The sequence below is a fragment of the Brevibacterium sp. SIMBA_078 genome, assembly GCF_046534565.1.
GTDB lineage: Bacteria > Actinomycetota > Actinomycetes > Actinomycetales > Brevibacteriaceae > Brevibacterium.
Window position 1 is genome coordinate 1 of sequence record NZ_JAWRYQ010000003.1, and the last position, 230686, is coordinate 230686.

Genomic DNA, 230686 nt, shown 5'->3' on the forward strand with positions numbered 1-230686 from the left:
TTCAAACAAACACGCTATTGGATTCTCAAACCACAAACACACACCCATCACCACACCACACAAATAAGCAGCATGTTAACTGGGGGTATCAGTTTCTGTTTGCACTTTTCGTCTTGCGACTCGCTGTGCCAGCGGATGTCTACTCTACATGGTTGTTCTGATCCGCGCAACTCGAAGTTCATCTTCGGTTTGCCCGTATCGTTCCCGATCAGAGCGACTGTTGCCGTTCCTTGCGGCCTGGCAACCTGGACTACAATACACACATCTTCGGCCACCTGCAAAACCGCTCCGCACGTGCCCACTTCCCCGCCCGGAAGAACCCCGAGATCTCGGGGGAAAGTCTTCTCCACACAGCGTGAAGAGAGACCTACGCCACGGGTTCGGCGAGTTCCGGAGAATCGTTGCGGACGTTTCCGACCGCTTTGCCGACCTTGTGTCGAGTGACGCTGGCGGGATCAACCTGGTCGAGTGTCGCCGCCAGCAGGCCCGGCACATCGTTCGTCAGGACTCCGGGGTCGATCCAGTCACTGATCTGACCGCGCCCGAGGAATACGGGCATCCGATGGTGGACATCGCTGAGGTGTCCCGCGGACTCCATCGTGAGGATCGTCGTAGAGACCAACCAGGTCTCATCCGGCTGTTTCCAGAACTCGAAGAGTCCCGCCATGAAGAGGGGATCCTCGCCGGCAGCGGTCATCATCCATGGCTGCTTGCCGTCTTCTGTGTTCTCCCATTCGTAGTACCCCGGAATCGGCAGAGCACAGCGTCGACGTCGGATGGCCTGCCGGAACATCGGCTTCTCGAGCACTGTCTCCGAACGAGCGTTGAATGCCTTGAAGCCGATCTTGGGATCCTTCGCCCACGCCGGGACCAGCCCCCAGGAGGCGGTTTCGAGACGACGATGCAGCTGACCATCCTCGTCGAGTCGTTCGACGACGATCGGCACGAATGACCCCGGGGGCACATTGAAGCGCGGCGCGTAGTCATAGGAGACGACATCCAACCGCAGCTCATCAGCGAGATCTGCTGGATCGAGAGACATATTGAGTCGACCGCACATGCGCCCATCTTCTCACTTCACTACACTGTCGACAATGGCGGCAGAAGAGAATACAAGTACGGGGTTCGACCCGATCGAAGAGTCCCGTCGGCAATGGCTGGCCCATGGATGGGACGACGCAGCCGACGGAATGACGACAGTGATCTCAGTGATGAGGATCCACCAGCTGTTCCTGGCTCGAGTCGATGCCGCTCTCAAACCCTTTGCGCTGACGTTCTCGCGCTATGAAGTCCTCACACTCCTGTCTTTCACACGAGCCGGGACTCTGCCGATGTCGAAGATCTCCGCTCGCCTGCAGGTGCACGCGACCTCGACGACGAACTCCGTCGACCGCCTCGAAAAGGCCGGCCTCGTCGCCAGGCGCAGCCATCCCGACGATCGCCGAACGACGCTCGTCGACCTCACCGATGCCGGTCGCGAGCTCGCCGCTCAGGCGACGAAGGCGCTCAACGCCGAGGTCTTCTCCTCCCCCGATTTCGCCGGTATCGACCTCGACTCCCTGCTCCCCCATCTCGAAACGCTGCGGTCGGGACTCGAAGCCGGCGCCTGAGCCGACCGAAGCCGGCCGCTGAACGGACCATCGTCCACCGGGGCCGCCTCAGCGCGAAATTAGTTGGATGTCCAAGTAATATGGACGTATCGTGGTGTCGATCACCGAATACGCGTCCGATTCTTGGAGGAATCATGTCCCGCAGTACCGCAGCTGCCCTACCTTTCGGTCTCACCGACGAACAGCAGACCGTCGCCGGGATGGTGCGTGAGTTCGCCGATACCGAAGTCGCCCCGCACGCCCTCGAATGGGACGCCCAACACTTCTTCCCCGTCGACGTCATCAGGAAGTCCGCCGAACTCGGAATGGGCGGCATCTACGTCAGTGAGGAGTCCGGCGGAACCGGAATGGGCCGGATGGATGCGGCGCTGATCTTCGAAGCGATGTCGACCGGTTGCCCCTCCGTCGCCGCCTATATCTCCATCCACAACATGGTCGCGTGGATGATCGACAAGTTCGGCAACGACGAGCAGAAGACCACGTACCTCGAGAAGCTCGTCTCCATGGAGCACCTCGGCAGCTACTGCCTGACCGAGCCCAATGCCGGCTCCGATGCGGCCGCCCTGCGCACCTCCGCCCGCGAGGACGGCGACCACTATGTGCTCAACGGAGTCAAGCAGTTCATCTCCGGCGCCGGCACCTCGGACACCTACCTCGTCATGGCCCGCACCGGTCAGGACGGAGCGCGTGGAATCTCCGCCTTCATCCTCGAGAAGGGCATGGAAGGTCTGAGCTTCGGCCCCAACGAGCAGAAGATGGGCTGGCGCGCCCAGCCGACCCGACAGGTGATCATGGAGAACGTTCGTGTGCCGAAGGAGAACATGCTCGGTGCACCCGGACAAGGGTTCAAGATCGCGATGTCCGGGCTCGACGGAGGACGACTCAACATCGGCGCCTGCTCGCTCGGCGGCGGTCAGGCCGCGCTCGAGAAGGCCATCGCCTATATGGGTGAGCGCCAGGCCTTCGGTACCGAGCTCTCCGGATTCCAGGCTCTGCGCTTCGAGGTCGCTCAGATGCAGGCCGACCTCGAGGGTGCTCGCTCCCTGCTGTGGCGGGCCGCGAGCGCCTACGACGCAGGCGATCCGAACACATCTCTGCTCTCCGCCATGGCCAAGCTCAAGGCCACCGACACCGGTTTCGATGTCGCGAACAGGGCACTCCAGTTGCACGGCGGCTACGGCTATCTGACAGAGTATGGAATTGAGAAGCTGGTGCGTGACCTGCGAGTCCACCAGATTCTGGAAGGCACCAACGAAATCATGCGCGTGATCATCTCGCGCAAGAGCACAGGAGTGGGCTGATATGACAGAACCTTCGGCAGAGCAGGCGGACGCCTCCGTCATCACCTCGGTATCCAACGGGGTCGGCCGAATCGAACTCAACCGACCGAAGCTGATCAATGCGCTCAGCCAGGACATGGTGGGCGCCATCGACGAAGCCCTCAATGGTTGGCACGACGACGATGCGGTCAAGCTCGTCCTCGTCACCGGTCGCGGGGAACGCGGTCTGTGCGCTGGCGGCGACATCAAGGCCGTATACAACGACATCGTGGCCGGCAGCGACGAGAACGCGAGATTCTGGAACCGCGAATACAAGATGAACTTCGCGATCTCCGAGTTCCCCAAGCCCTACGTCGTCATCATGAACGGCATCACGATGGGCGGAGGCGTCGGCATCTCCGGACACGGATCGCACCGCATCGTCACCGATTCGACGAAGGTCGGAATGCCGGAGACCGGAATCGGGCTCTTCCCCGACGTTGGCGGCACCCACCTGTTGGCCAACGCCCCCGGAGAGCTCGGCACCCACCTTGCGCTGACCGGGCAACCAGTCGGGGCGGGTGCTGCGATCGCCCTCGGCCTCGCCGATCATTTCGTCCCCGACGCGCAGATCCCCGATCTCATCGCCGACCTCACCGCCGGTGAGGACCTCGACGCGGTCATCGGCCGGTACTCGACCGATGCTCCGGACAACGAACTCGCCGAGGCGTCCGACTGGATCAACGCCTGCTACGCCGGAGACGACGCCGAAGCCATCGTCGCGGCTCTCGCCGCGCACGAGAACCCCGATGCCCAGGCCACTGCCCGGCTCATCGGCACGAAGGCACCCACCTCGGTGAAGGTGACCCTGGCTGCGGTCCGGAACGCCGCTTCGATGACCCTGGCAGGCGTCCTCGAACAGGACTACCGGGTGGCCGTCACTCTCACCGGCTTGCCGGACCTCAAGGAAGGCATCCGCGCGCAAGTCATCGACAAGGACCGCAACCCGCAGTGGAGTCCCGCCTCGTTGGCCGAGGTCACCGACGAACAAGTTCAGTCCATCCTCACCACCGACCACGAAGACAAGGTGTTCTCATGAGCGAATTCGAAACCATCCTGACCGACATCGCCGATGGCGTCGCCACCATCACGATCAACCGACCGAAGGCGCTCAATGCGCTCAACCTGCAGGTGCTCACCGACATCACCGATGCCGCGACCGCCTACGACGCCGATGATTCGATCAAGGCGATCGTCATCACCGGCAGCGAGAAGGCCTTCGCCGCCGGCGCCGATATCAAGGAGATGTCGAGCCTCGACTTCTCGACCGCCTACAAAGCCGACTGGTTCGCCGGGTGGACCCGGCTGACCGATGTGCGCAAGCCGGTCATCACCGCCGTCGGCGGCTACGCCCTGGGCGGCGGCTGCGAACTGGCGATGATGGGCGACATCCTCATCGCATCAACGAAGGCGAAGTTCGGACAGCCCGAGATCAACCTCGGTGTGCTCCCGGGCATGGGCGGATCGCAGCGGCTGACCCGCGCCATCGGCAAGGCCAAGGCCATGGACATGTGCCTGACAGGCCGGATGATGGGCGCCGAGGAGGCCGAACGTTCCGGACTCGTCGCTCGCATCGTCGAACCCGAAGCGCTCCTGGATACAGCGAACGAGATCGCGCAGACGATCGCGTCGAAGTCCCGCATCGCCTCGGCAATGGTCAAGGAAGCGGTGAACACCGCATTCGAGACGACCCTGGAGCAGGGCCTGCGCTACGAGCGCCGACTCTTCCATTCGTCCCTGGCCACGAATGATCAGTCCGAAGGCATGGCCGCCTTCGTCGAGAAGCGGGACCCGAACTTCACGGATTCCTGATCAAATTCCTGATGATTGCCGAAGGCGCAGACTCCTCCGAGAGTCTGCGCCTTCGTCGTCTGGCCAGCCGAAATGCGGACCAGGAGACGAACGACAATGTGGCCCGTATCGCATTTAACAATCGTTCGGTTAGAGTGAGTGTATGCATTCAACTTCGCAAGGAGGCACCGTGACAAGCTTCACCGATCTGCGCTCCCAACTCCGTCTGCCCGTCGTCGGCTCCCCCATGTTCATCGCCTCGGGGCCCGAATTGGTCAAGGCCCAGTGCCAGGCCGGAATCGTTGGGTCCTTCCCGTCGCTGAACGCCCGTCCGGCCTCGCAGCTGACCGACTGGCTCGATGAAATCTCCGAGTCGAACGCCGCCCACACTGCGGCAAATCCGCAGCAGCCGGCCGCTCCGTTCGCGGTCAACCTCATCGTCCACCGATCGAACAACCGCCTCGAGGAGGACCTCGCCGAGGTGGTCCGCCACCAAGTGCCGATCGTCATCACCTCGCTCGGTGCCCGTGATGAGGTCAACGAAGCGGTCCATTCATACGGCGGCGTCGTCCTTCACGACGTCATCAACAACCGCTTCGCCAACAAGGCCGTCGAGAAGGGCGCCGACGGCGTCATCGCCGTGGCCGCCGGGGCCGGCGGGCACGCCGGGGCGCAGTCGCCGTTCGCCCTGGTCCAGGAGATCCGCTCCTGGTTCGATGGTCCCCTGCTGCTGTCGGGCGCCATCGCCCACGGCCGTTCGATCCTTGCGGCACTGGCCGCTGGTGCCGATTTCGCCTACATCGGCTCGGCCTTCCTGTCCACGCCCGAGGCTAATGTCGTCGACGACTATCGGTCGATGATCGTCGAATCCGGCGCCGACGACGTCGTGTACTCGAATTACTTCACCGGCGTGAAGGGCAACTACCTACGTGGGTCCATCGTCGCCTCGGGCCTCGACCCGGACAATCTGCCCGACGCCGATCCCACGAAGATGGACTTCAGCTCGTCTTCAGGTTCGGATTCGAAGGCCTGGAAGGACATCTGGGGCTCGGGACAGGGCATCGGTGCACTCGGCCAGCAGCGCACGACCGCCGAGCTCGTCGAGACCTTCGCCGCTCAGTTCGACGAGGCGAAGCAGCAGCTGCAGGCGCAGCTGGGCTGATCCGACCGAGCGCCTCAAAGACCACCTCAGCCCCAATTGCTACCTGACGGCGGCCCAGCACCCTCGCGCGAGGTTGCTGGGCCGCCGTCAGGTAGCGGTGAGGTTCCGTTCAGATCGTCGAGATGATTCCTCGTTCCGTCAGACGGGAAGCCAGACCGGCTCCGTCCGGGGCGTAGATCCACGGCACGCCCTGGCCGCGGCCGTGGCGCTTCGACCGTCCGCCGGCCCACACAGCCTCACCGACTGTGAGCTGTCGGATCGCCACAGCAGCGACGTTCTTCGGATGGTTCTCGACGAACTCCCCGTAGATCTCCTCATCGTTCTGCCCGTCGTCACCGATGAGCAGCCACTTCATCCACGGGAACTCCCGGGCCAACCGTTCCAGCGAATTGCGTTTGTGCTCCTTGCCCGACCGGAACACCCGAGTCGTCGTCGGCCCCCAGTCGGTGAGCAGCAGCGGACCCATCGGATAGAGATTGCGGGAGAGGAAGCGCTTGAGCGTCAGTGCAGAGTTCCACGCCCCGGTCGACAAGTAGACCATCGGAGTGTCCGGGCGCATGAAGGTGATCCGGTCATAGAGCACGGCCATTCCCGCCACCGGTGACCTCGCGTGCTCGCTGAGGACGAAGGTGTTCCACGCGGCGAGGAAGGGACGTGGCAGCGATGTGACCATGACCGTGTCGTCGATATCGGAGATGATGCCGAAGGTCGAGTCCTCACCGATGATGCGCACGGCGGCAGAGTCGACGAGCGAGCCATCGGTCCACAGTTCGATCTCGGTCTCTCCCGGTTCGAAGTCCCCGGGGATCACGGTGTCGATGATGCCTCCGCGATCGGAGGTGACCATATGCTCTTCGTCGTTCACGCGCACCCAGGCGGTGTCATTGGGCAGAGGGACACTCACGAAGGACTTCCATCCGCGGATGCTCGCGTGGACATCGGCGGCCGGCTGACCGTTCGGGGTGAGCACCAAGCGGCCGAGCACCCGCACCCAACCGGTCCCGCCATAGGTGTCGTAAGCGATGACGGTGCGATGGTAGGCGTGGTCGGTGGCCCGATTCTGGATCCAGCCGTTGAACCGGTCCTCCACCCGCGCAGCGGTGTGGAGCATATCCGGTGTGAGATTGAGCGGCCCGTCTTCGGGTTTCTTCTTCGCCACGATCAGATGAAGCCGATCTTGTCATAGACCTCGCGCAGGGTCGCCTCGGCGATGGCGCTGGCCTTCTCCGCCCCGCGGTCGAGGATCGCCTGCAGCTGGGCCCGGTCCTCGAGAAGCTCCAGCGTGCGCTCCCGCACCGGTGTCAGGGTCTCCACGGCCACCTCGGCGAGGTCGACCTTGAGGTGACCGTACATCTTCCCTTCGTACTCGGCGACGATATCGTCGACCGGACGCGCAGTCAGGGAGGAATAGATCGTCAGCAGGTTCGACACTCCCGGCTTGTTCTCCTGGTCGAAGGCGATCTCGGTTCCGTCGTCGGTCACGGCGGACTTGACCTTCTTCGTCAGGGCCTTCGCATCGTCGAGGATGTCGATGCGTCCCTGCGGGCTGGGCTGGGACTTCGACATCTTCGCGCCAGGGTTCTGCAGGTCATAGATCTTCGCGGTCGCCTTGAGGATCTGTGCCTCGGGGACGGTGAAGGTCTTGCCGAACCGATAGTTGAAGCGGTCGGCGAGGTTGCGGGTCAGCTCGAGGTGCTGGCGCTGGTCCTCACCGACGGGAACGAGCTGCGGGTTGTACAGGAGGATGTCGGCGGCCATCAGCGCCGGGTAGGTGAGCAGTCCCAAGGACACGTGCTCCTGCTTCGCGGACTTGTCCTTGAACTGGGTCATCCGGCTGGCCTCACCCATCGAGGTGGTGCATTCGAGGACCCAGGACAGCTGCGGATGGGCGGGCACCTGGGACTGGACGAAGATCGTCGACTTCTCCGGGTCGAGTCCGGCGGCGATGAACTGCGCGGCCGTGCGCAGGGTGCGTTCCCGCAGCTCGGCCGGATCCTGCTCGACGGTGATCGCGTGCATGTTCGCGATGAAGTAGAAGGCATCGTGCGACTCCTGATGAGTCACGAACTGCTGCAGGGCTCCGATGTAGTTGCCGAGATGAAGGGAATCGGAGGTGGCTTGGATACCTGAGACAGTGCGTGGCTGTGAAGAGTTCGTCATAGTCCTATGATGCCATCTCCCCTGTCGGCTCTGCTCAGGAGTCCGGTCTGGTGTCGGGGATCACGCTCGGCCGCGGACCAGCGGTATAGTGCGTACCAGATCACATGATTCACCAAGGTGTCTCCCAGTTCTCGAACATCTGTCGAGCAGCGGCCAGCGAAGGTCTGATCATGCTGAGAACTCAACAATCCCGACGCGTCATCTCTTAAGGATCTGATGCGTCGTCTCTCAAGGAGGAGGACTATGTCGGTCGAATACATCAAGACCGAGGGCGACCTTCCGCCGGTCGCCGTGGTCGAGAAGCCACGCTGGACACCGGCGAAGATCGTGCTGTGGGTGGTCATCGCCCTCATCGCCGGCGCTGGTTGGTCGATGATCGCGTTCGTGCGCGGTGAAGAGCTGTCGGCCAGCTGGTTCGTCGCCGCAGCCGTCGGCAGCTACCTCATCGGCTTCCGCTTCTACGCGAAGCTCATCGAATGGAAGATCTGCCGCCCGAACCCCAAGCGAGCCACCCCGGCAGAGCTCAACGACAACGGCCGCGATTTCGCGCCGACCGACCGCCGCGTCCTGTTCGGCCACCACTTCGCGGCGATCTCCGGTGCCGGCCCCCTCGTGGGACCGATCCTCGCGGCCCAGATGGGTTACCTGCCCGGAACCCTGTGGATCGTCTTCGGCGTCATTCTCGCCGGCGGTGTCCAGGACTATATGGTGCTGTTCTTCTCCATGCGTCGCAACGGTCGATCGCTGGGACAGATGACCCGTGATGAGCTCGGTCGAACGGGCGGAATCATCGCCTCCATCGGCATCATCCTCATCATGGTCATCCTCATCGCGGTCCTCGGCGTCGTCATCATCAACGCTCTGGCAGAAAGCCCCTGGGGTGTCTTCTCCATCGCGATGACCATTCCGATCGCCGTGTTCATGGGCATCTACATGCGCTACCTGCGTCCCGGCAAGGTCGTCGAGACCTCGGTCATCGGCATCGTGCTGCTCGTCATCGCGATCATCGCCGGCGGCTGGGTCCACAACTCGCCGTTCTGGTCCGAGATCTTCCACCTTGACAAGGTGACTCTGGCTTGGTGCCTGATGATCTACGGATTCCTCGCAGCCGTGCTTCCGGTGTGGGTGCTGCTGGCACCGCGCGACTACCTGTCGACGTTCATGAAGATCGGCACCATCGTGCTGCTGGCCGTGGGCATCCTCATCGTCAACCCGACCGTGCAGATGCCTGCGCTGACCGAGTTCGCGTTCAATACGGCAGGTCCGGCGTTCGCCGGCGCCCTGTTCCCGTTCCTGTTCATCACCATCGCCTGTGGAGCGTTGTCGGGCTTCCACGCTCTCATCTCGTCAGGCACGACTCCGAAGCTCATCGAGAAGGAGACGCAGGCTCGCCTCATCGGCTATGGCGGCATGCTCATGGAGTCCTTCGTCGCGATCATGGCGCTGGTCGCCGCGATCTGCCTCGACAAAGGTCTCTACTTCGCAATGAATGCCGCCGAACCGCTCACCGGCGGAACCGTGCAGGGCGCATCGGACTTCATCAACAACTCCTTGGGCATGTCCGGCGTGGAGACGAGTCCGGAGATCCTCGATCAGGCGGCCAAGGACGTCGGCGAGGAGAGCATCGTCTCTCGCACCGGCGGAGCCCCGACGCTGGCGATGGGAATGGCCCATATCCTCCACAATGTCTTCGGCGGACCGGCCTGGATGTCGTTCTGGTACCACTTCGCCGTGATGTTCGAGGCGCTGTTCATCCTCACCACGATCGATGCGGGCACCCGCGTGGCCCGTTTCATGCTCTCGGATACGCTCGGCAACTTCTCCAAGAAGTTCCGGGACCCCTCGTGGACTCCGGGTGCGTGGCTGACGACGGCGATCATGGTCGCCGCCTGGGGATCGATCCTGCTCATGGGCGTCACCGACCCCCTCGGCGGCATCAACACGCTGTTCCCGCTCTTCGGCATCTCGAACCAGCTGCTGGCGGCGATCGCTCTGGCCGTCATCTTCGCTATCGTGTGCAAGATGGGCCTGGCCAAATGGGCGTGGATCCCCGGCATTCCGCTGGTCTGGGATCTGGTGGTCACGATGGTCGCCTCGTGGCAGAAGATCTTCTCCTCCGACCCGAAGCTCGGCTACTGGGCCCAGCACTTCGCCTACAAGGACGCGCTGGCGGCCGGAGAGACCTCGATGGGCAATACCGAGGGAGTCGCGGCGATGAGCGCAGTCGTACGCAACACCTTCGTCCAGGGCACCCTGTCGATCGTCTTCGCACTTCTTGTCGCGATGGTCGTCGTCATGGCAGTCTGGAAGTCCATCGAGGCCATCAAGAAGGGGTCCCTGCCGACGACGGAGGAACCCTTCGTCGAGACGAAGATGTTCGCTCCGGCCGGTCTCATCGCTCGCAAGCCCGAGCGTGAGCTGCAGGCACAGTGGGACGAGCATGCAGCAGGAAGGCAGAAGGAATGAGCACCGCACATCCGCTCAGCCGCATCGCCAGCGATCCGTGGGGATCCCTGCGCCGAGGCGGGGCCTGGCTCCACTGGTACCTCAAGGAGATCATGGGCGAGAATGCCTATATCCACTACCTCGAATCCTACGAGCGCCGCCACGGCACTCGTGAGGGTGCGATGGAGGAGAAGGCCTTCTGGCGAGATCTCACCGATGAGCAGGACCGCAACCCCAAGGTCCGCTGCTGTTGAGATTCTGAAGCTGCCTGCGTCTCAGTACGCTGAGAGGACAGCCAAGAGCCCGGGGACTCAGGACATTTCGTCCTGAGTCCCCGGACTCTTCGTCTGTCCTCCGAACTGCGGTCAGGCCTGGACGGACGGGAGGTCGTAGTCGATGACCAGCGGAGCATGGTCCGACCAGCGCTCGGCCCAGCTGTTGGCTTTGTCCACGGTGGCCTTGACCGCGGTTGCGGCCAGGGCCGGAGTGGCCATCTGATAGTCGATGCGCCATCCTGTGTCATTGTCGAACGCCTGACCGCGCATCGACCACCAGGTATAAGGTCCGTCGATGTCGCCGCTGAGTTCGCGGTGGACGTCGACGTAGCCGATCTCACCGAAGAACTTGTCGAAGTAGGCTCGTTCCTCCGGGAGGAATCCAGACTTCTTCCGGTTGGCTTTCCAGTTCTTCAGGTCGCGTTCGGTGTGGCAGACGTTGAGGTCGCCGGTGACGAGGACATGGTCGGCGGTCTTCGCCAGCTGCGGCATCCGCTCGATCATGCGGTCGAGGAACCGGTACTTGTCGTCCTGTTTGGGGGTGTCGGCCTCGCCGGAATGGACGTACGCGGACACAAGGGTCAGAAGCGATCCGTCGCCGAGGCGGAAGTCCGTCTCCACCCAGCGTCCGGCCCGATCGAAGTAGCCGTCGTCGCCGAGTCCTTCGCGCACCGCTTCGGGTTCGGTGCGGGCCATCACGGCGACGCCGGCGCGGCCCTTCGCCTCGGCATCATGGCTGATCGTGGTGTATCCGGTGTCGGCGAGGACACCATGCGCAATATCGTTCGCGGCGCGCACTTCTTGGAGGGTGATGAAGTCCGGTTTCGCTGCATCGACCCAGGTGGGCATCCCCTTTCGCCATGCTGCGCGGACTCCGTTGACGTTGACTGAAGCAATCCGAATCATGTGCTCTATGATGACATGGAGCGCACTATTCTTCCGGGACGGGGCGTTATAGAGTGAGGGTAAGTACGAACACATCAGGAGGCGCAATGGCCGTTGACGAAACTTTCGACACCGAGCAGCTGAGCATCAGTCCGCTCGATGAGGTCGACGCCCGCGAAATGCGCGAATTCCTGCTCGACGCTCAGGCCAACTTCTGGGGAGACCGCGATCTCAGCGGTGACCATGATGCCTACTGGTTCCGTCAGTTCGTCACCTCGGGTCTCGTCGCCCGCTACCGTTCGGAGATCGTCGGATACCTGCTCGGCGTCATTCCCCATGATGGACCTGCCTACATCCACCTGGTGGCAGCGCGGTCGGATTTCCGTCATCAGGGAATCGGCCGTCACCTCTACCAGCACTTCATCGACCATTCCCGTCAGCTCGGCGCCTCCTCGGTGCAGGCGACGACGATGCCGGAGTCCTCGGGTGCGATCTCGTTCCACTCCTCCATGGGCTTCAGCGGAGAGCTCATCGAGGACTATGCCGGCCCGGGCAACCCGCGCGTCTTCTTCGAACTCAAGTTCCCCGAGGACTGACCCCACCTCCCAGAACTACCTGACGGCGGCCCAGCAACCTCGCGCGAGGTTGCTGGGCCGCCGTCAGGTAGCAATAGGGGTTAGTTGGCTGAGCGCTGGGCGGTGTCGACGACGTTCTTGAGCAGCAGAGCTCGAGTCATCGGTCCGACGCCTCCCGGGTTCGGTGAGACCCAGGACGCCACCTCGGCGACCGCCGGATCCACGTCTCCGACGATCTTCGACTTCCCCGTCTCCGGGTCCGTCTCACGCGAGACTCCCACGTCGAGGACGATCGCCCCGGGCTTGACCGCCTCCGCCTTCACGATGCGAGCCGCACCGGCGGCCGCCACGATGACATCGGCCTGAGCCAGCAGCTCATCGAGGTTGCGCGTGCCGGTGTGCGTCAGGGTCACGGTCGCATTGTGCTCACGCCGAGTCAGCAGTGCTCCGATGGACCGGCCCACTGTGACCCCGCGACCGATGACCACGACATGCTTGCCGGCCAGATCGATGCCGTTGCGGTTCATCAGCTCGATGACACCGCGCGGAGTGCACGGCAGCGGAGTGGTGATCTCCGAATTGACATTCAGTACGAGCCGGCCGAGGTTCGTCGGATGCAGGCCGTCGGCGTCCTTGGCCGGATCGATGGCTTCGAGGATCGTGTCCGTGTCGATATGGTCTGGCAGCGGAAGCTGCACGATGTAGCCGGTGCAGGCGTCATCGTTGTTGAGCTCGTCGATGACGGCCAACAGCTCTTCCTGACTCACCGACTCGGGCAGGTCACGGCGGATCGAGCTGATCCCGACCTCGGCGCAGTCACGGTGCTTGCCTGCGACGTACCACTTCGAACCGGGGTCCTCCCCCACCAGCACTGTGCCGAGCCCCGGCACGATTCCGGACTCTGCCAGGGTCGCCACCGCCTCGGTGAGTTCGGCCTTGATCTGCTTCGCGCAGGCTCTGCCGTCGAGGATCTGCGCACTCATCAGTACTGCTCCAGTCCTTCGTAGAGGGGGAAGTCGTCGCTGAGCTTCTTCACGCGTGCGGAGAGTGTCTCGACATCGGCACCGGGCTTGAGCGCCTCGGCGATGACGTCGGCGACCTCGGTGAACTCGTTGTCGCCGAATCCGCGGGTGGCCAGTGCCGGGGTGCCGATGCGCAGCCCCGAGGTGACCATCGGCGGACGCGGGTCGAAGGGCACGGCATTGCGGTTGACGGTGATGCCGACCGAGTGCAGAAGATCTTCGGCCTGCTGTCCGTCGAGGGCGGAGTTGCGCAGGTCGACGAGCACGAGGTGGACATCGGTGCCGCCGGTGAGCACTGTGGCTCCGGCGTCGGCGACGTCGGAGGCCAGCAGGCGCTCAGCCAGGATCTGAGCACCGCGCACGGTGCGTTCCTGACGTTCCTTGAACTCGGCGGAGGCCGCGAGCTTGAAGGCCACGGCTTTCGCGGCGATGACATGCATGAGCGGTCCGCCCTGCTGTCCCGGGAACACGGCGGAGTTGAGCTTCTTCGCGTACTCCTCCTTGCCGAGGATGAAACCGGAACGGGGCCCGCCGATGGTCTTGTGCACCGTCGAGGACACGACATCGGCGAACGGCACCGGGTTCGGGTGCAGACCGGCGGCGACGAGTCCGGCGAAGTGGGCCATATCGACCCACAGCTTCGCACCGACTTCGTCGGCGATATCGCGGAAGGCCTGGAAGTCCAGCTGACGGGGGTACGCCGACCAGCCGGCGACGATGACCTCGGGGCGGTGTTCGAGAGCCTTCTCGCGCACCTTGTCCATATCGATGCGGTAGGTATCGGGGTCGACCTCGTACGAGGCGACATCGTAGAGGCGTCCGGAGAAGTTGATCTTCATACCGTGGGTGAGGTGACCGCCATGGGCCAGGGACAGCCCGAGCATCTTGTCACCCTGACGGGCCAGAGCGTGCATGACAGCGGCGTTGGCCGAGGCACCGGAATGGGGCTGGACGTTCGCGTAGTCGGCGCCGAAAAGGCTCTTGGCGCGGTCGATGGCGAGGTTCTCCGCGACGTCGACGTGTTCGCAGCCGCCGTAGTAGCGCTTGCCGGGATACCCCTCGGCGTACTTGTTCGTCAGCACAGACCCCTGTGCTTCCAGCACGGCGCGGGGGACGAAATTCTCCGAGGCGATCATCTCGAGCGTCGACCGCTGGCGGCCCAGCTCGAGGTCGAGGACTTCGGCAATCTGCGGGTCGATGTCGGCAAGCGAAGCCTGCATCGAGTTTTCGGTCATGAGTACTCTCCTGTGGCATCCGATGATGGGAGCGAGGCGGCGCGCAAACCGCGGCCGTCACCCGGCACCATGCTAACAGCGACGCCGCCTGCGTCCGGGGCCGCAACCGCCATCCGGATGCCGACCCGGAATGGGTGTTGAGCGCAGCCACCGATTAGGATCGAGTCCATGAGCTGCGAATGGATCCTGAGAGTCACCTGCCCCGATTCGACCGGCATCGTCCATGCCGTGACCGGGGTGCTCGCGGGCTTGGGCGGCAACATCACCGAATCCCAGCAGTTCTCCTCCCCCGATTCCCGTCAGTTCTTCCTGCGCCTGCAGTTCTCGACGCCCGCGGAGACCTCGGCCCGGACCGTGGAAGACGCCCTCGCCGAGGTGGCTCCCCGGTTCGCGATGACCGTGAGCCTGCAGCCGGTGGAGAAGAGGACCCGCACCCTGATCATGGTGTCCAAAGCCGCACACTGCCTCAACACTCTGCTGTTCCGGCATTCGGCCGGTCAGCTGCCCATCGACATCGTCGGCGTCGCCGGCAACCATGACGATCTCCGTCCGCTCGCCGAATTCCACGGCCACGATTTCCACCATATTCCGATCACCCGGGACACGAAGGCCGACGCCGAGGCGAGGCTCTCGGCTCTCGTCGACGACCTCGATGTCGAACTCATCGTCTTGGCCCGGTACATGCAGATCCTCTCCCCCGAACTCTGCGACCGCCTCGAAGGGCGGGTCATCAACATCCACCATTCGTTCCTGCCGAGCTTCAAGGGCGCGAAGCCCTACCATCAGGCGCATGCCCGCGGCGTGAAGATCATCGGAGCGACCGCCCACTATGTCACCAGCGACCTCGACGAGGGGCCGATCATCGAACAGGACGTGGCCCGAGTCGATCACAATCAGGCGATCGCCGATTTCGTCCGGCATGGTCAGGACGTCGAGGCGGCGGTTCTCGCCCGGGCCGTCGCATGGCATGCCGAGGGCCGAGTCCTCATGGACGGCCACCGCACCGTCGTCTTCGACTGAGCCATCCCCTCGCCGAGGCGGCGCGCCCCTGTCCGGAGCCGCCTCGGTGAGTGGATCGGCCGTTCCGATCCACGACGCCGAAGTGATCCGTCGTTCGGTGGGCCGCCTCGGTGAGGGTCGATGTGCGGGACTCTGTCTGATGCGGTTCTGACACATCTTCGGATTTTCCATATCGCCGCTCCTGTTGCTGGGTTAGCCTCGGAACATGAGAGAGACCCACCTCACACCGGAAGCTGAACTCCGTCGTCTGCCGATCCCCCGCGGGCCGGTGAATCTGGCCCGACAGGCCGTGCTGCGCCTGGCGAACGTCGGACTCACCGCCGCCTACGGCGCCTACCGTGCCCACCCCGCGATCTGGCGGTTCACTGCCCGCCATTACAACCCGCGGCTCGAGCCCTTCGCGAAACTCAATGCGTGGATGATCTGTCAGCAGGCCTCCCTCGATGTGCCCGCATACCAGGACTACCTGGCGCGTTCCGGATTCGAATTCCGGTGGTGGGACCTCGAGGCCTACACACCGACGTCGAAGGACGAGTTCGTTCGCCGCTACAGCGAAGAGCATCGCTGCTGGGACGGGAGGATCGACCGCATCGGCACCGTCGTCGATGAGTCCTCGGGTTCCTCGGGCACCCCATTCAACTGGATGCGGTCGAAGAAGGAGCTCGACACGGTCCATAAGAACGTCGCCGGCTACGTCACGATGCTCTTCGACCACAAGGACCTGTTCTGCATCAACGCCTTTTCGATGGGGGCCTGGGCGACGGGGACGAATACGGGACTGGCCATGGCCAAGGTGGCGATGGTGAAGAACACCGGCCCGGATCTCGAGAAGATTCTCGACACGATGCAGCACTTCGGACCGAACCACACCTACCTCATCAGCGCCTATCCCCCATTCCTCAAACATCTCGTCGATCGGATGGACTCCGAACCCGAGAGATGGGCCGACTTCCGGCTCAACGGGTTCGTCGGCGGAGAGGCGATGACGGAAGGTCTGCGCGACTACCTCGAGGGGCGCTTCGACCGGGTGTACTCCGGGTACGGTGCCAGCGACCTGACGATCGGGATGGCAGGCGAGTCCGATCTCTCGGTCGTCATCCGTCGGGCGCTGGCTCATGATCTCGCCTTCCGCGCCGATGTGCTCGGCCCCGACGAGTCACGGGTGCCGATGGTCTTCCAGTACAACCCCTTGGAGACCTATTTGGAAACCACCGACGACGGGGAGCTGGTCGCCACGATCAACTCGGCAGCGGTGATGAGTCCGCGGCTGCGCTACAACATCGGCGACGAGGCCACGCTCATCGATTTCCCGACCATGGTCGAACTCACCCGGCGCCATCCGGAACTGGCGCGAGCATGTTCGGCGGCGTTCGCCGGCAATGGGATGAAGCTGCCGTTCGTGCTGCTGTTCGGGCGCGCGGATTCGACGATCTCGTATATGGGAGCCAACATCTATCCCCTCGATATCGAGAACGGGCTCTACCGCGACAATCCCCGGGCCCACCTCATCGAGTCCTTCCGCATCGAGCTGCGTGAGATCGCCGGTCATGAGCAGCGCCCGGCTCTGCACATCCAGCTGCGGGAAGAGGCCCCGTCCATGGACCTTGAGGCGCGGCAGGATCTGGCAGAGACGATCCAGGCCGGCGTGCTCGACCACCTGGCGTCGGTGTCGAGAGACTTCGCGCAGAGCTTGGAAGAGGACCCGACCACCGCGGAGATCCACGTCGAGATCCACGATCATGCCACCGGTCCGTTCGAAGCGGCGAACACGAAGATCAAGAACGTCTACGTTCAGAGAACACAGGAGGGCGACGATGCGATCGAATGATTTCTCTCAGGCTCCCCCGCAGGCCCGCGCCGAGGCGTTCTTCCTCGGCGCGAACCGCTACCGCAATCCGCTGGCGATGGTGGGCCAGCTGCGCAGGTGGCCGCGGGTGGCCAAGGGGCTGAAAGCCTCGGCCGGATATCTGTGGCACCGCAGCTATTACGAGTTCCCCGACAGGATCGGGCTGATGGTCGCGTTCGCCACCCATGACGACCTTCTGGCCTATGCTCGCACCCCCGAACATCGGGAGATCATGAAGTGGCTGGTCGGCAGCGGCAAGGACTCCCCCGCCCGAGGCGGCTTCATCCGGATCCTCACCGCTGACGAGTGGGGATACACCAACGGCGAGTTCCGAGCCGAGGACGGCCACCTGGGCATGATCGACGAATTCACGAAACTCAGCACCGAATGAGACCGCGACGGGTGACCTCCCGGGCCGAACTCGCCGAGTTCATCGACCTGGCCCCACGACTGGCGCGGACACGGAGTGAGCAGGACTATTTTGTGCCTCTCTTCGCCGCCGATATCCGCGACTGGTTCGCAGGGCGAGGGTGGTTCGACGAACCAGTCGAGCTGTGGCTCGTCGACATCGAGCCGGGGAAGGCGGTGGCCCGAGTCATGTGCCACCGGTCGGCCGCCTTGGCGGCCGAGCTGGGTTCCGCCGACGATTCCGTGCCGCCTCTGTTCTTCGGAGCCGTTGAAGCCGCCGACTCGGAGGCGCTGGGCGCAGTGATTGCGTTTCTGCTCGAGCGAGCCGGACAGGTGGGAGCATCACGGATCTTCGGCCCGGTCTCTCCCCTGCCGAACGTCACCGGCGGACTGCTCACCCACGGTGTCGACCATCCCGGCTTCTTCGACACGGTATGGAATCCCGATTTCTACTGGTCGACGTTCGCCGCGGCCGGGTTCGATGCCTGGGGGCCCGCACATACGTGGGAAGTGCCCGTCGGATCCATTCCCGCGGCCAGAGCAACCGCGGTCGCCCCTGCCGAATGGCATCGTCTCGGGCTGCGCCGCCGCCGTGTCTCTCGTCTGGGTCTGCGCGGTTTTGCCGACCGGCTGCTGCCGACTCTCAATGCGGCCTTCTCCGCTCTGCCCTATTACACCGACATCGCCTCCGAGCAGCTGCGCTCACAGATGCAGGGCCTGCCCGCCCTGATGGATCCGGATCTCATCGTCGATATCACCGGTGCGAACGATCTCGCCGACGCCCCGCCTCGCTGCTTCGCTCTCGTCATCCCCGACCCGGTGCCGATCCTGCGCCGCCACGGCGGCCGCCTCGGTGTGCGAACCGTCCTCGACCTGCTCCGGCACCGGCAGACGATCAAGGACGCCGTGCTCATCATCCAGGGCACCGACCCCTGCCATCAAGGTTCGGGCCTGCTCAGCCTTGCGATCCGCGAACTCAACTCCGCACTGGTCGCCAAGGGATATCGACGACTGCGGGTCACGTTCATCGCCGAGGACAATCCCGCCTCGGCAGCTGTCTTCGCCCGCTCCGGCGGCAGGCAGCTGCACCGGCTCGTGTTCGTCGACCGAACTCTGCTTTCATCCCCGCCCGAGGAGCGCCCTTGACACTGACCACCGCCCTCGTCGAATCTCTCTTCACCGTCGCCGCTTCCGCCCCATCCGCCCACAACACTCAGCCGTGGGTGCCCGAAATCACGGACTGCACACCGGAGGTCGCCGAGGTGCGGGTCGGCGTGGACCCTGCCCGTCTGCTGCCGCACGGGGACCCGCGCAGCGAGGATCTCCACCTGAGCATGGGCTGCTGGGTGGAGTCGCTGGCGATCGCCGCCGCCGAGGCGGGGGTGCGCACCGAATCGGTCACCGTCCGAGGGCGCGGCCCCACCGTGGACATCCGGGTGCGCCTCGCCACCGCGGAATCCACGGCGAACCCAACCGACACGGACACGATGCCGTCGGAAGGCGTTGCGTGGCCCAGGTTCGGTGTGGCCGACCTCCACCACCGTCAGGTCGACCGCGGACCCTTGGACCGGGCAGAAACCCGTTTCGCCGAGGCGGCCGAAACCTGCCGCAGTGCCATGGCCGGCACAGCGGTCGACCTGGTGGAGATCCCGGACTGCGCCTGGCGCGGATGGCTGCGTCGCGCCTCGCTGCATTCCTTCGGCGACCGGTCCGTGTTCGCCGAGACACTGAGGTGGCTGCGCTTCGATCCCGACGACCCGCGCTACCACCGGGATGGACTCACCGCTGCGTGTCTGCGCATCCCCGCCGCGGGTGCTCGAGCCGCGGCATTCCTCGATCGCCTCTGGCTGCATTCCTGGATCGCCGGTCTGGCATCGGCCGGGCTCACGCCAGTTGCGGTGGCCGACTCCGCAATGAGGTCGTTCGCGAAGTCAGACCGCGGGACACGGATCGCTAAGTTTTCGCGTTCACTGCGACTACGCCTCCGCTCGACTGCTGCGACGAAACCCGCTGCGACACGTCGCGAACGACGACATCCTCACCATCTGATCCTGACCGTCCCCGATCGACCGGAGCTGTCGACCGCAGACGAAGTGGGGATCGGACGGATCCTGCTGCGGATCTGGCTGACGCTCGACCGGCACGGCCTGCGCGTCGACGTCCATTCCGAACTCAAGGACAGCCCGACCGTGCGAAGCGAGCTCGCGGACTTCATCAACAGTCGTCCGATCGCGGCTTTCTCGGTCGGGGCCTCCACGACACCGGTCCCCCGAGCACCCCGAGTGTCATCTGCCTAAACCTGCCGTCGGCGGTACTTCCCGGTGTATCCCGACAACAGGCGGGCGCACAGGGAATTCACACCTGCGACCTCTTGTGCTGTAAGGTCGGCTCGGCCTATCGAAGGAGCTGAGCTCAAATGTCGGAAACCACTTTCCGCACGATCGCGATCGTCCTCTACTTCATCGGCATGCTGGCCATCGGCTGGTTTGCCTATCGCAAGACGAAGAACAGTCTCGACGACTATATGCTCGCGGGACGTGGGCTGCGCCCCAGCGTTGCCGCACTGAGCGCCGGTGCCTCGGATATGTCGGGGTGGCTGCTCATGGGTCTGCCCGGCGCCATCTACGTCTCCGGTCTCATCGAAGCCTGGATCGCCATCGGCCTGACCATCGGCGCCTGGGTCAACTGGAAGATCGTCGCGCCTCGACTGCGCGCGTTCACGGAGAAGGCCGGCGACTCGATCACGATTCCCAGCTTCTTCGAACAGCGGCTGAAGGATCGGACACGACTGCTGCGCATCGTCTGCGGCATCATCATTCTGGTCTTCTTCACCTTCTACGTCTCCTCGGGCATGGTGGCGGCCGGCAAGTTCTTCGAGTCGAGCTTCGGACTCAACTACCTCGGCGGAATGCTCCTCGTCGCAGCGATCACGATGATCTACACCCTCTTCGGCGGATTCCTCGGCGCGACTCTCACGGATGTTGCCCAGGGTCTGCTGATGTTCGCTGCCCTGATTGCCGTGCCGATCGTCGCCGTCATCAACGCCGGCGGGCCGACGACGGTGATCAGCAACGTCTCCGCGATCGATCCCGGTCTGCTCAGCCTCTTCGGATCAGACGGCTTCTGGACCTTCGCGACGATCGCGTCCATCGTCTCCGCCCTGGCCTGGGGACTGGGCTACTTCGGTCAGCCGCACATCATCGTGCGTTTCATGGCCCTGCGCACTCCCGCCGATGCCACCGTCGCCCGGCGCATCGGCGTCGGCTGGATGGCGATCTCGGCGCTCGGCGCCGTCGCCACTGCCATCGTCGGCATCTCCTACTTCTCTCAGCACGCGGATATGGAACCCGCCGACGCCGAAACCGTGTTCCTCGACCTTGCGCAGATCCTCTTCCACCCGTTCATCGCCGGCCTCGTCTTGGCTGCGGTGCTCGCAGCGATCATGTCGACGATCTCCTCGCAGCTCGTCGTCACGTCGTCAGCACTCATCGAGGATCTGTTCAAGATCGTTGCCCTGCGAACCGGATCCACGCGCACGCTGCAGGACAAGACCTACGTGCTGCTCGGCCGCCTCGGCGTGCTCGTCGTCGCCGTCATCGCAGTGGTCCTCGCGATCTCACCGTCGAACAGCATCCTCGACCTCGTAGCCTTCGCGTGGGCAGGCTTCGGCGCCTCCTTCGGGCCGATCGTCCTGCTCACCCTGTTCTGGAAGCGTCTGAGCAACTGGGGCGCTCTGTTCGGTCTGCTCTCCGGCGCGGTCGTGGCCTTCGTCTGGGGCCAGGTGAGCACTCCGATGACGGATGCGATCTACGAGATCATTCCCGGCTTCATCGTCAACCTCATCGTCGCCGTCGTCGTCAGTCGCTTCACCTACAAGCACGACGAAGCCGCAGACATCGAGTTCGACGAATCCGTGGAACTCTCCCGCGTGAAGTGAGCACCGACACGTGAGGTGAGAGTCGACGCGAACTGAACGAAGGCCGGGGCGTGGCTGCGCCCCGGCCTTCGTCATACCGAGCCATCAGTATGGCCCCTGGGCTAGCCACTGTCGGTGCGCTGACAGGATCGCGGTACGTCTGTATCTGCCCGTTCAATCAGAAGAGGCGCCGCCGGTCACTCGTATGGTGACATTATGTTGAGAGCCTCAGGTTGCGTACCGGGACAATCGCTTTTCGTTCCAATCATCTGAATCGAAACCGATGATTGGAACGAAAAGTGATCATTCACGCCGAGGCAGCCGCACAGGTGCGCGGAAACTGACCCCGCCGAGGCGGGCCGATCGATTCGCACATCGGCGCCGAGCGGCGCACAGGCGGTGAATACACTTCAGGCGGGCACCTGTGTCGGTGCCCGCCTGAAGTGTGTGGCTCACGGCTGCGGAGATCCGAGCCGTCAGCCGGTCGAGGAGCTTACTTCTCCTCGGCAGCCTCGGAGGACTCTTCAGCGGTCTCGGCGTCAGCCTCGACTGCCTCTGCCTCGACTGCGGCGTCTTCGGCCGGAGCCTCGTCGACGACCTCAGCCTCAGCCGGCGCCTCTTCTGCCGGAGCGGCAGCGGCGGCGGTGGCCTGTTCGGCTTCCTTCACGGTTGCCTGCTTCGGCGAGTAGGGCTCGAGGACCAGTTCGATGACGGCCATCGGGGCGTTGTCGCCGGGACGGGGGCCGATCTTGGTGATACGGGTGTATCCACCGGGACGCTCGGCCATCGTTTCGGCGATCGAGGTGAAGAGCTCGTGCACGATCGACTTGTCGGAGATCTGGCCGAGCACGCGACGACGTGCGGCCAGGTCACCCTTCTTGGCGTTCGTGATCATGCGCTCGGCAACCGGGCGCAGGCGCTTGGCCTTCGTCACGGTCGTCTTGATCTGCTTGTGCTCGAACAGCTGGGCAGCCAGGTTGTTGAGCATCATGCGCTCGTGTGTGGGCGAACCGCCGAGGCGGGGACCCTTGGTTGGGGTTGGCATTGTCAGTTACTCCTAGGTCTTAATCAGTACTGTTCGTCTTCGACGTAGGACTGGTCCTCATCAACGAGACCGGCTTCGAACCCGGCAGGACTGTCCTTGAGGCTCAGGCCGAGCTCGTTGAGCTTCGCCTTGACCTCGTCGATCGACTTCGAACCAAAGTTGCGGATATCCATCAGGTCGGCTTCGCTGCGAGCAACGAGTTCGCCGACGGTGTGGATGCCTTCGCGCTTGAGGCAGTTGTAGGAGCGCACGGTCAGGTCGAGATCTTCGATCGCCAGCGCCAGGTCGGCGGCGAGTGCCGCGTCCACAGGCGAGGGTCCGATCTCGATGCCTTCTGCTTCGACGTTGAGCTCTCGAGCCAGGCCGAAGAGTTCGACCAGGGTCTTGCCCGCAGATGCGATGGCATCGCGCGGGGTCATCGAGGGCTTGGTTTCGACGTCGAGGACCAGACGGTCGAAGTCGGTGCGCTGTTCGACACGCGTGGCTTCGACCTTGTAGGTGACCTTGAGAACCGGGGAGTAGATCGAATCGACCGGGATCCGGCCGATCTCTGCATCCGCGTTCTTGTTCTGAGCGCTCGAAACGTATCCGCGTCCGCGTTCGATGGTCAGTTCCATGTCCAGACGACCCTCACCATTCAGTGTGGCGATGTGCAGGTCCGGATTGTGGATCTCGACCCCGGCAGGAGCAGAGACATCGGCAGCGGTCACGGTGCCAGGTCCCTGCTTGCGCAGGTAGGCGACGACCGGTTCGTCGAATTCGGACGATACGACCAGGGACTTCAGGTTGAGGATGAACTCGGTGACATCCTCTTTGACTCCCGGCACGGTGCTGAACTCGTGGAGCACTCCGTCGATCCGGATGGATGTGACGGCGGCACCAGGGATCGAGGACAGCAGGGTCCGGCGAAGCGAGTTGCCGAGGGTGTAGCCGAATCCGGGCTCGAGCGGCTCGATGGCGAACCGTGAGCGGTTATCGGAGACGACTTCTTCCGTGAGCGTTGGGCGCTGTGCAATGAGCACGTGGGCTTCCTTTCAGCGAACATCCGCTATATGACGTTCGCACTGCACGTCATGGCCTCAAAGGCCATGAAGAACGGTTCGGGTTATCTGGGAATCCGTTCTGCGACCGATGTCGGGCTCTCACCCGTCATCCGTTGCAGTTCCACGGAAGGATCAGCCGCGGCGGCGCTTGGGGGGACGGCAGCCGTTGAACGGAACGGGGGTGACATCCTGGATGGTTCCCAGTTCCAGGCCGGCGGCCTGCAGCGAACGGATGGCGGTCTCGCGGCCCGAGCCCGGTCCCTTGACGAACACGTCGACCTTCTTCAGGCCGTGTTCCTGCGCCCGGCGAGCAGCCGATTCAGCAGCCATCTGAGCGGCGTACGGGGTCGACTTGCGCGAACCCTTGAAGCCGATCTCACCTGAGGAGGCCCAGGAGATGACAGCACCGGTCGGATCGGTGATCGACACGATGGTGTTGTTGAAGGTTGATTTGATGTGAGCCTGGCCGGCAACGATATTCTTCTTCAGCTTGCGGCGAGGCTTGCGCACTGTAGCGGCGCGTGACTTGGGAGGCATATGTCCTACTCCTGATCGAGGTGGTTGGCCTCAGCCAACCGAGTGAGCGTGTTACTTCTTCTTACCGGCCACGGTGCGCTTCGGTCCCTTGCGGGTACGCGCATTCGTCTTGGTCCGCTGACCGCGAACCGGCAGACCGCGGCGGTGACGCAGGCCTTCATAGCTTCCGATTTCGACCTTGCGGCGGATATCGGCGGCCACCTCACGACGGAGGTCACCCTCAACCTGGAATGTGCCCTCGATGTAGTCACGCAGCTGGACGAGCTCTGCGTCGCTCAAGTCCTTCACACGGGTATCAGGGCTGATTCCCGTTTCGGTCAGGGTCTGGCGCGCACGGGTGCGGCCCACACCATAGATGTAAGTCAAGGCGACTTCCACGCGCTTTTCACGCGGGATGTCGACTCCGGCAAGTCGTGCCATGGGTACTGTCTCCTGTTGTTGTTTCGGAGGTGCTGATGCAAACCTGTCCTTGGTCTCCCAAGGTCTCCGGCCCCCGACCGGAGGTATCGTCCTGTGTCCGTTCCCCGGAAGCTCTCACTTCACATGGGTCCGAACGCAGATGGCGAGGTTTGCGCGGGTGTGGTGCTGCTGAGGCTCCGCTGTGGAGCCCCGATCTGCTCGAAACGAGCTGCTCAGCCCTGGCGCTGCTTGTGGCGCGGGTTGGAGCAGATGACGATGACCCGGCCGTGACGGCGGGTAATCTGGCAGTTCTCACAGATCTTCTTGACGCTGGGCTTAACCTTCATCGTTTTTCCTTCTTTCGGTCCCTGCCCGGCCGGACAGGACGCGAATGATCGAAGATCCTTACTTGTAGCGGTAAACGATTCGTCCGCGCGAGAGATCGTATGGAGACAGCTCCACAATGACCCGGTCCTCGGGAAGGATGCGGATATAGTGCTGACGCATCTTTCCGGAGATATGTGCGAGCACCTTGTGCCCGTTGCTCAGCTCAACCCGAAACGATGCGTTCGGCAGAGCCTCGACAACGGTGCCTTCGATCTCAATGACCCCTTCTTTTTTGGCCATATCGTTCGCTAACCTCGTATTCCCGCGAAACCTTCGCGTTCGACGTAATCGTGTATCACCGACTCAATGCCGGTGACCCCTCGGTCTGCAGTCCTCGTCACCACATAAAAGAAGTGGATGGCAGAAGCCGCCCACATCTGAAGAAGGGTGAGTTGAATGAGAACAGACCAATCATCAACCCTACACTACGGAGAAAGAATCTTCCACACGGTGTTCGCTTCTGAGCGTGAAGTCCCTTACAATCCCATCTTCGCCGAGGCGGCGCACCGTTCCATGTCCCCTGACGACGAATGGACCGCACCTCGGTCGCCCCGACTGCTAGCGTGAGAACCGCACCCGACGCAGTCCCCGAAGAGGAGTACACAGATGTCCGATTTCGATGCCATCACCGAGGAGTCCCTGGTTGCGAAGGGCGGCCGCAAGTGGTCGTCCTTCCCCGGCTCCATCGGCGCCTTCATCGCCGAGATGGACTTCGGGGTGGCTCCCGCAGTGCGGCAGTCGCTGCAGACCATCGACGACCGTGACCTCTACGGCTATGCTCCCGCCGACCTGACCGCCGACCTGAGAACAGCGACCTCAGGCTTCTGCTCCGAGCACTACGGCTGGCGGATCCCCGTCGGTCACATCGAACCGGCCAGTGATGTGCTGGCCGCGTTCCTCGGCGTCCTCACCCACCTCACCCCGCCCGACACTCCGATCGTGCTGCCGACACCGGCCTATATGCCGTTCTTCGATGTCGCGCGAGTGACCGGCCGCGAGCTCATCGAAGTCCCGATGCTGCGATCTGAGTCCGGCTGGTCATTCGACCTCGATGCCATCGCCTCCGCTCTGACCCCCGGGGCGACGTTCGTCTTGTGCAATCCGCACAATCCGATCGGCAAGGTCTGCACCGAGGCCGAACTGCTGGCCCTCGCCGACATCGTGGAGAAGGCCGGTGCCCGGGTGTTCTCCGATGAGATCCATGCTCCCGTCGTCTATGCCCCCGCGCGGCACATCCCCTATGCCACTCTCACCGAGGCGACAGCCGCCCACACCGCCACCGCGACAGCCGCCTCGAAGGCCTTCAACATCCCCGGCCTCAAATGCGCCCAGCTCATCCTCACCTCCCCCAGCGACCGCGAGGTCTGGGCGAAGAAGGGGCAGTTCGTCTCGGGAGCCGCGTCGAACCCGGGGATACTCGCCACCACCGCCGCGTACACGCGTGGGAATGACTGGCTGAGCGAAGTGAACGGCTACCTCAAAGGCAACCGCGATCACTTCACCGATCTCGTCGAGTCACTGCTGCCAGGTGCCGCCTATATCGAGCCGGAAGGCACCTATCTGGCCTGGCTGGATCTGCGCGGCTATGGACTGGAGTCGGACCTGTCCGATCACATCCGATCCCGCGCCGAGGTGGCCGTGACCGAGGGTCGACTCTGCGGTGAGGTCGGGGCCGGACATATCCGCTTCAACTTCGCACTCCCCCGACCTCTGCTCACCGAGGCGGTCAAGAAGATCGCCCGGGTCCTCTGACCAGCATGGCCTGGGGCCTCTGACCGGCAAGTCCTAGAAGCTCCACACCAGACGCTGATCAGCCTTCGGGCAGCCATTCGATGAGCTCGAAGGATGAGCTGGCTCCCGCGCACTCGCGGATCAGCTGATCGAAGCGCAGATAGTATTCGAGATTGCACTGCTGCATCAGCGCCCGGAACCGCACGGCCGGCTGAGTTCCGTCGACGAGAGCTTTCGGCAGCAGCGGGTGGGTCATCACTGCACGGGCGACGTCGTAGTACAGATCGAAGAAGCTTCCCAGGCTCAGCCCTGCGCATCCCGTGCCGGGTGCCGAACCACTCGAACTCAATGCGTTCATGCGCTCTTCCAGCGGCGGCAGCTGGGCGAGAGCGGTGTCGAGTTCGAATGCCCGAGTCGTCATCCTGCGTGCCGCCGCGAGAGAGTCGGGCGTCAGCACTCCTGCTTCAGACCAGCATGGAACAGGGATGTCGGGCAGTCTCGTCGAGAGCAGAGTGGACTGGTCTGCGAAGCCGATGAGGATTCCCGGTCTCAGCTGTCTGTATCCCAAGCTCCGAGCAATGTACTGCAGTCGGTCGCGCAGCCCGCGTTCAGCCTCCGGAACCGAATACACGATGGTGTGGAAGCGCCCCACATAGTCGGGGAAGACGTGATCGCCTGCGATGTCACCGAAATCTGAGAGGATGTGTTCGCTCAGACGGTAGATGGAGACCCGCCCGATCCGTTCACTGCTGATGATGCCTCGTTGGACCATCCGCACGAGCTGATTGTGCACACTCGAGGAGGAATACCCGTGTTCGCGCAGCACGCTGACGATGACTGGCCCCGGCAGTCCACTGGCCTGCAGGTATCCGAAAGCGGAGATCACGTCGAAGGCGATCCTCGTTATCCGATACCGATCACCCACATCTGTCCGACGTTTCGGGACATTGTGGACACTCGTCATGGCCAGATCCTACCGTGAAAACACAAGGATCGGTGCCGACAGGACAGAGGTCGCAAGCAAGCGACGAGGAGCCACGACATGGATGACGAGAAGCACACACTAGATCAGCGCGCACATCAGACGGCCCGCACGTCCGGACTGCTGGCGGGAGCTATCACAGCATTCATCGCCTTCTGCGCATTCCAGATCTTCGGATTCACCATCGCCGAGACGGCCACATGGATGTTCGCACTCGCACTGATGGCGGCGTCCGGAACTTTCGCCGCAGTCTACTTCGTCGGCAGGTTTGCCCTGAGAAGGCAGATGCCGGCCGCCTGAGTTCTCCCCTCAGGCGTCTTTCGGAGCCACGGGAGTGATTCCGAACGGCGCCAACCCGGCCGCTCCCCCGTCGACGGCTGTGAGTACCCAGACTCCCCCGTCATGGCGGGCCACGCTGTGTTCCCAGTGGCTCGCCCGTGACCCATCCGCCGTCACGACCGTCCAGTCGTCGGCGAGAGTGCGTGTGTCCGCACCTCCCGTGGTGAGCATCGGCTCGATCGCCAGGCACATTCCGAGCTTGATCTTCGGACCGTTCGAGCGTGCCCGGTAGTTGAGGACCTCAGGCGCCATATGCATGGAGGTACCGATGCCGTGTCCCGTGAATTCCTCGACGAGGCCCAGGTGGGGGAATGATTCGGAGACGAAGTCATCGATGGCGTCGCCGATATCGCTGACCTTCGCACCGGTCGCGAACGCCGCGATGCCTGCCCACATAGCCGCCTCGGTGGCAGAGGACAGCTCGCGGTCGTCGGCAGTGCCTGCTTCGTCACCGCCGACGATTATCGTCAGCGCCGAGTCCCCGTGGAAGCCGTCGACGACGGCGCCGCCATCGATCGACACAATGTCCCCGGCTTCGAGGACGCGGGATCCCGGGATGCCGTGGACGATCTCCTCGTTCACGGATATGCACACGACCGCAGGGAATCCCTGATAGCCCTTGAAGTTCGAGCGGGCGCCGGCGGCGTCGATGACGGCTTCCGCAGCGGCGTCCACCTCGGCGGTGGTGGCTCCGGGAACGGCTGCGGACCGGGCCGCTGAGAGCACTTCTGCTGTCAGCTGCCCGGCCCGATGCATGAGCTCAAGCTCTGCGGGAGTCTTCAGCTCGATACGTGGTCCGAAGATCATCGAATTGTCGAGAGGATGCGTTCGGTGATGTCGTTGACTTCGCCGAGCCCGTCGACCTGGCGAAGCAGTCCGCGGCTGCGGTAGATATCGGTCAGCGGCTGAGTCTGCTCTTCGTAGACGTCGAGGCGATGGCGGATGACGTCTTCGCTGTCGTCGCTGCGGCCCTCGGTCTGAGCACGCGCGAGCAGACGAGCGACGACCTCGTCGGTGTCGGCCGTCAGCTCGACCACGTGCTCGATCGCCTGATCCTCGGCAGCGAGGATCCTGTCGAGTTCATCGACCTGGGCGCTGGTGCGAGGATATCCGTCGAGGAGGAAGCCTTCGGCTGCGTCATCCTGTGCCAGTCGATCGGCGACCATCGAGTTCGTGACCTCGTCGGGCACGTACTCGCCGGCATCCATGTAGCGCTTGGCCAGCTTGCCCAGCTCGGTCTCACCCTTCACATTGGCCCGGAAGATGTCTCCGGTCGAAATGGCCGGGACGCCGAGCGCCTCGGACAGGCGTGCGGCCTGGGTACCCTTGCCGGCGCCGGGAGGGCCGATCAGGATGATGCGTGAACTCATAAGGTGTCCTTCCAATGGGATGTCCGCTGAACGTCAGCGTCCGGTCGAATCAGCGCAACAGACCCTCATAGTGGCGCTGCTGCATCTGCGCGTCGATCTGCTTGACCGTTTCGAGGCCGACGCCGACAACGATCAGCAGTGAGGTGCCGCCGAACGGGAAGTTCTGGTTGGCGTTGATGAGCACCAGAGCGATCAGCGGAATGAGGGCGACGAAAGCCAGGTAGAGCGAGCCGGGGAAGTTGATACGGCTGAGTACGTAGCTGAGGTACTCGGCGGTCGGGCGACCGGCACGGATACCGGGGATGAAGCCGCCGTACTTCTTCATATTGTCCGCGACCTCTTCAGGATTGAAAGTGATCGCGACGTAGAAGTAGGCGAAGAAGATCGTCAGCAGCGCATACACGGTGATGTAGAGAGGATGGTCACCGCGGGTGAAGTAGGTGTTGATCCATTCGACGGCCTTGGATTCCGGGTCGAAGAACTGCGAGATCAGGCTCGGCAGGTAGAGCACCGAGGAGGCGAAGATGACGGGGATGACACCGGCCATATTCACCTTGATCGGGATGTAGGTCGACGTTCCGCCGAACATCCGACGGCCCACCATGCGCTTGGCGTACTGGACGGGGATCCTGCGCTGCGACTGCTCGACGAAGACGACGAGGGCGATGAGGACGAGTCCGACTGCCATGACGATGATGAAGATGTCGACGCCCTGCTCGCGGAAGATCGCACCGAGCGAGGACGGGAAGGCAGAAGCCACGGACGTGAAGATGAGCAGCGACATACCGTTGCCCACACCGTGCTCGGTGATCTGCTCGCCCAGCCACATGATCAGGCCGGTTCCCGCGGTCAGAGTGAGGACGAGGACGGCGATGCCCCACCAGGTGTCGTTGGCGATGAGGTCCTGGCAGCCTTCGACATTGCCGAACAGTGCGCCGGAGCGCACGGTCGCCACGAGGGTCGTCGAGTTGAGGATCGCGAGTCCGATGGTGAGGTAGCGAGTGTACTGAGTCAGCTTCGCCTGTCCAGAGGCGCCTTCCTTGTGGAGGGCTTCGAAGCGAGGAATGACCACTCGCAGCAGCTGGACGATGATGCTCGCGGTGATATACGGCATGATGCCCAAGGCGAAGATCGACAGCTGCAGCAGCGCGCCGCCGCTGAAGAGGTTGATCATGGCGAATCCGCCCTCATTGAGCTGAGGCGAAGCCACGCATTCCTGCACCTTGGTGTAGTCGATTCCAGGCGAAGGAATGAACGAGCCGAGTCGGAAGATGACAAGAATGCCCAGGGTGAAGAGGAGTTTCTTCCTCAAGTCGGGCGTTCTGAAGGCCCTCCGGATTGCGCCGATCAAGCGTCCTCCTCGTTGGGGGATGAAAAGTCAGAGTCGTGGTCGCGACCTGGCGATTGAGACAAATACCTGCAAAAGACTACCAGGGTATGCCCTCCAGGCCGAAACTGGCGAAGCCCTGCGGCGACTCTGCACAACCTGTATTCGAAGCGGTCACAGAGCGGTTTCAGACAGGGTTCGAGATGGCATCGGAGCGGTTTCGGGCAGTCGTCGAGAGGGCGTCTGGGCGGCACCGGCCCGGTATGCGGTCCACCGTTGCCGGCGTTCAGGAACGCAGAGGGGGCGGCCACCGAAGTGACCGCCCCCTTGACCAGCGTTGAAGCCGGGAAACCGTTCCGAGTGGAACGGATCAGGCCTCGTTGGTGCTTCCGCCTGCAGCCTTGATCTTCTCGGCTGCGGAGCCGGAGAACTTGTCTGCAGTGATGTTCAGAGCCACGGTGATCTCACCGGTGCCGAGAACCTTGACGGGCTGCTTTGCGCGCACAGCGCCCTTCTCCACGAGATCGGCGACGGTGACGTCTCCGCCCTCGGGGAACAGGCTGGACAGCTTGTCGAGGTTGACAACCTGGAACTCCACCTTGGCGGGGTTCTTGAATCCACGCAGCTTGGGCAGACGCATGTGCATCGGGGTCTGGCCGCCCTCGAAGCCGTGCGGAACCTGGTAGCGGGCCTTCGTGCCCTTGGTTCCACGTCCGGCAGTTTTACCCTTCGAAGCCTCACCACGACCGACGCGGGTCTTGGCGGTCTTGGCTCCGGGAGCAGGGCGCAGATCGTGCAGCTTCAGCGAGTCGTTGTTCGACATATCAATCGACCTCTTCCACAGTCACGATGTGGCGGACAGCGTTGATCATTCCCCGGATCTCGGGGCGATCTTCCTGCACCACAACGTCGTTGGTCCGCTTGAGACCGAGCGAACGCAGCGTGTCACGCTGGCTCTGACGGTATCCGATTGCGGACTTGCGCTGAGTAATCTTGAGCTTTGCCATCAGGACTTCGCCCCACTTTCAGCAGCTGCTCGCAGCAGTGCGTGCGGAGCAACTTCGTCGACGGGCAGGCCACGGCGTGCCGCAACCTCTTCCGGACGTTCAAGGCCCTTCAGCGCGGCGATCGCGGCGTGCACGATATTGATCGCGTTCGCCGAGCCCAGCGACTTGGACAGGACGTCCTGGACGCCTGCCGCATCGAGGACCGCACGAACGGGTCCGCCGGCGATGACACCGGTACCCGGAGCGGCCGGACGCAGCAGGACGACGCCTGCGGCTTCCTCGCCCTGGATGGGGTGCGGAATGGTCTTCTGGATGCGCGGAACGCGGAAGAAGTTCTTCTTCGCTTCCTCGACACCCTTGGCGATGGCGGCAGGAACTTCCTTCGCCTTGCCGTAGCCCATGCCGACCATGCCGTCGCCGTCTCCGACCACGACGAGAGCCGTGAAGGAGAACCGACGTCCACCCTTGACGACCTTCGACACGCGGTTGATTGTGATGACGTGTTCGATGAACTGGTTCTTGTCTTCACGGTCGTTGCGACCGCCGCGTCCACGGCCTTCGCCGCGTCCGCGACCCTGACCGCCCTGTCCACCCTGGCCGCGGCCACGGGAGGAACGGTCACCGCTGTTGTCGGTGCGGGTCTCAGCAGTTGCCTGCTGTTCCTTGTTCTCTTCAGTGCTCATAGGGCCAATCCTCCTTCACGGGCACCTTCGGCGATTGCCTGCACACGGCCGTGGTAGGCATTGCCTCCACGGTCGAAGACGACGGAATCGATTCCGGCGTCCTTGGCGCGCTGAGCAACCAGCTCGCCCACCTTGCGGGCTTTGCCGGTCTTATCGCCTTCGAATGTCCGCAGGTCGGCTTCCATGGTGGAGGCCGAGACCAGGGTCTTGCCGACGGTGTCGTCGATGACCTGGACGAAGACGTGGCGCGTGGAGCGAGTCACTGACAGGCGAGGGCGCTCGGTCGTGCCGCTGACATGCTTGCGCAGTCGAGCGTGACGACGCTTGCGAGCAGCTGCCCTGCCTTTGCCGTAGCTTTCCTTCTTGCCAAAGGCCATCTTTACTTACCAGCCTTTCCGACCTTGCGACGGACGATTTCGCCGGCGTAGCGCACACCCTTGCCCTTATAAGGCTCGGGCTTGCGCAGCTTCCGGATGTTGGCAGCGGTCTCACCGACGAGCTGCTTGTCGATTCCGTGGACAGCGACCTTGGTCTGACCGTCGACGCTGAAGGAGATTCCCTCCGGCGGCTCGACGACGATCGGGTGGCTGTAGCCGAGAGCGAACTCGAGGTTCGATCCCTTGGCCAGGACACGGTAACCGGTTCCGACGATCTCGAGGGCCTTGGAGTAGCCATCGGTCACACCGACGATCATGTTGTTGATGAGCGTACGGGACAGTCCGTGCAGAGAACGCGATTCGCGCTCTTCGTCCGGACGGGCAACCGTGATGACACCGTCTTCGAGCGATACGGTGATCGGCTCGGCGATGGTGACGGACAGCTCGCCCTTAGGTCCCTTGACGGCGACATCCTGGCCGTCGACCTTGACCTCGACGCCGCTGGGAACGGAGATCGGGTTCTTGCCAATACGTGACATGTTCTTCTCTCCTTCCTTTACCAGACGTAGGCGAGGACTTCCCCACCCACACCCTTCTTGGCGGCCTGACGGTCCGTCAGGAGGCCTGACGAGGTCGACAGGATGGCGATGCCGAGGCCGCCGAGAACCTTGGGCAGGTTCGTGGACTTCGCGTAGACGCGCAGTCCCGGCTTAGACACTCGACGCAGGCCGGCGATCGAACGTTCCCGGTTGGGTCCGAACTTCAGGTCCAGGAGCAGAGTCTTGCCGACCTCGGCGTCTTCGACGCTCCAGCCGGTGATGTAGCCCTCGGTCTTGAGGATCTCGGCGATGTTCGACTTGAGCTTCGAGAACGGCATGCTGACGTCCTCGTGATAAGCCGAATTGGCGTTGCGCAGACGCGTAAGCATGTCTGCGACTGGATCAGTCATTGTCATTTGGGCACTTGCCCTTCCTCGTTACGGTTTCCGCCCACGTACTGTGCTTGGACCTGCAACGTAGCGATTATTTTTGTTTGAACGGGAACCCGAGGTGACGCAGCAGTGCACGTCCCTCGTCGTCGGTTGCCGCGGTGGTGACGACGGTGATATCCATACCGCGGACGCGGTCGATACGGTCCTGGTCGATCTCGTGGAACATGGACTGTTCGGTGAGGCCGAAGGTGTAGTTACCGTTTCCGTCGAACTGACGATCCGAGAGTCCGCGGAAGTCGCGGATACGCGGCAGTGCCAGAGTGATGACGCGGTCGATGAACTCCCACATCCGGGCTCCACGCATGGTGACGTGGGCGCCGATGGGCTGACCTTCGCGCAGCTTGAACTGTGCGATGGACTTGCGGGCACGGGTCACGACAGGCTTCTGACCGGTGATCAGAGTCAAGTCGTTGATCGCGCCTTCGATCATCTTGGAATCGCGTGCTGCGTCACCCACACCCATGTTCACGACGACCTTGGTCAGTCCGGGAACCTGCATGGGGTTGGCGTAGTTGAACTCTTCCTGCAGCTTCGCAACGATCTCTTCGCGGTAAATCTGCTTGAGACGCGGTGCGGGACGGCTGGTGGTTGTTTCCGTCATCAGATCTCCTCCCCGGTGCGACGCGAGATGCGAACCCGAACGGTCTTGGTGCGACCGTCGCGCTCGACGCTCTCTTCGCGGTATCCGACGCGGGTGGGCTTGTTGTCCTTGGGATCAACGAGCGCCACGTTGGACACGTGGATGGGGGCTTCGTGGGTCTCACGGCCACCAGCGGTGCCGCCGGCCTGAGTCTGCGTAGCCTTCTTGTGCTTGATCACGCGGTTGACGCCCTCAACGAGGACGCGGTTGCGTTCGGGGTAGACGGCAAGGACCTTGCCCTGCTTCCCACGATCGCCACCACGGGACTGCCGAGCGCCGGCGATGACCTGGACGAGGTCGCCCTTCTTGATCTTGAGCTTGTTCGCCATGCTCACAACACCTCCGGTGCCAGGGAGACGATCTTCATGAACTTCTTGTCGCGGAGTTCGCGTCCCACGGGCCCGAAGATACGGGTTCCGCGCGGTTCCTCATCGTTCTTGAGGATGACAGCTGCATTCTCATCGAACTTGATGTAGGAGCCGTCGGGACGACGACGTTCCTTGGCAGTGCGAACGATGACGGCCTTGACGACGTCACCCTTCTTCACATTGCCGCCAGGGATCGCATCCTTGACGGTCGCCACGATGGTGTCACCGATCGAGGCGTAGCGCCGACCGGAGCCACCCAGGATCCTGATTGCCAGGATCTGCTTGGCGCCAGTGTTGTCGGCGACTTTGAGTCGCGACTCTTGCTGAATCACTATTTTCTCCTGTCGTCGCGCTGGTTCTCACGCCTGAGCGCGAGCCTTGCGGAACGGATTCATTGACATTTCACCCCGTTCCCGGTAGCCGCCCGCGGCCTGCAGGAGGCCGCGGGCGGGACCGGGTGGGTGGGGTGGCGTTGACTACTTGGCGCGTTCGACGATTTCGACGAGCCGCCAACGCTTCGCGGCCGAAAGGGGCCGCGTCTCGGACACGAGGACGAGGTCGCCGATGCCGGCGGTATTCTCTTCGTCGTGAACCTTGTATTTGACCGACTTGCGCATGACCTTGCCGTAGAGGCGGTGCTTCATGCGCTCCTCAACCTCGACGACGATGGTCTTGTCCATCTTGTCGGATACGACGTAACCACGTGCGGTCTTGCGGGAGTTGCGTTCCGCAGCAGTGGCCTCGGTATTCGTGGTCTCCGCCATCACTTGCTCTCTTCCTTGGCATCAGCGGGGTTCGGACGGATGTCCAGCTCCCGTTCGTTGAGCACGGTGTAGATACGAGCGATGTCGCGACGCACGGCCTTGAGGCGACCGTGGCTCTCCAGCTGGCCGGTGGCCGACTGGAAACGCAGGTTGAACAGCTCGGCCTTGGCCTTCTTGAGCTCCTCCTGCAGACGCTCGTTGTCGTAACCGTCAAGCGCGTCGATGGAAAGGTTCTTCGAACCGATTGCCATTCTCACTCACCACCTTCGCGGGCCACGATACGGGCCTTCAGCGGAAGCTTATGGATCGCCAGGCGCAGAGCCTCGCGAGCAACTTCCTCGGACACACCGCCGAGTTCGAACATGACTCGACCGGGTTTGACATTGGCGATCCACCACTCCGGCGAACCCTTACCGGAACCCATGCGGGTTTCGGCAGGCTTCTTCGTCAGCGGGTGATCAGGGTAGATGTTGATCCACACCTTGCCGCCGCGCTTGATGTAGCGGGTCATGGCAATACGTGCGGCCTCGATCTGACGGTTGGTGACGTAAGCCGGCTCGAGAGCCTGGATGCCGTAGTCACCGAAGGACACCGTCGTGCCTCCCTTGGCGGCGCCGCCCCGGTTGGGATGGTGCTGCTTGCGGAATTTCACTCGACGAGGGATCAGCATTTCTCAGCCCTCCGATCCGGCCTCAGCCGCGGGGGCTTCGGCGCTGTTCTCAGTATTACGGGCCTGGTCGCCACGGCGCGGTGCGCCTTCCTGACCACGTCCGCGGCCTCCACGACCGCGCCCACGGCCACGCGGGCCACGAGCAGCAGGAGCCTTGGCCTGCTCGGCGGCAAGCTCCTTGTCGGTCATGTCGCCCTTGTAGATCCACACCTTGACGCCGATGCGTCCGAAAGTGGTGTGGGCTTCGTGAACGCCGAAGTCGATGTTCGCGCGCAGGGTGTGCAGCGGCACACGACCTTCGCGGTAGAACTCGGACCGGCTCATCTCAGCACCGCCGAGGCGGCCGGAGCACTGCACGCGGATGCCCTTGGCACCTGCGCGCTGGGCGCTCTGGATCGCCTTGCGCATCGCGCGGCGGAAGGCCACGCGGCTGGCGAGCTGCTCGGCAACACCCTGGGCGACGAGCTGAGCGTCGACCTCGGGGTTCTTCACCTCAAGGATGTTGAGCTGAATCTGCTTGCCGGTGAGCTTTTCGAGCTGACCGCGGATGCGGTCTGCTTCGGCTCCGCGACGGCCGATGACGATGCCCGGGCGTGCGGTGTGGATGTCGACGCGGACACGGTCACGCGTGCGCTCGATGTTGACCTTCGAGATGCCGGCCCGTTCGAGGCCGGTGTTCATCATCTGGCGGATCTTGACATCTTCGAGCACGTAGTCGCGGTAGCGCTGCCCCGGCTTGGTCGAGTCAGCGAACCACTTCGACTTGTGATCCGTGGTGATTCCGAGTCGGAATCCATTCGGATTGATCTTCTGGCCCATTAACGGTTCCCCTTCCGGCTCTTGCGCTGAGGCAGGTCGTCACCGCTGGCCAGGACCACTGTCACGTGGCTGGTGCGCTTCTCGATGCGAAAAGCGCGACCCTGGGCACGCGGACGGAACCGCTTCATGGTCGGCCCCTCGTCCACGAAGGCTTCGGAGATGACCAGTTCGTTCTCGTCGAACGCAACGCCTTCCTCGTCGGCCCGGACACGCGCATTGGCGATGCCGGAGGCCACGAGCTTGTAAATCGGATCTGATGCCGACTGTTCTGCAAACTTCAACACTGCAAGTGCTTCGGTCGCCTGCTGACCACGAATGAGGTCGATGACGCGCCGAGCCTTGCGAGGCGTAACGCGCAGGTACCGCGCCTTAGCCTTGGCTTCCATCGCTTCCTTCTCTCTTCTCTAGGATCGAAAGAGTGCCCCGCGTCAGCGGCGGCGACCCTTGCGATCGTCCTTTTCGTGGCCACGGAACGTCCGTGTCGGTGCGAACTCGCCGAGCTTGTGTCCGACCATCGACTCAGTGATGAAGACGGGGACATGCTTGCGTCCGTCATGTACTGCGATGGTGTGTCCCAGGAAGTCCGGGATGATCATCGAGCGACGAGACCATGTTTTGATGACATTTTTGGTGTTCTTCTCGTTCTGACGAGCCACCTTCTGGAAGAGGTGTTCGTCGACGAAAGGACCCTTTTTGAGGCTACGAGGCATAAGTCAGTACTCCAATCAGCGCTTCTTGCCGGTCCGGCGACGGCGCACGATGTACTTGTCGCTCTCTTTGTTCGGCCGGCGTGTGCGGCCCTCCAACTGACCCCACGGGCTGACTGGGTGACGACCACCCGAAGTACGGCCCTCGCCACCACCATGCGGGTGGTCGATCGGGTTCATCACGACACCGCGGACGGTCGGGCGCTTGCCCTTCCAACGCATGCGGCCTGCTTTGCCCCAGCTGATGTTCGACTGCTCGGCATTGCCGACCTCGCCGATCGTCGCACGGCAGCGCGCATCGACGTTGCGGATTTCGCCCGAAGGCATCCGCAGCTGTGCGAAACGGCCGTACTTCGCCACGAGCTGCACGGACGAACCGGCAGAACGAGCGATCTTGGCACCGCCACCGGGACGCATTTCAACTGCGTGCACCACGGTGCCGACTGGGATGTTGCGCAGGGCAAGGTTGTTGCCCGGCTTGATGTCTGCACCCGGACCGGCTTCCACCTGAGCGCCCTGCTTGAGGTTCTGCGGGGCGATGATGTAGCGCTTCTCTCCGTCTGCATAGTGCAGCAGAGCGATGCGAGCCGTACGATTCGGGTCATATTCGATGTGCGCGACCTTCGCCGGAACGCCATCTTTGTCATGGCGGCGGAAGTCGATGACACGGTACTGACGCTTGTGACCGCCGCCCTGATGGCGGGTGGTCACGCGTCCCTGGCTGTTGCGGCCGCCGCGCTTGGGCAGCGGGCGCAGAAGCGACTTCTCCGGTGTAGACCGGGTCACTTCGACGAAGTCGGCGACCGACGAGCCACGGCGGCCCGGGGTCGTCGGCTTGTGCTTACGGATTCCCATGAGTCTTGTCCTTCTTTGACGAAGGATCGCTTAGAGCGATCCACCGAAGATGTCGATCGATCCGTCCTTGAGGGCGACAATGGCACGCTTGGTGTCCTTGCGCTTTCCCCAACCGGTGCGGGTGCGGCGGCGCTTGCCCTGACGGTTCAGGGTGTTGACCTTGGCGACCTGCACATCGAAGATCGTTTCAATGGCTTGCTTGATCTCGGTTTTGTTCGAGTCCTGGTCGACGAGGAAGGTGTACTTGCCTTCGTCCATCAGGCTGTAGGTCTTCTCCGAGACGACCGGTGCGACGATGATGTCGCGCGGGTCCTTGAAGTTCAGACTCATGATGCGTCCTCCGATTTGCGGTTTCCGCTCAGGAACGCGGCCAGAGCTGCCTCGGTGAACACGATGTCATCGGCGAGCAGCACATCATAGGTGTTGAGCTGATCGGCGGTGAGCACGTGGACGTGGGGCAGGTTGCGCACGCTCAGGTAGTTGAGCTCGTCGTCACGATCGAGCACCACGAGGGTGTTCTTGCGTTCGGACAGACCGGCCAGTGCGGCCTTCGCCTGCTTGGTTGACGGGGCGTCGCCAGTGACCAGGTTCTTCATCACGAAGACCTGATCGAGGCGTGCACGATCCGACAGGGCTCCGCGCAGAGCGGCGGCCTTCATCTTCTTGGGGGTCCGCTGTGAGTAGTCGCGCGGGACCGGTCCGTGCACGATTCCACCGCCGTTGTACTGAGGAGCGCGGATCGAACCCTGACGGGCGTTGCCGGTTCCCTTCTGACGGTAGGGCTTGCGACCGCCGCCGCGAACTTCGGAGCGGGTCTTCGTCTTGTGCGTACCCTGACGGGCCGCAGCCAGCTGTGCAACGACGACCTGGTGGATCAGGGGCACATTGGTCGGCACGCCGAAGACCTCGGCGGGCAGATCAACGGAGCCGGCCTTGGCACCAGCGGCATCGATGACGTCGACTGTCTTGACATCAGTCATGACGTTCAGGCCTCCTTCGCGGCCGAGCGAACGAGGACGACTCCACCCTTGGGGCCGGGAACGGCGCCCTTGATGAGCAGGAAGTTGTTCTCGTTGTCCACGGCGTGGATCGTGAGGTTCTGGGTGGTGTGCTTGACAGCGCCCATACGGCCGGCCATGCGCATACCCTTGAACACGCGACCAGGTGTCGCGGCTCCGCCGATCGAACCTGGCTTGCGGTGGTTGCGGTGCTGACCGTGGGAGGCACCGACACCGGAGAAGCCGTGACGCTTCATGACACCGGCGGTTCCCTTGCCCTTGGTCTTCGCGGTCACATCGACCTTGAGTCCGGCTTCGAACGTGTCGACGCCGAGTTCCTGGCCGAGTGCGTAGTCAGCAGCATCAGCAGTGCGCAGCTCGACGAGGTGACGGCGTGGGGTCACGCCGGCCTTCTCGAAGTGGCCTGCAGTCGGCTTGTTGACCTTACGAGGATCGATCTCGCCGAACGCGATCTGCACAGCGGGGTAACCATCGGTTTCCTCGTTGCGGACCTGAGTTACGACGTTGTTTCCGGTGGCCACGACGGTCACCGGCACGAGGTTGTTCTGCTCATCCCAGACCTGGGTCATGCCCAGCTTGGTTCCCAGAAGGCCCTTGACCTTGCGGGTGGTCGGGAGAGCGGATGAACGAGTGTTCGCCATTGCTGCCTCCCTTAGAGCTTGATCTCGATGTTGACGTCGTCAGCGAGGTCGAGACGCATCAGCGAGTCGACTGCCTTCGGCGTCGGGTCGACGATGTCGATCAGACGCTTGTGCGTGCGCATCTCGAAATGCTCACGGCTGTCCTTGTATTTGTGCGGCGAACGGATGACGCAGTAAACGTTCTTCTCCGTTGGCAACGGCACGGGGCCCACAACAGTCGCACCTGCGCGAGTGACGGTGTCCACGATCTTGCGTGCAGCACTGTCAATCACAGCGTGGTCGTACGACTTGAGCCGAATGCGGATCTTCTGTCCCGCCATGGCGTCGTCTCTTTCTTTAGTTGCTTCCGGCCATCAACTCGCAGAGCGTCTGTGACTCGCTGCCGTCTGTGCCGGCTGACCATGACCGACCCCCGAGGTCGGGCGTGTCGGCTAATCCTGGCGGAGAAATTCTCACTTCTCCCCCAAGCGCCGACGGCGCTTCTACTCACTGGCTGCTCGGTCCGAACCCGCATGGTGCAGATTCATCGATCCGATAGTGTTTCGGGCTGTTCGCGGTATCACTACCGCAGTGCAGGGGTCAACGCCCAAAACGCAACCTCACTATCTTGGCATAGAGCACTTCATCCGCGCAATTCCGGGAACGGTTCCTGTGAGGGAACTCTCAAGGACGGAGCGAATCCGATTCGTGCCGGTCGTCCATCAGCCGCCTTTCGATGACTCCCCCGTCTGCAGCATCTGGCCGGTTGCCGGCGGGTGCGGCCCGAACATGCGGAAGGGCCGCAGTTCCGAAGAACTGCGGCCCTAGCCGGTGGTACTCAGTGAGTCAGATCAGGCGTTGATCTTGGTGACTCGACCGGCGCCGACGGTGCGTCCACCCTCGCGGATAGCGAAGCGGAGGCCGTCCTCCATAGCGATCGGCTGGATGAGCTCGACCGACATGTCGGTGTTGTCGCCGGGCATGACCATCTCGGTGCCCTCAGGCAGCGTGATGACGCCGGTGACGTCCGTGGTCCGGAAGTAGAACTGCGGACGGTAGTTCGAGTAGAACGGGTTGTGACGTCCGCCCTCGTCCTTGCTCAGGATGTAGACCTGAGCTTCGAACTTGGTGTGCGGGGTGATCGAACCCGGCTTCACGATGACCTGACCGCGCTCCACGTCTTCGCGCTTGGTGCCACGCAGAAGCAGACCGACGTTCTCACCTGCACGGGCATCCGGCAGGGTCTTGCGGAACATCTCGATAGCGGTGACGGTCGTCTTGGACGACTTCTCCTTGATGCCGACGATTTCGATTTCGTCGTTCGGCAGGAGGACGCCGCGCTCGACACGACCGGTGACGACGGTTCCACGACCGGTGATCGTGAAGACGTCCTCAACGGGCATGAGGAACGGCTTGTCGACATCGCGCTCCGGCTCGGGAACGTTCTCGTCGACGGCTGCCATGAGTTCCTGGACGCTCTTGACCCACTTCTCGTCGCCTTCCAGCGCCTTGAGAGCGGAGACGGCAACGACAGGAGCGTTGTCTCCGTCGAATTCCTGGCTGGAGAGCAGATCGCGAACCTCGAATTCGACGAGCTCGAGGAGCTCTTCGTCATCGACCATGTCGGACTTGTTCAGAGCCACGACGATGTAGGGAACGCCGACCTGACGCGCGAGCAGCACGTGCTCACGAGTCTGGGGCATCGGGCCGTCGGTGGCGGCAACGACGAGGATCGCACCGTCCATCTGAGCGGCACCGGTGATCATGTTCTTCACGTAGTCGGCGTGACCCGGGGCATCGACGTGAGCGTAGTGACGCTTCTCCGTCTGGTACTCAACGTGCGAGACGTTGATGGTGATGCCGCGCTCCTTCTCCTCAGGTGCGTTGTCGACCTGGTCGAAGGCGCGAGCCTCGTTGAGATCCGGGTACTGATCCGCCAGGACCTTGGTGATCGCAGCGGTCAGGGTGGTCTTTCCGTGGTCAACGTGGCCGATGGTGCCGATGTTGACGTGCGGCTTAGTCCGTTCGAAACTAGCCTTTGCCACTGGGTTCCTCCTCGTGGTTGTCAAAAGATATGCGGTTCATATCTTAGACCTTTTGTTGGTTATCTTTCATTCCGGCGACCATGTTCTTGATCACCGGGGCGACCGGAATTCGGAGATTACTCTCCGCCGCGCACCTTCTGGATGATCTCCTCGGCAACAGCCTTCGGGACCTCCGCATAGCTGGAGAACGTCATCGAGTACACCGCACGGCCCTGGGTCTTCGACCGCAGATCACCGATGTAACCGAACATCTCCGAGAGCGGGACCACAGCCTTGACGACCTTCACACCGGAAGCATCGTCCATCGACTGAATCTGTCCACGCCGGGAATTCAGGTCGCCGATGACGTCACCCATGTATTCCTCAGGGGTACGCACCTCGACGTCCATGACCGGTTCGAGAAGAACCGGGTTCGCCCGCTGGACGGCCTCCTTGAAGACCATCGAACCGGCGATCTTGAATGCCATCTCCGAAGAATCGACATCGTGGTAGGCGCCGTCGACCAGAGTGGCCTTGACACCCACCATGGGGTAACCGGCGAGGGCACCGAACTGCATGGCGTCCTGGATGCCGGCGTCGACGCTCGGAATGTACTCGCGCGGAACGCGTCCGCCCGTGATCGCATTCTCGAACTCGTAAATCGTATCGCCTTCGACCTCGAGGGGCTCGAAGGTGACCTGGACCTTCGCGAACTGTCCCGATCCACCCGTCTGCTTCTTGTGGGTGTAATCGTACTTCTCGACAGTGCGACGGATGGTCTCACGGTAGGCGACCTGCGGCTTGCCGACGTTCGCCTCGACCTTGAACTCGCGACGCATGCGGTCGACGAGGATGTCGAGGTGCAGCTCGCCCATTCCGCGGATGACGGTCTGTCCGGTCTCGTCGTCAAGCTCGACCTGGTAGGTCGGATCTTCCTTGACGAACTTCTGGATGGCCGAGGACAACTTCTCCTGGTCGCCCTTGGTCTTCGGCTCGATGGCCACGGAGATCACAGGCTCCGGGAAGGTCATCGATTCGAGAGCGATCGGGTTCGCCGGGTCGCTGAGGGTGTCGCCCGTCGTGGTCTCCTTGAGACCGATGAAGGCGTAGATGTGGCCGGCGAATGCCTCTTCGACAGGGTTCTCCTTGTTGGAGTGCATCTGGAAGAGCTTGCCGACGCGCTCCTTCTTGCCCGACGAGGTGTTGAGCACCTGCTCACCGGACTTGACGTGACCGGAGTACACGCGCACATAGGTCAGCGAGCCGAAGAACGGGTGGGATGCGACCTTGAAGGCCAGAGCCGAGAACGGCTCGTCCGTCGAAGGCTTGCGGGTCAGCTCCTCTTCGTCGTTGCTCGGGTTGTGTCCGATCATCGGAGGCACGTCGAGCGGCGAGGGGAGGTACTCGATGACCGCGTCGAGCATGGGCTGCACGCCCTTGTTCTTGTACGCGGAACCGCACATGACCGGGAAGGCCTCGGACTTGATGACGAGTTCGCGGATGCCGGCCTTGACGTCAGCGGTCGTGAGCTCTTCGCCCTCGAGGTACTTCTCCATGAGCTCTTCCGAGCTCTCGGCGACGTCCTCGACGAGCTGCGCACGGTACTGAACAGCCTTGTCCTTGAGATCCTCGGGGATCTCGACCTCGGTCATGTCCTGACCCATCTTGGTCTCATCGGGCCAGATGTAGGCCTTCATCTCAAGCAGGTCGACGACACCGGCGAAGTCGCTTTCGGCTCCGATCGGCAGCTGGATGACCAGCGGCTTCGCGCCGAGGCGCTCCTTGATGGTGTCGACGGTGAAGTAGAAGTCAGCACCGAGCTTGTCCATCTTGTTGACGAAGCAGACGCGCGGAACATCGTACTTGTCGGCCTGACGCCACACGGTCTCGGACTGGGGCTCAACGCCCTCCTTGCCGTCGAACACAGCGACGGCGCCGTCGAGGACGCGCAGCGAACGCTCGACCTCGACCGTGAAGTCAACGTGACCGGGGGTGTCGATGATGTTGATCTGGTTGTTGTCCCAGTAGCAGGTCGTCGCGGCCGACGTGATCGTGATGCCGCGTTCCTTCTCCTGGTCCATCCAGTCCATGGTGCCGGCGCCGTCGTGGGTCTCACCCATCTTGTAGTTCACGCCGGTGTAGAAGAGGATGCGTTCGGTCGTAGTTGTCTTACCGGCATCGATGTGGGCCATGATGCCGATATTACGGACCTTGTTCAGGTCGCTGAGCACGTCAAGTGCCACGGTGTCTCTCTCTCAATCGATGATTTGCTCGACTCCCCCGTACAGCTGGCCGACGGAACTCGCGGACGAGGTCCGCCGACCGGCGCACAGGGCAGGCGATTACCAGCGGTAGTGGGCGAAGGCCTTGTTGGACTCGGCCATCTTGTGAGTGTCCTCGCGGCGCTTGACTGCTGCGCCGAGGCCGTTGCCGGCGTCCAGGATCTCATTCATGAGTCGTTCGGTCATGGTCTTCTCACGGCGCTGGCGGGAGTATCCCACGAGCCACCGCAGAGCCAGGGTGGTCGAACGAGCCGGACGAACATCGATCGGCACCTGGTAGGTCGCACCGCCGACACGGCGGGAGCGGACCTCGAGGGACGGACGGATGTTGTCGAGAGCCTTCTTCAGGTTGACAACGGGGTCGTTGCCGTTCTTCTCGCGGGTGCCTTCGAGGGCACCGTAGACGATCCGCTCTGCGGTCGAGCGCTTGCCGTCGAGCAGGATCTTGTTGATCAGCTGCGTGACGAGCGGTGAGCTGAAGACCGGGTCAACGACGATCGGTCGCTTGGGTGCAGGACCTTTACGTGGCATTACTTCTTCTCCCTCTTCGCACCGTACTTGCTGCGGGCCTGCTGGCGACCCTTGACACCCTGGGTGTCGAGCGAACCGCGGACGATCCGGTAGCGAACACCGGGCAGATCCTTGACGCGGCCACCGCGCACGAGCACGATCGAGTGCTCCTGCAGGTTGTGTCCCTCGCCCGGGATGTATGCGGTCACTTCGATCTGGCTCGAAAGCTTGACACGAGCGACCTTGCGAAGAGCCGAGTTCGGCTTCTTGGGGGTAGTGGTGTACACACGGGTGCACACTCCACGACGCTGCGGGCTGCCCTTGAGGGCAGGAGCGTCCGATCCTGCTGTATTGACATGCCGTCCCTTGCGGACGAGCTGTTGGATAGTCGGCACTAAGCGTTCTCCATTTGCTTCTCGATAGACCTAATTCCCAATGTCGGCCACGACCGCAGTCGTCTCTGTGAACCGTGGGACATATCCGACCGGACACCGGGTGAAGCTTGGCTCCCGATGCCAGTAACCACGCGAGTCATCGACCCCTGCGCCCGGGTGTGTCGCAAGGACACGGAAGCGCAGCGACGACTTCTCGGCGGCCTGCAGCGACGACTTCTCTCAGGGATTCCGGGCCTCACAGAACACCCGGCAGGATCGATCGACGACGCAGATAACACAATCAGTCGCCTACCAGAATATCTCTCTCGAGCACGTCTGGTCAAAATGGCGATCATCCATCTTACCCCGCCCTGCCGCGGAAATCACGCAGCGCATCGCTCGCCCTGACGATCACGCCTCTCACCTCGGACGACGCCGAACAACCACATCGCCCTCAACTGCAGGCGAACTGCACCACCCGGACACCGGCACTCACAGCGCGACCCACCGGCCGCCTCGGCGAGGACCTGCCGTCACTTTCCTTGACTCGTTCAAGAGAAGCAGGCATTCTGGTGCTGTGAACGGGACGAAGCATGAACACGACGAAGACGCTGCCGCGGCTCTGCGGCAGACGTCGCTGCGTGTGACGAAACAGCGGGTCGCAGTCCTCGACGCCGTGCAGGATCACCCGCATGCGGACACCGAGACCGTGATCCGCTCGGTCCGGGAATCGCTGCCGGCGGTCTCCCACCAGGCTGTCTATGACTCGCTCCACACTCTCACCGAGGTAGGGCTCCTCCGCTGCATCAAGCCTTCGGGCTCTGTGGCTCGGTACGAACGCCGCATCGGGGACAATCACCATCATCTGGTGTGCCGGTCATGCAGTCTCATCGTCGATGTCGACTGCACGATCGGTCAGGCTCCGTGCCTGACGCCGTCCCACGATGCCGGCTTCGTCATCGATCAGGCCGAAGTGACATTCTGGGGCCTGTGCCCTGGCTGCGCGGCCGCCGGTGCCCAGCGCACCGGCGACGATCAGTTCTCGGCCGTGTGACCCCCGCTTCCGTTCATCACCACCCGTCCTCTTCCGAGGACACGACTATGCCCTTTCTGCGAGGGTTGCCCATCCCGTCATCCGAGTCGTCGAACGCGACTCGACTGTGAAAGGAACACGATGACCCAGACGACCACCGGCGGCTGCCCGGTCGCCCACACTTCCACGGATCCGGCTGCGGCGCCGGATTCGGACCAGCTGGTCAACCCCGTCCAGGGCGATGCCAACGCTCAGTGGTGGCCCAACCGCCTCAACCTCAAGATCCTCGCCAAGGGCCAGCCCGCCCGCGACCCGATGGATCCGGACTTCGACTACGAGGCCGAATTCAACAGCCTCGACTACTTCGCCCTCAAGCAGGACATCGCCGACCTGCAGAAGGACAGCAAGGACTGGTGGCCCGCCGACTTCGGTCACTACGGACCGTTCATGATCCGCATGGCCTGGCACTCGGCCGGCACCTACCGCGTCCAGGACGGCCGCGGAGGCGGCGGCGAAGGCCAGCAGCGCTTCGCTCCGCTCAACTCGTGGCCCGACAACGTCGGACTCGACAAGGCTCGCCGCCTGCTCTGGCCGATCAAGAAGAAGTACGGCAAGAAGATCTCGTGGGCCGATCTGTTCATCCTCGCCGGCAACGTGGCGCTCGAGTCGATGGGCTTCAAGACCTTCGGCTTCGCCGGCGGCCGCCAGGACGTCTGGGAACCCGACAACGACGTGTACTGGGGCTCGGAGACCGAGTGGCTGGGCACCGACAAGCGATACGCGGGCAACCGCGAGCTGCAGAAGCCGCTCGCCGCGACCACGATGGGCCTCATCTACGTCAATCCTGAGGGCCCGGAGGGTGAGCCCGACCCGGCGAAGGCCGCGATCGACATCCGTGAGACCTTCGGTCGGATGGCGATGAACGACGAGGAGACCGTCGCCCTCATCGCCGGCGGGCACACCTTCGGCAAGACCCACGGCGCAGCGCCCGAGTCCCACAAGTCCGCCGATCCCGAGGCCGCTCCCATCGAGGAGCAGGGCCTGGGCTGGAAGAGCGACTTCGGCACGGGACACGGCAACGACACCGTCGGCAGCGGACTCGAGGTCACCTGGACCTACCACCCGACACGGTGGGACAACGAGTTCTTCCACATCCTCTTCGCCTATGAGTGGGAGGTGTTCGAGAACGAGGGCGGCCACGTGCAGTGGCGTCCGAAGGACAACGGCGGCGACGACATGGTGCCGATGGCCCAGGGCGACCAGCGTCGCGAGCCGCGCATGCTCACGACCGACCTGTCGCTGCGCGTCGACCCGGTCTACGAGAAGATCTCGCGTCGCTTCAAGGACGATCAGGGCGCCTTCGAGGACGCCTTCGCCCGCGCATGGTTCAAGCTCACGCACCGTGACATGGGCCCGCGCGATCGCTATCTCGGCCCCGAGGTCCCCGACGAGGATCTCATCTGGCAGGATCCGGTTCCGGCCGGCACCCAGCTCGACGAGAGCCAGCTGGAGGCGGTCAAGGCCGCTGTCCGCGATTCGGGTCTGAGCGTGTCCCAGCTGGTGTCGACCACCTGGGCGGCCGCCTCGTCGCACCGTGTCTCCGACATGCGCGGCGGAGTCAACGGCGGTCGTCTCCGCCTCGAACCCCAGCGCAGCTGGGCCGTCAACGAACCGGCCAAGCTCGCCTCGGTCATCGAGGTGCTCGAGGGCATCGCCGAGAGCACCGGCGCCTCCTTCGCCGATGTGGTCGCGATCGCCGGCGCCGTCGGCGTCGAGACGGCGGCGAAGAGCGCCGGTCACGACATCACCGTTCCGGTCTCGACCGGACGCGGCGACGCCTCCCAGGAGCAGACCGACGTCGATTCGTTCTCCTACCTCGAGCCGACTCACGACGGATTCCGCAACTACCTCATCGACGACCTGCCGATGAAGGCGGAGTACCTGCTCCTCGACCAGGCCAGCCTGCTCGGACTCACCACCACCGAGCTCACCGTCCTCATCGCCGGCCTGCGGGTGCTCGGTGCCAATTACGAGGATTCCGATCTCGGCGTCCTCACCGACCGTCCGGGTGAGCTGACGAACGACTTCTTCGTCAACCTGCTCGAACTCGGAAACACGTGGAAGCCGGTCGGCGAGTCCGACACGGCCACCGTCTTCGAGTGCTTCTCCGCCGACGGCGAGAAGCTGTGGACCGGCAGCCGGATCGACCTGCTCTTCGGAGCCAACTCCGAGCTGCGCGCCATCGCCGAGGTCTACGCCTCCGATGATGCGAAGGAGAAGTTCGTCTCCGACTTCGTCAAGGCGTGGACGAAGCTCGTCGAAGCCGACCGCTTCGACCTCAAGCGCTGAGGTCCGCCCGCGGCGAGCTCAGTGGTCTGAGAGGTCCCCTGAACTCACGGCACGAAGCCCCCACCGATTGCGGTGGGGGCTTCGTCGTATCCGGGAGTCCTGTTCGTCACTCGTCCCGGCCGAGGACGGCGAATCCGGTGAACATCTCATCGAAGTGCGTGACTGCCGCGTTCTCGATCGTCGTATCGTTCGTATCCGCCGAGGTTATGTCGGCGTTCGAATCCGATCCGTCGGCATCCGTATCGGATCCCGAGCCGGCAGACGAACCGTTCTGTGTGCTCCCGTCGGAGCCGGTTCCGCTCGAATTCGTCCCGTCCGAGGCGGGTCCGTCCGAGCTGGATCCGTCGGAGCTGGATCCGTCGGAGGCACCGCCGGAATCGGCGCTGCCGCTCTGACTTCCCGCCATGCCGTCGGACTGCCCACCGGGCATTCCTCCGTCCTTCGGCTGACCGCTCGGCGCGCCTCCGCCGCCTTGCTGGCCGCCCATTCCGCCGGGTCCGTTCTGGCCTCCTGGACCCTGGCTCGTCTCCGAATCGTTCGACGCTGTTGCCGCCGACACCCCGATCGCTCCCCCGGCGAGACCGCCGACGACGAACAGGGCCGAACCGGCGAGCACCGCTGGGACGAGCGGGACTCTCCGCTTCTGCTTCCGCGGTCCTGCGGTGCTGCCGAACTGTGTACTCTGCGCAGACTGTTCGTAGGGGTTCACCCACGGCCGCGGTCCGGCCGAACTCTCCGCGCCGTCGTGGTCCCGGATGCCGTCGCGGTCGGTGTTGTGGTTCTCGGTCATGGAATCTCCTCTGGTTGTCAGTGATTCCACTTTCGGTCCGTGCGCTGTAGCCCTTCCCAGCCGCGCCTGTGACCAGCCTGTGCGATTCGACTCAGGCAGCGGGCAGGCGCAGTTCGAAGGTCGTTCCTGCTTCCGTGCTCGACATCGAAATGCTGCCGTGCATGAGATCGACGAGACCGGCGGCGATCGCCAGCCCCAGCCCCGAGGAACCTCCCTTGGCTCCGTCCTGCCGTGCCCGCGAGGGGTCCCCACGCACGAAGCGGTCGAAGACCCGGTCCCGAATCTCGTGTGGGATGCCCTGACCGTCGTCGCTGATGCGGATCGACACGACGTCGCTCGGCAGCTGCCCCGACACCGGTTTCCGCAACGCCTGCGCCTCAACGTGCACGGTGGTGCCCGGGGACGTATGCACGCAGGCGTTCGTGAGTACGATCGACACGACCCGACGGACCTGGTCAGCCGCTCCGCGCACCTCGAGGGCCTCCGGTGGCACGTCGAGGGAGATCCTGTGGTCGGGATTGACCACATGGGCATCCTCGACGAGCTCGACGAGCAGCGATGACACATCGACCGTGTCCTCGCTCGTCGGCTGACGACCGGCCTCGAGTCGGGCGAGGAGAAGGAGATCGTCGACGAGGGAGGACATCCGCATCGCTCCTGAATCGATCTTGCCCAAGGAGGTGGCCACCTCGGCGGGCAGAGCATCACGGTACGGGCGGGTGAGGTCGGCCCAGCCGCGGATCGTCGCGATCGGCGTGCGCAGCTCGTGGGAGGCATCGGCGACGAAGCGGCGCATCTGCTCCGTGCCCCGGTAGCGCTCGTCGAGGGCGGTCCCGACATGGTCGAGCATCCGATTGACCGCAGCCCCGACATCGCCGACCTCTGTCCCGGGAATCGCGAGTTCGGACGGTACGCGCAGCGCGAGCTCAGGCTTTCCGGCACTGAGCTCGAGGTCCGTGACCTCACGCGCGGTGCGGGCGACGTCCCTGAGATCACGCAGCTGGCGATGGATGATCACGGCCATGAGACCGGCGGTGATCAGGACGCCGATGAGAACGACGACCGAGGTCGTCCATGCGGTGCGATCCAACGCGGCATCGACGCTGCCCTGCGGAACCCCGTAGACGGTCCTCGTTCCGTTTTCCTCGAAGGCCACGACTCGATAGACGCCGAACCCGGGCACACGCACGGATTCGTGGCTGGCCTCGCTGGTCCCGGGCTCGACCGACAGCAGAGCCTCGATCGCGTCCGTCGACAGGGACCGGGGTCGGTTCAGCCCCGCCTCGGCGATGAGCCCCTCTCCCCCACCGCCGGAGTCGACGACGGCGAGCGCGCCGTCACCGACTCCCGGCTGGAAGAGGAAACGCAGAGCCGAGTCGACCGCCGACGTCGATTCGGTGCCGGGTCCCGCACCCGGACCCGACCCTGGTCCCCCGCTGCGCGCATGCGAGGTCATCGACGTCAGCTGCTCGTCGAGGTCGGACATCAGAGAGGTGCGCACACTCAGCCACGAGGCTGTGCCGATTCCGGCACCGACGAGCAGAAGCACGAGGCCGGCGAGGACGATGAGCCTCGTCTGCAGCCGCCACCGCCGCAGTCTCACTGCTCCGCCCGCAGAATGTAGCCTGCCCCGCGCTTCGTGTGGAAGAGGTTCGGCAAGTCCGGGAACGGCGCGTCGATCTTCTTCCGCAGGTAGGACACGTAGAGTTCGACGATGTTGCCGTTGCCGCCGAAGTCGTAGTCCCAGACTCGGTCGAGGATCTGCGCCTTCGACAGGACCGCCCGAGGATTGCGCATGAACAGAAGCAGCACCTCGAATTCACGGGCGGTGAGCTCGATCGGCCGGCCGTCACGGGTGACTTCATGCGAACGCTCGTCGAGTTCGAGGTCGCCGACTCGCAGCACATCCTCGTCGTCGGCCGGTCCCGCCGGGACGCTGCGCCGCAGCCGAGCTTCGATCCGTGCGATGACCTCGTCGAGGTTGAACGGCTTCGTCACATAGTCGTCCCCGCCGAGGCGGAGGCCGGTGAGGCGGTCATCGACCTCATCCCTTGCGGAGAGGAAGACCACCGGGGTGTCGATGCCCTCTCCCCTGACCTTCTCGATGACGGCGAAACCGTCGAGGTCGGGCAGCATGACGTCGAGGACGATCGCGTCGAAGTGCTCGCTGCGGGCCAGCGCCACCGCCTCACGACCCGTGCCGACCCCCTCGGCTTCCCACCCGCGAACCCTGCAGGCCATGACGAGGAGCTCAGCGAGATTAGCTTCGTCGTCGACGATGAGGATTCGTGCCGGCGGGTTCTCTGTCGGAGTCATGGATCGATTATCCCCTCAATCTGCGCTGAGATCGTAGAGCGAAACGGAGTCGACGGTCGTCGCCTCATAGTTCGACTCGACCCAGGCCGCGATCTGAGACGAGGCGGAGTCCGAGTCCCCTCCGCCGGGGCCCTGACCACCACCGGAACCCGATCCGATGTAGTAGTGGATCTTGCCGTCGGACACGAGCTGTTTGAACTCGGCGAGGGTGGGCGATGGATCGGTGCCGTTGAACCCGCCGATCGCCATCACGGGCTCTTCGAGCGCGAGTTGGTATCCCGCCGCCTGATTCGCCCCCGTCGTCGCAGCCACCCACGTGTAGTCCGCGGCATCCTCTTCGAGCAGCTGCGTGAGTTCGTCGGAGGGTTCGGATCCGTTGAGCAGACCGCCCATCCCGCCTCCTCCGCCGGGCATCCCCCCGGTACTGCCCTTGCCGGCTTCGGAATTGCGTGTCCCACCGGGCGTGCCACCGGTCGTGCCATCCGTGCCGCCGGCGCCTCCGCCGGGTCTGACGCCGCCGCCGGGCATTCCGCCACCGCCGGGTCCACCGCCCATGCCCGAGCTCGTGCCGGCGATCGTGACGATCGATCCCTGCGTCGTCCCGGCGATCGTGCGCACGGCCAGCTGAGCCGGAATCGCAGCGCTGCCGAGGATGGCCAGCGCGACGAGCACCGAGGCGAGCGCCGTGCCGATCCGCCGGTGCGCGGTGACGATGAGGACCAGAGCGCCGAGGATCGAGACGATGAGCACGCACCAGCGCAGGACGCCCGGGACCCCGGTCATCTGCGAGCTGATGATGAACTGCCACGCTCCGGTCAGGGCCCAAGCCACCGCCAGCAGCAGACGTGGGAGGAATCCGTCACGGGCGAGCAGCACCGCGACGCCGAGGCCGATGACGGCGGCGATCGCGGGAATGAGCGCAACCGTGTAGTACTCGTGGACGATCCCGTTCATATTCGACAGCACGAGCCACGTGACGATCAGCCATGCACCCCACATCAGCAGTCCCGCGCCGAGGCTGCCCCCGCCGATTGCGCCGGACGCGCGCACCGCGAGGCCGGCGTCCTTCTCACTGTCAGTGACGGTGTCCGGGATGGTGTCCGTCGAACGTGTTCCGGTCGGAACGGTTCCGTCCGTGACGGTGGGGACACGGCGACGGCGGGCCGCCTCGGCGAGGATGAGGAGAACGATCGTCACGATCAGGAGGAACAGTGCGGTGGGCAGGAACCACGACACCTGCTGGCCGAAGCTGCCGGTGTACAGGCGGGTGACGCCCGTCTCGCCCCATCCGCCGCCCTGGCCGCCGCCTCCTCCGCCGACGGACCCGGTCTCGTTGCCGGTCAGCCGTCCGAAGCCGTTGTAGCCGAAGGTGAGCTCGAGGAAGGAGTTCGACTGCGAGCCGCCGACGTAGGGTCGGGAGCCTGCAGGGGTGAGCTCGACGAGGGCGATCCACCAGCCGGCGCTGACGATCATCGACCCGAGCGGGACGAGCAGCCACAGCAGACGGCGTGGCCAGGAGGTGCGGGCGAAGAGCACCCAGGACACAGCGAGGCCTGGGACGATGAGGAGGACCTGGAACTGTTTGGTCAGGAACCCCAGGCCGAGGCAGACTCCGGCGAGAATGAGCCAGCCGGCGATGCGGCGGGACGGGCGTCGCCGGTGGGCCTCGGTGAGCGTGCGCAGGGCGTGCTGGGTCGCGACGACCGCACCGATCATCAGGGTCACGAGCAGCGCGTCCGGGTTGTTGAACCGGAACATCAGCGCCACGACCGGGGAGACGGCGAAGATCACGCCGGCCCCCAGAGCGGCGGCCTTCTCAAGCCCTGGTCCGACATGGGATCGCAGGCTCAGCCGCACCGAATGGACGATGAGGAGCACACTCACCCCGGCCAGGAGGACCTGGGACAGGAGCATCGAGAACGAAGAGAAGCCGAAGACCCGGGCGCTCAGGGCCATCAGCCACAGGGAGGCCGGGGGTTTGTCGACGGTGATCGCGTTCGCCGAGTCGAGGGAGCCGAAGAGGAACGCCTCCCAGTTCTCCGATCCGGCCTGCACAGCCGCCGCATAGAAGGAGTTCGCCCAGCCGTTGGCCGTGAGGTTGGCGAGGAACGCCGCGATCGTGCCGAGTGTGAGCACGGTGAGTGTGATCGGGTACCAGTGCCGTCGCAGTCCGCGGGTGCGGGCATATCGGGTGGGGGTTTCAGACATGGTCGATGTCCTTGTCGTTCGGGAGCGCCGTTCCGGCTGCAGTAGTCGTGGTGGCGGGGTGAACGCTCTGGTGGGAACCGCGGGCGAAGACCCATGTGCGCATGAGCACGAACCGGACCACAGTGGCGGCGAGGTTCGCCGCCGTCAGCACGGCGAGCGTGCCGACAGTTGCCCAGGGTCCGGTGAATCCATCTGCGACGGCCAGACCTGCCGAGGTGAAGGCCAGGCACAGGCCGAAGGCCGCCAGACCCTTCAATTGGGAGGTCAGTCGGCGGTGCGGGGATCTCACCCCGAAGGTGTGGCCCCGGTTGAGGGCGGTGTTCGCGATCGTCGAAAGGAGCAGCGCAATGATGTTCGCCGTGGGTTCCGAGACGAATTGGATGCCGAGGAGGAACAGCACGGCGTAGAGCACGGTGCTGATGATCCCCACGTCGATGAAGTGGAGGATCTGCGCCCCGGTGTTCGGTGCCGGGACTTCGTGACTGGTCCGGATGCGTCCGCCCGTGCGCAGCCGGACGATGCCCTTGATGTCCTTCCACGCCGTGCTGACCACGTCGACGGAGGAGTCGGGGTCATCCGTCCAGTCCGTGCCGAACTCGTGGATGCGGTACCCGGCCCACTCGGCGAGAGCGAGCAGCTCCGTGTCGAAGAACCACTCGCTGTCCTCGACCTGCGGGAGCAGGTCTCTCGCCGCACCCTGCGACAGCGCTTTGAAACCGCATTGAGCGTCGCTGAACCTGACACCGAGGCTGAGCTTGAGCAGTCGGTTGTAGCAGCGGGAGATGATCTCGCGCTTGATGCCCCGCTCGACCGCAAGACCGGGCTGCAGACGGGACGCGATGGCCACATCGGCCAGTCCCGAGCGGATCACCTCGACCATCGGCTCGAGGACTCGGATGTCGGTGGCGAGATCGACATCCGTATAGGCGACGATATCCGCCGTCGAGGACTGCCACACCCGGGACAGTGCGCGCCCGCGGCCTTTCTGCTCGAGCCGCACGTATTCGACGTTCGGGTGTTCGGCCGCCAGCGCTGCGGCGATTCTCGGGGTCGAATCGGTGCTCGCATTGTCGGCGATGATGATCGTGACCTCGATTCCGCGACCGGTATCGGCGGCGAGGAGAGTCTCGATCGAGACGGCCAGCGAAGCCTCCTCGTTGTAGACCGGGACGACGAGGTCGACGGTCGTGGGCGTTCGCAGGGACGGGGCTGCTGGGTGCGCTTCGGGATGGTTCCCGGCGCTGCTCTCGTATCTCATGGGGACCACATTCGCGTCCCCGCTTAGGCCCACCATCGGTCGCAGCTGTGGCCCGGCTGTGGACGGGCCGACACGGCACAGCGCCCTGTCCGACCGCCTCGGCGGAAGGCCCGGTCCGTGCGGGTGATTCCCGCTACACTGGTGGCCATGGCCGAAGATGACTCCCCTGCCCCGAAGCGCCGGATCCGTGCCTCCGACAAGGACCGCGACGAGGTCCTCTCCGTGATCACGGAGGCGGTGACGAACGGACGCCTCGACCCCGAGGAGACCGCGCAGCGGCAGGATGATGCCATCTCTGCGAAGTTCCTCGACGACCTCATGCCGCTGATCGACGATCTGCCGGAGGGCCACCGCCTCCACCAGAGACTCGCCCGCCAGACCGGTCACGATCAGGAATCGGGCCCGGGGTCGGCTCTGCAGCGACGGGCACCGACCGAGCTCAGCCCGGCCGTCGATCCGGGTTCCGCCCCGCCTACGAACTCGGTGGCCATTATGTCCGGTCGAGAGATCGACGTGGCGCCGGGCACCGGACAGGTCACCACCTATGCGCTCATGGGCGGGGACAATATCGATCTGTGCGCCGTCATGGGACCGGGTGTGACCGTCGAACTGGTGTCCTACTCGATGTGGGGCGGCAACGACATCTACGTCCCGCCGGGTGTGCGCATCCGCGACGAGACGATCAACATCATGGCGGGCAATGAGGTCCGTCAGTCCGCGCGAGGCGACGGATCGAACGGCACCGTCGTCCTCAAGGGCTTCTCACTCATGGCCGGACACGATGTCCATCTGGCCAAAGGCTACCGAGCAAAGGATCAGGGTCAACTGGAATGAAGATCGGCGTACTCACATCGGGCGGAGACTGCCCAGGCCTCAACGCTGTCATCCGCGGCATCGTCCGCAAGGGAATCCGCACCCACAATGCCTCATTCGTCGGCATCCGCGACGGCTGGCGAGGTCTGTTCCACGACGACATGTTCGACATGACCATGCTCGATGTCCGAGGCCTCTCCGGTCGCGGCGGCACCATCCTCGGCACCTCACGCACCCATCCCTATGAGGACGGCGGTCCCGAGCGCATGCGCGAGGTCATGGCCGCACACGGCATCGATTCGCTCATCGCCATCGGCGGCGAAGGCACTCTCGCTGGGGCCTCGCGGCTGGTCAGCGAGGAGGGTCTGCACATCGTGGGCGTTCCCAAGACCATCGACAACGACCTCGGCAACACCGACTACACCTTCGGCTTCGACACCGCTCAGTCCATCTCCACGGAAGCGATCGACCGGCTGCGCACCACGGCCGAATCGCACCACCGCTGCATGGTCATCGAGGTCATGGGACGCAACGTCGGCTGGATCGCCCTGCACGCGGGCATGGCAGCAGGCGCCCATGCGATCCTCATGCCCGAGTTCCCCGTCGACTTCGACCAGATCGCCGAATGGGTGACCTCGGCCAAAGATCGCGGGCGTGCACCGATCGTCGTCGTCGCGGAGGGGTTCGTTCCCGAGGGGTTCGATTCCCAGGTCGCCGACCACGGTGTGGACAACAAGGGCCGCGTCCGCCTCGGCGGGATCGCGAACTACCTCGCTCCCAAGATCGAAGAGATCACCGGAATCGAATCCCGGGCCACGATCCTGGGACACCTGCAGCGAGGTGGCTCCCCCACCGCCTACGACCGCGTACTGTCCACGCGGCTGGGCATGGCGGCGGTCGACCTCGCCCAGCATGGCCACTGGGGGAAGATGGCCAGCCTCAAAGGCACGGACATCGTCTCCGTGGAGATGTCCTCGGCCGTGCACAGTCTCAAATCGGTGCCGCTGCATCGCTGGGAAGAGGCGCAGGTGCTCTTCGGCTGAGACCACGGCAGCTTCATCGAGAAACGGGTGGAGTGTCGAGACACGGGTGAGGGCACATGCCCGTGTCTCGACACTCCACCCGTTTCTCGTCGTCGCCGGCATGAGTCGCAAGCATGAATGACGTGCATGAATGGCAGGAGGGGCACCCACCAGTTGGTGGATGCCCCTCCTGTCTGCCGTACGGCTGGGAGATCAGCTGATCAGCTGAACGCTCCGTAGTCGTAGTCTTCCAGCGGGATGGCGGAACCGGAATCGGCTCCGATGCCCGCGTAGAAGTCGCCGTAGCTGTTCGTGAACATCTCGGCCTTGGCCTCTTCGGTCGGCTCCACCACGAGGTTGCGGTGGGTCTGCAGGCCGGTGCCGGCAGGGATGAGCTTACCGAGGATGACGTTCTCCTTGAGACCCATGAGCGTATCGGACTTGCCTTCCATGGCCGCCTCGGTGAGGACGCGGGTGGTCTCCTGGAAGGACGCGGCCGACAGCCACGACTCGGTGGCCAGCGAAGCCTTCGTGATGCCCATCAGCTCGTCACGAGCCGATGCCGGCTGGCCGCCTTCGGCGACTACACGACGGTTCTCCGCCTGGTAGCGGCCACGGTCGACGAGCTCACCGGGCAGCAGGTTCGTATCGCCCGACTCGATCACGGTCACGCGACGCAGCATCTGCCGCACGATGACCTCGATGTGCTTGTCGTGAATGCCCACGCCCTGCGAACGGTAGACCTTCTGAACTTCCTCGACGAGGAAGCGCTCGGCCTCACGGCGACCGCGGATGCGCAGCACCTGCTTCGGATCGACGGCACCGACGATGAGCTGCTCTCCGGCTTTGACGTGCTGACCGTCCTCGACCATGAGACGGGCACGCTTGGACACTGCGTGCTCGATCTCTTCGCTGCCATCATCAGGGGTGATGATGACGAAGCGGGTCTTGCGGCTGTCGTCGATCTTCGCCCGTCCGGTCGCCTCGGCGATGGGGGCGAAGCCCTTCGGTGTGCGGGCTTCGAAGAGCTCGGTCACACGCGGCAGACCCTGCGTGATATCACCTGTCGAAGCGGCGGCACCACCGGTGTGGAACGTACGCATCGTCAGCTGGGTACCGGGCTCACCGATCGACTGAGCTGCGACGGTGCCGATGGCCTCGCCGATGTCGACGAGCTGGCCGGTCGCCATCGAGCGACCGTAGTGCTCGGCGGAGATCTGCGCATCGGAATCGGCAGTCAGCACGGAGTGGACCTTGAGTTCCTCGATGCCGTTGGCCACGAGCATGTCCACCACTGCACCGGTGACATCGGACTTGGCCGGCAGGAGCACATTGCCCTCGGCGTCGGTGACATCGGAGACGGAGAGACGACCGTAGACGCTGGTCTCGGCGTACTCGTGCGGAACCAGGTTGCCCTCGTGATCGCGTTCGGCGATCGGCAGGGTGATGCCCTTGTTCGACTCGGCCTCTGCCGCGCGGATGATGACATCCTGCGAGACGTCGACGAGACGACGGGTCAGGTAACCGGAGTCAGCGGTACGCAGAGCGGTATCAGCCAGACCCTTACGAGCACCGTGCGAGGCGATGAAGTACTCGAGCACGGCGAGTCCCTCACGGTAGTTCGACACGATCGGACGCGGGATGATCTCACCCTGCGGGTTCGTCACCAGGCCGCGCATACCGGCCAGCTGACGCACCTGCATCCAGTTACCGGAGGCACCGGACTCGACCAGACGCAGCACCGAGTTCTCCTCGGGGAAGTTCGTGCGCATGATCTGGTCGACCTTCTCGGTCGTCTCGGTCCACAGCTTGACGAGCTCGTTGCGGCGCTCGTCGTCGGTGAGTGCACCGAGTTCGTACTGCTGCTGAACCTTCGTGTCGATGACCTCGGCATCGTTGATGATCTCGGTCTTCGCCTCGGGTGAGACGACGTCCGACATCGCGATGGTGATGCCCGAGCGGGTGGCCCAGTGGAAGCCGCCGGCCTTGAAGTTGTCCAGCGTGTGTGCGACCTCGACCTTAGGGTACTCCTCGGCGAGGTGGTTGACGATCCGGCTCAGAGCCTTCTTGTCGATCGTGGAGTTCACGAACGCGTAGTCGGCAGGCAGGTACTCGTTGAACGTCGCGCGTCCCAGAGTGGTCTGCACGTCCAGCGGGTCGCCGGCCTCCCAGCCCTCAGGAAGCTCCATGTCCGCGTTGGGAACGACGTCCTCGAGGCGGATGGTGATCGGCGAACCGAGATCGAGCTCTCCGCGGTCGAAGGCCATGATGGCTTCGCCCATTCCGGAGAACGCACGGCCCTCGCCGGCCAGTCCCTTGCGCTCGGAGGTGAGGTGGAACAGACCGATGATCATATCCTGCGAAGGCATGGTCACGGGCTTGCCGTCCGAGGGCTTGAGGATGTTGTTGGCCGAGAGCATGAGGATGCGGGCCTCGGCCTGCGCCTCGGGACTCAGCGGCAGGTGCACAGCCATCTGGTCACCGTCGAAGTCAGCGTTGAACGCCGAGCAGACGAGCGGGTGCAGCTGGATGGCCTTACCCTCGATGAGCTGCGGCTCGAACGCCTGGATGCCCAGACGGTGCAGGGTCGGTGCGCGGTTGAGCAGCACGGGGTGTTCGGTGATGACCTCTTCGAGGACGTCCCACACCTGCGGATGCTGGCGCTCGACCATGCGCTTGGCCGACTTGATGTTCTGAGCGTGGTTGAGATCGACCAGGCGCTTCATCACGAAGGGCTTGAACAGCTCGAGAGCCATGGTCTTCGGCAGACCGCACTGGTGCAGGTGCAGCTGCGGACCGACGACGATGACCGAACGGCCCGAGTAGTCCACACGCTTGCCGAGCAGGTTCTGACGGAAGCGTCCCTGCTTGCCCTTGAGCATGTCCGACAGCGACTTGAGCGGGCGGTTGCCCGGTCCGGTCACCGGACGTCCGCGACGTCCGTTGTCGAACAGCGAGTCCACGGCCTCCTGCAGCATCCGCTTCTCGTTGTTGACGATGATCTCGGGAGCACCGAGGTCGAGCAGACGCTTGAGGCGGTTGTTGCGGTTGATGACGCGACGGTAGAGGTCGTTGAGGTCCGAGGTCGCGAAGCGCCCACCATCGAGCTGCACCATCGGGCGCAGCTCCGGCGGGATCACCGGAACGACGTCGAGGACCATGCCCTCGGGGTTGTTGTCGGTGGTCAGGAACGCGTTGACGACCTTGAGGCGCTTGAGCGCACGGGTCTTGCGCTGTCCCTTGCCGGTGGCGATGAGCTCACGCAGCTTCTCGGCTTCGCCTTCGAGGTCGAAGTCGATGAGGCGCTTCTGGATGGCTTCGGCGCCCATGGCACCGGTGAAGTACAGGCCGAAGCGGTGGAACATCTCGCGGTACAGGCTCTCGTCACCTTCGAGGTCGTTGACCTTGAGGTTCTTGAACCTGTCCCACACCTGCTCGATACGGTCGACCTCGCGGTCGGCGTTCTTGCGCAGCTTGTCCATTTCCTTCTCGGCGGTGTCACGCAGCTTCTTCTTGGCCTGGGCGGTTCCGCCTTCGGCCTCGAGTGCGGCGAGATCCTCTTCGAGCTTCTTGGCACGACGGTCGATGTCGGCGTCACGGCGGGTGCCGATCTGCTGCTTCTCGACGTCGATCTTGTTCTGCAGGCTGGGCAGATCACGGTGACGGGAATCCTCGTCGACCGAGGTGATCATGTAGGCCGCGAAGTAGATGACCTTCTCGAGGTCCTTCGGAGCCAGGTCCAGCAGGTAGCCCAGACGCGAGGGCACGCCCTTGAAGTACCAGATGTGGGTGACGGGAGCGGCGAGCTCGAGGTGGCCCATCCGCTCACGGCGCACCTTGGCACGGGTCACCTCGACGCCGCAGCGTTCGCAGATGATGCCCTTGAAGCGGACTCGCTTGTACTTTCCGCAGGCGCACTCCCAGTCACGGGTCGGTCCGAAGATCTTCTCGCAGAAGAGTCCGTCCTTCTCCGGCTTCAGGGTGCGGTAGTTGATGGTCTCAGGCTTTTTCACCTCACCGTGTGACCAGCCGCGGATGTTCTCCGTGGTGGCAAGACCGATGCGCAGTTCATCAAAGAAATTGACGTCAGGCACGTAAATCCTCTTTCCTGGCGATGAACGAATCGTTCATCAAAAAGTTGTGTCGGTTGAAGTGGAAGTCCTCAGACTTCTTCTACGGTCTGTGCTTCGCGGCGGGAGAGGTCGATGCCGAGCTCTTCGGCGGCGCGGTAGACCTCGTCCTCCGACTCGCCCATCTCGACATGGCCTCCGTCGGAAGACAGGACTTCGACGTTGAGGCACAGGGACTGCATCTCCTTGATGAGGACCTTGAACGACTCCGGGATTCCCGGGTCGGGCAGGTTCTCACCCTTGACGATGGCTTCGTAGACCTTCACACGGCCTGGGATGTCATCGGACTTGATCGTCAGAAGCTCCTGCAGGGTGTAGGCGGCGCCGTAGGCCTCGAGGGCCCAGACTTCCATCTCACCGAAGCGCTGACCACCGAACTGCGCCTTACCACCGAGCGGTTGCTGGGTGATCATCGAGTACGGTCCGGTCGAACGCGCGTGGATCTTGTCGTCGACGAGGTGGTGGAGCTTGAGCATGTACATGTAGCCGACCGAGATCGGGTACGGGAACGGCTCACCGGAGCGTCCGTCGAACAGCTGGGCCTTGCCCGAGGAGTCGATGAGGCGGTCCCCATCGCGGTTCGGGGTCGTCGAATCCAGCAGTCCGCGCAGCTCCTGCTCGTGCGCACCGTCGAAGACCGGGGTGGCCAGGTTGGTGCCGGCCTCGGCTTCGCGAGCGGCGTCGGGCAGCTCGGCAGCCCATTCGGGGTTGCCCTCGATCTTCCAGCCCTGCTTCGAGATCCATCCGAGGTGGACCTCGAAGACCTGTCCGATGTTCATACGACGGGGGACACCGTGCGGGTTGAGGATGACGTCGACAGGGGTGCCGTCCGCGAGGAACGGCATGTCCTCGACCGGCAGGATCGTCGAGATGACGCCCTTGTTTCCGTGACGGCCGGCCATCTTGTCACCGATGGTGATCTTGCGGCGCTGAGCCACGTAGACGCGGACCATCTGGTTGACGCCGGGCGAGAGCTCGTCATCGTCCTCGCGGTCGAAGACGCGCACGCCGATGACGGTGCCGATCTCGCCGTGGGGAACGCGCAGCGAGGTGTCGCGGACCTCACGGGACTTCTCACCGAAGATCGCGCGCAGCAGGCGCTCTTCCGGGGTCAGCTCGGTCTCACCCTTCGGGGTGACCTTGCCGACGAGGATGTCACCGTCGGTGACCTCCGCGCCGATGCGGATGATTCCGCGATCGTCGAGGTCGGCCAGGGCATCGGGCGAGATGTTCGGGATGTCCCGAGTGATCTCTTCGGCACCGAGCTTGGTGTCGCGCGCATCGACTTCGTGCTCTTCGATGTGGATCGAGGAGAGCACATCGTCCTGGACGAGGCGCTGCGAGAGGATGATCGCATCCTCGTAGTTGTAGCCTTCCCAGGACATGAACGCCACGAGGAGGTTCTTGCCCAGAGCCATCTCACCGTTCTCGGTGGACGGTCCGTCGGCGAGGACGGTTCCGGCCTCGACGCGGTCGCCTTCGTCGACGAGGATGCGCTGGTTGTACGAGGTGCCGTGGTTCGACCGCTTGAACTTCGCAGCCTTGTAGGTCAGCTGGGTTCCGTCGTCGGCGAGCACAGTGACGTAGTCGGCCGAGACCTCGGTGATGACACCGGACTTCTCAGCGGTGATGACATCGCCGGCGTCGACGGCGGCACGGTATTCCATGCCGGTGCCCACGACCGGGGATTCGGCCATCACCAGCGGCACGGCCTGACGCTGCATGTTCGCACCCATGAGGGCGCGGTTGGCGTCGTCGTGCTCGAGGAACGGAATCAGAGCCGAAGCCACAGACACCATCTGACGTGCGGAGACGTCCATGAAGTCGATCTGGTCGTGCTGGACCAGTTCGGCCTCGCCGCCGCCGCCCTTCGGACGGGCCAGGACCTCGACCTCGGCGAAGCGCTGGTCGTCGGTCAGCGGTGCGTTGGCCTGGGCGATGTTGAACTCGAGTTCGTCATCGGCGGTCAGGTACTGCGTCTCATCGGTCACGACACCGTCGACGACCTTGCGGTAAGGCGTCTCGATGAAGCCGAAGGGGTTGATGCGGGCGTAGGACGCCAGCGAACCGATCAGACCGATGTTCGGACCTTCGGGGGTCTCGATCGGGCACATGCGGCCGTAGTGCGAGGGGTGCACGTCACGGACTTCCATGGCGGCACGGTCACGCGAGAGACCGCCGGGTCCCAGTGCGGAGAGACGGCGCTTGTGGGTCAGACCCGCGAGCGGGTTGTTCTGATCCATGAACTGCGAGAGCTGCGAGGTGCCGAAGAACTCCTTGATCGCAGCCACCACGGGGCGGATGTTGATCAGGGTCTGCGGGGTGATCGCCTCGACGTCCTGGGTGGTCATGCGCTCACGCACAACGCGCTCCATCCGGGACAGACCGGTGCGGATCTGGTTCTCGATGAGCTCACCGACGGCACGGATGCGGCGGTTGCCGAAGTGATCGATGTCGTCGAGCTTGACACTGATCTCGGCCTCTTCACCGTCGCGGGTGCCCTTGGCCGTGTCCACTCCGGCGTGCAGCGACACGAGGTAGCGGATGGTGGCGACGACGTCCTCGGTGGAGAGCACCGAGTCCGACAGCGGGGCTTCGACGCCGAGCTTGCGGTTGACCTTGTAGCGGCCGACCTTGGCCAGGTCGTAGCGCTTCGGGTTGAAGTACAGGTTGTTGAGCAGGTTGCGAGCGGCCTCGGCGGTCGCGGGCTCTGCCGGGCGCAGCTTCTTGTAGATGTCGAGCAGCGCTTCGTCCTGCGTGGTGACGGTGTCCTTGGCCATCGTCTCGCGGATCGATTCGAACTCACCGAACTCTTCGAGGATCTTCGCTTCGGACCAGCCGAGGGCCTTGAGCAGAACAGTCACGGACTGCTTGCGCTTGCGGTCGAGGCGAACACCGACCTGGTCGCGCTTGTCGACCTCGAACTCCAGCCAGGCACCGCGGGACGGGATGATCTTCGCGGTGAAGATGTCCTTGTCCGTGGTCTTGTCGACGCTGGATTCGAAGTAGGCGCCGGGCGAACGCACGAGCTGGGAGACGACGACGCGCTCGGTGCCGTTGACGATGAACGTGCCCTTGTCGGTCATGAGGGGGAAGTCACCCATGAACACGGTCTGGCTCTTGATCTCGCCCGTGTTGTTGTTCATGAACTCGGCGGTGACGTACAGCGGCGCCGAGTAGGTCATATCGCGTTCCTTGCACTCATCGATCGAGTACTTGGGAGCTTCGAACCGGTGCTCGCGGAACGACAGCGACATGGATCCGCCGAAGTCTTCGATCGGCGAGATCTCTTCGAAGATGTCTTCGAGTCCCGAGGTGGTTGCGACTGAGTCGTCCCCGATCTCGATGGCCTCGGCGACGCGGTCCTGCCACGCCTCCGATCCGATCAGCCAGTCGAAGCTGTCCGTCTGCAGACCGAGCAGATCGGGAACCTCGAGGGGCTCGCGAATCTTCGCGAAGGAAATTCTCTTGGGGGGATTAGCGGTCCTGGTGTTGTCGTTGGCGGCGGCCAATTGGTTCCTTCCGAGTGCTTCACCATCTGATACTTCGTCTGCCCACTCGCTCCGGCGACGTCCGGACATCCACGACATATACGGGGTGTCAGATTTCGACTCCCGGCGTCGGCATGGTTCACTTGAGTGGAAATGCTGTGCCCACCGCTATATGAAGGCACACCACAGGCAGAACGATGCAAATATCAAGCTTATAGCATCTGGTCAAGTCTGGCAAGACGACGGTTTCAGTGCAGATTCTTCGTCCACATCCCCACCCATGCCCACGTGGCGAATCCCGCCTGATCGTTGATCGCCAGCATCCACGAATTCTCCACCGCATTCCATGTGTACACCCGGTCGACAGCCGAATGCTCAGCGAGGCTGCGATGATTGGCGATCTTGAGCCGAGCGCCGAGGCGGTGGCCGCGATGCTCGTTCAGCACGAGGGTTCCTCCCTGCCAGCCCACGGTCGGCCTGCCAGCCGCGTATCCGACCTGCGTATACCCCGCCGGCTCCCCGCCGAGAAGGGCGAGCGCCGTGGCCATGGATTCGCCCTTCGCGTTCTTCTCTGCATCGAGGGCCCTCACCCGCTCACCGTCCCAGGTCTCCTCTCCCCCGAATTTCGCCGCTCCCGGCACGTCGGTGCTCAGCCGACGCTTGCACAGTGCGATGTGCTCGAGCCGCTGTTCCGGGACCGGGCCTCGCCACGTCTCGATGACGTAGTCGTCGGCCATGTCACCGAGGTCGAGCTCGGCCGCAGTGGCGGTCGGAGCGACCGAGCACCGTTCGATCTGAGCGAGCCCGTATCCGCGGGCGCGGAGGAACGACACCTCCGGCAGAGCGACCGGCAGCGTCCCGGCACCGGTCTCGGCGGCAAGATGGGCCCCGCGCAGGTCGGCAGTTCTGACAGACTCCGGGATCTCACAATAGGTCGACAGCGCGGTCCGTCCGTCTGCCGCCAGGTCGGACTCCATCCGATCGAGCAGGGCCGCGCCCAGTCCTCGTCGGCGCAGATCGGGTCGGACCGCGCACCAGAGCTCCGCGGTGTCGGTGTTGCTCGTCAGACGCAGGTCTGCGGTGCCCCTGGCGACGATGTCTCCGTCGCTGCGACCGATCCATGTGAGCGTGGTCCGGTACTCGCTCCTGCTGGTCAGCGCGTGTCGCACATCCTCGGGAATCGGGTCGAAGTCCTCCCCCAGCCCGGATGCCCGATTGATGACGGTGTCGAAAGCCAGCAGCTCGGGTAGCAATGCCTCGACTGCCGCCGGGTCGCCGTGTCCGGACCTGAACCGGGTGATCTCCATCTGTGGCCTCTGTCGTCCCTGATGGCCGCCTCGCATTGCAATGTCTCCTTCGCGCATCGTCGCGCTGACAGCCGGTGGGAGACATTCTAGACTGCGACCATGACACGAGTGAGCATCCTCAGCTTCGATCCGGCCGCTGTCAACTGCGGAATCATCGTCGGCACCGATCGCTCTCTGCTCGTCGACGCGGGCCCCGGCCCCGCGGCCGCCGCAGATCTGGTGGAGCGGGCGGTCCGCCTCGGCGGGGAGATCGGAGGCAGCCATCCGCGCGCGATCGAGCTCGCGATCACCCATGATCATTGGGATCACTTCTTCGGTGCCGCCGCAGCCGTCTCCGCCGGGGTCACCGCCGTGTACGCATCGTCATCGTTCGCAGCCGATCAGGAGGCCACGGCCTGGATCGCCCTCGACGGAGTCGCGGGCGGTGACTTCCCGGATGAATATCTGTCGAGCCTTCCCGCAGATCCCGGTGAGCTCATCGTCGACGTCTCACCCGTCGATCCGACACCGGGTGATGTGTGGCACCTCGACCTCGGTGACTGTCCGGTCGAGTTCCATGTGCTCGGAGGACATTCGACGGCCGACCTCGTCGTCCGACTGCCCGAGCTCGGCATCGTCTTCACCGGCGATCTCGTCGAAGAGGCGGATGCCCCTCAGGCCGGGGCCGATGCGTCCTTGAGCGAATGGGCATCGAGCCTGCACACCCTGCTGTCGTTTCCTGAGGCGAAGACCTTCGTTCCCGGTCACGGGGTCCCGGTCGACCGTGGTTTCATTTCCCGTCAGCTCGCCGATATCGAGGGGATGAGGATCGATCAGGGAGACGCCGAGGTGGCTCTGCCCGCCCGCTCCATGCCGGGTGATCATGATCGGACGATTCCCCGGGAGCACCGCCTGGTCTGATTCCGAACCCACCCGAGCAACGTTCGGACGTGCACTGGCTGAGTGGACTCAGCCGGGCGGTTCCCTAGGAGCCCTGCCGGTGCAGGGCGGTGACGAGATCGCCGCCGATCGCTCCGAACAGCGTCTGCGCCCAGACGCTGCGGCCCTCGACGTAGGGTCGGTCGCCGTCGAAGATCCACTGCAGTTCGCGGCCGGAGTGCAGATCGGACAGGCAGCTGCCGCAGACGGGGACGCGAACGCTCTTTCCCGCCAAGTGTCCCTTGCGCTCGGTGCTCACCAACTGATTCGATCGTGCCTCTCCGTGGAGGGGGTTGACCGTGCACAGACTCTGCGGGAGTCCCCGCGACTTTGCTGATTTCGTCGAGCCGGAGGCGCGGGCAGAACCGGTCTTTCTGGTCCTCGCCCCGCGCTTGGTCGATCTGTGCAGCTTCACCTCGGCGATCTCGCGTCCGGCCTGACGCAGCAGCACCATGGCCCCGGCGAGGTCGATGCGTTCGGCTTCGGTGTCGTCGACGATGCCTCTGGCCATCTGATAGGCGTCGAGTGCTCTTTCCACCCCTTCGGCATCTGCGGTGCTGAGGTCCTGTGTCTGCAGCTGCGTGATCTCGTCGGCCAGCTCTGTCGTGTCCTCGTTCAGTCCTTCTCGCAGCGTCTTCCGCTGCAGGTCATCGACTCGGTCGAGCAGTCGTGCCGGCAATTCGAAGCGGCGGCGGGTGCGGGCGGCTTTCGCCCGCTCTCGCCGTGACCTGGCGAACCAGACGACGGCGATGACCAGCGCCAGCACCAGAACCGCTCCCCCGAGGAACAGAGTGGCAGTCGAGTTCGAACCGTCGACCGTCTGCACCTCGCTGCCCGAGGCCTCCTGTCCGGTTTCGTACTCGGGTGCCTCTTGCGGATCGGCGTAGAGGTCGAGGAGCATGTTCAGCTTCGTCTGCGATGGAGTGCTGTGGCTCCATTGTTCGCGCCCGACGGACATCTGCTCCATCACCTGCATCTGCAGATCGTGCTGGTCCTCGAAGGTGTAGTCGACGGCGAGGTCGGTGTTCGTATCGATCATGATGAACGCACCCTCATCGCCGTTGAAGACCTTGACTTGCTCGAGCAGATCCCTATCGGCACCCTCGCCTCCGGTGATGATGACGTAGACATCGAAGTCGAGGCTGTCGATCTTCGTCTCCGCCTTCTGCAGCAGTGTGTCGTTGATCTCCCCCTTCGCGGCATTCGTCACGTAGACGGGATCGGTGTTGAGCGCCTCGGCGATCGTCTGGGCCTGTTGGGTCACTGCTTCGCTGTCCGTTTCTTCAGTGCGCGGCGGATGAAGTATGTTCCGACGCCGATTCCCGCGCCGACGAGGATGCCGAAGACGGCTCCGGCCACAGCGCCGCCGGTGCTGTACGACAGCGTGTGCGGGTCCTTCGTCGTGTCCTCGGAGGTCACCTCCGGGTTCCCGTCGTCATCATGACGGTGCGAGTAGCGCGATTCGACGTCTGCGGTCTCGGCAGCACTGATCTTACGCACTCCCGCGAGCGCGGCATCGGAGTCGCTGTCGTCGAAGTCCCCCGACAGAGTCAGCAGCGAAGGTCGGAGGAGGCCCTTCTCCGCCAGTCCCATGCGCCCGGTGGCATCGACCGTGAGCACTGCAGCCTCGGGGTCATCCATCTCGGTGACGATCCGAGCCGCCAACAGATCGAGGTCTCCATCGGCGTCGTCGAGATCCGAGACGTTGAGGAACGCCACATAGATCGGGCTGTCGGCCTCGGCGATCTCCGCGCGGATGGAGTCGACATCGCCCTCGTCGATCTCGAACTCCGGGTAGCCGTCGAAGTAGACGGGATCTGCTGCGAAGGACCTCGCGATCGCCTGGTAGCGGTCTGTTGCGTAGTTCGGGTCATGGGCGCCTTCGATGCGGTCGTCGTAGATCGAGTCGACGACGATCGCGTCACTGTCGGCTGCGGTGATCCTCTCGGCCTTCGCCTGATCGAACAGATGTGTGCTCAGCAGAGTGGCGCCGATCGACACCGCAGCGACCGCGACGACGGCGATGAGCCAGTCGAGTGGGGTCTTCGAACGCACGCTTCCGGCGGCCATCATCGGCTCCTTCCGACAGCGGCGGAGCGCTGAGGGCTCATTTCATCCAGCACCGCCTCGTCGAGAGGTTGGAAGCTGCCGAAACCGGAGAGCGCGTAGGCGTCATCGCGCCGGAAGTACGGGACGGCACGGGTGGAGCCGGGACGTTTAGGCACCATCAGTCGTTCCGGGTCGTGGCCGGTCGCCAGCTCCTGACGACAGTCGGCGCACAGCCCTACGGTGAGGCTGCGGCCCGACTGTTTGAGCACATGGTCCTCAATGTCCTTGCGATGATGCGGGAAGAGGAAGCAGAAGCGCGGTTCGTCTTCGACTCGGCTGGAGCGCCTGCGCAGCTGTCGGCGCAGCCAACGGTCGAGGGCGACGAGGACGAACACGCCGTTGCGGTGGGCGAAGTCGACCGATTCTGCCCAATCCGGGTGGGCCGCGGTCAGAGCCGCCAGCGCATCCTGGATTCGTCTGCCTCGGTCATGCAGGGCCCACGTGTCGTCATCGGGATGGTCGGGTTCGGGGATCGGGGCGGCCGCCTCGGTGACTGCCTTCTTCAGTTTGTGCGACGTGACCAGTTCGGGTTTCGTGGTCAGCTCCGACCGCCAGGAATAGCGATGCCGGCGACCAAGCAGCCACAGGGTCGCGCCGAGGGCTGCGACGGCCGTGGCGCCGAAGACGAGCGTGTCCGGGTCGGAGTTGTCGAGGCCGAAGCGTTCGATGTAGTCCTCATTGCGGTCGCCGACGTCGCGGGTGTCGAAATCCGGTGCCTGGGGAGGCTCGGTGCCCTTGGCGGCGGCGACGAGGACCTGCAGATAGTAGGGCACGGCGAGTTCGACGGGGATGAAGTCGTCGCTGCTGGACTTCATGAGTTCCGGGGCGCCCGTGGGGACGACGGGTCCGTTGTCGGTGACGAGGTAGGCGAACGAGCGGGCGGAGGTCTCGCCTTCGCTGAAGAGGACGAGGGTCTGCTTCTCCCCCGATTCCTGGTGCATCTCAAAGGCGAAGTCGGAGGTGAACTTCGCCCAATCGCCGTAGCCCATGGTCAGGAGTCCGGGGACGATCGCGAGGTAGTGGGTGAGGCCGGTGTCCTCGGTCTGCTGTGAGGCTTGCCGAATGGCCTTGATCTGATTCTCGGTCAGTCCGGGCCTGATGATCTCGTCGATGTAGAGGGGATGCTGCGCCCAGGTTCCGCGGATGCGATCGCGCAGCTGCTGCTGTGCGCGGGCGTAGCTCGTCGTCTCAGTCACCAGTCAAGGATAATTCAGCTTCTGCCCGGCCCTTGTCGATCGGTGTTCCGAATCGGTCACATCGGTACAGGACCGGCGCACATCCTCGGCGAAGGAGGGCATCCCGGTGGGAGTGGGCATCCTCGGTGGGGGTGGGCAAAACCTGGTGGGGATGCAAAGAACCCCCACGGCGGACCGTGGGGGTTCGAAGCCTATGCAGCAGTCAGTCTGCTGCGCAGAAGATCACTTGAGGGTGACGGTGGCGCCGGCAGCCTCGAGGGTCTCCTTGGCCTTCTCGGCGTCTTCCTTCGAAGCGCCTTCGAGGACGGCCTTGGGAGCTCCGTCGACGAGGTCCTTGGCTTCCTTGAGTCCGAGGGAGGTGAGTCCACGGACTTCCTTGATGACGGGAACCTTCTTCTCGCCGGCCGATTCGAGGATGACGTCGAATTCGGTCTGCTCTTCAGCAGCGGCTTCGCCGGCTCCGCCAGCGGCAGGAGCAGCGGCGACGGCGGCCGGAGCGGCAGCCTCGACGTCGAACTCTTCTTCGAACTTCTTGACGAACTCGGACAGTTCGATGAGGGTGAGCTCCTTGAAAGCCTCGAGGAGCTCGTCGGTGGTGAGCTTAGCCATGGTGGCTAGTCCTTCCTGTTTTGGTCACGATCAGCGACCGGTTCGGTTTGTGGTGATGCTCAGGCGTCGGAGGCAGGAGCGTCGTCCTGCTTCTCGCGGAGGGCATCGACAGTGCGCACGGCCTTGACCAGCGGAGCGGTGAAGAGGTAAGCCGCCTGGTGGAGGCTTGCCTTCATGGCACCGGCTGCCTTTGCAAGCAGCACTTCGCGGGATTCGAGGTCGGCGAGCTGGTTGACCTGTTCGGGGCTGAGCGCGGCTCCATCGAAGTAGCCGCCCTTCACCACGAGCTTGTCGTTCGCCTTGGCAAAGTTACGCAGAGCCTTGGCAGCCTCAGGTGGTTCGCCGTTGACGAACGCGATCGCGGTGGGCCCATTGAGGTGCTCATCGAGACCGGTGACTCCGGCTTCCTTGGCTGCAATCTTGGTCAGCGTGTTCTTTACCACGGCGTAGCTGACGTTCTCACCGAGAGAGACGCGCAGTTCTTTCATCTGCGCGACGGTGAGACCGCGGTACTCGGTCAGCAACACAGCGTCGGAGTTCTCAAACTGCTGTTTGATCTCCTCGACTGCGGCTGCCTTGTCTGGCCTCGCCATGGTGTTCCTTTCATAAGTCGTCCGGTCTGTCCCGACAACAGAAAAAGCGCTCCACGCAGATAGGCGTGAAACGCTTGGCCGCCGATTCCAAAGGGAATCCGACGGAAGGATTTCGAGCTCACCTGCGTGGGTCACTCTCTAGGAGTCTTCGTCTGCGGCCACCGGGATTCGATGGCGAATTCCGATAATTCCGCAGAGACCGACGGTCTTGGGTGTTTCAAGTTTAACGAAGTCTGTCCCGGCAAGTCCAATCCGCCCGCCGAGACCCCTCCCACACTACCTGACGGCGGCTCAGCAACCTGGCGCGAGGTTGCTGCGCCGCCGTCAGGTAGTTCGGGAGCGCGGGTGGACAGGTTCGTCAGTATTCGATGACGACGCGGCCGTCGATCTTGCCGTGTTCCATCTCGTCGAAGATCGCGTTGATGTCCTCGAGAGGTCGCTTCGTGAACGTCGGGTGGATCTTGCCGGCGGCATAGAATTCCAGCGCCTCGACCATGTCCTGCCGAGTGCCGACGATCGAACCGCGGATCGTCAGGCCCTTGAGCACGATGTCGAAGATCGGAGCCGGGAAATCGCCGGGCGGCAGTCCGTTGAAGACGATGGTGCCGCCTCGGCGGGTCATTCCGATCGCCTGGCCGAACGCCGCCGGGTGGACGGCTGTGACGAGGACTCCGTGTGAGCCGCCGATCTTGTCCTGGATGATCTCAGCCGGATCTTCGGCGAAGGCGTTGACGGTGATTTCGGCACCGTGCTTCTTCGCCAGCGCCAGCTTGTCGTCGGCGACATCGACGGCGACGACGCGCATTCCCATGGCCACGGCGTACTGGACGGCGATGTGTCCGAGCCCGCCGATACCGGAGATGACGACCCATTGGCCCGGCTGCACCTCGGTGCGTTTGAGTCCCTTGTACACGGTGACTCCGGCGCACAGGACCGGGGCGATCTCATAGGGATCGGCGCCGTCGGGGATGATGGCGGCGAACTTCGTGTCGACGAGCATGTACTCGCCGAAGGAGCCGTCGACGCCGTAGCCGCCATTGACCTGGGATTCGCAGAGAGTCTCCCATCCCTGACGGCAGTGCTCACAGGTTCCGCATGCGGTCCACAACCAGGCGTTGCCGACCATCTGTCCGACCTCGACATCGGTGACGCCTTCGCCGACCTTTTCGACGATGCCGACTCCTTCGTGTCCCGGGATGAGCGGCACCTTCGGTTTGACCGGCCAGTCACCGTGTGCGGCGTGGAGATCGGTGTGGCAGACGCCGGAGGCGACGAGTCTGACGAGGGCCTGACCCGGGCCGGGTTCGGGAATGGCGTTGTCACCGACGACGAGTTCCTGGCCGAAGCCCTCGACCACTGCAGCTTTCATTGCGGACATCATTCGCTCCTTTGTGATGATGGTTGATGAGGCGATGCGGGGTTTGAACTTGTGGTGGAACTACCCGACGGCGGCCCAGATACCTGGCGCGAGGTTGCTGCGCCGCCGTCAGGTAGCAATAGGGATCAGAAGAAGCCTTGGGCGTTCTCCGAGTAGCTGACGAGCAGGTTCTTCGTCTGCTGGTAGTGATCGAGCATCATCTTGTGGTTCTCGCGACCGATGCCCGAAGCCTTGTACCCGCCGAAGGCCGCATGAGCCGGGTAGGCGTGGTAGTTGTTCACCCACACGCGCCCGGCCTGGATCTCACGTCCGGCCCGGTAGGCGGTGTTGCCGTCGCGCGACCAGACACCGGCGCCGAGGCCGTAGAGCGTGTCATTGGCCGTGGCCATGGCGTCGGCGTAGTCGGAGAATGTCGCGACCGAGACGACGGGCCCGAAGATCTCCTCCTGGAAGATGCGCATCTTGTTCGTGCCCTTGAAGATCGTCGGCTGCACGTAGAAGCCGCCGGCCAGATCCCCGTCGAGTTCGGCCTTGCCGCCGCCGGTGAGCACCTCGGCGCCTTCCTGACGGCCGATGTCGAGGTAGGACATGATCTTCTCGAACTGGTCGTTCGAGGCCTGGGCGCCCATCATCGTGTCCGTGTCGAGCGGATTGCCCTGGACGATCTTCTTCGTCCTGGCCACGACCTTCTCGAGGAAGGGATCGGCGATCGATTCCTGGATGAGCGCACGCGACGGGCAGGTGCAGACCTCGCCCTGGTTGAGCGCGAACATCGTGAAGCCCTCCTGGGCCTTGTCCGCATACGAATCGTCCTTGGCCAGCACATCCTCGAAGAAGATGTTCGGCGACTTTCCGCCGAGCTCCAGAGTCACCGGAATGATGTTCTGCGAGGCGTACTGCATGATCAGACGACCGGTTGTGGTCTCACCGGTGAACGCGATCTTCGAGATCCGCTTGTTCGACGCCAGCGGCTTGCCGGCCTCCAGACCGAAGCCGTTGACGACGTTGAGCACGCCCTCGGGCAGCAGGTCGGCGATGAGCTCGACGAGGACGAGGATCGAGGCAGGAGTCTGCTCGGCGGGCTTGAGCACGATCGCGTTGCCCGCGGCCAGCGCCGGTGCGATCTTCCACACGCCCATAAGGATCGGGAAGTTCCAGGGAATGATCTGGCCGACCACACCGAGCGGCTCGTGGAAGTGATACGCCACGGTGTCATCGTCGATCTGCGAGAGTCCGCCCTCCTGTGCCCTGATCGCTCCGGCGAAGTAGCGGAAATGATCGACCGCCAGCGGCAGGTCGGCGTTGAGGGGCTCGCGGATCGCCTTGCCGTTGTCCCAAGTCTCGGCGACGGCAATCATCTCGAGGTTCTCCTCGATGCGGTCGGCGATCCGATTGAGGATGTTGGCCCGTTCGGCGACCGAGGTCTTGCCCCAGGCCGGAGCCGCCTTGTGCGCGGCGTCGAGAGCGAGTTCGATGTCCTCAGCGGTGCTGGCCGGGACCTCGGTGAAGGTCTTGCCGGTGACGGGGCTGGGGTTTTCGAAATAATTGCCCTTGACCGGCGGCACCCACTGACCGCCGATGAAGTTCTCATACCGGGACTTGAAGGTGACGAGCGACCCGTCCTGACCAGGCTGTGCGTAGACAGTCATTGCAACTCCTTTGATGCGTCTGATTCCACCGGATTGTCTCCGTGTGACCACGACGCTACCGAGCGCAACGTTGCATATGGGTTGCATCACATCGCCGAGGCGGCCGCCCCGTCCCGCACACCGAACCGCAATCGGTTCGCCGAGTTCAGAGGCCCAGCGCCTCCAGGCGCACGACCGCGGCGTTGCGTTCGGCGGCCTCGGGCGGTGCCAGACGCAGCACTGTCATGAGGACTTCGACGTCGTCGCGGGAGTCCGGCAGGTTCGCGAACCGCCACAGCTGCTGCCAGGTTCCGTCCTGGAGCAGGGTCTCGCGCATAAGCGCATCGACCTCCGCCGCAATCTCGCGGACTCCCGGCGCTTCGGAATCCGGCAGGACGGTCCCCCTGAACTGCTCGAGGGCCGAATCCATGTCACCGCTGGCCAGAGCCTGCACGGTGAGCTCCAGATCCGAATCGACGTCCCCGCGCAACCGATAGGGGCGGGCGTCGATGCGCAGATCGCCGACGCTGCCGATCGTTCTGCGCAGACGATTGATCTCCGCCCGGACCGTGACTTCGCTGCCGCCGACCGACCACAGCCGCTCCACCAGTCCGGCACCGCTGATGCCGTCGGGATGCCTGTGCAGCAGCAACAGGATCTCGGCGTGCCGACGGCTCAGGGGAATCCGCGTTCCATCGGGGCTCTCCAAAGCGGGGCTGGGACCGAGCACTGTCAGTCTGGTCCCGGCCGCCTCGGTGCCGGTGTGCATCTGCTGCGGCGTGAAGAGCTGGGACAGCTGAGCCCCGGCGGCCTTCGCCGTCGACGACAGCAGCGGCAGCACGATGGAGGACACGGCGTCGTCTCCCCCGGTGACATCGATGATGCCGATGACCTGCCCGGTCAGCGGGTGGGTGACGGGGACGGCGCTGCAGCTCCACGAATGGACGTCGGGGGCGAAATGCTCGGCGCGGCTGACCTGCACGGGCCGGCCCGATCGCAGTGCCAGGGCCGGGGCGGAGGTGCCCATGACCTCCTCGGACCAGTCCGAACCGGAGACGAATCCCATGGCTTCGGCGCGGTTGCGCACGCCCCGCTCCCCCTCAACCCACAGCAGTCGCCCCTGTTCGTCGCCGAGGGCGGCCAGCAGTCCGGCGTCTTTGGCGGGTTCGATGAGATGGGACCGCAGCAGCGGCATGATCGCGTGGAAGGGATGTCGCCGGCGCACCTCGGCGAGACGATCGGTTTCGAATGCGACCTGGACCTGCACGCTGTCGGGGTCGCGCAGCCGGGTCAGGGACCGGTCCCAGGATTCCAGCACCGAGGCGCGCACCCCGGGCCCTGACGACGGCAGGTGGAGGCTCGTCTCCGACGGTCCTGCCAGACGCTCATGTGCGCGTCGAACGGCGCTCTGATAGGTGTCTTCGAGCAGCAGCGTCGAATCCATGGCGGACGGTCCACCTCCATCGGCGGGTGTCGGAAGAGTGTTTCAACTGCTCATAATCTAATCGTGAACCCGTCCGTGGACAAGAGCCCGTCCACTCCCCGAACTACCTGACGGCGGCTCAGCAACCTCGCGCGAGGTTGCTGAGCCGCCGTCAGGTAGCAATTGGGAAAGCAGAGGGCGGGAAGCGAACGAATCGCTTCCCGCCCTCTGTCAGAGCATCGATGAGATCAGATGCGCAGACCCGAGTGGTCGACCGGAACGGCAGGGCCGTTCGAGGTCGTGATCGTGGCCTTGCTGATGTAGCGGCCCTTCGAGGAGGACGGCTTCAGACGCAGGATCTCTTCGATCGCAGCATCGAAGTTCTCCCGCAGAGCTTCCTCGGAGAAGGAGACCTTTCCGATGATGAAGTGCAGGTTCGAGTGCTTGTCGACGCGGAATTCGATCTTTCCGCCCTTGATGTCGTTGACGGCCTTGGCGACATCCATGGTCACGGTGCCGGTCTTCGGGTTCGGCATCAGGCCGCGGGGACCCAGCACCTTACCGAGACGGCCGACCTTGCCCATCATGTCGGGGGTCGCAACAGCGGCATCGAAGTCGGTGAACCCTCCGGCCACCTTCTCCAGCAGGTCATCGGAGCCGACGTAGTCAGCACCTGCTTCACGGGCAGCTTCTGCACGGTCGCCGGCAGCGAACACCAGGACCCGAGCGGTCTTACCGGTACCATGCGGAAGGTTGACGGTGCCGCGCACCATCTGGTCCGCCTTGCGGGGGTCAACACCCAGGCGGAGAGCGACCTCGACCGTGGCGTCGTACTTCGCCACGTTGGTCTCTTTGGCCAGGGCGATCGCCTGAGCCGGTTCGTAGTTCACATCTGCGGCGATCTTCTCAGCCGCGGCCTGATAGGCCTTCGAACGCTTTGCCATCTGCTTTACTCCTTGCAGTCGTGGTGTGGGCTGCGTGGGCCCTGCCACTGTGTGGGGTGAGGTCTCAGACCTCGATGTCGGTGGTGATGCCCATGGAACGCGCGGTTCCGGCGACGATGCGGTCGGCCTGATCCAGGGTGTTGGCGTTCAGGTCGGGCATCTTCGTGGTGGCGATCTCGCGCACCTGGTCGGCGCTCAGGTGAGCAACCTTGACGGTGTGCGGAGTAGCCGAACCCGACTTCACTCCGGCGGCCTTCTTGATCAGCTCGGCTGCCGGCGGGGTCTTGAGCACGAAGTCGAACGAACGATCTTCGTACACGGTGATCTCGACGGGAACGATGTTTCCGCGCTGGGATTCTGTGGCGGCGTTGTAGGCCTTGCAGAATTCCATGATGTTGACGCCGTGCTGGGCAAGCGCCGGACCGATCGGAGGAGCCGGGTTAGCGGCACCTGCCTGAATCTGGAGCTTGACGAGGCCGGCTACCTTTTTCTTGGGAGGCATGTACGGTCCTTAATCTTGAGGTTTCGATGTGCCAGACATATACAGCACATCGTTCGACAGCGGCCTTCCGATAAGGGCCGCAATCAAACCACACCAGTATTCCATGCGCGCCCGCCCGCGGGCAAATGCTCGTGAGGGGCATCACCCCATCGTCCTCTCGCCGAGGCGGGGCAGCGTCGCCGGCTGATGTGACCACCTCGGCGCGCCCGCCTCGGCGACGTCGTTCAAGCGCGGGCCCGGATATCGCCCCGTAGACGGTTCGACAACTGCGCTCAGCCTTGATCGAGACAATACCTTCCCCAACGACACAATCCCTTCGCCGAGGCGGCCGAGCCGGGGATCGCAGGAACGCCGAAGGGGCCCGGAGAATTCCGGGCCCCTTCGGTCACGATCGCACCCAGGCGATCAGTGGAACGATACGGCTATCAGAGCTTCGAGACCTGGTCGAAGCCGAGCTCGACGGGAACATCGCGTTCGAAGATCGACAGGAGCACGGTGAGCTTCTGCGATTCTGGACGGATCTCCTGGATCGTAGCGGGGTGGCCCTCGAAGGAGCCCTCCTTGACGAGCACGGATTCGCCGACCTCGAACTCCACCTCGGTGATGGGCGCGGACTTCGCAGCGGCCTCGGCGGCGGGGCCTTCGGCAGCGGCGGCTTCGGCCTGGCGCTCTTCGAAGATCGGGGCGAGCATCGAGAAGACCTCGTCGATCGACAGCGGGGTCGGATCGTAGGCGTTGCCCACGAATCCGGTGACCCCCGGAGTGTGGCGGACGGCGCCCCACGACTCGTCGGTCAGTTCCATGCGCACGAGCACGTAGCCGGGGATGCGCACACGACGGACCTGCTTGCGCTGTCCGTTCTTGATCTCGACGACGTCTTCCATCGGCACCTGCGACTCGAAGATGAACTCTTCGAGGTTGAGGCTGACGGTGCGGTTCTCGAGGTTCTGCTTCACACGGTTCTCGTAGCCTGCGTAGGAGTGGATGACGTACCAGTCACCCTCCTGCATGCGCAGTTCGGCCTTGAATTCTTCGGCCGGGTCGACCTCGTCGGCAGCGGCGACGTCTTCGGCGGCATCGTCCTGCTCGCCGTCGGCCGCGTCAGCGGAGCCGGCAACCTCAGCGGAGTCAGCAGCGTCTGCGGAGTCAGCGTCAGCGGATTCGACGGGGGCGGTCGCCTCGGCGCCGTTGGCCGTCTCTTCGGTTTCGGGCACCACAGCGGCACCCGACTCCTCGGGAGTGACGTCCTGGGTCTCAGGGGTCTCCTGCTCAGGTGAGTTGGTTTCCGACACCGATCAATTCCTCGCTTCGCGTTTTGTGATTCCCGGTAGGGAGTGAAGTTTGAGCTTGGGGTGGTTCACGGCTGAGGCCGTATCACCACAGGGGCCACAGCGGAGTTCCGCCGAACACCCAGCCGACGAGCTTGCCGAAGACCAGGTCGAGTCCCGTGACGAGAAGCATCATGAACAGGATGAAGCCCAGCACGACGAGCGTGTAGTTGAGCAGCTGCTTCCGGGTCGGAGTGACGACCTTCTTGAGCTCTGCCACCACTTCGCGGAAGAACTGCAGGATTCGTCCGAAGAATCCGAGCTTCTTTGGACCGGAGGCACTGTTGGGTGCGCTGCCAGTCTGCTTTGCCGGTGTGTCGCTCACACATCCTCACTCGGTCGGTTTCGTTTGGCTTCACAATTGTTCGTGCCGGTCGAGGACGGCGCCTGGCCGATGAGACTTCGGCAGAGTCAACTGCGCAGGGGTGACAGGACTCGAACCTGCAACCTACGGTTTTGGAGACCGTTGCGCTACCAATTGCGCCACACCCCTCTGATCGGACTTGAGCGATCGTGTCGATCCCTGTGGTGTCCGACCACGAGAAACGAGCATACCGTGCTCGACCGTTATTCGTCGAACCGAGTGTCGAAGCAATGTCTCGAACGTGGCGACGCTCACTCACCCACCGGTTCGTCGGCAGGCGGTTGGCCCACGAGGGGCCTGGGTTCGGGGAATCGCACCCACGGGGCGATCTGCACTTTTTTGTCGGGTGTGACGGTGATGATCTGCACGTCGATGGGGCGCTTCGTCTCATTGTCGACGCGGATGATGCTCAGTTCCGCGTTCATCTTCAGCGGTCCCGGCGTCAGTGCATTCGCCAGCGCACCCCCGGTCGTCGAGCTGACGTAGCGGGTTCCCGAACCGAAGTTCTCCGGTCCGACCCGTCGGTGCCAGTGTCCGCTGAGAGCGTAGTCGGCGCAGCCCGAGCGCAGGCTCGGTCCGCCGACGGCGGGATCGTGGATGAGCGTGATGTCGAAATCGGCCCGGCAGGCTTCGTCGCGCAGGCGTTGTGCGTACTGGTCGGCGGTGAGGTCCGTCTCCAGCTGCGGACCGGACCCGAAAACGGTCCGGCGCGGGTCGGCGGCACCGAAGAAGGTCACCCCGGCCATCTCCGCGGTGGAGTCCTCGAGCACGTTCCACCCGCGGGTCCTCGCGTGCCGCGTCGTTTCCATGGAATCGTGGTTGCCTTTGACGATCATGCGCGGCAGCTTCTCCGGCAGTTCGTCATCGACGACGTCGAGGCAGTAGTTCTCGGCCGAGGTGCCCGTCATGGAGATGTCTCCGCCGTCGATATAGGCATCGGCCCGGCTCATCTCCGCCACTGCACCGACGACGCGGGCCATTCCGATATTGCAGTGGATGTCGGAGCCGTATACGAACGTGGACACACCCTTCTGCCCTTCGTCCTCACCGCTGTCGGCTGCGGGTGCACCGACTCCGGCAGGCGGGACGAGTCCCCGATCGGTCCAGTTCCCGGTGATCGGGCGGTCGTTCCATTGCACCCGCAGGGCTTCGAGTACCTCGTCGTAGAAGGCGTCATTGTCGTCGGCGAAGTCCTGCACAGCGCCGAACGCGGTGTCGATGATTCCGCCGAGGCGGCCCGTGACCTGGGATCCGGCCAGTGGCGTGCCCTCGAACGCCGGATCGGCCGCGATCGGCTTCGGGCGGTTGAGAACCACCGCGCCCAGTCCGGTGAGGACGAGGACGAGCACCAGTCCGATGCCGAGGAGTTCCTTGCCGACGAAGGCGCGGATGATGGTGTCCGCCCGGGCGGGCCGGAGGAAGAGGGCCAGGCCGACGAGTCCCCCGGTGATGATGCACACGGCCAGCGCCCATCGGGTGAGGATCTCCTGGCTGAGTCCGTCGATGACCTGGTCGATCTGCGCTTGCGGGGCCGAGAACAGCGAAGCATAGGAGGCGATGTCACCGCCGAGGGCGTCGACGGTTCCCCCGCCGGGGTCTGCCACCTCTGCGGGATCGGCCGCAGGTCGCTCGTCGTCACCGGAATCACCGGACACGGGGATCTCTCCGATGTCGACGTGCAGTCCCAGTCCGAGTGGGATGACATCCTCGGTGGGGACGAGCAGTCTGCCCAGGGGGCCGAAGTCGACGGTGAGCCGGGAGTCCGCGGTGATCCGGTACTGCGCCTCGTGCGGACCGAAGGTGAGATCGGCCCGCGAGGTGAACAGCGCCCAGGGCAGGGTCACAAGCGCAACCGCCGCCAAGGTGATGACGAGTGCGGTGATTCTCCGTCGTGATGACACGGCCACCAGTCTAGGGACGTTTCCCGTCGTCGATGGAGCAGCCGATAAAAGTCGGTTCGGGTTCGAGGGTGATGCCGAAGGCGTCCTCGACGCCGGCGACGACGGTCGCCGCGAGATCGATCACATCGGCTGTGCTCGCGTGTCCCCGGTTCGTCAGCGCCAGGGTGTGCTTGGTCGACAGCGACGCCGGTCCCTCACCGAGGCAGAAGCCCTTGGAGAACCCCGCGTGCTCGATCAGCCAGGCCGCTGAGGTCTTCGTCTTCCCTTCGATCTTCGCTCCGCTGAGCGGATCGGTCACCGGGTAGCGGGGAGCTTCGGCGGGCAGGATCTCGGCGTTCTCGACGATGGGGTTGGTGAAGAAGGATCCCGCCGACCAGGAGTCGTGGTCGGCCGCGTCGAGAACCATGCCCTTCGACCGGCGCAGCGCTATGACGTTCTCGCGCACTCGTGCGGCCGGGACGCGGGTGCCGATCTCGACGTCGAGGGTCGAGGCGAGCTGGGCGTAGCGCACCGGCAGCGACTCGTCGCTGCGCTGGAGGTCGAAGGTCACCGAGAGCACGACGAACTGCGGGGTTCCGGCCGCGATCTGGGCGCGCTTGAGCGCCGAGGTGCGGTAGCCGAATTCGAGTTCGACTGCGGTGAGGTGGCGGATCTGACCGGCTACACGGTCGAAGACCTCGACGGAGGAGATGAGCTCGCCGACCTCCGTGCCGTAGGCACCGACGTTCTGGATCGGGGTCGCACCGACCGATCCGGGGATCCCGGACAGCGCTTCGAGTCCGGACAGCCCCAGGTCGAGGGTGTGGGCGACGAAGTCATCCCAGTCCTCCCCCGCCTCGGCGGTGACCCGGGTGTCGGTCGTCGTGGTCTGGGTCGTCTCCACTCCGGTGGTACGGACCACGCAGACCGCACCGTCGAATCCGGCATCGGCGATGAGCAGGTTCGATCCGCCGCCGATGAACAGGACCTGCGCCGTCTCCTGACCGCTGAGGTCGAGCGGGTGGGCGGCGCAGAAGTCGAGCAGTTCGTCTCGGGTGTTCGCGACCGTGACCTGCGGGGCCGGTCCGCCGAGGCGGAAGGTGGTGAAGCCGGAGAGTTCCTGCGGGTGGGCTTCGGTCACGCCGAGATCCGAACCTGAGTGCGGCTGAGGACATCGGCCTCACCGGACTTCACGGAGATGTCGATGCGGGCCGTGCCGACGGCGGGGTCGACGGCACCGACGGTGGCGGTGAGCTTGAGCGAGGTCGTCGGGGTGGCCGGTGATCCGGTTTCGGCATCCGGGACGACGACGGGGGCGGAGAAGCGGGTCCGGTAGTCGACGATCGCACCCGGGTCGCCGAGCCATTCGGCCACCGGCGCGATGACCGCCGCCATCGAGAGCATGCCGTGGGCGATGACGTCGTCGAGGCCGACTTCGCGGGCGAAGCGTTCGTTCCAGTGGATCGGATTGTGATCGCCCGAGGCTGCGGCATAGTCGACGAGGGAGGCGCGCGACAGCGGGATCTCGGATTCCACGACGGTGTCACCGATGGTCAGTGTGGAGAAGTCGATGGCGCTCATTCTCCGTCTCCTCTCACGACGATGGTCGAGGTCACGGTGACGACGGGCTGCTCCGCGACATCGGTGATCTCGGTGCGGGTGGTGATCATGGCGTTGTTTCCGGCAGCCCGGACTCCGTCGACGTGGGTGAGCGCGGACAGGACGTCGCCGGCGACGATGGGTCGAGTGAACGAGAATTGTTCGGAGCCGTGGACGACCTTCGAGAAGTCGATGCCCGAATCCGGGTCGGAGATATATGCGGCTTCCGATTTCTGCGCGATGATCACGGCGAAGGTGGTCGGGGCGACGACGTCGCGGTAGCCCAGCTCGGCGGCCGCCTCGGCGTCGAAATGGTAATCGGCCTTCGCTCCGGTGGCGAGCGCGAATTCCGCGATCGCCTCCCTGGAGACCTCATAGGGCTGAGGCAGGGAGAACGTGGCCCCCTGCTTCTCCGTATTCACCGGCATATGCGCTCTCTCTTCCACTGGGGTCAGTATCGACACCAGCCTAAAGCACGGCCTCAGGATGAGGCTCACCGGCGAAGAATTGATCGCGCGTTCGTATCCGGTTCACACAATTACTGCACCATCGGGCTCATGGCTTCGAAACTGGTATATGTTGTCCACATCACATTTGGTAAGGAGTAGTGCGATGACGAACGAATCCCCCAGCGCTGACCCGAAGAGCCCCGAGGCACAGACGGCGACCCCCGGCGCACGAGTCAAAGACGCAGTCGCGGTCCCCTCACCGCACACACCTGGCCCCGGCGCCCCCGCTGCACCTGCACCGGCAGCCGGCGGTTCTGATCCGGCACCCGCCGACGTCGACCCGCCGCAGGTCGAAGTGGCAGTGGCCACCGACGCCGCCTACGCCGGCAAAGAAGCCGACAGAGTCCAGCTGCGTCGACCGCTGCGCAATGTCTCCGAGGTCCGGCACTTCTTCCGCACGAATCAGACCCCGATCTTCTTCGTCGGAGCCACGCCGTTCAACCTGCTCGGTCTCGACCGGTGGGTGCGCAACTTCTCGTACATCACCTACTACGACGGCTGGGACGGCGGTCATCCGCGCGTCTTCTCCCCGCGCTACAAGCCCTATGTCGAGTTCGAATCGGGTGAGGCGATCAACAACTGGCTGCTGCTCAACGCCGAGGTGCGTGCCCATATGACGCGCAACGTCCCCCACGGTGAGCGGGTCAAGGTCGCGATGGTCTTCTTCGACGAGGAGACCGAGCGGATCTGCCGAGAGCTCGGCTACGACCTCATTCTGCCGTCGGCAGCCCTGCGCAATCAGCTCGATTCGAAGATCGAGACGACGAAGCTCGGCAATGAGGCCGGTGCGTTCTCCGTCCCGAACGTGCTGACCACTGCCGACACCTACGAAGAGCTCAATGAGCGGGCCGCCGAGGCGGGACTGGGCACGGATCTCGTCGTGCAGACCCCCTACGGCGATTCCGGGAAGACGACGTTCTTCATCTCCGATGCCTCCGGCTGGGAGGCGCACAAGGACGACATCATCGGCGAGCAGCTGAAGGTGATGAAGCGGATCAACAACACTCCGGTCGCCGTCGAGGCGGTCATCACCTCCAGCGGTGTCGTCGTCGGTCCGTATCTGACCGAGCTGGCCGGCTTCGCCGAGCTCACCCCGTACAAGGGCGGCTGGTGCGGCAACGAGATGAAACCCGATGTCCTCAACGCGGAGCAGCGGGCGCAGACCCGTGAGCTCGTGCGCAAGATGGGCGAAGGCCTGCGCAAACGCGGCTATCGCGGGTTCTTCGAAGTCGATGTCCTCGTCGATCTCGACAGCGACGACTGCTACCTCGGTGAGCTCAATCCGCGCATTTCCGGGGCCTCGGCGATCACGAACGTCACAGCCGGCGCCTATGCCGATGTGCCCCTGTTCCTGTTCCACCTGCTCGAATACCTCGACGTCGAATTCGACCTCGATGTCACGGAGATCAATGAGCGGTGGGAGGAGCTCTCCGGCGCCGACGAGTGGAGCCAGATGATCATCAAGGAGACGGCTCCGATCACCGAGTACATCACGCATTCCCCGCTGACCGGCCAGTACTATCTCGACCAGTACGGGACGCTGACGTACAAACGTGCGGCACTCGACTGGCACCCCCTGCAGAACGGCAGCGAGGTGTTCTTCCTGCGTATCTTCGGGGCCGGAGACTACCGGTGGAAGGGTGCGGACCTCGGAGTCCTGGTGACGAAGAATCCGCTGCAGACGAACGTCGGCGGGCCTGATGCGCTGAGCATCCGGGCCAAGCACTTCATCGATTCGATCAGGGCGATGTACGCCGGAGTTCCGGTCGTCGCCGACGATCCGTCTCCGGCCCTCGGCGGACCCGGAGCCAAAGGCGACTGAACCCGGCGCCGCTCCCTTAAACGCGAAGGGCAGATACACGCGAAGCGCGGAGCCGCCTCGGTGATAATCTCAACACGAACCGAGGCGGCCCTCAGCTGCCGTCCGCGGAGCCGTTCCGCGGACAGACCGATGCAAGATTCAGAGGAGAAGAGTGATCGAACCGTCACCGGACCAGACCGCGGCCACTCCCCCGACCGATCAGACCGTGACCCCATCGGCACCCGTGGACCCTGCGGCAGTAATCGACCGGGACAACTGGCAGGATCCCGACAATGTGCGCTGGTCGTTCCAGAACGTCGCACGGGTCCTGCCCACGACGCCGATCTCCCGGGGCACCGGTCCGGTGGCCGAGCTGCCCGCCGATCCGCAGGATCTCGGCGAGGTCGAGGTTCCCGCGACGGAGTACTCGGAGGCCCGCAGCGTCCGCAGCGTCATCGAATCCACCGACACGGATGCCTGGATGCTCATGCACAACGGGACCGTGCTCACCGAGGAGTACTTCGGGGAGATGACCGCGTCGACCGAGCATCTGCTCATGTCGGTGTCCAAATCGCTCGTCGGCACCGTCGCCGGTGTCCTCGCCGGTTCGGGTGACCTCGACCCGAACCGCCTCGTCACCGATTATGTGCCCGAACTCGCCGAGTCCGGCTACGCCGGTGCCACCGTGCGCCATGTCCTCGATATGCGTTCGGGCATCCGCTTCTCCGAGGACTACCTCGACCCGAAATCCGAGGTCCGGCAGATCGAAGAGTCGATCGGCTGGTCCGAGGCGAAGCGGGAGAACCCGGGCATCGGCATGTACGAGTTCCTCACCACCCTGGAGGCGAAGTCCGAGCACGGCGGTGTCTTCGAATACCGGTCATGTGAGACCGATGTGCTCGGATGGGTGTGCGAGAAGATCGCCGGCGAGCGCATGCAGTCGCTCATGTCCCGGGTGCTGTGGTCTCGGATCGGCGCCGAACAGGACGCGATCATCGCCACCGACCAGTACGGGGTCGGGATGTTCGACGGCGGAATCAACACGACTCTGCGCGATCTCGCCCGGTTCGGCTATGTCTACACCAACCGCGGGCAGTCGCTGACCGGACAGCAGGTCGCGCCGACGACGTGGATCGGCGATACGCTGACCACCGCCGAGGATGTGCGTCAGGCGTTCGCCGATGGGCCCGGAGACAATCGGATGCCGGGCGGGGCGTATCACAACCAGTTCTGGTTCCCGTTCCCCGATTCTCATGCGTTCCTGGCCCTCGGCATCCATGGGCAGATGATCTATATGAACCCGGGTGCCAACGTCCTCGGCGTCAAGCTCTCGAGCTGGGGGCTGCCGCAGGAGGCGACGAAGCTGTTCCCGACGATCCGCGCCTTCGAGGCTCTCGCGAAGGCCGTCAACTCCCCCGCCGCGGTGTAGCCGCGAAGCACAGCCGGACCATCTCGCACCGCTGCTTGCACACCCTCGCGGCGGTGGCTTCTCCTACACGTGCGTCGGCACTCGTCACCGTTCCTCGCAGAACGCCCTGTCGCAGAGGGGGGATGTGCGAGGAACGGTGAGGGATGGTCACTTCCCTGCCTGAAACTCAGCTGGCGCTGAGCCCGGATGTGCCCGAATCGCCACAGGTGTCGCCGGATCCGCACACCGAACCGGTCTTCGCGGCAACCGGACGTGGCAGAATCGTGGTGTATCGACAACGCTTGTGATCGCCTGAGCGCGAAGGAGAAACACGATGACCCCGATTCGCCGGTCCACCTGGATGCCCCGCCTGCTGACGGCGGCCGCTGGAACCGCTCTCGCCTTGTCCCTGACGGCTTGCGGAGGCTCCGGAGGGGACAAGCCCGCCGAGAATCAGAAGTCCGAGGCCGCGCAGACCGAAGAAGGCGGATTCGGCGGAGGAGCCGTCGAATCGAAAGAGGCCGACGCCCCCGGATCCGAACCCGCCGAGGCGGAGCCGACAGACACGAAATCCACCGACCCGTACGCTGACGCTGCGAAGACGACGAACTGGGCCAGCGACGACGGGATGAAGATCGACAAGAAGGGCAACGGCATCGTGCCCGCTTCGTCGATCGAGGCCGACCTCGTCGACCTGTTCGAGAACAAACTCGATTTCACAGTCAAGAAGGCCGAGTGCGCAACGGATATGGATCTCACAGAATGGTACGGATTCGAAACGTGCAATGTCACCGTCAAGGACAAAGAAGCCCTCAAAGGTGAGAAGACGTACTACGGAACAGTGAAGATCGTCGACCACAAGGACAAGATGGTCAAGTACGAACTCATGTTCCCCGGCATCGACAAGGAAGACTTCGACTTCAAGGACTGATCACCGAGGCGGCCCCGCCCCTGGTCATCGATCGGTTCCTGAGGTTGCGACTGCACACTCATCGTCGCCCGTACGACCTTCGTCCGTGCGGGCGACGAATCGTCTCCGCGGATGTCCGGATGAACCGGTGACGACAAAGCTGCCGGCCGCCTCGGCGGGTGATCGGCTCTCCCCGTCCACGGCACGATCGGAACGCTCAGCCGAACCCGGGGCCGCGGTCTCCGAGCTCCGGGCGCTGCCCGGCTCATCCAGGGCCTCTCGGATGATCCGGCGCGGATCGTACTGTCGCGGATCAAGCGTTCGCCAGTCCTCGGCGCCCATCGATTCGGCGGCCCGAGTCCGCGCCGTGTCGACCTGGGCACGGAGCAGGCGGGCGAGTTCACCGAGCTTCTGCGCGTAGTGGGGCAGACGCTGCGGGCCGATGACGAGGGCGGCGAAGATGCCGACGATGATCAGTTTCTCGAAACTCAGGCCGAACATGTCCGAGTCCTTTCCGTTGGTGTGATCGGCACTCGACCGCGCCGTTCCTCCTCCACGCGCGGATCACCGGCCATCCGGTCGTACCCTCGGGCCCGGTCGTGGATGCACGCGATGACGAGTGCGGCGAGGAACAGCAGCGCCATCGGGGCCGCGACGAAGAACATGGAGAGCACGTCGGCGGCCGGGGTGACCAGCGCGGCGAAGACCACGATGGCCACGATGGAGACTCGCCAGGCCCTCGCGATCGATCGAGCAGAGAGCAGGCCGATGAAGTTGAGGACGACGAGGAAGACCGGAAGGACGAAAGCGACTCCGGTGGCGATGACGATCTTGAACACGAAGTCGAAATAGTAGGACGCCTGCAGGATGGTGCTGTCCTCACTCGCGGCGAACGAAGTGAGCACTTCGACCATCCGCGGGAAGATAAAGAGGCCGGTGAGACAGCCGGCGACGAAGAGGGGCACCGCGGCGCCGAGGAAGCCGAACGTCACCTTCTTCTCCTTCGCCGTCAGTCCCGGAGTGAGGAATCCGAAGATCTCCCCCAGCCATACCGGGCTGGAGAGGACGATCCCGGAGTACACGGCGATGCGCAGCTGAAGGTCGAAGGCGCCGGTGACGCTGTCGTAATTGAGCGAAGCGCTGCGGGATTCGGCGAGCTCGGTGATCGGGGCCCGGAGGACGTCCATGACGAAATCTGAGGTGAGATAGCCGATGACCGTGCCGATTAGCAGCGCCACCGCCGCGCGCACCGCCCGTGTCCGGGCCTCCCGCAGGTGCGCGGACAGCGGCATCTTCTCCGCGGCGGTGCTCATGAGTGGGGTTCCGACTCATCACCAGACCGCGAATCGGATGATTCGTCCTTGAGGATGCGTACGGACTGCCCGAGGCTCTTGGCGAGCGCAGGCAGCTTGGCTGCGCCGAAGACGAGGATGATGATGGCGAGGATGACGAGGGCGTGCCAGCCCGTGAGGTTGTGCAGCATGATGGTGAGCCTTTCTCCGAGTTGTCAGGGCTTTTCGGGGGCGCCGTCGGGTGGGGCTTGCCCTTCACCGCCGCCTCCCGGGGCTGCGCCGCCGGTCGGTTCGGTGTCGGTGTCGACGGGAACATCGAGCGTGGCGGTGTATCCGGCGTCGGTGTCGCCGCTGATCGTGGCGAGCTGATGCTCTCCTCCGTCGTCACCGAAGACGTTGTCGTCGTCGAGGGAGGTGGCAGAGAGGTTCTTCGCCGATCCGTCGTAGGTCTCGAGGGCGAAGACTGCGTTGCAGGCGTCTTCGGGCAGGGCCATCTGCGAGGTGGCGATGGCGTTCTCGGCATCGGTGATCGAATCGACGTCGGGGTAGACCTCGAAGTGGATGTGCGTCCACCTGCCTGAGTAGCAGCCGGGGAAGACCGATTTGAACGTGACTTCACCGTTGGCGTCGACGACCTGGACGCCACGCAGCCACGTCGCGTCTTCGACGCCGTCGGAGTACATCGAGTAGCGGCCCTGAGCGTCGCAGTGCCAGGCGTAGACGGCAGCACCCTCGAACGGGGCGTTGTCGTTGGCCATATCGGTGACCTTGAGGGTGAAAGTCAGCGGCACACCGTCGACGGTGTCGGTCCCGTCGATGTTCGAGCGGATGTCGGAGCGCACGATTCCCGATTCCTCGAGGATATCGGGGCCGTTGGAGCCGTCGGCCGGATAGGGTCCTGCGGTTTCGTCCGGGATCTCCGTGAAGGATCCGCTGCTGCTCGAGCTCGAGCTCGTCGAGCCTGAGTCTTCGGAACTGCAGGCGGCGAGGACCATGGTGCCGACGCCGGCTCCGACGAGCCCGAGAACTCCTCGCCGGCTGAAGAGGGTGCGGATGTCGAAGGAGGCGCCCTGGTCGACGACCTCCTCGTCGGGACGGTCGAGGAGCCTGCCTTCATAGGCGGGTCCATTGGGGGTCTGGTCCGGTTCGGGTACGCGAGCCATGAGCTGTCCTTCCTTCGATGATGTGTGATGACACCATCGTGGTGACCGGCTCTGGCGTGGGACTGTGGCGTTTCTGGGCCGCGGCTGTGGATGCTCAGTCGGTTTGTGTTCCGTCCCACCAGTCGAGGACTCGCTGGGCTTGCAGGGTCACCCATTTCGAGGGTTCGCCGACCGGAGCGTCGACGTGGAACCAGACCTCGCCGTCGAGGCGATGGTCCTGAGTCCAGGTGCCGTCGTCGGAGCGTCTGGCTCGGATCATCCCGACCGCTTCTTCCATCCGCGGGTCCGGGCCGGTTCCGTCCGCGCTCGTCGCTTCGCGGAAGTAGTCGAGTGCGGGCAGGATTCCGTAGAACCAGCGGCGGGGGTGGAAGAGAGCGAGGGCACGACCGTCGAAAGGTTCACCGGTGCTGCGCGTGCGGAACAGGTCCCGCGACAGCAGGTACTCCTCTCCCCTGGTTCGGGCCTGCTGCACACGTGCGGCGTCGCCCGCAGCCAGCTGATAGTCGAGCAGCGCGACGAGGGCGTTGAGGGTGGAGTGGAACGACGAGACCATCGAACCTTCGACCCATTCGCAGTTCCATCCGCCGTCGGGCTGCTGGTGGCTCAGGAACCAGTCGACGATGCCGTCGACATCGGCACCGAGCCACAGGCCGTTCGACAGCGTCCAGGAATTGATGCAGACATCGACTTCCCCGCCCCAGTACGGCAGATTCTCGTATTCCCAGCGTGCGGATTCGAGTTTCTCTGCCGTTCCCTCCAACGCCGAGGCGGTCAGTCCCCACTCGCGCAGGTCCTTCAGAGCCCACGTCGTCGCCGTCCACGGCTGTGATCCGTCGTCATCGAATGCGAAGTCGGAGGGGAAGAAGGCCCCGCCTGCCCATTGTCCGTCCGGGTCTTGCTGGGCCAGCAGCTCTGCGCCGAAGCCTTCGTGTTCCACGCGTGCGCGGGTCTCCTGCCAGGTCGTCTCCTCTGCTCCGAGCAGGTCGCGTTCGACCTGCCAGCGCAGGGCCGGGTCCGAGTCGAGGAGCCAGTCGGACAGTTCTGTGCTGATCATCGTTGATCTCCCACTTCGGTCGAACAGTCACTTCGAGAGTAGGCGCCGAATCGCGCGAAGACCATACCCCTGTCCGTCGAAGTGGGATTCACCAGTTGTCGTCGGCCTTGCGGTGCTCATCCGCGCAGTGACCGCTCCCAGGCCAGGGTTGCAAGCGCCGCAGCCTGGTCGGGCAGGTGCGCATCGTCGAACTGAACTTCCGGCGAGTGATTCGTCGCCGCCGAGGCCGGATCGATGCCTTCGGGCGTCACGAAGAAGAACATGAAAGCACCGGGCACCTGCTCGAGCACGAAGGAGAAGTCCTCGGAACCCATGAGCGGGTCCGGCACCTGCACTGCCCGCTCGGCCCCGAAACGATCGGCCAGAACTCTCAGGGCGAAGTCGGCTTCGCCGCAGTCGTTGACCGTGACGGGATACTGCTCGGTCCACACCACCTCGGCCGTGCATCCGTGTGCGGCCGCAATCGACTCCGCCAACTGTGTGGCGCGCTCGGGGAACCTACGCGTCGACTCGTGGGAGAGCGTGCGCACAGAGGCTCCGAGCTTCGCCGAGGCGGGGATGACATTGACGGCCTCCCCCGCTTCCAACTGCGTCACCTGGGCGACGATGGGGTCGAAGACGCTGAATGATCCGGTGACCATCGATTGCAGCGCCTGTCCGAGTTCGAGAATCGGACGCACCGGGTCGACCGCATCTTCCGGTCGCGAGCTGTGACCTCCGCTGCCGTGCATCGTCACGTGCAGAGTATTCGCCCCGGCCATGATCGTGCCCGGTCTGGTGACGAAGGTTCCCGGCACCCCCGGTGCCACATGGATCGCGTAAGCCGCATCGGGCTTCTTGCCGATGGTGTCGAACATTCCTTCTTCGAGCATGATCTTCGCACCGCCCATCCCCTCCTCGCCGGGCTGGAACATGAAGGCCACCGTGCCCTTCAGCTCGGACTGATGAGCGGACAGCAGCTTCGCGGCTCCGACGAGTCCGGAAACGTGGAGATCATGCCCGCAGGCATGCATGGTCCCATTCGTCGACGCGAAGTCGAGTCCGGTCGCCTCGTCGACGGGCAGAGCGTCCATGTCCCCGCGCAGGAGCACCGTCGGGCCGGGGTGCGCTCCGCGCAGGACGGCGATGATCGAGCTGAGCTCCTGACCGAGCGTGATCTCAAGCGGCAGACCTTCCAGGGCGTCGAGGATCCGACGTTGGGTCTTCGGCAGATCGAGTCCTATTTCGGGGTCCCGGTGCAGGTCGCGGCGCAGTTCGCGCAGATCATCGGCAAGTGCGTGGGCTTCACTGGTGAAATCGAGAGTCATTGTGTGCTTCACTCGGCAAGACTTGCACGGCCGGAATGAGTCGCGCAATACCGTCTCGAGAAGTTCGCGAAAACAGAAACTCCCCCATCGGATTCGTCATCCTGATGAGGGAGTTGATCGGTAGCGGGAGGGGGACTCGATCCCCCGACCTCACGATTATGAGTCGATCAAGCGATCAGTTTGCAGGCCCCGTCCAACCACTTGCAGGTGGTCAATGCGCCGCTGCAGCCATCGCCTTCAGCCTCGCCCGATTCGCGGTCGGTGGTGTCCAACAGTGGTAGGCAAACACCTCACCATCCGCGCAGTGAAGTCGATGCTGACACGAACTGGCGTTGACTACTCCGAGCTCTCCTTCGAACGCATCGACCGATCTGCCACCCACACAGGAGGAACATACGAAGGCCAGTACGTCGAGAAGATCGACATCAAGATTTCTGGGCCGAGATCACTGCGCCAACAAGCTGGATCGGCACTGTTCGAGCAAGGACTCGAATGTGCCCCCTCTCCCGACTATGACTACTACTCGCGCGGGGCAAAACCGTTCTGACAATCAGCAAACTAGTCCACGTCAGACCGAACCTGTAGTTTCAGAGAATCATCGCTACTCAATGCCAGCAAGGGAGCAGTACCATGAGCGCGATCATCTTGACCGTCATCGGCATAGCCATCATCGGACTCATCTCCGTTCTTGCGATCACGATCGGGGTCGCAATCCTGCGGTTCGCGATCTGGGGGATCACCCTCACCGGAATCATCGGCGTGATCGTCACCGTCGGCTACGACATCGACCGCCCCTACACCGCAACGCTCTGGCTCATGGCAATTGGTGGCATACTCACAATCGCTCTAATCGGTTGGGTCCGAACTACAGCAGCCCGCAACTAACTTCTTCGTTCCTGGCATTAAATGGGCAGTCCCCCGCCCGTGACCAGGAACAAAGGAGCACTCATTGCCTGCAAACCCAACGCTCAATCGCAAGCACACCAAACTGCTCGCTGGCTACACCACATCACTTGCTGCTTACAACGCAGCCAGCACCGTCGAGATCCGCGAGTACTACCTCAGACGGTTCATGCTCTGGGCACAAGCCGAAGGACACGGGAACGTGCTCAAGCTTGGCCTCCAAGACCTTATGACCTGGCTGGCCAAACACATCGGCCCCTCGATCTCCACCAAACGTTCCGGCCGCGCCGCTCTCACGACCTTCTACCGGTGGGCGACCGACGTCGAGCACACCAAAGCTAACCCATCATCGAAACTGCCCCCGATCCGCAGCTCCCGCGGCGTCCCGAACCCGTGCCCTAATGACGTGATCGCGCAAGGTCTCTCCCGATGCACCCGCCCTAAAGACGTTCTGATGATTCTGTTCGGGGAGCTCCAGGGTATGAGGGCTGGTGAAATCGCCCAATCACACTCAGACGATGTTCTCCTTGCCACCCGACAACTCCGGATTCTCGGAAAAGGCAACAAAGAACGAATCGTGCCCCTCCACCCGCTGCTTCTCGAAATCCTGCCAACCTTCCCGGCTGGATATTTCTTCCCCTCAGCACTCAACGCCACCGGCCACATGCTCAACCGCTCGATCGGCCGCCGTATCCGCCATCTTCTCGGATATCAAAGGGGCAGGCACGCTCACAGTCTGCGCCACAAGTTCGCCGTCGACGCGCTCGAGCTCAATCACGACATCTTGGCCCTCCGTGATCTCCTCGGCCACGCCAATGTCGCAACAACCCAGATTTACACGAAAGCCTCAACTACCCGACTCGAGGCCATGGTCACGGCCCTTCCCGAGCCACCAGGACGTCGGGCCCGTATCACGCAGCTGCGCTACGAGCTCACTGACTAATAATTCTTCGGCGACATACATTCGCCCCCGTCTTCCGGAATTCCCGGCAGTACCCCAGACGGAAGGACACCACAATGAGCAAGATCCCTACCCACTACCCGGTGAAGTACAAATGCGGACACACCGCCAAACGCGACCTATCCAAAGTTCCACCCTCCCGCCGAGCGCAGGCGGCCCAATCCGACTTCTTCGCCACAAAGGCCGGGAAGGACGGCGACGGCATGGTCTGCCCACGCTGCTTCGCCGAGTCTCGAGAACACGACCGAGACGCCTTCCTCAACCAGCTCATGCTCGATACCGAAGCATTCGAAGAAGAACACCACCTGCCCAGCCTCGAAGGCACAGAGAAGATGGTCACCTCAGGATTGATCACCTCAGCCCGCCGCGACCGCTACTCCGTCCTCGACGAAATCCTGCGCAACGAAACCACCGACACCGACACAATCCTCACCGCCGCCCGATCACTGACCTGGGCCGGCTGGTGGGCAACGAACCTCGGATACAAAACCCGCACTCAACTCGACTACGGACCCGAGGAATACGTTGAACTCATCACCGATGGTGCCGCCGAAGAAGCCAAGCGCGATGCCCGCGATACTACCGATCGCATTACGAGCGAAAACCCCCATGACTGGAACCCGGATGCTGATCCCCAATGAGTAAGGAGCCCGATATGCCCACCATCACCGTGTGGTCCAAACCAGGATGCGTGCAATGCAACGCAACGACACGCACTCTCAACCACGAGAATGTGCCCTACACCGAGAACGACCTCACCGACCCGAAGCATCGACAGCAGCTCGAGGCGTTCGTCGCTCAAGGTTTCCGTGAAGCACCGATCGTGCAGACTCCCACCGATACGTGGTCGGGTTTCAGACCGGACAAGCTGTCGACCGTCGTGGCCCATCACCGGGCAGCAACGCCCAGCCCGGCCGTTTCGGTCGATGGTCCGCACGTCGCCTGACCGACTCCCTGCACAGTGTGGTCGTCGACTCCACCAGTCGACGACCACACTCGTGTTCGCGGGCATGGGCCGTAGTGACAAACATTTCGGGCCCGTCACCGGTAACTGGCGTGAAACCCCCAATTGGTAGGTGGAGAAACTGAGTCATGCGAAACGTTACAGACGATCCGGAGGTCCCCATGGCACTGCACTCTGTGTCCACCGGTACGGAGGCCCCTCCCACTGGATTCATCCTGACAGCAGCAGTGACGATCATCGACCGCACTCGCATCGCGGTGCCCACCACTTCCCTGTCCGAAGCCACGACGCTGATCCTGCGCCGCCGACACCGTGATACCCCGATCGTCGAACTCTCACCAGCACATACTCAGTCCAATAACGACACGCCCCCAGCATTTGAGGCCCACCGCTGGTACGTCACCCCCAACGGGCTCACTCCTGTCCCGAACGATTCCACCGAACTTACCACCTACAAACTGTCATTCCACGACTTCTCCATCATCAGCGCCGACACCGGCGCCACCATGTCCCGTACAGCCGACCTCGACGCCGTCATTGCCGCCGTCCAAGCCCTAGCCAACAGGCACGTCCACCCCCTTCAACTGACCTCGACACTGCCCGGATTCATCACCCAAACCATCCATCCCCAAGAATTCGACAATGGTGACGACGAGGACGACACTGATCATCTCTTCGACGAGGACGACACTCCACCGGCCTCTCCTCTGGCCCGACTCCTGTCCCGGTTCCGCAAACCACGCTCTTCAACACCCAGCAACGATCCCTTAACCCTGTTCGCAGACCCCGACAGCTCGGACGCCGAGACCGCAGAACAGCTCATCATTCCTCCACGCACCAGCACTCCCCCCAACACTCCGACCCACATCCCGCCCCTGACAACGAACCGGTGGGCATGGATCCGGCACCCAGCCACTCAGATCACCATCGCCAGCCTCCTGCTCATCGCCGTGGTCACGGCAATGGTCATCATCTTCTTCCCCCGCGAAGACCCCAAACCACCCCTGCCCACCGAAGTCACCGTCCTCGATCCCGCGACACCAATCGACAACGACACCCTGGTCGGCTACGACACCGAACTGTGGTCAATCGACTCGTCAAAAGCCGCTGCCCTGTCTTGGTTCGGCGCTGGAGTGGCCTATATCGACAAACAGTCAGGCGACCTGACCCTGGCCGACCCCGGCACCGGCGACACCATCACCACCGCACCACTCGAATCCCCAGTGAAGTACACCGCTGAGTTCCTCATCGGTGATACTCCCGCGATTGCCGCCCGCACCGAAGAATCCGTGATCGCTCTCACCGCCGACGGCAAAACACACTCGTGGCCCATCTCCGGCGACCAAACCGTGTCTGTTACTGGCACCACTCCCATGGTCACCACTGCCGATGGCACTGTTCACGCTCTCGTCTTCGGCGAAGACAAGCCCGTCAAGGTCACGACGAACCCCCAATACATCCCCGCCGCGATCAACGCCTCGACCTTGTATGAGTTCGCTGCTGACCGACCCGAGCTCGTCGCGATTCCCTTCGGCTCCGACGCTGACGATCCCGCCACCATCACACTTCCAGAACCGGTCGAAGATGCAGCATTCTCCCGGCACCTGTCCATCGGACACGGATACGCCGTGACCCTCTGGACGCTCCACGACACCACCATGGCCGCGATCCACGATCTCCACGACAACGGGACCGTCACCGCCACCGTCGAAGTCCCCGACACCGTCGAGAGCTGGCAGATCGGGCGAGGAATGACTACGGCGATCCTCGGCCCTTACGCCATCGACCTGAACACCGGCACCCCGACTTCTCGCGCCGAAACCGACTTCATCACGGCTCTGGGGCCGCTTGCCGTAACCGAACCTGACTCACAACGCGTCTATATCCGCGATGGCCGTGCCTCCACAAGCTCCCATCGCATCATCGGCTACACCGCCGACGACATCGCCATCATCCGCACATCAGACGGCACCGTCACCGCCCTGAAGAAAGGCTCCAACTCATGACACCCCCTCGACAGTCCCCGACCGTCTCCCGCCGCATCGCCGCAGCGACCATCGCAATCGGGGTCGCCACCGCCACCGGCACGGCACCCGCTATCGCCGCAACCCTCAACCCCGACGAAACCGCGACCGTCGACCGTGGCGAGCTGTCACCGCTACCTGCCACCCAGCCTACGGACCCGGTAACAGTTCCCACCCTTCCCCGCCCACCGGCTCCCACCGAAGAGCCAACGGATACTCCCACCAAGAAACCGTCTCCACCGCCGACCGATGAACCCACGGAACCGGACGAACCAACCGACCCACCGAAAGAGGACGGCTATGACCCGACGAACCCCGGCGAGCATGACACACCCGATGAGGGACAGCCAGCTCCTCCCGACGACATCGAGCACACTTACCCCGAGGACAACACCGACCCCGTCACCGTCTCCCCCGGAACCGACGATGACGCGTTCAAACCCAAGACTCTGCAGCTGATTGATCCCGCGACCGGCAAGCGTACGCTCGTCGTCGTGGTCGCCGACATCGGCTCATTCACCACTGGCGGAGACGGCGCAATCACCTTCTCTCCCTTCGCCCCGTTCGAGGGGTCGGTGACCGTGAAGTACCAGCTCCAGACAACTACCGGTGGTTGGACTACCGGATGGTTCACTGTCATTGGCGGCGGCGAGTCCGAACCGGCCCCCGGTGGTTCTGATCACGACAGTGACACCAACGCCGACTCCGATGCCTCGGCCGCCGACGACACCAACGCCGACTCCGACGCTTCAGCCGCCGACGACACCAACGCCGACTCCGACGCCTCGGCCGCCGACGATGCCAACGGCAACGCTGAGGCCAATGGTCCCTCCGATGCTGCCACCAACGGCGACGGGTCTGCCTCCGGTGCCGACGCTGCCGCGGCTGGCTCTGCCCAAGCCAACGCAGATGCGGACGCAACCACACCCCCAGGGGACGCTGACGCCCAAACCGACGCTAACGGCAACGCCACCGCTGCCGGTGACGTCCCACCTCCCCCCGACGGCAATAGCACCGCCGATGCTGCCGGAGAGCCCGCACCCCCTACACCTCCCGCTCCTGAAGATCCTCCCGCTGATGATGATCCATCCGATGGCGTGCAGGAGCCTGACGATTCCGCCGACTCCGCGGCAGATGACTCCGACGTGGTCGACGACTCCAACCTCGACAACGATGCCCCGAATGTGCCCGGCGATATTCCGGAACTTCCGACTGACGACGGCCACGATCGCCGCGACATTGACGTTCCCCGCGATGGCACACTCATCACCGCCGGAGACGAAGACCACCCCTCGCCCGACCCCACAGATGGCCCCACCCCGACTGAAGACTCCGACGAGCCTGTCATCACCGATGACACCCCCACAGACCCGGACGCCAATGCAGCACCAGCGGCCAGTTCGATGAATCCCATCGGCACCATCGCCGTGCTCGCCGGCCTCGCCGTTCTCGCCGGTGCAGGCATCTTCGTCATCGCACGGCGTCGACGTCGGGACTGACACCCCACACTCCCCTCGCATCCCCAACCACGGAGACCCAGCATGCTCATCCTCGTTCGCAAGCTCGGACCCGTCTTCGGGGCGCTGGCCTTTGTTACCGCGATCATCACCATCGCCTTGTTCGTGGCGATCCTGGCTGTCTTCGCTCCCGTTAATGACTCCGGCGGCTCTGGTGCCGCTGCCGCCCCGGTCTGCACTCCCGGCGAGGGACCGGGCGAAGTGCAGATCCCCGACGAATACATCGATTTCGTCGAAGACGCCTCCAGCGTCTCAGGTGTCGCGGTCGCGATCCTCGGTGCCCAGCTTCAACAGGAATCCGGATGGAACCCCAAAGCCGTCTCCCCGGTCGGTGCCAAAGGTCTGGCGCAATTCATGCCCGGGACGTGGGCGACGTTCGGTGAGGGTGGGGACCCGTTCGATCCCGAAGACGCAATCGCTGCCCAGGGCCGGTACATGAAGTACCTTTTCGACTTCATGGAACCCCACAACCGCGGAGACGACGAATACCACGTCAAACTCATCCTTGCTGGGTACAACGCCGGACAAGGAGCCGTCGCATCCTATGACTACGACCTCGACAAGATGTTCAACGACCCCGCCAAACCCGACTACAAGAACCAAACTCAGCACTACGTCGAAGTCATCACAGACGCGGCTGCGGGCAACTACACCACCGGCTGCACCGATGGCGGCGGCGGGGCCGGAGACGTTGTGTTTCCCCTGCCCAAGGGCTCCTGGACCAAGACCTCCGACTACAAGAGCCCGCACCGGCCAGGACACCGCGGAATCGATTACGGGGCGCAGTGCTATGTCACCGACCTCTACGCCGTCACCGATGGCACGATCGTTCGCACCGGCAGTGCTTCCGGTTTCGGGCAGTGGATCGTGATGACGTCGAGCTACGACGACGTGGACTTCGTATACGGGCACATGTCGGACTCCACTGACTTCGTCGCACCCGGAGAGAAAGTCACAGCCGGAACGAAGATCGCCACAGTCGGTACCGAGGGCCGTTCCACCGGATGCCACCTGCACTTCGAAACGTGGAACGGTGGACGGTTCGGCGGCGCGGAGACCAATCCCGGCACCTGGCTCAAAGACAACAATGCCGAAGAACTCGAACAAGGCAAGTGAGGAATCATGCGACGTCGCTCATTCTGGATCATCCTGGCAGCCGCCCTCGTGCTCATCATCGCGGCCATAACCGTCCTCCTCACGCGACCGAGCACGCGAACGCTGACGATCGACTCCACCACGGACGCGATCGCAGTCACAATCGACGGACACTCCTACGGCCTCGTCGACGACGGAGACACCATCGACGTGCGCACCCGAGGCACGATCACGATCACCGCGACTAAGGATGGGTTTGACGACTTCCACGAGACCCGCGAGATCACCGACGACGCAACTCTGTCTCTCGAGCTGACTCCGAACACCGACGAAGCCGAGCAGGAAGTCAAAGACGACGCCATGGCCAATGCTATGGAACGCCAAACACAGAAGTGGCCAGTCCTGCGCGACCTCCCGGTCGAATCCGAGCTCTTCCGCGCCTACCAGGGTATCGATAAGAACAGCTCCGACCCGACCGCCTGGACGCTGCACCTCTATCTCTACAAAGGGCATGAACAAGACGGCCGAGAGGCGTTCCAGAAATGGCTTTCCGAAGGCGGGTACAGCATCGACGGCATCCCCATCACCGAACACATCGATCCGAGTCTGGCTCCAGGTGTCGCCGTTGACCCTCCGACACGATCCGAACTGGAGGTGATGAGCACCGACGATGTCGACGTGTACGCCATCCGCGTTCCCGCCAGTGGCGACAGCAACCAACAGGCAGCCGTCGAATTCGCGACAGCGACGACCAGCTGGAACCCCGCCGAGGACAAAACCCGAAATAAGGCACTCGAGCGGGCGGAGCCGTTGATGACCGACAAACTCGCCAAAGCCTCCACCGACGACGTCCGTCAGGGCTACTCCAAGTCTTGGGACTGGGCCACTCAACACCAGGCGCGCTCCTACTCGTGGCCGATCCGCATCGATCAAGACCCCAACGACGACACGACGATCACCGTGGGCATGTGTTGGGCGTTCATCTCCGATGATGCCCCGCCGATGATCGAAGGAGTCCGGGAGTACGAAATCACCCTCGACCCCGAACCGGCTCCCCGAGTGAGTTCCTACACCTACGAGGACCCCACGAGCTTCGTCGCCACCGACCCCTCTGAGGACTGCCTCGCCCCGGAACCGACCACCTCCTGACAGGCGGCCCCAGCCATCTAGAGACAGTGTGCACGGCGGCAACAGGCACGAGCAGCTGACTCGCTGGAGGACTCCGTCGCAACGAAGTTTCTTAGCCTGCGGCACCCTGGTTGGTGCTGGGGTTGAGAGACAGTGCATCCACCGTGACCGACGGGTTGGCCACTTGCTCATGAAATCCTGCCGCACTGGCCGTTCGGCTTAGTTCTGTACTGCGGTTTCGGTGGAGGCTCAGTGTCGTCGTGGTGGCCTGCGTCGCCACCGTCTCGATCACTGGTACGAGCCGAGTTCATCTGATCCGTGCTTGTGCTCCCGCGCCAAAAGTCGTCGCTCAGCGGCAGCCCTGTCCCGCAAGCCTCCTCAGACTGCCTCAATCCAGAAACTTTAACAACAACTCCCCTTGCCCGAGAACTACACATGTTGTTATACTGGTGGTAGGTCAAGACATCACATGGAGGAGCTTTGAACACGAAATTGGACCTCGTTCCCGAGATGATGCGCCCACATCTGCACGGGCGCGAGATCACCGATCCGGTCGTCCACCGGGAAATGGCTCAGGGTTGTGGCGGGGCCTTCAACGGAATGCTCTGGCAGGCTGATTCGAAAGGAATCCACTATGGCCCCTACAGTGAGCCCTCACGACTCATCCGCTGGTCTCAAATGGACCGGCTCAGTCAGCCAGCCTTGTTCGACGAGGAGGAATTGTGAGTGCCCAGATCGTCGGTCAGGAATGCCTCTTCGACCTTCCCAACGCCGGGCAGGACAAACCCATGGACTCGACGACAGGACACGCTTTTCGACGCCTTCCCGACGAATTCGCAAAGGCTGAACACACCAGTGATTGGTGGTACGGCGTCGAGGAGTGCATCGGTTGTGGCGCGGTAGCTGACCGCAAAGGGCTCCAGATCACTCACGGGGTCCAGTTTGATGATGAGGGCACGCAGCACTTTCCCAGAGGACCTGGAATGGCCGAGTCCGGTGTGTGCATGCTGATGCTCTTCACCGCCCGCCATGCCCAAATCGCCCAACGCATCGCCGATGGCGATCCGCGGGTGCAGGGGCTCGAAGGTCGGTGCTTCCAACACGAGCTCCGGAAGACGCAGTGTTCGACTGAATGCCGTAGAGCTGATGCACAGCACAAGGCGCGACTGGCTACGCGGGTCTGGGGATCTCATGCTTGGAGTCACCGCAACTGGGTTGGCTGACCAGAATCCCGCACAGGCGGACGGCGAGGCAGGGTGCCGTAGCTCAACCGGGCTGCGGCACCCCGGTTGGTGCGGTGGTTGAGTTGATGGCGCGAGGCCCCACTCGCGTCTGCCAGTCTGAGGACTGCAGTGCCCTGCTGGGTGGTGGGCTCTGGTCTATTATTCCGTCGGATGGCGAGGGTCGATCATGCCCACTTCGGCCACGCCTGGGTCATCTTGACCACCGTGACAGGTGTACCGGTTCCAGGAACGGTTTCCGCGCCCTGCCGCACGTCGGTGATCTTCCACTCGGTGCTCGGAGGGAAGATCACCTGACACATTGAGCTTCGAAGAAATCGATCGTCATAGATGTGCTCGAACAGTTCTCGGCTGCGGTGCTCGACAGCGGGAATCGCCAGTCCGCTGAACGCTGTCAGCTCCAGCCTCACGAGCTGAGGCGGGGGTGTGGAGGGGAGTCGGTCGGCACCGTCGTAGAGCAGGGCATCCAGACGGTTCGGAGTTGCGAAACCAAACCCCTTTTCCGTGAAGTAGAGGTCCGGTCGGTGGCCGAAGGTGATGTGCTTTCCAATGTTGGCCACATCCACAGCGTCCGGCTTCGTTTGGTCGGGCAAGCCGAGGCCCCGATGGACGACTATTGATTCGTCGAACGCGAGTTGACGTCCGAGGTCGGCGAACACACTGGTGGTTCGCTGATAATACTCGAGCTGGGAACCCAGACCGTACCAGTCGCTGGTTGCCCCAGACGCCCGCCGGTCGAGCGGCATGCCCGAGCGCAGGCTCGTGTTCACCGAATAGACGTCGACCGTCCCGAGCAAGCCCGCCCATGGGTGCAAGTACGGCGAAAGTGCCATCAGTTGCCGATGCCCATTCCTCACGACCGCCGCCTCACTGGGTGTGGTGGGCACCTGCTGCTGATGAGCCTGCACAGCCGCAGCACGGTCCTTCTCCAACTTCTGCTCCATCAGATATTCGATCGACATGCAGTCACACTACAGAAGTGCTCCCACCACCTCAGAATCCTCAAGCAATCCAAATCCAGCACTCCGCGCCGCTCACGTCCTCAACAACGTCACGCTGCCGCACTCCAGTCACCGCCACACGCACTCAGAGCCAAAAGGACAGCACACGTCTGGCACCAAGGTGCATACGGTCCGTTTCGGCGTGGACCCGATGACATGCATGCGGCGGTGAAATCGTGTAGTCGGGGTATGACGAACGATTCGAGACTCTGCCTGGAATGCGGTGGCGAACTGCCGGCGACCGCCACGAAACGGCGGCTGTTCTGCACGAAGAACTGCGGCAAACGCCATCATGCCCGTGCTCAGCGGGCTAAGACGACGATGACCGAGACTGACCAGTTACGGACGCAGCTGAATGCGCTGCGGTCCGAGCTAGGACGGAAAGAGTCGCAGCTGGCGGCTGCTCGGGAGATGATCGCGGCCGAGCGCAGCCGTGGGCGGCGGCAGGAGTCGAAGTTCCGTAAGCGGGAGCGACGGCAACTGGCTCATGCTCAACGGGCGATCATGTCTCGGGTGCAGACTCTGGTGGCCACTCGTGACCGGTTGACGGTCGTGCGCAGTGAGCTGTCGGAGGCGATGACCGGTCACGTTGACCGGTCAGACCTCGAGGTGGCCGCGCGACGGATCGTGGACTTGCAGGCGCGAGTGAAGGCGGCGAACGAACGTGTCCGGACCCTGACCGGCCACTACGAAGCGCTTCGTAACCGGTACGTGTCCGTCGTCGAGGACCATAACCGGGCTGGTCAGGTCATCAAGGAGCTGACCGCCGAGCGCGAGCGTGTCCAGGCGGTCATCGATCAGTGGGACATCCTGGCCGGTCGTCTGGCCGAGGCGGTGTCCGGGCGGTCCGGTCAGCTTCCGGCCGGTGACCGGACGATTGTCCGGACGTGGGTGGACTGGAAGCGCGGACAAACCCGGTCGACGCTGACCGAGCAGGACCGGTCACATTGACCGGTCACCACCTTGAGACCCGTGACCGTTTGACCGAGGGAGCCTGACCGTCGTGACCGTGTCCATTTCGAAGATGGCCATCACCTACTACCTCGAGCACGCCGCGACCGGCGACGGGGTGTCCGGGGATCCCACGTCCTACTACACGGAGGCCAAGGCCCCGCCCGGTCACTGGCTCGGGTCTGGCCTGTCCAGTCTGGCTGGGCTGTCGGTCGGTCAGGAAGTGACCGAGGCCGATGCCCGCTCGATTTTCGAGAAGGTCGAAGATCCCGTGACCGGCCGGTCACTGGGGCGGGCGTTGATGAAGTCGACATCGGCTCCCGATGGGGCGGTCACACCGTCCGGTCATGCCGCCAAGCGTGACCGGGAAGGTGTGGCCGGTTTCGATCTGACCTTCTCGCCGCCGAAGTCGGTCTCGGCCGTATGGGCTTTGGCTGGCCCTGAGCTCCAGGGGCGACTCTATTCGGCCCACCGGCAGGCGATGCTCGAGACGGTGGAGTGGATGGAGGCCAATGTCATCCAGTCTCGAGCCGGTCATGGTGGAGTCGCCCACGTGGACGTGGCCGGGGTGATCGCTTCAGCGTTCGATCACTGGGACTCTCGTGCTGGTGATCCTCAGCTGCACACTCATCTGGTGATCTCCAATCGTGTGCAGCGGGTTTCGGATCAGTCGTGGGTAACTTTGGATTCATACACTCTGCACCGGCACGTCGTGGCGATCTCGGAGATGTATAACAGTCTCTTGTTCGACCGGCTCGCCGAGACGGCAGGCACGGTAGCTGAATCCCGTACAGATGTTGATCTCGACATCAACACACTCATCGAGCAGGCCGAGGGTGGCCAGCCCAGCGGCGAATACGAGCCACCGAATCGGGTTGAGCTTGCCGGTGTGCCCGACGAGCTCATCGAGGAGTTCTCGAATCGGTCCGTGCTCATCCGGCAACGCAAGGACGAGCTGATCGCAGCGTTCATCGATGAGCATGGTCGCCAACCGACTGCGCGGGAGGTTCTCGTCATCCGGCAGCAGGCCACCCTGGAGAACCGTCCGGACAAGGACACCATTGAGAACGTCACTCTGCCGGAGAAGCTGTCGTGGTGGCGGCAGCGGACGATAGATTCCGGTATCGACCCGGAGTCGGTAGTCCGTAATGCGGTTGGCCACCACGTGCGGACAGTGACCGCGGACATGGTGACCGACCCGGTCCGTGACCGCCTGGCGTCGTGGGCGCTGACCGATGCCTCTCTGCGTCGGACGACGTTCACTCGCGCCAATGTGCGGGCCTCGGCCGAGCGGGTGCTGCGTTTGGTGAGGTGTCCGAGCGCGACCGACCGGCAGGAACTTGTTGACCAGGTAGTGGCCGAGGCTTTGGCCAAGGCGGTGTCGTTGACGCCTGACCGGTCAATCGCGCCGGACGGTCCGGACACGACGGTCGCTGCCGGTGACCGGTCCGTGTTCGACCACCAGGAGCACGCTGGCGTGTACACCACTGAGGCGGTCATGACCGATGAGGACCATCTCATCTCACGGGTGACCGAGACCGGGGCACCGAACTTGTCCTCTCATCCTGACCATGTGCGCACCCTCGAGAACTGGCGCACTGCAGACGGTCATGCCCTGTCGCCTGATCAGTTGGCGGCGTCAAAGAACGTGCTGGCGTCTGAGGCGGGGATCTCGGCAGTCATCGGCCCGGCAGGGACCGGGAAGTCGACGACGATGGGGGCGATGAGCGCGACCTGGCATTCGGTCCATGGCCCGGGCACGGTCATCGGCCTGGCCCCGTCGGCGGTGGCTGCCGGTGTTCTTGGCGATGAGATCGGAGTTGAGACCGACAATGTGGCGAAATGGTTGTACGAAAGCGTCGGTGAAGGTGCTGCCCGCAGAGCTGCCCGCGTAGCTGACCAAGAGCAGCGTCTGGATGCCCTCACGGCGCAGCTGTCGAAAATTCCCCACCATCGGCGGACGAATCTGGTCAAGGTCATCGAGGCCTTGCAGGTGAAACTTGCTGCCGACTACGCGGCTCAGGCCCAGTACACGTTTCATTCCGATCAGTTGATCATCATCGACGAGGCGTCGATGGTGTCGACGGCGAACCTGGCAGAGATCTCTCGGCAGGCCGAACAGGCCGGAGCGAAAATCCTCCTAGTCGGTGATCCGGCCCAGCTCGAGGCCGTCGACGCGGGTGGCTTCCTTGGTCACGTCGAACGTCATCTCGAGCATTCGAAGCTCGATATGATCTGGCGTTTCCGCAATGAATGGGAGAAAGCGGCGTCTTTGAAGTTGCGTGATGGTGATGGTGATGTGGTCGACCAGTACGCCGAGGAGGGTCGCATTCATGGTCGCCCTGACACTGACGCGGCTGACACTGCGTATCTGGCCTGGAAGGCCGACGTCGGCCGCGGCCGGGAGTCCATTCTCATTGCCTCGGATAATCAGACTGTGGCCGAGCTGAATGCTCGCGCTCATGCCGACCGGGCCGAGGCCGGAGAGGTCAATGTTGAACACACCGTGACTCTGCGAGCCGATGTGGCGGCCGGAGTCGGTGATGTCGTTCTGGCCCGCCGAAATGACCGATCGTTGCGAGATTCCGATGGTGCGTTCGTGGCCAATGGCACCCGGTTGACGATAACGGACATCCGGCCAGACGGGTCTGCTGTCGCCAGTGTTCACTCCGGAGCCGAGTTCATGCCGTCGATTGTTCTCGACGCTGACTATCTCGCGTCCTCGGTCGAGCTGGGGTATGCGACCACTGCTCACCGCAGTCAGGGCGTGACCGTCGACAGTGGGCACTGTGTGGTGACACCGAAGCTGAGTCGTGAGTTGTTCTATGTGGCAATGACTCGCGGTAAGGACGGCAATCACGCCTACGTGGATTTCGACGATCCTGGTAGTCCTACGCCGGAGGATTGGCGGATGCAGCTGACGGCACAGACTCTTGATGATGAGGGTGAAGTCCTCGACGATCCGAGCTTCTACATCAAATCGGTGGTTGCCCGGTCCACTGCGGAACGGTCTGCCCACGAAGTCCGCGAGGCCGAACTTGGGTGGGCCAATGACGTGGGTCGGCTCTGCCACGAGGCTGCCTATATGGGGTGGGCGGCGAAGTTGACCCGGACCAGGCAGTGGCTCGATGACACTCTGTCCGAGGATGCGCGAGTTGAGGTGATGGCGTCACCGCAGTGGCAGCAGCTCATTCACGCCGATCCGGCCCGCACCCATAACGGAGTCCTTGTCGGCGATGTCACTGTGGAATCGATTGTGGAGCAGTGTCAGAAGCCTGATTCGCCGTCAACGACTGGCCCGGCAAGCATGGTCGTGGCTGTTGATCCCCAAACCCCTGAACAGTATCGAATCTGGAATCAGTTGCAGGCGGATCTCGTTGACCAGGTTGCGGCCCGACGTGCTGTCCTTGAGCGCGACCAGCCCGACTGGTACGTCGCTTTGACCCACGAGTACCAGGACTCTGCGAATCATCGCGAGGTCGTCGACGCTGCCATCATTTGGCGTGCAGTCTCGGACCAGACTGAAGCCGACACCTTCGCTGGCAAGGAGCCGCCTCACGGAGACTACCTACGGCCGTACTGGGATCGCCTTCACGTTGCTGTCACGGCCCGGGCCGCGCAGAGGCCAGACGACATCGAACTCGGCCAAGCTTCGATACCCCTTCCTACTGTTGAGCCCATTGACTGGACCGGTGCTCAGCCACGACGAGAATGGCCCGCACTTCGTCCACGCCATCAACCGATCTCCGAGGCTGAACGACACACCACGTCAGCTAGCGCTTCGGGCCCGTCCACAGGCACTAAGCTCGATCGCTAATCTTGTATAGTCCGTCAGCCGTCAAGGCTGACGCCGGAGGCTGAATCGGGCCTGTCGACCCCGCCAGCTCACATCCACGTTCACCGACGACGGCGGAAAGTACCGATCAAAGATGTAGTCGCCGAGCGATTCGGCATCTGACTGCCGGGTGCGCTTTCCTCTCAGCCTCGCGGTGCCTTCGACAAGTTCAACTCCACGATCGGACTGACTCACGGCACTGATACGAAGCTTCCTGAACGTTCTCACTCTCGTCCTCCTGTACGTGTCCTTCGCCCTTTGACCTGGGCACACACAACACAGTGAGGCAACAAGCTGAGAGCTACTTACACGTGAGAAACGGGAGACTCGCGTTAAAGATGAATTGACGTCGAGTCTACCTCACTCGTCAAAACTGAGAGTTTGATCCGAATCCATCCTGCGGCCATCCGCCGGCCTTCAACGATCCACGGCCTGAACGGATAGGGCTCGCATCAATGCCCTGTCGAGAACTGAACTTGTCGTCAGCGCACAGCAGGACTCACCACGAGCAACACAGACGCTGAGTCGTCGTTCACGCTCACTACCAGATCGCGTCTTCTTTGAAGGTAGGCTACCTGTCTCGAGGAATCCCGCTCGCTATGCAATCGAATCCGTCACTTGATCGGGTACGTCACTGTTGTCAGGCTCGTCCTCTTCAATTGAGATCTCAGGCAGAATCTCCTCAACGCTCGATTCAATCTTCGCTTCGATCCCATCTTCAATAAGGGCTTCGCGTACCAGTTTCCGTGCAGCTTGGAACGTTTTCGAATTTGAGACATCGACGGCGGCCGCCACTTCCTCAGCATGCGCAACTAGTGTGACCAAGGTTTGGTGTCGTTTGTCGGTTTCGTCATACTTCCCGTACGGCACCGAGAAAACGTACTTGTCAAAATCACGGGCACCGAATAGCCCTACTGCCTGCAACGGACGCACCCGCTCAACCAACGTCCTGGAATTTAGGATTCCGGTTAAATACCGAGATTCATTTAACGAGTCGGTGTGCATCCAATACGCCTTATGATCGATTACAGCGTCATGGCTTGCGACCCAGGCAGCTGCGATATTGTTGCCTGATTTCGGATACATGACCAGATACCCTTCGGGACCGATTAGCTCTGCGCTGAGTTGACCGTGGTAGTCAATTCGTTCGGCTAAGGAATCCTCGGTACCCGGCTTCTTATGCTCGTCCCACAGCCGTTCGGCTTCGTTCCACCACTCGGAGAGTCCTTGCTCACGTGACGCCTCTTCGTTTGAGAGTATTCGACTGTCCTTGATTGGTAGCACGACAGTGGCCGGTTCGAGCACACGGTACGGAAGTAGGTGCTCTCCGAGGTAACCGTCGAATGCGAACTTTTCATCGACGGCCGCAACTATCGGATCCACTCGCCATGGATCCTTATCCAGCGTTGATGTCCGGGATTTCAGCGGGATCGTGTCCCCTGGTGTGCCCAGAGGGCCAGCTTCGCCGTGCACCGCCCACATGAGTCTGCGAGGCACGAGAATCGCGCCCTGCCGAAAGTCTTTAGCATACGGCGACTTTGGTAAATCGTCGCTGGTCACTTGGGCAAGCTTCGTATTCTTCGTCGTGATGGCCGATTCTGCCGTCGCCCACGGCTGTGAGGCCGGGTTGAGCCGACCTATAAAGGCTGTTGCCTTCGAGGGCATTGCTTTTGGTTGCCCAGTTGTCGTAGTGCCGAAGATTACGCCGGAAGTGATGGGGAAGCCTGTCGAGGCATCCTGGAGGTCCCACACCTTTGTAAACCTAGCATTGCCGCGCTGCTCGTTAGGGTATGCCTCCGATGACATAGCCCACTTGCCTGCCCGAAAGCCCACATTAGGCTTACGTGTCAGCGCAGAGTGCGGCATGACATAAGCGAACTCGCCGCCTTCGCGGAGGTAGAGTTCGCACGCCCGGACTACGAACAGCGTCGCCAGATCGCGCCCAGAGGTGCCCAGCCTTCCAAGAGTCAGATTGTGGTCTTTCGAATGATCGAGGAACTTCGTCTGCATCCATGTGTTCATCTTGGAGTAGCGCAGCCACGGTGGGTTCCCGATCAGGATGTCAACGTTATTCATCGTCATCGACAGCCACACCGGACGGATCAGGTTTCGCACGTAATAGGCCCAGATGCCGTCGCGTCCCACAAGGTGCAGTTCGTACATCAAGGCAGCCGTATCGGCGAGTGTCATGCGCTCTTCGTCGCTGAGATCGTACTTCTTCACGTTCAGTATCGTGCGAAGATGCTTCCGGAACATTCCGACATACTTTGTGTTATCTCGAGCGTCGTGTTGTTTGTCAGACCGGAATATCGAGATCTCCGTAGCAATCCGGGACATGATCTCGTCGAATCGTTGAGTGTTGCGCATCACTGAGACGGGGATTTGAATGTCGTCGTCACCCAGCACGCCCCCACCGTCGAACAGGTGCGACCCTGCTGTTGGGATCGCAACCACATCGGAATGGGCAAACAGGTTTGCTGACTGTTCCCATTGAACAGCGTCGCCAATGTAGACCGGCACCGAGAAGCCCGGCCTTCGCTTCCTCAGCCTCTCGCTACCGATCGCCAACAGATAGGTCACACGAGCCAGTGCAACCGCGACCGGATGGATATCCATGCCGAAGACATGTTCGACCGCACCAGCGATCGCATCATACGAGCTACTTCCATCAGCCTCCGCGCGCTCAAGGTATCGCCGCACAGCGTGGAATACGAAGGTCCCTGAACCACAACTCGCATCGAGGACACGCTTCTCCAGAGGATCATAGTCGACCTCTGCAATCATGCGTTCTGCCAACCAGTCAGGAGTGTAGTACTCGCCAAGCTGTTGTCTGGTTTCGGCTGTTACAACGGACTCGTAAACGTGTTTGAGCACATCGTGGTCAACGTGGGCCCAGTCGAAGCGAGACAAACGATTGGCCAATGCAGCAACGAACTCGCGACCGCCTTCAACACTCAGTGGCCAATCGAAGAAGTCAGACTCGACCACTCCATAGATTCGGGCGTCGGCAAATTTGCGGCCGTTCGCTAACTCCTCAGCAGACACATCGCCGCCCTTGGAAACGTCAAAGCCCAGCACGGCATGCGCGATGATTTCAGCGGTAAGCACCAGCAGCGTGTGGTCGACGAACAAGGACGATGATCCGGTGAAGTCTTCGCCGAATGCAGTGGTCAAGAGCTTCGACCACAGTTCTCGCTTCAGCTGAACTTGCGTCCTAAGTTTGCGGTCGTTGGACTGTTGGGCGCCGTCGAAGAGGGCCTGAAGAGACAGGTGGTCGGCTTTATAAGTGGGTGATGATGCTCCGATTACTTGCTCGATGCGGTCTGGAGACGGGTAGAGCCCCTTCACTCGGGAAAGAATCGCTCCCAACCATTCAAGCAACTTGGTCTCATCCGCTGTCGACTTCAGCGTGAACTCTCGAACAAATAACAGCGCGCTTTCGACCTGGTCGGCATCGGATGCCTCGACGGAGGGAACGTACAGCCGCCACCGCCGACCATCCGACAGGATCCCAAAGAACCGTGCGCCAGTCTGCTTGACTCGCTGACGAACATAACCACCAAGTTGAATTTCACCATCAGCGAGGATGCTTGACCGATCCAGATCCTTCTTCACCTCAATGACCGTGGTCGACACCTCAACATCGATTCGGCGACGCGAACCGTCGCCCACCTGTGTTTCGAGGTCGACTCGCTCCTCAACTTCGTCATCGGCCAAGTTGAGTCCCGCAGCCAAGATCAGATTTCGAATGTCCGACTGGATCGTCGCCTCGGAGACACCTGGGCGTCGTTCTGAAAGTCGGGACACGATCGCACTAACACTCTCCGGCACCGGAACTCCTATCAGCAACTGGACTACTAGCATGATCCTAACCGCAGTCGAAGGAACCTTTTGTGCTCCACGCTATCGAGCGACCCCCGAGCGAGACGCCCCGATTGCAGGGCGCCTGAATTGATCTCTAATCAGCCAGTCCTGACATGTCCCTCGGCGCAGAATCCTACTCGTCGATAAAAGCGCGTGAGAGACGATAGAAGCTGGCCCGCGACATTCCCAAATCTCGGACCACCTGCGCGACCGGTTCGCCACTGTCGACCAAACGGACTGCGTTCCGGATCTGACTATCTGTGATCCGGCGCGGCCGCCCCCCGAGGGGCAGGCCAGCGGCCCGACGCTTTTGTATGGAGTCGGAAACTCGCTCTCGCTTGATTTCGTGTTCCATCTGCGCGAGCGCCGCCATGATGGTGAACAGCATCGAACCCATTGGTGTGGCCGTGTCCACATCGCCACCACCAAGGTTGAGCACCCGCAGACCAACACCGCGGCCTCGGAGCTCTTCGGCAAGGTCCAGCATGTTCTGGGTTGATCGGCCCAGACGATCGAGCGTGGTGATGACAAGAGTGTCCCCGTCGATGAGGGCCTTGAGCGCTCGATCGAACTCGGGCCGTGATGCTCGAGCGCCAGAGACTCCGTGGTCGACATAAAGGTCGTCGTGACGGACACCGACAGCGAGTAAATCACTCTGTTGTCGGTCAGTGGATTGATCCCGGGTCGATACGCGGGCGTATCCAATCAGTTTCCCCATCGGGAGGCTCCAAAGTGTCTCATAACTAACGGTGAGTGCACCGATTCACACTCGAGGTTACAAGACATGGTTATAAGAAGTCAGCCACTGGCCGAGAAGACTGAGATGTCATTTTCAGAAGTCGGCTGCACGGTGTCAGTTTCAGAAGTCGTTTGCACGGTATTCAGAAGTCAACTGCACACCTGGAACGGTGACGACTTATCCGATTGGAAATCACACGAGGGTCCTCCGGCCGATCATGGGTGGACACTACAGCAATCACGGGAGAATCGATCCCGATCGAGGTCGCCCCTGGGGACGCGATCCTGGCCGGGTCGGTCAATGGCACAGGCACCAGCCCCTGCTGTGCCCGGCCCATCGCCCGGTCCTCCAGAGCATCGGCAACAGAGAACGGAAATGCGAACGCTGCTGCCTCTCCGACGTGGCCGAGCACGACAGCACCGATCGCGGCAATCGTCATCAACAGCCCCACACCCAAACGCCCGCGCCCGGTAGCTGCGAACTAATGCTTCAGCGTGCCGGGATAGATGACGATCTTCCGGCAAATTGAAGGAAGGTTTGAAGAAGTGGAGATTCCCGTCCCTCTCTGCTTCTACGTATCTGGCCGTGCCTTTTCGACCTCATCGGCATTGATCGACAGTGTGGAGGTGGGCTGCCTCCTCCACGAAAGAGACAACCCACCTCCATGTCTGCCGTCAGCCGCGTTCGGCCACGGTCGAGAGCCCTCCCATTCCTGGGACTACTTGGCTGGCGTGATTTCGTCTTCGACGACCCACTTATGGTTCGTCATCGTCATATCGCCCATATCAACGTCGACCATGTACACGGTTTCATCGGTCGAGTTGTCGATCGTGGCTTTCGCGCCCTTCATTCCGGGCATATGGTCGGCATTGATCGTCACCTTGGCACCGTCTTTCAAAGGAGCCTTGTCAGGGTTGTCGAGTTCTTCATGAACGACCCATTTGTGATCCTTCACGGGATCGCCACCACCGGTGGGGGTGTAGCTGACCGAATAGGTTGTGGTATCGAAGGCACCCGAAATTGTTGCCTTGGCCCCTTCCATGCCCGGCATGTGATCGGCCGTGAGAGTGACTTCATCACCCACGGCGTACTTTGGATCCGAGGCTTCCTTGATGCCCTCTGGTGGGTCGCCACCATCGGCGGCGTGCGCATGGCTTTCACTCGATGGGGACTCGACCTGTGTCTGCTCCTGGGACGGCTGCGCCCCTTCGTCCTCCTCGGGGCTGGAGCATCCAGACAATGCCAGAGCTGTCGCGGCTGCGATCGCCACGATGGATGTTATTGGTTGAAACGTTTTCATAATGCCTCTTCTTTGATTTCTGCGACTTTAACGAGCCGGGATGTTGAGATTCTGGACGCAATGCGCTTAAGGATGAAAGCTGTCTTCCATTCAGGGTTCATCCCCGTATCTTTATGGTCATGGGCTTCCATCGGGGCGCCAGGGGCACGTGTCCCACACTGAGTGGCGACGCGTCAGGGTAAAGAACCGGACTGAATCGAGGCGCGCCAGATGAACTCGAATTGCCAGGTGGGTGCCCGGCTGAAGGCGAGTCAACGGTTTACGTCCTACTGATGGAAAGCTCGCCCGGTGAGGGAGAGGGTGGGTGATAGGCCATCGGCTGCAGCGGTGGGTGCGACGGGCGAGGTGCGTCGGCGAGCCAGCCGATGGACGACGGCGGTGGTATCGCCATTTGGTAGTAGGGAGAAACGGTGAGGCAACCCTCAGGGGACGTTGTATCAGCGGAGCAATGCCCGAAGTGACCTGCCAGGGGCGTGGGTACTGCGTCAGTGTTGTGTGATTCTGCGGTCCGGGGAGCTACGTCAAATCCTGCGACGCCCTGCTGCTGCGGTTCAGCGATATGAGACGAAAAAGCGGATCCAGGCGTCGACACGCTGACGACAGCACGAGTGTGAGCGGTTCCGGTCACGCACACCAGCACGGCCAGCACCAGGAGAAATACGATCATACGCGGCCGGACAAGCCCGAGACGGGCGAACGTGTGCGCGAGCAAGCGTCACCTCCTGTGGCCGAGCAAACATGCCAGTATGATCCGCCCGTGACAGGACGAAAAACGGTTGCGGGGCATGTAATGCGCCCGTGCCAATAATACCCCCGGGGCGTAGGTGGTGGGCAAATTGTTGGTATTCCTGCGTGCGGATTGGCGAGCAATAAGAGGTGTAGGCGCACATACGTAGGAGAACCGGTCTCATTCGCCAGTTCCAAAGAAGCTACTCTCCTATGTCAACGGCAATATCCGAGATCCGGTAGCGATCAGTGTCCGAGCGGCCGCGTTCACGTTTCGGGCATTTGGTCCGGCCCGGGCGTGGAACGCCTGTGGCGCAATTCGCCAAAAACGACCTGTTGTGCAGTTCCTGCGTCGGCATCGGCGTTAAATCAGCATCGGCCACCCAAAAATCTGCCAGAAAAGGCCAGCGCCGATGCCGAGGGCCAAGCTGGTCACCGCCGCTACAGCAGCGGTCGCTGCAGGCCACCTCGCGGGCTCCGACGATGAGGGCGAAGTCGCTGAATCCGTGCCCATGGGCATGAACATCGGGCCGAACCACCTGAGGTAGTAGAAGAGGCTGAGCAGACTGTTGATCATCACCACAAGGGCGAGCCAGCCGTGGCCCCCATCCCAAGCAGCGGTGGCGGTGGTGAACTTACCGACGAATACCGCTAACGGTGGGATACCCACCAAGCCCAGCAATGACGCCAGCAGCGCCACCGCCAATCCAGGGCGAGTTCTGACCAAACCACGGTATGCAGACAGGTCACGGAACGTGGGAAGGGCAGCGGTGACGGCAAAGGCACCGATATTTGCAAGAGCATATGCGGCGAGGTAGAACAGCATCGAGGGCAGGGCGAGATCGCTGCGCCCGACGGACGAGATGGGAACGAGCAGGAATCCGACTTGGGCCACCGTCGACCAACCAAGAAGCCTGCGCGGGTCACGCTGCCAGTAGGCTGCGAGGTTGCCAAGAAACATTGAGGCCGTGGCCAGTATCGCCACGACGATCAACCAGGAGTCGTCTCCCACTGACACCGTGCTCACGAGTCGATAGAAGGCGATGAGTGCCCCGATTTTGGGCACGGTGGTGAGAAAGGCCGCTGCGGTAGCACCGGTGCCCTGCGCGGCGTCGGGCACCCAGAAATGAACGGGCACCCCACCTGCTTTGAAAAGTAGCCCGGCGAGCACACAGAACACACCGACACCCGCAGCAGCGGTAGGTTCCGCCTGCAGTGTCTGTGCCAGGCGCGCGTAGTCGGTGCCCCCGGTCAGTCCGTAGAGCACCGTAACTCCAAGCATGAGCATGATCCCGGACAGTGCTCCCAGGAAATAGGTTTTCATGACGGCTTCGGCCCCGGCCGCCCTGCCAGTCAGCCCCACGATCGCGTAGAGAGGAATACTGGCCAGCAAAAATCCTATGATCAGAACGAGGAGATCGGTAGCACCTGCCAGGACCATCACACCGGTCGTGGCAAAGAGCAGCAAGGCGTAAGTATCCGATTCCCGAGGTGAGCCAGCGAGCTCGCCAGAGGCGACCCCCAGGACTAACAGGGTCGTCAGCGTAACAATCACTCGGGCAACCCCCGTAGCGGTGTCGACTGCAAAAGTGCCGGCGAACGCAGCTTGTGGCGGTCCCGTCATCACCAGTGCGGCTACGATCGCAGCACCGATCAGCGCTAAAGCAGCCACGGCACGGCTAACCCATTGCCGGTAGCGAGGCAGGAACGATCCGCCCAGCAGGACGACGAGACCACCAACAAAGAGGATGATCTCCGGAAGCAACAGTGTCGGGTGCATCTGCATCGACGCGTCCACTGTCTACCTCCCCACCAGATTCACGAGGGCAGTCGAGGCCGGCTCGATGACACCGAGAAGCGTCTGAGGCAGGACTCCGATGAGCACGGACAGCGACAGCAACGGACCGATCGACCACAGTTCTCGGCCACGAAGGTCACCAAACCCGATCGCCTGGCCCTGAGTGGAGCCGGTAAAGACTCGCTGGAACGCGCGCAAGAACAAGGCAGCCGTGACCAGGATCCCCAGCAGTGCGATCGCAGTGACCGGGGCGACCGCGATACTTCCGGCAAAAATCTGGAACTCAGCAATGAATCCCGACAGCCCAGGCAGGCCCAGAGACGCGAACGACGCGATCGCGAACATCGCCGCAAAACGCGGTGCAGGAGCCGCCAAGCCCCCATAGGAGCTCATGGCGTAGGTTCCAGCTCGAGCTTGCATCACTCCCGCCAGGAGGAAGAGCGCGGCGGTGGTCAGCCCGTGGCTGACCATCTGCACGACCGCCCCCGTCACAGCCACGGAACGGGCCTGAGCACTGTCGTCGCCGACGAGACCGACCGCACCCAAAGCCAGGATGATATAGCCCATGTGATTGACCGAGGTGTAGGCGATCATCCGTTTCAGGTTCGTTTGGGCCAGGGCCACAAACGCCCCATACAGAACCGAGACGATACCGACGATGATAATCACCCAGGCCCAGGATTGCCACGCCTCGGGCAGAATCGGCATAGCGATGCGCACGAACCCATACGTGCCCATCTTCAGCAGCACCCCAGCCAGCACAGCCGATCCGGTCGCCGGGGCATCGGTATGAGCCGGGGGCAACCAGGTGTGAAAGGGAACAGTGGGTGTCTTCACTGCCAGCCCCACCAGAATCGCAGCCAAAATCATCCCCCCTGCCATCGGGTTGCCTTTGAGAGGGTCGGCAGCGACGAGTTGAACAATGTCAAAGGTGTGGGGGTCTGAGAACACGTAAAGGCCGATGAAACCCAACAGCAGAGACAATGACCCCAGGAACGTGTAGAGAAAGAACTTCAGTGCCGAGCGGGCCGCGTTGCCATGGCCCCATCCGGCGATGATGAAGTACATGGCCACGATCGACAGGTCGAAGAACACAAAGAAGACAATGAGATCGGCGGCCACGAACAACCCGAGGCTGACGCCTTCGAGGAACAGAAACAGTGCCGTGTGTACCCGAGGCCGATCGGTGTTCTTCAATGCGTAGATGGCAGAGGCGAGGAAGACCACCGTCGTCATCGCCAGCAGAGACAAAGAGAGCCCGTCGACACCGACGTGATAGCTGCTGTTGACTCCCGGGATCCACGGCACCTGCTCGTCGAAGGCCAAACTATTCGGACCTGGATCTTTGTAGCCAGCCCACAGGATACCGACGAGGATCAGCTCCACGGCGCTGACAACCACCCACACCCAGCGGGCCGCTGCGGGCCCGATCGCGGGCACTGCCGCAACACCGGCAGCGACAATCAGGGGCAGGAAAACGATCAGACTGAGCATGTTCATCCCATCACGGTGTAGAAGGTCCAGATGACAGTACCGGTGGCGAGCACCACGACCATCTGCAGAAAGTACTGGTGGATCGCCCCGGTCTGCGGGAGTCGGGCCAGATGCCCGAGCCGGCCGATCCGACTGGCAATGGCAGTGACACCCTTATCGACTCCGTCGTCGTCGGCCCGGGCCACCGCGTGTGCTATCAAGATGGTGCTTTTGGCAAGGACAGCGACAGATCGGTCCACCACGTAGTCATCGAACCACGCCAGAACCCGCGCCAAGACCAATGTTGGGCGGACAATAATGACATGCGCGGCCGTATCCAATCCGAGCCAAGCACGTGCCCACCGTGGCTGCGGGGCACGCCACCAAAACATCACCACCACTACGATCACAGCGATCGCCGCTGAGGTAACCAGTTCGACTACCGAAACCTCACCCCGGCCACCGAGGACCTCGGTGAGGACACGCCCGAGTGGGGGAAGGGCGAGCACACTGAGTGTGGCCGCGCCGAGCGCGAGCACAACCAGTGGAGCTTGTTCCAGAACCGTTATCCCGCGAAGGCCCTTCGGACGAACGCCTGCGCGCGCACCGCGGGTCCATATCGTCGACAAAACCTTGCCCGCATAGGCCGCGGACAAGGCCCCCGCGACCAGTCCTGCTGCGTAGAGTAACGGTGAGGATTCGAGCGCGGCTGAGAGCACGGAATCTTTCGTCGCCCACAACGACAAAGGAGCGATTCCGGCCAACGCCAACGCCCCGACAGTCGCGGTGACACCGACGACCCGCCATCGGCGCGCCGCGCCTCGCAGCTGCGCCAGATCCTCGGTGCCCAACGCCTGCAACCACGCTCCCGCAACGAGAAACAACAGCGCCTTGACTGATGCGTGCGCAACCAAGTGGGCTGCTCCACCGCTAACGGCACCGACCCCGGCGGCAAGGACCACGAAGCCCAGCTGGGCAACCGTCGAGGCGGCCAACAATTGTTTGAGGTCCCGCTGCCCCAACGCCACGAACCCCATCAGCACCGCAGTGCCCACACCCGCCCAAGCTGTCACCGGTCCGGCCCAATCAGTTGAGGCCAGCAACGGTTCGATCCGCAGCAAGAGATATCCACCCATGGCGACCATCGTCGCCGAGTGCAGCAATGCGCTGACTGGGCTCGGGCCCTTCATCGCGCCTGAGAGCCAAAACGAGAATGGCAGCTGCGCGGCCTTACCCAACGCCGCGACCACAATCCCTGCCGCGATCACGTGTCGCCACGGGTCGGCAACCGAGGAAAGGTCGGTCAGCCTCATGCCGACTCCCCCGGCCAGAGCGGCACCGGCTGCGACATACAGGCCCAGGTCGGCGGTACGAGTTGTGATAAACGCCGTCAAACCTGCGGAGACACGGGTGGAGTCACGCCACCAGAACCCGATCAGGGCGTACGACGTAGCCCCCATCAGCTCCCAGGCGAACAGGAGCGCCGGAAGGCTTGCCGCTGTCGCGGTCACCAAAGCCGCGGCAGAGAAGATCAACATCAGTCCAAAGAAGCGAGACCGACCTGCGCGAATGGTGCCCGCAGCGAAGACCAGGACCAAAAACGTCACTGTCGCAACCATCGGCACAACTAGTCCCGCAAGAGCGTCGACGTCCAACGCGAAGTCGGCACCCGCGAGGAACGGGTAGGACACCTCCGGGCGGGTGGCAGCAGTGAAGAACGCCCCGATCGTCATCAGCCCGGCCGTCGCCACCGCGATCAACCCCGCACCGCGGTCGGCCCGGCTTATCACGAGCACGCCACCGACGGCTGCTGGAAGCACCACCATGGCCACGAGTGCCGCCTGCGGCCCGATCACTGAGACAACTCCTGAGACATGTCGGTCATATCCGTCTCCCGCCGACGATGCAACAACACGGCCACAGCAAAGCCCATCGCCATCTCCACCGTCATCGCAGCCAATATCACCAGCAACAGCACCTGTCCCGACGGGTCCGGTGCCAAAAACCACCAGAATCCACCAGCAGCCAGCAGCACCCCGTTGATCATCAGTTCCAGGCCCATCATCACCATCACGACAACCTGTTGAGACAGCGCACCGTAGAGTCCCACCGCGAATAATGCCGCAGCCACCACCAACACAGCTTCGAGAGTCATTGCTCCACACCTCGGTCCCAGGCATTGTCGACGTGAGGGCCACGCAGGTCATCGCCAAACCGGTCATAGCGAGTCCGATGCGAAGCCAGGACGACACCGGCGACGATCGTGGCGACCATGACAGCGCCCACTCCCGCCATGACCAGCATCTTCTCACCCATAATCTCCAACCCGAGTGCGCGTGTGAGGTCAGCAGGTGGCCCACTGCGACGCTGCGGCCACGGGATCAGAAGGGCACCTCCTGCCAACAGCACGAACACCGCGACTGACGTTGCGATTGCAGTCTTCTTCCCATGAGTCATATCCATGGGCATAAGTGCGGGATTCATCCCCATGAACATCACCATGTAGACAGCCATCACCGCCATCTCCATGACCATCATCAGGATCGTGATTAACCCCAGATAGTTCTGTTGCAGCAGGAGAATCTGCACACCCACGGCGATGAACGACACGGCCAGTGCATATGTGGCGCGCGCCATGGAATCGACCACGAACACGGCAAGACCGCTCGCCACAGCGATTATGGCCAGGGTCCAGAACGCAATTCCGATCAGCATGCTTCAGCCTTTCCCGACAACAACGACAGACACGACAAGGTCCTGAATCACAATGGCTGGGAGCAGAATCGTCCACCCGATCGTCATAAATCGATTGGGACGCAGGAAGGGAATCTTACGGCGTAGCCACACGAGAACGGCCAGGACTGCCATCGTCTTCAGCAGCACCCAGGTCCAGCCCGGCAGCCATGGTCCAGCTCCTCCTCCGAGGAACATGGGAACAGCGAACGCCGACCCAGCGGCCAAGAACAGGTAGCGACCGGCATGGAAGACCAAACGATCGACGGCGGACAACTCTGCTCCCGCACCACCAACGATGTCGGTGGCCACGGCCGCGGCGAACGGCCCCCAGACCGAAAAGCCCATCACTCCGATCAGATAGATCAGGAATGCCACAGGCATCCATACTGCGAACCACAGCTCGTCCTCTTGAGCGGCGGCAACGGCACCGACTCGGAGGCTGCCAGCGGCGATGGCCGGGGCTACCAGAGCAAACATCAAGGGCAGTTCATAGGCCAGGCCGTGAGCGAGGAACCGATAGCCGCCTATGAGACTGTGCGTCGAATTGGCTCCCCACCCGGTGATCCACACCAGCGCCCAGACCATAACGTCGATGGTGTTGAACCACACCACACCGACATCGAGATCGGTCAGCGTCCAAGAGCCGAAGGGGATGACAGCAATCATCAGGAACGCGCCGGTGAACATTCCCATCCCACCGGTTCTCCACAGCATGGTGTCTGCGGCCACGGTGGTGCGCCTGCGCTGACGCAGTAGCCGAGCGAAGCGATTGTGCACCCATCCGCCGTGAGCACCGTGAGCGCGGGCCGATAGACCCGCATCGAGTGCGACAGCGAAGATCGCGAGTCCGCACAAAAGGGCCCCGGCTACCACAGACCACACGGCAGGAACGGTCACTAGATTACTCTCAGTCATGCGCTACCCCATGAGCCGGGAGGGGTTGCAGATTCACACTGGCAACGCCAAGCCGCAGGGTCGCGAGTTCGAGACCGATGACCAGGTCTGGCAGGACCTGCCAGGAAACGTCGTCGTCAACCGTCGGGCCCCCACCGTCGACTGCGACCTGAATTCGAGTGAGGGTGCGAAGCATTCGATCATAGGCATCTCCCCGGCAACTAGCAGGCAAACCGTATCGTTGACATTCGAGATGATCAAGGACGAGGACTCTGCGCAGGGACCCGCGCAACAACCACGATCTCCGGATCGCACGGTGCAGGCGTTCGAGCCCATCATGGGCCTCGGAATGATCACCGCGCAACAGGTGGTCCCTGGTCTGGCGGGCTCGAGCAGCCAGATCGTCAGCTCCGGCAAGGGCCAGCAGCGACATCACGTTGTCGCACCGCATTGCAGGGCTGAGTCCAGGAGCAGGCACAGGTGAAGTGTGACCATCAACGATGGAGGCGTCGGAGTCGACGACCACATCGCCTTGCAATGTGCAGTTCATGGCCAGACCGGCTGGCCAATAGGCGAGGATCGGGCCAAGTGTGAGGTGCAAGACATCCATCTCAAGACCGTCTCGATCCGGCCCGCCTTGAGCTAAGGGGATCCCGCCGGGAGACATCTCCATGTCACCATGATCGCTGTGATCCATTCCGCCGTGGCCGCTATCGTCGATGTCGGCGTGGTCACTGTGGCCCATGTGACCGTGGCCATTGTGGTCCATGTCGGTGTGGCTGTCGTGGTCCATTCCGCCGTGATCGTCATCCATGGTGTCGTGGCTACTGTGGCTCATGGCGTCATCGCTGCCGTGGTCCGTGTCATCGTGGGGAAGCCGAGGTTCTTGTGGCCGCGAACTCGCGTCATGCTTGTGGTGCGTGGTGTCGATGTAGCGGGTTATGGCATCGTCGAGAGCAGAGCTGACAGTACTGGTTGAGGGCATATCGGCATGAACCCGGGGCCCGGGCATCTGTTCCCAGAGTCGGTCCACCAATTGTGTGAGCTCGGGCCCCGGCACCCCACAAACTGCGAGCACGTCCGCATCTGCTGGACTCCATGCACGCCGCCAGCCACGACGCAGCATCTGGTCTTCGAGTTCCACCCGCGTCGACCACTGACCCGGCACCTCGACGACGAGCACCCGAATGGCGGGCACCGCCAATTTCGCCAGCATCTGGGTTATACCCATCGGAAGGCCCCTTCCCGCCAGGCCCACGCGACGGCAACCAGGAGCGCTCCAAGAAACAGGAACATCTCGATCACAGCAGAGATGCCCTTCTCGGCCACAACGACCGCCCACGGATACATGAACAACATCTCGACATCGAAGGCGAGGAAGACGATTGAGGCCAGGTACCAACGCACATGAAATCGGGACAGGGCGTGTTCTTGTGGAAACCACCCAGACTGTGCTGGAAGCACTGTCAACGATTGAGCATGCACGCTGGTAGTTCGGTGAAGACCGTAGATGAGCACGACAGCGATCATCGCAAACAGACCCATACCTAGGATCCCGTACATGAGAGACCGTCCTTCCCCGCCATTGAGGCAAACACAACCAACACTGACCAGTCGGGTCAACAGCGTGCAGCTGGCTCAGCTGCGCATCAACCGACTGATGGCTTCAGACACTTCGTCGAGCTTGTCATCAGCGTCTGCTCCACCGTCTTTGACCGCGTCGACGACGCAGCTGCGCATATGGTCGTCGAGGAGACCTCGGGCAACGTTGCGCAACGCGGATTGGATGGCCGAGACCTGAGTAAGAATATCGATGCAATACTGCTCTTCATCGACCATCCGTCCGATACCGCGCACCTGGCCCTCGATGCGCGCCAGACGTCGTTGGTACTGCGCTTTGTCGCGAATATATCCGTGCTCATGACCAGCACCATGGCAAGCGGAAGCCTCTTCAACGTCGTTTTCCTGTGGGGGTGTGATGTCGATCGAGTCTTGCGATTTCGCCATTGGTTGCTCCTCAGACTTCATTCCATATTGGAAAGTCGTGATTGACCCGAACCGAATATGAATCAGGGCAGGTGGTGCCCGAAGGGCTGCAGGTAGGGATGCTAGAAATCATCGGCTCTATGCCGGTACCGCTTGATAGCCGGCTTCCTCCACCGCATTCACGATGGCCTCAGGATTAACGTTCGTTGCCGACGTCACGACGAGCCTTCCGGTCTGGTGGGAAACCTCGACGTTGGTCACGCCCGTTATCTCCTGGACTTCCTCACGCACAGACATTTCGCAATGACCGCACGTCATCCCGGAAACGATGAACTCACTGTTCTCACTCATCTTGGACCTCCATCATTGAATACCTAGGGTAGGTATTATCTGGGGCTGACGATATACCCATAGAGGGTATGGTTGTCAATGGAAATCAGGCCAGTTATATTTTGTGGCACATGACACGAATGTGACCTGCGGCAACGATCAGTCGTATCCGATCATGACCGTATGAGGCAGAGCCCCGAGTGGGACGTAAGGAGATGATGTGAAACGACGAGGAATTGCCATTGCAGCGCTCACACTGCTACTGGCTGGTTGTGCAGCCGACGATTCTCAAGAAAGGTCAGAGGTCGATCCGGTCTCGTCGGAGGAATTTCTCTCCGATCACGGACTGGCAGGAATGGACGCGGTTGAGGCCATCGACCATCTTGACCAGCTCGCAGTCACCGATCGTCCAAGCGATCTGATGGCATCGATCTATCCTGATGAACTCGTGCTAGCGGGCGAAGCGCAGGAGGTGACACTCGATCTACCAGCAGAGAAATCATATGTGTCGATTGCCCCTTATGTGAACACCACTCACGAGTGCTTCTATCACAGCCTCACCACCTGCCAGGGAGAACTCGGCAACGAGGACCTCGACGTCCAGATCACCGATAAGTCCACCGGCGACGTCGTCGTCGATGAACCAGCGACGACCTTCGATAACGGTTTCGTCGGTTTCTGGGTACCGAGCGATATCGAGGGAACCATCAAAGTCAGCCATGAAGGCAAGACTGGCTCTACCACCTTTTCCACCACCGAAGATGGTGCTACCTGCGTCACTGATCTTCATCTCACTTAGGCCGCATTCGCCGTCTTGCGGCTACTTGATCCAGAAGCAGCGGCCAGCGAAGTCCGCTTTCCTCAGTCTGCGCTTCGTTTTACCGCTCGAGGAGCTTGGCCCCATCGGTGCGGAGCTCACCAGTTGGGGAAACATGGCGGTATAACGTCTGACGAGTTACCCCAATTTCCACGCAAAGGTCACCGACATTGGTGCCGGGTTGTCCCATCGATGCCATTGCGAGGCGAACTTTGGCCGGGGTCATCTTAAAAGGCCTACCTCCCTTACGACCCCGCGCGCGCGCCGAGGCCAGACCAGCTTTGGTGCGCTCAGAGATGAGTTCACGTTCAAATTCGGCCAACGCCGCAAAAATTCCGAACACCAGTTTGCCCGACGCCGTGGTCGTATCGATCGCAGCACCTTGGCCAGTAAGCACCTTAAGCCCCACCCCCCGCTCGGTGAGGTCATGGACGATGTTGACCAAATGGCGCAAGTCTCGGCCAAGACGGTCGAGCTTCCACACGATCAACGTGTCTCCTGAACGAAGAGCCTTGAGACATGCGATCAGTTGTGGTCGGTCGTCCTTCTTGCCTGAAGCTCTGTCTTCATACAATTGCGCATCATCGACACCCGCAGCAGACAACGCGTCCCGCTGGAGATCGGTGGTCTGCGATCCATCAGCTTTCGACACTCGAACGTATCCAACCAGCATGTCCATACCTCACCACTTATACGTTCGTTTATGTGACACCAGAACTGTTGCGTCGCCGCCATCGGAAAAATGTCATTTAACCTGTGAGCTTCAGCGATGAATGGCGGTTGTTTTACAGACTGAGATGGCGGCTCAAGTCGAGAAGGATTAATAGGCGAGTCTCTTCCGGTCCATATCGTGGTCGTCGAGACTACCTAGAGCGGTGACGACTCATCGCGTTGAGGATCACACGAGAGTGGACCAGTAGTCCCAGAAGCGGTTGGCGATCAAAACGATGATGAGGAGGAACCAGCCAGTCAGGATCGCTCCACGGTATTCGTGGAGCAGGTTGATCCACTTTTGTCCCTTGCTCAGTGATCTGAGGTTTCGGGTAGAGGTGTACCAAAAGATGGGGATCGTCACTGCCCACACTGCCATGCAGTAGGGACATAGTGCCCCGATGACGTAGAGGCTCTGATAGATCAACCAGTGCACGAAGATGACCGCGAACGTGACACCGATCTGAATGGTGGCCCAGTACCAGGCGGTGTATCGCCCTCCAGCGAAAAGACCTACGCCGATAGCCGCGACGATGGCGAAACCTGCGACGCCGATGATCGGGTTGGGAACACCAAATGCCGCGGCTTGCGGAGTCGCCATTACCGAGCCACAGGAGAGAGCTGGGTTGACGTTGCAGCTGGGGATATAGTCCGGATTGGCGGCCAGTGTCATCTTCTCCACCAGCAACACCACAGCCGCTATCAACCCGATGAGCCCGCCTACGACGAATAACGCTGCCAGGCCACGGGACGACGTGACCGGGGTTTCTTGTGTCTCCGTCTCGTTGCCGGTCTCAGTCTTGGAGGGCAGCATCGAAAGCTTCCTCCAGGTCAGTGACGCTTTCGGGTTGGAGCTTCTCGCCGTCGAGGAAGAACGTTGGAGTGCCGGTGACTCCGAGGGCCTGCCCGTCCTTCTGGCTCTGCTCAACGCGCTCGAGAGTGGCCGGATCATCATAGGCTGCGGTGAACTGGTCCATGTCCAGGCCGAGTTCCTTAGCGTAACCAGAGAACTTCTCGCGTTGTGATGTCTCCTGGTGGCCCCATTCGTCTACCGTTTCGAACAAGCGTTGATACATGGCCTCGAACTCTCCCTGTTCAGCAGCTGCCTCGGCGGCCAACGCTGCGTTGACGGAGTTGCCGTGTAAGGGCATATGTCGCACGACGAAGGTGACACGGTCCCCGTATTCCTTTCGCAGGTCCTCGATGACCGGGTAGAGAGACAGGCAGCCTTCGCACTCGAAATCAAGGAACTCCACGAACACGGCTTCGCCACCCTTAGACAAGCGGGGGCTGTCATCGCGGACCAGTAAGTCGGCGGTGTCTGCACTGGTGGGTGCGGTGTCCGATTGTGGTTCGTTGCTGTCGTTATTGAACACCAGCAGACCGGCGAGGACGAGGGCGGCGACGCCGATCATTGCTAGGGAGATTTTCACGCTGCGGCTCAACGGTCGCTCACTTTCACGTAGGTCTTCGAGGATGGCATCATGCTGGCATCACTCACATCGGATGGGTGGAAAAACTGCGGTTCGTGTAAACGGATCTGCGCTCAATGACAATGACAACCGCCCTTGCAATCTCATGCACCAGTCTGGAAGCCACAATATTGAGAACAGCGATGGAGAACGGAAGGCATCATGATGCTATCCAGAACCCAAAAGACATATCCAGTCACTACTGGTCGCCCAGTCTTGGCTGGATCCAGGCTTAGGGCATCGTTCTCACGATTGTGATTGTAAATTCGACCGCGGCTGACTTCACTGTAAATGCTGATCCGCCTGCCGGAACTCTCGATGCTCAGTTGCTCGCGTTGGTGCGCACGTACAGTGCTTCGGCGATCCTGCGGTCGAGCACCTCCCAGTACGAGCGGCCGTCGAGATACTGCAGCCTGATCTCGATTGGTCATCATTTCAATTCTGGTCGTCGCGGATCATGAAGAGCGTTCCTGCAACCGCTACTATGACGATCACGATGTCAGCGATGTTGCCGATGAACCAGTTGCCGTAGGCGAGGAAGTCCGCGACGTGCCCCTGCGCGAATCCTGGTTGGCGGAAGAGTCTGTCTCCGGCGTGCGAGGCGGCGGCCCCGCCGAGCGCACCGATCCCCACCGCCCACCCGGGCCGTCGGACACGAAACGCGAAGACAAGCGCGGCAATGGCGACGGCCACGGCCACCAGAGCAAACACCCAGGTGAACCCCTCGCCGAAGGAGAACGCCGCGCCGGGATTGTAGGCGAGCTGCAAGCCCAGCAGGTCACCGACCAGCGGGATTCGCTCACCCTCGATGAGCGTGGCCTGGGCCCACGCTTTCGTTCCCTGATCGATTAGGACGACGACCAGGGCCAGCAGGAGCGACGCTGCGGTGAGCCGCCAGCGCCCCCTCTGCGGCGGCTCTACCGACGCCGGCTCAATGTCGGAGGTCGCGTCCGGGGTCATGCGAGGGCCTCGATGAGGCGGATGATGACGCCGGACTCGACCAGGATGAACAGGCCCAGTCCGATGAACACGACCGGGACGAGCCAGTGCTCGACGCGTTCGAGCGTTTCGGTGACGGCCTTGTGAGTTCCGATTAGGCGTCCGGCCGCGCACCACACGGCGACGAGTATCAGGAATACGACGATCATGATCGTGACGTCGCCGGGCGAGCTGGTGCGGAAAATGGGCGTGTAGAGCGAGATATTGTCGGCCCCGTTGGCGATCGTGATCCCGGCGACGCCCCACAGCCCGACCGCGGCGATCTTGTCATCGTCATCGCCGTTGCGGCGCAAGCCGCGCACGAGGGCCCAGATACCGATGCCGAGCGGGATCAAGCCGAGGAATCCCACCCACTCATCCGGGATGATCGTGAGACCGAGCGCAGCGACCACGCTGATCACGACGAGGGTGATGAACCCGAGGTACTGGCCCACGACGATCTGCCATGGACGAAGCTGGCCTCGGCGAGAGGCGAGGAACAGCACTGTGAGCACGACGATGTCGTCAATGTTGGTCGCAGCGAACAGTCCGATCGCTGATCCGATGGTCGTGAGCATCAGCTCTCCAATCGTGATCTGCGGGTGCGGGCAGCACGCAGACCGTTGAGGATCACGACGACCTCCGCGACCTCATGGACCAGGACGACAGTGGCGAGCCCCAGGACCCCAAACAGGGCCAGAGGGAGCAGTACGGCGATAATCAGCAGCGACAGAATGATGTTCTGATTAATGATCCGCCGACCACGGCGGGCGTGATCGAACGCACGCGGGATCAGGCGGAGGTCGTGGCCGGTGAAGGCGACGTCGGCGGACTCGATCGCTGCGTCGGAGCCGGTAGCTCCCATCGCGATGCCAATATCCGCGGCCGCGAGAGCCGGGGCGTCGTTGATGCCGTCTCCGATCATCGCGACTGACCCCACCTTCGACAGATCACCGATCGCAGCAGACTTGTCCTCGGGACGCAGCTCCGCGCGCACGTCATTGATGCCCGCCTGGCCAGCCAGCGCACCAGCGGTCCGGGCGTTGTCTCCGGTGAGCATCGTCATCCCAATGCCCTGATCCGCGAGCGTGCCGACGACCTCGGAGACTTCAGGGCGCAGCTCATCACGGACACCAACCGCCGCGGCCGGGAAGCCGTCGCGGTGGACGATCACGACGGTCATGCCTTGCTCTTCCAGGGTTGAGACCTGGCCACCGAGCTCGCCGGCGTCGAGCCAGCGGGGGCTGCCGACGGTGATACGAGCGCCGTCGACAATGCCTTCGACGCCGTATCCGGTCTGCTCGGTCACGTTCGCAGCTGCGGGCACACCGGGTGCAGATGCCGTGATCGCTGCCGCGAGGGGATGCGTGCTGTGCTGCTCCAGCGCCGCCGCCCAGGCCAGCGCCTGCGTCTCAGCAACGGCGTCCACGGTCAGGACGGCGGTGACCGCGGGCTCGTTGCGGGTCAGGGTGCCGGTCTTGTCGACGGCGACGTGCCGGATCGTGCCGAAGCGCTCGAAGACGGCACCGGACTTGATGATCACGCCGAACTTGCTCGCCGCACCGATCGCGGCGACGACCGTCAACGGCACCGAGATCGCCAACGCACATGGAGAGGCGGCGACCAGCACGACGAGCGCACGCGTGATCCACACATCCGGGTCACTCAACAGCGACCCAAGGATCGCGACCACCGCAGCGAGGATCAGAACGCCGGGCACCAGTGGACGGGCGATCCTGTCCGCGAGACGAGCACGCTCGCCCTTCTCCGTCTGTGCCTGCTCCACCAGCTCGACGATCGTGGTCAGCGAGTTATCGGTGCCCGCCGCAGTCGTCTCGACCTCCAGCGCGCCCGAGCTGTTGATCGCGCCCGCCGACACCTCATCACCCGGATCGACCTCGACCGGAATCGACTCCCCAGTGATCGCCGACGTATCCAGGCTGGAGCGCCCCGAGCGGACGATCCCATCGGTCGCGATCCGCTCGCCTGGGCGGACGAGCAAGATTTGCCCGGCAACCAGCTCCTTCGCGGGGACCTCGACGGAGACGCCGTCGCGCAACACGATCGCCGTCTCCGGCACGAGCTTCAGCAACGCCCGCAACCCGCCCCGGGCGCGGTCCATCGCCTTATCCTCCAGCGCCTCAGCGATCGAATACAGGAACGCCAGAGCCGCAGCCTCCTCGACATACCCGAGGATGACAGCGCCGATCGCACTGATCGACATCAACAGCCCGATACCGAGCTTGCCCTTGAAAAGCTTCCGGATCGCTCCCGGAGTGAACGTCGACGCGCCCAGCAACAGACCGATCCAGAACAGCACAAGCCCCAGGATCTCGAGGGCGGACCAATCGAAGATCAGCCCGGTCAGGAACGCAACGCCGGAGAACACCGGCACCATGATTCCGCGATCCTTCCACCAGGGTCTCTCTACTTCTTCGATTTCCTCTCCCGCCGTGGCAGCAGGCTCGTGCTCGCAGCCGCACGCCGCGCTCACGCGTCGGCCCCCGCTCCGCAGCACCCCGGCACTATGCACGCCGAATCCACGCACGGCGCGTGCTCATCCACGGCCAGCGTCACGTCCACCAGCGCGACGAGCGCAGCAGCGAGGTGCGGATCGGCGATCTCGTATCGCGTCTGTCGGCCCTCCGGCTCAGCGACCACGATCCCGCAATCGCGCAGGCAGGTCAGATGGTTCGACACGTTCGAACGCGTCAATTCCAACTCTCGAGAGAGCACAGCCGGGTAACTCGGAGCGTCGAGCAGCGTCATCAGAATCTTGGAGCGCGTCGGATCCGCCATAGCCCGGCCGAGCCGGTTCATGACGTCGAGGCGTGAAGCAATAGTCAGCATGTACTGAACTATACAGTGCCAGCTGACCTATGTGTAATCTAGAGTCGCATGCTTGATCACCGATACCGTGAAGCCGTTTTTGACCCACAGTGGTACACAAAGAGGCTCAACGGTAAGCGCTGCGGCGCGGAAGCGGATATGCCCAATAAGGAATGGCCATCACCCTCCTGCCTGCTCGGCGGTGAGCTTAGACAGCTGTGATCCATATCCCCGCTGGCAGGCCATGTGATTCGAGTCTGATTTCTACGAATTGTAGAATTATCTTAAGAATTCATACTGCCCAAGGAGCCAACGTGCAAAACACCTATGCGCAGCGATCGCGACTTCGATCCTTTTCCCGCCTGGCCTACGGGAGCGCTTTGCTCGCGGTCACGCTGGGTGCGATCACCGGATGCGCTCCCGCCGACAAAGGCGTCGAGGACACTTCCGGATCAAATGATCAGGGGTACGTGGCGGGCACGGGAGTGATCACGCAGATTCCCGAATCGCAACGCTCAACACCCGTGCAGCTGGCCGGAAACACGACGAACGGGGATGCCTTCGACCTACAAGAATGGCAGGGTAGCCCAGTGGTATTGAACTTGTGGTACGCAGCGTGCCCACCGTGTCGAGAAGAGGCACCAGACCTTCAGGAAAGCTACGAATCGTTTAGCGAGGAGGGAGTGGCCTTCCTGGGAATCAATGTCCGAGATGAAGCTGCTGCGGCAAACGCATTTGCTCGACAATTCGGCATCACCTACCCCTCCATGCTCGACAAAGAAGGGCGGGCAGTGGCGGCCTTGAGCGGTCTTCTTCCACCGCAGGCCGTACCGTCGACGGTGATTCTCGATTCCAAGGGCCGTCCTGCTGCTCGTGTCGTCGGGATCGTCGATCGCTCGACTCTTGATGGCCTCATCACTGACGTACTTGCCAAAGACACGTGATCGCTGTGGCAACGATCGGTGAACAGTTCTCACAGATAGCAAGCTCGGGCCCGATGCTGCTGGCAATCCCGATTGCTGTGATCGCCGGGATCATCTCGTTCCTGTCGCCATGCGTGTTACCACTGGTGCCTGGCTATCTTGGCTATGTCACTGGACTTGCCGGGAAGTCACTCGAAGATCAGAAGACATTCCGCGTGGTCATTGGTGTGTTCTTGTTCATGCTCGGCTTTTCGGCAGTCTTCGTCTCAATTGGACTCGTCTTTTCTCTCACAGGGATACTTCTCAGCGCCTGGGCGGACGTGATCAATCGCATCATGGGTGCGATCGTCATCGTGGCAGGGATCATCTTCATGGGCGGGTTGAGTCTCCTCCAGCGGGAGTGGCGTATCAAGAGCCGCCCTCAGGCGGGATTGTGGGGAGCACCGCTTCTCGGCGGAACGTTCGCGTTCAGCTGGGCCCCGTGCATGGGGCCGACATTAGCGGCAGTACTTGCTTTGACGACCAGTTTCGGGCCGACAGGATCCGGTGCCTTGCTTCGCGGGACCATATTGACCCTCAGTTATTGCCTGGGTCTTGGCATTCCCTTCCTGCTTGTCTCTTTGCTACTCATCAGAGGCGGCGGTCGCATGAGGTGGGTCAAAGATCATCATGCAGCAATTACCCGTGCGGGAGGGGCCGTTCTCATCGGAATCGGAATACTGCTGATCACTGGAGTATGGACTCAATGGGTCAACGGACTGCAGGGGCTTATCGGTGGATTTTCCACCGTGGTCTGAAATGACCGTTCACTGACACATGGATTCAAGTCTGAAGAGTGAGCGCAGATATCTCTCGAAAACCTTTAATTTTATAAGACGGTCGAATCGAAGGACCGGCACCATCATGAAGGCTGTGAGCTTCAGCGATAATTGGCGGTGTTCTGTCAACACTTCGTGGCTCGTGAGCCTGGACTGGGAACGGGACAATTCTCCGTTGCCTATTGCTCAGGTACATCCTTGACAACTCTGTCCGTCGCTAGCAACGTTCTGTCACCGGCCCGCAGAGTTCCCAGACCTTGTGACGTGAAGAGGTCAGGAACTGCCACGATGCCCGAGCCCTCGGCAGGGTAGCCCCTGGCGATGCTGCCGGTGGCTGCGTTGTGGACCCGCAGACTCTCGCCCTCGCGCAGAAAGATGAGCCCGCCGACGGCAGCCTCTAAGACCACGGGCTCGGGCAGAGAGACGGGCAGTTCGTTCGTGCCCGTCTCATCGATGACCGTCAGGCCCTGCTCGTCCCTCGTGATGATCATCTCCGAGTTCGCATCTCGAGCGATCTCGCTGGCGGACTCGTCGAGGACATCACCAGATTCTGCATCGATGACGGGCCCGGACCCATCGTCGGCATCGAGATGAATGAGACCGTCGACCTGTTCGGGGAAGGCTGTAAGCCCCTCGACGCTCCAGCCGTGATCCGCCAGCGAAATCTCCCAAGCGGTGTCTCCTCCGTCCGAGGCGGAGAGAGTGTCCTGACCAACGCTGAGGATGGTTCCCTGATATTCGCCGAGGACGCGCGATGTCGAGGATTCGGCACTTGCAACTTCACCGGTATCGGGGTCGAGTGCCACGGTCTCGCCCTCATCAGCAGCCGAGAAGACTACCCCCGGACCCTGCATCGGACCGGGCACGTCGCTCGGGCCCCACCGTTGCTCACCCGTTTCGAGGTCATAGGCGGTAGCCGTCACCTCGGTGTCGCAGGTTGTATCGGATGACGAATCGGTGAGCACTGCCAACGGCGTCCCCTCACTGTCGGCAGTGACACTGAAGCCGGTGCAGCCCGTGGTCCGTTGGGCCTGCCATAGGGTGGTGCCGTTGCTGTCAACAGCGCTGAAGTCCAAATGGTCGTCACCGCTTCCTGCGGACAGGAACACATCGCCGAGGTGCTTGACGTCGAGATCCCAGCCCGGCTCTACGAGCTCGAGCGGTTCGACGATCAGTGGCAACTGCAGATCGGAGGCATCGACCTCGTCGAGTTCCGTACCGACCTGCCTCGGTTCGCGTTCGAACTCGGGTGGTTCCTCGGTCGAGGTGCAGCCGAGGAGAGCCAGCGTGGTGCTCAGGCCGACGGCCATGGTGACGAGTCTGCGCCTGGCCATCAGGGTCTCGGCTCGTCTCTGACCTGCCTTGGAGCCTTTGCAGTCTCCGACCCGGTCACCGCTGCTGTTCCCGTCGCAGTCTCCGTCGGCTCCTGGCCCTCTTCCCTGTCCTGCCGGTCCCTGTTGCGTCGGCGTTCATGACGTAACCACAGGGCGATCGCGATGACCGCCAAGAGGCAGACGACGAGGATGTCGAGCGTGGTCGAGGTCCAGGAACCCGCCCATTCCTGAATATGGGCAAGGGTGGACGTCGAGATCAGGGACGGTGCCGAGACAAGACCGTTCGTCATCCGGAAGACGATGCCGATGACGATCATCAGCGCCCCGGTGACCATCGAGACGACGGGCAGCCGGCGACCGAAGAAATTGACCGAACCGCCGCGCATGACGGACCTGGCACGTGGCCCCATTCGCGACCACAGAGCTGCGATGATGAACAGCGGAACGACCATGCCGGCACCGTAGATCGCGAGCATCACACCGCCGAGGAATACACTGCCTCTGGTGGCCGCCAGAGTGAGGACCGCGCCGAGGATGGGCCCCGAGCAGACTCCGGCAATCCCACTCGTGGCGCCGAGGAGGAACGTCTTCGTCGCTCCCGTTGCCGTTGCGGATTTGGACCGCATGGTGTCGGCACCCGGGAGCATCCGAGCGGGGTCGAATCCGAAGCCGAAGAACTGGACGATGCCAAGGATGATGAGGATCACCGAGGCGGCGAGGACGATCGTTCCGCGATGGGCGGTGAAGAGTGCGCCCAGGGTTCCCGCTCCCATACCCAAGGGAATGAGGACGAGCAGCATTCCCACGTAGAAGATGACACCGTGGAGCAGCAGTCGTGACCCGACCCCTACTGTGGAGCCGAAGAAGGCTGGCAGCAGCAGTGCCGCGCACGGGCTGAGCAGGGCGAGGACTCCGCCGATGAAGGCGCTGAGTAATCCGATGTCCATCAGTTCGCTCCTTCCAATTTCTGTTCGATGGCGTCGACGAAGACGCTGGTGGGCTGGGCTCCGACATAGGGCTGTTCGTCGAGGATGAACGTCGGAGTCGAGAAGGCGCCGAGTTCGGTGCCCATCTTGGCGTTCTTGTCGACAGCCGCGGCAGTCTCAGAAGAGTTCATGTCCTTCTCGAACTGGTTCATGTCGAGGCCGATATCGGCGGCCACGGATGTCAGCGCTTCGGGAGAAAGCTCCTCCGGCGGACGTGGTTTGCCTCCGGCGAACAGCTTCTCGTGAAACTCCCAGTGCTTATCCTGCAGAGCGGCCGCGTATGCCGCCTTGGCGGCCTGTTCGGATGCTGAGCCGAAGACGTTTACCTCGCGCCATTCGATGCGCAGATCATCGGAGTCGGCGTAGTCGAGCATCGTCGGCAGGGTGTCCTGGGACCAGGCCGCACAATAGGGGCACTGATAGTCGGAGAAGACGACGAGTGTGACCGGAGCATTGACTGGACCCTCGGCCAGTGGGTCGTCATCGTCGCTGTCGAAATCGCTGACATCCTTCTGCTGAGGATCCTCGACCTCGGTGACGACGACATCCGACTCCTTCTGTCCGGCGGTGGTCTGGCCAGAGTCGTCGCCCTGCTCTCGATTCATGAAGAGGATCATGAGCACGAGAGCAACCGCCACGGCGATGACCGCGAGGGGTATCCACCAACGGTATTGGGGCCTGAGCGCTTCGTGTCTCGGCATATCACCACTCCTGAATTACTATGGTACTTAGTAAAGAGTATGTCATGGTGGACAGGTGCTGCCACGTTCATCTCTGACTCGTGATCAACAGCGGTGTCTGTGGGTCACCGATGAGCGCGGCACCGGATTCGGAGATGTGGTGGGGCGCCCCGAGCTGCTTGGTCGCCTTGAGCAGTGGAGTGTCCTTCTTGACGGGACTGCCGTCGCGAGCGGATCTGGCTGTGACTGACTGCTCCACCCGATCCGATTCGCGCTGACTCTCCGATTCGCTCCCACTCTCTGAGTCGAAGGTGATGAGACCTGCGCCCACTGCGGAAACCTCGGCGTGGGCAGGCAGCGGCGTGCTCCAACGTTCCGTCCCGTCACTATAGAACCCGTGCAGGCGGGATCCGACTGTGACCAAGGTGTCGGTCGATGAATCGAACCAAGCGTCAGCGATCTCGGAATCAACGGTGGCCCCCGAGCGCAGGTCGATCAGAGTCCGTGTTTCGCTGCCTGCGTCGCCCACCAGTGCATGAGACTCGCCGGTCGGTTCCCAGGGGATTTCCCGGACCTCGGACGCGGACATACCGAAGTTCTCGGATGGTTGGGCCCAGAGCCTGTGGCCATCGAGGTCTTCTCCGACGATATTGCCACCCTGACTGCGAACGAGATGCTTGCCAAACACTGCGATGACCTGGGAGGACTCGTTCTCAACTTCGACCGCAGCCACATCTCCGGTAGACGGGTCGAGCGCGGTCCGAGGGCCCCCGACTCCGATGAAGTCCTTAGGCGGCCCCGCGAAGACGAGGCCGTTGCCCAGCAGCGGGCCAGGAGTCCCCACTGGCCCCCAGCGTTTCTCGCCGGTCGTGAGGTCATAGCCGCTCGCGGTGGTTGTCAGCGACCCGCCGGACGAAGCGCCTTGATCCATGAGGACTGCGATGGGGCCGTCGCCGGTTGTGGTGACGAGGTAAGCGGAACAGGCTCGTGGGCGCTGTGCCGTCCACAGGACCTTTCCCGTCGAATCGACGGCGCGATACTCGAGGCTGCCGTCGTTCTCGTGCATCGACAGGAATGTCCCGTTCGCTTCCTGCGCCGGAGAGTCCCAGCCGGGATCGACGGCTCGTGCCGCAGAGGAATCACTGTCGGCCTCACCAGGATCGAAGCTCGGAGCCTGCGATCCGGCCGGGGTCGGTTCGGACGACTGAGTGTCTGAGCCGAACACGGAGCAGGCGCTGAGCCCGAGGGCAACGGCGAGAGTGATGGAGAAAACCGACGCGACGGTGGGCCGTGGCCTCACGCTTCCTCAGCCTTCCGCCTCGGCGAGGGCATCGTCAACGGCACTGACGAACTCATCCGTCGGCTGGGCCCCCACGAGAGGTTTGCCGCCGATGACAAATGTCGGGGTGCTGGCCACGCCCAGCGAGTAGCCCTCTTGGGCATTGGCGTCGAACTCATCATGAGCCTCGACCGAGTTCATGTCTCCCTTGAATTGTGTGGGATCGAGGCCGAGGCCTTTGGCTGCCGACACCAGCGAGTTGTCGTCGAGCTCGGATTTCGGGGGATGCTCGCCGCCTTCGAACATGGCGTTGTGGAACTCCCAGTACTTGCCTTGGAGGCCGGCGGCATAGGCCGCGCGAGCCGCCCTCTCCGACTCCTCGCCGAAGACGGCGAGGTCGCGCATCTCGATCCGCAGATCACCCTTGTCGACGTATTCCATCATGGTCGGCAGTGTCTCCTCATTCCAGGACGCGCAGTACGGGCACTGGTAGTCGGAGAACATCACGAGAGTCACCGGCGCATCGACATCGCCGAGAGCGCGAGCGTCGTCTTCGACCCTGTGCTCGACGAACGACAGGTCGACCTCTTCTTCGCCGGTTCCCGACTCGCTCTGCGATTGTGCGTTCGCGCTGTCGTCGGCGGGGCTTTGGTTGACGATGACCACACCAATGAGCACTGCAGCGAGAACGATGACAGCTAAAGGTATGAGCCACAACATGGGGCCGCGAGTGGAACGGAACACGGGAGCCTCCTTGAAAATGTCGGGTTGGGAGTCGGATCGGCACGCATTCGAGGCAGCGTGCCATGGACCTTTACTATTTAGCATAGTATACTAACTTCCATAGTAAACGTTTTGTCCGAAGCTGCGCAACGAAGGGGCCCTCATGCTGTTCTCCTACCTCTCTGAGGCGGCCCAGTCGCTTCGGATATGGGGCACCCGCCGCATCGTCGTCGCCATCGCGGCGGCCGGTGCTTCCGTGTTCGTCATCGGATTGTCCACGGTGCTGATTCCCAACTCCTTCTTCTCCAGAGACATCCCTCCCGAGTGGTGGGACTACCCGGTCTGGATTCTCATGTCGGTCCTCTTGGGCCTACTCATTGCCACCTATGTCCGCGAGCCCGGCCCTCGCAGGACCGGTTCCCGTGGGAACAAAGACGTTGCCGATGCGGGCGACGATGACTTGGTCGATGAGAGGGCTGAACGTCGCGGCGGCACCTTCGGTACCTTGGGCGGCATGCTCGGGTGGTTCGCCGTCGGATGCCCCGTGTGCAACAAGATCGCGCTTCTGGTGCTCGGCTACACTGGGGCTCTCACATACTTTGCGCCGTTGCAGCCTGTGCTGGCGGTGCTGTCGGTCATCCTGCTGCTGGTCGCGGTGGTCGTCCGCCTCAAGGGGCAGTTCTCCTGCCCGGTGCCCAATCGTGAAAGGAGCCGTCTGTCATGACATCAGCGTCGGATTCGACTGAGAAGTCATCACCGATTCGCCTCGGTGCTCTCGAGCAGCAGGTCATGGACCTGTTGTGGGACGAAGGGTCGTTGACGGTCAGGCAGATCATTGAGGACTTGGACAATGTTCCCGCCTACACGACGATCGCGACTGTGCTGACGAACCTTGAGCGGAAGGGCCTTGTGCGGCGTGAGCGACAGGGCAGATCGGTGCTGCACCGTCCGATCATCAGCCGCGAGGAGCATGCGGCGACGCTCATGCAGAAGGCGCTTCTCAACGGGGGAGACAGGGCGGCATCGATCCTGCACTTCGTCGAAGGCATCGGAGCCGAGGACGTCGAACTCCTGCGCAGCTATCTCAACTCCAAGGACGAACGCGGATGAGTCTGCTGCTCATCGGCGCCGGCGCAGTCGCTCTGTTCGCCCTCATCTCCTTCATCGGTCCTTTTCTCGTGAGAACGGCCGCGCCGGTTCTCATGCGAGTACCGCGACTGGCTGTGTATGGGCTCCTGTTGGTGTCCCTGATGTGGTGGGTCGTCGTGGCAGCGTTGAGCCTCATGGCGGCCTCGCTGTTCAAGGGGCCGGATGTTCTCCCCGTTCCCCTTGCCGATGTGTGCCAGCGGTGCCTCATCGCAGCCAGTCCGTTCCCCGGGCTGGCGCAGGTCGACACATTGGTCCCGGTGGTCCTCTTCCTCATCTTCCCTCTTGTGCTCTCGGTGGTCTCCATCGTCTGGGCGCTGCATCAGCGGACTCGTCGCAGGCGAGCGAACTCGGCTGCAGCCCAGCGTCTGCGTCGGGACTCGGCGGTCGCCGATATCGATGGCCAGTCCCTGCACGTCCTCGACCAGCAGACTCCATTCGCGTTCTCGCTGCCACAAAAATACGGCGGAGTGATCATATCCCAGGCGCTGCGCGTGAGCTTGGACAAGAATGAGCTCGCCGCTGTACTCGAACACGAAAGAGCCCACGTCGAGGGCGGACATCACCGGATCATGGCAATAGTCGACACCTTCGTAAGACCGTTGAATTTCGTTCCCCTGTTCGCCGAGGTGGCCGCCTGCGTTCCCCTCTACCTTGAGATCGCTGCCGACGATCGAGCGCGGCGAACCACCGGGACAATGCCCCTGGCCAGCGCCCTGCTCAAGATTGGGCAGCCTTCGGGTAAGCCCGGTCACCTCAGTGGACCCTATGCCCTCAACATCGCCGGACCCGACAGGATTCGCCAGTTGGTCTCGCCCGCTAGTATGGCCGCCGGGGTGCCGCCCGTCATTGCTCTGGCCAGCGTGATGGCCGCCTTCATCGCGGTCTTCTCTTCGGTGTTCTACTCCTACGCTGCCGTCCTAACCACAGGATGCAGTCTTTAGTTAGTCGGGGCTGATGCAAGGAGAGGTGACAATCTGACCTGACCTACAGTGTGGTTTCCACTTGGTATAGCTAGTCGATGGCCTTTATGAGAGGCTCAGCACTATGCCACGACCGTATCCGATGGACTTCAGTGCATGGCTTGCTTGATGCTGGTCAGCAATCTCCATGCCACGGCCGCGTAGCTGGATGATCTGGTCGTGGATCGAAAGCCACGGCTTGAGTGGGTGCACCATGCTGGTCACCGTACCGGAAATAAATCCGGCCCACTCCCGGAAGTAGCTCCGAGGCGGGCCGAACGATTGGTGCAGTCATATCACTGGCCGCCCACTATTTCCTACTGTTTGCAACTATCTCTTGCTACCCCTCGACGGGACTCGAGACTCGTCGATAGTCCCCGCTTTCCGAGGGTCCTGCCTCACACAAATTCCCCGCCAAACTCTTCACCCGGGAACATCCCGAATTGGAGGTTGCGCCGACGACGAAAAGCGAGGCGGCGATTGTGGGGTGTTCAGGAGGTATAAGGGTAGTTTCCAGGCCCGGACCAACGCGACCCGGGCCCGGGGCTCGGGAGGAAACCCGTTGACTGCGGGCCATGCAGGTGTGTTCTAGGACTTCTTGGGCGGAAGCTGGGCGATGACCGATTCACGGGTCGGCTCGTTACCGGTTTTGTTCCACGGCATCTTGGCCAGGGCCTTGCCCATGGCACAGGTGTTGGTGACTGCGGAAAAGGTCAGGCCCGCCCCGATGACCCCGGCGACCGTGCGGATCTGTGGGGACAGGAACCTCCCGCCGGCCAGCCCGGCGATCACGAGGGAGCCGGCGGTCATGCGCACCTGGCGTTCCAGGTCCCAGCGCTTGGACCCTTCAACGGTTCGACCGCCGGCCTGCTTGTAGGCTGGGACACCGCCGGCCAGGACATGGGCATTGCCGAAACCGACCGACGCGAGGTTTGTCTTGGCTTCGGTGGCGCGCACGCCGGACTGGCAGACCAGCACCACCTTGGTGTCAAGCTTCGAGGCAAGTTCCTCGGTGTGTTCGGCCAGCAGCGGCAGCGGCACGTTGTAGGAACCCAAGATGTGCCGGGATTCGAATTCGGCGGCGGAGCGCACGTCGAGCACCACGACGTCGGAGCCGGAAGCGATCCAGTCCTTGAGTTCTTCGGGGCTAGTGGTCTGGGGAACGGGGTTCATGGTGTGTGGGCCCTTTCTGCCGGGCTTGGTGCCCGGCCGGTCTCGCATCCGAAAAGGAGGACGCGGGACCGGGAATACGTGGGATTTGTGGTTGCGTGGTGGGCGGTGGAGAAATTAGGCGTTCTGCATGTGCTTCCAGCCGGCGTAGCTTCCCTCGAGCTCGACGACGTTGAACCCGGCACGGCGCAGCGCGGAAGCGGCCACGGAGTTGCGGACCCCGGACTGGCAGTAGCTCACGATCACGCCGTCGGCCGGAAGCTTCTCGGTGTGCCAGAGGACCCGTCCGGCGTTGAGCTGGACGGAACCGGGGATGTGCCCGGCGGTGTGCTCGGTCATGTGGCGCACGTCCAGCAGCAGGGCGGCATCAAACCCAGCCATGTCGTCCGGGGCCAGGGTCTCCGGGACATAGGCCGGCAGGCCGTCCAGGGACGTGATGTATCCGGCGACCTTGTCGATGCCCACACGAATGAGGTGGTCCCACATTCCAGTGGCGGTCTCGCTGTCCGGAGCCAGCAGCACCAGCGGGCGCTGGTCCGTTTCCGGGTCCATGGCCCACGCGCCATAGCTTGCCGCCTTGTTGCCGGCAGGGATGTTCAGGGCCCCGGCGGCGGTGCCCTCGTGGACCAGAGTGTTGTGGCGGGTATCGACCACGCCGATCTCGTCGGCGGCCAGGGCGGTCGCGACGTCCCCGGTGGCCAGCTCGGCCAGCGGGGTCCGCTCGCCCAGGATCGCCGGGCCCTGGAGATTTTCGCGTTTCATGCGGCCGAAGTAGGCGTGGGCGTCGGGCTGCCCGTCGAGCAATGCCTCAACGAAGCCCTCCTCATCGTTTGCCTCGAGGTAGTTGCTCCACCAGGCGAAGTTGCGCTCGTAGCCGACTGTGGAGGACGGGATTGCACCCAGCGCTTTGCCGCAGGCGCTGCCCGCGCCGTGGCCCGGGTAAACCTGCACGTAGTCCGGCAGAGTCAAGAACTTGTCCCGAAGCGAGGCGAACAAATCGTGCGCCCCGGCGAATCGGGTGTCGGTACCGCCGGCGGCCTCGTCGAGCAGGTCCGGGCGCCCCAGGTCCCCGGAGAAGACAAAGTCGCCCGAGAGCAGGAAGCCGGGCTGGTCGCTGAAGGCGCCGTCGGTGACCAGGAAGGAGAGGTGCTCGGGGGTGTGACCCGGGGTATGCAGGGCCTGGACGCTGATGTTTCCGAGCCTGATGGCGTCCTGGTCGAGGAGGCGTTCCGCCTCGAACCCGTACTGCCAGTCTTCCCCGCCTTCGCCCGAGACGTAGATCTCTGCGCCGGTAGCCGCGGCCAGCTCCCGGGTGCCGGAGAGGTAGTCGGCATGGACATGAGTCTCGGTGACGGCGGTGATCTTCATGCCGTTTTTCGCGGCAAGGTCCTGGTAGACCTGGATGTCGCGGCGGGCGTCCACCACGAGGGCTTCACCCTTGGCCTGGCAGCCAATGAAGTAGCTGGCCTGGGCCAGATCTTCGTCATAGATGCGTTCGAGAAGCATTGGTTCCCCTTGTTGTTGGTCGCGGTTGGTTCGCCTACCCTTCATACCCCTAGGGGTATGAAATCCATAACAAACAATAATACCCCTAGGGGTATGCGTCAAGTCATTCGCTACCTGAACCCCGAAGTCACTTGCCTCACGACGGGGCCGGGGCTTAGTGGCCAAAGAGACGTGCGAAGAAGCCGCCTTCCTTGCTGGGCCCTTTCTGTACGTTCGAGTCGTAGGAGCAGCGCTCATTGCGCGGCACGTGAGCCATGACCTGTTCGACGTGCTGGCCGCATCCGGCCCAGGTGGTTTTTTGGCATTTGCGGCACTTAGTTGCTCGGCACATGTGGTAATTCCTTCGGTTTGGGATTGTCGATGGAGGCTCGCTTGCCCCGTGGTACTTGATTATGTCACATACCCCTAGGGGTATCTAGAATCCACCGTCGACGATACCCAGGAAACCCCCTGGGGTATATAGTTGAGAAAACCAACACCCTGGAGGAACCCCATCATGGAACTTGAAACGGACACCATGAAGCCCGTCATCAACAGGCTCAAGCGCGCCCAAGGACAGATCAACGCGGTGGTTCGTATGCTGGAGGAAGGCAGCGACTGCCACACGGTTGTCACCCAGTTGTCCGCCGCTTCCAAGGCCATCGATCGCGCCGGGTTTGCCATCATCGCCACAGGACTGGAACAGTGCCTCAAAAGCGAGGACCCCACGGCCGACCGTGCCGACATGGAAAAGCTCTTTCTCTCGCTGGCCTAACCGTCGCATGGCATATTCCTAGCCGAATCGTTCAGCTCCCGAGCTGGCCTGTCACTTTACTAATTCAGCTGAGAAGCTGAATCGTCTCCTCGGCTACAACGACAGCAGCGATGGCGAGGACGAACACACCGAAGCCCTTGCGCAGTCCACGATCAGGAATCTTGCTGCTCAACCAGAAGCCGACAAATGACCCGATGACCGCGACACCGGCAATACTTAACGCCAGCGCCCAGTCCAACGACGTCGAGAGCGCGTAACCTGCCAGACCGGAAGCGGACTGCATGGTGATCACCAGCAGAGAGGTCGCCACTGCACTGGTCATGGGTAGTCGGGCCAGAAGCGCCAAAGCAGGAACAATGAGGAAACCTCCGCCCGCGCCGACGAAACCGGACACTAGCCCGACCACGACACCGGTGATAAGAATCTTGACGATCGGTAGCTGTTCGCCTTCGTCATTGTCGTGTTGTTGCTCTCGGCGGCCACGGATCATCGCAACAGCTGCGACGATCATCACTGCGGCGAAGGAGAACATGAGGATCACCGCCGGTACGTAAGCTCCTACCCGGCCGCCAACAAAAGCTCCCACCATGGCAGCGAGGCCGAAGATGACGCCAGTTCGCCATCGCACTCGCTTCTTCAGTGCGTGCAGGATCAAGCTGACTATCGAAGTGACACCGACAATGAGCAATGATGAGGGAATTGCCTGGACCGGTTCCATGCCGGTGATGTAGGTCAGCACCGGGACAGCGAGGATAGCGCCACCACCACCGAGCAGTCCCAGAGAGATGCCGATGATCAGGGCGAAGGCGAAAGTGATGATGAGTGAGAAGTCCATGAGCTCCGAATTTCCAGCAGAAAAACGCATCCGGCGGACTCATCCGCCGGATGCGTATGAGTACAGACCTACTTCTGGGCGGCCTGCCAGCCGAGGTAGCTGCCCTCGAGCTCGACCACGTGATGCCCGGAACGACGCAGTGCGCTAGCGGCGACTGAATTGCGCATACCGCTTTGGCAGAACGTCACGACGGTTCCGTCTTCCGGTAGCTGGTCCTGGTGCCACAGCACCCGGCCTGCACTGAGCTGCTTCGCCCCCGGGATCGACCCGTCTGCGAATTCGGAGGCGTTGCGAACGTCAAGCAAAAGATCGTAGTCGATGGACTCCAGATCATTTGGCGACACCAGTTCAGGCACGACAGTGGGCAGTCCGTCGAGGCTGGTGACATAGCCGTCCACATCGTCGATGCCGACCCGGATCAAATGGTCCCACAGCATTTGGGCGATGTCCTGGCTACCAGCGAGGAGCACGAGCGGCGGCGAATCGGACTCGGGATCATAAGTCCAGGCTGCGTGTGTGGCCGGCTTGTTGTAGGCCGGGACGTTGATCGCACCGGGCACGGTCCCATTGTGGACTTTATGCTGGTCGCGGGTGTCGACGAACACTACACTGCCGTCCTCAACGTTCTTCTTCACAGCCTCCGTTTCGAGTTCGGTCAGCGGTTCCCGGTGCCCGAGGACACGGGGTCCGTCGCGGTTCTGGCGTTTCATGCGTCCGAAATAGGCTGGGGCGTCGGGCTGGCCGGCCAGCAGTTCGTCGATGAATCCTTGCTCGTCATCGTCGGTGACATAGCGGCTCCACCAGGAGAAGTTGCGCTCGTAACCGACCGTTGTCGTTGGCACAGCTCCGAGGGCCTTGCCACAGGCGCTACCGGACCCGTGCGCCGGATAGATCTGAACATAATCTGGCAGAGCCAGAAGCTTGTCACGCAGACTGGCAAACATCTGCTTGGCACCTTCGTAGCGGGTATCAGCCCCTCCTGCGGCTTCGTCCAGCAAGTCCGGACGACCCAGATCACCAACGAAAACAAAGTCTCCGGTGAACAAGTACCCGGGTTCATCAGCAGCCGCCCCGTCGGTGAGTTTGAGACTCAGATGCTCCGGAGTGTGGCCGGGCGTGTGGTCGACGGCGATGGTGATGTTGCCAATCGTGATGGTGTCACCATCGTGAAGGCGCTGCCCTTCGAACCCGTACTGCCAGTCCTGGCCTCCTTCGCCGGAGACGTAGATGGTGGCTTCTGTGGCCTGTGCCAGCTCACGGGTACCAGAGAGGTAATCGGCGTGGATATGGGTCTCGGTGACATGTTTGATGCTCATGCCGTTGGACTTGGCTAAGTCCAGATACACCGAGATGTCTCTACGAGGGTCGATGACGATGGCCTCGTTCGTCTGCTGGCAACCGATGAAGTAACTGGCCTGGGAGAGGTCTTCGTCGTAAATGCGTTCCAGTAACATGGTGTTTCCTCCGGAAGAATCTAGTTGTTACGTGTGCGTTGGGCGTAACGGGCGAAGCGCTTAGGCACGTCCCTTGAGGATGAGGTTCCAGTACATGGCGGGCAGTCCATAGCGCTTGAGGTACCACATGTCCCGCCGTTCATGTGTGGTGTCGATGAGCGGGATGCTCGGTGCCGGTTGCATGCTGTAGTCAAATTCGGCCAACAGCATGGTCCGGCGTGATGTTGTCAGCGGGCAGGAGGCATACCCTTCGTAGCGCGCTCTCAGCGGACGACGTTCCATGGTGGCCAGAAGATTGTCGACCACGACTGGGGCCTGCTTCCTAATGGCGGCACCAGTCTTCGAGTTCGGTGACGAGCCGGCGTCGCCGAGAGAGAAGATCTCGGGCCAGCGCACGTGTTGGAGCGTGTTGGGGTCGATCTCGACATAGCCATTTGGGTCATCCGCCTTCGCCACCGGGCTGGCCTTGATCCAGTCAGGAGCTGACTGCGGGGGTACGACGTGGAGCATGTCGTAGTTGACCTCATCACTGCTCTCATTTGCATTGTCCGTGATGGTCACCGTCTGTGCGGCTGGGTTGATCTCGGTGACTTCGCTGCTAAGTCGCACTTCGATGCCGTACCGTTTGACCACCTTGTCAAGCTCCTTGGAGAACACAGGAACGCCGAACATTGCCGGAGTCGGCAAGACCAGTACGATCCGTATCTGGTCGAGGACGCCTTGCTGGCGCCAGTAGTCGGCAGCGAGATAGGCAATTTTCTGCGGTGCTCCGGCACATTTGATCGGCCCGGAGGGCATCGTGAAAACGGCAGTGCCCTTGCGCATGCCCTTGATGAGCTTCCATGTCTTCGGCGCTAGGTCGAACAAGTAGTTGCTCGAAACGGTTGGTGTCCTTATAGCCTCGGCCATGCCAGGGATCCGATCCCAGTCGAGTTGGATCCCCGGGGACACAACGAGGTAGTCGTAGCTGACTTCGGTCTCGGAAGCTAAGGTAACGGTGTGCTCGTCCGGGTGGATTTGGGCCACCGCGTCCTTGATCCACGCCACTCCCTGCGGCATGACCTCCGCCTGCGGGTGCGCACTCTCGCTACGGTCAGCCATCCCACCGCCGACAAGAGTCCACAACGGCTGGTAGTAGTGTTCGGCTCCCGGTTCGACAACTGCAATGTCTTTCTGGCCGGCGTTACGCAAACGTGCCGCCACACTGAGACCGGCATTGCCTCCGCCGATGATGACGACTCTATGGTGAATGCCCATGAATGCTACCCCCTGATTTACTGAAGGTGGTGCCACCGATCGGGTTGATGACGGTGGCATTTAACAGTGCAATTCGAAATCAAAATGTCTGCAGACTCTTAATGTACGTACATTCTGTGCGTTTGTGAACCCCCTTGGGACTCAGGCTGTACCAACAGGAGGGATCAAGGATAGGTCGTCGAAACGGAAAAGCGGTCACCGCGGATGACGGTTTGCCTCCACTCGATGGCACGGTCACCGATCCGACCGATTCGCTCAATGTAGAAAGCAGCCGCCCCAGGGTCGCAGCACAGCGCCCGAGACTGCTCGGCATTGAGATTGATCGAGTGCAGGGTTTCATTTCCCGACGTCAGAGTCAGCCCGCAGCGGCGTTGCAGCGATTCGTAGAGGGCAGTGTTGCTCAGGTCCATGTCGAGGACTCCGCGCGCTTCGGGGGCCAGCCAGACCTCGTCTTCGGCCAAAGGTTCTTCATCGGCGTATCGGGTTCTGGCGATATGGACGAGTTCAGTCATCGGCTCAAGGCCCAGATGGACTGCCGCCTGGGACGACGTCGACATCTCCGCAGAACGGATAGTACTACGCTGAGTCATCCCGGCGCTTCTGACAGCGGCGAATAAGCTGTAGATGGGACCGTACGCGTGCTCTTCGGAAACATGAATGACTCGGGAGGGACGACCCGGCTGGGAGGCGACCGTCCCGTTGCGGCGCAACGGAGTCAGCGCGGCCCTGATGGTTGAGCGACTGACGCCGTACTGTTTTGACAGCTCGAATTCGCCGGGGAAGATGTCACCGAAGTCTCCCGCACGTATTCTTCTTTCAAGATCGTCGCGAACTGCTACCCACAATGGTCGTCGGGGTTGTGGCCGGGAGCCATCTGTTGAGGAGGTGCGCCCTGATGAATAGTTCATGGCTTCAGTGTGCCCGAATTCGATTCAACGGGGTTTCACCGCCCGGGTTGCATGCCGTTGATCACGAATAGGGCGTCGCGTCTTCGACCCTCGGCTGGAGCCGCCAGCATGGGCGGATGCTGCGGCCTTTTGATCAATCGTGACGCACCACTCTGATCGAGTACGATCTCGCGTGCGCCCACGCTGACCGTCGCCGAAGCCCCGTGTGGACTGCCTGGCAAGCCAGCAAGAGCCGCTCCTTGCTCACCACCCGGGCGACTGTGATGGCACGGCGTGTCCAGTGACAGACAAACGGGAACAGAATCACAACAACTAGGAATTGTCGCTGCCTGTCATTTTCAGAAGTCGGCTGCACGGAATGTCCGAAGTCGGCTGCACTATCTGCTGGAGGCCGCGCTCTGATCGACGACCCTGCTGATCTTGTTCTTCGGCGCTTCCCTCATTTTTTCGCCTGGCGGCGCAGGGCACGGAGCACTGTGTCGCCACGGTCGTCACCGCACGTCGCGGTCAGCGGGCTTCTACGGTGCCCATCATGCCCTGGTCCTCGTGGTCGAGGATGTGGCAGTGGTAGACGGTCTTCCCGGGAAAGTCCTCGAAGGCGATGAGGACTTTTACCTGGCTGCGGGCCGGGACGTTCACTACGTCCTGCCACCTCGGTTCGGAGAGGTCGCGGTTTCCGTCCTGGACGATCTGCATGGGCCATACGTGCAGGTGGATGGGGTGGTCCATGGGACTGGAGTTTTTCAGGGTCCACTCCTCCACGGTCCCGGCCGCCACGGGGGTGTCGACCCGGTCGGGGCCGAACTCCTGGCCGTTGATGGTGAAGGCCATCATCGTGGTGTCCCCCTCACCGCCCCCACTGCCCATCATGGCCCCGCCGCCCATGCCCATGGCGAAGTCCAGGGTGCGGCGGGCGGTGATCAGCTCCCCGCGCAGATCTCGCAGGCCCGGTCCTTCAGGCACAGGTGGAGGTTTTTGGACGGGTGCTCCGGACACTGTCAGAGTGAGCAGCTCGACCGGCTCGCCGCTACCGGTCTCGTTGTCACCCATCATGGTCCCGCCCATCATGGCGTCCATGCCGCCGCGGTCCACCGGTGCGGCGACCAGCGTGGAGGAGCCCTCGGTCGTTTCCACGAGCATCTCGATGCGGTTGCCGGGGGCCAGCACCACTTCGGTGATGTCCTCGGGGGTCGGCAGGCGGCCGAGGTCGCGGCTGAGCACCCGCACCTGCTGGCCCTCCAACCGCAGTCGGAGGTACCGGGAGGGGCAGGCGTTCACGATTCGCCACCGTTCCCGCTCCCCGGGCGCGGCGTTCAGTTGCGGGCGGACCGCTCCGTTGACCAGCACGACCTCACCTTCCCGGCCCATCATCTGTTGCATCTGACTCACCTCGGCGAGGTTGCCCGAAGCATCCAGGGTCAGATCCGAGACCACCATGACCCGCTCCCGGGTGACCGGGACCGGCTCGGTGTCCTCAACGATGATGGCCCCGTAGAGTCCAGCGGCGACCTGATCGGCCACGTGGCCGTGGCGGTGCGGGTGGTACCAGTAGGTGCCCGGCGGATGGTCGGCGGGCAAGGCGAACTCATAGTTGAAGGACCCACCGGGTGCGATACTCACGAACGGGTTATCGCCGTTGCCTTCCGGGGAAACGTGCATCCCGTGCACGTGCAGGTTCGTCGGCGCCTCCAGACGGTTGGTCATCGCAACCCGCACTGTATCTCCGGGTGCCACGCGCAGAGTCGGGCCGGGAAGGGAGCCGTTGAAAGCCTTCACGGATGCCTGCTGTCCGCCGACCTGGATGCGTGTCTGGGCGGCGGTCAGGTCCAGTTCCAGCACGCCTTCGCGGCTGGCCAGCACCTGCGGTTCGATCAGGTCCTCACCACCGGTGTACCCGCGGCCGCCGGTGGCGGTCCACCACAGCCCGGTCCCGCCGACGACGGTGGCACCGGCCCCTGCCGCGCCAAGCGCCAGCAGCTGCCGGCGGGTCAGCGGGCTCACCGGCCGTCATCTTCGAGGGTCTGCAACCGTTCGCGGTACTCCTCGGCGCTCAACTCGCCGCGGGCGTAGCGCTCCTGGAGGATCTCCCGCCCCCGGCCAGGATCCGCGCCGGGGGCACGACCGTGATCGGGTGCGCCGGTGTTCGAGGATCTGCCGGAGAGGGTCTTTACCAGCACGACCACCAGCACGATTACCCCGGCGAGCACCAGCGGCCCGAAGACCCACATCAATCCCATACCACCCATACCGCCGCCGTTCATCATGATCGTGCTCCTTCTCTCTGGTCGTGCATGGTCAGATCTTCAGTCCTATGTGTCTCTTGCCGGTATGTGTCAACCCAGTTTTGACCTCTCAAGCCTTGGGCAGCGGGCATTTCCTGCTCACCACCACCGGGATGGACCGTGTGCTGCAGGGGCCCCGCCGATGGAGACGGCGGCGATCCCAGCTTCGGTGGCTTCTTCGATCGCGGTCGCTAACCGGGCTGGGCCTGTCCGAAGCGCAGCAGCAGCGAATCGGGCACGGAACAGCAGAGCCTGGTGAGCCAGCGCGAAGGCTGTCGCTGTGAGGAGCGGTTACGATTCGGCCATGGGCAGGCCGACACTTTCGGCCTCGTTGAACATGGCGTCGATGTGGACCACGTCTTTGCCGGCGCGCTGCAGCAGGCTCGCGGCGATGCCGGAACGGTAGCCGGAGGCGCAGTGCACCCACAGCCGCTGTGGCGGGACGTCGCCCATCCGGGACGGCAGGTCATGGACGGGGATGTTGACGGCCCCTCGAATGTGGGAGGTTTCGAACTCGTCGGTGCGCCGCACGTCAAGAATGACTTCGTCACCGGTGCTGCCGCGGGGAACCTCATCCCAGCCAACCCGGGGATACTTGGCGGTTGGCACTCCATGGGCCCATTCGGCCGGGCCGCCGCCGGTGGCAGTATCGGGGGAATCGATGCCGATCCGGGACAGGTCCCGGATCGCGTTCTCCACATCTTCGTGCGTACCGAGCAGTGTCAGTTTGTCGTTCCAGGGCAGCACCCAGCCCAAATATCCGGTGAAGCTGGACCCGTCGCCATATTCGAAACTGACGGACCCATCCAGATGGTTGCTGGCGAAAGCGACCCGGTTGCGCAGGTCGATGACCCATTCGCCGTCGTTGAGGCGGCGGCCGAGTTCGCCGGCGTCGACCGACTCTGGCACTGTCAGGTCCGCGGGACCGGGGCCTTCAATGTTCAGGGGGCTCATGTGTGCGTAGTAGGCAGGGTAAGCGCTGAGGTTGGCGATCAATTCCGAAACGAAGTGGTCCTCGTCCGGATCTGTCAGAGCATGGTTGTCCCGGGCCTGCTCGCCGATAGTGGACGAATCAACCTGGGCGGCAGGCCCGCTGGAGCAGAAGGAACCGAACCCATGGGTGGGATACAGCGGGGCGTCCTGGACGGCTTCGGCAACGAGCCGCCGCGCCGAGGCGTACTGGTTCCGGGTGAGGGTCTCGGTGTCATCGTCGCTGACCAGGTCGGTGCGCCCAACGGAGCCATACAGCAGACTCCCTCCGGAGAAAACCGCCTGCCCTTGACCATCGCTGACGATATAGGACAGGTGGGTGTGGGTGTGCCCGGGCGTGGCCACCGCCTTGACGGATAGATCGCCGACCTGGAAGACCTCCCCGTCGGCAACCGGGGTCCGTTCGTAGTCGACGGGGTCGGCGGCGTTGACCAGATACTCTGCCCCGTGAGCCTTGGCGAGCATCAGCCCGCCGGTGAGGTAGTCGTTGTGGATGTGGGTTTCGGCAACGTGGGTGATTTTCACCCCCGCATTCCGGACGGCGGCTTCGAGCCGGTCGGTATCGCGCTGCGGGTCGATCACCAGTGCACTCGTGCCGTCGTGGACCAGGTAGCTGCGGTCGCCCAGTTGCGGGGTGTCGATCGTGATGACGTCCATGGGATGCTCCTTCACTATGGGCACTGTTCACGCTGATGGAATAGGTGGGGTTCCTACGCTCCGGCGGCGGCCGGCAATTGAGCTAATGCGGCGCGCAGCCGGGTATCGGCATCGTCGGCCACTTCGCGGACAGCATCGGTGTCGCTGAGCTCGACCATGGTTTGCGGGTCAATGGCTTGGACCACCGTGGTGCCGGCTGATGGGCCGCGGCGCACGACGACGTTGCACGGCAGCAGCGCCCCCAGATCCGGCTCGGCGGTGAGGCCGCGCTGGGCCAGGCCGGGGTTGCAGGCACCCAGGATGACGTAATCGCCGAGCGCCTCTGCGGCCTCAGCGCCCAGCTTGCTCTCGAAGGTGGAGCGGACGTCGATTTCCGACAGGACGCCGAACCCCTGTTCAGAGAGGGCCTCCTTGGTCCGTTCCACGGCGTCGGTGTAGGAAAGGTCGACGGTGATCGTGTGGGTGTAGCTCATCTGCTGCTCCTTGCTGGTTGTACCTGCAGTGCTGCTTGACGATTCGTGCGGGCGGGGGTGCTGTTAGGCGAGGGAGAGGAACAGTTTTTCCAAGTCCTTCTTATCGATACTGGGGTCCTCCTGGCTCATGCACTGCTGAAGCCCGCTGGCGATGATGGCAAATCCAGCCTTATCCAGCGCCCGCGATACGGCGGCAAGCTGAGTCACCACATCCTTGCAGTCACTGCCGTTTTCGAGCATCCGTGTGACGGCACCAAGTTGTCCCTGTGCACGCTTGAGCCGGTTCACGACCGGGCCCAGATCTGTGGTGTCGAGTTGCATTGTTCCTCCATAGTCTTTCGTGCTTGCCTTCAATTGTATACCCCCAGGGGCTTATTGCATACCCCCTAGGGTATGTGTAAGACTGGCTTCATTCCCACCAACGACAATCCTTTGGAGGACGATAATGATCGTGAATCAGTACTACCTCGGCTGCCTGTCCCATGGCTCCTACCTGATCGGCGATGAGAGAAGCGGTCAGGCGGTCGTCGTCGATCCGCGGCGCGACATTGGCGAGTACCTCGCCGACGCGGCGGCGAACAACCTGACGATCACCGGGGTGATCAATACCCACTTCCACGCCGACTTCGTCGCCGGCCACCTTGAACTCGCCCAGGCCACCGGCGCATGGATCGGCTACGGCCGCCGAGCAGAAACCGAATACGAGATCCGCACCTTCAGCCACGGCGATAAGGTCTCCCTCGGTGAGGTCGAACTCGAGATCCTGGAGACTCCCGGGCACACCTGGGAGTCGATCAGCGTACTGGTACGCGAACAGTCCGGTGCGAGCCCGGATGCGGTACTCACCGGCGATGCATTGTTCATCGGCGATGTCGGCCGCCCCGACCTGGCTGCCGCCGTCGGCGCCGACCCGGACGAGCTGGCACGTGCCCTTTACGCGTCGATCCATGATGTGCTGATGAAGCTTCCCGACGACGTGCGTGTGCTGCCGGCCCACGGCGCCGGTTCCGCATGCGGCAAAAACCTTTCGGATGAACTCGAGTCCACTATCGGTGCGCAGCGGATGATGAACCTCTCCGTCCAGCCGATGGGTGAAGACGAATTCGTTGCCATGATCCGCAGTGGACAGCCGGCCATCCCGGAGTACTTTGCCGTCGATGCCGTACTGAACCGTCAGGACCGCCCCTTGATCGGCGCCGCCAGTGACCTCCGTGCACTGTCCGTACGGGACCTGCAGGATGCCGCCGCCCGCGGCGCTCGGATCCTCGACACCCGCTCACCGGAGGACTTCGCCGAAGGCCACCTCGCCGGATCTCTCAACGTCGGACTCGACGGACGCTTCGCCGAGACGGCCGGCATGGTCATCGGATCAGATGAGGAGATCGTCCTTATCACCCACGCGTCACGTGAAGAAGAGGCCGCGATGCGGCTGGGCCGGATCGGCTTCGACCGGGTGGCCGGTTACCTCAACGAACCGGCACGCGCCTTCACCGAACTCGGCGACATTGTCCAGCGGGGAGAACGCGTCGACGTCGAAACCTTCGACACAGAACGCCAAAACGAAGGGGCCACGGTTCTCGATGTCCGCAATCCCGGTGAAATCGAAGACGGCGCGGTGCCCGGTTCCGTGCGGATTCCGTTGGCAGAACTGGCGCAGCGCCACAACGAAGTCCCCGCGGACCGGCCCGTCCTCGTACACTGCGCCGGCGGGTGGCGCTCCAGCGTCGGCGCCAGCACCCTGCGAGCCCTCGGCCACACCAACGTTAAGGATCTGACCGGTGGCTACAGCGCCTGGACAGCCACTCACGAACCATCCAACGCCTAAGAACACCGGGCAGCACCATCACCGGAAAGGAAATACCGCCATGTCCGAAATCACCACCGCAGAGGCCAATGCACGCCGCAATACTGCGACCATCCTGGACGTACGTGAAGAGGCTGAAACCGCCGAAGGCATGATCCCCGGCGCAGTGCACATCCCGCTCGGCCAACTGGCATCCCGTCTTGGAGAACTCGATGCGGGCCGGCCGGTCATCACCGTCTGCGCCAGCGGAAACCGAAGCGCCCACGCGGCCGTGGACCTGCTGGTCGCAGGTTTCCGCGCAGACACGATGGCCGGCGGCATGACCGCCTGGGAAACCGAAGGTCGACCCACCCACAAGCCCTAAAAAGGCGCATCCACCCATCCCGGCGGTCCGCCGCCGGTCCTTGCCGGCGGCGGGGACACCTTGAGCACAAAGGAAAGTATGACTACTTCAACACAACCTAAACCCACGATCGATACCGTGGGCGCGGCAACGCTGCAGTCCTGGATCGACACCGACGATGACCTGATCGTGTTGGACGTGCGCAGCGGAGCCGAATTCGAAACGGTGCATATCCGCGGCTCATACAACGTGCCGCTGCCGCTGCTCTCCGAACACGCCGATGAGCTCGCAGGGCGGCTCGGCCGACGCACCGTACTGGTCTGCCAATCCGGCACGCGTGCCGAACAGGCACGGCAGCGCCTCAACGGCGCCGGCGTGGAAGCCGCCCATGTATTGACCGGAGGCATTCCCGCCTACGCGGCCGCCGGCGGCGACGTCGTCCACGGCACCCAACGCTGGGACCTCGAACGCCAGGTCCGCCTGGTCGCCGGCTCCCTCGTCGTGACCGGGCTCGCCGGCGGCAAGTTCCTCTCACCGAAATTCCGCATGCTCGCCGGGGCCATCGGCACCGGACTGACCTTCTCCGCCGCGACCAACACCTGCGCCATGGGCAAAGCACTGGCCGCAATGCCCTGGAACCGCGCGGCTCAGGAGCCAACCCGCGAAGCAGTCATCCTGCAACTGCCCTCCCGGGGACCGGCACCGCAGACCCAGGCTTCATGATCGCCGCCGCCCTGGCCCTGGGACTGCTCGTCGGAGCGGTCCTGGGCCTGGTCGGGGCCGGCGGTTCCATCATTGCCGTTCCCGCGCTTGTCTACGGCGTGGGAATGAGCACCCACGACGCCATCCCCACCTCACTACTCGTCGTCGGACTCTCCTCCATAGCCGCCGTCATCCCCCGTATCCGCACCGGTATCAGCTGGCGTATCGCACTGCCGGTTGGGGCCGCCGGCATTCCAGCGGCATGGGGCGGAGCCGCCGCCGGCCGGCTCCTGAACGAAGAGGTGCTCCTTCTCGCCTTCGCCGCCATCATGGTGGCCGCCGGGGCCCGGATGCTCACCAAGACACCAGAGATAACCGGACACTGTGGCTCCGATCAGGGATCCTTCCTGCGATCGTGCTTACCCAAGGCAGCCGCCGTCGGACTTGGGATCGGTTTTCTCACCGGACTGCTCGGCGTCGGCGGTGGCTTTCTCATCGTTCCGGCACTGACGCTGTTCCTCGGTCTGTCGATGTCGCAGGCCGTCGGAACATCACTGGTCATCATCACCATCAACGCAGCAGCAGGATTCAGTGCCCACGCCACCGGCTTCACCATCGACTGGGTCCCAACACTGGCCTTCGCAATTCCCGCCATCGCCGGCTCGCTCGCCGCGAGCCGCCTGTCACACAAACTCAACAGCAAACACGTTCGCACCGCCTTCGCCATCCTCGTGTTCGCCGTCGCCGCCATCGTGGCGGTGAGCACCATTATCGGCACCATCGGCGGCTGACGATTCGCCGCTCCTTTCGTTTCACCGCGCTCAGCGACTGTCCCAGTGCCGTAACCGCCACCGGGGTTGATCGATGCACCAACCGCATCTGCAACTAGTAAGCAAACCTGGCACTGGATTTCAAGCAACTGGGTGCGGTGTCGGACCTGCAAGCGGTAGAGAGACACCTGCCTGTGAAGGGGACCCTCCGTGCCGCTGGGCGCCGGCCCATACAGTCGTACTCAATATTCACTGCGCCCGGCTTCGGGAGAGCAATTTAGCGCCGTCAGGCCTTAGTTCTCCAGTGGGCGAGACGTGCCGGTACAGCGTCTGCCGGGTGATGCCGAGTTCTTTGCAGAGATCACCAACCTTGGTGTCGGGCTGACCCATGGACGCTTTCGCCAGGCGGACTTTGGCGGACGTCATTTTGTAGGGCCGGCCGCCTTTTCTGCCCCGGGCGCGGGCCGATGCCAAGCCGGCCATGGTTCGTTCGGAGATGAGTTCGCGTTCGAATTCGGCCAGGGCGGCGAAGATCCCGAAGACCAGTTTGCCGGAGGCGGTGGTGGTGTCGATCGCTGCACCCTGACCGGTGAGGACTTTGAGCCCGATGCCGCGCTCGGTGAGGTCGTGGACGATGTTGACCAGATGGCGCAGGTCCCGACCGAGCCGGTCCAGCTTCCACACCATTAGAGTGTCCCCGTCCCGCAGGGACCGAAGGCAAGAGACCAGCTCGGGGCGGTCCTCTTTCTTGCCGGAGGCCTTGTCTTCATACAGCTGCGCAGGCTCGATGCCGGCGGCAAGGAGCGCGTCGCGCTGCAGGTCAGTGGCTTGGGAGCCGTCGGCTTTGGAAACGCGCATGTAGCCGACCAGCATCAGGTTTCTCCTCCATCATTTATACGTTCGTTTACGTGACATGAGAACCGAAGTATCGCCGCCACATAAAATTTGTCACTTTACCCGTTACTTATTCTATGTCGTGCAGACCCCGCTAAAAGCAGTTAATGTGACAGAAATTCGAGAGGGATGCCAAGTTCGGCGAAATCGTTCCGAACTCGGTGGACGTGCTCGTCGTCGTCGCTGCGGTAGAGCGTCATGAGATTGAATAGCTGGCGTGCGCTGTCCGGGTTCTGCTTGGCATCCTCGACGGCGTCGTGCAGGGCTTCGTTAAGGGATTTCGGGCATCCTGTTGTTACCAGTGGCTTGCCAGGATCAAGAGAGGTGTCGGGTTCCGGGAGGAACAATGCGGCATCGCGGCCCAGACCCGTCAGGTGACCGTTCTCGAGCACGCGCATTGCGATGGCTGCGGCTTCGAGGGTCCGCGTCTGCCTCTGCAGGGTCTGCGCTTCAAAGGGCCGCCACATCGCTTGACCGGCTCGCACGGGATATCCCGCGCGCTGCCACACCTCGCGCGTCAGCCGCTGCGCGGCACCGCACTCGCTCATGGTTGCACCAAGCTCATCGACCACAGTGCGCAGCAGCCGGAACCACGTGCCGGCGTGGATGCGATGCCGTGGAAGGTCGACTACTCCGGCTGTCAGGGCTTGCCACGTCCGGTCGTCCATGCGCCGGATCGCCAGCGAGGCTCTCTGCGGTTCGGGGGCGCTCGATGGGTCGCGCCATGCGTAGTAATGGCCGGGCGGACCGTCGTGGTGCTCAAGCCAGCAGTGGTGGACGGGGCAGGAGAGCATCAGTGGCAGCGACCACACCACGAGGTAGGGGTGAGGAGACGTGGAATCTCGCACACATTGTGGGCAGGTTCGGTGGTGTCGGACAGCGGCGGTCGGGACCCATGCTCGCCACGAGCTCACCGTCCGGCGACGACGGTTCCTCTCGGGCAAGAGAACGGTCAATTGCCGGATGTAGGTGCTGAACGCGTCGGGGCCAGGCTCGACGTCGTCCAAGAGCCACGGGGTGTACCCGCTGATGCTCATGCCGTGAATCCGATCGGAGCTGACTCCGGTTTGGATCGCTAGTTGCTCGATCAACCCCTCCGGTGGGGCCAGGTCGAGATCCGTATCGCGGTCGAGGGAGTAGCCGATATCGAATGCAAGATCATCGACGGTGATCCCATACCCGTCGGCGATCCGGTGCAGCCATGAGGTGAGGGCTTCACCCGGAATCGGCCGCGGATGGATCGGCCAGCGGGCGGTCACATCAGCTCGCGTTCAAACAATCGCCGCCGCTCTGTGGGGCCAACGTAGTCGGCCATCGTCAGCGTCCGGTGGTTGATCGTCTCAGCGCCGGACTCGACGGCCGCGACCGCGGCCGCGGTCAGCAGGTGCGCAAGCTCACCGATCGTTCCTTCACTGCGGGCGAGCAAGTACTGCGTCATGTCGTCGGTCTCGATGCGGGAGGGCCGCCGCAATGGGAAGGCCGCCGCGAAGCTGGCCAACAGCGACCGGGCGTCCTCGCCTGCCTTCCAGACAGGCAGCACGAACGGCTCGAACCGATTCTCCAGTTGGTCGTCCGAGCGTATCGCCAGGTATGCCTCACGGGTGCCGACTCCCACGAGCGGGATGCGCAGCTCGTTGCCAAGGAATCGCAAGAGGTTCAAGAACTCTCGACGGACGTCACCACGTCCAGCAAGCACATTGTGCAGCTCATCGATCACCAGCATCTGCACACCGACCTCGCGCAGTAGGGAGAGTGCGAGGCGCTCGAGCTCGATCACACGAGGGCGCGGCCGTAGCGGCGCGCCGAGGGCTGCGAGGATTGCTGTATAGAACCGCAACGGGGACGGCTCCGAGGGCATCTGAACGCACAGCACCGGGATGTGTTCCCGATCCAACTCAGTCGTGGGCAGGTGCTGTCGACGGAATCTCTCGATGATCATGGACTTGCCGTTATTCGTCGGCCCCACCAGCAGCAGGTTGGGCATGCGTTGCTTCCGTGGCCACCCGAGCAGCGTTTCCAACCGCCCGACAGCCTCGACGGCTTTCGGGTAGCCGATCCAGCGGTCGGCTCGAATCCTGTGGACCCGCTCGGCAGCTGGCAGCCGCGCCGTCGACTGTGCAGATGGATGCAGATGCGACAGATCCGGTGGCTGGTCCTCGTCGACTGTCACCATTGTTCAATCTCCTCGAAGCGGGCCGCAGGCCGCATCGCGCCCGGTTCCGGCGCAGTCGCCGGCGGAGCCGGTGTCGGCGCGGGAGACGCCTTTCTCGTGGTTCCCGCGTGATTACGGCGTTCAGCTTCCCGGCGGGTCCGCTTGGTGGTCTTCTCGGCGGTCTCAGAGATGTGACGCATCTGTTCGATCATCCGAAACAACGCGACCTCGTCGACTTCGGCGGCACCGCGTTCACGCAGTCGTGCCAGCGCCTGCCGGTGCTCCCACACGCTGACAGCAGGATTCGACAACGTCCGATAGGGCACCTCTAGGTATTCCTCGCCCTCAGGGTCCAGCACCCATATTCGGCTGATGTCGCGCGGGTCTCGGCGGATGATGAACTGTTCGAGACTCTCGCGACGCGCGATCCAGGGCTTGAGCACGTTGGCGAAATAACGCACGTGATCGATGACGAATCCGGTACGCGTCAGCTTCCGCCGGATCACCGGCAGGAAATCCACCAAGAACGCTGTCGGATTCGCCGTGACCACAGGAGAGCCGTCCGCGAGGACACCCTCAGCCCAGCGCCCAGCCGGAGTCAGGCCCAGCGTGCTGTGGACGGTGCCGTGGTACGCAGCCACTGCCAGGCTCAGCCACTTCTCCAGTTCGGCAAGAGTCAGTGCAGCCATTTTCTCGGAGTCATACCGGCCACGCTCACCTGGGTCCGAGAACGTCGTGCCTGGCAGCTCGTGGATCTCGCGCATTGCCGTGCCGATGACGCGTTCTACGATCCCGCCGTAATGCGGCTGGCCCAGCGGCCGGTAGTCCAGTGCGATGCCGTGCTGCTCACACCCACGGGTGAGTGCCTCGCTCTTGAACTCGGCGGCGTTATCGACGAACAACGCCTTCGGCTTCCCGCTCATCGGCCAGTCTGCTTCGATCCCGAGTCGTTCCAGCCGGGGCCGTTTATCACCGGTTGCGTGAGCTAGGCATAAGCCCACAGACACCGCCGAGGGCGGCTCCAAAGTCACGACCATGCCCACGAGACAGCGACTGCACACATCGATCGCCAACGTCAGATATGGGCGGCCGACAGGCTTCCGTTCCCGCTCATCGACGACGATCAGATCAATGACGGTGTGATCGATCTGTACCTGGTCCAAGATGGATCCGATCGCTGGGACGTCATCACCGGCCGACTGCAAGGGCCGCACACTGTCGGGCCCTTCTCGTCGCCGACCGACTGCTATCGGATTCATCCGTGCGATTCGCGTCTCGACCGTGTTCCGCGCCGGCACCGGCAACCCCCGCACAGCACAGACTCGGGCGATCTCGCGGTGCAGCGAAGCGATGCTTCGCTTCTGTCGCGTCAAGTACCGTGTGCGGACAAGCTCGCGAATGACCTGCTCGACCGGCTCCGACAGCCGATTACCACCCCTGCCACCGTCGGACCGTCGGCTGGCGAGATCGGTCACCAGACCAGAGCCCTGACGGTAGCGTTCCAACAGCACGTACACCTGTCGGCGAGAGATTCCCAGCTCGACGGCGGCTTCATCGGCAGCAGCCACCCCAACATGGTCACGCTCGGCGAGATTGCCGATCACTTCAGCACGCAACCGAGTTTGCTCCCACTGAGCATCCGACATCGTTAAATGCCCCGGCGACGGGATCCCGTATGGTTCTTCGTCCATCCCTGCCTCTCCTTTGAGAACAGGACTATTGAGCAAAAACGACTTTAGTGCACACGACTACTGAACGGCCAGCGTTCAACAGCCGACTGCACAACCCCCGAGAACACGGGGCCGGATGTGCAGGCGACTTCGGAAAATGACATGAGAATCCGCGAAACCCGGCCCACTCAGGCACGGTGTGATTTCCTCGTCAGTGGGACGTCTCACATCCCTAGGGTTGCAAGACGCACAGACGGGAAGTTCGTTTCCTCTAGTAGTGCGACCGTGCAGATTGAATTTGGCCCGGACACCGTCCGAGCGCTGTGTCATAGTTGCAATATGACTGAGTACCTACGCGTCGATGAAGAAGAAGTGCGCTCGCTTGGCACTGACTTGATTGGCTCCTGCTGGTGGTGTGGCGGCCCCGCCGATAGCCGCGAGCACAAGGTTAAGCGCAGTGCCCTAAAGAAATTGTGGACAGCTGAGGGCCTTGACCTGATTCAAGATTGGAACTTTGAAACTAAGCACAAGTTGAGAAGTCCCGGGAGCAATGCTGCCATGTTTTCGCGTACCTTCTGCCATTCTTGCAACGGCGCCAGAAGCCAGCCGTTCGACCGCGCGTATGACCTATATTGGGATTTCATCAATGAGAATGTCGATGCACTTACCTCCGCCATGTTCATCGATTTATCTGAGATCTACGGGGAGGAATGGGAGGCTAGATCGCAAGACCTCGGTCGGTACGCGATAAAGTCTCTTGCCTGCCGTTTTGCCGAGCATGGAGTAGATCCGCCACGGTCATGGATCGATTTCCTAGATGGTGATGCTCTCCGCGAGACTCGAATCAGGCTTGGCAGGTGGGAATACATGTCGTTGATAAGCCGTGCATTTCGAACCTCGAACGGAACTAGTTTGAACTGCGGTGCTGGACATCGAGGCGCTGCATGGTGGGTGAACACGACACGAGACGCACTCGCTCAATATGAAGCGATCGACTTCGTAAACGACATCACGACTCACGTGACTTGGTCCGCCGACAGCGGACTCGGTGAGGTTTTCTGGGACTGGAAAGTTTCACCACTCGAGATTGAGTACTCCACAGAACAGCAGATTGCTCATGCAGAGGTCGTAGCCACAAGGCTCTCAGAGGAGGAATGAACAATGAGTGAACGCAGGCAGACGAGGAGCAATAACACCTCCAACTCCTACCCACCCACCATCACGATCTATCAGAACCCTGACCATGTTGACGGGCTGCTGCAGCAGGCCTATCACGCACCTCTAATCACCGAAGAGAATCGTGAAAGGAGAGAAGAGAACACTGATCAATTTGGATCGGACGGTTCAGGGGGCGGCAAGGTCGGTGCCAAAGGCAGCGTCCCAGGAATAGGGTCGATCGAAGCCGGGATCAGCGCCGACTTCAACAAGCGTCGACAACAGGGGAGAATCGACGCAGGTGGCACCACATCCAGTTGGGTCTATACTCGGGCCTACTATCTGCATCTAGTTAGGGCATATTTGCGGGCGAACAATCTTCTCAAAACGGTAACGTGCAGGCGTGATGCTGAAGACTTGCAAGTCGGAGACTTTGTTGAATATCAGGCAACATTCACGCCCAATCAAGTGGCTGCTCTCCTGGACACTGCCACACCAGAGCTTGTCGCAAAAGTCACCCGCAGCATAGTACAAGCCAAAATGATCGATGGATTCGACGAGTGGCACGACTTTGAGGCGCGCCAGGGACATATAGCGAAGATAGAGCAAAAGTTGACGGCGGCAGATGAGGCCGCGAGAGCCATCACCGACGCGGTTCATGTTGATTTTCGAGCCGATAAGACGCGCGAATTTTACGGCAGAGTGGGAGCCGACGAAGAAGCTGTCACGATCATCACCATCTGCGATAACGAACACTTCACCATTAGCGATGAGGATCGTATACTGGACGGGCACTTTAGTGTCCTGGGCAAAGTTTCTGCCCCGGCGACCGAAAACCTGCCAGTTCTCAACCGCAACAAGGTCCTTGACAGGCTGAACCCGACAGCTGTAGACGCGATAGTCGATACACTCAACGAGACTCTGAATACGCAGAGCACCAGATTGACTGACAGAATCAATGCCGATTTTGACCAGGATATGGCTGTTGACGACGAAGGTAGCAACCAAGAGCACTCTTCGCTGAATGAACTCGACGCCTCCGACTATTTGAGACTTCGACTGGAGTCCCGAGTCCGGGGCACTTCTATTAGCGTCATTCCTATCGCGATCTATGTTTAAGCTCTAAGAGAGCCTGATCTGGATTGCCAGGTTCTCCCCAGCAGAACCTGGGCTACCCGGTATTCAACCGTCCGATGTCTCGTAACTGAAGTGTCCCATAACTCATGGGTTTCAACACAGATGTAACTCGTGGAAAAGGACTTCTGAGGTCCTTCAGGTGAGTCGTTTCAGTTATGACATCCTGGGCTTGCGGGCTACTGATGACAGCGGGTGTCGGTACAGGCACCGAATATCGACGCTTCTCCTACTCCGGCGGACGGCAGCGCACCGTAGACGCCGAACGGCGACTACGGCTATTGCCGGCCGTGGGGGACCTGAAAGATTTGTTTAGCTCTTTCCTGATCTCACCCGAGAACTCGCTTTGAGGAGGGCGTTGTAGAGGTCCGGTTTGGCTCTGGCCAACGATTCAGAGACGCTCTGGTGGGCGAATGCAAGCACTAGCCGTTTCTTGGCCCTATTGCCTTTCGACTTCTGGACCTCTGGCTTGAGATCTTCCCACGGTGTGTTGGTGGAAGCAGCGACCGAATGGACGGCCTCGGCGCAGAGAGATGGGATGTCCAGGTAGTCCCATTCCCCCCTTTCGTCGACAAGCTCCTGGAACTTGGCAGTAAATGCTTCATCTGCGTAAGTACTGATAATGGACTCTATAGTCAGGTAATTCTCGAGCTCACGTCGGTCAAGAACAAAGACGTGGCGGCGACTATCTGCCCGTTTCAACAGATCAACCATCTCGGGCTTGAGGGCATGCTCTGCGGTTAGGCGATCACTGTCCATGATGTGGACTTCATCGCGTCGGAACGGTGAGAGATTGCTGGCCCAGAGAGACGCATTACCCCCTCCTCCAATGGGCATGAACGAGATCAAGCCCTTAAGTTCCAATTCCGCAAAGGCTGAGATTTTGCTGTCCGCCACGGCAAGTGTGTCTGTCAGCTTTCTAAGCCCATCCACGTCGTTCCGCCCCTCAACGAGGATGAAACACCGAACGTTGTGATCCGTGAAAATGCCTAGAGATCTGTTCAATTCGGTTAGCAGCGGAATTGCGTCTCCGTCCGGCTCCACCTGGACGCACCGCCGGTTGAACTTATCCCCCGTAATATATCGAATTGAACTCGCCTGCACGAGTCGAATGAGGTTGGCACTGTGAGTGGTCAACAAGACTTGGCGGTGGGGGAGTTCTCCGACGTCTTGAAGTGCAGAAATGATGTCCGTCTGTAGGTCCGCGTGCAGGGCAGTTTCAGGCTCTTCGACGGCTGTAATGACGCCGCGTCGGTATTCTTCGGGATTCTCGTCGTTAGCCTCAAGGCCCTTTTCGGCTGTGGCTCGGAAGAAGCTTAGGAGGACTAGCCGCCGCGTTCCGCTACCACGCTTTGACAGAGGTACATCATTCTCGTCTATGAACTGCAGACCGCCGAACGCTTTGTTCCACGATGGGCGTGGATCCGTTGGCCGCAGCGATGCCGCTAGGTCGGGAGCAACTTCGGCCAGCCGGTCTACCACGTCGGCGAGAAGTGCCTTGACCTCCGCTTGGACTGTCCTCGAAAGCACCTCAAGTTGATCTTCGTATTCGTCGAGGACTGCCTTGATCGCTGCCTTAGCAGGATCCTGCGCAAGTTCATCCGCCTCTGTGCCTGGGCGGTCAGCGCGAAACAGATGAAATTGCGGCATGTATGACGAGATGGCGTTGCCCACCGATTTCCCATCCTCGGATGTGAGCGGCACCATTATCTCCTCGAGCCGAGCTGTATTGTCCCGCAGTGCGGCCGCCCAAATGGCTTGGCGATATGCCGAACTTGTCCGTCGGTCGTCGATATCGGAGTCGGGGACTTGGTATTTTTTTGCGAGGCTCCTGAGAGTGGGCAGCTTGGCGTTCAGAAGGTCTATTCCGTCGTCATCAAAAACTGGGTGATTTGCGCGGGCTGCCATCGTGGGCGTCGTTAGCTTGGACCGAGTCCACGTCTTTACAACAGTCAACTCGGCGGCTGGAGTCAATAGATACTCATCGGCGAGTGAGGTTGACCTATCCGAATCAATCACGATCGACGAAGGTAGATCCGAGAAGGTGCAGCTGACGACAACTGGGTCGTTGCTGTTCACAGTAAAGTCGGTGGGCTCGAGCTTGGCCCCGCCGAAGAAGATGTTCATGGCTTCGAAGAGCGAGGATTTTCCTGCATCGTTCCGACCGATGACCGTAGTCGTCTGAGCATCAATGGGGATCGAAATCTCATTGCGATAACCTCGGAACCCGGACAACGATACTGATTTGAGAAGCATTTTCCCCCTTGAAATAGCTCCTTTGAGACTATCAGCTAAGAGTGACGATCCCTCCATCGATACGCACCGATCTAGCTCTTCGACAAGGTGCATTAAGATATCCCGGTGTCGCATCACCTCTCTGTCCCAAAACCCAGGGATGTGAGACATCCCACTGAGGCACGTTCAGTGACGGCTTTATCCAGCGCGGCCCTCCACCTCGTCTGCATCTCCCAAGCCGTCAGTCCAGCCCCACAGACTTTGTCGTCTGGGTACCGACAATGACACTGGCCCCCGCCAGAGCAGAAGGACCGCTCAGTGACTGGGCCTCCAGTGCGGCTTTTGCCCGGTCGAGGTGCCGATTTTGAGCAGCCACTCGTGCCTCCACCGACGCATCAGCGTCCGCGAGTCCATGACCAGGGGCCCGTTGCACCCCGTGGCACGCGGCCACGGAAGCCACGACACCGGCGACGTGATAAGGCTTCTGTTCGATCAGTTCCGAAAGTCTGTTCGCATGGTCGGCATCCTCGGACTGGCCGAGTGCGGTCGCCATCTCATCGGGTGTTAGCCGTTTGGCAAGAACACCTGATGTCCTTACCCACCCGGTCACCAGTCTCTGTTCCTCGGGGTTTGACATCGCTCGCGCCCGGTCTGCTAGCGCTGCGCCTGGCACAGGTTTCCCCAGCCGGCCCTGGGCCTCGGCTTCCCAGTTGCGAAACGTTGTCAGTTCCTCGTCGTACCCCTCCAGGATCAGGCTCACGTTCTCTAGCCCGTCTGATCCCCGTGTGGTTTCCAGCATGCGCAGGGCTTTCATGTATTCGACCATATGATCGGCCCCGGCAGCGGCCGCGATTCGGTACTCGTGTTGATCACGCATCCGATCTTCTAAGCGCGGCATCTGCTCGGACAGAAATGCGTCTGTCATGAACTGTGCGGGAACCTTCGACTCCTGGGCTCGACCGATCGAGTTCATCGCGGATATCACCAACTTTTTCTTGGCCTGGAGCAAGTTGGCGTGCGCCTCAGTCGGTGCCTCGTCACTGGCGGCGTCGTAGCCTCGTGCTGCTGACGCTAGTTCTTTCGTACACCGGTTTGTTTGCCGCCAGAACGTTGTCATCGCCGCCGCTCTCCGCAGCGGGTGCTCACCCTCCGTCCGATAAGTTTCCGCCGCTGCACTCAACCGCTCAGAGACCAACCGGGCGATCGTGTCGGCCCGGACGCTCGCATCCGGTTTGGGCTCACGGTCACGCACCTGGAGGTTTTGCACCGCATCGTCTGTACTCACCCCCGCACGACGGTCCTCTCCCCCACTGTCAACGGTCTGAGCAGCGTCGGTCACCTGTTCTGTCTGGGGTGGTTCGACGGCACCGTCAACCATCGCGCCAGCAGTCACCCCAGTCCCCTTTTCAGCCGCGCCCGTGATAACACTGGTCTCGACGTCCCCACTATGGGCGTTCGCGGTCGCGTCGATCCTGTCCGGTTCGCCCGTCCGACCGTTCTCAGTTGCCTCGGCCTCTGCGATCTTTCGATCGATTTCTGCCAACTGTTGCCGAGCCTGCTGAAGTTCTTCAGCTTGCTTGAACGGTCTGCCCAACTGGCCGTGGATCGACTCCACCTCATCGTCGAGTTCGGCCTTGTTCGTCCGCATCCTCCCCAGGACACGATCGAGTCCGATCACCTTGTTCTCCACCAGGTGAGCCACGTCCTTGATCTTCGACTCATTCGTGTTCCAATCCATCGGGAAGGCTACGATCACCTCCGAGGCATCAACACCTGCACCCGTGTCCAGCAAACTCACTTTGATCTGACGAGAATAGCTGGCCTCATCGACGATGACTGTCGCCTCCGCATCAAGACCACCGATCCGGATTCCCCCGACCGACTGTCCCGTCATCCGAGTCGACCCCATCGACTGGGACATCAGCTCAAAGATGGCCCGCGACGCCTTCTTGCGGTCGTCATACACACGTCCATCGATCGTGGCTTTGAATGCCTCACCTCGTGTGTCCTCACGGCGGGCAACTGCCGCCTCGACTGTTGGCAGAGCCTTGTCCAGATACATTCGACGCTGTTCTGAGGCTGCTTTCCGGAACCTCAGCCCCTCTTGTGCCCGATCATGGCCACGCGACCGACGGGCCAGTTTCTGCACAGTCACGTCCAGCTCCGTGCGTTCCATCAGCAGCGGGTTGCCCGATGACGCCGCCATCAGCTGTTGCGCGTCCAAGGCCATGTCACCGGGATCGTCGAGCTCGCGCACATCCAATCGGCCCCGCATCACCTGCGCGATCGCGCTGGCCTTGCGGGTGATGATGTCCCAGGAAGTCGAATCGAACGTGTTCTCCGTGGCGTACCGGTAGATCTGAATCTCAGGGTTCTCGTTGCCCTGTCGCAGAATCCGTCCGTCACGTTGCTCGAGCATGTCTGGCCGCCAGGGGCAATCCACATGATGCATCGCGATTGCCCGGTTCTGGATATTGGCCCCGGTGCCCATCTTCTCGCTCGACCCAATGAGCACATCCAGTCCGCCCTCACGTGCGGCCTTGAACAACTTGGCCCGCTGCTCATCGTCCTTGGCATCGTGAATGAACGCGATCCGAGACCGGTCCATCCCGTGCCGGGTCACCAGAGCCGATTTGATCTGGTCATAGGCGTTCCATTCCTCATCATTGGGTGTGGCCAGGTCACAGAACACCAGCTGCAAGGCTCCGCGGTGCTCACTGATCTGTTCCGTGCCGGGCACCGTGTATTCGTTGTCCCGGTTCTCCTGCCAGATTCGTCCGATCCGCCGGGTCACGTAGTCGAGTTTGACCTCACCGCCGGTATCCATGCCCACCAGCCGCGGATCGAGGGCGACTTTCCGCCCATCGGCGTAGACAGTCAGGTGGTTGTCTGCTCCCTTCTCCGGCCGAGTTCCAGACAAAGCGTCCAACCGCTGCTCGAGGAACTCCATGTACTGAGCATGGGAGTCCGTACGAGGAATGACCACCATTTCTGGACGCCGCTCCCCCGCCTCATTCACGGCCAAGTCGGGCACATTCAGGTCGAGATCCGCAGTTCGTTTTGTGTCGGCGAACTGGTGCCACGACGACAGCATCTCCGGGATGTTCTTGAACTTCGCGAACCGTGACTTCTGCTTCAGCCGTCCGGCGGCATCCCGCTCGATCCGGGTGATCGTCTCACCGAAGGTCGCCCCCCATTCATCGAATGATCCGACTCCGGCTTCATCGAGGAGGTCTGGACGCAGATACTTCGTGACCACATATGCCTCGGCGATCGAGTTCGCGATCGGAGTTCCCGTCGCCAAGGTCACCACGCGCGCCCCGTACGTCGAACGTAGGTAGTCCAGCTTCATGTCGAGATCCGCTGCTTTCAGCGATCCATCGATCTGTGCGCCCGCGATCGACGTTGACACGTGTAGGTTCTTGAATAGGTGCGCTTCATCGACGGCGAGATAGTCGATGCCGGTGTCTTCGAACGTCAGATTCGTGTCATCGGCGGCCGCGACGACTTTCTCCAGTCGGGCCTGCTGAGTCTTTTTCCGACTCTCGATGGCTTTGACCCCACGGTTGCGGTCCTTGCCGACCTTTTCCCGCATCTGCATTTCAGCTGCCTCAAGCTCGGCAGTGACCTTCGAGAAGTAGGCTTTGGCCGTCGATTCTTTGATCCCCAGCTTCCCGAAGGCCGCGTGGGTCATGATGATCCCGTCCCAGTCCCCGGTCGTGGCCTTGGCGATGAAGTCCCGACGCCCGTCAACACTTCCTCCGCTGGCCTTGAGATCGTCACTACCGGCCGAGAGTAGACGCGCATTCGGGTACAGGTCCTGCCATTCCCGCGTGAACTGCTCGAGCATGTGTCCCGGCACGATCGTCATCGGCTTCTGCACCCGGCCACGGCGCTTGAGCTCCATGAGCCCCATCACCGTCGCATTCGTCTTCCCAGCCCCTGGTGAATGGAACATACCCACCGCTGGTTCGGCGATCATCCGCGCCACCGCGGCGCGTTGGTGGTCGTGGGGAGTGAAGTCCTTCTTCATGCCAGGAAACGTCAGCCGGGCCGCATCCGCCGTATAGTCACGAGTGACAAGGCTGTTGAACCTCCGGTTGTATTCGGCCAGGAGCCGTTCAGTCCGGGCCGGGTCCTCCCATACCCATTCTTCGAACCGTTGGGTGATCTCATCGGCCTTGGCCCGGGCCGCTTCCGACTCAGCTGGATTGAGGGTCCGCTTCCCGTCCTCGTCGGTGTCATGAACTTGGATTTCTTTGCCGCCCAGGAGCTTCAGATACAGGTCGTAGACCGGCATCCGTGCGGTTCCCCACTCCGAGGTCGCGGCCACGCTCTGCCGTGCGTCTCCCGCCCCGCGCTGGACCTCCCAGAACCCGCCTGCCTTGACCACACGCGCATTTCGATCTCGGGCGATCAGCTGGAGGAAGTCTTGGTGGTCCTTCTCCCCGATCCACACGGCACCGATCGTCGGCACGATGTCCTCCAGCGGAATATCTGCCGGAATGACGTCCTTGAGCGCGGCCACGTTGACCAAGAAGCGCTCATCCTCCTCGGATGCTGCTGTCGCCTGGTCCAGTTTGGTGCGCACGTTGCCCGACAGATACTCGGCCCGAGTCGCCAGTTGCCCCGTGGCCGGATCGTCGAAGACGAGGTCTCCCAGCTGCTCCCGTGCAGTCGCCTCATCGGTGCCCAGCAGGGCCGCGATCCGATCAAGCTCGGCCCGGCCCCGAGCATCCAGGCACAGAGCTAAGGCTTCCTCAGCGGTGTCTGCCCCAAGCAGTGGTCGTGTCTGTTCGACTGTGCGCTGGTGCAGAATCGCCGCTGAATGCGATTGACCGGTTTCTTCGTTGTACACCTCCAACGCCGAGGTCAACGACCACATCGGATCCCGCTTCATCAACTGGATCGATTTCGGGTACTTCCTCGTTTGGACGCGCACCTTCATCTTTTCGCCGGTATCGTCATCCGTGACCGTCTCGGTTTTCCACCCCAGAGTGTGCCGGTTGACTGGCCCGAAACGGTCCACATGCGCCTGCCAGGCAGTGTGAGTGGCCGCGCGCAGCTCGATGAGTTCGTCCGTATCGACCGGATTGGTCACCTGTCCCTCGATGAGCGCTCCAGCTCGGTCCCGCAGGTCCATCAGCGACCGCAGTTCCTCCGTGGCGTTCTTCGGCACCGTCAGCTGCTCTGGTGAGTCCTCCTTGGTGAGGAAGAACTCGCCATCGACTTCCACGATCGAACCCGGCCACAATCCGGCTTGAGGTGACAACGCCTGAGCCTGTTCACGTTCGGCACGCATCTCGGCCGTCACGGGCACATACTCGCGCCCTCGCTCGCGAGCGTGTTCAACCACAGCCTGCAACCGCCTGTCCAACTGGCCTGCTACAGCATCTAGATCGTCCGCGATCACATCGATCTGACCATCTCGGAAAGAGGACACGCGTACATTCCCGAGGACGTTCTCTGGATGATCGTGAAAGTACCGATTCATTAACGGTTGCGCCGTCTCGCCTGCGATCTCGGTCGGGACCGATTTGACCCACCGCAGAGTCTCCGGGGTGGGTTCTTCACCATCCATCCGCTTCCGGAACACGAGCACATCGGTCACAACTTCGGTGCCGGCAGTGCGTCGATGAGTGCCGTTGGGCAGGCGGACTGCGCCGAGGAAGTCAGCTTCTCGGCTGATCTCGGCCCTGAACGCCGGATTCTGTGCGTCCATCGTGTACGCGCTCGACATCATTACTGCCACGCCACCGTCGTGGAGTCCGCCCACAGCTTTGCGTAGAAAGTGGTTATGAATGGAGAACCGTTCACCGGGATTCCACGTCGGGTCGAAGACGGGGAAGGAACCGAAGGGAACATTGGCGATCGCGGCATCGTAGTGGCCAGGACGTACTGTCGTTTTGCCGAATGATTCCGCCTTGACTTCAGCATTCGGGTACAGGTGAGTGGCAATAGAGGCCGAGAGCGGATCGAGCTCGACTCCGACCATGGACATGCCCTCGGGTGCAGTGCCGATGAAGTTGCCGGATCCGCATCCGGGCTCGAGTACGCGTGCCTGGCTGACCCCCAACCCGGTGACGGCACCCCACATCGCCTCGACGATCGCCGGTGACGTGTAATGGGCATTGATCGTCGTGGCTTTCGCGGCCTCCCATTCCTCATCACTGAGCAGACTGCGCAGCTGCTCTCGCTCGGCCGCCCAGTTGTCCTTACTGGTGTCGAAAACATCGGCCACGGCTCCCCAAGATGACCAACCGGACAACACGGCCTGGTCTTCGGCGGTTGCTGTCCGGCCGCTGGACTCCAGTGACCGGACACGTTCGATCGCCGCAATATTGGCAGCGAACCGGGCCTTGGGACCGGAGGGGACGTAATTAACCGTCGGGTCGATCCGGAACACGGGACCAGTCGTCTCCGGTGACCTGTCCGGACCCGTGCCGGTGGCCGGGGGCAAATCCGCTTCGGTGACCGAGACGACCTCGACTCGGTCCGAGTCCAGGACGTGGTCGAGGTTCAGGTCTCCAGTGGTTGACCGTCCTCGTCGACCTCGGCCGGATACCGATCGAGAACGATCTCCTGCCACGCCATCTCCTGCGCCTGGCGATGGTTCCTCCGCGACCGACCCAGCAGCGTCAGGGGATCCTGCGTCTCCTCGACTGTCGGTGGCCGGTCCGGCTCCAGCGACAGAAAGATTTGGTCCTGCCTCTCGCTCAGTTCCTCGTGCAGTCTCACGTAATGTTCCGGATCCGTGATCAGACTCGCCCGGCTCGGCGCGAACTTCTCCACGTACTCCCGAATCCGGGTGCCCTTCGGCACCCACCGCAGCTGCTCGGGGTTCGAGGTCATCGGACCCTCCATTCCTAGTCATTGAACTTGACACGAGCTCTTGCCTGACGCTCAGCGTCGGCTGGGCCTCCCCCTCATCGTCGAAGATGAGGTCGAACAGGGACTCAGTGTCGTCATGAACCTTTTTTGGCATTATCTACTTCCCGAAATAATAGAACACCCATTCTATTTAATCAAGGGTGTGGAGGATGGGTGCTGCAGGGGCTCGTCGCCTGCTCAGTCCAGGCCCGGGGTCTCCGGTGACCGACTGCCGCCGGTCACGTCCGGACCGGGCCCGGTCATGTCCGGTCCGACCTTGGCCAGTGACCGGTCACGTCCAAGGGAGCGATCCCATTCCTGTGTCCGGGTCACGCCGGTCGACCGGTCAACGGTCATCAGGCGAGCGGCTTCGCGGCCCGCTGGAGAGTCTGGGTCGGTCGACAGGGCCTGGCTTTGTTCGAACTTCGTCTTTGCGATCCGATTGAGCGTGTCCTCGGATGCAATTGCGCGGATGGCCTCGGTGACCGGTCGTGACCGGTCATAGCCGGCCGTCCATGATCCCAGTCGCAGTGATCGTTGACGATCCTGCTGCTCATGGTTGGTCCAGAACCGCTCGCACGCTGCCTCGACTTCTGACATTGACGCTCCGGGGGACCATGTGTGCATTGCGGACTCTTTGCTCGCCCTAATGGTCATCTGGATCCGGTCATCACGAAGCAACTTCGCGTTCTCGGTTTTGGACAGTTCCGTGGTCAGTGACCGGTCAGCGACTGCCCACTCCTGACCACCAGTGACCGGGTCCGCAGCTGCCGTGAGCACGTCTCGATAGTTCTCCAATGACCGGGCGGCATCTACAGAGGCGTCTCGGACCGTCGCGGCAGCCAGGTCCGCCGATTCCGCCTGCTCTTTCATCAGCCGTGACAGCCGTTCAATGTACTCAGCATCACCGAGTCGCCGGTCCCGGACGTCATTGGCCATCATCACGGCGACACGGTTTCGGGTGGCCATGGCCGCGACCAGCTGATTGGCCTTCGACAGGTCCTCACTCATCGCTGTACTCCTGCACTGTTGGTACTCGGCAGTGACGTTCCAGCGACACTGATTCCGGTGGGATCGGGAAAGTCTCCCGCTGGGGTGATGCCGACCGCCCGCTGTTGCAGCCTAATTCCTTCCGCCTCGCTGCCAGCACGTCCGCCGAGGCCCGGCATCGGGGGAACGCCTGTCGTCTCCCGTGCCTGACAGTCTGCCGGTGCCGCCTGAGCTGACCAGGCACGGGAGATCTCACGCTGTTCGGGACTCATCTGCTTGTATGCTTCCATCCGCAATGCGGCCCCGGCTTCGAGGCCCTGGTTCCGGTGGCCGTCACGAGCTGCGTGGCGATGCTGTTCAAAGGCGATCGCGACCTGGGGTGCTCGTTCTTGGTTGAGTGCGGTCAACCCGCCCAGAGAGCGCATGTAGTCTCGGGCCGCTGTTACGTTCGGTGCCTCGGGAGATGTCTCCGTGCCCGTTCCAGGGCCCGGTCGCAAGTCGCTCAACGTCTCCAGGCTCGCCGCCCGTGTCCATCGGCCCGCTTGTGTTTCAGTGATGATCGACTCAGTCTGATACGGCATCGCCGCTCTAAGTCCCGCCACCGTGCTTTCCAGGCTCGGTGCGCGCAGCTCGACTGCCACATTGATCGCTTTCGCATACGCGCCCAGCTCGGATGCGCGTCGCTCACAGATTCGCGCCCGTTCTTGGCTGACCTCATGACCATTGGCGGTCGCGTCTCTGTCGAACAGGTCAGCTGCACGCCAGTACGAATCGCGGGCCATCGTCGTCAGTTGGCGAACAGGGCCGCCCAGGGACGACCGCCATTGCTCATCGGCGTCACGCCACCGTCGGGAGTCGGACAAGCATGCTCGTGCCGTCTTCTGTTCTTGAACAATGTGATATTCCATCGCGACGACGCCGATGTTCGCGATCTCGAGCTCGCGTCGAGCTCGTTCGTCGAACGCCGTCGCCGCAGCTCGAAATTCGGCCGCCCCGGTGTCAGCCCACCATGACCGTGCCTGCGCCGGAATCTCATCGAAGTCAGTCGATCGCATTCTCGCGCGGGCCAGTGTTTCCTCCGTAGCGAACACCACGGCCTCGTCCTTGATGTCGGCGGTCGTCCCGGTCAGGTGGACGCTCATGTCCTCAACCAGGTTGTCCACGACAACCGCGTCCAGGTGTCCTTGCGCTTCGATGATCGCGTTCGTGCCGAACACGCCCGAGCTGACAGGGTCTTCCCTGGCCTGCAAGTCCTGCTCAATTGCCGCGAATAGGCGGGCGCGTTGCAGTCGTTCTGTCGCGTGGGAGTCGTCATAGATCGAGACTCCCATCGTCAACGCCACCGCTGGCGGTAGTGTCGTGAAACGGTCATAGAGCTCGTGCATCGTCGGCATGATCATTCCACCTCCTGGCCCTCGGTCGAGGGTGGCGGCTCGACGCACTCGTGGACGTCGGCGATCCACGCCGTCTGTCTCGGCTGCTCGTCATCCATGTCTGTCTCCTCATCCCGACTGTTCTCGTTACGTCGAGTACGAAGCACCGGTGTCACGGTGCGTGCTGACAAACATGTGCGGCCCAAGACCACTGGTCTCGGGCCGCTGGAGGGAACCGTCTATTCACATGCCGGGGCTGGTGCCTGGGCCGCTGCCATCGCATACTTACTGAATCGGTTGATTCCCGGCTCGGCCGGGTACACGTCGGCCAGGCCGTCCTCGAGCAGTTTGCGGCCGAGGTCGCGACCGTCAGTCCCAACATAGGCCAGGGTGCGCCCGTACTGGTCAGTGTCCCCGGCGGCAGAGTCTGTCACGATTGTTGCTTCCCCTCCCTCGAGGAAACCGGAGGTAGCCTCCTTGGCTTCGCGGGCACATGGTTCATCCTGAGCCCCGTCTCGACCGATTTCTGGTGTATCGATTCCCAGGACACGAATTCGCTCATCCTCAGTCGTCACAAACGTGTCGCCGTCGATGACCCACTCGACCTCCACGGTTCGAGCGGTTCCTTCCGTGGATACCAGTGTGCATCCGCCGAGAACACTGGACACGGTGACTATGCTTGCCAACGCTGCCACGCTTCTGTACATCTGCCTGCTCAGTTCCGCTCCGGTCCGGTCATGGGTGGCGGCGGAGGCTGAGTGGATGCCTCCAGGGACCAGTCATCTCGCCGACGATGATTCGGACACCATCGGGTTCGATTCAGCGAGGCTTGGGAGCCGTTGGTTGGCGTCACGCCAGGCGGTGACATCAGCCTCAAGGCCGTTGAGACGGCCAATTCCTTGTCCACCGGCAGCAGACCACGAATGCGTTGCCGGTGGCATACACGACACCGTCGCTTCAATACTCGCCCGCTGGGCCAGTCTCCACTGTAGCGTGGCCTGCAGCTCATCGAGCCGATCGGTGTGCACCCGCTCAGCAGTCGTGGTCGCTAGGGCTGCCAACCAGGGGCGCGACTCACCAATTTCGTCCAGTGCTGATGCAAACGCACGACACTGGTCTCTCCGCGCCTCGAATTCTGTGGCTGCATCGCCTCGGTTCGTGGCCGCTGTGGCAGCATACTTCGTCGCGGAGTGTGTGAACGTTGTGGCCTCGGCCTTCAATTGGCGGACCAGCCCGGCTTGAATCTCCTCACGGTGATTCGCCGGAGACGCGGTCAGTTCCGCCCGCGCCGTTCCGAGTGCGACAACGACACGCCGTCGGCCGGTCTGCACCAGCGCATCCGCCTCCACATTCCAGCCCTGGCCGACACGCTCCCGGTCCGACCCACGATCCGTTGTCACCATAGTCCACTCCCCCTCAATCAGCGCTGGAGCCCGGTCTCGGGCGCCTGCGGCGGTGGTGGTGGAACAGAGTACTGCTGCATCTGTGCCGGGTCGTTGCCCCACGTGGGGGCCTGATTGCCGACGTCCTGCTGGGTAGGATTCTGACCCCACTGTGTCCGGCCGGGTCCCGCTGGTTCCGGGCCGTTGTCGAGCACGTGCTCACGGCCGGGTGCCGTCATGCCACGGCGCGCAGGCTCATACTGCAAGCTCGCGGCTACGTCGGTGGCCCACACGCTGTGTCCGACCTGGGCTGAACCGTACCGATCGGTGTACGGCTTCGCCGTCACCTTCCCTTCGACCTTCACGCGCTGCCCCTTCTCCACCGAGGCCAGAACATGTTTGGCCAAGTGTTCCCGTTCGATCGCCACGTCATAAAACGTCGCCTTGGCGTCCTTCCACTCTTGGGTGTCGGGGTCGAGAAACCTCTTGTTCTCGGCGACGGTGAATGCCACGATCTGTCGCCCATCATTGAGCGTTCTCACCTCCGGATCGCCGGTCGTGTTTCCGCTGATGGTCTTCTTCTCGCCTGCCATGACAACTCCTCATCCAATCTGTGGTCGCGCGGACCGCGACCGTCGTGATGTGAGTTCGTTCAAAGACCGGCTTCGGCACTGTGACAAACACTCGTCGGCTCGATCACGGCCCCGGTTCGTCACCTTCACTGGCTTCCTCGTCCATCGTGTCCATGGTCTGCCACGGTCCATCCTCGCTCGAGGCCGTCTCCCACACGATCATCGCCTCCGCTGGCACCTGGTGGACCGTCACGCGCAGTCGCGTATCATCACCGCCTGATACTCCATCCCCCGTCAGCGTCGCACCCGTTCCGACATGTGACTCTCGAGGGCACCCCGCACCACCGACGTTCGAGGTTGCGGCAATAACACCATCACCGTCGACGACGCGAGCTCGCACGAGCACCACCCCGTCCTCGCCTGATGGGCGTGGCACCGTTCGGGTCTCACGTCGAGTGAAGATGGTGGCATCCCACAGGGCGGAGTCATACTCACGCTCAATGCGCTCTTCTTCTGTATGCGGGTTTTCGCCACACCCAAGCTCGGTCGAGATCGCTCGGCACCGTTCGATCATCGCCCGTGCCTGGGGAATCCACATCCACATCGGGTTCACAGTCGGGTCGCCTTCGGCCCAGGCTTTCCATTCCATATTCATCGCCGCGTGAAGCTCGGTGATCAACTCTGTGTGGCGGAACCAACACGCCGGGATCACGGTGGCCGGGATCCGGAAGTCGTTGATGAACCAGTCCGTCCACCGCCGCAGATCGACCCACGCCTCCTGCTGCATCTCGGCCGGAATTTCCCGCCACCGCATTCCTAACCATGCTGGTGCGCTCGGACCGGCCAGTGCCGCATCCAGGCCCGCATCCAGATACGAAGGTGTCGCCGGCTGTGAGGCCGCCATCTGTTTCGGATCAGTCAGACGCGCAATCGCCGCGTCCAGATCATCATCGCCTCCGCTGCCGCCGTCATTCTGTTCCTCGGCCGTGACCCGAGCCAGAATCTCTTCCAACGACTCATTCCCGGCCCCGAGGCTCCCGTTGTCACTCATGGCCACTGTCTCCTCTCTTCTGATAGCGGCGATTCTTCGCAGCCACGGCATCGGCTAAGCGTTTGACCATCACCGAAATCACCCGCGCTGCCCGCCCGGGTGCCCCATCGTCGACCATGAGCTCGTGAGCCGTCCGATGGCACAGATCCGCACACAACCAATACCCTGTACCACCGTCCCGACTCTGCGCGCATTCATGGCGGTCGTCGATGTCGTGACGCATCCCATGCCATTCGACCTCAGCGAATCGTCCACACACCTGGCACACCATCACCGGTGGCACATCGTCAACCATCACGGCCTCCTTCGACTCGCTCACTTGTCTCCCACTCCTTGCTGTCTGATTAACGACGCCACGATCACAATCGTGGCGCGGCGGCGATCCCACCCATAGAATTCCCGTCGCCGGTCCATCCGCCGGTGCACTGCCCGGTGATGAGACCGACACAACGGCATCAAGTCCCCATCCAACTCCGCCGCCCTCCACGTCCCGTCCGGGTTCTCAATTACCCCGTCGTAGGACACGTGATGCAGATCCAAACTCTTCGTGTCCTCCAGCCGCAGCCCACACACTTGGCAGGCCGGTTCCACACCCTCGGCCCGCCGGTCGCGAAACCACCGACGGCGACGCCAATGCCACGCCTGCGACCGCAGGTACCCGGACTGATACGACAATGAACCAGTCCGAGTCAGGCTCCACCGAGACATCGTTCAATACCACGTCACGGTCGACCGTGACGGGCCCTCCACCTCGGAGTCATCGCCGTGACCCACCGGGTCAGCAGTGACTGCCAGGTCAGCCGTACCCGCCGGGTCGAGACCGGCCACCGTGTCCGGGACCGCCCCAGGTTCCGCGGGTGCTGGTGTGTCCGCGGTCTGTCTATACAGTGTGGCTTCCCACCGCTCATCAGCATCGTCATCGAGCAGTGATTGTGCATAAAGCTTCTTCATCTCCGCGATCGGTCCCGCGTTGACTGACTTGTAGTACGGCGACAGACGCATGAAGATCGGCCGCTTATTGCGCATCAGAATGATCGTGTACCCAAACGGCAACCGCCGCAGCTCGTCGACCTCAAGCACATTCATCTCCTGCACCTGATCAGACACACTCGTGCCATCCTTCTGCCGAGACGTTGACGAGCGCATCACTTTCCGCCGTCCCGCCAAGGTTGAGAACACCTGCAAGTCATCCGTGTTCGATGCCCCGCCGAGGAGGATCTTGATCGTTGCCGCATCGAACAGGGCCGAGGCTGCCTGTTCACCCCACGAATTACGCACCTGCGCCATGGACTGGAACACCGCCAGCACACTAATACCGATACCACCACCGTCGGCCATGAGCGGCACGAGTCCATCCCAGGCTCGGGTGATGTTCGCGATCTCGTCGAGAATCAGAGCCATCGGCGGATCGAGTCGGTTCCCTTCCCGCTTGGCGGCAATCTCACGAGCCCGTTCGGTAATAGCATCCATCATCGCCACCAGGAACGGGCCCGCACTCGACCCACCGGTGCGGGTACCGATGATGTAGAGCGTGCCGGACTGGGCAATGAACTCATCAATATCGAACGCCTCACCACGCGTGCGTGGATTCATCACGTCCCGCACCGAATCAACCGACAGCCCAGAGACCGCATTCTCGACGCCGAACCACTTGTTCTGACGCATCTTCGGGTCCGAATCGATCACCGCCTCCAACGCCGACGCCCATCCACGCGCCGCCCGCCCGGCTCTCTCCTGCTCCCGCAGCACTTTCACCGCGTCCCTGGCCTTCGCCGGAGACGTGCCCCACAGCATGAGAGTGTCAACGCTTTCGCCTACGAGTGCACATGCGTGCAACAGTGCCTGCATGATCGTCACCGCTGGTGACCGCCATTCCGCGTTCGACGAATCCTCGGACAATCCCGCCGACGAGATCAGAGACGTGGCCCGCTGATTCGCCGTCTGTGGCGAGTCACACCCTGTGATCGGCGACCATTTCAACGTTGTGGGTTTACCCGTCAACCCTTGCGGATCGAACAGAGTCACTGGCCCCCGCTTGGCACGCAGACCCGCCGTCATCGCGTAGTTATCTGCCCTCGATGAGGTGGTGATGACTGGCCCTGGCGCGTCAATGATCGCATTAGCCAAAACGTTGACACCTTTACCCGACCGGGGAGGGCCGATGAGCACCAGGGAATCTTCCATGCTTGCCCAGCATTCGACGCCTTCGGCATTCCCGAGGCGAATATTGCCCAGCTGCGGGCTCAGCTGTTTCTTCGGCAGGGTGGGCCGAATCTTCGCCGTCATCTGCCGAGCCTGCTTAGCCCCCATGATGGTCTTGACTTCCTGGCGTTTGGCGATCCCGTTGCGTCGTTGGATCGCCTTCACGAAGTACCGATCCGACTGCAGATAATTCCTATAGGCGATGACACCCATAATGGTCCCGGTGATGATTACAGCCGCCACAACCGCCCAGGCGATGAGCACGGCCGTCGACGATGCCGCGCACCCGTTCGGAGTCGTCCCGAACACTGCCGGGTCACCAGAACCGATGAACGAGAACACATCGAAGATCCCATTCGGTCGTGCCCAAGCCCCACACACCACCCGGTTGACCAGCATCGCCGTGCCCGTCAGTATCCCGAGTACGACAAAGAGCCCAACCACACAGTAGAGGATGACATCACCGCGTCCGGTCGGGTGTGCGGTGTTCTCTCGCTCCTGGAAGAGTCCCATCATGCTGCCCAATCTGTGATCAGCTGCCCATGTTCGTCTTCGATCATGCTGACCTCGTCGACCGACTTCGTCGTCCGCAGTTTCTGGTCAGTGTCGAACAATTCCGCCTCCGGAGTAGTGCGGGTATTGCGAATTCGGAAGGTCTTCTGACCGATCCGCCACAGCCCGGTCCCTTTCTGCAAGAGCGGAAGCTGGGCGCGTTCCTTGTCATTGAGTTCCAGCTGCGATGTCGTCGCCCGCAACGCTGCAGGGTCCTGTCGATAGATGACTTTGATATCCGCATCGGCCAGCAACGACTGGGCCATGGCCGCCATCTGTGACCCCGAATCACCGGCCATGTTCAAATCCGTGACCTTGTGCATAATGAGGATGTTGAAGATGCCGTAGTCGCGGGCGAGTTTCCAATTCTCGACCATCCGCTGCAAGTCAGCTCGGTTCGTCACCGAGTCCCATCCTTCCTCGTAGACAACAACCCTCTGCCCAGCGTCAGGGTTGGTCACCATCGCTTCGATCCACGTGCCACAGCAGGCGCTGGCCACTCGCCGTGCTTTCTGAGTCGATGACCGCATCGAGGATGTATCAATTGAGACAGCCGGCAGAGACGGATCAAATGTCACCGTTGACTCTCCGTCGAACATTCCGCCCAAATCACCAGAGTGCAGACGCCGGATCGTCTTCGCCAGACTTCGCGATGCCCGCGCCAACTCCTCATCGGTGATCGTGTCATCGCGCCCCTCGGTCAGCGCCCAACTGATATCGACAACCGTCGGTGTCCGCTTCTCACTCTCGGCGCGGGTCGTGGCGCGGTCGATGGCGTCATCGAGGGCCGTGTGCTCATCCGAGGTCAGCTCTTCTTGCCCTGTGAGGATCTTGATGACAGTCTCCATGATCGACATTCGTCGAGTGCGCACCATTTGGCTCCACCCCTCATCGGTGAGCTGGTTGCCCATCGAATCCACCGACGGTCGCACCCCCTCCTCGAGCGGATTCAGTCGCGTCGGCAGGCCCGTGCCGATTTGGATAACCACGCCCCCAAGCTGCTGGACGACCTCCGTCCACTCACCCTTGAGATCCGAGGCCACAGCCAGTTTCTTCCCGAACTGCACCAGCCGTGTGCACCAGCATTTCGCCAGCGTCGATTTACCCGTGCCAACCGTCCCGAACAGCAGCATCGACATACCAGAGATGAGATTCGCCCGGTACAACTCCCACGGGTCCACACAGAACGTTCCCCCTCCATCGAGATTCGTACCCACAGGAGGGCCGAACGCTCCCAGATCGGGACCAGAGATGAATGGATATGCCGTCGCCGCCGTATGCCCGGCAACATTAACCCCCGGTTCACGCATCATCACCGTCCCGACACCAGCACGGTCACGGCGCTCACCCCCGGACGGGTATGCCCGTCGCGGGAACCCCGCCTCAGCGTCGGCTTTCGGCCTCGCCTCGCGTCTGAGTATTTCCGCTTTCCGCGCCAGATTCCGCAGCTCACGCTTCTGAGCTCGCCGCGCCTTCCGGTCCCCGCCGATGACTCCGAACACACCCGACTGGTTCTTCCGCATCACAATTTCAACCTTCCCAGCGGAGTCGCTGCCGCAACGAACGCCGAGTCCTGCTGGCCAAACAAGGGCCGCAATTCACAATTCGCCCGTGCTACCCGGTTCCGCAGCTGCGACAGCTGTGCTTCGAGTTCGGGCTCGCTCATTGCCGATACCGTCACATACACGGCCATCGACAACGCCGCATGACCCGACGTCATCTCCATTTCCTCCTGCTCGAGATCCTCACGCTGCCGGTCATTCTTCAACGTGTTCATCTTCCCGACCTTCTCCCGCACCGTGTCATTGGTCAGCCATGTCGACCGGTCGCGTTCGTTCTTCTTCAATGCCTTCCGCACATTTCTCGGCTTCATATACATACTCACCGTGTGCCGGAAGTCACCGGCGAAGACAATGTCGGCCAGGAAGCCCAGCTTGGCCTGCTGCCTCGGGAACTCTGAGATCTTCAGCGTCTGGTGGACTGCCCCATCGGACTCGAACGTCCCGAGGTTCGTTTTCGTGTACATGGGCCCGGCCGCACCCACTGCGACTCCCGCCTCGCCTCTGGCAGTGACCTCCACCGACGACGCAGGATCGAACGCCGTCCGGATCAGCGCTGCCGCCGAGGTCGGGGTATGCCACCGTGCGACTTCAGTCCCAGACTCCGGTAGCGCCTCCGCCACCGTGTTCATCACCGACAACGCGACTTCCATGAACCCCCGGATCCCACGCCCAGCCCCCTGGATGCGCTTTGTCAGTTGATCCCGATTGAGTACAACACTCAACCACCGAGTATGTACCGGCCGCCCTTCGACAGAGGCAAGCATCTCAACCAGTCCCTGGTGCAGCCACGGGTTGAGCTCCTGACCGGCGTTGCGCAGGTGTTCGCCAGTGACGGGGTCAACCCGGTAGTCGGATTCGTTCACCCGCGATTCGTAGTAGTCCAACACTGCCTGACCCGACACCATGGTTGTCTGGTCCGACATCTGCACCCAGGCCACTCCCTCGATGCCGCTGAGAGTCGCTTCGATCTCCGCCCACACCCGCAACCGGTCTTCCTGACCTTCGAATTCCTCGAGCTCGAAGGCCTTATGAGTGTCGATCTCGGCGATGATGATGGCCTGCTTCGCCACCGGATCATAGATGAACGCAGCTCCACCGGGCAGTTGGTACATCAGCAACTCGGCGAACTCACCCGGCAACACCAGTCGCGTGGCCTTCGGCACCGTGATCCGGCCCTTCTTATCCCGAGCAGTGTCATCAGACCGCTTCACCGGTCCGTCGACGACATCCAGATGCGGGGTAGTGACCCATCCCGTATCAGTGTGTTCCACCGCCACGCCGCTGGTCGGGGGGACGAACTCGTTCTGGCCTCTCCTGCGCCGACGAACCATGAACCGGACTACACTCGCCCATTCCAGTAGTGACTTTCCCTGGATCCGGGGCACCCCGATCGCCAGAGTCACTGCGAGCACCCCACCTGCAGGCAAGAGATTGACAGGGAAGGCTGAGTTGAACACGAACACAACGATCAACGCCACGGCCAGTCCGGCCCCGATGAAGATGATCTGTCCCATACCGAGGCCGAAGGCCACACCGGTGCCCTGTTCCCTTCCGAACCGTGCCCCGTCCCATTCGCTGGTCTGCACTGTTTGCTGACTCATGGTTTACCGTCCTCGTTTCGCGCCGGTGAGCTTCTTGACTCCGCCACCGAACATTCTCTTTCCACCTCTCCAAGTGGCTCCGCCGATCTTCTGCCCGCCGCGCATTGCCCGACGTGTACCGCCCCCGACGCCGCCGCCGATCATGCGACCGGCCGAGCTCTCCAGAGAGTGCGACGAGTCTGGAGTCATGAACGAGATGATGCTCAGCATCAGGATCGGCATCGCTGCTGAAATGATGACCAGGCAGATCCCGGCTGCCATCTGTACAAAATCGGACGACATCGACATCATCGTCACCCCCATTTTGATCACCGCCGCAGCGACCGGTTTAGCCATTAGGAGAGCCACGACCATGCCGCCCCACTTCGCAGCGATCCCCTTCGCTGCGTCCGTGCCCAGGGAGAACACGGCTACGGGAGTGAACATAGCCATGAGCAGTGTCACGACCGTGCGGAAGAGCATCATCAGCATCAACACCAGGCATGCCAAGAGCATGATGATCGCGACGATGAAGGGACCGACGATCATTCCTGGCTGTCCACTCTGGCCCATGGCCCAGATCTCGCTGTTGGCGTCGACTGCGATCCCACCGGCACCATCGTTCTTATCCGGGTTCACCCACAGGCCGAACAGCCTCAAGATCGCGCCGATGCCCACATCGTCCCCGGTCGTTCCGTCTTCACCGATCTCGAGGATCCACATCGCCAATTGGTCGGTTCCACGTAGGCCCAGGAAGATCAGACCCGCACACACATACGTCAACGGGATCGCCAGGACCGAGGTGGCGAAGGCTCGCAGCATGCCTGCCGTCGAAGCACGAAACAGCGACAGTCCGATCTGGAAGGCCACAAAGATGATCAGGATCGGGATCATCGCCACGACCATGACGTTAAGCATGCCCGGATACGTCACCGTGTACTGCTGTACACCGTCCTGGTAGACGCTGATCGTGCCTCCCATCACGGAGACCCACCAGTCCTGCCCTCCCCCGCCATTGGTGAACGCGCCGACTTCGAACGATCCTTTGAGAAATTCCCAGCTGCTGACCGCGAACGCTTCAATGGATCCTTCGAAAACGGCCTGAATGGATTCGCCCCACTCGGCGAAGGTCTCCGGGAGGTTCCCGAAGTCTTCCCACCAGTTATCTGCCATCGCGTTCGCAACCTTTCTCTGGGGTCGGTCGGATCAGAAGAGGTCGAATCCGCCGAACCACGCCACAGCCGCCGTCGCCGAGCCAGCGATCACTGCAGCGGCCACGGCCACGAGCATGGTCATGGCTCCACCGTCCTGGGCCTTTGACATGCTGCCGAACTTGCCCACGATCCAGATGATCAAACCGACGAAGATTCCCAGGACCGCGATGACCAGGACGGTGCCGCCGACGTAGCCGACGAGGTCACGCAACGCGGTCATCCATGGTGCTCCCATGTCGATGTCGACGCCGGGGTCGATGCCTTTCGCCGCGACGGTGCGAGTTGTGAGGGGAGTATTCATAACAAGGGTGTCCTTTCAAATAGTCGTTGCACCCGATCTGAGGCAACGAAGTGGCCAATAGAGGTGGTTAGGAATCGGATGGGACAGGGATGGAGAACCAGCGGTATCCGTACTCAGCCTTCGTGTAGTTCGGTTTACCCTTGTCGCCGGAGGCTTTCGTATAGGTCTCGTAGAACACGACTTCGATCTTGGCTCCGGGAGCCGCATAATGGTTCGTGTTGTCGCACGGGCCCTTCAGCCCGTCTGGTTGCCAGGAGATTGCCGAGTACTTCGGTTCGTGCTCGGCCTTGTAGTCGTACCAGTCCTTCTTCCAGTCATCGGCAGACGGAACGTCACCAGTACGGGCTCCCCAGGTCAGAGTCTTGGTCTTGACCTCATCGGCGTCCCAGTCCCGAGCGCCAATGCTCTTGATCACCGAATACATCTCATGTGCCTCTTCATCGGTCGGCATAAACAGCGGCGGATCCGCGAAGGCATCTCCCGGGTCCGTGGCTTTTCGATGGTCGTCGGCTGTGATGCCGACTCTCTTCTGGCATTTCGACGCTGGCGCTTCGGTATCGACCCGGATGTCGCGTTTACCCGCACCATCAGGCAATAGAGCTAGCGTCCATTCGTTTTTGGATGCCCAGGTGATGCCCGGAACCAACGATCCGAGAAGCATTGCGGCGATGACGCACAGGCCCAACGTGACCTTGCCTTTCATCGCCCAGTCCGACACGTTGAACGACTTGCCCGTAATCCAGGCCCAGAGCCCGACGAAGATTCCAGCGACGACGAGCACAACCACGGTGCCCAACAGCCACCCAGCGATTGTGTTCAGGTCAGTCACCGGTGGGGTGATGTTTCCGAGGGATACAAACATGAGCGCGTCTCCGATGAGGGGTGACCAAGTACGCCACCATTACCGCCCAATCGTGTGCGGTGTTTGTCACCTCGCACTGTTCAGGACACGGTGGGCTCTCCCCCGCTCGGTGCCGGACCCGTCGGTGCCGTGGTGGAGTCAACTGGGAAGTCTGTCCTCCGCCGTTCCATGTCCAAACCCTCTGTCAGCTTCACCAGCCGCGCGCCGACCTGCTCGATGGCTGACTCACTCACAGTTCTCATACCTCGCGTGCGCACGTCGTCCGGCTGGTCACAGCCTGCCTGCACCAGGAATTGCAGATCTCTCGTTTGGTCCCGATCGAACAGATCCCGATGAACAACCGTATTGGTTTCGATGGTCTCTAATACGGTGACAAAATCTCTGTGCCGCTCGTTGAGCTGCGCGCCGAATTCTCGTATCAGCCGTGGGTCCTTCATCTGCGCTTCGAAGTCGGTCAGTCCTTCTCGTACGAAGGCGATGAGGGCTGTCCGTTCATCACCGGTGATCACGATGGCCACGATCGTTCCTTTCGACCAATTGCCGCAATGTCAGCGCCGTGCCAGGCCCCGCCGCCCCGGACCCTGGATGCTCACCGAGGTTGGCCCGCAGTTCCAGTTCAGCGACACCGAGCGCCATCCGAGCCTGCTCAAGCTGGTCCTTCAATGCACCAGCCTTGGATGGGGCTGGCCCGGCCGAGGAGGTGGCTGCGTCGGCGTGGGCCTTTTCGAGACGGGTGACTTCTGCCCCGACCGGGGCCAGAGTCACGAGGACAGACATCGGCCACGCCCAGTATTCTTCGGGCACCGTCCATACTCGCCGAGTCCCGAAGTGGTCACGCCAAATCTCGCCAACTTCGAGTCCCACTAAAGTGGCACCCAGCGTCCACAACGCCCACTGCATCGGGGCTGGTACCGAGGTGATCGCGGCAAAGGCAATGAGCAGACCCACCGCCGTCACTGCCCAGAACATCGTCAACCGGTGGCGTGCCACCCATGTTGTCTCGACCAAGGCCACCTCCCGCCGCGATTGTGCCCCCTGCCTGCTGTGGGGACCATCCTCAATGGTCACCGTCCACCGTTTCCCGATCATGGCCAGAGTGCCCATGCGAGCACGCACCAACCAGCCAACACCAGCACAGCCGCCATGCCCATCAGCACCCGCCCTCGGCGTCCTTGGAATACCTCGGGCACACCCGGGTGCTGCGTATCGTCATCATCCGGTGGAGCCACGAACCGCGTGTAGTGCTCCCACCGTGCCCGAACTGCGCGTCGGCCACGATCGCGCATAAACCGGTAGCCGCCGAATAGGCCCCGATAGGACTGCTGTCGGTCCAACTGTTCAGCCACCCGGTCAGCGATCCGAGCTTCGAGCTCGGCTTCCTTCTCACCCGTGTCCATCGACAGCCCGATCTCTGGATCTCTCTCGTCTGTCATCTCACTCATCGTCCTTTCGTTGTTTCGCTGGTGAGCACTCCTGCCGCGACTTGCAGCAGCGATCGTGCGGTAGCCATGTACTGTCTGGCCGTGTTCCGTTCAAACCCCGTCACCGCCATGACGTGGTCGACGGGAACATCCTTGATTGCCCCTGGATACGCCAGCAGAGCCTTCGCCGTGTCTCGGGCCGAAGCTCCCGCTGACCCATTCGGGGGAAGACATGCCAACAGGTCCCTGGCCCGGACTCCGCGCCCACGCGCCTGGTCTCGCAGCTCCATACCGGTGCGGATCACTTGGCAATGCAGGTCAAAGGCTCTCCGGCAATCTCGAACTCGACCCGGACTGAGCCCGAATGCCTTTGCCGCCATCGCGATATCGTCATCGAAGCGCATGTGGGTGAGCACCCCCACGATGAATGACTGTGTTTCCATCACCGAGGCCGCAGCCGCCAGCACCGGCCGCAACACCGACATCAGTTCCAAATGCTCGGCCACCTGTTCGGCAATGTCCGGACCAGACCCTGCGCTCTGATTGGTCGCGGCGGCCTCGAGAACCTGCTCGGGAGTTTCCCACCCCGACGCCCCCGCGACCATCACCACGTCTCCATTGGCCGGCCCGTTCTCCTTCGCGATGATGTCCGACACTCGGTGACGAGCGATGCCGGTCACCCAGGCCTCGAGCAGACCCTTCGACGGATCAAACGTCGATCTCCTCGCCCAGGCGGATTCCAACACAGAACCTTCAGCATCCGGTACCCACCTCGACAGGCCAACTCTGCCCAGCCGGGGCTTGATCGTATGCTGGCTCACCGTCTTGACCGCAGCCAGCAACTCTGCGCCCGTGAAGGACGCATTCGAATCGGTCAGCTCTTCCATGACTGCATCACTATCCCTTCCCCGGTCATCCGAACCGACGGTGACCGCGACCGCAGCCCCGGTCGTCATCGGTCACCTCAACCTCATCGGCGCCTGCTGTCCGGTCAGATGACCGGACAGCACTCGGCCGTGGCCGGTCAGTCGTGACCGGTGTCCGGGCACCGTGTGTCCGGCCACTGTCAGCGGTCATGTCCGGACGCACGGTAACCGTGACCGCTGGTTCCGCATCGACGAGGGCACGGATCTCCGCGCTCATCTGCTCATAGATCTCCCAATCGAGAACGCTCGGCCACGCATGGTGGATCCGGCATTCTGGGCAGTTGACCCGCAGATACCCGGACGCAGCGTGGTCCGGCAGCGGACACTTCGTCTTCTGGCCTCGCTCGTGACCACCCGTGACCGGGCCTTGGTCTGGCTCTTCCAGGCGGTCGTCGACAACGAATTCCTCGGCCATGGCCTGCGCCCATTCACGTCCTGATTGACTACGTAACGCGGTGCGGACGAACGAGCCTGGGGAATGGACTGCCCGGGCTGACCGGTCGCAGATGGCCTCGACGAGCCAGATCAGCCGGTCCCGGTCCGGGGTGACTCCCCATCCGGTCACGGTGGCCGCGACTCGGTCCAGGTTGACCGTCCCCGTCGCGTTGCCAGGCCGATGCATCCCGAACCGGACCTGGCTCCGTCCACCGCCGGTCTCATCGTGTGAAGCCCTCGCCGTCTTCGTCGTCTCACCGGTTCCATCCGGTGACACGTCCTGGTCACGGTCGCTGGATCCAGACGACGACGATGACGGTTCATTGACGGTTAGAGACGGGCGCGCGGAAGAGTACCGCGCGTGGGACTGGTCATGGTGACCACTACCAGTGGTCATGGTGACCACTCCCGCGTGGGACTGGTCATGGTGACCACTCTTGAATTCTCGCGGCTCGGAAGGGTTATCCACAGGTTCGTGCCCTCCCGTGTCCTGGAGACTGGTCATGGTGACCACTCTTGATTTATCGGGGCTTTCATTGGTCTTAGCAATCGGTGATTCCACGGACTCCGTGTGAAGGAAATACCCGTTGCCAGCCGGGGCGCCACTGGGACGGTAGCGGCGCTGCCGCGAGATCAGCCCGAGTTCCTCGAACCGTGCCAATGCTCTCTGCACGGTCGACTGAGACAGGCCGGAATCTCGAACGAGAGTCTTCAACAGAGGGTAGGCGTACCACTGTTCGACCTCATCACTCCACGACGCGTTATCGGCCAGGAGGAACAGCACGAAGCGTTCTGACCCGTTGAGGTCATACGCTGGGAATACCTGCCGCCTGGCCCAGGTCATCATCTCCACAGCCATGGTTCACGCCCCCATACATTCGCTCGTTGCGGGTAGAACCTGTTCCGGGTGAACGGCACCGTTGCCGGTCGCCCGTCTGGATTGATCGCGAATCGGTACACCGCGTGTTGTTCGCCTAGCAGGTCGAGATGGTGTTTCACAACGTCCTCGGTCAGGCCAGTTGCTGTGGCGAGGTCTTCTGTGGTCCAGTCGCTTTCCCACTGTTCGTTCACGCTCGCAGCCAGGACTCGCAACACGCTCATCTGGTCCGTGTTCCGCGTGCTCTCATCACTTTGACGGCGTACCCATTCAGCGGCATCACGCCGTGCCATGGTGATGCGGTCGGTGTGCTGGCTGGCTACCGTCATGATTGCTCTCCTCCCTGTATTCACTGCCGGTGGCAGAGCCTCGTGTTTCACCTGGAATCTCATTGAGTAGATCGAGTTGCCCTGGCACTTCGATGCCTTCATCGGTGCTCTGTGACTGCATTGTCATCACGTCCTCGTTCTGGGCGCTCATTGGACGGATCCCGTCTTCACCCATCGGCGTACCCTCCATTCGCATCCGGACATGAGCGCACACCCGTCGCCGAGTCCCACATGGGTGGCGCGTTTCCCGCAGCACGGGCATCTGCGTCTTGATGTGGAGTGGATGGGGGCAATAGCGCGGTGGCCGTCCGCTGAACCGTGCCTGCCGTCGGCTGTGATCTTCCCTGCAGCCAGAGCACGGTTGTTTTCGCGCCGGAGAATGCTGTCACGGTCATTCATTGGTTGCCTCCGTCTTCCGTGTTGGCCTCGGCCCGGGTGTTTCCCGTCCCGGACTCGATGAAGAGCAATGGTTGCGGTGACCTCACCTGTTCGTCGTCTGCTGAGGTGATGTAGACGAGGCGGGTTCGGTTTTGGCCGATGCGAATAGCGCGTCCGATGATCTTGCAGGTTCCCCAGACGATCACGAGGGTCACGGTTTCTCCGGCCACCTGCTCTGCCGGTGCCTCTCGCACCCAGTCGATGGCATCGACGAGAATCGGGGTCTGCGTCAGAAAAGCGACCACATAGCTTACGCCAGCAATCCAGCCTCCGATGCCCAATAGTTGTCGCAGTTTTGAAGACTTGTGTTGATACACCGTCACCGGCTGGTATCGGCCAGCGATGTCCTCGCTGACGGCTTTACCCGTCAATGCACCGACAGCGCCCATGCGCATCGGCCACCGGGTCCGTTGCTCAGCTCGACCGAGCATCACGTGGTCTTTAGTTTGAGCCGCGGTGCTCTCAGCCATCGTTGTCTCCGGTGAAGATGTGCGGGTGGGACTTGCGCAGTGCCGACAGGCGGCGGCGTCCCGTCTTGTCGCTGAAACCGAACTCATTCGCGAGATCGGCTCCGGACGTGTCCAGGTCCTGTTCCGTCCGCGTGGAAATGAACTCCACCACCTCATTGAGATCGCTGCTCCTCGGCTTCGGCGCGGCAGGCTTCGGCTCGGGGGACGGTTCCGTTGCAGGCTCTTCGGTTGATGGCGCGGGCACGCTGGCCAGCTTGGGCGACTGTGGCAGTGCGAAGACCTCGCCGCGCTCTGCGGCTTGTGCCGCTTGAGTGGCGAGAGCTTCACGCTGAGCACGAACAATTTCGAGCTGGGTGACGTGCTGTTCTCTGGCGATCTCGGTTTCCTGGCGTGCTCGCTCGCGTTCAGCTTCAACCTCGAGCTGCCTCCGCTCGCGCTCGGCCTGCTCGGCCAACCACGTTGCCTGTGCCTCGAGCTCGTGACGGCGTGAGATGGGGTCCTCAACGGCCACGCGGGAGAGCTGCTCCGTCGCGGCGAACACGGCCATGGGAACCATGCCAGCGATCACCGCACCGATGATGCCCTGCCAGGCTGTCTGTGCTTGCCCGTAGGCCAGAGCGTGTGCGGCGTTGGCAATCACCGACAGGGCGGTGAAGGTGCCCAGGAGCAACCATGATGGCCAGGTGCGTTCGCCTCGGGTCTTGTGGATGAGTACAGATCCGGCGTAGACGAGGATCGCGGTGTCGATGAAGGCGGGCACGGCCCAGTGCATCCACCTCGGCAGTCCCAACCAGGCACCGACTTCCATTAGCGTCACGAAGGAGACTCCGAACGCGACGAGCCCGGCGAAGCCGACTCCGACCGTGATGACTCGGACGAAGACCGGGTCATCTGGATTGATCCGTGATTTCGACGACCGAGCCTGATCGATTCGCCGTGGTGTTGTCACAGACGTAGTGGCCTCCGACCGTGTATTCTCGGCGGTGCTGGTGTTGTAGAAATTAAGCTCTTCCATGGCGCTGGCGGGGGCCGCATCTACGGGTGCGGTCCCTTTTACGTCCTGCGGCGCAACGTCATGTGGCGAAGTCGTGGTTTCGGGCATGTTGGTGCGGGATTCCTTCATCAGTTCTTCCGTCCTCCGGTGATGATCTGCAAGTGCCGGATCGCTTTCGTCATCGACCCCGATGTGTCGGTATCGGAGAGAGCGTCGGTGAATGTGGTGGCCCGTTGGTTCGCAATCGAGGCCAGCAGGTCAGACAGCACAGCGACGGTATCGGCGACATCTTGCCCAAGCTTTTGGAGCGTGTCGGCGTCGAGAGTTTCCAAATCGCCCATCCCCCCAGCGAACGCGGTTTCGAGGAGTTTGGACTTCTTCTTGACCATCGTCAGTGGTGACGAGGCACCGAAGTGAAGATCATGGATCGCGCGGATGACATGTTCACGTCCGAGCGTGTTCCCTGTTGGGTTGAGATTCACGGTTGCTGGTTCGAGCCCGAGATCGGTGACAGAACGGTAACCGAGATCGTCATCATCGATGATCTCAGCATCCACGATGTTCTCTGTCGTATGGTTCGTCGTGGCAGGCGGTTTTGGAGGCTGTTCGCGTTCGTAACGCTTTCCATCCAGACCAATTACAGGTTCGTTCTTTTCAGGTGATTCATTTGAATCACCTGGAACGCTCAGTCTGCGGACTACGGTTGGTTGGCTCAGGTCCGTCGCTGACGCAATCCCGCGAGTACTCATCCCCGCTTCACGCAGCTCCGCAATTACCTGCTCTTGAAGTTCCTTAGGCGGTCGCAAACTCACGTCTCGGAATTCTTCGTCAAGGTAGTCCTGCCAAGATTCGTAGCCCAGGGCAAGCCAAATACGCCCACTCCAAGCGGTTGAGATCTTGACTTGAAGAGACCCATAGTCGGCCCTGAGTTCGTCTGTGAGTTCTCGAGCCTCTTCTGCTGAAAATTGGCTCACAAGCTCAGTGCTCATGCTGACACCGCCAGTTCCGAATCGACCCCTTCGACGAGGCTCGAGAAAGGTATGTCGAGTGCCTTTGCAAGACCGACAAGTTCGTTCATCCGCCACTCAGTACGACCGTGTAGCCGAGATGAGAATGTCGCCGGTGTCAGCCCGATTGATTCTGCAGTTTTCTGTCCTAGCCAGTCGCGCCGCGCCATGGCTGCTTTGATGTTGCCCCTCAGGACCATTTGATAGCTCATAGGGACGACGGTAGTCTTGTGGGGACTATTTCACAAGCTAGAAATGTCCTGTGTCGAATATTTTTGTCCATGGGGCTATGTGCCAGTGCACGCGGGGGATATAATTGCCACATGAGCACATCGACAGAACCAGCAACTGATCTAGAACGAACAGCCAACCTAAAAGTCAGCAGCGAAGTCAGAGCATGGTTAGCACGTAAAGGCCTGAGGCAGATTTGGCTTGCAGAACTCTTAGGAGTCGGCCAGTCGGCAGTTTCTAAGCGCCTGCGTGGCGTACTGCCGTTCACTGCACCCGAGCTGATGATGATCGCAAACGCGCTTGGCGTGTCATTGGCCGAACTGCTTGGCGAACTTGTGAATGAAAAGAACCCCCATCCAGTGGATGGAGGTTCTTCGAATGGTAGCGGGAGGGGGACTCGATCCCCCGACCTCACGATTATGAGTCGTGCGCTCTAACCAGCTGAGCTACCCCGCCCCAGCGCCGCATTCGAGGCGGCACGAGAGCCCCGAAAGGGAATCGAACCCTTGACCTTCTCCTTACCATGGAGATGCTCTGCCGACTGAGCTATCGGGGCAACAGGTAAGAATCTACACGGGTTCGCGCTGCCAGGGCAAATCAGGGCGAAGTGACGTCACTCACACGCGCTCGGTGCCGTCTTGGTGCATTCCGCAGACGGCGCAGAGTCACCCTCACCGCCGGAGGAGACCCCTACTGCACCGGGTCGAAGCGCCCCGCCAGGAAGCCCTGCAGACGACCGGGATGATTGGTGATGATCCCGTCGACCTCGGCGGTGAGGAGTTCCCGCCACTCGTTCATCTCGTCAGCAGTCCAGACGAAGACGCCGAGGTCGTTGTCCATGATCTCGGTGACCACCGATCTGCGCATCGTGAAACCCTTGTACGAAGGATTGATCGCCACCGCTCCGAGTTCGCGAGCGATCTCAATGTCCTCGGGCTTGGGAACCATGCGCAGCAGGAAGCGAGCCGCCATCGGCAGCATATCCCGACAGGTCTCAAGCGTTTCGATGTTGAACGATTGGACGATCATGCGGTCGGCGATGCCGGTCTCAACGACGAGTTCGGCGATCCGCGCCACCGCACCGGAGGACCACTCCCCCTTGAGCTCGAGCAGGAGTTCGCCGCCTCGGTGCTGGATGTCGCGCATCACGGCGGCCAAGGTGGGGATCCGCACTCCGTGGAATCCGGGGCCCATCCATGATCCCGCATCGACGAACGACAGCTCCTCGGCGGTCAGGCCGGCCACGGGGCCCTTGCGGTTGGTGGTCCGGTCCAGATCCGCATCGTGCAGGATCACAGGAACCCCGTCGGCGCTCGTCGAGGTATCGACCTCGATAAAGTCGACGCCGAGGGCTCGCGCGGCATCGACCGCGGCCAAACTGTTCTCGGGCACGACCGCCGAATACCCTCGATGCGCGACCACCAGCGGCCGGCGCCCCGCGCCGGGACGTTCAACGATGCCTCGTTCGTGGAGGAACTGCAGAAAACTCATGCCTTCAGCCTATGCCCTGCCCTCGATGACCGCCGCCCCGCTGCAACGGTCAAGTCCCGGCTATCAGGAAATCTCGCCGAAATATTCGAGCGCGGCCCGCGACGTAGTATCTTGTGAGCTGGTTCACTCAATGACTGTAAGGATCGTCCATGGAACCTATCTTCGCTGCCGCAATCGTCCTCGCCTTCATCGCTCTCGGCGAGCTGGTCTCGATCTGGTCGAAAGCGCGGATCCCCAGTCTGCTGGTCGCAATGCTCGGCATCTTCGTCTTCGCCAAGATCGGCATCGTTCCGGAGTCGATCATCGACGATTCGATGCTCGTGCAGATCTACACGATTCTCGTCGCTCCGCTGCTGTTCCATATGGGCACGCTCATCCCGCTGCGGGTGATGGCCAAGCAGTGGCGTTCGGTGATCATCGCCGTCTCGGGCATGCTCGTCGCCGTCCTCCTCATCCTCGCAGTCGTCGCCCCGATCTTCGGCTTCGAGACCTTCGTCGCCGGTTCCGGACCGCTGGCCGGCGGCATCGTCGCCACCAGCCTGACGACCGAGGGGCTCACGGCTCAGGGGGCCGCCTCGGCGATCATCGTCCTCCCCGCGCTCGTGCTCATGCTCCAATCCCTGCCGTCGATGCCGCTGACGAACTTCCTGCTCCGCCGCTATGCGACGAAGCTGCGCGACAGCGGCGAACTCCACGAGCTCGCCGCCGCCCATCACGAAGAGGAAGAGGAGGCCGCGCAGAAGAAGAAGCTCGTGACCCTGCCGTCCTTCCTCGTCGACAATCAGCTGTTCATGCTCTTCCTCATCCTCGTCGGCGGATCGATCGCAACGCTGCTGGCCGTGCCCACGCACATCCCGTCCTCGATCCTCGCCCTCCTGCTCGGCATCGCCGCGGCCGCGATCGGTCTCTCACCGGACAAAGCCATGGAGCGGTCGAACTCCTTCGGTGTCGCCATGGCTGGCGTCATCGCGATCGTCATGGCCCCGCTGGTCTCCGCGTCCGTGCAGGACGTCATCAACGCGTTCCTGCCGACGATCACCATCCTCGTCGTCGGCGGTGCCGGCATCGTCATCGGCGGCTTCGTCGCTACGAAGCTGCTGCGCTGGAAGGCCCCGCTGGGCATGTCGGTGGCGCTGACAGCGATGTACGGCTTCCCGGCCGACTATCTGCTCACCAATGAGGTCGCCCGGTCCATCGCCCGCGACGACGATGAGAAGGAAGCGCTGCTCAATGTCATGCTTCCGCCCATGCTCGTCGGAGGCTTCACCTCGGTGTCGGCCGGCTCCGTCGTCATCGCCAGCGTGCTCGTCAGCCTGCTCTGACCACTCTGCCGACTGCCAGGGGGCCCTCGCCCCGACGACGCTGACTCCCCACCGGAAAGGCCACCATGCACGATCTGCTCGCCGATGGCCGGGCTCTGCTCCCGGCGCTGCAGGAGCTGCGACGTTCCCAGTGGTCGGTCTCGATCTGCCCCGCACGCAGGCGGCGGTCCTCGATGCCCTGTCCGGGCTCGATCTCGAGGTGACCACAGGTGTGGGCACCACCTCGGTGGTGGCCGTGCTGCGCGGATCGCACCCGAACAAGCCGGCCGCCGCTCCGGCGGTGCTGCTGCGCCGAGATATGGACGCTCTCCCGGTGACCGAGTAGACGGATGAGCCGTTCGCCTCGACGAACGGACATATGCACGCCTGCGGACACGACCTGCATACGACTGGTGTGGCTGCCGATGCCCGACCCCGCATCAGCGACGGAAACGATTCCACCATCGCCGAGGTGAACCCACCGACTCCGGACCGGCGGGCTGACCCCCCGGTTCCGCCTCGGTGACGGAGTCGTTCTTCTTCACATCCCGACGTCGCCGCCATGCGGCGATCTCGTTTTCCACGTTGCGGGGCGGAGTGAACACGGGCGGACCCTCGCGCAGATCCATCACGGCCTCCCGCACCCGGGCGTTGAAACCGGCGAGGTAGTCGCGGACGTCAGATTCTTCGGTGAAGGCGTCGACGGTGTCCTCGAGGACGGCGTTCTCCTTGCGCAGCTGGAAGGCGGCCGGAGCGACACCGTTGATGCCCTCGGAATCCATCTTCTGCTTGATCCACCAGTCGGGATCGGATGAGCCGTGCAGACCGGTCAGCGGTTTGCCGAGGCCCGGCAGATCGTCGAAGTCCCCGCGCTTGATGGCTCGGTCGAGAGCGGATTCGACGACAGCGTTTCGGTCCTCGAGTGAATTCAGACGCCGAGGCGACTGCGCGTCGTCCGTGTCATCGCTCATCGGTTCGCTCCTCCCGCAGTCTTGCCCAAAGCCCGGCGTTTCGGCCCAACGCTGCGGTCTCGTGTCCTCACACGGTAGGCGCACCGGCATGCGGTCCGCAAGGACTTCGACGCAATCGCCCACGGCCCAGATTCAGGTCAGCATCGGATACTTTTCGGCGCCGGAAATGTCCGATGCTGACCTATGTTTCTGCTCAAGAGTCCGAATGCGACCTATTCTTCTGACGCACTTGGTGCAGGGAAACTGAAAGCGGCCCCGCGTCCTGTGTTTCCACAAGTCGCGGGACCGCTTCCTTCTGCGTGGCAGATATAGGATTCGAACCTATGAAGGCAATGCCGGCTGATTTACAGTCAGCTCCCTTTGGCCGCTCGGGCAATCTGCCGCAGGTGGCGCTCGATGAGCACCTGAAAAGAATACAAGGCTCGGACCCGAATCACCAACTCGGTAGACGCAGATCACAGTTCGGAGCCTCGACTAGACTCGGGGGCAACAGCCACGCCCGTTTCCAAAGGGCATCAACGATCGCAGACAAAGGAGCATTCATGGCCAGCGAATCCTCATTCGACATCGTCAGTAAGGTCGACCGGCAGGAAGCCGACAACGCACTCAACCAGGCCGCGAAGGAGATCAATTCCCGCTATGACTTCCGCGGCACCGATGCGTCGATCGCCTGGAGCGGCGAAGCCGTGCAGCTGAAAGCCAACAGCGAGGACCGGGTCAAGGCCATTCTCGACGTCTTCCAGTCGAAGCTGGTCAAGCGCGGAATCTCGCTGAAGTCCCTCGAGGACGGCGAACCGTACCCCTCCGGCAAGGAGTACCGCATCGATGCATCCCTCAAAGAGGGCATCGACAAGGACAATGCGAAGAAGATCTCGAAGATCATCCGCGACGAGGGCCCCAAGGGCGTCAAAGCCCAGATCCAGGGCGACGAATTGCGCGTGAGCTCGAAGAAGCGTGATGACCTGCAGGAAGTCATCGCCCTGCTCAAGGGACAGGACCTCGACGTCGACCTGCAGTTCACGAACTACCGCTGATCACCATCGCCCCATGCCGGCCCGGTCCGCACTGCTGAGTGCGGACCGGGCCGGTGTCGTATTCGCCCGTAACGCTGTGACCCGAAAGAGGCCGGTCAGTGCTCGGGGAGTTCGAGCGGAATGTAGTACAGACCCTTCGAGTCCTCTTCGACGCTGACCCGGAGGCGATCGTCGAGGTGGATGAAATCATTGACCTTGATGGTGCCCTTCTGGCCGCTGAGTCGGCGGATGGCGAAGGCGGGGATGAGGCCCTGGCGTCCCGAGCCGTCGACGGCGAGCGCGTACTTCGGGCCGGTCGCACGGACCCGGACGTCGATGCCCGTGTCCTGTTCCCGCAGTTCGTCGAGTTCGACGACCGGTTCCGGGTTCGTCAGCGCGGTGAGCTCGACGGCCAGAGTATCGGCCATGTCATCGACGGTCGCGAGCATGTTCGCCATGGCACGGGCGAATTCGCCGTGCAGCTTGCTCGGCTTCATCGCCGCGCCGGGTTTGTACATGTCCTCATGGGTCAGCTCGCTCCAGGCGTCCTGGAGCCGGGTCTTGACCTGGATCTCGGCGAATACCGGCGGCCCCTGGTCGGAAGGGATGCGCAGGATGACGTGGCAGGCACGGTACCCGCTGGCCTTCGGCGGATCCGTGTAGTCTTTCCACTCGATGAGTTCGAAGGCGCCCAGCTGCTCGGGATCGCGCAGCGCGGCGAACATCATCGACTGATCGCGCGGTGATTTGCACAGCACCTTGACGCCGACGATGTCGCGGATCTGGTCTTCGACATCCTCGGCGGAGGTGATCGTCAGATCCGGGTCGTCGTCGGTCTTCTCCGTCAGCTTCGCCAGGGTCCGTGCCGCGTCCTTGATCCGATGACCGTCGACGTCGAGGCGGGAGATGTCCTTGTCCTTGAGCAGGCCCTTCTGCTGTTCGGTCAGCCAGTGTTTGATCCGCACCGCCGCCGTCTGCCAGGCGTTGAGCCGTTCGACATAGGCACGTTCGACGATCGTCTTGAGCTGAGATTCGTTTCTCACGCGGTCTCCCCTGCCGGCCGTCAGTGCAATGGTTCACGCTCGCTGGTGCGATCTGCTGCGCGCTGAGGTGACTTGGTGCGCGCTGGCGTGATCTGGACGTCTCCGACTCTACGCGCCGGAAGCATCAGGCACCGGCAGCGACTCGTCCACCCGCTGCAACGGGAAGAGAAGTCACTGCCGGTGCCTGATGGCCCCCGGAGTGGAGGAAAGGTCGCGAAATGCTCCGAACCCTCAGCTGCCGGCCGTCGGCTGGCCGACGGATTCGGCGGTGACGTGTCCGCGCGCCTCGGCGAGCATGGCTTCACGGGTGGCGAGCTTGATCCGCTCACGTCCCTCGACCTCGCCGGCAGCCTTCTCAGCGGCCTCGACGCGGTGGTAGCCCTCCCAATCGGCGTAGTCGACGCCCTTGGATTCGAGGAGTTCGATGATGGCCGATTCGTCCGGGTACACCGGATCGGTGAGCGCACCGGCGGCACGGTCGTCGAGGATGTGGCCGATGGTCTCGAGCGCATCGCCCTTCGTGTGGCCGATGAGCCCGACGGGTCCGCGCTTGATCCACCCAGTGGTGTACACGCCCTGAACGACATCGGCCTCGGCGGCCGCGGTCTGGTCATCGGAGTCGACGACGCGACCCTCGTGGTTCGGGATCACACGCTTGCGATCGTCGAAAGGCAGCTGCGGCAGCTGAGTGCCCGCATAGCCGACGGCACGGTAGACGGCGTCGAGCTCCCAGTCGTGGAAGCTGCCGGTGCCGTTGACACCGCCGGAGCCGTCGAGTTCCATGCGTTCGGTGCGCAGCCCCGTCACCTTGCCCTCGCCGAGGATGGCGACCGGTGAGTGCAGGAAGTGCAGGTGGAGTCGCCGCTTCGCTCCGGTGGGTTCACGCATGGTGAAGTCCGTGAGCGTCTTCGCGACCTGCTTGGTCTGGTTGCTCGACTCGATCGCCTGCATCGACCCTTCGTCGAACTCGAAGTCCTCCGGGTAGACGATGAGGTCGACGTCCTTGACGGCGCCGAGTTCGCGTAGCTCAAGCGGGGTGAACTTAGCCTGAGCAGGTCCGCGACGGCCGAAGATGTGGACATCGGTGACCCTCGAGGACTTCAGCCCCTCATACACGTGGTCGGGGATCTCCGTGGTGTGCATGTCGTCGGCCTGCTTCGCCAGCACGCGGGCGACGTCGAGGGCGACGTTGCCGTTGCCGATGACGGCGACGCGCTCGGCATCCAGCGGCCAGGACTGCGGGACATCGGGGTGCGAGTCATACCAGTTGACGAAGTCCGCGGCACCATAGGATCCGGGCAGATCGATGCCGGGCAGGTCAAGGGCTGCGTCGACGAAGCAGCCGGTGGAGAAGATCACCGCATCATAGCGGTCGGTGAGCTCTTCGAGGTGGAGGTCGACTCCGTACTCGACATTGGAGAACAGGCGGATGTCGCCTCGGTCGAGGACCTTGATCAGGGCGTTGATGATGCCTTTGATCCGCGGGTGGTCGGGAGCGACTCCGTAGCGGACGAGTCCGAAGGGAGTCGGCAGACGGTCGAAGAGATCGACGCTCAGATCGAAGTCACGCTCCGCCTTTGTCATGAGATCGGCCGCGTAGATCCCAGCAGGACCGGCGCCGACGATGGCCACCCGGAAGGGACGAGTCATTCTCACACCTCTCTATTCAGTCACCTCGAGTCTATCGTCAATGTAGGTCATCCTTACAATGACGTGACTAAACTCGCACCGTCGCCGCCTGACAAGCAGACACCAGGCCTCCCCGCACCGCCATCTCACCGACGGCGTCGCCGCCTCCACCGCATCCTGTCCTCGCTAGACTGAAGCCTGTGAGCCAGAACCCTGCCCCCGATGAGAGCGCAATTCGCCGTGCCGGCCTGATCAACGGATTCTCCGCCTACCTGCTGTGGGGTGTGATGCCGCTGCTCTTCGCCGCCGCTGCCCCCACCGGCGCTCTCGAACTCGTCTCCCACCGAGTCATCTGGTCGCTGGGCTTCTGCGCCATCCTCCTCGTCTTCACCGGCGGGTTCCTGCGCACTTGGCAGATTCTGCGCTCGCCGCGGCTCTTCGGCCTGCTGCTTCTGGCATCGGTGCTCATCGCCATCAACTGGACGACGTTCATCTACGGGGTCGAAACCAACCAGCTCGTCGAGATCTCACTCGGCTACTACCTCAACCCGCTCATCTCCATCGGCCTGGGCGTGATCTTCCTCGGCGAGAAGCTGCGCCCATTGCAGTGGACGGCCGTGGGCTTCGGTCTGCTCGCGGTCATCATCGTCGGCATCGGACTCGGCCGAGTCCCCTACCTCGCGTTCACCGTCGCCCTGTCCTTCGGCCTCTACGGGCTGGTGAAGAACAAGGTCGGCAGCCGAGTCGGCGCACTCGAAGGCATGACTGTCGAAAGCCTCGTCCTCGCCGTTCCCTCGGCGATCTACCTCATCGTCCTCGGCTCGCTGGGGCTGCAGACGTTCTCCGGATTCGGCGGCTGGCACGTCTTCGTCATCATCATCACCGGGCCCGCCACCGCGATCCCGCTCATCCTCTTCAGCGCCGCCGCCCGCCGCATCCCGCTGTCCTGGGTGGGCATGCTCCAATATCTCACCCCGACCATCCAATTCACCCTCGGCGTCACGGTGCTCGGCGAGATGATGTCGACGACCCGCTGGATCGGGTTCTTCGTCATCTGGATCGCCGTGATCCTGTTGTGCACGGACATGATCCGCCACAGCCGACGCCGCTCCTGACCCTGCCCCGACCCCGCAGCACCCCTCCATTACTACCTGACGGCGGCTGAGCAACCTCGCGCGAGGTTGCTGGGCCGCCGTCAGGTAGTAATTGGGGCGGGTCCGGGATTATCCGGTCGGATCGTCTCCGGCTCTTGACAACATACTCGGCACCATGGTTCATTAGTTAAGTAACTAACCAACTCACATGGAGCCGACAGTGATCGACGACGCCAAACCCCTGTTCACTCAGATCGCCGAGAAGGTCGAGGACTCGATCCTCAACGGCACCCTGCCCGAACTCTCCCGCGCACCATCGACGAACGAGCTCGCGACCTTCTACTCCATCAATCCGGCCACCGCCGCCAAAGGCATCAACCGGCTCGTCGACAAAGGCGTGCTGGAGAAGCGTCGCGGCATCGGAATGTTCGTCACCGAGGGGGCCCGCGCTCTGCTCATCAACGAACACCGGACCACCTTCTCCGAGAACTTCATCAGCCCCCTGCTGAATGAGGCCAATCGCCTCGGGCTGGGGTCGAAGGACGTGATCGCGCTCATCGAAGAGCGCTCCCGAGAACTCCACCTGACCACAGCACTCGATCCGACCACGACCGATCCGACCACGACCGATCCGACCGCACTCGATCCGACCGCAGCGAAGGGATGACCCTATGGACTCCGTCGTCGAGGTCCGCCACCTCACCAAGACGTACAAGAACACCACCGCGCTGAATGACGTCAGCCTCACCATCGAGAAGGATTCGATCTACGGGCTGCTCGGGCGCAACGGCGCCGGCAAGACGACACTGATGTCGATCCTCACCGCCCAGAACTTCGCCACCAGTGGCGAGGTCGAGGTCTTCGGGGAGGACCCGTATGAGAACGCTCGCGTGCTCAACCGCATGTGCTTCGTCCGCGAGAGCCAGAAGTATCCGGAGGACTCCAATGCCGGTCACGCTCTGGCGAATGCCCGGCTGTTCTTCCCGCACTGGGACCAGGGCCTGGCCGAGGAGCTCATCGCCGACTTCCGCCTGCCGCTGAAGACGGTGATCAAGAAACTCTCTCGTGGCCAGCAGTCGGCTATCGGCGTCATCATCGGCCTGGCCTCCCGCGCCGAGATCACCTTCTTCGACGAGCCCTACCTCGGGTTCGACGCCGTCGCACGTCAGACCTTCTACGATCGTCTCATCGCCGACTACGCCGAGCATCCGCGCACCATCGTGCTCTCGAGCCATCTCATCGACGAGGTCGCCGATCTCATCGAGAACGTCATCGTCATCGACCGGGGCAGAGTCATCATCGATGAGTCCACCGAGGAGGTCCGCAGTCGTGCGGTCAACGTCGTCGGCGACGCCGACGCGATCAACCGCCTCGCGTCGGGCCGCGAGGTCATCCACCGCGAATCACTCGGTCGGGTCGCCTCGGTGACGATGCTCGGTCGCCTCAGCAGAGCCGACCACGAATTCATCGTCGAAGCGAACCTCGATCTCACTCCCGTCTCCCTGCAGCAGCTCATCGTCCGCAGCACGCAGGTAGACGCCCCGCCCCAGTCAGCAGCAGAGACCGACGTCAGGAGCCTGCAGTCATGACCGCCGCACTCTACCGCCAGTCCCGGGCCACGGACTCCCGCCCGAGGAACCGGACTTTGGGAGTCGTCCGCCTTCAGTTCACGAACACGCAGACCTTCGTCTGGGTTCCCGTCATCGTCCTCGGCGGGGTGTGGCTGATCACCCTCGTCATCTACTGGATCGTCTCCTCCTCGGGAGCGGGTTCCCCGATGTACAGCGGAGGCTCACAGGCACCGCTGTGGTACTTCGCCGTCGTCGGAGCCCAGGCGATGAACCTCACCTTCTACTTCTCACAGGCAATGAGCCTCACGCGTCGGGAGTTCTACCTCGGCTCCCTGCTGGCCGCCGCGATCAGTGCCATTGGAATCTCAGCGGTCTTCGTCGCTCTCGGGCTCATCGAACAGGCCACCGACGGCTACGGTATGGGCGGCTACTTCGCCTATCTGCCATGGGTGTGGGAGCACGGCCCGTTCGCCGCCGGCCTCATCTACTTCGTGCTCACGATGCTGTGGTTCGTCCTCGGCTTCTGGTTCGCGATCGTCAAGAAGCGCTTCGGCACACCGATCCTCACGATCTCGCTCATCGTCATCGCCTTGGTGCTGCTGGCCGGAGCTGCTTGGGTCAGCGTGAATCAGGGCTGGGCAGAGGTGGGCATGTGGTTGGCGAACACGCAGGCGATCGGCCTGGCCTGCTGGGCGCTGGGACTCACCGCGGTCTTCGCGCTGGGGTCGTATCTCACGCTGCGCCGCCTGACCTCATAGCCCGCGTTCGCCGACACCTTCGCCGAGGCGGCCGACACCGCCGGTGGATCAGTTCAGCACCGCCTGCGCTCCCCCGGCGAGCACTGCGGCCACCGCCACGGCGGCGCCCATCGCCGCGGTCGTCCTCCACCCCATCGCCTTGCCGACCATGACCATCGACGGAATGCTCAGTGCCGGCAGGGCGATGAGCAGGGCACCGGTGACACCGGCACCGACGCCCAGGGGCAGAAGGGTGAGGATGATCGGGATCTCTCCGCCGGTGGGGATGACCAGCAGGGTCGCCACAACCGCCACGATGAGCACAGCACCGGCACCCAACTGGGCTTCGAGCCCGAAGACGCCGGTCAGCCACGGTGCGATGAGCCCGATGACGAAGACGAGCGCGAGGTGTTCGGGCACGAGGATGAGGGTGAACCTGGCCAAGGACCGTAGGTAGCGCATGGGCAGAGACAGCAGATTCGCCGAGGCGGGTGCGGGCTCGGGTGCCGCCTCGGCGGGTCCGCTCACCCACCGTCCGATGAGCGCAGAGGCACCGACCGCGACGAGGAGCGCGAAGACGATGCGCACCGCCATGTACTGCCACGGCAGCACGAGGGCCAAGAAGATGATGACCGCGGGATTGAGCAGCGGATTGCCGACCCAATAGGCAAGAGCGGCCGAACGGCGCACGCCTGAGTCCCGCAGGCCCGCGGCCACCGGTGCCGCACAGCAGGTGCACATCATCGACGGCGTCGACAAGGCGGCGCCCATGAGGGACTGACCGGTGTGGCTGCGACGGTTGAGCAGCCTCAGCAGCCAGTCACGCGGCACCAGAGCGTCGATGGCCGCCGCGACGAGCAGCGCCACCAGCAGCGCCTTCCACACGGCGGTGAAATACACGAGCGTGAAGTCCCACGCGCCCGACAGCGACACCGTGTCCCCGGCGGCGTCGAACAGCGGGGCACCGTCCCACAGGGACGTCTGGCTCATCGTCCACGCCTTGTCCCAATACGGCAGCCATTTCGACCAGCTCAGACCGACGACAAGCAGGACAGCGAGTACGCCGAGGCCGATCCAGTCGGCGGCGCCGAGCCTCTGCGGAGTCCGAATCGGTGCCGAAGCCGAGGTATGCGTCATCGCGGTATGTCCTTTGTGCCTGTGCCGAAACGGCTGGGAGACAGAAGAGAAACGGTGAGGGGCGGGAGCTCAGGAGGTGCGGGCGACGACGGAGTCGGCGAAGGCGAACAGCGATTCCTTGACCTGGCCCTCCGGCAGCGGCGCCAGAGCCGCCTTGGCCTCATCGGCCCAGCGCGCAGCCTCTGCTCGGGCCTTCTCCGTCACCGGATGCGCTGCCAGCGCCGCACGGGCGGCTTCCAAAGCGTCATCGGAGGTCAGATCCGCGTCGAGGAGGTCGACCACCTCGGCGGCGGTGGCATCCCCGGCGGCGGCAGCCGCCCGCACGTAGAGCACGGGCAGGGTCGGGACACGTTCACGCAGGTCCGTGCCCGGGGTCTTTCCCGACTCAGAGGATGTGGTGGTGAGGTCGATGATGTCATCGGCGAGCTGGAAGGCCACACCGACGCGTTCGCCGAAGACCCGGACGGGTTCGGCCAGGGCCGAATCTGCTCCGGAGAACATCACGCCGAAGCGCGCCGAGGTCGCGATGAGCGATCCGGTCTTGTCGGCGAGCACCTGGATGTAATGCTCGATCTCGTCGGCGTCTTCGGGCGGGCCGGCGAACTCGTTGAGCTGACCGAGGACGAGACGCTCGAACGTCTCTGCCTGGATGCGCACGGCTTCGGGACCGAGCTTCGCGGTGACGCCGGAGGCCTTGGAGAACAGCAGGTCGCCGGTGAGGATCGCCACCGAGTTGCCCCACACCTCATGGGCGGCCTTCGCACCGCGGCGCACGGGAGCATCGTCCATGACGTCGTCGTGGTACAGCGATGCGAGGTGGATGAGCTCGACGGCGACGGCCGCATCGATGATGTCGTCGTTCTCCGCATCGCCGAGGCGGGCGGTGAGCAGCACGAGGTTCGGGCGGGCGCGTTTTCCGCCGGCGGCCAGCAGATGCTTCGATGTCTCGTCCGGCAGTCTCCGCGTCTGTTCGGTGACCTCGTAGAGACGGGCCTCCACGGTTTCCAACTGAGTCGAGAGCTCTGCCGCGAGCTGGGCGTCGTCACCGGTGAAGGTGGCCGGAGAGGCTGGGTGGCTCATGTCCTCGTCATTCGTCGTAGTCGGTGTCGGCATGGTGTTGTCGCAGCCCTTGCGCTCAGAGTTCTTCACTGTGGTCTCACCGTGGTCCTTGCGCTCAGACATTGCTGGTGGCCGGGACGATTCGGGTCAGGGCCGAGATGATCCTGTCGATGAGATCGGCCTCGGAGACGTTCGGGTCGCGGTAGAGGTTCGCCAACAATTTGACGACGAACTCCATCACAACGTCAACACCCATACCGTACTTGATTCCGAACTGCATGAGCGCAGGATGGCCGATGATCGAGGCGAAAACGCGTCCCAATGTGAAGTACCCGCCCAGGGAGTCTCCGAGCAGAGCCGGGTACTCCTCCAACCGGCGACGCATCACAGACTGCGGATAGCGCGAATAGGTGGAGATCACCTCGGCGGCGATGCGCGCGGATTCCAGGGCGTAGTCGATGCCTTCGCCGTTGAACGGGTTGACCATTCCGCCGGAGTCGCCGACGAGCAGCAGACCCCGGTGGAAGTGCGGTGTGCGGTTGAAGGCCATCGGCAGGGCCGCGGATTTGATCGGACCCAGCGAGGTGGTTTCGTCGATGCCCCACTCGTGGCCCATGTCGGCGATCCACTGGCTCATCATTGCGCGCAGATCCACGGATCTGAACTGGGGTGAGGAGTCGAGCAGTCCGGCACCGATGTTCACGGTGCCGTCGCCGAGGGGGAAGATCCACCCGTATCCGGGCAGGGTCTCGGATTCCCCGGCCGCGTTCGTCGACCGCATCTCCACCCAGGATTCGATGTAGTCATCGGCATGCCGTGGCGTCGTGTGATAGGCGCGGGCGGCGATTCCCATCGGGCGGTCGTCGCGCTTCTCCAGCCCCATCGACACGGCCAGGCGGGAAGAGACTCCGTCGGCGGCGATGACGATCGGTGCCCGGAAGTGGGCTTCGGGGCCCACTCGGCGACCTCGGTGATCTGTTCCGGAGGCGTGGACTCCGCGGATCCACCCGTCGTCGCCCACGTCCGGAGACATGGCGCGAACCTGTTCGAAGAGCCGGGCCCCGCTGCGCTGGGCATGACGAGCGAAGGCTTCGTCCATGCTCATCCGTGGTCGGGTCACCCCGTAGTTCGGGGTGCCGTCGATCTCGGGCCAGTCGAGTTCGAGCCGGTGGCCGCCGCCGATGAGGCGCAGCCCGCTGTTGCGGTGCCAGCCGTCGGATTCCGGCAGCTCCATACCGAGGTAGCCGGCCTCCTTGACTGCGCGCGGGGTCAGGGCGTCGCCGCAGATCTTGTCGCGCGGGAATCCTGACTTCTCCAGGATGATGACCTCGTGCCCGGCCTGGGCGAGGTAGGCGCCGATCGCCGAGCCCGCCGGCCCGGCACCGACGACGACGACTTCGGCATCGAACTCATTCATCGTCAAGGCTGGGTCGACTCCGTGGTGTCGGCCGCCTCGGCGGGCTTGAGGGCATGGTGGACGGCGACGATTCCGCCGGTGAGGTTGCGGTACTTCACCTGGTCGAACCCGGCCTCGAGGATCTGGTGGGCGAAAGCGTCCTGGTTCGGCCAGTCACGGATCGACTCGGCCAGATAGACGTAGGCTTCGGGGTTCGAGGACACGGCACGTGCCACGGCCGGCAGCGCCCTCATCAGGTATTCCTTGTAGACGAGGCTGAAGGCGTCGAGCGTCGGAGTGGAGAATTCGCAGATGACGAGGCGCCCACCGGGCTTGAGCACGCGCAGCATCTCGGTGAGCGCCAGATCGACGTCGTGGACGTTGCGGATGCCGAAGGAGATCGTCACGACGTCGAAGCTCGAATCGGCGAAGGGCAGGTCCATCGCATCGGCGTAGATGAAGTCGATCTGCGGGTGCCGACGGCGCCCCTCGGCGAGCATTCCGGTGGAGATGTCCCCGGCCACCACCTCGGCGCCGTGGTGGGTGAACGTCATCGACGAGGTGCCCGTGCCGGCGGCCAAGTCGAGCACGCGTTCGCCGGGCCCCGCGGCCACGGAATGGGCGACGGTGCGCCTCCAGGCGCGGGCGATTCCGAAGGTGAGGACGTCGTTCGTGAGGTCGTAGCGGGAGGCGACTTCATCGAACATCGACGCGACGTCGGCGGGCTGTTTGTCCAGCTTGGCACGGTTCATGACCATATTCTCTCAACACCTCATCCGAGAGGGCGAATCCGGATCCCTGGCACTCACGATCCTCGTCTAGAATCGTGGCGACATGACTACGACTTTCGGCACTTCCGACATCCTCTCCGCCCCTCCGCGTCTGCGTGTGCGCTCTCGTTTCGTCGACGACGTCGATCCCGGGCCGGGCTTCCCTTTCGAATCGGGTCTGCCCACGACCGTGGAGCAGACGCTCGAGCTGCTGCCCACCGACGGCTTCTCCTGCTGGGTTCGCGACACATCCGGCCTCATCGGCTTCGGCCGCACCCTGCGCATTCGGGCCCGTGGCCCTGAGAGGTTCACCGAACTCTCGGATGCCTGGAAGGCCATCACCGAGGCGGCTGAGGTCGAGGATGAGGTCGATCTGCTCGGTTCCGGACTCATGTGCTTTGCCACGGTCGCCTATTCGGGGGAATCCGCGGTCGATTCGATCATCCATGTCCCCGAATTCGTCCTCGGTCGCCGCGGCGGCCGTGTGTGGCTGACCTCGATCTCGACGGCTGAGGAGCCTCCTCTGCCGCCGATCCTCCATGCCGAACCGCTGCAGCGCGTGCGATCGGCCCATGCCGAGGCCGGGGATCTCGGTCCGGAGAAGTGGTCGCGGCTCGTCGAGCAGGTCGCTGACATGCTCACCCCGATCGATACCTCGGCGGAGGTGGATGCGTTCGCGGATGATCCGACTCTGCGCAAGATCGTCCTCGCCCGCGACGAAGTCGTCACCACCGAAGAGGACATCGATGTGCGTGCGGTGCTCGGTGCGCTCAACCGCAGCTACCCGAGCTGTTGGACCTTCGATATCGCCGGTCTCATCGGGTCGACCCCGGAGCTGCTCATCGGGGTCGAGAACAACAGAGTGACCTCGCGAGTGTTGGCCGGAACCTACCGGGTGGAGAAGAACCCGATGGAGGAGATGCCGGCGGCTCGGAAGCTGCTGAGCGCACACAAGGACAGCACCGAACATGCGTTCGCCATCGCCTCCCTGCAGCGCAGTCTGGGTTCGGTCGCCGAGGATGTCACCGTCGATGAGCGCCCCCACCTGCTGCCTTTGGCCAATGTCATCCATTCGGCCTCCGATGCGCAGGCGAACCTCTCCCCCGATTCCGGGCTCACCGCCCTTGACGTCGCCGCAGCGGTCCACCCCACTGCCGCCGTCGGCGGGTACCCGCAGGCGAGCGCCGTGGCGCACGTCGATGAACTCGAACCCCTCGACCGCGGCCGTTACTCCGGTCCCGTCGGGTGGATGGACGGGCGCGGCAACGGCCAGTTCGGCATCGCCCTGCGCTGCGGCCAGCTCGAGGATCGCAACCGGATCCGACTGTATGCCGGTGCCGGGATCATGCCGGATTCGGATCCCGCCACCGAGGTGGACGAGACGAACGCGAAGCTCGCTCCGATGCGTCGGGCGCTCGGTCTCGACCGGGACTGACCTTTCACCGGAACTCTCCGGCCTTGTCGCGTGCCCAGTCGGCGAAGGTGAGCGCCGGCCGCCCCGGGGCTCCGAACAGCGGACGGTCCTACTGCCGCTGCGGTTCGGTCACCTCGATGATCCGCCGGACACCTGCGTTTCGCTGACCGTCGATCGTGCCGAGAGCCGTTTCAAATTCCTCTGCGCTGGTCACCTGTTCGTGATCCCATCCGTAGCCTCCAGCGAGGTCGGCGAAACCGCGACCGTGGGGGACGGTGAAATATCGTTCCAGGAAACCTTCGAGATGGGGCTGGGAATGTTCGAGTCCGGAGAAGATCGCTCCCCCGTCGTCGTTGAGCACGACGATCGTCACCTCCCCGGCGTCCTCGGCGCTCGGGGTGAGCAGTCCGCCGATGTCGTGGAGCATGGCGATATCACCGATGAGCAGGACGACCGGCTCCCCCAGCCCCAACGACAGTCCTGTCGCCGTCGAAACCAGTCCGTCGATTCCGGCGAGTCCGCGTGATGCGTGGATGCGGGCGCGGCTGTCGGTGGCGTCGCTGAGATAGCGCACCGAGTTCGAGCTGGCCACGAAGAGTGTGATGTCCTGGGCGGCCAAATGCTCAGTGACCCTCCGAGCGGTCGCCTGGAATTCCCTCGCCGAGGCGGCCCCCGGGTTCTCTCTCCTGCTCGGTGCCGAGGATCGTTCCGCAGACCGCTCTGTTCGTGCGGCGGCGACCAGGGACGTCCCGGCGGCGATCCAGGCGCGCACCCAGGCCCGCCCCGAGGCGGCGGCGCCCTGCGTCTCGCCCGCCGCCGTCACGTCGTCCGCGACGATCCTCTCGTCGCGGACGGCCAGATCGAACAAGTCGACGGCGTCGGGAATGCGCTGCACGGTCACGGTGTCGTCTGCGAGCAGTGCGGCGACGGGCCTGGTCAGGGTCGGTTTTCCGTGGACCATGACGGTGCGGATCGCCCCGCGCAGCTCGGGGTGTTCGCTGAGCACACGAGCATGGGCGGGCACGACATTCGACGCTTCTGCCGCTCCGGTGGCCGACGAGGTCGACGGACCGACGGAAGTGCGGGCCAACGGGCTCGAAGGTTCGGCAAGCACCGGAAGAAGATGATCAGCGGCGAGCGCGCGCAGAGCTTCGGCCGAATAGCCTCCTGCGTCTCCGGCAACGATGACGGTCCCCTCGGTGATGGTGACTTCCACGCTCGCACGAGACCCCGACGCGGTCGTGGTCGAACGCTGTCCGGCCCCGCTCCCAACCAGCTCGCCGATCTCGTTCTTCCACGTGTCCAGCTCCTCCGGGCCGGGAACCAAGGGGGTGTCGAACTGAACATTGAATTGGACGGGGCCGGCCGCCTCGGTGACGGTGTCCCTGAGTGATCCCAATGCTGCGGCCACGGCGTCTGACATCGCTCGGTGGACCGCCTCCGCGGTGGCGCCGGCGGGGACGTCAAAACGGGCACGGACATCGCTGAGCACCTGCGACTGGTCGTCGATGGTCTGGTTGGCTCCAGTTCCGCGCAGCCGAGCGGGACGATCCGCGGTGAGCGCCAACAGCGGCAGGTGCCCGTACGAGGCCTCGAGGACGGCGGGATGGAGATTGGCCACGGCCGAACCGGACGTCGTCACGACAGCCACGGCGGACTCACTGCCGCGCGCACGCAGACCGCGGGCCAGGCCGAGGGCGAGGAAAGCGGCATCACGCTCATCGACACGCACATGCGTGCGGATGAGCCCCGCCTCGGCGAGCGGAGCCAGAGCGTAGACCAAGGGGGCGGACCGTGAACCGGGGGCGAAGACGACATCACTGACTCCGGCATGGACCAGGCTTCGGGCAATCTGCTGCGCCACCGCGCTCGAATTCGACATCACCTGATATTCAACCACCTGACCACCTGTGGTTCACCTCCGCCCTCTAACCTCGAGAAATGCGCCGCTCGTTGATCATTGCGATGGGAGCACGAGCCATCCGCACTCTGACCGCGGCCCGCTCCCATCGCGGACGCTATCCCGCTCGCGACCAGACCACCTCCTTCCTCGGCCCCGAACCCCGCGGGAAGAATGCCCGGACCTGGCATATCCGGGACAAACGGAAACTCTCGCCGAGGCTGCGCGAATTCTTCCTCTACTCCCCCGCACTCGGCCGCACCGTCGGCGTCCGTGTGCTGCTGCCGGGGATTCCCGCCGAGGTCAGCCCCGTCATCCACCTCTTCCACGGAGGCGGCGATGATTTCCGCTCATGGACTGATTTCGGTTCCGCCGAGGAACTCACCCTCGATTCCCCGTACCTCGTCGTCATGCCCGACGGCGGGGCAGGAACCTATTCGCGTCTGGCCGTCGGCAGCGAGGTCCACGACTGGCCGCGCTTCCACACCGAGGAGATCCCGGCGTTCCTCAAGGCGAATTTCTCCGTCGACTGGGCGCCTTCGAGCCAGTTGGTGGCGGGGCTGTCGATGGGCGGGTACGGGGCGATGAAGTACGCGGCCTGGCATCCCGACAGGTACGGATCGGCCGCCGCGTTCTCCTCTCCCTTGGATCCCCTGTCGACCGTGCCCGCCTTCGACATCATCGCGATGCGCGAAGGCGCGCGATCACTGAGCCTGTTCGGCGATCCCGCCCTCGACCGCAGCGAATGGCTGGCGAATTCCCCGTACGCTCTGGCCGAGAACCTCCGCAGCCTCGACCTGTGGTTCAGCGCCGGTTCCGGCAGCCTCGAAGGGGCGAAGGATCGCGACCTGCTGGAGTCGATGATCAGCTCGCAGGGCGAGCGCTTCTCCGCCCGTCTCAACTCCCTCGGCATCCGCCATTCCTGGTTTCCGCGCACCAGCGGCCTGCACAACTGGACGAGCTGGGAACGGGAACTCGGAGCCTGGCTGAAGACCCTCGCCAAGCGGCGCAACTATGCGAGTTCGGATCGTCGTCGGACAGATCGGGTGGCCGATGGCGGACAATTCACCTTCCTCACCGGTCATGCCCTCTTCGACATCCATGGGTGGCGGGTGGAGATCTCCCGTCGTCGCGCGCAGGTGGTGCGCTTCGACGCCGTCAGCGCCGCCGGCTTCTCTCTGACCGGGACCGGCAGCTTCCGTGTGCGCACTCCCGGTCTCTTCGATCCCGGCCGCCGCTACGACATCAGCGTGTCCGGTCCCAGCGGGGGCAATGCCTATCAGCAGAAGGCCGACAAGAAAGGGCGGCTGACACTCACCGGTCGCCTGGCCGCGGCCATGCACGATCCGATCATCCCGGGAAAACGCACCGCTCACTTCGCCACGCTGGGACAGGACGAGGTGACCACGGTGCGGATCGCCTCGGCGCCGGTCGACGAGGCAACCGACCGCAGACACGGTGCGGCTGCATTCGACCGTGCGGCAGCGGTCGATGGTGAACGGCCCACAGCCGATGTTCCAGATCCGTCACAGACAGAATCCGCGGACGGTCCCGCTGGCGTCTATATTGAGAGCGGTCGCGAATCGACGGCCGCTGATTCTTCAGAACGCTGACTCGAGAGGTCAACCATGAAACGCATACTCCCAGCCATCGCTCTTTTCGCCGGACTCTCCCTCGTCGGCTGCACGGGTGGAGGAGACAAGCCGGACCAGGCTGACGGCGGCAATGACTCTTCGCAGGCGGCAGCCGAAGAGACCCCGCAGGCAAGCAAACTCGATGAGGCGAAGCTCAAGGAGATCCTTGAGTCGACCAAGGCAGAGGGTCAGTCGTTCAAGGCCGTCGACGGTGCCGGCAATTCCTCCAGTGAGGCAGTCAAGGCCCTGGAGAGTTCTGAGTTCGAACCGGCCAAATGCAAAGACATCACCATGAACCTCCTCAACGCCAACCTCGCCTCCAAAGGCACTACGGTGGCTGGAACCTCCACCGACAACATCCTCTCCGCGGCACTGTCGAGCTATGACGATCTGGACGGCGCACAGACCCAGATCGAGGGTGCCTCGAAGATCGCAGAAGAATGCAGCGATGTGAAGATCAAGACCGCCGGCGTCGAGATGTCGATGAAGTACAAGACCTTCGACGCCAAGGTCGACGGGGCAGACGACACCAATGGAATCGTCGCCTCCGTCGAAGCCGGCGGACAGACAGCCATGAACCTGCGCATGGTCTACGCCCTCGTCGGCAACAACGTCGTGGCCGTATCCAATATCGCCGATGTCGAAGAGGCCACCGTGACGAAGACCGCCGGTGCCTTCGTCGACGCCGTGAAGAACGCAGGCTGACCCGGTTCACCCGTGGGCCGGCTCAGCCGGAGTCGGCTCAGCCGGAGTCGGCTCAGCCGCGCAGGGCGCTCCAGCAATTCTGAAGCCGCTGCGCCCACCAATCGAATCGTCCCGGATCCACCGCCAGCTGCTGCAGGCGGTCAGGGTCCGGGACGATTCGCGTGACCGGGATGGCGCCGTCGACCGGAGTCAGGGCCTCGTCCTCGGCGACGACATCGGCGGTGAAGAGACGGCCGGTGCCCAGTCCGCAGGCCACCCGATCTCCGAGGATGTCCCGGCTGCGGTCGGTGCGCGGCAGTCTCGCGGCGAGTTCGGCTCCGGCGGCCAGGCCGACGGACGACTCGAGAGCCGAGGACACGACGGCGGGCAGCCCCGAGGCGCCGATGACGTCGAGGGCGGCACCGATCCCGCCTAGCGGTTGGACCTTGACGATGATGACCTCGGCCGCTCCGAGTTCGGCCACGCGCAGCGGGTCCTCGGCTTTGCGGATGGATTCGTCGGCGGCGATGATGATCGGCAGTCCTCGCAGGGCGAGCTCATCGCGCAGTTCGGCCAGCTGCTCGACCTCGGGAACCGGCTGTTCGAAGTATTGGATATCGAACTCGGCGAATGCCTCACAAGCTTGAAGGGCCTCGCTGAGCGTGTATCCGGCATTCGCGTCCAGGCGCAGCGTCGTCTCGGGGCAGAGCCTGCGGAATTCCCGCAGGCGTGTCAGATCCTCGTCGAGGGAGGCGAATCCGTGCTCGGCGACCTTCGCCTTGACGGTGCCGACCCGGTCATAGCGAGACAGGATCGGTGCGACCTGATCAGGTGGACAGGCGGGCAGGGTGCCGTTGACGTCGACGGTCTCACCGGTCGTCCCCGCCTCCGCCACGGCCGGACTGGAACCGCGCACGGGAACGGTGGAGGGCGCCGCCTCGGCGAGCGCGGTCTTCTGCGGGATCAGCCCGGAGAATTCGAGGGAGGCGCGCAGCCACCGGCTGGCCTCCTCGGTGCCGTATTCGACGAACGGGGAGAACTCCGCCCACCCGGAGGGGCCGGAGAAGAGCGCCACTTCCCGCTCCGTGATCCCCCTGAACCGGGTGACCATCGGCAGCCGCACCACATGCAGGTCCTCGATGACCTCATCGAAGCGTTGCGGCAGATCAAGAGGTGCGGCAGATGGAGCCTCTGAGTCCAGTGCGCCAGTGTGCGAACGTGCGATATCGGCCATGAGCCCAGACTAACCCCCGCCGCCCCGGCCACCGATGCCTGCCGTTCGGAACCTCACCGTCCGCCGCCCGGCCCCGGACCTCATCACAACCACCAAGCGCTAGGCTGGGGCCATGACGGTTTCTGACATCTTCGACCTTTCTGCCTGGCGCGAAGTCTCCGGCTTCGACTTCACCGATATCACCTACCATCGGGCCATCGACCCCGCCACCGGCAAGGACATCGGCTGTGTGCGCATCGCCTTCGACCGCCCCGAGGTCCGCAACGCCTTCCGTCCCCACACCGTCGACGAGCTCTACCGCGCCCTCGACCACGCCCGCCAGACCTCCGACGTCGGCGCTGTGCTGCTCACCGGCAACGGCCCGAGCGAGAAGGACGGCGGTTGGGCGTTCTGCTCCGGCGGCGACCAGCGCATCCGCGGCCGCTCCGGCTACCAGTACGCCTCCGGTGAGACCCGTGAGAGCGTCGATCCGGCGCGTGCCGGCCGCCTCCACATCCTCGAGGTCCAGCGCCTCATCCGCACCATGCCGAAGGTCGTCATCGCCGTCGTCCCCGGCTGGGCAGCCGGCGGAGGCCACAGCCTCCACGTCGTCTGCGATATGACGATCGCCTCACGCGAACACGCGAAGTTCAAGCAGACCGATGCCGATGTCGGCTCCTACGACGCCGGCTACGGTTCCGCCTACCTGGCGAAGATGGTCGGGCAGAAGAAGGCCCGTGAGATCTTCTTCCTGGGCCGCACCTACTCCGCGCAGGAGATGGCCGATATGGGAGCCGTCAATGAAGTCGTCGACCATGCCGATCTCGAGACCGCGGCCCTCCAGATGGCGCGGGAGATCCTGGGCAAGTCCCCGAACGCGCAGCGCATGCTCAAGTTCGCCTTCAACCTCGTCGACGACGGACTCGTCGGCCAGCAGGTCTTCGCCGGCGAAGCCACCCGACTGGGCTATATGACCGACGAGGCGGTCGAAGGCCGCGACGCGTTCCTCGAAAAGCGCGATCCCGACTGGTCGCCGTTCCCCTGGTACTACTGAGAACAGGTCGAAACCTCTCTTCAGAACAGGCGAGCGACGGTTGAGCCCGTCAGCTTTTCCGGTCCTCTGCTGGCAGATGCGTCGCCCGTTGCAAATCCTCGCCCGGTTCAGTCGTGCTCGTATCGGAGCAAGTCAGCAGGCTGGCATTCAAGGACACGACACATCGCGTCCAATGTCGATAAACGCACCGCTTTCGCACGCCCATTCTTCAACACTGCCACGTTGGCCGGGGTGATACCGATCGCGTCCGCGAACTCGCCGACGCTCATCCCCCGCTCAACCAACATTCGGTCGATAGTGATGTGGATGGCCATCACACCACCGCAGCCAACTCGGCACGCATCCCGATCGCACTGTTCAAAAGCGTTCTGAGCACAAGAGTGACGCCGGCAACCACCACGAAACTCAAGCACGTCAGAACCTGGAGGATCGCCAGGAACAGACTTCCCGCCTGTCCGATGCTGATCACAACGAATCCCACAACGATCAGCACAGCCGCGAATACGAACGCACCCACAAGCACATCGACCCAGACAAGCGACCGGCGCTCGAGCACGGAACCGGTATAAATACGGCAGACGAGCACCGCCAGCATGGCCAAGGCAATGAGACCGACCACCATGAACGTGATCCCCAGGGCGAGCAGTGGACCACGAAGGCCCGCGAACTCCGGAAACTCTTCCCCGAGAGCTGTCGCGAATCCTGGCAACAAAGACACCGCTCCGAGGCCGACAACGAACATTACGCCCAGGAGAGCCTCTGTCGCGACGATGAGGGACAAGGGCGGACGTGGTAAGAAAGAAGTCATACATCGATTGTCGATAGATATCTATCGTTTGTCAATAGCCATCCCGGAGGTGGGGATCTCATCGAGGCTTCATCTGCTGCCTTGATCCACGTGGCGCGGAAGTCACGACTCCGCACATGGTGCCGGTTGCATGTCTTCCACCGCGCTGACAACGCGGGGCGCCCATTGCGATAGAATCGAGTACCTCCGGCCAGTCCGCACAGAGTCCGCAAAAGAGCTTTAAGTGATCAATCTCTGCAAACGCAACCAGGACCACAACCCCTGGTCAGCTCAACCGCTCGAACACGATCAACACCAGTCTGCGCCTTGCCAGACTGTCCGCAGGTACAGCTGAGTGTCCGAGACGATCGTCAACGGGCGTCAGCTCAGAGCCGCCGAGCTGCCCGAGGCCATCGACCGGGCACTCGCCGGGACCTCGATCCTCATCCTTCCATCGGACCGGGACGGTGCCGTCACCGAGGCGGCACCCAGTCTGTGGGCAGGGCAGGGTCCAGCCCCGGCCCTCATCCTCTTCACCTCCGGATCGACCGGGACGGCGAAGGCAGTGGCCCTGTCAGCTGATGCGCTGACCGCCTCGGCGCGGGCGACCGAACGATTCCTCTCCGGGCCCGGCGATTGGCACCTGTGCCTGCCGGTCAACCACATCGCCGGGTTCCAAGTCGAACTGCGCGCCCGCTTGGCGGGCCGCGCCCCGGTCAGAGCTGCCTCGGCGAGGTTCACCGCCCAGTCCTTCGCCACCGAGGTGACCGCCCTGGTGGAACTGGCGGGCGACCGACCGACGTACACCTCGATCGTGCCCACCCAACTCCACCGGATCCTCGAGGACGGCCTCGCCACCGAGGCGGCCGGACGGATCTCGCACATCCTCCTCGGCGGAGCGGCGATCTCACCATCGCTGCTCGACCGCGCCGAGGCCGCGGGACTGGCGATCGTGCGGACCTACGGGATGAGCGAGACGGCGGGCGGCTGCGTCTATGACGGGGTGCCCTTCGACGGGGTCGAGGTGACCATCACCGAGGCGGGGACGATCGACCTGACCGGGCCCGTCGTGGCCGACGGCTACGTCGAGATCGGCGCCGACGGAGCGATCACACCGGTCGACTCCCCCGCTCTCACCGTCGACGAGGCGGGACGGCGGATCATGCACACCAGCGATCTGGGTCGGATCGATTCCGGTGTGCTCAGCGTGCTCGGTCGAGCCGATGACATCATCGTCTCCGGGGGCACGAACGTCTCCCCGCATGCCCTGGAGACCGGCCTGCTGCCGAGCTGGCAGAAGGCGGGAATCGAGGAGATGCTCGTGACCTGGGTGCCCGACGAGGAATGGGGCAGACGGATCGTCGCGCTCGTCCGCCTCGCCGACGGCGGAGGTGGTGTCGGAGCCGAGGATCCGCGAGCATCGGCACAGAGGCTCAACGCCCTCGATCACGGGATGACGGGGCAGCTGCTGCCGCAGCTCGTCTTCCCGGTCGCCGAGATTCCGAACCGGTCGATCGGCAAACCCGATCGCCAGGCGGCGGCCCGCATCGCCGCCGATCTCATCGCGCGTGATGCGAATACCCATACCGGCGAACTACCGGTAACATGAGACGGCTCCACAATTCGACAGGAAGGTGAGCGAGGACTATGGCTGATGCCGCCCAGTGGATTTCTGGAGCTCGACTGCGAACTCTGCCCCTGGCTCTCGCACCCGTCCTCATCGGAACCGGCGCCGCGATCGGATCGCTCGGCGGATTCACCGCCTTCATCCTCGACGACATCTCGGGCAAGGACGACCACGTCAGCTTCGGACAGATCCTGCTGCGCGGATTCCTCGCTCTCCTCGTCTCCCTGTGCCTGCAGATCGGCTCGAACTACGCCAACGACTACTCCGACGGCATCCGCGGCACAGATGACGAACGTGTCGGACCGGTCCGGCTCACCGCGACCGGACTGGCCGAACCTCACGAGGTCAAACGGGCCGCCTTCATCTTCTTCGGCCTGGCCGGGGTCGCGGGCATCGTGCTCATCCTCATCTCACAGGCCTGGTGGTTCCTCATCGTCGGAGCCGCAGCCGTCGCCGCCGCCTGGTTCTACACCGGTGGCAGACGGCCCTATGGCTATATGGGCCTCGGCGAGGTCTTCGTGTTCGTGTTCTTCGGACTCGTGGCGACCTTGGGCACGATGTGGATGCAGGTCGGTCATCTCAGCCTCAGCGGCTGGGCCGGTGCCGTGTCAATCGGGTCTCTGGCCTCGGCTGTGCTCATGGTCAACAACCTCCGCGATATCCCGACAGACATCGAGGCAGACAAGATCACTCTGGCCGTGAGGATGGGCGACAATGCCGCGCGCATCGCCTATGCGGTGCTCGTGCTGCTGCCGTTCGCGTTGCTGGCGCTGGCGATCCTCGACGGACATCCGGCCGTCGCCTTGGCGATCCTTGCCCTCGTCCCAGCACTCAACCCACTCAAGACGGTGCTCAGCGGCACAACGGGCCCTGGCCTGATTCCGCCGATCAAAGCCACTGGACTGACCGGTTTGGCCTTCTCCGCACTGATGGGCCTCGGTCTGGCGCTCTGAGGCATTTCAGTGCTGACGCCTGGGGTTCCAAGGCTCAGTCGCCTGGTGGTCCAAGGCTCAGCGCGCTGAAAGGCCCCAGCTCATTAGGTTCTGAGCCGACTCAGCCGAGCCGCAGCTCATTCGGCTGAGCCACAAGTTCATTTGGACTGGTCGCCGTCTTCTCCGAGGCGCTCCTCGACGATCTCATCTTCTGCCGCTTCATCGGCGCCGACGCGCTTGGGTTTGGAGGCTCGCTTGGCGACCTTTGCTTCGATCTCGGTCGCTGCTTGGGCGCGCATCTTACCGAGCAAGAGGTAGCTCAGCAGCGCGCCGATGATGATAGCGGCGATCGCCATGACGAGATTGAAGCCGAGGAACGGGAACAGAACGAGGCCGGCGGCGATGATGAGGCCGAAGCGAGCGAGTGTGTAGAGCCAGAAGGTGCGCATTGAACTCATTTTAGCCTCCGATCGTGACAGTCTTGTCACCGCCCGCTGGAGGCCGCGCTCAGGTTGGTGGACTATCCTTGTTGCATGGCTCGACTACTCATTGCCGCGATCGTCCTGGCGGCAGCGGTGACACTGTACGGACTCTTCGATTGCCTGTTGCGCGATCGGGGTCTGATTCGAGTCCTGCCCAAACCTGTATGGGCACTCATCATCCTCTTCATCCCCGTCCTCGGGTTCATCCTCTGGTATCTGTTCGGACGCGGTTCGGAAGACAAGCCCAACCGCGGCACCCGCCCTCGCGGTCAGGTCGCCCCGGATGACGATCCAGACTATCTGCGACAGGTCGATCGCGAAGTCAAGCTCGGCAAGCATGCACCTCCGGCTCAGGACAACGACGAGAAGGAATCTCCGCGCGACGATTCTGCCGAGCCGGACGATGACAGCGATCCCGCGGATTCCTCCGCTGATACATCAGCCGACTCCGACGACCGGGGCACCAAGGGCGACGGCCGCGGCCGCTCGAACTGAATTCCCCTGCCGCACCACCGCTGTCCGACGACCACATCGATACCGCAGGTGCGTTGCCACGCTGCGATTCGGCGAATTGTCATTGCTTTCTCTGAATTACACACCGAGGAACGTGGTGATTTCAGAGCAGACTGAGCCGAAACAGTCTCCCGCCGCCTGATCACGGCATCGAACCAGCACGCAAACGGCCCAGTCTGAGGCGGAGAGCCCTGTTTCAAACATGGGCTGTTCGCCTCAGACTGGGCCGTCAGCAGTTATGGCGCCCGGTGCAGGCGGTGGCTCCCGGTGCGCGCGGTGGTTCCCGGTGCAGGCGGTGGCTCCCGGTGCTGGACGTCAGAGCGGCCTTGAGAGCGACCCAGCGCTTCAGTCGAGCCCGGAGTACGAGTGCAGGCCGTTGAAGTACATGTTCACGACGGTGAAGTTGAAGATCACCGAGGCGATGCCGATGAGGTTGAGCACGGCCACCTTCGTCGGGCCCCAACCGCGAGTCGCACGAGCGTGCAGGTACGCGGCGTAGATGACCCAGACGACGAACGTCCAGATCTCCTTCGAATCCCAGCCCCAGTAACGGCTCCAGGCCACTTCGGCCCAGATGGCACCGGCGATGAGTGTGAACGTCCAGGTGATGAAGCCGACTGCCGCGATCCGGTAGGAGATCCGCTCGAGGTCAGTGCTCGAGGGCAGACGGTGCAGGAACCGCAGCCACTTCGGGTCCTTGGTCTCGTGCACGCTCTTCAGAATCTGGAAGACTGCGAGGATCGCAGAGATGTAGAGGAGTGAGGTCGAGAGGATCGCGATCGGCACGTGGATGGCGATCCAGTACGAATCCAGCGCCGGGATGAGCTTCGCGGCAGGCGTGTAGAAGACGGTGATCGCCAGTCCCAGGCACAGCAGGACTCCCCCGGAGACGAACGTCCCCAGATAGCGCACGTCCTTCTTCGTCAGCACGACGAGGAAGACGATGACGGTGATCGCGGTGGCGGTGAGGACATACTCCATCATGTTGCCCCACGGCACACGGGAGACAGACAGGGCACGGGTGAGAACCCCGCCGACGTGCAGCAGCATGGCGAGCACGAGCAGCGAGGTGCCGATGCGGGCTCCGCGGTGCTTGTTCTTCCGGGACGACTTCACTGTCGCGGAGTCGTCGCCGCCGGGTCGATCGAGGACGGCAGTCGTCGCCGTCTTCCGGTTCGTCCGTCGCACCGTACCGGCTTTGGCCGAGGTGGCGACCTCAGCTTCGGAGGTCTTGAGCTCACGCGCGCCGAAGAGGTCGAAGGCGTAGAAGATCATGGCGACGGCGTAGACGATCATCGCCGAGATGATCAGCTGGTTCGACCACATTGCGAGGTCAGTGTTGACGTCCATTCATCCTCCGCACCGCTGAAGTGCTCTTCTGTCGCAGGCTGCTGCTGCCAGACTCTCTGTCTGACCATATATCGGTGCGCGCCCTGCCGACTCCGTGACGAAGCCACCGGCGACGCGCACTCCGCGGCTATTCTACTCCGCGTAGTACTTCGGCTTCATCTTTCGTCATCGTCACCATGCTCACCCTCATCGGGTTCCGGATCACGCAGGTCCTTGACCAGGCCATCGACGGCGCGTTCGACCATCGGATCCTCACCGCGGGCCAGAGCGGCCACCTCGGCGTCGCCGTCCTTGATCCGCACCCATACGCGTCGGCGGGGAATGAACAGGGACAGGCCGAGCCCAGCCAGGACGAGGATCGCGCTGATGAGCATGAGGGCCTGTGTCGGGTCCTGGGAGATGTCGACGGCGATGTACTTCTTGACTCCGTCGAAGGTCACCGAACCGCCGTTCGGCAGCTTCTGCGTCTCCCCCTCGGCGAGCTGGATGACGAGCGGGTTGCCCGACTCATCGGTCATCTCCGTCATGTTCTCCGCGTCGAGGGAGTACACGGACTGCGGGACTCCGGAATCGAGGCCGAGGTCGCCGGTGTAACCGCTCATCACGAGGTAGGGGTTGCGCAGCTCGGCGAAGCTCGAAATCAGCTCACCGTCCTCATTCTGTGCGGCCGTCGGGAGGAACACCCCGACGAAGCCCATCTGCGTGCCGGCCGAGTCCGGGACCTTGATGACGCCCTCGGAGGTGTATCCGGGGTCCCCGCCGTCCGGGATGAACACCTGCGGACCGGACTGGACGATATCGCCCTTCGCATCACGCACGGTCACTTCGGGGGCGTAGCCGTTGCCGGTGAGATAGACGCCGACGCCGCCCACGCGCACCGGCTCGTTGACCTTGAGGACGTGCGATTCGGTCTTCCCGTCCGCCGTCGTCGTCACCTTCGCATCGAAGGTGCGCGGCTGACCGAACTGGTTGCCCGCCGCCTGATCGTCGAAGGTCGAGGTGAAGGAATCGAGCTTGAGCCGGAAATCCGGCAGATTGTCGGCATCGTAGTAGGAGCCGGGTTCGAAGGAATCGTAGGAGACCAGCGAATTCGAGAACGTCTCCCCCTCGACGAGGATGCGCTGACCTTCATAGCCGAACAGCGATCCGATCGCCATCGTCAGGGTCGCCATGAGCAGCGCGATGTGGAAGACGAGGTTGCCGGTCTCGCGGAGATAGCCGCGTTCGGCGGCGATGTGATCGGACTGCCGGTTGATGCGGTACCCGGACTTCTTCAGCCGGGCCTCCGCCGCGTCGAGGAACGCCTCATCCGCATCCTCACGGGTCTCTGCGTCTGCCTGCGCCGAGGTGAAGGCGGCGTATCCGGGCATCCTGGACAGCCGCCTCGGTGCTTTCGGCGGGGACGAGCGCATCGCCTTCCAGTGCTGCTTCGTCCGCGGGATGATGCAGCCGACGAGGGAGATCATCAGCAGCAGGTAGATCGCGGAGAACCAGACAGAGGAGTAAACGTCGAACATCTGGATCGTGTCGAGGAACTGCCCCCAGGCACCGTTGTTCTCCAGGAAGGTGTTCACCCGGCCCGGGTCCTGGATGCGCTGCGGCAGCAGAGATCCGGGGATCGAGGCGAGGGCGAGGATGAGCAGGAGGATCAGTGCCACACGCATCGTCGTCAGCTGGGTCCAGGCCCACCGGCACATGCCGATGAACCCGAGCTGCGGCTGGTTCACGGTCGACTTCGCGGCAGGCTTGTCTCCCTGCTTCGCCGTCGTCTTCGCACCCGATTTCGACTGCGTCTTCTCCGAGCCTTCGGTTGAGCCCGCCACTAGATCACCACTTCGAATCCATTGATGAGACCTTGCAGAGAGGTCATCCACATGTTCCATACGCCGCTGGCCATGAGCACACCGAGGATGATGAGCATGATGCCCCCGGCCCGCACGATCGCGGTCTGATGCTTCCGCACCCAGACGAGTCGTCCCGCGCCCTTGTGGATCGCCAGCGCCAGGAGGATGAACGGGATGCCCAGGCCCAGACAGTAGACGAAGGCCAACAGCGCTCCGCGCCAGATCATCCCGTCACCGCCGAAGCTCACCGACATGCTCAGCACCGCCGACAGGGTTGGTCCCACACAGGGTGCCCACCCGAGGGCGAAAGTCGCTCCGAGCACCGGTGCACCCCAGAGCCCGGCCTTCGGTCTGGCACGGATGCGACGTTCGTTCTGCAGCAGACCGAATCCGCCCATGAACACGAAACCAGCGAGGATGACGATGACGCCGAGGACGCGGAGGATGACCGACTGCCATTGGGAGAACAGCGCTCCCAGCGCGGAGAAGCTGGTCCCCAGCAGCACGAAGACGACGGTGAAGCCGAGGACGAACAGGCTGATGCCCACGACCACTCGCCACGTCTGCTTGTCCCTCAGCGAAGAACCGGACAGCCCGGTGACGTACCCGACATAGCCGGGAACCAGGGGCAGCACACACGGGGAGGCGAACGAGACGAGTCCGGCCAGGGCCGCTGCGCCGGCAGCCAGCAGCAGCGGACCGGAGAGAACGGTCTGGGCGAAGTCCGCCCCGAGTCCACTCACTCGGCCAGCACGTCCTCGATGAGTCCCTTGAGAGTCGAGGCATCGATCTCACCGACGACTCTGGCCGCGGCCCGGCCCTTCGCGTCGAGGACCACCGTCGACGGGGTGGCCTGCGGGGGCAGGACTCCGGAGAGCAGAGACACCATCTCACCGTTCGAATCGAGCATGTTCGGGTACGGCACCTGGTAGTTCTGGATGAACGCGTTGGCCGCAGCCTCTTGATCGCGGACGTTGACGCCGATGAACTGGGCCTTGTCCCCGAATTCCTCGGACACGGACTTCAGGTCCGGGGCTTCCTTCCGGCACGGAGGGCATGCTGCGTACCAGAGGTTGACGATGACCGGCGTGGGACGCAGATCGGCCAGGGACATCGACTTTCCGTCGAGGGTCTCGAAGCTCAGATCGAGGGGGTCGCCGCGGTCCTCGACCGCCACCTGCGAGACGACTCCCGAACCGGAGACGTACCCCTGGTCGGATCCGGCCTGATCGGCCAGCTCATCGTTCTCGCTGCAGGCGCTGAGCGCCAGGGCCGTTCCGGCGGCGAGCGCCGAGGTGAAGAGGGCCCGACGGTTGAGGGAACGGCGTCCGAAACTCATGCTCCCGCCACCGCGGTACCCGGCTGCAGATCGGCACAGATGCTCTCATAACTCACGGACACCAGTGTGGAGGAATCGAATGTGAAACTGGTGATAGAAGCCAGGTCACATTCGCGTCTGCGCGGGTCGTGGACGAGTGAGCGTCCCTCCCCCGACAGGCGCGTCATCCAGATCGGCAGCTGGTGGGAGACGATGACTCCTTCGGCGTCCGGACCGTGGAGGACGAGCTTGGCTCTCAGACTGGCCATCGCGGCCCGCATGCGCAGCACGATCTGCTTGTACGGCTCTCCCCAGGACGGAGTGAGCGGGTTGTACAGGCGCACCAGGTTCCTCGGCTCGGCCAGCCGACGAGCATCCAGCTTCTGTCCCTCGAAGGAATTCGCCGCCTCGATGACCCGGTCGTCGTCGAAGACCGGCAGGTCAAGAGACTTCGACAGCGGACGAATCGTCTGCTGTGCCCGCAGCAGCGGGGAGGCGACGAGTTCGACCGGACGAGTGGGCGCAGCGTGGAAGTGCTCGGCCACGCGCACTGCCATTTCGTGTCCCCGTTCGGTGAGACCGAAATGCGGCAGACGTCCGTAGAGGATGCCGTCGGGGTTGTCGACTTCGCCGTGGCGGACGAGGTGGATGGTGGTCATGACTGCGCCTTCCCGGCCTCCGGAACCGCGGCCGCGGCTTTGGCCGCGGCTGGCAGTGCGCTGATGATCCGGTCGAGGATCTCATCGGTGTGGGCGTAGGACAGGAACCAGGCTTCGAACGCGCTCGGGGGCATATGGATGCCCTGATCGAGCATGGCGTTGAAGAAGGCGGTGTAGCGGTCGACGTTCTGAGCCCGTGCCTGGTCGTAGTTCGTCACGTCGGTGTCGGTGAAGAACACGGAGAACATCGAGTTCGCCGACTGGATGACGTGGGCGACGCCCTCAGCCTCCAGCGCTGAGGCGACTGCCGGGCGCAAGCTGTCCGCGGCACGACCGATGTGCGAGTACACGTCGAGTTCGGTCGTCAGTTTGAGCGTGGCCAGACCGGCGGCGGTGGCCACCGGATTGCCCGAGAGCGTTCCGGCCTGGTAGACGGGGCCGGAGGGGGCGAGGTGGGCCATGATCTCGGCGCGACCGCCGAAGGCCGCTGCCGGGAAGCCGCCGCCCATGACCTTGCCGAAGGTGAACAGGTCGGCCGGGCCCTCTGGGTAGCCGAGAGTCTCGGACTCATAGCCGTACCAGCCGGCGGCGGAGACGCGGAAGCCGGTCATCACTTCGTCGCTGATCATCAGCGCACCGTGGGCCTTGGTCAGCCGTCGGATGGTGTTCGTGAAGCCGTCGCGGGGAGGCACGACGCCCATATTGCCGGGGCTGGCCTCGGTGATGACGCAGGCGATGTCCTCACCGTGTTCGGCGAATACGGCTTCGAGACCGGCGGCGTCGTTGTAGTCGACGACGATCGTGTCCTGTGCCTGGGCTCCGGTGACTCCGGGAGTGTCGGGCAGAGAGAACGTGGCCAGTCCGGAGCCGGCCTGGGCCAGCAGCGAGTCGACGTGACCGTGGTAGCAGCCGGCGAACTTCACGACCTTGGACCGTCCCGTGTAACCGCGGGCCAGACGGATCGCCGACATCGTCGCCTCGGTGCCCGAGGACACGAGGCGGACCTGGTCGACGGGATCGACGCGGCGAACGATCTCCTCGGCGAGTTCGACCTCACCGGTCGACGGCGTGCCGAAGGAGAACCCCTTCACGGCGGCTTCCTGGACGGCGGCGACGACCTCGGGGCGGGAGTGGCCCATGATCATCGGACCCCAGGACCCGATGAGGTCGATGTAGTCGTTGCCGTCGGCGTCGCGCAGCCACGCGCCGGTCGCCTCGGTGATGAAACGGGGGGTGCCGCCGACGGCCTTGAACGCGCGGACCGGGGAGTTCACTCCACCGGGGATGACCGCCTCGGCGCGGGTGAACAGGGCGGCGGACCGATCGGTGGTGTGACCGTTCGTCTCTGCTGTCGTCATGGTTCTCCTCTGATTCTTCGCGGGTCGGGTATCGTCCCGGGATCGTTCTCAGTTACGCGTGGGGACGGCTCAGGAGCCGTCGATGTCTGTCATATGGTCGAAGACTTTGGTGAAGATCCGGCCCAGGGTCTCCATCTCCTCGGGGTCGAGGAGATCGACGAGGTGGCTGCGGACTCCGGCGACATGGTCGGGGGCCGCGGCCTGCAGCAGCTGCCATCCGGCCTCGGTCATCACGCAGTTGACCCCACGGCCGTCCTCGGGGATGGCGGAACGCTCGAGCAGTCCGCGCTTCTCCATTCGGGCGACGCAGTGGGTCAGCCGGGATCGGGACATGGTCGTATCGGTGGCCAGCAGCGCCATTCGCATCGTCCGGTCGTCGTGTTCGGACAGACGCACGAGGATTTCGTATTCGGGCAGGCCGATGCCGTGCTTCTCACGCAGCTCCTTGTCCAGCTGTGTGCTGAGCAGCTGAGAGCCGTTGAGGTAGCTGCGCCAGGCTCTCTGGTCGACCGCCGAGAGCCAGCGAGGCTCGGTCATCACCGGCCTCCGTCGGCACTGCGCTTGGTCAGATGGCCTGCGGCCTCGGACTGGAGGCGCTGGGCGACCTCGGTGGCCCAGTAGGTGAGGATCGCATCGGATCCGGCACGTTTGAAGGCAATGAGAGATTCCTCGATCGCCTTCTCCCGGTCGATGGCTCCGGCGGCGGCCGCGAATTCGATCATCGCGTACTCTCCGGACACCTGGTAGGTCCACACTGGCACTATGGACTCCTGAGCCACCTCGGCGAGTACGTCGAGATACGGCAGCCCCGGCTTGACCATGACGATATCGGCGCCTTCGGCCAGGTCGAGGCCGAGTTCGCGCAGCGCTTCGCGACCGTTCGCGGGATCCTGCTGGTAGGTCTTGCGGTCGCCCTTGAGCTCGGAATCGACGGCTTCGCGGAAGGGACCGTAGAAGGCGGAGGCGTACTTCGCGGTGTAGCCCATGACGACGACGTCGGTGAATCCGGCGGCATCGAGAGCTTCGCGGCAGTAGGCGACCTGACCGTCCATCATGCCGGACAGGCCGAGCACGTGAGCTCCCGCGCGGGCCTGGGCCAGCGCCATCGAGGCGTAGCGGTCGAGGGTGGCGTCGTTATCGACCGCACCGTCCTCGTCGAGGACTCCGCAGTGGCCGTGGGAGGTGAATTCGTCGAGGCACAGGTCCGCCATGATCACGGTGTCATCGCCGAATTCGTCGGCCAGCAGCGACAGCGCCCGGTTGAGGATGCCGTCGGGGTCATCGGCCTGTGAGCCGATCTCATCCTTGTATTCGGGAATGCCGAAGAGCATGAGTCCGCCGACTCCGGCCGCCACCGCTTCCCGGGCGGCCTCGAGCAGGGAGCCCATCGTGTGCTGGACGACTCCGGGCATTCCGCCCAGCGGCAGTGGTTCGCTCAGGCCCTCCTTGACGAACATCGGCAGGATGAGCTCGGTTGGGTGGAGTCGCACCTCGGAGACGAGGCGGCGCAGGGCCGGGGTCGACCGCAGCCGACGGGGACGGACGGTTCCGGGAACCAATGACATGTCAGGCCTTCCTTCTGCGGCGCTTCTGACTCGGACGCTGCGGAGAGATCCCGGCTTCCACGTCTTCGGCGCGCTGGGTGAGTGCGAATTCGACGAGACCGTCGATAAGCGAGGTGAGGTTGGCTTCCTCGGCGAGGACGTCGACGCGCAGTCCGTGTTCGGCTGCGGTGTTCGCCGTTGCCGGGCCGATGCAACAGATCACCGAGGTGGGGGCGGGTTTGCCAGCGATGCCGACGAGGTTGCGCACCGTCGATGAGGAGGTGAAGAGGAAGGCGTCGAAGTCGCCGGCCTTGATCGACTCGCGGATCGGAGCCGGCGGCGGGGAGGCGCGCACGGTGCGGTAGGCTGTGACGTCGTCGGGGTCCCACCCCTTCTCCAGCAGCCCGGCCACAAGCACCTCGGTGGCGATATCGGCACGAGGCAGGAGAACCGTGTTCATCGGGTCGATGTCATCGACGAAGTCCGGCCAGGCCGCGGCCAGCCCGCGTGCGGAGTGTTCGCCGTCGGGGACGAGGTCGGGAGTGATCCCCCAGTCGACCAGCGCTGCCGCGGTGCGACCACCCACGGCGGCGACCTTGACGCCGGCCATCGAACGGGAGTCGAGTCCGAAGTCTTCGAACCACATACGCACGGCACGCACGGCGTTGACCGAAGTGAATCCGACCCATTCATAGGATCCGTCGACGAGGCCGCGGATCGCCTTCTCCATCTGGGTCGGTGTGCGCGGCGGCTGAACGGCGATCGTCGGCACGACGGTGCCGACGGCGCCGAGTTCGGCCAGAGCCTCTGCCGTGGAGGTGCCCTGTTCCTTCGTCCGCGGGATGAGCACCTGCCAGCCGAAGAGCGGTTTGGATTCGAACCAGCTGAGCTCTCCTCTGGATTCCACTCCCTGCCCCATGATCACCACCATACGATCCGAACCTGTCTGCGCCATGGACAGCGCCTGCTGCAAAGTCGTCTCCACGCTCGTCTGCTCGATGGTGGAGATCCCCCACCCGAGGAGAACCTTCGTGTCCTCGTCCCAGCCGTCGGAGAGCAGGGCTTCGATGGCCTGTTCGTGGGCGGCTGCGCTGCCGGTGAGCACATGGGTCGTGTTCCGGTGGCGGGAGACGTCGACATGGGTCTGCGGTCCTGCTTCGATGAAGCGCACCGACCGGACGCGGTTGGTCGTCAGAGCCGTTCCGGTGAAGGCCGCCGTCGAGGCGGAGAGTCCCACTCCGGGCACGATTTCGACCTCGACCTGTTCCTTGCGGCAGACTCCGGCTTCCGCTGTCGTGGTGGTGAAGATGATTCCGTCGTCCGAGCTCAGCCGCACCACGGTCTTGTCCGGGCGGGCGAGTTCGGCCATGCGGCGACCGCGGGTCGAGGCGGCGACTCCGAGGTCGGCGGCATCGATGAGCGTTGCGGCCTGCGGCACATAGGCGGTGACGATCTCGGAGTGCACATCGGCGTCATAGACGACGGTTTCGGCGGTGGCGAGGATCTCGGCGCCGCGCATCGTCATCAGACCCGATTCGCCGGGTCCGCTGCCGATGAAGACGACGCGCGGAGCAGCCGGCAGGAGTCGACGCGGCTGCACCTGGCCCGTTGTCGGTTCGCTGTTCATCCCTGCTCCTGAGCCTTGACGGGGGTGAGGTGTTCGGCGCTGACGGCCGGGTCGATGCCGAGGCGTCCCAGAAGATCCTCGGCCGCTGCGGTGCCGAGTTCGTCGGCGATACGGGCGAGTTCCTTCGCGGTCACCGACAGCTGCTGCTCGCCGGTGCTGCTCCAGTCGACGTCGAGCAGGGCGGGCAGCTCGGTGCTCTGCCGCGTGCGGGCGAGCTTGCCGTCGTCATCGGCCATCACGGCGTCGACGATGAACTCCGTGCCCTCGATCTTCGCCAGCGCGCCGATCGGGGCCGAGCAGCCGGCTTCGGCACGGGAGAGGATCGCGCGCTCGCAGGTCACGGCGAGGTCGGTCGTCTGGTCGTGGATCCGGCGCAGGGCCGCCCGCACCTCGGCGTCGCCGTCGAGGATGTCCGCGGTGGTGGCGAAGGCGCTGTCGGCACTGCGCGTCTCGATCGCCAGGGCTCCCTGGCCCGGAGCCGGGAGCATGACATCGAAGTTGAGCGCATCGGTGGCTTCGGCCAGGCGCCCGATGCGACGCACTCCGGCGGCGGCGAGAACGACGGCGTCGAGGCGGCCGTCGCGGACATGGGCGATGCGGGTGTCGACGTTTCCGCGCACTCCGCGGACCTCGATATCGGGGCGTGCGGCGCGCAGCTGAACGGCACGACGCGGCGAACCGGTGCCGATGACGGATCCGGAGGGCAGGTCGTTCAGGCTCAGCCCGTCACGGCCGATGAGGACATCGGCCGGGTCGACGCGCGGCGGGATGGCAGCCATCTGGATTCCCGCCTCGGGGGTGGTGGGCAGGTCCTTGAGCGAGTGCACGGCCAGATCGATCTTGCCCTGGTGGAGGGCCTGTCGGACGGCGGAGACGAAGACTCCGGTGCCGCCGAAACCGGCCAGGGGCGACATGTTGACATCGCCCTCGGTGACGACCTCGACGATCTCGACACGCCAGCCGGTCAGAGCCGCGATCTGGTGGGCGATCGCCGTGGATTGGGAGCGGGCCAGCTGCGACCGGCGGGTGCCCAGACGCACGGTGCGGCCGGTGAAGTGTTCGGGTTCGACGATGTCGAGGGTGTGATCGGCGACCGGGCGGATGCCGTCGGCCTCGACATGATGCGCGCTGGCGGCCTTCGCGACCTTCGTCTCCGGAGTGGTCTTGGCGTGGGCGACCTTGTTGACCGGCAGGTCGAAGAGCTGCATGAGCGCCTGAGCGTAGTCGACCTCGGATTCGGTCACAGCGAGTTCCTTGACCTTCACGGTCGGGGTGTGGATGAGCTTCTCCGCCACCCGGTGCAGGGATTTGCGGATCTCGGCGAACGCCTTTTCGTCGACGGAGTCACCGAGCTTCTTCTCCAGGCGCTGGGTCTCGGAGGCGAGCACATCTTTGGCATGGGAGCGCAGAGCGGTCACGGTGGGAGCGACCGAGCGCTCCTTGTTGCCGGTGGCG

At 63.0% G+C, this 230686-nt stretch carries 222 protein-coding genes, 4 tRNA genes and 4 pseudogenes (1 of these 230 cut by a window edge); 65 read left to right on the forward strand and 165 right to left on the reverse strand.

Annotation, left to right across the window (positions count from 1 at the left end; all coding sequences use genetic code 11):
* Window positions 1-367 precede the first annotated feature (367 nt).
* A complete protein-coding gene (locus SB749_RS11760) occupies window positions 368-1042 on the reverse strand; it encodes an SOS response-associated peptidase (protein ID WP_410710508.1) in 675 nt (224 codons plus the stop codon).
* Window positions 1043-1094: 52 nt separating this feature from the next.
* Between SB749_RS11760 and SB749_RS11765 the strand changes: the two genes are divergently transcribed.
* The 5 genes from SB749_RS11765 (at window position 1095) to SB749_RS11785 (ending at window position 5882) form a co-directional block, all read left to right on the forward strand.
* On the forward strand, window positions 1095-1610 hold the full coding sequence (locus SB749_RS11765) for a MarR family winged helix-turn-helix transcriptional regulator (protein ID WP_410710509.1): 516 nt from the start codon (window positions 1095-1097) through the stop codon (window positions 1608-1610).
* A 134-nt stretch (window positions 1611-1744) separates the two neighbouring features.
* Window positions 1745-2911, forward strand: coding sequence for an acyl-CoA dehydrogenase family protein (locus tag SB749_RS11770; RefSeq protein WP_410710510.1), 1167 nt, complete (start codon window positions 1745-1747; stop codon window positions 2909-2911).
* A gap of 1 nt (window position 2912) precedes the next feature.
* Window positions 2913-3968 carry an enoyl-CoA hydratase/isomerase family protein gene (locus SB749_RS11775; protein ID WP_410710511.1) on the forward strand — a complete coding sequence of 352 codons (1056 nt, stop codon included), beginning with the start codon at window positions 2913-2915 and terminating at the stop codon, window positions 3966-3968.
* Window positions 3965-4741, forward strand: coding sequence for an enoyl-CoA hydratase (locus SB749_RS11780; RefSeq protein WP_410710512.1), 777 nt, complete (start codon window positions 3965-3967; stop codon window positions 4739-4741). Before SB749_RS11775 ends, SB749_RS11780 begins: the two co-directional genes overlap by 4 nt.
* Before the next feature lie 169 nt (window positions 4742-4910).
* Window positions 4911-5882 carry an NAD(P)H-dependent flavin oxidoreductase gene (locus SB749_RS11785; protein ID WP_410710513.1) on the forward strand — a complete coding sequence of 324 codons (972 nt, stop codon included), beginning with the start codon at window positions 4911-4913 and terminating at the stop codon, window positions 5880-5882.
* A 109-nt stretch (window positions 5883-5991) separates the two neighbouring features.
* Here the strand turns inward: SB749_RS11785 and SB749_RS11790 are convergent, their stop codons facing one another.
* Window positions 5992-7041, reverse strand: a complete 1050-nt coding sequence (locus SB749_RS11790) for an App1 family protein (protein WP_025780904.1) — start codon at window positions 7039-7041, stop codon at window positions 5992-5994.
* A gap of 2 nt (window positions 7042-7043) precedes the next feature.
* Window positions 7044-8042 (reverse strand): tryptophan--tRNA ligase, encoded by a 999-nt coding sequence (trpS, locus tag SB749_RS11795; RefSeq protein ID WP_410710514.1) that lies wholly within the window; start codon window positions 8040-8042, stop codon window positions 7044-7046.
* Between the two features lie 243 nt (window positions 8043-8285).
* On the opposite strand from trpS, the gene SB749_RS11800 reads away from it, so the two are divergent.
* Window positions 8286-10508, forward strand: coding sequence for a carbon starvation CstA family protein (locus SB749_RS11800; RefSeq protein WP_410710515.1), 2223 nt, complete (start codon window positions 8286-8288; stop codon window positions 10506-10508).
* Window positions 10505-10741, forward strand: a complete 237-nt coding sequence (locus tag SB749_RS11805; RefSeq protein WP_264801040.1) for a YbdD/YjiX family protein — start codon at window positions 10505-10507, stop codon at window positions 10739-10741. Before SB749_RS11800 ends, SB749_RS11805 begins: the two co-directional genes overlap by 4 nt.
* A gap of 111 nt (window positions 10742-10852) precedes the next feature.
* On the opposite strand, the gene SB749_RS11810 is transcribed toward SB749_RS11805, so the two are convergent.
* A complete protein-coding gene (locus tag SB749_RS11810) occupies window positions 10853-11668 on the reverse strand; it encodes an exodeoxyribonuclease III (RefSeq protein ID WP_410710516.1) in 816 nt (271 codons plus the stop codon).
* An 86-nt stretch (window positions 11669-11754) separates the two neighbouring features.
* Here SB749_RS11810 and SB749_RS11815 point away from each other — a divergent pair, with 86 nt between their 5' ends.
* Window positions 11755-12243, forward strand: coding sequence for a GNAT family N-acetyltransferase (locus SB749_RS11815; protein ID WP_173156470.1), 489 nt, complete (start codon window positions 11755-11757; stop codon window positions 12241-12243).
* An 80-nt stretch (window positions 12244-12323) separates the two neighbouring features.
* Here the strand turns inward: SB749_RS11815 and SB749_RS11820 are convergent, their stop codons facing one another.
* Together SB749_RS11820 and glyA are read right to left on the reverse strand one after the other, a co-directional pair.
* On the reverse strand, window positions 12324-13205 hold the full coding sequence (locus SB749_RS11820; RefSeq protein WP_410710517.1) for a bifunctional methylenetetrahydrofolate dehydrogenase/methenyltetrahydrofolate cyclohydrolase: 882 nt from the start codon (window positions 13203-13205) through the stop codon (window positions 12324-12326).
* On the reverse strand, window positions 13205-14479 hold the full coding sequence (gene glyA, locus SB749_RS11825; protein ID WP_410710518.1) for a serine hydroxymethyltransferase: 1275 nt from the start codon (window positions 14477-14479) through the stop codon (window positions 13205-13207). The genes SB749_RS11820 and glyA overlap by 1 nt, the downstream gene beginning before the upstream one ends.
* Window positions 14480-14647: 168 nt before the next feature.
* Between glyA and purU the strand changes: the two genes are divergently transcribed.
* The 6 genes from purU to putP all read left to right on the forward strand — a co-directional run bounded on the left by purU (window position 14648) and on the right by putP (window position 21690).
* Entirely contained in the window at window positions 14648-15499 is an 852-nt protein-coding gene (gene purU, locus SB749_RS11830) for a formyltetrahydrofolate deformylase (RefSeq protein WP_410710519.1), read from the forward strand.
* A 205-nt stretch (window positions 15500-15704) separates the two neighbouring features.
* Window positions 15705-17327 carry a phenylacetate--CoA ligase family protein gene (locus SB749_RS11835; protein WP_410710520.1) on the forward strand — a complete coding sequence of 541 codons (1623 nt, stop codon included), beginning with the start codon at window positions 15705-15707 and terminating at the stop codon, window positions 17325-17327.
* Window positions 17314-17736 carry a hypothetical protein gene (locus SB749_RS11840; protein WP_410710521.1) on the forward strand — a complete coding sequence of 141 codons (423 nt, stop codon included), beginning with the start codon at window positions 17314-17316 and terminating at the stop codon, window positions 17734-17736. The genes SB749_RS11835 and SB749_RS11840 overlap by 14 nt, the downstream gene beginning before the upstream one ends.
* 11 nt (window positions 17737-17747) lie before the next feature.
* Window positions 17748-18899: a hypothetical protein gene (locus SB749_RS11845; protein WP_410710522.1), complete on the forward strand. Its 1152-nt coding sequence runs from the start codon at window positions 17748-17750 to the stop codon at window positions 18897-18899.
* Window positions 18896-20050 (forward strand): hypothetical protein, encoded by a 1155-nt coding sequence (locus SB749_RS11850; protein WP_410710523.1) that lies wholly within the window; start codon window positions 18896-18898, stop codon window positions 20048-20050. The genes SB749_RS11845 and SB749_RS11850 overlap by 4 nt, the downstream gene beginning before the upstream one ends.
* 119 nt (window positions 20051-20169) lie before the next feature.
* Window positions 20170-21690, forward strand: coding sequence for a sodium/proline symporter PutP (putP, locus tag SB749_RS11855; protein WP_410710524.1), 1521 nt, complete (start codon window positions 20170-20172; stop codon window positions 21688-21690).
* A gap of 472 nt (window positions 21691-22162) precedes the next feature.
* On the opposite strand, the gene rplQ is transcribed toward putP, so the two are convergent.
* The 6 genes from rplQ to infA all read right to left on the reverse strand — a co-directional run bounded on the left by rplQ (window position 22163) and on the right by infA (window position 25320).
* A complete protein-coding gene (rplQ, locus tag SB749_RS11860) occupies window positions 22163-22714 on the reverse strand; it encodes a 50S ribosomal protein L17 (RefSeq protein ID WP_264801034.1) in 552 nt (183 codons plus the stop codon).
* A 23-nt stretch (window positions 22715-22737) separates the two neighbouring features.
* Window positions 22738-23736 (reverse strand): DNA-directed RNA polymerase subunit alpha, encoded by a 999-nt coding sequence (locus tag SB749_RS11865; RefSeq protein ID WP_025777903.1) that lies wholly within the window; start codon window positions 23734-23736, stop codon window positions 22738-22740.
* Between the two features lie 153 nt (window positions 23737-23889).
* The gene (gene rpsK / locus SB749_RS11870; protein ID WP_025777904.1) at window positions 23890-24294 is read right to left on the reverse strand and encodes a 30S ribosomal protein S11; all 405 of its coding nucleotides are present in this window, start codon (window positions 24292-24294) and stop codon (window positions 23890-23892) included.
* Window positions 24295-24345: 51 nt separating this feature from the next.
* Window positions 24346-24714 carry a 30S ribosomal protein S13 gene (gene rpsM, locus SB749_RS11875; protein ID WP_025777905.1) on the reverse strand — a complete coding sequence of 123 codons (369 nt, stop codon included), beginning with the start codon at window positions 24712-24714 and terminating at the stop codon, window positions 24346-24348.
* A 212-nt stretch (window positions 24715-24926) separates the two neighbouring features.
* Window positions 24927-25040 carry a 50S ribosomal protein L36 gene (gene rpmJ / locus SB749_RS11880; protein WP_009884960.1) on the reverse strand — a complete coding sequence of 38 codons (114 nt, stop codon included), beginning with the start codon at window positions 25038-25040 and terminating at the stop codon, window positions 24927-24929.
* Window positions 25041-25098: 58 nt separating this feature from the next.
* Complete coding sequence (gene infA / locus SB749_RS11885) at window positions 25099-25320, reverse strand: translation initiation factor IF-1 (RefSeq protein WP_009379245.1); 222 nt, start codon at window positions 25318-25320, stop codon at window positions 25099-25101.
* 366 nt (window positions 25321-25686) lie between these two features.
* Here infA and SB749_RS11890 point away from each other — a divergent pair, with 366 nt between their 5' ends.
* Window positions 25687-26832: a MalY/PatB family protein gene (locus SB749_RS11890; protein ID WP_410710525.1), complete on the forward strand. Its 1146-nt coding sequence runs from the start codon at window positions 25687-25689 to the stop codon at window positions 26830-26832.
* Between the two features lie 58 nt (window positions 26833-26890).
* On the opposite strand, the gene SB749_RS11895 is transcribed toward SB749_RS11890, so the two are convergent.
* Complete coding sequence (locus SB749_RS11895) at window positions 26891-27775, reverse strand: PaaX family transcriptional regulator (protein WP_410710526.1); 885 nt, start codon at window positions 27773-27775, stop codon at window positions 26891-26893.
* Window positions 27776-27853: 78 nt separating this feature from the next.
* On the opposite strand from SB749_RS11895, the gene SB749_RS11900 reads away from it, so the two are divergent.
* Window positions 27854-28093 carry a hypothetical protein gene (locus SB749_RS11900; RefSeq protein WP_410710527.1) on the forward strand — a complete coding sequence of 80 codons (240 nt, stop codon included), beginning with the start codon at window positions 27854-27856 and terminating at the stop codon, window positions 28091-28093.
* A 9-nt stretch (window positions 28094-28102) separates the two neighbouring features.
* Here the strand turns inward: SB749_RS11900 and map are convergent, their stop codons facing one another.
* The 27 genes from map to rpsL form a co-directional block, all read right to left on the reverse strand.
* Window positions 28103-28939 carry a type I methionyl aminopeptidase gene (gene map / locus SB749_RS11905; RefSeq protein WP_410710528.1) on the reverse strand — a complete coding sequence of 279 codons (837 nt, stop codon included), beginning with the start codon at window positions 28937-28939 and terminating at the stop codon, window positions 28103-28105.
* Window positions 28936-29502: an adenylate kinase gene (locus SB749_RS11910; RefSeq protein ID WP_410710529.1), complete on the reverse strand. Its 567-nt coding sequence runs from the start codon at window positions 29500-29502 to the stop codon at window positions 28936-28938. The genes map and SB749_RS11910 overlap by 4 nt, the downstream gene beginning before the upstream one ends.
* Before the next feature lie 49 nt (window positions 29503-29551).
* Window positions 29552-30853 carry a preprotein translocase subunit SecY gene (gene secY, locus SB749_RS11915; RefSeq protein WP_264801029.1) on the reverse strand — a complete coding sequence of 434 codons (1302 nt, stop codon included), beginning with the start codon at window positions 30851-30853 and terminating at the stop codon, window positions 29552-29554.
* A gap of 346 nt (window positions 30854-31199) precedes the next feature.
* Window positions 31200-31652, reverse strand: coding sequence for a 50S ribosomal protein L15 (rplO, locus tag SB749_RS11920; RefSeq protein ID WP_101546948.1), 453 nt, complete (start codon window positions 31650-31652; stop codon window positions 31200-31202).
* Between the two features lies 1 nt (window position 31653).
* Window positions 31654-31836: a 50S ribosomal protein L30 gene (gene rpmD, locus SB749_RS11925; protein ID WP_025777914.1), complete on the reverse strand. Its 183-nt coding sequence runs from the start codon at window positions 31834-31836 to the stop codon at window positions 31654-31656.
* Window positions 31836-32519 (reverse strand): 30S ribosomal protein S5, encoded by a 684-nt coding sequence (gene rpsE / locus SB749_RS11930; protein WP_216657189.1) that lies wholly within the window; start codon window positions 32517-32519, stop codon window positions 31836-31838. The genes rpmD and rpsE overlap by 1 nt, the downstream gene beginning before the upstream one ends.
* Window positions 32516-32896 (reverse strand): 50S ribosomal protein L18, encoded by a 381-nt coding sequence (gene rplR, locus SB749_RS11935; protein WP_092015640.1) that lies wholly within the window; start codon window positions 32894-32896, stop codon window positions 32516-32518. The genes rpsE and rplR overlap by 4 nt, the downstream gene beginning before the upstream one ends.
* 2 nt (window positions 32897-32898) lie before the next feature.
* Window positions 32899-33435, reverse strand: coding sequence for a 50S ribosomal protein L6 (gene rplF, locus SB749_RS11940; protein WP_025777917.1), 537 nt, complete (start codon window positions 33433-33435; stop codon window positions 32899-32901).
* 17 nt (window positions 33436-33452) lie between these two features.
* Window positions 33453-33851, reverse strand: coding sequence for a 30S ribosomal protein S8 (rpsH, locus tag SB749_RS11945; protein ID WP_025777918.1), 399 nt, complete (start codon window positions 33849-33851; stop codon window positions 33453-33455).
* 67 nt (window positions 33852-33918) lie between these two features.
* Window positions 33919-34488: a 50S ribosomal protein L5 gene (gene rplE / locus SB749_RS11950; RefSeq protein ID WP_039206325.1), complete on the reverse strand. Its 570-nt coding sequence runs from the start codon at window positions 34486-34488 to the stop codon at window positions 33919-33921.
* The gene (gene rplX, locus SB749_RS11955) at window positions 34488-34856 is read right to left on the reverse strand and encodes a 50S ribosomal protein L24 (protein ID WP_139468550.1); all 369 of its coding nucleotides are present in this window, start codon (window positions 34854-34856) and stop codon (window positions 34488-34490) included. Before rplX ends, rplE begins: the two co-directional genes overlap by 1 nt.
* Before the next feature lie 2 nt (window positions 34857-34858).
* Window positions 34859-35227: a 50S ribosomal protein L14 gene (gene rplN, locus SB749_RS11960; protein ID WP_025777921.1), complete on the reverse strand. Its 369-nt coding sequence runs from the start codon at window positions 35225-35227 to the stop codon at window positions 34859-34861.
* A gap of 144 nt (window positions 35228-35371) precedes the next feature.
* Window positions 35372-35659, reverse strand: coding sequence for a 30S ribosomal protein S17 (gene rpsQ / locus SB749_RS11965; RefSeq protein WP_410710530.1), 288 nt, complete (start codon window positions 35657-35659; stop codon window positions 35372-35374).
* The gene (rpmC, locus tag SB749_RS11970; protein WP_025777923.1) at window positions 35659-35910 is read right to left on the reverse strand and encodes a 50S ribosomal protein L29; all 252 of its coding nucleotides are present in this window, start codon (window positions 35908-35910) and stop codon (window positions 35659-35661) included. The genes rpsQ and rpmC overlap by 1 nt, the downstream gene beginning before the upstream one ends.
* Before the next feature lie 2 nt (window positions 35911-35912).
* Window positions 35913-36329, reverse strand: coding sequence for a 50S ribosomal protein L16 (gene rplP / locus SB749_RS11975; RefSeq protein WP_025777924.1), 417 nt, complete (start codon window positions 36327-36329; stop codon window positions 35913-35915).
* Window positions 36330-36332: 3 nt separating this feature from the next.
* Window positions 36333-37148, reverse strand: coding sequence for a 30S ribosomal protein S3 (gene rpsC / locus SB749_RS11980; protein ID WP_139468552.1), 816 nt, complete (start codon window positions 37146-37148; stop codon window positions 36333-36335).
* On the reverse strand, window positions 37148-37534 hold the full coding sequence (gene rplV, locus SB749_RS11985) for a 50S ribosomal protein L22 (RefSeq protein WP_025777926.1): 387 nt from the start codon (window positions 37532-37534) through the stop codon (window positions 37148-37150). The genes rpsC and rplV overlap by 1 nt, the downstream gene beginning before the upstream one ends.
* Before the next feature lie 42 nt (window positions 37535-37576).
* A complete protein-coding gene (gene rpsS / locus SB749_RS11990) occupies window positions 37577-37858 on the reverse strand; it encodes a 30S ribosomal protein S19 (protein WP_025777927.1) in 282 nt (93 codons plus the stop codon).
* Between the two features lie 15 nt (window positions 37859-37873).
* Window positions 37874-38710: a 50S ribosomal protein L2 gene (gene rplB, locus SB749_RS11995; protein ID WP_025777928.1), complete on the reverse strand. Its 837-nt coding sequence runs from the start codon at window positions 38708-38710 to the stop codon at window positions 37874-37876.
* Window positions 38711-38740: 30 nt separating this feature from the next.
* Window positions 38741-39040: a 50S ribosomal protein L23 gene (gene rplW / locus SB749_RS12000; protein WP_025777929.1), complete on the reverse strand. Its 300-nt coding sequence runs from the start codon at window positions 39038-39040 to the stop codon at window positions 38741-38743.
* Window positions 39037-39690: a 50S ribosomal protein L4 gene (gene rplD, locus SB749_RS12005; protein ID WP_264801027.1), complete on the reverse strand. Its 654-nt coding sequence runs from the start codon at window positions 39688-39690 to the stop codon at window positions 39037-39039. The genes rplW and rplD overlap by 4 nt, the downstream gene beginning before the upstream one ends.
* A 5-nt stretch (window positions 39691-39695) precedes the next feature.
* The gene (rplC, locus tag SB749_RS12010) at window positions 39696-40370 is read right to left on the reverse strand and encodes a 50S ribosomal protein L3 (RefSeq protein WP_101546942.1); all 675 of its coding nucleotides are present in this window, start codon (window positions 40368-40370) and stop codon (window positions 39696-39698) included.
* 11 nt (window positions 40371-40381) lie between these two features.
* A complete protein-coding gene (gene rpsJ, locus SB749_RS12015) occupies window positions 40382-40690 on the reverse strand; it encodes a 30S ribosomal protein S10 (protein ID WP_009379191.1) in 309 nt (102 codons plus the stop codon).
* A gap of 510 nt (window positions 40691-41200) precedes the next feature.
* Window positions 41201-42394, reverse strand: a complete 1194-nt coding sequence (gene tuf / locus SB749_RS12020) for an elongation factor Tu (RefSeq protein ID WP_410710531.1) — start codon at window positions 42392-42394, stop codon at window positions 41201-41203.
* Between the two features lie 116 nt (window positions 42395-42510).
* Complete coding sequence (gene fusA, locus SB749_RS12025) at window positions 42511-44616, reverse strand: elongation factor G (RefSeq protein ID WP_410710532.1); 2106 nt, start codon at window positions 44614-44616, stop codon at window positions 42511-42513.
* Between the two features lie 99 nt (window positions 44617-44715).
* Window positions 44716-45186: a 30S ribosomal protein S7 gene (gene rpsG, locus SB749_RS12030; RefSeq protein WP_039206341.1), complete on the reverse strand. Its 471-nt coding sequence runs from the start codon at window positions 45184-45186 to the stop codon at window positions 44716-44718.
* The gene (gene rpsL, locus SB749_RS12035; protein WP_025777935.1) at window positions 45186-45560 is read right to left on the reverse strand and encodes a 30S ribosomal protein S12; all 375 of its coding nucleotides are present in this window, start codon (window positions 45558-45560) and stop codon (window positions 45186-45188) included. The genes rpsG and rpsL overlap by 1 nt, the downstream gene beginning before the upstream one ends.
* A 556-nt stretch (window positions 45561-46116) precedes the next feature.
* On the opposite strand from rpsL, the gene SB749_RS12040 reads away from it, so the two are divergent.
* Both SB749_RS12040 and katG read left to right on the forward strand, forming a co-directional pair.
* Complete coding sequence (locus SB749_RS12040) at window positions 46117-46593, forward strand: Fur family transcriptional regulator (protein ID WP_410710533.1); 477 nt, start codon at window positions 46117-46119, stop codon at window positions 46591-46593.
* Between the two features lie 120 nt (window positions 46594-46713).
* On the forward strand, window positions 46714-48921 hold the full coding sequence (gene katG / locus SB749_RS12045; RefSeq protein WP_410710534.1) for a catalase/peroxidase HPI: 2208 nt from the start codon (window positions 46714-46716) through the stop codon (window positions 48919-48921).
* 106 nt (window positions 48922-49027) lie between these two features.
* Here katG and SB749_RS12050 read toward each other — a convergent pair whose 3' ends face one another.
* The 5 genes from SB749_RS12050 to SB749_RS12070 form a co-directional block, all read right to left on the reverse strand.
* The gene (locus tag SB749_RS12050) at window positions 49028-49711 is read right to left on the reverse strand and encodes a hypothetical protein (RefSeq protein WP_410710535.1); all 684 of its coding nucleotides are present in this window, start codon (window positions 49709-49711) and stop codon (window positions 49028-49030) included.
* 91 nt (window positions 49712-49802) lie between these two features.
* Complete coding sequence (locus tag SB749_RS12055) at window positions 49803-51314, reverse strand: sensor histidine kinase (protein ID WP_410710536.1); 1512 nt, start codon at window positions 51312-51314, stop codon at window positions 49803-49805.
* Complete coding sequence (locus tag SB749_RS12060; protein WP_410710537.1) at window positions 51311-52027, reverse strand: response regulator transcription factor; 717 nt, start codon at window positions 52025-52027, stop codon at window positions 51311-51313. The genes SB749_RS12055 and SB749_RS12060 overlap by 4 nt, the downstream gene beginning before the upstream one ends.
* 15 nt (window positions 52028-52042) lie before the next feature.
* Window positions 52043-54235: an ArnT family glycosyltransferase gene (locus SB749_RS12065; protein WP_410710538.1), complete on the reverse strand. Its 2193-nt coding sequence runs from the start codon at window positions 54233-54235 to the stop codon at window positions 52043-52045.
* Complete coding sequence (locus SB749_RS12070) at window positions 54228-55493, reverse strand: glycosyltransferase (RefSeq protein ID WP_410710539.1); 1266 nt, start codon at window positions 55491-55493, stop codon at window positions 54228-54230. Before SB749_RS12070 ends, SB749_RS12065 begins: the two co-directional genes overlap by 8 nt.
* Window positions 55494-55640: 147 nt before the next feature.
* Between SB749_RS12070 and SB749_RS12075 the strand changes: the two genes are divergently transcribed.
* A complete protein-coding gene (locus tag SB749_RS12075; RefSeq protein ID WP_410710540.1) occupies window positions 55641-56327 on the forward strand; it encodes a DUF1707 domain-containing protein in 687 nt (228 codons plus the stop codon).
* Window positions 56324-57349: an ATP-dependent 6-phosphofructokinase gene (locus SB749_RS12080; RefSeq protein ID WP_410710541.1), complete on the forward strand. Its 1026-nt coding sequence runs from the start codon at window positions 56324-56326 to the stop codon at window positions 57347-57349. Before SB749_RS12075 ends, SB749_RS12080 begins: the two co-directional genes overlap by 4 nt.
* A gap of 200 nt (window positions 57350-57549) precedes the next feature.
* Here SB749_RS12080 and SB749_RS12085 read toward each other — a convergent pair whose 3' ends face one another.
* The 3 genes from SB749_RS12085 to SB749_RS12095 all read right to left on the reverse strand — a co-directional run bounded on the left by SB749_RS12085 (window position 57550) and on the right by SB749_RS12095 (window position 66292).
* A complete protein-coding gene (locus SB749_RS12085) occupies window positions 57550-61422 on the reverse strand; it encodes a DNA-directed RNA polymerase subunit beta' (RefSeq protein WP_410710542.1) in 3873 nt (1290 codons plus the stop codon).
* 68 nt (window positions 61423-61490) lie between these two features.
* Window positions 61491-64970, reverse strand: a complete 3480-nt coding sequence (gene rpoB, locus SB749_RS12090) for a DNA-directed RNA polymerase subunit beta (RefSeq protein WP_410710543.1) — start codon at window positions 64968-64970, stop codon at window positions 61491-61493.
* A 227-nt stretch (window positions 64971-65197) separates the two neighbouring features.
* Complete coding sequence (locus SB749_RS12095; protein WP_410710544.1) at window positions 65198-66292, reverse strand: GNAT family N-acetyltransferase; 1095 nt, start codon at window positions 66290-66292, stop codon at window positions 65198-65200.
* A 63-nt stretch (window positions 66293-66355) separates the two neighbouring features.
* Between SB749_RS12095 and SB749_RS12100 the strand changes: the two genes are divergently transcribed.
* The gene (locus SB749_RS12100) at window positions 66356-67156 is read left to right on the forward strand and encodes an MBL fold metallo-hydrolase (RefSeq protein ID WP_410710545.1); all 801 of its coding nucleotides are present in this window, start codon (window positions 66356-66358) and stop codon (window positions 67154-67156) included.
* Window positions 67157-67220: 64 nt separating this feature from the next.
* Here the strand turns inward: SB749_RS12100 and SB749_RS12105 are convergent, their stop codons facing one another.
* The 17 genes from SB749_RS12105 to SB749_RS12185 all read right to left on the reverse strand — a co-directional run bounded on the left by SB749_RS12105 (window position 67221) and on the right by SB749_RS12185 (window position 83155).
* Window positions 67221-68438 carry a hypothetical protein gene (locus SB749_RS12105; RefSeq protein WP_410710546.1) on the reverse strand — a complete coding sequence of 406 codons (1218 nt, stop codon included), beginning with the start codon at window positions 68436-68438 and terminating at the stop codon, window positions 67221-67223.
* Window positions 68435-69244 (reverse strand): hypothetical protein, encoded by an 810-nt coding sequence (locus SB749_RS12110; protein ID WP_410710547.1) that lies wholly within the window; start codon window positions 69242-69244, stop codon window positions 68435-68437. The genes SB749_RS12105 and SB749_RS12110 overlap by 4 nt, the downstream gene beginning before the upstream one ends.
* Window positions 69244-70479, reverse strand: coding sequence for a hypothetical protein (locus SB749_RS12115; protein ID WP_410710548.1), 1236 nt, complete (start codon window positions 70477-70479; stop codon window positions 69244-69246). Before SB749_RS12115 ends, SB749_RS12110 begins: the two co-directional genes overlap by 1 nt.
* A gap of 222 nt (window positions 70480-70701) precedes the next feature.
* Window positions 70702-71088 (reverse strand): 50S ribosomal protein L7/L12, encoded by a 387-nt coding sequence (gene rplL / locus SB749_RS12120; protein ID WP_101546927.1) that lies wholly within the window; start codon window positions 71086-71088, stop codon window positions 70702-70704.
* A gap of 59 nt (window positions 71089-71147) precedes the next feature.
* Entirely contained in the window at window positions 71148-71681 is a 534-nt protein-coding gene (rplJ, locus tag SB749_RS12125) for a 50S ribosomal protein L10 (protein WP_062244493.1), read from the reverse strand.
* Between the two features lie 358 nt (window positions 71682-72039).
* Complete coding sequence (gene adhP, locus SB749_RS12130; RefSeq protein WP_410710549.1) at window positions 72040-73059, reverse strand: alcohol dehydrogenase AdhP; 1020 nt, start codon at window positions 73057-73059, stop codon at window positions 72040-72042.
* Between the two features lie 125 nt (window positions 73060-73184).
* Window positions 73185-74708, reverse strand: coding sequence for an aldehyde dehydrogenase family protein (locus SB749_RS12135; RefSeq protein WP_410710550.1), 1524 nt, complete (start codon window positions 74706-74708; stop codon window positions 73185-73187).
* A 145-nt stretch (window positions 74709-74853) separates the two neighbouring features.
* Window positions 74854-76131: a GAF domain-containing protein gene (locus tag SB749_RS12140; RefSeq protein ID WP_410710551.1), complete on the reverse strand. Its 1278-nt coding sequence runs from the start codon at window positions 76129-76131 to the stop codon at window positions 74854-74856.
* 227 nt (window positions 76132-76358) lie between these two features.
* Entirely contained in the window at window positions 76359-77054 is a 696-nt protein-coding gene (gene rplA / locus SB749_RS12145) for a 50S ribosomal protein L1 (protein WP_410710552.1), read from the reverse strand.
* A gap of 64 nt (window positions 77055-77118) precedes the next feature.
* Complete coding sequence (rplK, locus tag SB749_RS12150) at window positions 77119-77556, reverse strand: 50S ribosomal protein L11 (protein WP_025776636.1); 438 nt, start codon at window positions 77554-77556, stop codon at window positions 77119-77121.
* Window positions 77557-77981: 425 nt separating this feature from the next.
* The gene (gene nusG, locus SB749_RS12155; protein ID WP_410710553.1) at window positions 77982-78848 is read right to left on the reverse strand and encodes a transcription termination/antitermination protein NusG; all 867 of its coding nucleotides are present in this window, start codon (window positions 78846-78848) and stop codon (window positions 77982-77984) included.
* Window positions 78849-78930: 82 nt separating this feature from the next.
* Window positions 78931-79209, reverse strand: coding sequence for a preprotein translocase subunit SecE (secE, locus tag SB749_RS12160; RefSeq protein ID WP_101547325.1), 279 nt, complete (start codon window positions 79207-79209; stop codon window positions 78931-78933).
* Between the two features lie 95 nt (window positions 79210-79304).
* Window positions 79305-79377, reverse strand: a tRNA-Trp gene (locus SB749_RS12165).
* Between the two features lie 122 nt (window positions 79378-79499).
* Window positions 79500-81149 (reverse strand): metallophosphoesterase family protein, encoded by a 1650-nt coding sequence (locus SB749_RS12170; RefSeq protein WP_410710554.1) that lies wholly within the window; start codon window positions 81147-81149, stop codon window positions 79500-79502.
* Between the two features lie 10 nt (window positions 81150-81159).
* On the reverse strand, window positions 81160-82269 hold the full coding sequence (locus SB749_RS12175; RefSeq protein WP_410710555.1) for a UDP-N-acetylmuramate dehydrogenase: 1110 nt from the start codon (window positions 82267-82269) through the stop codon (window positions 81160-81162).
* On the reverse strand, window positions 82266-82709 hold the full coding sequence (locus SB749_RS12180; RefSeq protein WP_410710556.1) for a MaoC/PaaZ C-terminal domain-containing protein: 444 nt from the start codon (window positions 82707-82709) through the stop codon (window positions 82266-82268). The genes SB749_RS12175 and SB749_RS12180 overlap by 4 nt, the downstream gene beginning before the upstream one ends.
* Complete coding sequence (locus tag SB749_RS12185) at window positions 82706-83155, reverse strand: MaoC family dehydratase N-terminal domain-containing protein (RefSeq protein WP_410710971.1); 450 nt, start codon at window positions 83153-83155, stop codon at window positions 82706-82708. Before SB749_RS12185 ends, SB749_RS12180 begins: the two co-directional genes overlap by 4 nt.
* 184 nt (window positions 83156-83339) lie before the next feature.
* On the opposite strand from SB749_RS12185, the gene SB749_RS12190 reads away from it, so the two are divergent.
* The 3 genes from SB749_RS12190 to SB749_RS12200 all read left to right on the forward strand — a co-directional run bounded on the left by SB749_RS12190 (window position 83340) and on the right by SB749_RS12200 (window position 87376).
* On the forward strand, window positions 83340-85058 hold the full coding sequence (locus SB749_RS12190) for a biotin carboxylase (protein ID WP_410710557.1): 1719 nt from the start codon (window positions 83340-83342) through the stop codon (window positions 85056-85058).
* Window positions 85059-85209: 151 nt separating this feature from the next.
* A complete protein-coding gene (locus SB749_RS12195) occupies window positions 85210-86466 on the forward strand; it encodes a serine hydrolase domain-containing protein (RefSeq protein WP_410710558.1) in 1257 nt (418 codons plus the stop codon).
* A gap of 313 nt (window positions 86467-86779) precedes the next feature.
* A complete protein-coding gene (locus tag SB749_RS12200; protein ID WP_410710559.1) occupies window positions 86780-87376 on the forward strand; it encodes a hypothetical protein in 597 nt (198 codons plus the stop codon).
* A gap of 24 nt (window positions 87377-87400) precedes the next feature.
* Here SB749_RS12200 and SB749_RS12205 read toward each other — a convergent pair whose 3' ends face one another.
* The 6 genes from SB749_RS12205 to SB749_RS12230 form a co-directional block, all read right to left on the reverse strand.
* On the reverse strand, window positions 87401-87856 hold the full coding sequence (locus SB749_RS12205; RefSeq protein ID WP_410710560.1) for a hypothetical protein: 456 nt from the start codon (window positions 87854-87856) through the stop codon (window positions 87401-87403).
* Complete coding sequence (gene tatC / locus SB749_RS12210; protein WP_410710561.1) at window positions 87844-88668, reverse strand: twin-arginine translocase subunit TatC; 825 nt, start codon at window positions 88666-88668, stop codon at window positions 87844-87846. Before tatC ends, SB749_RS12205 begins: the two co-directional genes overlap by 13 nt.
* On the reverse strand, window positions 88665-88838 hold the full coding sequence (locus SB749_RS12215; RefSeq protein ID WP_410710562.1) for a twin-arginine translocase TatA/TatE family subunit: 174 nt from the start codon (window positions 88836-88838) through the stop codon (window positions 88665-88667). Before SB749_RS12215 ends, tatC begins: the two co-directional genes overlap by 4 nt.
* Before the next feature lie 24 nt (window positions 88839-88862).
* Window positions 88863-89810: an intradiol ring-cleavage dioxygenase gene (locus tag SB749_RS12220; protein ID WP_410710563.1), complete on the reverse strand. Its 948-nt coding sequence runs from the start codon at window positions 89808-89810 to the stop codon at window positions 88863-88865.
* 94 nt (window positions 89811-89904) lie between these two features.
* Window positions 89905-90864, reverse strand: a complete 960-nt coding sequence (locus SB749_RS12225; protein WP_410710564.1) for a squalene cyclase — start codon at window positions 90862-90864, stop codon at window positions 89905-89907.
* A 116-nt stretch (window positions 90865-90980) separates the two neighbouring features.
* Window positions 90981-92171, reverse strand: coding sequence for a M20 metallopeptidase family protein (locus tag SB749_RS12230; RefSeq protein ID WP_410710972.1), 1191 nt, complete (start codon window positions 92169-92171; stop codon window positions 90981-90983).
* Window positions 92172-92475: 304 nt separating this feature from the next.
* Here SB749_RS12230 and SB749_RS12235 point away from each other — a divergent pair, with 304 nt between their 5' ends.
* From SB749_RS12235 to SB749_RS12275, 9 genes are all read left to right on the forward strand, one after another.
* On the forward strand, window positions 92476-92718 hold the full coding sequence (locus SB749_RS12235; protein WP_410710565.1) for a hypothetical protein: 243 nt from the start codon (window positions 92476-92478) through the stop codon (window positions 92716-92718).
* 83 nt (window positions 92719-92801) lie between these two features.
* Complete coding sequence (locus SB749_RS12240) at window positions 92802-93056, forward strand: hypothetical protein (RefSeq protein WP_410710566.1); 255 nt, start codon at window positions 92802-92804, stop codon at window positions 93054-93056.
* A 64-nt stretch (window positions 93057-93120) separates the two neighbouring features.
* Window positions 93121-94017 carry a tyrosine-type recombinase/integrase gene (locus SB749_RS12245; protein ID WP_410710567.1) on the forward strand — a complete coding sequence of 299 codons (897 nt, stop codon included), beginning with the start codon at window positions 93121-93123 and terminating at the stop codon, window positions 94015-94017.
* Window positions 94018-94091: 74 nt separating this feature from the next.
* Complete coding sequence (locus SB749_RS12250) at window positions 94092-94676, forward strand: hypothetical protein (RefSeq protein WP_410710568.1); 585 nt, start codon at window positions 94092-94094, stop codon at window positions 94674-94676.
* 14 nt (window positions 94677-94690) lie between these two features.
* The gene (locus SB749_RS12255) at window positions 94691-94981 is read left to right on the forward strand and encodes a glutaredoxin domain-containing protein (RefSeq protein ID WP_166826364.1); all 291 of its coding nucleotides are present in this window, start codon (window positions 94691-94693) and stop codon (window positions 94979-94981) included.
* Between the two features lie 146 nt (window positions 94982-95127).
* A complete protein-coding gene (locus SB749_RS12260; protein WP_410710569.1) occupies window positions 95128-97005 on the forward strand; it encodes a hypothetical protein in 1878 nt (625 codons plus the stop codon).
* Complete coding sequence (locus tag SB749_RS12265; RefSeq protein WP_410710570.1) at window positions 97002-98522, forward strand: hypothetical protein; 1521 nt, start codon at window positions 97002-97004, stop codon at window positions 98520-98522. The genes SB749_RS12260 and SB749_RS12265 overlap by 4 nt, the downstream gene beginning before the upstream one ends.
* Before the next feature lie 42 nt (window positions 98523-98564).
* Window positions 98565-99656: a peptidoglycan DD-metalloendopeptidase family protein gene (locus SB749_RS12270; protein WP_410710571.1), complete on the forward strand. Its 1092-nt coding sequence runs from the start codon at window positions 98565-98567 to the stop codon at window positions 99654-99656.
* 6 nt (window positions 99657-99662) lie between these two features.
* Window positions 99663-100784, forward strand: a complete 1122-nt coding sequence (locus tag SB749_RS12275) for a hypothetical protein (RefSeq protein ID WP_410710572.1) — start codon at window positions 99663-99665, stop codon at window positions 100782-100784.
* Window positions 100785-101455: 671 nt separating this feature from the next.
* On the opposite strand, the gene SB749_RS12280 is transcribed toward SB749_RS12275, so the two are convergent.
* Window positions 101456-101863 (reverse strand): hypothetical protein, encoded by a 408-nt coding sequence (locus SB749_RS12280; RefSeq protein WP_410710573.1) that lies wholly within the window; start codon window positions 101861-101863, stop codon window positions 101456-101458.
* Window positions 101864-102171: 308 nt separating this feature from the next.
* Complete coding sequence (locus SB749_RS12285; RefSeq protein WP_410710574.1) at window positions 102172-102966, reverse strand: hypothetical protein; 795 nt, start codon at window positions 102964-102966, stop codon at window positions 102172-102174.
* Between the two features lie 228 nt (window positions 102967-103194).
* Between SB749_RS12285 and SB749_RS12290 the strand changes: the two genes are divergently transcribed.
* Together SB749_RS12290 and mobF are read left to right on the forward strand one after the other, a co-directional pair.
* On the forward strand, window positions 103195-103956 hold the full coding sequence (locus SB749_RS12290) for a hypothetical protein (protein ID WP_410710575.1): 762 nt from the start codon (window positions 103195-103197) through the stop codon (window positions 103954-103956).
* A gap of 52 nt (window positions 103957-104008) precedes the next feature.
* Window positions 104009-107773: a MobF family relaxase gene (gene mobF / locus SB749_RS12295; RefSeq protein WP_410710576.1), complete on the forward strand. Its 3765-nt coding sequence runs from the start codon at window positions 104009-104011 to the stop codon at window positions 107771-107773.
* A gap of 615 nt (window positions 107774-108388) precedes the next feature.
* Here the strand turns inward: mobF and SB749_RS12300 are convergent.
* Window positions 108389-111622 carry an N-6 DNA methylase gene (locus SB749_RS12300; RefSeq protein WP_410710577.1) on the reverse strand — a complete coding sequence of 1078 codons (3234 nt, stop codon included), beginning with the start codon at window positions 111620-111622 and terminating at the stop codon, window positions 108389-108391.
* Window positions 111623-111788: 166 nt separating this feature from the next.
* Window positions 111789-112373: a recombinase family protein gene (locus SB749_RS12305; protein WP_410710578.1), complete on the reverse strand. Its 585-nt coding sequence runs from the start codon at window positions 112371-112373 to the stop codon at window positions 111789-111791.
* A gap of 227 nt (window positions 112374-112600) precedes the next feature.
* On the opposite strand from SB749_RS12305, the pseudogene SB749_RS12310 reads away from it, so the two are divergent.
* Window positions 112601-112705, forward strand: a pseudogene (locus SB749_RS12310) (hypothetical protein); the annotation flags it as partial.
* 407 nt (window positions 112706-113112) lie between these two features.
* Here SB749_RS12310 and SB749_RS12315 read toward each other — a convergent pair.
* The 11 genes from SB749_RS12315 to SB749_RS12365 all read right to left on the reverse strand — a co-directional run bounded on the left by SB749_RS12315 (window position 113113) and on the right by SB749_RS12365 (window position 123658).
* Window positions 113113-113694: a YdhK family protein gene (locus SB749_RS12315; protein WP_152346763.1), complete on the reverse strand. Its 582-nt coding sequence runs from the start codon at window positions 113692-113694 to the stop codon at window positions 113113-113115.
* Window positions 113695-114784: 1090 nt separating this feature from the next.
* The gene (locus tag SB749_RS12320) at window positions 114785-116218 is read right to left on the reverse strand and encodes an NADH-quinone oxidoreductase subunit N (RefSeq protein ID WP_410710579.1); all 1434 of its coding nucleotides are present in this window, start codon (window positions 116216-116218) and stop codon (window positions 114785-114787) included.
* A gap of 3 nt (window positions 116219-116221) precedes the next feature.
* Window positions 116222-117718 (reverse strand): NuoM family protein, encoded by a 1497-nt coding sequence (locus SB749_RS12325; RefSeq protein ID WP_227492566.1) that lies wholly within the window; start codon window positions 117716-117718, stop codon window positions 116222-116224.
* Window positions 117715-119547 (reverse strand): NADH-quinone oxidoreductase subunit L, encoded by a 1833-nt coding sequence (locus tag SB749_RS12330; RefSeq protein ID WP_208094670.1) that lies wholly within the window; start codon window positions 119545-119547, stop codon window positions 117715-117717. Before SB749_RS12330 ends, SB749_RS12325 begins: the two co-directional genes overlap by 4 nt.
* Window positions 119544-119846, reverse strand: a complete 303-nt coding sequence (locus SB749_RS12335) for an NADH-quinone oxidoreductase subunit NuoK (protein ID WP_152346762.1) — start codon at window positions 119844-119846, stop codon at window positions 119544-119546. Before SB749_RS12335 ends, SB749_RS12330 begins: the two co-directional genes overlap by 4 nt.
* Window positions 119843-120406 carry an NADH-quinone oxidoreductase subunit J gene (locus SB749_RS12340; protein WP_152346761.1) on the reverse strand — a complete coding sequence of 188 codons (564 nt, stop codon included), beginning with the start codon at window positions 120404-120406 and terminating at the stop codon, window positions 119843-119845. The genes SB749_RS12335 and SB749_RS12340 overlap by 4 nt, the downstream gene beginning before the upstream one ends.
* 3 nt (window positions 120407-120409) lie before the next feature.
* Entirely contained in the window at window positions 120410-121342 is a 933-nt protein-coding gene (locus SB749_RS12345; RefSeq protein WP_152346760.1) for a complex I subunit 1 family protein, read from the reverse strand.
* A complete protein-coding gene (locus SB749_RS12350; protein ID WP_410710580.1) occupies window positions 121335-122552 on the reverse strand; it encodes a hypothetical protein in 1218 nt (405 codons plus the stop codon). The genes SB749_RS12345 and SB749_RS12350 overlap by 8 nt, the downstream gene beginning before the upstream one ends.
* Window positions 122543-122884: an NADH-quinone oxidoreductase subunit A gene (locus SB749_RS12355; RefSeq protein WP_152346758.1), complete on the reverse strand. Its 342-nt coding sequence runs from the start codon at window positions 122882-122884 to the stop codon at window positions 122543-122545. The genes SB749_RS12350 and SB749_RS12355 overlap by 10 nt, the downstream gene beginning before the upstream one ends.
* 75 nt (window positions 122885-122959) lie before the next feature.
* Window positions 122960-123328, reverse strand: a complete 369-nt coding sequence (locus tag SB749_RS12360) for a metal-sensitive transcriptional regulator (RefSeq protein ID WP_166825325.1) — start codon at window positions 123326-123328, stop codon at window positions 122960-122962.
* Window positions 123329-123445: 117 nt separating this feature from the next.
* On the reverse strand, window positions 123446-123658 hold the full coding sequence (locus SB749_RS12365; RefSeq protein WP_152346756.1) for a heavy-metal-associated domain-containing protein: 213 nt from the start codon (window positions 123656-123658) through the stop codon (window positions 123446-123448).
* A gap of 199 nt (window positions 123659-123857) precedes the next feature.
* Between SB749_RS12365 and SB749_RS12370 the strand changes: the two genes are divergently transcribed.
* Complete coding sequence (locus SB749_RS12370; RefSeq protein ID WP_152346755.1) at window positions 123858-124436, forward strand: CueP family metal-binding protein; 579 nt, start codon at window positions 123858-123860, stop codon at window positions 124434-124436.
* Window positions 124437-124515: 79 nt separating this feature from the next.
* Here the strand turns inward: SB749_RS12370 and SB749_RS12375 are convergent, their stop codons facing one another.
* The 7 genes from SB749_RS12375 to SB749_RS12405 all read right to left on the reverse strand — a co-directional run bounded on the left by SB749_RS12375 (window position 124516) and on the right by SB749_RS12405 (window position 130465).
* Window positions 124516-125127 (reverse strand): recombinase family protein, encoded by a 612-nt coding sequence (locus SB749_RS12375; RefSeq protein WP_410710973.1) that lies wholly within the window; start codon window positions 125125-125127, stop codon window positions 124516-124518.
* 225 nt (window positions 125128-125352) lie between these two features.
* Window positions 125353-125979, reverse strand: coding sequence for a vitamin K epoxide reductase family protein (locus tag SB749_RS12380; RefSeq protein ID WP_410710581.1), 627 nt, complete (start codon window positions 125977-125979; stop codon window positions 125353-125355).
* Window positions 125960-126580 (reverse strand): DsbA family protein, encoded by a 621-nt coding sequence (locus tag SB749_RS12385; protein WP_410710974.1) that lies wholly within the window; start codon window positions 126578-126580, stop codon window positions 125960-125962. Before SB749_RS12385 ends, SB749_RS12380 begins: the two co-directional genes overlap by 20 nt.
* Window positions 126581-127072: 492 nt before the next feature.
* Window positions 127073-127597: a signal peptidase II gene (locus SB749_RS12390; protein ID WP_166825320.1), complete on the reverse strand. Its 525-nt coding sequence runs from the start codon at window positions 127595-127597 to the stop codon at window positions 127073-127075.
* Window positions 127594-128193: a cadmium resistance transporter gene (locus tag SB749_RS12395; RefSeq protein ID WP_009885365.1), complete on the reverse strand. Its 600-nt coding sequence runs from the start codon at window positions 128191-128193 to the stop codon at window positions 127594-127596. Before SB749_RS12395 ends, SB749_RS12390 begins: the two co-directional genes overlap by 4 nt.
* Entirely contained in the window at window positions 128193-130109 is a 1917-nt protein-coding gene (locus tag SB749_RS12400; RefSeq protein ID WP_227492564.1) for a heavy metal translocating P-type ATPase, read from the reverse strand. The genes SB749_RS12395 and SB749_RS12400 overlap by 1 nt, the downstream gene beginning before the upstream one ends.
* A complete protein-coding gene (locus tag SB749_RS12405; protein ID WP_009885367.1) occupies window positions 130106-130465 on the reverse strand; it encodes an ArsR/SmtB family transcription factor in 360 nt (119 codons plus the stop codon). The genes SB749_RS12400 and SB749_RS12405 overlap by 4 nt, the downstream gene beginning before the upstream one ends.
* Before the next feature lie 293 nt (window positions 130466-130758).
* Here SB749_RS12405 and SB749_RS12410 point away from each other — a divergent pair, with 293 nt between their 5' ends.
* The gene (locus SB749_RS12410) at window positions 130759-131388 is read left to right on the forward strand and encodes a TlpA family protein disulfide reductase (protein ID WP_092106880.1); all 630 of its coding nucleotides are present in this window, start codon (window positions 130759-130761) and stop codon (window positions 131386-131388) included.
* Complete coding sequence (locus SB749_RS12415; RefSeq protein ID WP_166825317.1) at window positions 131385-132164, forward strand: cytochrome c biogenesis CcdA family protein; 780 nt, start codon at window positions 131385-131387, stop codon at window positions 132162-132164. Before SB749_RS12410 ends, SB749_RS12415 begins: the two co-directional genes overlap by 4 nt.
* 200 nt (window positions 132165-132364) lie before the next feature.
* Here SB749_RS12415 and SB749_RS12420 read toward each other — a convergent pair whose 3' ends face one another.
* The 5 genes from SB749_RS12420 to SB749_RS12440 form a co-directional block, all read right to left on the reverse strand.
* Window positions 132365-133519, reverse strand: coding sequence for a hypothetical protein (locus tag SB749_RS12420; RefSeq protein ID WP_410710582.1), 1155 nt, complete (start codon window positions 133517-133519; stop codon window positions 132365-132367).
* Complete coding sequence (locus tag SB749_RS12425) at window positions 133519-134466, reverse strand: cytochrome c biogenesis CcdA family protein (RefSeq protein WP_410710583.1); 948 nt, start codon at window positions 134464-134466, stop codon at window positions 133519-133521. Before SB749_RS12425 ends, SB749_RS12420 begins: the two co-directional genes overlap by 1 nt.
* Window positions 134466-135206 carry a DsbA family protein gene (locus SB749_RS12430; RefSeq protein WP_410710584.1) on the reverse strand — a complete coding sequence of 247 codons (741 nt, stop codon included), beginning with the start codon at window positions 135204-135206 and terminating at the stop codon, window positions 134466-134468. The genes SB749_RS12425 and SB749_RS12430 overlap by 1 nt, the downstream gene beginning before the upstream one ends.
* A 67-nt stretch (window positions 135207-135273) precedes the next feature.
* Window positions 135274-136485, reverse strand: a complete 1212-nt coding sequence (locus SB749_RS12435) for a hypothetical protein (protein WP_410710585.1) — start codon at window positions 136483-136485, stop codon at window positions 135274-135276.
* Window positions 136486-136491: 6 nt separating this feature from the next.
* Window positions 136492-137208 (reverse strand): DsbA family protein, encoded by a 717-nt coding sequence (locus SB749_RS12440; RefSeq protein WP_410710586.1) that lies wholly within the window; start codon window positions 137206-137208, stop codon window positions 136492-136494.
* Between the two features lie 142 nt (window positions 137209-137350).
* Here SB749_RS12440 and SB749_RS12445 point away from each other — a divergent pair, with 142 nt between their 5' ends.
* From SB749_RS12445 to SB749_RS12455, 3 genes are read left to right on the forward strand one after another with little or no spacing between them, the layout of a single operon-like run.
* The gene (locus SB749_RS12445; protein WP_410710587.1) at window positions 137351-137911 is read left to right on the forward strand and encodes a hypothetical protein; all 561 of its coding nucleotides are present in this window, start codon (window positions 137351-137353) and stop codon (window positions 137909-137911) included.
* On the forward strand, window positions 137908-138297 hold the full coding sequence (locus tag SB749_RS12450; protein ID WP_235346629.1) for a BlaI/MecI/CopY family transcriptional regulator: 390 nt from the start codon (window positions 137908-137910) through the stop codon (window positions 138295-138297). The genes SB749_RS12445 and SB749_RS12450 overlap by 4 nt, the downstream gene beginning before the upstream one ends.
* Window positions 138294-139277: a M56 family metallopeptidase gene (locus SB749_RS12455; protein WP_410710588.1), complete on the forward strand. Its 984-nt coding sequence runs from the start codon at window positions 138294-138296 to the stop codon at window positions 139275-139277. The genes SB749_RS12450 and SB749_RS12455 overlap by 4 nt, the downstream gene beginning before the upstream one ends.
* Before the next feature lie 606 nt (window positions 139278-139883).
* Here SB749_RS12455 and SB749_RS12460 read toward each other — a convergent pair.
* Together SB749_RS12460 and SB749_RS12465 are read right to left on the reverse strand one after the other, a co-directional pair.
* The gene (locus tag SB749_RS12460) at window positions 139884-140468 is read right to left on the reverse strand and encodes a rhodanese-like domain-containing protein (protein ID WP_410710589.1); all 585 of its coding nucleotides are present in this window, start codon (window positions 140466-140468) and stop codon (window positions 139884-139886) included.
* A 114-nt stretch (window positions 140469-140582) separates the two neighbouring features.
* The gene (locus SB749_RS12465) at window positions 140583-141971 is read right to left on the reverse strand and encodes an MBL fold metallo-hydrolase (RefSeq protein ID WP_410710590.1); all 1389 of its coding nucleotides are present in this window, start codon (window positions 141969-141971) and stop codon (window positions 140583-140585) included.
* A gap of 496 nt (window positions 141972-142467) precedes the next feature.
* Here SB749_RS12465 and SB749_RS12470 point away from each other — a divergent pair, with 496 nt between their 5' ends.
* Window positions 142468-142725, forward strand: a complete 258-nt coding sequence (locus SB749_RS12470; RefSeq protein ID WP_410710591.1) for a metal-sensitive transcriptional regulator — start codon at window positions 142468-142470, stop codon at window positions 142723-142725.
* A gap of 64 nt (window positions 142726-142789) precedes the next feature.
* On the opposite strand, the gene SB749_RS12475 is transcribed toward SB749_RS12470, so the two are convergent.
* The 9 genes from SB749_RS12475 to SB749_RS12515 form a co-directional block, all read right to left on the reverse strand.
* Complete coding sequence (locus SB749_RS12475; protein ID WP_410710592.1) at window positions 142790-143560, reverse strand: sulfite exporter TauE/SafE family protein; 771 nt, start codon at window positions 143558-143560, stop codon at window positions 142790-142792.
* Between the two features lie 68 nt (window positions 143561-143628).
* Window positions 143629-145014 (reverse strand): rhodanese-like domain-containing protein, encoded by a 1386-nt coding sequence (locus SB749_RS12480; RefSeq protein WP_410710593.1) that lies wholly within the window; start codon window positions 145012-145014, stop codon window positions 143629-143631.
* A gap of 60 nt (window positions 145015-145074) precedes the next feature.
* Window positions 145075-146271 (reverse strand): FAD-dependent oxidoreductase, encoded by a 1197-nt coding sequence (locus SB749_RS12485; RefSeq protein ID WP_410710594.1) that lies wholly within the window; start codon window positions 146269-146271, stop codon window positions 145075-145077.
* Window positions 146272-146435: 164 nt separating this feature from the next.
* Complete coding sequence (locus SB749_RS12490; protein ID WP_410710595.1) at window positions 146436-147179, reverse strand: GntR family transcriptional regulator; 744 nt, start codon at window positions 147177-147179, stop codon at window positions 146436-146438.
* 507 nt (window positions 147180-147686) lie between these two features.
* Entirely contained in the window at window positions 147687-149180 is a 1494-nt protein-coding gene (locus SB749_RS12495) for a multicopper oxidase family protein (protein ID WP_119296825.1), read from the reverse strand.
* A complete protein-coding gene (locus SB749_RS12500; protein WP_410710596.1) occupies window positions 149177-149443 on the reverse strand; it encodes an SHOCT domain-containing protein in 267 nt (88 codons plus the stop codon). Before SB749_RS12500 ends, SB749_RS12495 begins: the two co-directional genes overlap by 4 nt.
* A gap of 309 nt (window positions 149444-149752) precedes the next feature.
* Entirely contained in the window at window positions 149753-151108 is a 1356-nt protein-coding gene (locus SB749_RS12505; RefSeq protein WP_062862453.1) for an MBL fold metallo-hydrolase, read from the reverse strand.
* A gap of 53 nt (window positions 151109-151161) precedes the next feature.
* Window positions 151162-151581 carry a DUF302 domain-containing protein gene (locus tag SB749_RS12510; protein WP_062862454.1) on the reverse strand — a complete coding sequence of 140 codons (420 nt, stop codon included), beginning with the start codon at window positions 151579-151581 and terminating at the stop codon, window positions 151162-151164.
* 63 nt (window positions 151582-151644) lie between these two features.
* Window positions 151645-151902, reverse strand: coding sequence for a metal-sensitive transcriptional regulator (locus SB749_RS12515; RefSeq protein ID WP_062862455.1), 258 nt, complete (start codon window positions 151900-151902; stop codon window positions 151645-151647).
* Window positions 151903-152026: 124 nt separating this feature from the next.
* On the opposite strand from SB749_RS12515, the gene SB749_RS12520 reads away from it, so the two are divergent.
* The 4 genes from SB749_RS12520 to SB749_RS12535 all read left to right on the forward strand — a co-directional run bounded on the left by SB749_RS12520 (window position 152027) and on the right by SB749_RS12535 (window position 155221).
* Window positions 152027-153406 (forward strand): MBL fold metallo-hydrolase, encoded by a 1380-nt coding sequence (locus SB749_RS12520; RefSeq protein ID WP_062862456.1) that lies wholly within the window; start codon window positions 152027-152029, stop codon window positions 153404-153406.
* Between the two features lie 40 nt (window positions 153407-153446).
* Entirely contained in the window at window positions 153447-153749 is a 303-nt protein-coding gene (locus SB749_RS12525; RefSeq protein WP_119296827.1) for a rhodanese-like domain-containing protein, read from the forward strand.
* 78 nt (window positions 153750-153827) lie between these two features.
* Window positions 153828-154451, forward strand: a complete 624-nt coding sequence (locus SB749_RS12530) for a rhodanese-like domain-containing protein (RefSeq protein ID WP_062862458.1) — start codon at window positions 153828-153830, stop codon at window positions 154449-154451.
* A complete protein-coding gene (locus tag SB749_RS12535; protein WP_410710597.1) occupies window positions 154448-155221 on the forward strand; it encodes a sulfite exporter TauE/SafE family protein in 774 nt (257 codons plus the stop codon). Before SB749_RS12530 ends, SB749_RS12535 begins: the two co-directional genes overlap by 4 nt.
* A 228-nt stretch (window positions 155222-155449) precedes the next feature.
* Here the strand turns inward: SB749_RS12535 and SB749_RS12540 are convergent, their stop codons facing one another.
* The 4 genes from SB749_RS12540 to SB749_RS12555 all read right to left on the reverse strand — a co-directional run bounded on the left by SB749_RS12540 (window position 155450) and on the right by SB749_RS12555 (window position 159937).
* The gene (locus SB749_RS12540) at window positions 155450-156073 is read right to left on the reverse strand and encodes a recombinase family protein (RefSeq protein ID WP_119296828.1); all 624 of its coding nucleotides are present in this window, start codon (window positions 156071-156073) and stop codon (window positions 155450-155452) included.
* A 125-nt stretch (window positions 156074-156198) separates the two neighbouring features.
* Window positions 156199-157353 carry a TniQ family protein gene (locus SB749_RS12545; RefSeq protein ID WP_188950326.1) on the reverse strand — a complete coding sequence of 385 codons (1155 nt, stop codon included), beginning with the start codon at window positions 157351-157353 and terminating at the stop codon, window positions 156199-156201.
* Window positions 157350-158267, reverse strand: coding sequence for a TniB family NTP-binding protein (locus SB749_RS12550; protein WP_166826448.1), 918 nt, complete (start codon window positions 158265-158267; stop codon window positions 157350-157352). Before SB749_RS12550 ends, SB749_RS12545 begins: the two co-directional genes overlap by 4 nt.
* Window positions 158261-159937 (reverse strand): Mu transposase C-terminal domain-containing protein, encoded by a 1677-nt coding sequence (locus tag SB749_RS12555; RefSeq protein ID WP_129701449.1) that lies wholly within the window; start codon window positions 159935-159937, stop codon window positions 158261-158263. The genes SB749_RS12550 and SB749_RS12555 overlap by 7 nt, the downstream gene beginning before the upstream one ends.
* Window positions 159938-160255: 318 nt before the next feature.
* Between SB749_RS12555 and SB749_RS12560 the strand changes: the two genes are divergently transcribed.
* Complete coding sequence (locus SB749_RS12560; RefSeq protein WP_410710598.1) at window positions 160256-161074, forward strand: hypothetical protein; 819 nt, start codon at window positions 160256-160258, stop codon at window positions 161072-161074.
* Window positions 161075-161077: 3 nt separating this feature from the next.
* On the forward strand, window positions 161078-162190 hold the full coding sequence (locus SB749_RS12565) for a hypothetical protein (RefSeq protein WP_410710599.1): 1113 nt from the start codon (window positions 161078-161080) through the stop codon (window positions 162188-162190).
* 327 nt (window positions 162191-162517) lie between these two features.
* Here the strand turns inward: SB749_RS12565 and SB749_RS12570 are convergent, their stop codons facing one another.
* On the reverse strand, window positions 162518-164554 hold the full coding sequence (locus SB749_RS12570) for an ATP-binding protein (RefSeq protein ID WP_410710600.1): 2037 nt from the start codon (window positions 164552-164554) through the stop codon (window positions 162518-162520).
* 127 nt (window positions 164555-164681) lie between these two features.
* Complete coding sequence (locus tag SB749_RS12575) at window positions 164682-170051, reverse strand: helicase-related protein (protein ID WP_410710601.1); 5370 nt, start codon at window positions 170049-170051, stop codon at window positions 164682-164684.
* A 382-nt stretch (window positions 170052-170433) separates the two neighbouring features.
* Between SB749_RS12575 and SB749_RS12580 the strand changes: the two genes are divergently transcribed.
* On the forward strand, window positions 170434-170565 hold the full coding sequence (locus tag SB749_RS12580) for a hypothetical protein (RefSeq protein WP_410710602.1): 132 nt from the start codon (window positions 170434-170436) through the stop codon (window positions 170563-170565).
* Between the two features lie 394 nt (window positions 170566-170959).
* Here the strand turns inward: SB749_RS12580 and SB749_RS12585 are convergent, their stop codons facing one another.
* The 24 genes and pseudogenes from SB749_RS12585 to SB749_RS12700 form a co-directional block, all read right to left on the reverse strand.
* A complete protein-coding gene (locus SB749_RS12585; protein ID WP_410710603.1) occupies window positions 170960-171292 on the reverse strand; it encodes a hypothetical protein in 333 nt (110 codons plus the stop codon).
* A 216-nt stretch (window positions 171293-171508) separates the two neighbouring features.
* Complete coding sequence (locus SB749_RS12590; RefSeq protein WP_410710604.1) at window positions 171509-172321, reverse strand: hypothetical protein; 813 nt, start codon at window positions 172319-172321, stop codon at window positions 171509-171511.
* Entirely contained in the window at window positions 172318-173700 is a 1383-nt protein-coding gene (locus SB749_RS12595; protein ID WP_410710605.1) for a hypothetical protein, read from the reverse strand. The genes SB749_RS12590 and SB749_RS12595 overlap by 4 nt, the downstream gene beginning before the upstream one ends.
* Before the next feature lie 212 nt (window positions 173701-173912).
* A complete protein-coding gene (locus SB749_RS12600) occupies window positions 173913-174380 on the reverse strand; it encodes a thermonuclease family protein (protein WP_410710606.1) in 468 nt (155 codons plus the stop codon).
* Window positions 174381-175093: 713 nt separating this feature from the next.
* On the reverse strand, window positions 175094-175648 hold the full coding sequence (gene ssb, locus SB749_RS12605; RefSeq protein WP_410710607.1) for a single-stranded DNA-binding protein: 555 nt from the start codon (window positions 175646-175648) through the stop codon (window positions 175094-175096).
* Between the two features lie 103 nt (window positions 175649-175751).
* Window positions 175752-176639: a hypothetical protein gene (locus SB749_RS12610; RefSeq protein ID WP_410710608.1), complete on the reverse strand. Its 888-nt coding sequence runs from the start codon at window positions 176637-176639 to the stop codon at window positions 175752-175754.
* Between the two features lie 31 nt (window positions 176640-176670).
* Window positions 176671-176997 carry a hypothetical protein gene (locus SB749_RS12615; protein ID WP_410710609.1) on the reverse strand — a complete coding sequence of 109 codons (327 nt, stop codon included), beginning with the start codon at window positions 176995-176997 and terminating at the stop codon, window positions 176671-176673.
* 392 nt (window positions 176998-177389) lie between these two features.
* Complete coding sequence (locus tag SB749_RS12620; protein WP_410710610.1) at window positions 177390-179279, reverse strand: type IV secretory system conjugative DNA transfer family protein; 1890 nt, start codon at window positions 179277-179279, stop codon at window positions 177390-177392.
* A gap of 113 nt (window positions 179280-179392) precedes the next feature.
* Entirely contained in the window at window positions 179393-180745 is a 1353-nt protein-coding gene (locus SB749_RS12625; protein WP_410710611.1) for a conjugal transfer protein TraC, read from the reverse strand.
* Window positions 180746-180954: 209 nt separating this feature from the next.
* The gene (locus SB749_RS12630) at window positions 180955-182595 is read right to left on the reverse strand and encodes an SCO6880 family protein (protein ID WP_410710612.1); all 1641 of its coding nucleotides are present in this window, start codon (window positions 182593-182595) and stop codon (window positions 180955-180957) included.
* A gap of 3 nt (window positions 182596-182598) precedes the next feature.
* Window positions 182599-183747: a hypothetical protein gene (locus tag SB749_RS12635; RefSeq protein WP_410710613.1), complete on the reverse strand. Its 1149-nt coding sequence runs from the start codon at window positions 183745-183747 to the stop codon at window positions 182599-182601.
* A 33-nt stretch (window positions 183748-183780) separates the two neighbouring features.
* Window positions 183781-184089 (reverse strand): DUF6112 family protein, encoded by a 309-nt coding sequence (locus SB749_RS12640; RefSeq protein WP_410710614.1) that lies wholly within the window; start codon window positions 184087-184089, stop codon window positions 183781-183783.
* 67 nt (window positions 184090-184156) lie between these two features.
* Window positions 184157-184951 carry a hypothetical protein gene (locus SB749_RS12645; RefSeq protein ID WP_410710615.1) on the reverse strand — a complete coding sequence of 265 codons (795 nt, stop codon included), beginning with the start codon at window positions 184949-184951 and terminating at the stop codon, window positions 184157-184159.
* Between the two features lie 80 nt (window positions 184952-185031).
* Window positions 185032-185469 (reverse strand): hypothetical protein, encoded by a 438-nt coding sequence (locus tag SB749_RS12650; protein WP_410710616.1) that lies wholly within the window; start codon window positions 185467-185469, stop codon window positions 185032-185034.
* Window positions 185447-185959, reverse strand: coding sequence for a hypothetical protein (locus tag SB749_RS12655; RefSeq protein ID WP_410710617.1), 513 nt, complete (start codon window positions 185957-185959; stop codon window positions 185447-185449). The genes SB749_RS12650 and SB749_RS12655 overlap by 23 nt, the downstream gene beginning before the upstream one ends.
* Before the next feature lie 77 nt (window positions 185960-186036).
* Window positions 186037-186384: a hypothetical protein gene (locus tag SB749_RS12660; protein ID WP_410710618.1), complete on the reverse strand. Its 348-nt coding sequence runs from the start codon at window positions 186382-186384 to the stop codon at window positions 186037-186039.
* A gap of 5 nt (window positions 186385-186389) precedes the next feature.
* Window positions 186390-187259, reverse strand: coding sequence for a hypothetical protein (locus SB749_RS12665; protein WP_410710619.1), 870 nt, complete (start codon window positions 187257-187259; stop codon window positions 186390-186392).
* A gap of 25 nt (window positions 187260-187284) precedes the next feature.
* Window positions 187285-188010 (reverse strand): hypothetical protein, encoded by a 726-nt coding sequence (locus tag SB749_RS12670; protein ID WP_410710987.1) that lies wholly within the window; start codon window positions 188008-188010, stop codon window positions 187285-187287.
* 366 nt (window positions 188011-188376) lie between these two features.
* Window positions 188377-188592, reverse strand: a pseudogene (locus SB749_RS12675) (helix-turn-helix domain-containing protein); the annotation flags it as partial.
* Complete coding sequence (locus SB749_RS12680) at window positions 188577-188939, reverse strand: hypothetical protein (RefSeq protein ID WP_410710620.1); 363 nt, start codon at window positions 188937-188939, stop codon at window positions 188577-188579. The gene SB749_RS12680 and the pseudogene SB749_RS12675, both read right to left, overlap by 16 nt.
* 395 nt (window positions 188940-189334) lie before the next feature.
* On the reverse strand, window positions 189335-189847 hold the full coding sequence (locus SB749_RS12685) for a hypothetical protein (protein ID WP_410710621.1): 513 nt from the start codon (window positions 189845-189847) through the stop codon (window positions 189335-189337).
* A complete protein-coding gene (locus tag SB749_RS12690; RefSeq protein WP_410710622.1) occupies window positions 189840-190796 on the reverse strand; it encodes a DUF2637 domain-containing protein in 957 nt (318 codons plus the stop codon). The genes SB749_RS12685 and SB749_RS12690 overlap by 8 nt, the downstream gene beginning before the upstream one ends.
* 173 nt (window positions 190797-190969) lie before the next feature.
* A complete protein-coding gene (locus SB749_RS12695; protein WP_410710623.1) occupies window positions 190970-191830 on the reverse strand; it encodes a hypothetical protein in 861 nt (286 codons plus the stop codon).
* Window positions 191827-192060, reverse strand: coding sequence for a hypothetical protein (locus SB749_RS12700; RefSeq protein WP_410710624.1), 234 nt, complete (start codon window positions 192058-192060; stop codon window positions 191827-191829). Before SB749_RS12700 ends, SB749_RS12695 begins: the two co-directional genes overlap by 4 nt.
* Window positions 192061-192171: 111 nt before the next feature.
* Here SB749_RS12700 and SB749_RS12705 point away from each other — a divergent pair.
* Window positions 192172-192426: pseudogene (locus SB749_RS12705) on the forward strand (helix-turn-helix domain-containing protein); the annotation flags it as partial.
* Between the two features lie 32 nt (window positions 192427-192458).
* Here the strand turns inward: SB749_RS12705 and SB749_RS12710 are convergent.
* The 3 genes from SB749_RS12710 to SB749_RS12720 form a co-directional block, all read right to left on the reverse strand.
* Window positions 192459-192535 (reverse strand) — tRNA-Met (locus SB749_RS12710).
* 27 nt (window positions 192536-192562) lie between these two features.
* Window positions 192563-192635, reverse strand: a tRNA-Thr gene (locus SB749_RS12715).
* Between the two features lie 134 nt (window positions 192636-192769).
* Window positions 192770-193570 carry a glycerophosphodiester phosphodiesterase gene (locus tag SB749_RS12720; RefSeq protein ID WP_410710625.1) on the reverse strand — a complete coding sequence of 267 codons (801 nt, stop codon included), beginning with the start codon at window positions 193568-193570 and terminating at the stop codon, window positions 192770-192772.
* Between the two features lie 149 nt (window positions 193571-193719).
* Between SB749_RS12720 and SB749_RS12725 the strand changes: the two genes are divergently transcribed.
* Entirely contained in the window at window positions 193720-194892 is a 1173-nt protein-coding gene (locus tag SB749_RS12725) for a hypothetical protein (RefSeq protein ID WP_410710626.1), read from the forward strand.
* Window positions 194893-194957: 65 nt separating this feature from the next.
* A pseudogene (locus tag SB749_RS12730) lies at window positions 194958-195304 on the forward strand (M20/M25/M40 family metallo-hydrolase); the annotation flags it as partial.
* Between the two features lie 7 nt (window positions 195305-195311).
* On the opposite strand, the gene SB749_RS12735 reads toward SB749_RS12730, so the two are convergent.
* Both SB749_RS12735 and SB749_RS12740 read right to left on the reverse strand, forming a co-directional pair.
* Window positions 195312-195842 (reverse strand): DUF1992 domain-containing protein, encoded by a 531-nt coding sequence (locus SB749_RS12735; protein WP_410710627.1) that lies wholly within the window; start codon window positions 195840-195842, stop codon window positions 195312-195314.
* A 300-nt stretch (window positions 195843-196142) separates the two neighbouring features.
* Window positions 196143-196224 (reverse strand) — tRNA-Tyr (locus SB749_RS12740).
* A 160-nt stretch (window positions 196225-196384) separates the two neighbouring features.
* Here SB749_RS12740 and SB749_RS12745 point away from each other — a divergent pair.
* Window positions 196385-196876: a YajQ family cyclic di-GMP-binding protein gene (locus SB749_RS12745; protein WP_167194552.1), complete on the forward strand. Its 492-nt coding sequence runs from the start codon at window positions 196385-196387 to the stop codon at window positions 196874-196876.
* A gap of 95 nt (window positions 196877-196971) precedes the next feature.
* On the opposite strand, the gene SB749_RS12750 is transcribed toward SB749_RS12745, so the two are convergent.
* On the reverse strand, window positions 196972-197898 hold the full coding sequence (locus tag SB749_RS12750) for a GTP pyrophosphokinase family protein (RefSeq protein ID WP_410710628.1): 927 nt from the start codon (window positions 197896-197898) through the stop codon (window positions 196972-196974).
* Between the two features lie 231 nt (window positions 197899-198129).
* A complete protein-coding gene (locus SB749_RS12755) occupies window positions 198130-199548 on the reverse strand; it encodes an FAD-dependent oxidoreductase (protein ID WP_410710629.1) in 1419 nt (472 codons plus the stop codon).
* Window positions 199549-199727: 179 nt separating this feature from the next.
* Here SB749_RS12755 and rarD point away from each other — a divergent pair, with 179 nt between their 5' ends.
* The 4 genes from rarD to SB749_RS12775 all read left to right on the forward strand — a co-directional run bounded on the left by rarD (window position 199728) and on the right by SB749_RS12775 (window position 202950).
* Window positions 199728-200642: an EamA family transporter RarD gene (gene rarD / locus SB749_RS12760; RefSeq protein WP_410710630.1), complete on the forward strand. Its 915-nt coding sequence runs from the start codon at window positions 199728-199730 to the stop codon at window positions 200640-200642.
* A gap of 199 nt (window positions 200643-200841) precedes the next feature.
* Window positions 200842-201288: a GntR family transcriptional regulator gene (locus SB749_RS12765; RefSeq protein WP_410710975.1), complete on the forward strand. Its 447-nt coding sequence runs from the start codon at window positions 200842-200844 to the stop codon at window positions 201286-201288.
* A 4-nt stretch (window positions 201289-201292) separates the two neighbouring features.
* Window positions 201293-202210, forward strand: coding sequence for an ABC transporter ATP-binding protein (locus tag SB749_RS12770; RefSeq protein ID WP_410710631.1), 918 nt, complete (start codon window positions 201293-201295; stop codon window positions 202208-202210).
* Entirely contained in the window at window positions 202207-202950 is a 744-nt protein-coding gene (locus SB749_RS12775) for a hypothetical protein (protein WP_410710632.1), read from the forward strand. The genes SB749_RS12770 and SB749_RS12775 overlap by 4 nt, the downstream gene beginning before the upstream one ends.
* A 48-nt stretch (window positions 202951-202998) precedes the next feature.
* Here SB749_RS12775 and SB749_RS12780 read toward each other — a convergent pair whose 3' ends face one another.
* The 4 genes from SB749_RS12780 to SB749_RS12795 form a co-directional block, all read right to left on the reverse strand.
* Window positions 202999-204066, reverse strand: coding sequence for a permease (locus SB749_RS12780; RefSeq protein ID WP_410710633.1), 1068 nt, complete (start codon window positions 204064-204066; stop codon window positions 202999-203001).
* A 69-nt stretch (window positions 204067-204135) separates the two neighbouring features.
* Complete coding sequence (locus SB749_RS12785) at window positions 204136-205146, reverse strand: polyprenyl synthetase family protein (RefSeq protein WP_410710976.1); 1011 nt, start codon at window positions 205144-205146, stop codon at window positions 204136-204138.
* A gap of 94 nt (window positions 205147-205240) precedes the next feature.
* Window positions 205241-206542 (reverse strand): geranylgeranyl reductase family protein, encoded by a 1302-nt coding sequence (locus SB749_RS12790; RefSeq protein WP_410710977.1) that lies wholly within the window; start codon window positions 206540-206542, stop codon window positions 205241-205243.
* Window positions 206543-206544: 2 nt separating this feature from the next.
* Window positions 206545-207273 carry a demethylmenaquinone methyltransferase gene (locus tag SB749_RS12795; RefSeq protein WP_410710634.1) on the reverse strand — a complete coding sequence of 243 codons (729 nt, stop codon included), beginning with the start codon at window positions 207271-207273 and terminating at the stop codon, window positions 206545-206547.
* Between the two features lie 82 nt (window positions 207274-207355).
* Here SB749_RS12795 and SB749_RS12800 point away from each other — a divergent pair, with 82 nt between their 5' ends.
* On the forward strand, window positions 207356-208726 hold the full coding sequence (locus SB749_RS12800; protein WP_410710635.1) for an isochorismate synthase MenF: 1371 nt from the start codon (window positions 207356-207358) through the stop codon (window positions 208724-208726).
* A gap of 88 nt (window positions 208727-208814) precedes the next feature.
* On the opposite strand, the gene menD is transcribed toward SB749_RS12800, so the two are convergent.
* Entirely contained in the window at window positions 208815-210587 is a 1773-nt protein-coding gene (gene menD, locus SB749_RS12805; RefSeq protein ID WP_410710636.1) for a 2-succinyl-5-enolpyruvyl-6-hydroxy-3-cyclohexene-1-carboxylic-acid synthase, read from the reverse strand.
* 59 nt (window positions 210588-210646) lie between these two features.
* Between menD and SB749_RS12810 the strand changes: the two genes are divergently transcribed.
* A complete protein-coding gene (locus SB749_RS12810; protein ID WP_410710637.1) occupies window positions 210647-212218 on the forward strand; it encodes an alpha/beta hydrolase in 1572 nt (523 codons plus the stop codon).
* Between the two features lie 15 nt (window positions 212219-212233).
* A complete protein-coding gene (locus SB749_RS12815) occupies window positions 212234-212944 on the forward strand; it encodes a hypothetical protein (RefSeq protein ID WP_410710638.1) in 711 nt (236 codons plus the stop codon).
* A gap of 52 nt (window positions 212945-212996) precedes the next feature.
* Here SB749_RS12815 and SB749_RS12820 read toward each other — a convergent pair whose 3' ends face one another.
* On the reverse strand, window positions 212997-214157 hold the full coding sequence (locus SB749_RS12820) for an o-succinylbenzoate synthase (RefSeq protein ID WP_410710639.1): 1161 nt from the start codon (window positions 214155-214157) through the stop codon (window positions 212997-212999).
* 112 nt (window positions 214158-214269) lie between these two features.
* Between SB749_RS12820 and SB749_RS12825 the strand changes: the two genes are divergently transcribed.
* Entirely contained in the window at window positions 214270-215190 is a 921-nt protein-coding gene (locus SB749_RS12825; RefSeq protein WP_410710640.1) for a 1,4-dihydroxy-2-naphthoyl-CoA synthase, read from the forward strand.
* Window positions 215191-215297: 107 nt separating this feature from the next.
* On the opposite strand, the gene SB749_RS12830 is transcribed toward SB749_RS12825, so the two are convergent.
* Together SB749_RS12830 and SB749_RS12835 are read right to left on the reverse strand one after the other, a co-directional pair.
* Complete coding sequence (locus SB749_RS12830) at window positions 215298-215504, reverse strand: helix-turn-helix domain-containing protein (protein WP_173156356.1); 207 nt, start codon at window positions 215502-215504, stop codon at window positions 215298-215300.
* A complete protein-coding gene (locus SB749_RS12835) occupies window positions 215504-215998 on the reverse strand; it encodes a DUF2975 domain-containing protein (RefSeq protein WP_410710641.1) in 495 nt (164 codons plus the stop codon). The genes SB749_RS12830 and SB749_RS12835 overlap by 1 nt, the downstream gene beginning before the upstream one ends.
* A gap of 334 nt (window positions 215999-216332) precedes the next feature.
* On the opposite strand from SB749_RS12835, the gene SB749_RS12840 reads away from it, so the two are divergent.
* Both SB749_RS12840 and SB749_RS12845 read left to right on the forward strand, forming a co-directional pair.
* On the forward strand, window positions 216333-217586 hold the full coding sequence (locus tag SB749_RS12840; protein WP_410710642.1) for an AMP-binding protein: 1254 nt from the start codon (window positions 216333-216335) through the stop codon (window positions 217584-217586).
* Window positions 217587-217624: 38 nt separating this feature from the next.
* The gene (locus SB749_RS12845) at window positions 217625-218557 is read left to right on the forward strand and encodes a 1,4-dihydroxy-2-naphthoate polyprenyltransferase (RefSeq protein WP_410710643.1); all 933 of its coding nucleotides are present in this window, start codon (window positions 217625-217627) and stop codon (window positions 218555-218557) included.
* Between the two features lie 137 nt (window positions 218558-218694).
* On the opposite strand, the gene SB749_RS12850 is transcribed toward SB749_RS12845, so the two are convergent.
* Window positions 218695-218985 carry a DUF4229 domain-containing protein gene (locus SB749_RS12850; protein WP_101546796.1) on the reverse strand — a complete coding sequence of 97 codons (291 nt, stop codon included), beginning with the start codon at window positions 218983-218985 and terminating at the stop codon, window positions 218695-218697.
* An 84-nt stretch (window positions 218986-219069) separates the two neighbouring features.
* Here SB749_RS12850 and SB749_RS12855 point away from each other — a divergent pair, with 84 nt between their 5' ends.
* A complete protein-coding gene (locus SB749_RS12855; RefSeq protein WP_410710644.1) occupies window positions 219070-219513 on the forward strand; it encodes a PLD nuclease N-terminal domain-containing protein in 444 nt (147 codons plus the stop codon).
* A gap of 363 nt (window positions 219514-219876) precedes the next feature.
* On the opposite strand, the gene ccsB is transcribed toward SB749_RS12855, so the two are convergent.
* The 10 genes from ccsB to hemA form a co-directional block, all read right to left on the reverse strand.
* On the reverse strand, window positions 219877-220881 hold the full coding sequence (ccsB, locus tag SB749_RS12860; protein ID WP_410710645.1) for a c-type cytochrome biogenesis protein CcsB: 1005 nt from the start codon (window positions 220879-220881) through the stop codon (window positions 219877-219879).
* Between the two features lie 155 nt (window positions 220882-221036).
* Window positions 221037-222704 carry a cytochrome c biogenesis protein ResB gene (locus tag SB749_RS12865; RefSeq protein ID WP_410710646.1) on the reverse strand — a complete coding sequence of 556 codons (1668 nt, stop codon included), beginning with the start codon at window positions 222702-222704 and terminating at the stop codon, window positions 221037-221039.
* Complete coding sequence (locus SB749_RS12870; RefSeq protein ID WP_139468605.1) at window positions 222704-223468, reverse strand: cytochrome c biogenesis CcdA family protein; 765 nt, start codon at window positions 223466-223468, stop codon at window positions 222704-222706. Before SB749_RS12870 ends, SB749_RS12865 begins: the two co-directional genes overlap by 1 nt.
* Window positions 223465-224064 (reverse strand): TlpA family protein disulfide reductase, encoded by a 600-nt coding sequence (locus tag SB749_RS12875; RefSeq protein ID WP_410710647.1) that lies wholly within the window; start codon window positions 224062-224064, stop codon window positions 223465-223467. Before SB749_RS12875 ends, SB749_RS12870 begins: the two co-directional genes overlap by 4 nt.
* Window positions 224061-224702 (reverse strand): histidine phosphatase family protein, encoded by a 642-nt coding sequence (locus SB749_RS12880; protein ID WP_410710648.1) that lies wholly within the window; start codon window positions 224700-224702, stop codon window positions 224061-224063. The genes SB749_RS12875 and SB749_RS12880 overlap by 4 nt, the downstream gene beginning before the upstream one ends.
* Window positions 224699-226060 (reverse strand): glutamate-1-semialdehyde 2,1-aminomutase, encoded by a 1362-nt coding sequence (hemL, locus tag SB749_RS12885; protein ID WP_173156343.1) that lies wholly within the window; start codon window positions 226058-226060, stop codon window positions 224699-224701. Before hemL ends, SB749_RS12880 begins: the two co-directional genes overlap by 4 nt.
* A 69-nt stretch (window positions 226061-226129) precedes the next feature.
* Window positions 226130-226597, reverse strand: a complete 468-nt coding sequence (locus SB749_RS12890; protein ID WP_410710649.1) for a MarR family winged helix-turn-helix transcriptional regulator — start codon at window positions 226595-226597, stop codon at window positions 226130-226132.
* Entirely contained in the window at window positions 226597-227625 is a 1029-nt protein-coding gene (hemB, locus tag SB749_RS12895) for a porphobilinogen synthase (RefSeq protein ID WP_410710650.1), read from the reverse strand. Before hemB ends, SB749_RS12890 begins: the two co-directional genes overlap by 1 nt.
* A 1-nt stretch (window position 227626) precedes the next feature.
* Window positions 227627-229231, reverse strand: a complete 1605-nt coding sequence (locus tag SB749_RS12900) for a uroporphyrinogen-III synthase (protein WP_410710651.1) — start codon at window positions 229229-229231, stop codon at window positions 227627-227629.
* Window positions 229228-230686 carry the 3' portion of a glutamyl-tRNA reductase gene (hemA, locus tag SB749_RS12905; RefSeq protein ID WP_410710652.1) on the reverse strand. 1019 nt of this gene lie beyond the right edge of the window, so 1459 of the gene's 2478 nt are visible here — the last part of the coding sequence; its start codon lies off the right edge, out of view; its stop codon occupies window positions 229228-229230. Before hemA ends, SB749_RS12900 begins: the two co-directional genes overlap by 4 nt.

Coding starts and splice junctions, on each gene's coding strand:
- rplB (WP_025777928.1), bottom strand. CDS start 38,710: ATGGGAATCCGTAAGCACAAGCCGACGACCCCGGGCCGCCGTGGCTCG.
- rplF (WP_025777917.1), bottom strand. CDS start 33,435: ATGTCACGTATTGGCAAGAACCCGATCTCCGTTCCCAGCGGCGTCGAG.
- SB749_RS12520 (WP_062862456.1), top strand. CDS start 152,027: ATGATCGTGAATCAGTACTACCTCGGCTGCCTGTCCCATGGCTCCTAC.
- SB749_RS12345 (WP_152346760.1), bottom strand. CDS start 121,342: ATGACTGAGAGTAATCTAGTGACCGTTCCTGCCGTGTGGTCTGTGGTA.
- rplW (WP_025777929.1), bottom strand. CDS start 39,040: ATGAGTCTGAACTTCAAGGACCCGCGCGACATCATCGTCGCACCGGTC.
- SB749_RS11775 (WP_410710511.1), top strand. CDS start 2,913: ATGACAGAACCTTCGGCAGAGCAGGCGGACGCCTCCGTCATCACCTCG.
- SB749_RS12390 (WP_166825320.1), bottom strand. CDS start 127,597: ATGACCCCGGACGCGACCTCCGACATTGAGCCGGCGTCGGTAGAGCCG.
- SB749_RS12380 (WP_410710581.1), bottom strand. CDS start 125,979: ATGCTGCCCTCCAAGACTGAGACCGGCAACGAGACGGAGACACAAGAA.
- SB749_RS12515 (WP_062862455.1), bottom strand. CDS start 151,902: ATGCAACTCGACACCACAGATCTGGGCCCGGTCGTGAACCGGCTCAAG.
- SB749_RS12225 (WP_410710564.1), bottom strand. CDS start 90,864: ATGATCAGCACAGAACTGTCCGACTGGCTCCTCGACTCGGACCCGGCC.
- SB749_RS12420 (WP_410710582.1), bottom strand. CDS start 133,519: ATGGCCAGGCGCAGACTCGTCACCATGGCCGTCGGCCTGAGCACCACG.
- SB749_RS12830 (WP_173156356.1), bottom strand. CDS start 215,504: ATGGCCATCCACATCACTATCGACCGAATGTTGGTTGAGCGGGGGATG.
- ssb (WP_410710607.1), bottom strand. CDS start 175,648: ATGGCAGGCGAGAAGAAGACCATCAGCGGAAACACGACCGGCGATCCG.
- SB749_RS12450 (WP_235346629.1), top strand. CDS start 137,908: ATGACATCAGCGTCGGATTCGACTGAGAAGTCATCACCGATTCGCCTC.
- SB749_RS12140 (WP_410710551.1), bottom strand. CDS start 76,131: ATGGATTCGACGCTGCTGCTCGAAGACACCTATCAGAGCGCCGTTCGA.
- SB749_RS12510 (WP_062862454.1), bottom strand. CDS start 151,581: ATGAGCTACACCCACACGATCACCGTCGACCTTTCCTACACCGACGCC.
- SB749_RS11760 (WP_410710508.1), bottom strand. CDS start 1,042: ATGTCTCTCGATCCAGCAGATCTCGCTGATGAGCTGCGGTTGGATGTC.
- SB749_RS12425 (WP_410710583.1), bottom strand. CDS start 134,466: ATGGACATCGGATTACTCAGCGCCTTCATCGGCGGAGTCCTCGCCCTG.
- SB749_RS12480 (WP_410710593.1), bottom strand. CDS start 145,014: ATGTTACTGGAACGCATTTACGACGAAGACCTCTCCCAGGCCAGTTAC.
- rplX (WP_139468550.1), bottom strand. CDS start 34,856: ATGGCGAACAAGCTCAAGATCAAGAAGGGCGACCTCGTCCAGGTCATC.
- SB749_RS11910 (WP_410710529.1), bottom strand. CDS start 29,502: ATGAGTTCACGCATCATCCTGATCGGCCCTCCCGGCGCCGGCAAGGGT.
- glyA (WP_410710518.1), bottom strand. CDS start 14,479: ATGACCGAAAACTCGATGCAGGCTTCGCTTGCCGACATCGACCCGCAG.
- hemB (WP_410710650.1), bottom strand. CDS start 227,625: ATGTCATTGGTTCCCGGAACCGTCCGTCCCCGTCGGCTGCGGTCGACC.
- SB749_RS12490 (WP_410710595.1), bottom strand. CDS start 147,179: ATGAACTATTCATCAGGGCGCACCTCCTCAACAGATGGCTCCCGGCCA.
- rplD (WP_264801027.1), bottom strand. CDS start 39,690: ATGACTGATGTCAAGACAGTCGACGTCATCGATGCCGCTGGTGCCAAG.
- rpmJ (WP_009884960.1), bottom strand. CDS start 25,040: ATGAAGGTTAAGCCCAGCGTCAAGAAGATCTGTGAGAACTGCCAGATT.
- SB749_RS12110 (WP_410710547.1), bottom strand. CDS start 69,244: ATGGCCGCCGGAAGCGTGCGTTCGAAGACCCCACTCGACTGGCTCATC.
- SB749_RS12770 (WP_410710631.1), top strand. CDS start 201,293: ATGGACTCCGTCGTCGAGGTCCGCCACCTCACCAAGACGTACAAGAAC.
- SB749_RS12080 (WP_410710541.1), top strand. CDS start 56,324: ATGAAGATCGGCGTACTCACATCGGGCGGAGACTGCCCAGGCCTCAAC.
- SB749_RS12285 (WP_410710574.1), bottom strand. CDS start 102,966: ATGTCGATCGAATATCTGATGGAGCAGAAGTTGGAGAAGGACCGTGCT.
- rplV (WP_025777926.1), bottom strand. CDS start 37,534: ATGGAAGCCAAGGCTAAGGCGCGGTACCTGCGCGTTACGCCTCGCAAG.
- SB749_RS12445 (WP_410710587.1), top strand. CDS start 137,351: ATGCTGTTCTCCTACCTCTCTGAGGCGGCCCAGTCGCTTCGGATATGG.
- SB749_RS12340 (WP_152346761.1), bottom strand. CDS start 120,406: ATGCTGATCGGAATTGCGTTCTGGACCCTGGCCATAATCGCTGTGGCG.
- SB749_RS12685 (WP_410710621.1), bottom strand. CDS start 189,847: ATGGCTGAGAGCACCGCGGCTCAAACTAAAGACCACGTGATGCTCGGT.
- adhP (WP_410710549.1), bottom strand. CDS start 73,059: ATGTCCGCAATGAAAGCTGCAGTGGTCGAGGGCTTCGGCCAGGAACTC.
- SB749_RS12815 (WP_410710638.1), top strand. CDS start 212,234: ATGAAACGCATACTCCCAGCCATCGCTCTTTTCGCCGGACTCTCCCTC.
- SB749_RS12135 (WP_410710550.1), bottom strand. CDS start 74,708: ATGACTGTCTACGCACAGCCTGGTCAGGACGGGTCGCTCGTCACCTTC.
- SB749_RS12505 (WP_062862453.1), bottom strand. CDS start 151,108: ATGGACGTCATCACGATCGACACCCCGCAACTGGGCGACCGCAGCTAC.
- SB749_RS12785 (WP_410710976.1), bottom strand. CDS start 205,146: ATGAGCCACCCAGCCTCTCCGGCCACCTTCACCGGTGACGACGCCCAG.
- SB749_RS12735 (WP_410710627.1), bottom strand. CDS start 195,842: ATGAGCGATGACACGGACGACGCGCAGTCGCCTCGGCGTCTGAATTCA.
- SB749_RS12305 (WP_410710578.1), bottom strand. CDS start 112,373: ATGGGGAAACTGATTGGATACGCCCGCGTATCGACCCGGGATCAATCC.
- menD (WP_410710636.1), bottom strand. CDS start 210,587: ATGTCGAATTCGAGCGCGGTGGCGCAGCAGATTGCCCGAAGCCTGGTC.
- rpsG (WP_039206341.1), bottom strand. CDS start 45,186: ATGCCACGTAAAGGTCCTGCACCCAAGCGACCGATCGTCGTTGACCCG.
- SB749_RS12460 (WP_410710589.1), bottom strand. CDS start 140,468: ATGAACCCCGTTCCCCAGACCACTAGCCCCGAAGAACTCAAGGACTGG.
- SB749_RS12825 (WP_410710640.1), top strand. CDS start 214,270: ATGACGGTTTCTGACATCTTCGACCTTTCTGCCTGGCGCGAAGTCTCC.
- SB749_RS12590 (WP_410710604.1), bottom strand. CDS start 172,321: ATGAGTGAGGACCTGTCGAAGGCCAATCAGCTGGTCGCGGCCATGGCC.
- SB749_RS12465 (WP_410710590.1), bottom strand. CDS start 141,971: ATGCTTCTCGAACGCATCTATGACGAAGATCTGGCCCAGGCCAGCTAC.
- rpmD (WP_025777914.1), bottom strand. CDS start 31,836: ATGGCAAAGCTCAAGATTACTCAGCGCAAGTCCGCAATCGGATACCGT.
- rpmC (WP_025777923.1), bottom strand. CDS start 35,910: ATGGCAATCGGTTCGAAGAACCTTTCCATCGACGCGCTTGACGGTTAC.
- rpsS (WP_025777927.1), bottom strand. CDS start 37,858: ATGCCTCGTAGCCTCAAAAAGGGTCCTTTCGTCGACGAACACCTCTTC.
- SB749_RS12365 (WP_152346756.1), bottom strand. CDS start 123,658: ATGAGTGAGAACAGTGAGTTCATCGTTTCCGGGATGACGTGCGGTCAT.
- SB749_RS12725 (WP_410710626.1), top strand. CDS start 193,720: ATGGAACCTATCTTCGCTGCCGCAATCGTCCTCGCCTTCATCGCTCTC.
- SB749_RS11805 (WP_264801040.1), top strand. CDS start 10,505: ATGAGCACCGCACATCCGCTCAGCCGCATCGCCAGCGATCCGTGGGGA.
- SB749_RS12385 (WP_410710974.1), bottom strand. CDS start 126,580: ATGATCGGCGTCGCCGCCCTCGTCCTCGCCGGTCTGCTGGTGTTCAAT.
- SB749_RS12780 (WP_410710633.1), bottom strand. CDS start 204,066: ATGACGCATACCTCGGCTTCGGCACCGATTCGGACTCCGCAGAGGCTC.
- SB749_RS11895 (WP_410710526.1), bottom strand. CDS start 27,775: ATGACGAGTGTCCACAATGTCCCGAAACGTCGGACAGATGTGGGTGAT.
- SB749_RS12255 (WP_166826364.1), top strand. CDS start 94,691: ATGCCCACCATCACCGTGTGGTCCAAACCAGGATGCGTGCAATGCAAC.
- SB749_RS12535 (WP_410710597.1), top strand. CDS start 154,448: ATGATCGCCGCCGCCCTGGCCCTGGGACTGCTCGTCGGAGCGGTCCTG.
- hemL (WP_173156343.1), bottom strand. CDS start 226,060: ATGACGACAGCAGAGACGAACGGTCACACCACCGATCGGTCCGCCGCC.
- rpsQ (WP_410710530.1), bottom strand. CDS start 35,659: ATGGCGGAGACCACGAATACCGAGGCCACTGCTGCGGAACGCAACTCC.
- SB749_RS12600 (WP_410710606.1), bottom strand. CDS start 174,380: ATGTACAGAAGCGTGGCAGCGTTGGCAAGCATAGTCACCGTGTCCAGT.
- SB749_RS12470 (WP_410710591.1), top strand. CDS start 142,468: ATGGAACTTGAAACGGACACCATGAAGCCCGTCATCAACAGGCTCAAG.
- SB749_RS12100 (WP_410710545.1), top strand. CDS start 66,356: ATGACACGAGTGAGCATCCTCAGCTTCGATCCGGCCGCTGTCAACTGC.
- SB749_RS12800 (WP_410710635.1), top strand. CDS start 207,356: ATGACTACGACTTTCGGCACTTCCGACATCCTCTCCGCCCCTCCGCGT.
- SB749_RS12275 (WP_410710572.1), top strand. CDS start 99,663: ATGCGACGTCGCTCATTCTGGATCATCCTGGCAGCCGCCCTCGTGCTC.
- rplE (WP_039206325.1), bottom strand. CDS start 34,488: ATGACGGAAACAACCACCAGCCGTCCCGCACCGCGTCTCAAGCAGATT.
- SB749_RS12395 (WP_009885365.1), bottom strand. CDS start 128,193: ATGCTCACGACCATCGGATCAGCGATCGGACTGTTCGCTGCGACCAAC.
- SB749_RS12095 (WP_410710544.1), bottom strand. CDS start 66,292: ATGCGAGGCGGCCATCAGGGACGACAGAGGCCACAGATGGAGATCACC.
- SB749_RS12290 (WP_410710575.1), top strand. CDS start 103,195: ATGACGAACGATTCGAGACTCTGCCTGGAATGCGGTGGCGAACTGCCG.
- SB749_RS12060 (WP_410710537.1), bottom strand. CDS start 52,027: ATGACTCCGACAGAGAACCCGCCGGCACGAATCCTCATCGTCGACGAC.
- rplK (WP_025776636.1), bottom strand. CDS start 77,556: ATGCCTCCCAAGAAAAAGGTAGCCGGCCTCGTCAAGCTCCAGATTCAG.
- rpsC (WP_139468552.1), bottom strand. CDS start 37,148: ATGGGCCAGAAGATCAATCCGAATGGATTCCGACTCGGAATCACCACG.
- SB749_RS12260 (WP_410710569.1), top strand. CDS start 95,128: ATGCGAAACGTTACAGACGATCCGGAGGTCCCCATGGCACTGCACTCT.
- SB749_RS12585 (WP_410710603.1), bottom strand. CDS start 171,292: ATGACCTCGAACCCCGAGCAGCTGCGGTGGGTGCCGAAGGGCACCCGG.
- SB749_RS12190 (WP_410710557.1), top strand. CDS start 83,340: ATGACGAACGAATCCCCCAGCGCTGACCCGAAGAGCCCCGAGGCACAG.
- SB749_RS12810 (WP_410710637.1), top strand. CDS start 210,647: ATGCGCCGCTCGTTGATCATTGCGATGGGAGCACGAGCCATCCGCACT.
- SB749_RS12570 (WP_410710600.1), bottom strand. CDS start 164,554: ATGCACCTTGTCGAAGAGCTAGATCGGTGCGTATCGATGGAGGGATCG.
- SB749_RS12755 (WP_410710629.1), bottom strand. CDS start 199,548: ATGACTCGTCCCTTCCGGGTGGCCATCGTCGGCGCCGGTCCTGCTGGG.
- SB749_RS11820 (WP_410710517.1), bottom strand. CDS start 13,205: ATGAGTGCGCAGATCCTCGACGGCAGAGCCTGCGCGAAGCAGATCAAG.
- SB749_RS12565 (WP_410710599.1), top strand. CDS start 161,078: ATGAGTGAACGCAGGCAGACGAGGAGCAATAACACCTCCAACTCCTAC.
- SB749_RS12325 (WP_227492566.1), bottom strand. CDS start 117,718: ATGAACATGCTCAGTCTGATCGTTTTCCTGCCCCTGATTGTCGCTGCC.
- SB749_RS12405 (WP_009885367.1), bottom strand. CDS start 130,465: ATGCTGACTATTGCTTCACGCCTCGACGTCATGAACCGGCTCGGCCGG.
- SB749_RS12270 (WP_410710571.1), top strand. CDS start 98,565: ATGCTCATCCTCGTTCGCAAGCTCGGACCCGTCTTCGGGGCGCTGGCC.
- SB749_RS12250 (WP_410710568.1), top strand. CDS start 94,092: ATGAGCAAGATCCCTACCCACTACCCGGTGAAGTACAAATGCGGACAC.
- SB749_RS12050 (WP_410710535.1), bottom strand. CDS start 49,711: ATGACCGAGAACCACAACACCGACCGCGACGGCATCCGGGACCACGAC.
- trpS (WP_410710514.1), bottom strand. CDS start 8,042: ATGACGAACTCTTCACAGCCACGCACTGTCTCAGGTATCCAAGCCACC.
- SB749_RS12850 (WP_101546796.1), bottom strand. CDS start 218,985: ATGCGCACCTTCTGGCTCTACACACTCGCTCGCTTCGGCCTCATCATC.
- map (WP_410710528.1), bottom strand. CDS start 28,939: ATGATCTTCGGACCACGTATCGAGCTGAAGACTCCCGCAGAGCTTGAG.
- SB749_RS11800 (WP_410710515.1), top strand. CDS start 8,286: ATGTCGGTCGAATACATCAAGACCGAGGGCGACCTTCCGCCGGTCGCC.
- SB749_RS11835 (WP_410710520.1), top strand. CDS start 15,705: ATGAGAGAGACCCACCTCACACCGGAAGCTGAACTCCGTCGTCTGCCG.
- SB749_RS12230 (WP_410710972.1), bottom strand. CDS start 92,171: ATGACTCTCGATTTCACCAGTGAAGCCCACGCACTTGCCGATGATCTG.
- SB749_RS12620 (WP_410710610.1), bottom strand. CDS start 179,279: ATGCTGGTCAACCGGGTGGTGTGTGGGGCTTGGGCACGACCGAATGGG.
- rpsK (WP_025777904.1), bottom strand. CDS start 24,294: ATGCCTCCCAAGTCACGCGCCGCTACAGTGCGCAAGCCTCGCCGCAAG.
- rpsM (WP_025777905.1), bottom strand. CDS start 24,714: ATGGCACGACTTGCCGGAGTCGACATCCCGCGTGAAAAGCGCGTGGAA.
- SB749_RS12180 (WP_410710556.1), bottom strand. CDS start 82,709: ATGAGCGCCATCGACTTCTCCACACTGACCATCGGTGACACCGTCGTG.
- rpsE (WP_216657189.1), bottom strand. CDS start 32,519: ATGAGCACTGAAGAGAACAAGGAACAGCAGGCAACTGCTGAGACCCGC.
- SB749_RS12880 (WP_410710648.1), bottom strand. CDS start 224,702: ATGACCACCATCCACCTCGTCCGCCACGGCGAAGTCGACAACCCCGAC.
- SB749_RS11780 (WP_410710512.1), top strand. CDS start 3,965: ATGAGCGAATTCGAAACCATCCTGACCGACATCGCCGATGGCGTCGCC.
- SB749_RS12595 (WP_410710605.1), bottom strand. CDS start 173,700: ATGATCATGCCGACGATGCACGAGCTCTATGACCGTTTCACGACACTA.
- SB749_RS12855 (WP_410710644.1), top strand. CDS start 219,070: ATGGCTCGACTACTCATTGCCGCGATCGTCCTGGCGGCAGCGGTGACA.
- SB749_RS12205 (WP_410710560.1), bottom strand. CDS start 87,856: ATGTTCGGCCTGAGTTTCGAGAAACTGATCATCGTCGGCATCTTCGCC.
- rplO (WP_101546948.1), bottom strand. CDS start 31,652: ATGTCGAACAACGACTCGCTGAAGCTGCACGATCTGCGCCCTGCTCCC.
- SB749_RS12820 (WP_410710639.1), bottom strand. CDS start 214,157: ATGGCCGATATCGCACGTTCGCACACTGGCGCACTGGACTCAGAGGCT.
- SB749_RS12075 (WP_410710540.1), top strand. CDS start 55,641: ATGGCCGAAGATGACTCCCCTGCCCCGAAGCGCCGGATCCGTGCCTCC.
- SB749_RS12355 (WP_152346758.1), bottom strand. CDS start 122,884: ATGTACGGGATCCTAGGTATGGGTCTGTTTGCGATGATCGCTGTCGTG.
- rpsJ (WP_009379191.1), bottom strand. CDS start 40,690: ATGGCGGGACAGAAGATCCGCATTCGGCTCAAGTCGTACGACCACGCT.
- rpsH (WP_025777918.1), bottom strand. CDS start 33,851: ATGACAATGACTGATCCAGTCGCAGACATGCTTACGCGTCTGCGCAAC.
- SB749_RS12265 (WP_410710570.1), top strand. CDS start 97,002: ATGACACCCCCTCGACAGTCCCCGACCGTCTCCCGCCGCATCGCCGCA.
- SB749_RS12555 (WP_129701449.1), bottom strand. CDS start 159,937: ATGGACGAAGAACCATACGGGATCCCGTCGCCGGGGCATTTAACGATG.
- SB749_RS11840 (WP_410710521.1), top strand. CDS start 17,314: ATGCGATCGAATGATTTCTCTCAGGCTCCCCCGCAGGCCCGCGCCGAG.
- SB749_RS12215 (WP_410710562.1), bottom strand. CDS start 88,838: ATGCTGCACAACCTCACGGGCTGGCACGCCCTCGTCATCCTCGCCATC.
- SB749_RS12790 (WP_410710977.1), bottom strand. CDS start 206,542: ATGAATGAGTTCGATGCCGAAGTCGTCGTCGTCGGTGCCGGGCCGGCG.
- SB749_RS12560 (WP_410710598.1), top strand. CDS start 160,256: ATGACTGAGTACCTACGCGTCGATGAAGAAGAAGTGCGCTCGCTTGGC.
- tatC (WP_410710561.1), bottom strand. CDS start 88,668: ATGAGCACCGCCGCGGAGAAGATGCCGCTGTCCGCGCACCTGCGGGAG.
- SB749_RS11810 (WP_410710516.1), bottom strand. CDS start 11,668: ATGATTCGGATTGCTTCAGTCAACGTCAACGGAGTCCGCGCAGCATGG.
- SB749_RS12580 (WP_410710602.1), top strand. CDS start 170,434: ATGGACATGCCCTCGGGTGCAGTGCCGATGAAGTTGCCGGATCCGCAT.
- SB749_RS11900 (WP_410710527.1), top strand. CDS start 27,854: ATGGATGACGAGAAGCACACACTAGATCAGCGCGCACATCAGACGGCC.
- SB749_RS12065 (WP_410710538.1), bottom strand. CDS start 54,235: ATGTCTGAAACCCCCACCCGATATGCCCGCACCCGCGGACTGCGACGG.
- SB749_RS12640 (WP_410710614.1), bottom strand. CDS start 184,089: ATGAATACTCCCCTCACAACTCGCACCGTCGCGGCGAAAGGCATCGAC.
- ccsB (WP_410710645.1), bottom strand. CDS start 220,881: ATGGACGTCAACACTGACCTCGCAATGTGGTCGAACCAGCTGATCATC.
- SB749_RS12645 (WP_410710615.1), bottom strand. CDS start 184,951: ATGTTTGTATCCCTCGGAAACATCACCCCACCGGTGACTGACCTGAAC.
- SB749_RS12845 (WP_410710643.1), top strand. CDS start 217,625: ATGGCTGATGCCGCCCAGTGGATTTCTGGAGCTCGACTGCGAACTCTG.
- SB749_RS12795 (WP_410710634.1), bottom strand. CDS start 207,273: ATGAACCGTGCCAAGCTGGACAAACAGCCCGCCGACGTCGCGTCGATG.
- SB749_RS11890 (WP_410710525.1), top strand. CDS start 25,687: ATGTCCGATTTCGATGCCATCACCGAGGAGTCCCTGGTTGCGAAGGGC.
- SB749_RS12335 (WP_152346762.1), bottom strand. CDS start 119,846: ATGACTCTCGAAGCTGTGTTGGTGGTGGCTGCGGCATTATTCGCGGTG.
- SB749_RS12455 (WP_410710588.1), top strand. CDS start 138,294: ATGAGTCTGCTGCTCATCGGCGCCGGCGCAGTCGCTCTGTTCGCCCTC.
- SB749_RS12185 (WP_410710971.1), bottom strand. CDS start 83,155: ATGCCGGTGAATACGGAGAAGCAGGGGGCCACGTTCTCCCTGCCTCAG.
- SB749_RS12875 (WP_410710647.1), bottom strand. CDS start 224,064: ATGAGTTTCGGACGCCGTTCCCTCAACCGTCGGGCCCTCTTCACCTCG.
- SB749_RS12475 (WP_410710592.1), bottom strand. CDS start 143,560: ATGGACTTCTCACTCATCATCACTTTCGCCTTCGCCCTGATCATCGGC.
- rplR (WP_092015640.1), bottom strand. CDS start 32,896: ATGGCCTTTGGCAAGAAGGAAAGCTACGGCAAAGGCAGGGCAGCTGCT.
- infA (WP_009379245.1), bottom strand. CDS start 25,320: ATGGCCAAAAAAGAAGGGGTCATTGAGATCGAAGGCACCGTTGTCGAG.
- SB749_RS12890 (WP_410710649.1), bottom strand. CDS start 226,597: ATGACCGAGCCTCGCTGGCTCTCGGCGGTCGACCAGAGAGCCTGGCGC.
- SB749_RS12550 (WP_166826448.1), bottom strand. CDS start 158,267: ATGGTGACAGTCGACGAGGACCAGCCACCGGATCTGTCGCATCTGCAT.
- rplC (WP_101546942.1), bottom strand. CDS start 40,370: ATGGCGAACACTCGTTCATCCGCTCTCCCGACCACCCGCAAGGTCAAG.
- SB749_RS12625 (WP_410710611.1), bottom strand. CDS start 180,745: ATGATGCGTGAACCGGGGGTTAATGTTGCCGGGCATACGGCGGCGACG.
- SB749_RS11815 (WP_173156470.1), top strand. CDS start 11,755: ATGGCCGTTGACGAAACTTTCGACACCGAGCAGCTGAGCATCAGTCCG.
- SB749_RS12635 (WP_410710613.1), bottom strand. CDS start 183,747: ATGGCAGATAACTGGTGGGAAGACTTCGGGAACCTCCCGGAGACCTTC.
- SB749_RS12745 (WP_167194552.1), top strand. CDS start 196,385: ATGGCCAGCGAATCCTCATTCGACATCGTCAGTAAGGTCGACCGGCAG.
- SB749_RS12315 (WP_152346763.1), bottom strand. CDS start 113,694: ATGAAAACGTTTCAACCAATAACATCCATCGTGGCGATCGCAGCCGCG.
- SB749_RS12220 (WP_410710563.1), bottom strand. CDS start 89,810: ATGGCTCGCGTACCCGAACCGGACCAGACCCCCAATGGACCCGCCTAT.
- SB749_RS12375 (WP_410710973.1), bottom strand. CDS start 125,127: ATGCTGGTTGGATACGTTCGAGTGTCGAAAGCTGATGGATCGCAGACC.
- SB749_RS12200 (WP_410710559.1), top strand. CDS start 86,780: ATGACCCCGATTCGCCGGTCCACCTGGATGCCCCGCCTGCTGACGGCG.
- SB749_RS11770 (WP_410710510.1), top strand. CDS start 1,745: ATGTCCCGCAGTACCGCAGCTGCCCTACCTTTCGGTCTCACCGACGAA.
- rplA (WP_410710552.1), bottom strand. CDS start 77,054: ATGGCAAAGCGTTCGAAGGCCTATCAGGCCGCGGCTGAGAAGATCGCC.
- SB749_RS12900 (WP_410710651.1), bottom strand. CDS start 229,231: ATGAACAGCGAACCGACAACGGGCCAGGTGCAGCCGCGTCGACTCCTG.
- rplQ (WP_264801034.1), bottom strand. CDS start 22,714: ATGCCAACCCCAACCAAGGGTCCCCGCCTCGGCGGTTCGCCCACACAC.
- SB749_RS12530 (WP_062862458.1), top strand. CDS start 153,828: ATGACTACTTCAACACAACCTAAACCCACGATCGATACCGTGGGCGCG.
- SB749_RS12720 (WP_410710625.1), bottom strand. CDS start 193,570: ATGAGTTTTCTGCAGTTCCTCCACGAACGAGGCATCGTTGAACGTCCC.
- SB749_RS12360 (WP_166825325.1), bottom strand. CDS start 123,328: ATGGCGAAATCGCAAGACTCGATCGACATCACACCCCCACAGGAAAAC.
- SB749_RS12430 (WP_410710584.1), bottom strand. CDS start 135,206: ATGCCGAGACACGAAGCGCTCAGGCCCCAATACCGTTGGTGGATACCC.
- SB749_RS12700 (WP_410710624.1), bottom strand. CDS start 192,060: ATGAGCTATCAAATGGTCCTGAGGGGCAACATCAAAGCAGCCATGGCG.
- SB749_RS12630 (WP_410710612.1), bottom strand. CDS start 182,595: ATGAGTCAGCAAACAGTGCAGACCAGCGAATGGGACGGGGCACGGTTC.
- SB749_RS12485 (WP_410710594.1), bottom strand. CDS start 146,271: ATGGGCATTCACCATAGAGTCGTCATCATCGGCGGAGGCAATGCCGGT.
- SB749_RS11765 (WP_410710509.1), top strand. CDS start 1,095: ATGGCGGCAGAAGAGAATACAAGTACGGGGTTCGACCCGATCGAAGAG.
- katG (WP_410710534.1), top strand. CDS start 46,714: ATGACCCAGACGACCACCGGCGGCTGCCCGGTCGCCCACACTTCCACG.
- rplJ (WP_062244493.1), bottom strand. CDS start 71,681: ATGGCGAGGCCAGACAAGGCAGCCGCAGTCGAGGAGATCAAACAGCAG.
- SB749_RS12775 (WP_410710632.1), top strand. CDS start 202,207: ATGACCGCCGCACTCTACCGCCAGTCCCGGGCCACGGACTCCCGCCCG.
- purU (WP_410710519.1), top strand. CDS start 14,648: ATGAGCTGCGAATGGATCCTGAGAGTCACCTGCCCCGATTCGACCGGC.
- SB749_RS12525 (WP_119296827.1), top strand. CDS start 153,447: ATGTCCGAAATCACCACCGCAGAGGCCAATGCACGCCGCAATACTGCG.
- SB749_RS12660 (WP_410710618.1), bottom strand. CDS start 186,384: ATGACAGACGAGAGAGATCCAGAGATCGGGCTGTCGATGGACACGGGT.
- SB749_RS12540 (WP_119296828.1), bottom strand. CDS start 156,073: ATGCTGGTCGGCTACATGCGCGTTTCCAAAGCCGACGGCTCCCAAGCC.
- SB749_RS12070 (WP_410710539.1), bottom strand. CDS start 55,493: ATGAGATACGAGAGCAGCGCCGGGAACCATCCCGAAGCGCACCCAGCA.
- SB749_RS12680 (WP_410710620.1), bottom strand. CDS start 188,939: ATGACGGTAGCCAGCCAGCACACCGACCGCATCACCATGGCACGGCGT.
- SB749_RS12240 (WP_410710566.1), top strand. CDS start 92,802: ATGAGCGCGATCATCTTGACCGTCATCGGCATAGCCATCATCGGACTC.
- SB749_RS12695 (WP_410710623.1), bottom strand. CDS start 191,830: ATGAGCACTGAGCTTGTGAGCCAATTTTCAGCAGAAGAGGCTCGAGAA.
- SB749_RS12350 (WP_410710580.1), bottom strand. CDS start 122,552: ATGGGTATAACCCAGATGCTGGCGAAATTGGCGGTGCCCGCCATTCGG.
- rplL (WP_101546927.1), bottom strand. CDS start 71,088: ATGGCTAAGCTCACCACCGACGAGCTCCTCGAGGCTTTCAAGGAGCTC.
- SB749_RS12500 (WP_410710596.1), bottom strand. CDS start 149,443: ATGATGAACGGCGGCGGTATGGGTGGTATGGGATTGATGTGGGTCTTC.
- rplP (WP_025777924.1), bottom strand. CDS start 36,329: ATGCTGATCCCTCGTCGAGTGAAATTCCGCAAGCAGCACCATCCCAAC.
- SB749_RS12835 (WP_410710641.1), bottom strand. CDS start 215,998: ATGACTTCTTTCTTACCACGTCCGCCCTTGTCCCTCATCGTCGCGACA.
- SB749_RS12665 (WP_410710619.1), bottom strand. CDS start 187,259: ATGGAAGAGCTGACCGATTCGAATGCGTCCTTCACGGGCGCAGAGTTG.
- putP (WP_410710524.1), top strand. CDS start 20,170: ATGTCGGAAACCACTTTCCGCACGATCGCGATCGTCCTCTACTTCATC.